Source organism: Pseudomonas sp. Irchel s3b5, assembly GCF_900187435.1.
Taxonomy (GTDB): Bacteria; Pseudomonadota; Gammaproteobacteria; order Pseudomonadales; family Pseudomonadaceae; genus Aquipseudomonas.
On the sequence record NZ_FYDY01000009.1, the window covers coordinates 57672 to 232065 of the forward strand.

At 59.2% G+C, this 174394-nt stretch carries 160 protein-coding genes, 1 tRNA gene and 1 pseudogene; 83 read left to right on the plus strand and 79 right to left on the minus strand.

The genetic code is table 11. The features are described from left to right. Positions 1-58 precede the first annotated feature (58 nt). Entirely contained in the window at positions 59-1294 is a 1236-nt protein-coding gene (locus tag CKW15_RS12555) for a transporter associated domain-containing protein (RefSeq protein WP_095057024.1), read from the minus strand. Positions 1295-1306: 12 nt separating this feature from the next. Then, on the minus strand, positions 1307-2119 hold the full coding sequence (locus tag CKW15_RS12560; protein ID WP_095057025.1) for an inner membrane protein YpjD: 813 nt from the start codon (positions 2117-2119) through the stop codon (positions 1307-1309). A 210-nt stretch (positions 2120-2329) separates the two neighbouring features. On the opposite strand from CKW15_RS12560, the gene ffh reads away from it, so the two are divergent. From ffh to rplS, 5 genes are all read left to right on the plus strand, one after another. Then, positions 2330-3706 carry a signal recognition particle protein gene (ffh, locus tag CKW15_RS12565; RefSeq protein ID WP_095057026.1) on the plus strand — a complete coding sequence of 459 codons (1377 nt, stop codon included), beginning with the start codon at positions 2330-2332 and terminating at the stop codon, positions 3704-3706. 250 nt (positions 3707-3956) lie between these two features. Next, positions 3957-4208 carry a 30S ribosomal protein S16 gene (gene rpsP / locus CKW15_RS12570; protein ID WP_003198088.1) on the plus strand — a complete coding sequence of 84 codons (252 nt, stop codon included), beginning with the start codon at positions 3957-3959 and terminating at the stop codon, positions 4206-4208. Between the two features lie 5 nt (positions 4209-4213). Continuing rightward, positions 4214-4750 carry a ribosome maturation factor RimM gene (gene rimM, locus CKW15_RS12575; protein WP_053155094.1) on the plus strand — a complete coding sequence of 179 codons (537 nt, stop codon included), beginning with the start codon at positions 4214-4216 and terminating at the stop codon, positions 4748-4750. 2 nt (positions 4751-4752) lie between these two features. Next, a complete protein-coding gene (gene trmD / locus CKW15_RS12580) occupies positions 4753-5505 on the plus strand; it encodes a tRNA (guanosine(37)-N1)-methyltransferase TrmD (RefSeq protein WP_095057027.1) in 753 nt (250 codons plus the stop codon). A 45-nt stretch (positions 5506-5550) separates the two neighbouring features. Next, on the plus strand, positions 5551-5901 hold the full coding sequence (rplS, locus tag CKW15_RS12585; protein ID WP_003175895.1) for a 50S ribosomal protein L19: 351 nt from the start codon (positions 5551-5553) through the stop codon (positions 5899-5901). Between the two features lie 142 nt (positions 5902-6043). On the opposite strand, the gene CKW15_RS12590 is transcribed toward rplS, so the two are convergent. Continuing rightward, the gene (locus CKW15_RS12590) at positions 6044-7846 is read right to left on the minus strand and encodes a sodium:proton antiporter (RefSeq protein WP_095057028.1); all 1803 of its coding nucleotides are present in this window, start codon (positions 7844-7846) and stop codon (positions 6044-6046) included. Between the two features lie 106 nt (positions 7847-7952). On the opposite strand from CKW15_RS12590, the gene xerD reads away from it, so the two are divergent. The 6 genes from xerD to CKW15_RS12620 all read left to right on the plus strand — a co-directional run bounded on the left by xerD (position 7953) and on the right by CKW15_RS12620 (position 14633). Further along, positions 7953-8849 (plus strand): site-specific tyrosine recombinase XerD, encoded by an 897-nt coding sequence (gene xerD / locus CKW15_RS12595; RefSeq protein ID WP_095057029.1) that lies wholly within the window; start codon positions 7953-7955, stop codon positions 8847-8849. 185 nt (positions 8850-9034) lie between these two features. Then, positions 9035-9766, plus strand: coding sequence for a bifunctional protein-disulfide isomerase/oxidoreductase DsbC (gene dsbC, locus CKW15_RS12600; protein ID WP_095057030.1), 732 nt, complete (start codon positions 9035-9037; stop codon positions 9764-9766). Between the two features lie 132 nt (positions 9767-9898). Continuing rightward, positions 9899-11203 (plus strand): homoserine dehydrogenase, encoded by a 1305-nt coding sequence (locus CKW15_RS12605; RefSeq protein WP_095057031.1) that lies wholly within the window; start codon positions 9899-9901, stop codon positions 11201-11203. A 111-nt stretch (positions 11204-11314) separates the two neighbouring features. Further along, positions 11315-12724: a threonine synthase gene (gene thrC, locus CKW15_RS12610; RefSeq protein WP_095057032.1), complete on the plus strand. Its 1410-nt coding sequence runs from the start codon at positions 11315-11317 to the stop codon at positions 12722-12724. 118 nt (positions 12725-12842) lie between these two features. Then, positions 12843-14183: a transporter substrate-binding domain-containing protein gene (locus CKW15_RS12615; RefSeq protein WP_095057033.1), complete on the plus strand. Its 1341-nt coding sequence runs from the start codon at positions 12843-12845 to the stop codon at positions 14181-14183. Positions 14184-14345: 162 nt separating this feature from the next. After that, a complete protein-coding gene (locus CKW15_RS12620; RefSeq protein WP_095057034.1) occupies positions 14346-14633 on the plus strand; it encodes a DUF3509 domain-containing protein in 288 nt (95 codons plus the stop codon). A 179-nt stretch (positions 14634-14812) separates the two neighbouring features. Here CKW15_RS12620 and CKW15_RS12625 read toward each other — a convergent pair whose 3' ends face one another. Next, entirely contained in the window at positions 14813-15781 is a 969-nt protein-coding gene (locus CKW15_RS12625; RefSeq protein WP_095057035.1) for a TIGR02285 family protein, read from the minus strand. Next, positions 15735-16934: a CaiB/BaiF CoA-transferase family protein gene (locus tag CKW15_RS12630; RefSeq protein ID WP_095057036.1), complete on the minus strand. Its 1200-nt coding sequence runs from the start codon at positions 16932-16934 to the stop codon at positions 15735-15737. The genes CKW15_RS12625 and CKW15_RS12630 overlap by 47 nt, the downstream gene beginning before the upstream one ends. 147 nt (positions 16935-17081) lie before the next feature. On the opposite strand from CKW15_RS12630, the gene CKW15_RS12635 reads away from it, so the two are divergent. From CKW15_RS12635 to CKW15_RS12645, 3 genes are all read left to right on the plus strand, one after another. Beyond that, positions 17082-17624: a YaeQ family protein gene (locus CKW15_RS12635; RefSeq protein WP_095057037.1), complete on the plus strand. Its 543-nt coding sequence runs from the start codon at positions 17082-17084 to the stop codon at positions 17622-17624. Between the two features lie 57 nt (positions 17625-17681). Further along, positions 17682-19391 (plus strand): single-stranded-DNA-specific exonuclease RecJ, encoded by a 1710-nt coding sequence (recJ, locus tag CKW15_RS12640; protein WP_095152173.1) that lies wholly within the window; start codon positions 17682-17684, stop codon positions 19389-19391. A gap of 321 nt (positions 19392-19712) precedes the next feature. After that, the gene (locus tag CKW15_RS12645; protein ID WP_095057039.1) at positions 19713-20819 is read left to right on the plus strand and encodes an NADH:flavin oxidoreductase/NADH oxidase; all 1107 of its coding nucleotides are present in this window, start codon (positions 19713-19715) and stop codon (positions 20817-20819) included. A 66-nt stretch (positions 20820-20885) separates the two neighbouring features. On the opposite strand, the gene glpD is transcribed toward CKW15_RS12645, so the two are convergent. The 4 genes from glpD to CKW15_RS12665 all read right to left on the minus strand — a co-directional run bounded on the left by glpD (position 20886) and on the right by CKW15_RS12665 (position 25968). Continuing rightward, positions 20886-22424, minus strand: a complete 1539-nt coding sequence (glpD, locus tag CKW15_RS12650) for a glycerol-3-phosphate dehydrogenase (protein ID WP_095057040.1) — start codon at positions 22422-22424, stop codon at positions 20886-20888. A gap of 260 nt (positions 22425-22684) precedes the next feature. Next, positions 22685-23440 carry a DeoR/GlpR family transcriptional regulator gene (locus CKW15_RS12655; protein ID WP_095057041.1) on the minus strand — a complete coding sequence of 252 codons (756 nt, stop codon included), beginning with the start codon at positions 23438-23440 and terminating at the stop codon, positions 22685-22687. 94 nt (positions 23441-23534) lie between these two features. Next, positions 23535-25040: a glycerol kinase GlpK gene (gene glpK / locus CKW15_RS12660; RefSeq protein WP_095057042.1), complete on the minus strand. Its 1506-nt coding sequence runs from the start codon at positions 25038-25040 to the stop codon at positions 23535-23537. A gap of 76 nt (positions 25041-25116) precedes the next feature. Further along, complete coding sequence (locus CKW15_RS12665; protein ID WP_095057133.1) at positions 25117-25968, minus strand: MIP/aquaporin family protein; 852 nt, start codon at positions 25966-25968, stop codon at positions 25117-25119. A 352-nt stretch (positions 25969-26320) separates the two neighbouring features. Between CKW15_RS12665 and ybaK the strand changes: the two genes are divergently transcribed. Further along, the gene (gene ybaK, locus CKW15_RS12670; RefSeq protein ID WP_095057043.1) at positions 26321-26791 is read left to right on the plus strand and encodes a Cys-tRNA(Pro) deacylase; all 471 of its coding nucleotides are present in this window, start codon (positions 26321-26323) and stop codon (positions 26789-26791) included. A gap of 101 nt (positions 26792-26892) precedes the next feature. Next, on the plus strand, positions 26893-27675 hold the full coding sequence (locus CKW15_RS12675) for a PhzF family phenazine biosynthesis protein (RefSeq protein ID WP_095057044.1): 783 nt from the start codon (positions 26893-26895) through the stop codon (positions 27673-27675). 115 nt (positions 27676-27790) lie between these two features. Here the strand turns inward: CKW15_RS12675 and CKW15_RS12680 are convergent, their stop codons facing one another. Both CKW15_RS12680 and argF read right to left on the minus strand, forming a co-directional pair. Then, positions 27791-28900, minus strand: coding sequence for an ABC transporter ATP-binding protein (locus tag CKW15_RS12680; RefSeq protein ID WP_095057045.1), 1110 nt, complete (start codon positions 28898-28900; stop codon positions 27791-27793). After that, the gene (gene argF, locus CKW15_RS12685) at positions 28897-29817 is read right to left on the minus strand and encodes an ornithine carbamoyltransferase (RefSeq protein ID WP_095057046.1); all 921 of its coding nucleotides are present in this window, start codon (positions 29815-29817) and stop codon (positions 28897-28899) included. The genes CKW15_RS12680 and argF overlap by 4 nt, the downstream gene beginning before the upstream one ends. Before the next feature lie 451 nt (positions 29818-30268). Between argF and CKW15_RS12690 the strand changes: the two genes are divergently transcribed. Both CKW15_RS12690 and grxD read left to right on the plus strand, forming a co-directional pair. After that, positions 30269-32377: a molybdopterin oxidoreductase family protein gene (locus tag CKW15_RS12690; protein WP_095057047.1), complete on the plus strand. Its 2109-nt coding sequence runs from the start codon at positions 30269-30271 to the stop codon at positions 32375-32377. A gap of 97 nt (positions 32378-32474) precedes the next feature. Beyond that, positions 32475-32816 carry a Grx4 family monothiol glutaredoxin gene (gene grxD, locus CKW15_RS12695; protein WP_034149018.1) on the plus strand — a complete coding sequence of 114 codons (342 nt, stop codon included), beginning with the start codon at positions 32475-32477 and terminating at the stop codon, positions 32814-32816. A 192-nt stretch (positions 32817-33008) separates the two neighbouring features. Here grxD and bfr read toward each other — a convergent pair whose 3' ends face one another. Then, positions 33009-33485 carry a bacterioferritin gene (bfr, locus tag CKW15_RS12700; protein ID WP_008053519.1) on the minus strand — a complete coding sequence of 159 codons (477 nt, stop codon included), beginning with the start codon at positions 33483-33485 and terminating at the stop codon, positions 33009-33011. Between the two features lie 198 nt (positions 33486-33683). Next, complete coding sequence (locus CKW15_RS12705) at positions 33684-33902, minus strand: bacterioferritin-associated ferredoxin (protein ID WP_008053520.1); 219 nt, start codon at positions 33900-33902, stop codon at positions 33684-33686. A gap of 312 nt (positions 33903-34214) precedes the next feature. On the opposite strand from CKW15_RS12705, the gene CKW15_RS12710 reads away from it, so the two are divergent. Further along, positions 34215-34817, plus strand: a complete 603-nt coding sequence (locus tag CKW15_RS12710; protein WP_095057048.1) for a peroxiredoxin — start codon at positions 34215-34217, stop codon at positions 34815-34817. A gap of 179 nt (positions 34818-34996) precedes the next feature. On the opposite strand, the gene rnt is transcribed toward CKW15_RS12710, so the two are convergent. Both rnt and pyrC read right to left on the minus strand, forming a co-directional pair. Continuing rightward, a complete protein-coding gene (rnt, locus tag CKW15_RS12715; RefSeq protein WP_053155142.1) occupies positions 34997-35674 on the minus strand; it encodes a ribonuclease T in 678 nt (225 codons plus the stop codon). Continuing rightward, positions 35671-36717 (minus strand): dihydroorotase, encoded by a 1047-nt coding sequence (gene pyrC / locus CKW15_RS12720; protein ID WP_095057049.1) that lies wholly within the window; start codon positions 36715-36717, stop codon positions 35671-35673. Before pyrC ends, rnt begins: the two co-directional genes overlap by 4 nt. Positions 36718-36876: 159 nt before the next feature. Here pyrC and CKW15_RS12725 point away from each other — a divergent pair, with 159 nt between their 5' ends. After that, positions 36877-37782 (plus strand): OmpA family protein, encoded by a 906-nt coding sequence (locus CKW15_RS12725; protein ID WP_095057050.1) that lies wholly within the window; start codon positions 36877-36879, stop codon positions 37780-37782. A 129-nt stretch (positions 37783-37911) separates the two neighbouring features. Continuing rightward, on the plus strand, positions 37912-39129 hold the full coding sequence (locus CKW15_RS12730) for an argininosuccinate synthase (protein ID WP_095057051.1): 1218 nt from the start codon (positions 37912-37914) through the stop codon (positions 39127-39129). 145 nt (positions 39130-39274) lie between these two features. On the opposite strand, the gene CKW15_RS12735 is transcribed toward CKW15_RS12730, so the two are convergent. Beyond that, on the minus strand, positions 39275-39979 hold the full coding sequence (locus CKW15_RS12735) for a hypothetical protein (protein ID WP_095057052.1): 705 nt from the start codon (positions 39977-39979) through the stop codon (positions 39275-39277). A 527-nt stretch (positions 39980-40506) separates the two neighbouring features. Between CKW15_RS12735 and CKW15_RS12740 the strand changes: the two genes are divergently transcribed. Then, complete coding sequence (locus CKW15_RS12740; protein WP_095057053.1) at positions 40507-41133, plus strand: response regulator transcription factor; 627 nt, start codon at positions 40507-40509, stop codon at positions 41131-41133. 87 nt (positions 41134-41220) lie between these two features. Here CKW15_RS12740 and CKW15_RS12745 read toward each other — a convergent pair whose 3' ends face one another. From CKW15_RS12745 to metG, 8 genes are all read right to left on the minus strand, one after another. Beyond that, on the minus strand, positions 41221-41400 hold the full coding sequence (locus CKW15_RS12745; RefSeq protein ID WP_095057054.1) for a PA3496 family putative envelope integrity protein: 180 nt from the start codon (positions 41398-41400) through the stop codon (positions 41221-41223). A 106-nt stretch (positions 41401-41506) separates the two neighbouring features. Next, a complete protein-coding gene (gene nth, locus CKW15_RS12750; RefSeq protein WP_095057055.1) occupies positions 41507-42145 on the minus strand; it encodes an endonuclease III in 639 nt (212 codons plus the stop codon). 25 nt (positions 42146-42170) lie between these two features. Next, a complete protein-coding gene (locus CKW15_RS12755) occupies positions 42171-42758 on the minus strand; it encodes an Rnf-Nqr domain containing protein (RefSeq protein ID WP_095057056.1) in 588 nt (195 codons plus the stop codon). After that, positions 42751-43362, minus strand: a complete 612-nt coding sequence (locus tag CKW15_RS12760; RefSeq protein ID WP_095057057.1) for an RnfABCDGE type electron transport complex subunit G — start codon at positions 43360-43362, stop codon at positions 42751-42753. The genes CKW15_RS12755 and CKW15_RS12760 overlap by 8 nt, the downstream gene beginning before the upstream one ends. After that, positions 43359-44345 carry an RnfABCDGE type electron transport complex subunit D gene (locus CKW15_RS12765; RefSeq protein WP_095057058.1) on the minus strand — a complete coding sequence of 329 codons (987 nt, stop codon included), beginning with the start codon at positions 44343-44345 and terminating at the stop codon, positions 43359-43361. Before CKW15_RS12765 ends, CKW15_RS12760 begins: the two co-directional genes overlap by 4 nt. Next, positions 44332-45339, minus strand: coding sequence for an electron transport complex subunit RsxB (rsxB, locus tag CKW15_RS12770; protein WP_095057059.1), 1008 nt, complete (start codon positions 45337-45339; stop codon positions 44332-44334). Before rsxB ends, CKW15_RS12765 begins: the two co-directional genes overlap by 14 nt. Then, a complete protein-coding gene (locus CKW15_RS12775) occupies positions 45336-45905 on the minus strand; it encodes an electron transport complex protein RnfA (RefSeq protein WP_095057060.1) in 570 nt (189 codons plus the stop codon). Before CKW15_RS12775 ends, rsxB begins: the two co-directional genes overlap by 4 nt. 181 nt (positions 45906-46086) lie before the next feature. Continuing rightward, positions 46087-48138: a methionine--tRNA ligase gene (gene metG, locus CKW15_RS12780; protein ID WP_095152174.1), complete on the minus strand. Its 2052-nt coding sequence runs from the start codon at positions 48136-48138 to the stop codon at positions 46087-46089. Positions 48139-48387: 249 nt separating this feature from the next. On the opposite strand from metG, the gene apbC reads away from it, so the two are divergent. Next, positions 48388-49482, plus strand: coding sequence for an iron-sulfur cluster carrier protein ApbC (gene apbC / locus CKW15_RS12785; protein ID WP_095057061.1), 1095 nt, complete (start codon positions 48388-48390; stop codon positions 49480-49482). 117 nt (positions 49483-49599) lie between these two features. Here apbC and CKW15_RS12790 read toward each other — a convergent pair whose 3' ends face one another. Continuing rightward, positions 49600-50358, minus strand: a complete 759-nt coding sequence (locus CKW15_RS12790; protein ID WP_095057134.1) for an SDR family oxidoreductase — start codon at positions 50356-50358, stop codon at positions 49600-49602. 152 nt (positions 50359-50510) lie between these two features. Here CKW15_RS12790 and CKW15_RS12795 point away from each other — a divergent pair, with 152 nt between their 5' ends. The 4 genes from CKW15_RS12795 (at position 50511) to groL (ending at position 54022) form a co-directional block, all read left to right on the plus strand. Beyond that, on the plus strand, positions 50511-51242 hold the full coding sequence (locus tag CKW15_RS12795) for a HugZ family protein (protein ID WP_095057062.1): 732 nt from the start codon (positions 50511-50513) through the stop codon (positions 51240-51242). Positions 51243-51308: 66 nt separating this feature from the next. Continuing rightward, entirely contained in the window at positions 51309-51785 is a 477-nt protein-coding gene (locus CKW15_RS12800) for an FxsA family protein (protein WP_095057063.1), read from the plus strand. Between the two features lie 247 nt (positions 51786-52032). Then, entirely contained in the window at positions 52033-52326 is a 294-nt protein-coding gene (locus tag CKW15_RS12805; RefSeq protein WP_095057064.1) for a co-chaperone GroES, read from the plus strand. A 49-nt stretch (positions 52327-52375) separates the two neighbouring features. Continuing rightward, a complete protein-coding gene (gene groL, locus CKW15_RS12810) occupies positions 52376-54022 on the plus strand; it encodes a chaperonin GroEL (RefSeq protein WP_008053540.1) in 1647 nt (548 codons plus the stop codon). 86 nt (positions 54023-54108) lie between these two features. Here the strand turns inward: groL and CKW15_RS12815 are convergent, their stop codons facing one another. Further along, positions 54109-54843: a phosphatase PAP2 family protein gene (locus CKW15_RS12815; protein ID WP_095057065.1), complete on the minus strand. Its 735-nt coding sequence runs from the start codon at positions 54841-54843 to the stop codon at positions 54109-54111. A 218-nt stretch (positions 54844-55061) separates the two neighbouring features. Between CKW15_RS12815 and colR the strand changes: the two genes are divergently transcribed. From colR to CKW15_RS12840, 5 genes are all read left to right on the plus strand, one after another. Beyond that, the gene (gene colR / locus CKW15_RS12820; protein ID WP_095152175.1) at positions 55062-55745 is read left to right on the plus strand and encodes a two-component system response regulator ColR; all 684 of its coding nucleotides are present in this window, start codon (positions 55062-55064) and stop codon (positions 55743-55745) included. After that, the gene (locus tag CKW15_RS12825; protein WP_095057067.1) at positions 55735-57015 is read left to right on the plus strand and encodes a HAMP domain-containing sensor histidine kinase; all 1281 of its coding nucleotides are present in this window, start codon (positions 55735-55737) and stop codon (positions 57013-57015) included. The genes colR and CKW15_RS12825 overlap by 11 nt, the downstream gene beginning before the upstream one ends. A 152-nt stretch (positions 57016-57167) precedes the next feature. Then, on the plus strand, positions 57168-57836 hold the full coding sequence (locus CKW15_RS12830; protein WP_095057068.1) for a class I SAM-dependent methyltransferase: 669 nt from the start codon (positions 57168-57170) through the stop codon (positions 57834-57836). Between the two features lie 4 nt (positions 57837-57840). Then, positions 57841-58554 carry a lipopolysaccharide kinase InaA family protein gene (locus CKW15_RS12835; RefSeq protein WP_095057069.1) on the plus strand — a complete coding sequence of 238 codons (714 nt, stop codon included), beginning with the start codon at positions 57841-57843 and terminating at the stop codon, positions 58552-58554. 2 nt (positions 58555-58556) lie between these two features. Further along, on the plus strand, positions 58557-58781 hold the full coding sequence (locus CKW15_RS12840; RefSeq protein ID WP_095057070.1) for a hypothetical protein: 225 nt from the start codon (positions 58557-58559) through the stop codon (positions 58779-58781). Between the two features lie 173 nt (positions 58782-58954). Here CKW15_RS12840 and CKW15_RS12845 read toward each other — a convergent pair whose 3' ends face one another. The 10 genes from CKW15_RS12845 to CKW15_RS12890 form a co-directional block, all read right to left on the minus strand. Beyond that, a complete protein-coding gene (locus tag CKW15_RS12845) occupies positions 58955-61993 on the minus strand; it encodes a multidrug efflux RND transporter permease subunit (RefSeq protein ID WP_095057071.1) in 3039 nt (1012 codons plus the stop codon). 13 nt (positions 61994-62006) lie between these two features. Then, positions 62007-63155, minus strand: a complete 1149-nt coding sequence (locus CKW15_RS12850) for an efflux RND transporter periplasmic adaptor subunit (protein ID WP_095057072.1) — start codon at positions 63153-63155, stop codon at positions 62007-62009. Between the two features lie 213 nt (positions 63156-63368). Beyond that, a complete protein-coding gene (locus CKW15_RS12855) occupies positions 63369-64469 on the minus strand; it encodes a DUF1513 domain-containing protein (protein ID WP_095057073.1) in 1101 nt (366 codons plus the stop codon). 14 nt (positions 64470-64483) lie between these two features. Beyond that, entirely contained in the window at positions 64484-65548 is a 1065-nt protein-coding gene (locus CKW15_RS12860; RefSeq protein WP_095057074.1) for an imelysin family protein, read from the minus strand. A 27-nt stretch (positions 65549-65575) separates the two neighbouring features. Continuing rightward, positions 65576-67003, minus strand: a complete 1428-nt coding sequence (locus CKW15_RS12865) for a di-heme oxidoredictase family protein (protein WP_095057075.1) — start codon at positions 67001-67003, stop codon at positions 65576-65578. A 237-nt stretch (positions 67004-67240) separates the two neighbouring features. Beyond that, positions 67241-68581 carry an imelysin family protein gene (locus CKW15_RS12870; RefSeq protein WP_095057135.1) on the minus strand — a complete coding sequence of 447 codons (1341 nt, stop codon included), beginning with the start codon at positions 68579-68581 and terminating at the stop codon, positions 67241-67243. Between the two features lie 242 nt (positions 68582-68823). Beyond that, complete coding sequence (locus CKW15_RS12875; RefSeq protein WP_095057076.1) at positions 68824-70875, minus strand: bifunctional diguanylate cyclase/phosphodiesterase; 2052 nt, start codon at positions 70873-70875, stop codon at positions 68824-68826. A 331-nt stretch (positions 70876-71206) separates the two neighbouring features. After that, positions 71207-71803 (minus strand): superoxide dismutase, encoded by a 597-nt coding sequence (locus CKW15_RS12880; protein ID WP_095057077.1) that lies wholly within the window; start codon positions 71801-71803, stop codon positions 71207-71209. A gap of 176 nt (positions 71804-71979) precedes the next feature. Continuing rightward, entirely contained in the window at positions 71980-72582 is a 603-nt protein-coding gene (locus CKW15_RS12885; RefSeq protein ID WP_095057078.1) for a LysE/ArgO family amino acid transporter, read from the minus strand. A gap of 6 nt (positions 72583-72588) precedes the next feature. Beyond that, a complete protein-coding gene (locus CKW15_RS12890) occupies positions 72589-72990 on the minus strand; it encodes an ACT domain-containing protein (RefSeq protein WP_095057079.1) in 402 nt (133 codons plus the stop codon). Between the two features lie 95 nt (positions 72991-73085). Here CKW15_RS12890 and CKW15_RS12895 point away from each other — a divergent pair, with 95 nt between their 5' ends. From CKW15_RS12895 to CKW15_RS12910, 4 genes are all read left to right on the plus strand, one after another. Beyond that, the gene (locus CKW15_RS12895) at positions 73086-73979 is read left to right on the plus strand and encodes a LysR family transcriptional regulator ArgP (RefSeq protein ID WP_095057080.1); all 894 of its coding nucleotides are present in this window, start codon (positions 73086-73088) and stop codon (positions 73977-73979) included. A gap of 54 nt (positions 73980-74033) precedes the next feature. Beyond that, entirely contained in the window at positions 74034-75026 is a 993-nt protein-coding gene (locus CKW15_RS12900) for an NAD(P)-dependent oxidoreductase (RefSeq protein WP_095057081.1), read from the plus strand. Positions 75027-75143: 117 nt separating this feature from the next. Continuing rightward, positions 75144-76022 (plus strand): ATPase, encoded by an 879-nt coding sequence (locus tag CKW15_RS12905; RefSeq protein ID WP_095057082.1) that lies wholly within the window; start codon positions 75144-75146, stop codon positions 76020-76022. Positions 76023-76159: 137 nt separating this feature from the next. Further along, the gene (locus CKW15_RS12910; RefSeq protein ID WP_095057083.1) at positions 76160-77008 is read left to right on the plus strand and encodes a cache domain-containing protein; all 849 of its coding nucleotides are present in this window, start codon (positions 76160-76162) and stop codon (positions 77006-77008) included. 113 nt (positions 77009-77121) lie between these two features. Here CKW15_RS12910 and CKW15_RS12915 read toward each other — a convergent pair whose 3' ends face one another. Then, on the minus strand, positions 77122-78639 hold the full coding sequence (locus CKW15_RS12915) for an MDR family MFS transporter (RefSeq protein WP_095057084.1): 1518 nt from the start codon (positions 78637-78639) through the stop codon (positions 77122-77124). Between the two features lie 78 nt (positions 78640-78717). Next, positions 78718-79902: a 4-hydroxybenzoate 3-monooxygenase gene (gene pobA, locus CKW15_RS12920; protein WP_177408782.1), complete on the minus strand. Its 1185-nt coding sequence runs from the start codon at positions 79900-79902 to the stop codon at positions 78718-78720. Positions 79903-80092: 190 nt separating this feature from the next. On the opposite strand from pobA, the gene CKW15_RS12925 reads away from it, so the two are divergent. Beyond that, a complete protein-coding gene (locus CKW15_RS12925; protein ID WP_095057086.1) occupies positions 80093-80989 on the plus strand; it encodes a helix-turn-helix domain-containing protein in 897 nt (298 codons plus the stop codon). Between the two features lie 9 nt (positions 80990-80998). Here the strand turns inward: CKW15_RS12925 and CKW15_RS28475 are convergent, their stop codons facing one another. Continuing rightward, a complete protein-coding gene (locus tag CKW15_RS28475) occupies positions 80999-81175 on the minus strand; it encodes a hypothetical protein (RefSeq protein WP_177408776.1) in 177 nt (58 codons plus the stop codon). A gap of 202 nt (positions 81176-81377) precedes the next feature. Continuing rightward, entirely contained in the window at positions 81378-82283 is a 906-nt protein-coding gene (locus CKW15_RS12935) for a LysR family transcriptional regulator (protein ID WP_218232050.1), read from the minus strand. 211 nt (positions 82284-82494) lie between these two features. On the opposite strand from CKW15_RS12935, the gene CKW15_RS12940 reads away from it, so the two are divergent. Next, positions 82495-83379, plus strand: a complete 885-nt coding sequence (locus tag CKW15_RS12940) for an MBL fold metallo-hydrolase (protein ID WP_095057089.1) — start codon at positions 82495-82497, stop codon at positions 83377-83379. Positions 83380-83579: 200 nt separating this feature from the next. Here CKW15_RS12940 and CKW15_RS12945 read toward each other — a convergent pair whose 3' ends face one another. Next, a complete protein-coding gene (locus CKW15_RS12945) occupies positions 83580-84461 on the minus strand; it encodes a LysR substrate-binding domain-containing protein (RefSeq protein WP_095057090.1) in 882 nt (293 codons plus the stop codon). A gap of 161 nt (positions 84462-84622) precedes the next feature. Here CKW15_RS12945 and CKW15_RS12950 point away from each other — a divergent pair, with 161 nt between their 5' ends. From CKW15_RS12950 to CKW15_RS12975, 6 genes are all read left to right on the plus strand, one after another. After that, the gene (locus CKW15_RS12950; protein WP_095057091.1) at positions 84623-86260 is read left to right on the plus strand and encodes a 5-guanidino-2-oxopentanoate decarboxylase; all 1638 of its coding nucleotides are present in this window, start codon (positions 84623-84625) and stop codon (positions 86258-86260) included. Next, entirely contained in the window at positions 86257-87705 is a 1449-nt protein-coding gene (locus tag CKW15_RS12955) for an aldehyde dehydrogenase family protein (RefSeq protein ID WP_095057136.1), read from the plus strand. Before CKW15_RS12950 ends, CKW15_RS12955 begins: the two co-directional genes overlap by 4 nt. A 297-nt stretch (positions 87706-88002) precedes the next feature. After that, positions 88003-89106, plus strand: coding sequence for an extracellular solute-binding protein (locus tag CKW15_RS12960; protein ID WP_095057092.1), 1104 nt, complete (start codon positions 88003-88005; stop codon positions 89104-89106). Positions 89107-89253: 147 nt separating this feature from the next. Then, positions 89254-90162 carry an ABC transporter permease gene (locus tag CKW15_RS12965; RefSeq protein ID WP_095057093.1) on the plus strand — a complete coding sequence of 303 codons (909 nt, stop codon included), beginning with the start codon at positions 89254-89256 and terminating at the stop codon, positions 90160-90162. After that, the gene (locus tag CKW15_RS12970; RefSeq protein ID WP_095057094.1) at positions 90159-91007 is read left to right on the plus strand and encodes an ABC transporter permease; all 849 of its coding nucleotides are present in this window, start codon (positions 90159-90161) and stop codon (positions 91005-91007) included. The genes CKW15_RS12965 and CKW15_RS12970 overlap by 4 nt, the downstream gene beginning before the upstream one ends. Positions 91008-91023: 16 nt before the next feature. Further along, the gene (locus tag CKW15_RS12975; protein WP_095057095.1) at positions 91024-92079 is read left to right on the plus strand and encodes an ABC transporter ATP-binding protein; all 1056 of its coding nucleotides are present in this window, start codon (positions 91024-91026) and stop codon (positions 92077-92079) included. Positions 92080-92412: 333 nt separating this feature from the next. On the opposite strand, the gene CKW15_RS12980 is transcribed toward CKW15_RS12975, so the two are convergent. Further along, entirely contained in the window at positions 92413-93342 is a 930-nt protein-coding gene (locus CKW15_RS12980; protein WP_095057096.1) for an AraC family transcriptional regulator, read from the minus strand. Between the two features lie 418 nt (positions 93343-93760). On the opposite strand from CKW15_RS12980, the gene CKW15_RS12985 reads away from it, so the two are divergent. Both CKW15_RS12985 and CKW15_RS12990 read left to right on the plus strand, forming a co-directional pair. Then, complete coding sequence (locus CKW15_RS12985) at positions 93761-94114, plus strand: antibiotic biosynthesis monooxygenase family protein (protein WP_095057097.1); 354 nt, start codon at positions 93761-93763, stop codon at positions 94112-94114. A gap of 39 nt (positions 94115-94153) precedes the next feature. Further along, positions 94154-94384: a hypothetical protein gene (locus tag CKW15_RS12990; protein WP_095057098.1), complete on the plus strand. Its 231-nt coding sequence runs from the start codon at positions 94154-94156 to the stop codon at positions 94382-94384. Here CKW15_RS12990 and CKW15_RS12995 read toward each other — a convergent pair whose 3' ends face one another. The 5 genes from CKW15_RS12995 to CKW15_RS13015 form a co-directional block, all read right to left on the minus strand. Then, positions 94385-95014 (minus strand): flavin reductase family protein, encoded by a 630-nt coding sequence (locus CKW15_RS12995; RefSeq protein ID WP_095057099.1) that lies wholly within the window; start codon positions 95012-95014, stop codon positions 94385-94387. 230 nt (positions 95015-95244) lie between these two features. Continuing rightward, positions 95245-96564 carry an MFS transporter gene (locus CKW15_RS13000; RefSeq protein ID WP_095057100.1) on the minus strand — a complete coding sequence of 440 codons (1320 nt, stop codon included), beginning with the start codon at positions 96562-96564 and terminating at the stop codon, positions 95245-95247. A 286-nt stretch (positions 96565-96850) separates the two neighbouring features. Then, a complete protein-coding gene (locus CKW15_RS13005) occupies positions 96851-98176 on the minus strand; it encodes a sigma-54 dependent transcriptional regulator (protein WP_095057101.1) in 1326 nt (441 codons plus the stop codon). Further along, positions 98170-99936 carry an ATP-binding protein gene (locus CKW15_RS13010; RefSeq protein ID WP_095057102.1) on the minus strand — a complete coding sequence of 589 codons (1767 nt, stop codon included), beginning with the start codon at positions 99934-99936 and terminating at the stop codon, positions 98170-98172. Before CKW15_RS13010 ends, CKW15_RS13005 begins: the two co-directional genes overlap by 7 nt. Positions 99937-100080: 144 nt before the next feature. After that, positions 100081-101604 carry a fumarate hydratase gene (locus CKW15_RS13015; RefSeq protein ID WP_095057103.1) on the minus strand — a complete coding sequence of 508 codons (1524 nt, stop codon included), beginning with the start codon at positions 101602-101604 and terminating at the stop codon, positions 100081-100083. Between the two features lie 407 nt (positions 101605-102011). Between CKW15_RS13015 and CKW15_RS13020 the strand changes: the two genes are divergently transcribed. The 3 genes from CKW15_RS13020 to CKW15_RS13030 are packed head-to-tail and all read left to right on the plus strand — an operon-like array spanning position 102012 to position 104825. Continuing rightward, entirely contained in the window at positions 102012-103118 is a 1107-nt protein-coding gene (locus CKW15_RS13020) for a GGDEF domain-containing protein (protein WP_095057104.1), read from the plus strand. Continuing rightward, positions 103111-104046, plus strand: a complete 936-nt coding sequence (locus CKW15_RS13025; protein WP_095057105.1) for an iron-sulfur-binding ferredoxin reductase — start codon at positions 103111-103113, stop codon at positions 104044-104046. Before CKW15_RS13020 ends, CKW15_RS13025 begins: the two co-directional genes overlap by 8 nt. A gap of 29 nt (positions 104047-104075) precedes the next feature. Continuing rightward, on the plus strand, positions 104076-104825 hold the full coding sequence (locus CKW15_RS13030) for an enoyl-CoA hydratase-related protein (RefSeq protein ID WP_095057106.1): 750 nt from the start codon (positions 104076-104078) through the stop codon (positions 104823-104825). Positions 104826-105005: 180 nt separating this feature from the next. On the opposite strand, the gene pyk is transcribed toward CKW15_RS13030, so the two are convergent. Further along, positions 105006-106457, minus strand: coding sequence for a pyruvate kinase (gene pyk / locus CKW15_RS13035; protein ID WP_095057107.1), 1452 nt, complete (start codon positions 106455-106457; stop codon positions 105006-105008). Positions 106458-106756: 299 nt separating this feature from the next. Between pyk and CKW15_RS13040 the strand changes: the two genes are divergently transcribed. Both CKW15_RS13040 and CKW15_RS13045 read left to right on the plus strand, forming a co-directional pair. Then, the gene (locus tag CKW15_RS13040) at positions 106757-107143 is read left to right on the plus strand and encodes a tol-pal system YbgF family protein (protein ID WP_095057108.1); all 387 of its coding nucleotides are present in this window, start codon (positions 106757-106759) and stop codon (positions 107141-107143) included. A gap of 232 nt (positions 107144-107375) precedes the next feature. Beyond that, positions 107376-107735: a PilZ domain-containing protein gene (locus tag CKW15_RS13045; protein ID WP_095057109.1), complete on the plus strand. Its 360-nt coding sequence runs from the start codon at positions 107376-107378 to the stop codon at positions 107733-107735. A 29-nt stretch (positions 107736-107764) separates the two neighbouring features. Here CKW15_RS13045 and CKW15_RS13050 read toward each other — a convergent pair whose 3' ends face one another. The 6 genes from CKW15_RS13050 to CKW15_RS13075 are packed head-to-tail and all read right to left on the minus strand — an operon-like array spanning position 107765 to position 114478. Further along, complete coding sequence (locus CKW15_RS13050) at positions 107765-109093, minus strand: DUF58 domain-containing protein (RefSeq protein ID WP_095057110.1); 1329 nt, start codon at positions 109091-109093, stop codon at positions 107765-107767. Then, positions 109090-110091 carry a MoxR family ATPase gene (locus CKW15_RS13055; RefSeq protein WP_095057111.1) on the minus strand — a complete coding sequence of 334 codons (1002 nt, stop codon included), beginning with the start codon at positions 110089-110091 and terminating at the stop codon, positions 109090-109092. Before CKW15_RS13055 ends, CKW15_RS13050 begins: the two co-directional genes overlap by 4 nt. After that, complete coding sequence (locus tag CKW15_RS13060) at positions 110088-111251, minus strand: DUF4350 domain-containing protein (protein WP_095057112.1); 1164 nt, start codon at positions 111249-111251, stop codon at positions 110088-110090. Before CKW15_RS13060 ends, CKW15_RS13055 begins: the two co-directional genes overlap by 4 nt. Continuing rightward, positions 111248-112792 carry a DUF4129 domain-containing protein gene (locus CKW15_RS13065; protein WP_095057113.1) on the minus strand — a complete coding sequence of 515 codons (1545 nt, stop codon included), beginning with the start codon at positions 112790-112792 and terminating at the stop codon, positions 111248-111250. The genes CKW15_RS13060 and CKW15_RS13065 overlap by 4 nt, the downstream gene beginning before the upstream one ends. Beyond that, the gene (locus tag CKW15_RS13070) at positions 112779-113756 is read right to left on the minus strand and encodes a stage II sporulation protein M (protein WP_095057114.1); all 978 of its coding nucleotides are present in this window, start codon (positions 113754-113756) and stop codon (positions 112779-112781) included. The genes CKW15_RS13065 and CKW15_RS13070 overlap by 14 nt, the downstream gene beginning before the upstream one ends. Next, positions 113753-114478, minus strand: a complete 726-nt coding sequence (locus tag CKW15_RS13075) for an RDD family protein (protein ID WP_095057115.1) — start codon at positions 114476-114478, stop codon at positions 113753-113755. The genes CKW15_RS13070 and CKW15_RS13075 overlap by 4 nt, the downstream gene beginning before the upstream one ends. A gap of 186 nt (positions 114479-114664) precedes the next feature. On the opposite strand from CKW15_RS13075, the gene sbcB reads away from it, so the two are divergent. Beyond that, positions 114665-116095 (plus strand): exodeoxyribonuclease I, encoded by a 1431-nt coding sequence (gene sbcB / locus CKW15_RS13080; protein WP_095057116.1) that lies wholly within the window; start codon positions 114665-114667, stop codon positions 116093-116095. Between the two features lie 99 nt (positions 116096-116194). Here the strand turns inward: sbcB and mvaT are convergent, their stop codons facing one another. Beyond that, positions 116195-116572 (minus strand): histone-like nucleoid-structuring protein MvaT, encoded by a 378-nt coding sequence (gene mvaT, locus CKW15_RS13085; RefSeq protein ID WP_007986150.1) that lies wholly within the window; start codon positions 116570-116572, stop codon positions 116195-116197. A 336-nt stretch (positions 116573-116908) separates the two neighbouring features. Between mvaT and purU the strand changes: the two genes are divergently transcribed. Together purU and CKW15_RS28480 are read left to right on the plus strand one after the other, a co-directional pair. Next, positions 116909-117757 carry a formyltetrahydrofolate deformylase gene (gene purU, locus CKW15_RS13090; protein WP_095057117.1) on the plus strand — a complete coding sequence of 283 codons (849 nt, stop codon included), beginning with the start codon at positions 116909-116911 and terminating at the stop codon, positions 117755-117757. 86 nt (positions 117758-117843) lie between these two features. Then, on the plus strand, positions 117844-118020 hold the full coding sequence (locus CKW15_RS28480) for a hypothetical protein (protein WP_177408777.1): 177 nt from the start codon (positions 117844-117846) through the stop codon (positions 118018-118020). A 15-nt stretch (positions 118021-118035) separates the two neighbouring features. Here the strand turns inward: CKW15_RS28480 and CKW15_RS13095 are convergent, their stop codons facing one another. The 3 genes from CKW15_RS13095 to CKW15_RS13105 form a co-directional block, all read right to left on the minus strand. Beyond that, the gene (locus CKW15_RS13095) at positions 118036-118803 is read right to left on the minus strand and encodes a DUF2334 domain-containing protein (protein ID WP_095152176.1); all 768 of its coding nucleotides are present in this window, start codon (positions 118801-118803) and stop codon (positions 118036-118038) included. Next, positions 118796-119917, minus strand: a complete 1122-nt coding sequence (locus tag CKW15_RS13100; RefSeq protein WP_095057119.1) for a glycosyltransferase family 1 protein — start codon at positions 119915-119917, stop codon at positions 118796-118798. The genes CKW15_RS13095 and CKW15_RS13100 overlap by 8 nt, the downstream gene beginning before the upstream one ends. A gap of 151 nt (positions 119918-120068) precedes the next feature. Continuing rightward, positions 120069-121958, minus strand: coding sequence for a methyl-accepting chemotaxis protein (locus CKW15_RS13105; RefSeq protein ID WP_095057120.1), 1890 nt, complete (start codon positions 121956-121958; stop codon positions 120069-120071). Positions 121959-122146: 188 nt separating this feature from the next. Between CKW15_RS13105 and CKW15_RS13110 the strand changes: the two genes are divergently transcribed. Further along, on the plus strand, positions 122147-123625 hold the full coding sequence (locus CKW15_RS13110) for a helicase HerA-like domain-containing protein (protein WP_095057137.1): 1479 nt from the start codon (positions 122147-122149) through the stop codon (positions 123623-123625). A gap of 80 nt (positions 123626-123705) precedes the next feature. Here the strand turns inward: CKW15_RS13110 and CKW15_RS13115 are convergent, their stop codons facing one another. Next, on the minus strand, positions 123706-124161 hold the full coding sequence (locus tag CKW15_RS13115) for a DUF721 domain-containing protein (protein WP_095057121.1): 456 nt from the start codon (positions 124159-124161) through the stop codon (positions 123706-123708). A gap of 307 nt (positions 124162-124468) precedes the next feature. Between CKW15_RS13115 and secA the strand changes: the two genes are divergently transcribed. From secA to CKW15_RS13135, 4 genes are all read left to right on the plus strand, one after another. Continuing rightward, positions 124469-127204, plus strand: coding sequence for a preprotein translocase subunit SecA (gene secA / locus CKW15_RS13120; protein ID WP_095057122.1), 2736 nt, complete (start codon positions 124469-124471; stop codon positions 127202-127204). A 121-nt stretch (positions 127205-127325) separates the two neighbouring features. Then, positions 127326-128543, plus strand: coding sequence for a bifunctional glutamate N-acetyltransferase/amino-acid acetyltransferase ArgJ (argJ, locus tag CKW15_RS13125; protein ID WP_095057123.1), 1218 nt, complete (start codon positions 127326-127328; stop codon positions 128541-128543). 145 nt (positions 128544-128688) lie between these two features. Next, positions 128689-129321, plus strand: a complete 633-nt coding sequence (locus tag CKW15_RS13130) for a glutathione S-transferase family protein (protein ID WP_095057124.1) — start codon at positions 128689-128691, stop codon at positions 129319-129321. After that, positions 129318-130262, plus strand: a complete 945-nt coding sequence (locus CKW15_RS13135) for a Nudix family hydrolase (protein WP_095152177.1) — start codon at positions 129318-129320, stop codon at positions 130260-130262. Before CKW15_RS13130 ends, CKW15_RS13135 begins: the two co-directional genes overlap by 4 nt. A 118-nt stretch (positions 130263-130380) precedes the next feature. Here CKW15_RS13135 and CKW15_RS13140 read toward each other — a convergent pair whose 3' ends face one another. Genes CKW15_RS13140 through CKW15_RS13150 form a run of 3 tightly spaced genes read right to left on the minus strand, consistent with a single transcriptional unit; the run spans position 130381 to position 133964 of the window. Continuing rightward, the gene (locus CKW15_RS13140; RefSeq protein WP_095057126.1) at positions 130381-130962 is read right to left on the minus strand and encodes a cob(I)yrinic acid a,c-diamide adenosyltransferase; all 582 of its coding nucleotides are present in this window, start codon (positions 130960-130962) and stop codon (positions 130381-130383) included. Between the two features lie 2 nt (positions 130963-130964). After that, a complete protein-coding gene (locus CKW15_RS13145) occupies positions 130965-133001 on the minus strand; it encodes an ATP-binding protein (protein WP_095057138.1) in 2037 nt (678 codons plus the stop codon). Between the two features lie 45 nt (positions 133002-133046). Then, the gene (locus CKW15_RS13150) at positions 133047-133964 is read right to left on the minus strand and encodes a putative 2-dehydropantoate 2-reductase (protein ID WP_095057127.1); all 918 of its coding nucleotides are present in this window, start codon (positions 133962-133964) and stop codon (positions 133047-133049) included. A gap of 135 nt (positions 133965-134099) precedes the next feature. On the opposite strand from CKW15_RS13150, the gene CKW15_RS13155 reads away from it, so the two are divergent. Both CKW15_RS13155 and CKW15_RS13160 read left to right on the plus strand, forming a co-directional pair. Next, positions 134100-134585 carry a YajQ family cyclic di-GMP-binding protein gene (locus tag CKW15_RS13155; RefSeq protein WP_095057128.1) on the plus strand — a complete coding sequence of 162 codons (486 nt, stop codon included), beginning with the start codon at positions 134100-134102 and terminating at the stop codon, positions 134583-134585. A 135-nt stretch (positions 134586-134720) separates the two neighbouring features. Then, positions 134721-135563: a mechanosensitive ion channel family protein gene (locus CKW15_RS13160; protein WP_095057129.1), complete on the plus strand. Its 843-nt coding sequence runs from the start codon at positions 134721-134723 to the stop codon at positions 135561-135563. A gap of 127 nt (positions 135564-135690) precedes the next feature. Here CKW15_RS13160 and CKW15_RS13165 read toward each other — a convergent pair whose 3' ends face one another. After that, on the minus strand, positions 135691-137049 hold the full coding sequence (locus CKW15_RS13165) for an OprD family porin (RefSeq protein WP_095061304.1): 1359 nt from the start codon (positions 137047-137049) through the stop codon (positions 135691-135693). 901 nt (positions 137050-137950) lie between these two features. Between CKW15_RS13165 and CKW15_RS13170 the strand changes: the two genes are divergently transcribed. Then, positions 137951-138376 carry an HIT domain-containing protein gene (locus tag CKW15_RS13170; RefSeq protein WP_095061306.1) on the plus strand — a complete coding sequence of 142 codons (426 nt, stop codon included), beginning with the start codon at positions 137951-137953 and terminating at the stop codon, positions 138374-138376. A gap of 3 nt (positions 138377-138379) precedes the next feature. Next, positions 138380-138586 carry a SlyX family protein gene (locus CKW15_RS13175; protein WP_095061308.1) on the plus strand — a complete coding sequence of 69 codons (207 nt, stop codon included), beginning with the start codon at positions 138380-138382 and terminating at the stop codon, positions 138584-138586. A gap of 74 nt (positions 138587-138660) precedes the next feature. Here CKW15_RS13175 and CKW15_RS28940 read toward each other — a convergent pair whose 3' ends face one another. Beyond that, positions 138661-139263: a cold-shock protein gene (locus CKW15_RS28940; protein WP_095061310.1), complete on the minus strand. Its 603-nt coding sequence runs from the start codon at positions 139261-139263 to the stop codon at positions 138661-138663. Positions 139264-139793: 530 nt separating this feature from the next. On the opposite strand from CKW15_RS28940, the gene CKW15_RS13185 reads away from it, so the two are divergent. The 17 genes from CKW15_RS13185 to CKW15_RS13265 all read left to right on the plus strand — a co-directional run bounded on the left by CKW15_RS13185 (position 139794) and on the right by CKW15_RS13265 (position 152881). Then, positions 139794-140120, plus strand: coding sequence for a ribbon-helix-helix domain-containing protein (locus CKW15_RS13185; protein ID WP_095061312.1), 327 nt, complete (start codon positions 139794-139796; stop codon positions 140118-140120). Between the two features lie 136 nt (positions 140121-140256). Further along, positions 140257-140478: an FmdB family zinc ribbon protein gene (locus CKW15_RS13190; RefSeq protein WP_060539757.1), complete on the plus strand. Its 222-nt coding sequence runs from the start codon at positions 140257-140259 to the stop codon at positions 140476-140478. 109 nt (positions 140479-140587) lie between these two features. Continuing rightward, positions 140588-142363, plus strand: a complete 1776-nt coding sequence (gene aspS / locus CKW15_RS13195) for an aspartate--tRNA ligase (RefSeq protein ID WP_095061315.1) — start codon at positions 140588-140590, stop codon at positions 142361-142363. Positions 142364-142491: 128 nt separating this feature from the next. Beyond that, positions 142492-143238 (plus strand): YebC/PmpR family DNA-binding transcriptional regulator, encoded by a 747-nt coding sequence (locus CKW15_RS13200; RefSeq protein ID WP_095061317.1) that lies wholly within the window; start codon positions 142492-142494, stop codon positions 143236-143238. A gap of 158 nt (positions 143239-143396) precedes the next feature. Next, the gene (gene ruvC / locus CKW15_RS13205; RefSeq protein WP_095061320.1) at positions 143397-143921 is read left to right on the plus strand and encodes a crossover junction endodeoxyribonuclease RuvC; all 525 of its coding nucleotides are present in this window, start codon (positions 143397-143399) and stop codon (positions 143919-143921) included. A gap of 113 nt (positions 143922-144034) precedes the next feature. Then, a complete protein-coding gene (gene ruvA, locus CKW15_RS13210) occupies positions 144035-144643 on the plus strand; it encodes a Holliday junction branch migration protein RuvA (protein ID WP_007995640.1) in 609 nt (202 codons plus the stop codon). Continuing rightward, positions 144644-145705: a Holliday junction branch migration DNA helicase RuvB gene (gene ruvB, locus CKW15_RS13215; protein WP_095061322.1), complete on the plus strand. Its 1062-nt coding sequence runs from the start codon at positions 144644-144646 to the stop codon at positions 145703-145705. It begins immediately after the preceding gene. A gap of 127 nt (positions 145706-145832) precedes the next feature. Beyond that, the gene (gene ybgC, locus CKW15_RS13220; RefSeq protein ID WP_095061324.1) at positions 145833-146300 is read left to right on the plus strand and encodes a tol-pal system-associated acyl-CoA thioesterase; all 468 of its coding nucleotides are present in this window, start codon (positions 145833-145835) and stop codon (positions 146298-146300) included. Next, positions 146290-146985: a protein TolQ gene (gene tolQ / locus CKW15_RS13225; protein WP_008027789.1), complete on the plus strand. Its 696-nt coding sequence runs from the start codon at positions 146290-146292 to the stop codon at positions 146983-146985. The genes ybgC and tolQ overlap by 11 nt, the downstream gene beginning before the upstream one ends. A gap of 23 nt (positions 146986-147008) precedes the next feature. Then, positions 147009-147461, plus strand: a complete 453-nt coding sequence (gene tolR, locus CKW15_RS13230; RefSeq protein WP_161806672.1) for a protein TolR — start codon at positions 147009-147011, stop codon at positions 147459-147461. After that, entirely contained in the window at positions 147461-148540 is a 1080-nt protein-coding gene (gene tolA / locus CKW15_RS13235) for a cell envelope integrity protein TolA (protein ID WP_095061326.1), read from the plus strand. Before tolR ends, tolA begins: the two co-directional genes overlap by 1 nt. 17 nt (positions 148541-148557) lie before the next feature. Further along, positions 148558-149838 (plus strand): Tol-Pal system beta propeller repeat protein TolB, encoded by a 1281-nt coding sequence (tolB, locus tag CKW15_RS13240; protein WP_177408856.1) that lies wholly within the window; start codon positions 148558-148560, stop codon positions 149836-149838. Between the two features lie 52 nt (positions 149839-149890). After that, complete coding sequence (gene pal, locus CKW15_RS13245) at positions 149891-150388, plus strand: peptidoglycan-associated lipoprotein Pal (protein ID WP_003178634.1); 498 nt, start codon at positions 149891-149893, stop codon at positions 150386-150388. A 6-nt stretch (positions 150389-150394) separates the two neighbouring features. After that, positions 150395-151234 carry a tol-pal system protein YbgF gene (ybgF, locus tag CKW15_RS13250; RefSeq protein WP_095061330.1) on the plus strand — a complete coding sequence of 280 codons (840 nt, stop codon included), beginning with the start codon at positions 150395-150397 and terminating at the stop codon, positions 151232-151234. A 166-nt stretch (positions 151235-151400) separates the two neighbouring features. Beyond that, entirely contained in the window at positions 151401-152048 is a 648-nt protein-coding gene (gene queE / locus CKW15_RS13255; RefSeq protein ID WP_095061332.1) for a 7-carboxy-7-deazaguanine synthase QueE, read from the plus strand. Between the two features lies 1 nt (position 152049). Beyond that, positions 152050-152742 (plus strand): 7-cyano-7-deazaguanine synthase QueC, encoded by a 693-nt coding sequence (queC, locus tag CKW15_RS13260; RefSeq protein WP_053155344.1) that lies wholly within the window; start codon positions 152050-152052, stop codon positions 152740-152742. Between the two features lie 63 nt (positions 152743-152805). After that, positions 152806-152881, plus strand: a tRNA-Lys gene (locus CKW15_RS13265). 116 nt (positions 152882-152997) lie between these two features. Here CKW15_RS13265 and CKW15_RS13270 read toward each other — a convergent pair. Next, positions 152998-153180, minus strand: coding sequence for a hypothetical protein (locus tag CKW15_RS13270; RefSeq protein ID WP_159953399.1), 183 nt, complete (start codon positions 153178-153180; stop codon positions 152998-153000). Positions 153181-153382: 202 nt separating this feature from the next. After that, positions 153383-154570: a cyanate transporter gene (locus CKW15_RS13275; RefSeq protein WP_095061334.1), complete on the minus strand. Its 1188-nt coding sequence runs from the start codon at positions 154568-154570 to the stop codon at positions 153383-153385. A gap of 411 nt (positions 154571-154981) precedes the next feature. Between CKW15_RS13275 and nadA the strand changes: the two genes are divergently transcribed. Then, positions 154982-156040, plus strand: coding sequence for a quinolinate synthase NadA (nadA, locus tag CKW15_RS13280; protein ID WP_095061336.1), 1059 nt, complete (start codon positions 154982-154984; stop codon positions 156038-156040). A 90-nt stretch (positions 156041-156130) separates the two neighbouring features. Here the strand turns inward: nadA and CKW15_RS13285 are convergent, their stop codons facing one another. From CKW15_RS13285 to arcD (CKW15_RS13340), 12 genes are all read right to left on the minus strand, one after another. After that, a complete protein-coding gene (locus tag CKW15_RS13285; protein ID WP_095061338.1) occupies positions 156131-156619 on the minus strand; it encodes an RDD family protein in 489 nt (162 codons plus the stop codon). 96 nt (positions 156620-156715) lie between these two features. Beyond that, entirely contained in the window at positions 156716-156928 is a 213-nt protein-coding gene (locus CKW15_RS13290) for a cold-shock protein (RefSeq protein WP_007977299.1), read from the minus strand. Positions 156929-157332: 404 nt separating this feature from the next. Continuing rightward, positions 157333-158457 (minus strand): glycine cleavage system aminomethyltransferase GcvT, encoded by a 1125-nt coding sequence (gcvT, locus tag CKW15_RS13295; RefSeq protein ID WP_095061340.1) that lies wholly within the window; start codon positions 158455-158457, stop codon positions 157333-157335. 36 nt (positions 158458-158493) lie between these two features. Next, the gene (locus CKW15_RS13300; RefSeq protein WP_095061341.1) at positions 158494-159870 is read right to left on the minus strand and encodes an L-serine ammonia-lyase; all 1377 of its coding nucleotides are present in this window, start codon (positions 159868-159870) and stop codon (positions 158494-158496) included. Positions 159871-160073: 203 nt separating this feature from the next. Further along, a complete protein-coding gene (gcvP, locus tag CKW15_RS13305) occupies positions 160074-162941 on the minus strand; it encodes an aminomethyl-transferring glycine dehydrogenase (RefSeq protein ID WP_095061343.1) in 2868 nt (955 codons plus the stop codon). An 11-nt stretch (positions 162942-162952) separates the two neighbouring features. Continuing rightward, positions 162953-163336, minus strand: coding sequence for a glycine cleavage system protein GcvH (gcvH, locus tag CKW15_RS13310; protein ID WP_008047373.1), 384 nt, complete (start codon positions 163334-163336; stop codon positions 162953-162955). A gap of 415 nt (positions 163337-163751) precedes the next feature. Next, a complete protein-coding gene (locus CKW15_RS13315; protein WP_095061346.1) occupies positions 163752-165260 on the minus strand; it encodes a sigma-54-dependent transcriptional regulator in 1509 nt (502 codons plus the stop codon). A gap of 186 nt (positions 165261-165446) precedes the next feature. Then, a complete protein-coding gene (locus tag CKW15_RS13320) occupies positions 165447-165809 on the minus strand; it encodes a DUF5064 family protein (protein ID WP_095061348.1) in 363 nt (120 codons plus the stop codon). Positions 165810-165821: 12 nt separating this feature from the next. Continuing rightward, positions 165822-166751 (minus strand): carbamate kinase, encoded by a 930-nt coding sequence (arcC, locus tag CKW15_RS13325; RefSeq protein WP_095061350.1) that lies wholly within the window; start codon positions 166749-166751, stop codon positions 165822-165824. 165 nt (positions 166752-166916) lie between these two features. Then, positions 166917-167927, minus strand: coding sequence for an ornithine carbamoyltransferase (locus CKW15_RS13330; protein ID WP_095061352.1), 1011 nt, complete (start codon positions 167925-167927; stop codon positions 166917-166919). A 68-nt stretch (positions 167928-167995) separates the two neighbouring features. Then, on the minus strand, positions 167996-169246 hold the full coding sequence (arcA, locus tag CKW15_RS13335) for an arginine deiminase (RefSeq protein ID WP_095061354.1): 1251 nt from the start codon (positions 169244-169246) through the stop codon (positions 167996-167998). Between the two features lie 32 nt (positions 169247-169278). Further along, entirely contained in the window at positions 169279-170706 is a 1428-nt protein-coding gene (gene arcD / locus CKW15_RS13340) for an arginine-ornithine antiporter (protein WP_095061356.1), read from the minus strand. Between the two features lie 392 nt (positions 170707-171098). Here arcD (CKW15_RS13340) and arcD (CKW15_RS13345) point away from each other — a divergent pair, with 392 nt between their 5' ends. After that, positions 171099-172526 carry an arginine-ornithine antiporter gene (arcD, locus tag CKW15_RS13345; RefSeq protein WP_095061358.1) on the plus strand — a complete coding sequence of 476 codons (1428 nt, stop codon included), beginning with the start codon at positions 171099-171101 and terminating at the stop codon, positions 172524-172526. 6 nt (positions 172527-172532) lie between these two features. Beyond that, positions 172533-172651, plus strand: a pseudogene (locus tag CKW15_RS29060) (DNA-3-methyladenine glycosylase 2 family protein); the annotation flags it as partial. 123 nt (positions 172652-172774) lie between these two features. On the opposite strand, the gene CKW15_RS13355 reads toward CKW15_RS29060, so the two are convergent. Beyond that, a complete protein-coding gene (locus CKW15_RS13355; protein WP_095061782.1) occupies positions 172775-174121 on the minus strand; it encodes a CoA transferase in 1347 nt (448 codons plus the stop codon). Positions 174122-174394: the final 273 nt, after the last annotated feature.

Here is a 174394-nt window from a genome sequence, read left to right on the forward strand (position 1 = left end):
GTGGCTAACGATCGAACAAGAGGCTTGCGAGGGTATTCCACAGAGTTTGTCTCAGATCTCAGATAACTACTGGCATCGAACTGGTCTGCCAGATCAGTACTTGCGTAACGCGATTGTCCTCGGTCTCCAGGATTTCCAGGCGATAGCGGCCGATCTTCAGGCAGACGGTGCTTTCGGGAATGGTTTCCAGGGCTTCGGTCACCAGGCCGTTCAGGGTTTTCGGACCGTCGCTCGGCAGGTGCCAGCCAAGGCTCTTGTTCAACTCGCGGATTGAAGCGGCGCCATCAACCACCAGGCGTCCATCGGCTTGCGGGTGGATGTGCGGGTTGTCGAGTTGGTGCTGGCTTTCGAACTCGCCGACGATTTCCTCAAGAATGTCTTCCAGCGTGACGATGCCCAGCACTTCCCCATATTCATCGACCACCATGCCCAGGCGTCGCTGCTGTTTATGGAAATTGAGCAGTTGCAGTTGAAGCGGGGTGCTTTCCGGTACGAAATACGGTTCGCGACTGGCGGCCAGCAGGGCTTCACGGGTCAGGCTCGCATCGGGCAGCAAGTGGAGGATGTGCCGGGTGTTGAGCACGGCTTCGACCTGATTGATGTCGCTGTGGAACACCGGCAGGCGAGTGCGTCTGTTGTGTCGCAGTTGCTCGATGATTTCGTCGATGGGGTCGTCCAGGTTGATCCCGTCGACATCGCTGCGTGGGACCAGGATGTCATTGACCGTGATGTTGTCCAGGGCGTGGATGCCTGACAACGGGTGAGGGCGGCAGATGACGTTTTCGGTCGTGTCGCGCCGCTCGGTCAGGGGCTCGTCTTCACTCTGTTGCACAACTTTGGCTTTGCGGGCGAAGGGTCGCACCAGCAACTGGCTGATATTTTTAAGCAGCCAGGCGGCGGGGTAGACGATTTTCAGTGGCACGCGAAGCAGGTTGTTGCCCTGGGCCAGGATCGCCTCGGGATAGCGGGTGGCGAGGGCGCGGGGCAGGTAGTCGGCAAACATCAGCACCACTGCGCCCGCTCCCAGGCAGGCAATCCATGGACCGTTTTCGGCCCAGGTGAAAATCGCCAGGAGGGTGCTGATGACCACCACGAGTGCGCGGCAGAGAGTATTGCAGAGGATCAGGCTGTCGAGGGGGAAGCTCAGTTTCGCCAGCGGTTTATCGCTGGAACGCGTTGCCGTGCGCTGGGCCAGCAGATGCTGGTGCGCCGTCTCGATAGCCGTAAACAGCCCCGACCATAAAATCAGCAGGGCCACTACTGCGAGCATCGGCCCTATGGGCAAGTCGTCCATTAATGCCGCCCGTCAGATATGCAGGATGTATTCACGAACCAGCTTGCTGCCGAAATACGCCAGCATCAGCAGGCAAAACCCGGCCAGGGTCCAGCGAATGGCTTTGTGACCCCGCCAACCGAGACGGTTGCGGCCCCACAGCAGGACGCTGAAGACAATCCAGGCCAGGCACGCCAGCAAAGTTTTATGCACAAGGTGCTGGGCGAACAGGTTCTCGACGAACAGCCAGCCGGAAATCAGTGACAGCGACAACAGTGTCCAGCCGGCCCAGAGGAAACCGAACAGCAGGCTCTCCATGGTTTGCAGTGGCGGGAAATTCTTGATCAGCCCGGACGGGTGCTTGTGCTTGAGTTGGTGGTCTTGAATCAGCAGCAGCAAGGACTGGAACACCGCGATGGTAAACATGCCGTAGGCAAGAATCGACAGCAGGATGTGGGCGAGGATGCCCGGCTCCTCATCGATGATCTGTACCGTGCCGGCGGGTGCGAACTGCGCCAGCAGCACGGTCAGGGCACCGAGCGGGAACAGCAATACCAGCAGGTTCTCCACCGGAATCCGCGAGCAGGCCAGCAGGCTCAAGGCGATGACCGCTGCGGCAATCAGGCTGGCGGCGCTGAAGAAATCCAGGCCGAGACCGATCGGGGTCAGCAGATGGGTGAGCAGGCTGGCGCCATGGGCCAGCACGGCAAGCACGCCGAGCGAGACCAGCAGGCGCTTGTTGGCCTTGGCGCCGGTGGCCAGGCGAGTGCTCTGGTAAATGGTCGCAGCGGCATACAAGCAGGCGGCGGCGAGGGAAGTAAGCAAGCTGGGTGACAAGGGGAGCATAAATCCTGTTAGGCAAGCCCGAAAGTCGCTGAGTTTGGCATAGAACCCCCGCCACACGAAAGACCGCGCAAGCTGACAGCGAGGTGTCCGTTGGCCGCAGTCTTCGCTATAATCCGCGACCTGCCCACGCCGCAGGCTCGCCGAGCACACGTTTAGTCCGGTCCGGGCCGCCATTATCCCGGTCTACACAGGGCCTGAAAGGATCGCGCAATGTTTGAAAACTTAACCGACCGTCTCTCGCAGACGCTGCGCCATGTCACCGGCAAGGCCAAGCTGACCGAAGACAACATCAAAGACACCCTGCGCGAAGTGCGCATGGCGTTGCTCGAAGCCGACGTCGCCCTGCCGGTGGTGAAGGACTTCGTCAATTCGGTCAAGGAGCGCGCTGTCGGCACCGAGGTGTCGCGCAGCCTGACGCCGGGCCAGGCCTTTGTGAAGATCGTCCAGGCCGAACTCGAAAGCCTGATGGGCGTGGCCAACGAAGACCTGAACCTGAGCGCCGTGCCGCCGGCGGTCATCCTGATGGCCGGTTTGCAGGGCGCTGGTAAGACCACCACCGCCGGCAAGCTCGCGCGCTTCCTTAAAGAGCGCAAGAAGAAGACCGTCATGGTCGTGTCCGCCGACGTTTACCGTCCTGCGGCGATCAAGCAGCTGGAAATGCTTGCCGGTGAGGTTGGCGTTACCTTCTTCCCGTCCGACCTGAGCCAGAAGCCGGTCGAGATCGCGCAAGCGGCTATTAAGGAAGCAAAACTCAAATTCATCGACGTGGTCATCGTCGATACCGCCGGTCGTCTGCACATCGATGAAGAGATGATGGGCGAGATCAAGGCGCTGCATGCCGCGATCAACCCGGTTGAAACCCTGTTCGTGGTCGACGCCATGACCGGCCAGGATGCCGCCAACACGGCCAAGGCTTTCGGTGACGCGCTGCCGTTGACCGGTGTGATCCTGACCAAGGTCGACGGCGACGCCCGTGGCGGTGCCGCGCTGTCGGTCCGTGCCATCACCGGCAAGCCGATCAAGTTCATCGGTATGGGCGAGAAGAGCGAAGCGCTCGACCCGTTCCATCCTGAGCGTATCGCCTCCCGTATTCTCGGCATGGGCGACGTGCTCAGCCTGATCGAGCAGGCAGAAGCGACCCTCGACAAGGACAAGGCCGATAAACTGGCCAAGAAACTGAAGAAGGGCAAAGGCTTCGATCTCGAAGACTTCCGCGATCAGTTGCAACAAATGAAGAACATGGGCGGCCTCGGCGGCCTCATGGACAAGCTGCCGAACATGGGCGGCGTGAATCTGGCGCAAATGGGCAACGCTCAAGGTGCGGCAGAGAAGCAATTCAAGCAGATGGAAGCCATCATCAACTCCATGACCCCGGCCGAGCGCCGCGACCCTGATGTGATCAGCGGTTCGCGCAAACGTCGGATCGCCATGGGTTCCGGCACCCAGGTGCAGGACATCGGTCGCTTGATCAAGCAACACAAGCAGATGCAGAAGATGATGAAGAAATTCTCCGCGAAAGGCGGAATGGCCAAGATGATGCGCGGCATGGGCGGTATGTTGCCCGGCGGCGGAATGCCCAAGATGTAAAGAATTCGCGCCGGCCATCGGGTCGGCGCAGCCCCACACGGACGTGGGATACACAGCAAACCCGCACTTGGCGGGAGCTGACCGGCCGTTTTCAACGACGGCTCTATAGCAAATCTGCATGGCGACCGATAGGCCGCCGGAAAAAGACATTTGCAAAAGTCCGGATATTCCTTAGAATATGCGGCCTTTCGGGCACCTATGCCCGCTGTGCCTTTAGATTTGCAGCACCGACTACAGGAACGATGTTCACATGCTAACAATCCGTCTTGCCCTTGGCGGCTCCAAAAAGCGCCCGTTTTACCACTTGACCGTAACCGACAGCCGCAACCCGCGCGACGGTTCGCACAAGGAACAGGTTGGTTTCTTCAACCCTGTTGCTCGTGGTCAAGAAGTCCGTCTGTCCGTGAACCAAGAGCGCGTAGCCTACTGGCTGAGCGTTGGTGCACAACCTTCTGAGCGCGTTGCTCAGTTGTTGAAGGAATCTGCTAAGGCTGCGGCCTGAGCAATATGAACGCGACGCCAGCTGTTGCTGATGATTTGATCGTTATCGGCAAGATTTACTCGGTTCACGGCGTTCGCGGCGAAGTGAAGGTGTACTCCTTTACTGATCCGATTAAGAACCTGCTGGAATACAAAACCTGGACGCTCAAGCGTGACGGCAATGTAAAGCAGGTGGAGCTGGTCAGCGGACGCGGGAACGACAAGTTCCTGGTCGCAAAGCTCAAGGGTCTCGATGATCGCGAAGAAGCTCGTCTTCTGGCCGGTTATGAGATCTGCGTGCCGCGCAACCTGTTTCCTGAACTGACCGACGGCGAGTACTACTGGTACCAGCTGGAAGGTCTCAAGGTCATCGACACCCTCGGGCAACTGTTCGGGAAGATCGATCACCTGCTGGAGACCGGCTCGAATGATGTAATGGTGGTCAAGCCTTGCGCTGGCAGCCTGGATGATCGCGAACGCCTGTTGCCCTATACCGAGCAATGCGTGTTGGCCATCGACCTGGCGGCAGGCGAGATGAAGGTGGATTGGGATGCGGACTTCTAAGCGTGGCTAACTTGCGCGTAGAAGTGATCAGTTTGTTTCCCGAGATGTTCTCCGCCATCAGCGAGTACGGCATCACCAGTCGTGCGGTGAAACAGGGGCTCTTGCAGCTCACCTGTTGGAATCCGCGAGACTACACGACGGATCGACATCACACTGTGGACGATCGCCCGTTTGGCGGTGGTCCGGGCATGGTGATGAAGATCAAGCCCCTGGAAGATGCTCTGGCTCAGGCCAAAGCAGCAGCCGGGGAGGCGGCGAAGGTGATTTACCTGTCCCCCCAAGGCCGTCAACTGAATCAGTCGGCGGTACGCGAGTTGGCGAATCTGGATGCATTGATCCTGATTGCCGGCCGCTACGAAGGCATTGACGAGCGTTTTATTGATGCTCATGTCGATGAAGAGTGGTCGATTGGCGACTATGTACTGTCTGGCGGCGAGCTGCCGGCGATGGTCCTGATCGATGCGGTTACACGACTGCTGCCTGGAGCTTTAGGGCATGCGGACTCCGCCGAGGAAGATTCCTTTACGGATGGTTTGCTGGATTGCCCGCACTACACCCGACCGGAGGTGTATGCGGATCAGCGTGTTCCCGACGTATTGCTAAGTGGCAATCACGCGCACATCCGGCGTTGGCGTTTACAGCAGTCCCTTGGTCGGACCTATGAACGACGCGCCGATCTTCTGGAAAGCCGCTCGCTTTCTGGAGAAGAGAAGAAGCTGCTCGAGGAATACATCCTCGAGCGGGACGATAGTTAACAACGTATCGATGGTAGATCCGACGATTTACCTTAGGAGCACAGCATGACTAACAAAATCATCCTTGCACTCGAAGCAGAGCAGATGACCAAAGAGATCCCTACCTTTGCCCCGGGCGACACCATTGTCGTTCAGGTGAAAGTGAAGGAAGGCGACCGTTCGCGTCTGCAAGCGTTCGAAGGTGTTGTTATCGCCAAGCGTAACCGCGGCGTAAACAGTGCATTCACCGTTCGTAAAATCTCCAACGGTGTTGGCGTAGAACGTACTTTCCAGACCTACAGCCCGCAAATCGACAGCATGGCCGTTAAACGTCGCGGTGACGTACGTAAAGCCAAGCTGTACTACCTGCGTGACCTGTCTGGTAAAGCAGCTCGCATCAAGGAAAAACTGGCTTAAGTCCAGCTTCCGATGCAGAAAAAAGCAGCCTGCGGGCTGCTTTTTTGTTGCCTGCGATTTGGTGCCAGGTTGAAAAGATCGCAGCCTGCGGCAGCTCCTGCAGGTTGAATTCAGAGCTGCCGAAGGCTGCGATCTTTTGGATTTACTCCGACTCGGGCTGAATCAACGCCAGCAATGTCCAACCCGCCGAAGGCTTCAGTGTGCTGTCCGGTGTCACCACATGCACCCAGCCACTGTCGTCGCGTACGAACAGCAAGGTCGCCCGATCGCGATGCAGCGCGCGGTAATCGTCCCAGTTGAATCCCTCCTTCAATGTCGTGCTGTACAGCTCGGAGCCCTGACTCAATTGGCTCGCAAGCTTGGCGTAGGTCAGCGCCTCACTGCCCAGTTGATTGCCTCGGTGCTCCAGGCTGGTCCGGTGCTTGTCGGTGCGACGGCTTTCCTGGCCGCTGGCCAGGCCGAACATCCGCTGATGACCCAGCTCATGACGAAAGCGCATCAATGCCAGCGTGTTCATCTCACCGGACGGCGATAGCGCCAGAAGATGCCCCAGACCTACCAGGTCCAGATGGGCATCGGCGTGTTGTGAAGCCGGGTTGCCAAAGTAGGTCGGCAACCCTTCCATCCGCGCAGCCCGAATGTTTTCCCAGCTGGAGTCGGTCAACAGCACGCGACTGCCCAGTTGTTGCAGTGCTTTGCCCAGCGTGCGCGCAGGTCCGTTGGCGCCGATGATCAGAAATCCGCTCGGCGCCGGCTCCGCGACTTTCAACAAGCGCGCCAGTGGCCTCGCCGTAGCGCTTTGCAATACGACGGTGCCAATGATCACCGCGAACGTCAGCGGCACCAGCAGCAATGCACCTTGATGACCGGCCTCATGCAAGCGAATGGCGAAGATCGCCGACACGGCTGCCGCAACGATCCCCCGCGGGGCAATCCACGCCAACAGCGCACGTTCGCGCCAGTTCAGGCTCGATCCTGCGGTGCTGAGCAATACGTTCAGGGGGCGCGCAATGAACTGGATGATCAGCAGCAGTATGAGCACCAGCGGCCCGAGCCCGATCATCGCGTTCAGATCCAGTCGTGCCGCCAGCAAAATGAACAGGCCGGAGATCAGCAGGACGCTGAGGTTTTCCTTGAAGTGCAGGATGTGCCGAACATCCACGCCTTTCATGTTGGCCAGCCACATGCCCATGAGTGTCACGGCCAGCAATCCGGATTCGTGCGTGACTGCGTTGGACGCAATAAAAATCCCCAGAACAGCGGCGAGTGCTGCCAGGTTATGCAGGTATTCCGGCAGCCACTGGCGGCGTATCAGGGTACCGAGCAACCAGCCACCAAAAATCCCGAAGAGACTGCCACACAGAATCACGCCGCCGAAAGTCAGCAAGCTTTCTTTAATGCCATTACCTTCGGTGTTGGCAATGATGAAGCTATAGACGACTACCGCCAGCAGCGCGCCGATAGGATCGATGACAATCCCTTCCCAACGCAGGATGTTGGCGATCGAGGCTTTGGGTCGTACGACGCGCAACATGGGCACGATCACGGTCGGCCCGGTGACCAGCGTCAGGCTGCCGAAAAGTATCGACAGCATCCAGTCAAAACCCAGTAGCCAGTGCGTGGCGACGGCAATCACAATCCAGGTTGAGAGCGCGCCCAGTGTCACCAGTCGATGAACGACACTGCCGATCTCGCGCCATTCCGACAGATGCAGCGTCAGGCTGCCTTCAAACAGAATCAACGCCACCGCCAATGACACCAGTGGCATCAGCAGTGGGCCGAACATTTCCTGCGGGTCGAGCAAGTGCAACACCGGTCCGGCCAGAATCCCGGTCAGCAACAGAAAAAGAATTGCCGGCAGCTTCAGACGCCAGGCCAACCACTGACAGCCCAGTGCCGCCGCACCGATACCGCCAAACGCCAATAAGATTTGCTGCTCGCTCATGACTGCTCCCTGTTCCTTGAGATGCCAGCCTATGAAAGACTAGCGGCCGATTTCATGTCCATTTTAATTTTGTGCGCAGTCTGAAGGCTACGCGACTTGAGTGCCCATGCCTGCCATCGATCATCCACTGATAGATCAATTCCTTGATGCCCTGTGGCTGGAAAAAGGTCTTTCCGATAACACCCGCGATGCCTATCGCAGCGACTTGGCCCTGTTCAACGGCTGGTTGCAGGAAAAAGGCCTGGAACTGGCCAATGCGGGGCGGGAGTTGATTCTCGACCACCTGGCCTGGCGTCTCGAACAAAACTACAAGCCTCGATCCACCGCACGATTTCTCTCCGGTGTGCGTGGCTTTTATCGCTATCTATTGCGGGAAAAACTGATCTCGGTCGATCCCACCTTGCGCGTGGATATGCCGCAACTCGGTCGTCCGTTGCCCAAATCCTTGTCGGAAGCCGATGTAGAAGCACTGCTCAAAGCGCCGGATCTGAGCGAAGCCATCGGACAGCGTGATCGCGCCATGCTCGAGGTGTTGTATGCCTGCGGGCTGCGTGTGACGGAACTGATCAGCCTGACCCTGGAACAGGTCAATCTGCGCCAAGGGGTCTTGCGGGTGATGGGCAAGGGCAGCAAGGAGCGTCTGGTGCCAATGGGCGAGGAGGCGATTGTCTGGGTCGAGCGCTACATGCGTGATGCCCGTGGTGAACTGCTCGGCGGGCGTCCCAGCGATGTGTTGTTCCCCAGTCTGCGTGGCGAGCAAATGACCCGCCAGACCTTCTGGCACCGGATCAAGCACCAGGCCAAGGTGGCGGGGATCGGCAAGTCGCTGTCGCCGCACACCTTGCGCCATGCGTTTGCCACGCACTTGTTGAACCACGGTGCTGATTTGCGGGTGGTGCAGATGCTGTTGGGGCACAGCGATTTATCGACCACGCAGATTTATACCCACGTTGCCCGCGCCCGTTTGCAAGAGCTGCACGCCAAACACCATCCCCGCGGCTGACGACGTACAGGGAACATCATCCAGCTATGCGTCATGCGTCGAGCTCGTGTTGTCTGGCGACAGGTGCATTCGGCCACACCGGCCTTATGTGATAGGCTTTGCCGGTTTGCACGATGGGCGGTTATGACCCGGTGTTTCGGCACGGGTGTTCTGATCGTCCCATATGTTCGCCTTCAGGAGTTCTCATGCGTCTGACCCAGATTCTCGCTGCCGCCGCCATTGCGTTGGTCAGCACCTTTGCCGTCGCCGATGACGCGGCCGACAAAGCCATTCGTAAAAGCCTGGAAAACCTCCAGCTCGAAGTGCCGGTAGAAACCATTACACCCAGCCCGCTGCCGGGCCTGTACGAAGTCAAACTCAAGGGCAGCCGCGTTCTCTACGCCAGCGCCGACGGTCAGTACGTGGTTCAGGGCTATATGTTCCAGCTCAAGGACGGCACGCCGATCAACCTGACCGAGAAGACCGAGCGCCTGGGCATCTCCAAGCTGATCAACGCTATTCCGGTCGCTGAAACTGTGGTGTACCCGGCCATTGGCGAAACCAAATCGCACATCACCGTTTTCACCGACACCACCTGCCCGTACTGCCACAAGCTGCACGCCGAAGTGCCTGAGCTGAACAAGCGCGGCATTGAAGTGCGTTACATCGCGTTCCCGCGCCAGGGCCTGGGTTCGCCGGGTGACGAGCAGTTGCAAGCGGTGTGGTGCTCGAAAGACAAGAAAGCGGCCATGGACAAAATGGCTGAAGGCAAGGAAATCAAGGCCGCCAAGTGCGATAACCCGGTTTCCAAGCAGTTTGCCCTCGGTCAGTCGATTGGCGTGAACGGCACACCGGCCATCGTTTTGGCTGACGGTCAGGTCATTCCGGGCTACCAGCCTGCGCCACAAGTCGCCAAACTGGCGCTGGGCGCGAAGTAGATTCGCATCGTCACGGCCAGCCTTGACGAGCATGGTCCGGCAGCAACATCGCCGGGCCATTAATAGAGAGCCGCGAGCACGCGGTTGTTTCCACGGCCGGCCTTGAGTCGGTCGTTTTATGGGGAGTTCACAGTGAAACCGGTCAAAGTAGGCATCTGTGGGTTAGGAACCGTCGGTGGCGGTACCTTCAACGTACTTCAGCGCAACGCCGAGGAAATTGCTCGTCGTGCCGGGCGTGGGATCGAAGTGGCACAAATTGCCATGCGCACGCCAAAGCCTCAGTTCCAAACGACCGGTATTGCGATTACCAACGATGTCTTCGAAGTGGCCACGAACCCTGAGATCGACATCGTGATAGAGCTGATGGGCGGCTACACCGTTGCCCGCGAGCTGGTACTCAAGGCCATCGAGAATGGCAAGCATGTGGTCACCGCGAACAAGGCTCTGATTGCCGTTCACGGTAACGAAATTTTCGCCAAGGCTCGCGAGAAGGGCGTGATTGTCGCCTTCGAAGCGGCCGTGGCCGGTGGCATCCCGGTGATCAAGGCGATCCGTGAAGGCCTGTCCGCCAACCGCATCAACTGGGTGGCCGGCATCATCAACGGCACTGGCAACTTCATCCTTACGGAAATGCGCGAGAAGGGTCGCACCTTCGAAGACGTGTTGGCTGAAGCCCAGGCACTGGGTTACGCCGAGGCTGATCCGACCTTCGACGTCGAAGGCATCGACGCGGCCCACAAGCTGACGATCCTGGCTTCGATTGCGTTCGGCATTCCGCTGCAGTTCGAAAAGGCTTACACCGAAGGCATCACCAAACTGACCACCGCCGACGTGAACTACGCCGAAGCGCTGGGCTACCGCATCAAGCACCTGGGCGTGGCGCGCAGCACCGCGGCGGGTATTGAACTGCGCGTACACCCGACGCTGATTCCGGCTGATCGCCTGATCGCCAACGTCAACGGTGTGATGAACGCGGTGATGGTCAACGGCGATGCTGCCGGTTCGACCCTGTTCTACGGCGCTGGCGCCGGAATGGAGCCTACCGCTTCGTCGGTGATCGCCGACCTGGTGGACGTGGTTCGCGCCATGACGTCCGACCCGGAAAACCGCGTACCGCATCTGGCCTTCCAGCCGGATTCGCTGTCGGCTCACCCGATCCTGCCGATCGAAGCCTGCGAAAGCGCTTACTACCTGCGCATTCAGGCCAAGGACCATCCGGGCGTGTTGGCTCAGGTCGCGAGCATCCTCTCGGAGCGCGGCATCAACATTGAGTCGATCATGCAGAAGGAAGCCGAGGAACACGACGGCCTGGTGCCGATGATCCTGCTGACCCACCGCGTGCTGGAACAGCACATCAACGACGCCATCGCTGCTCTGGAAGCCCTGGCGGGTGTGGTCGGTCCGGTTGTACGGATCCGTGTCGAGCACCTGAACTAATTTAGAAGCAGCTGCAAGCCGTCAGCTGCAAGCTGCAAGCTAAAAGCCTCGGTGCTTTGAACTTGCAGCTTGAAGCTTGAAGCTTGAAGCCCAAACCGAAGGTTTGCCCCTATGCGCTACATCAGTACCCGCGGCCAGGCACCGGCCCTTAATTTCGAAGACGTCCTGCTGGCAGGTCTTGCCACCGACGGCGGTCTGTACGTCCCGGAAAACCTGCCACGTTTCACCCAGGAAGAAATCGCTTCCTGGGCCGGCCTGCCGTATCACGAGCTGGCTTTTCGCGTCATGCGCCCGTTCGTCACCGGCAGCATTCCGGACGCCGATTTCAAAAAGATTCTTGAAGAAACCTATGGCGTGTTCGCCCACAGCGCCGTTGCGCCGCTGCGTCAGCTGAACGGCAACGAATGGGTGCTGGAGCTGTTCCACGGCCCGACCCTGGCGTTCAAGGACTTCGCCCTGCAACTGCTGGGTCGTTTGCTCGATTACGTGCTGGAAAAGCGCGGCGAGCGCGTAGTGATCGTCGGTGCCACCTCCGGTGACACCGGCTCGGCCGCCATCGAAGGCTGCAAGCACTGCGAAAACGTCGACATCTTCATCCTGCACCCGCACAACCGTGTGTCTGAAGTGCAGCGTCGGCAGATGACCACCATTTTCGGTGAGAACATCCACAACATCGCCATCGAAGGTAACTTCGATGATTGCCAGGAAATGGTCAAGGCAAGCTTCGCCGACCAGAGTTTCCTCAAGGGCACGCGTCTGGTGGCGGTGAACTCGATCAACTGGGCGCGGATCATGGCCCAGATCGTTTACTACTTCCATGCATCCCTGCAGTTGGGCGGCCCGGCGCGTTCGGTGTCGTTCTCGGTGCCGACCGGCAACTTCGGCGACATCTTCGCCGGTTACCTGGCGCGCAACATGGGCCTGCCGATCAACCAGTTGATCGTCGCCACCAACCGCAACGACATCCTGCACCGCTTCATGAGCGGCAACCAGTACGTCAAGGACACCCTGCACGCCACGCTGTCGCCGTCGATGGACATCATGGTGTCGTCGAACTTCGAGCGCCTGCTGTTCGACCTGCACGGTCGCAATGGCGCGGCCATCGCCGGGCTGATGGATTCGTTCAAGCAGGGCGGTGGTTTCAGCGTTGAGCAAGAGCGCTGGACCGAAGCCCGCAAATTGTTCGACTCGTTGGCTGTGGATGACGCGCAAACGTGCGAAACCATCTCCGAAGTCTATGAGCAGACCGGTGAAGTGCTCGATCCGCACACTGCGATTGGTGTCAAAGCCGCGCGTGAATGCCGTCGCAGCCTGGACATTCCAATGGTGATCCTGGGCACTGCCCATCCGGTCAAATTCCCGGATGCCGTGGAAAAGGCCGGTGTAGGAAAAACGCTTGAACTGCCTGCACATCTTTCTGATTTGTTTGAGCGAGATGAGCGTTGCACCGTGTTGCCGAATGACCTGAAAGCCGTACAGGCCTTTGTCAGTCAGCATGGCAACCGTGGCAAGCCGTTGTAACGGTCAAAGCTGTCACATTTTGAAGCCCGTCTCCTGACGGGCTTTTTCATTTCTGCATGCACACTTGTCGTGTTGTCGCCCAGAAAGGAAGGGCGAGTCGATCACGAAGGATGTGGCAATGCTGTTTTCAAAAGGGGTCAAACCGGCCGCGTACTGGCTGTTTCTGCTCGCAATCATGGGCATCGGCCAATGGGGTATTGCGGCGCCGATGGACATGCACGAGCGCGATGCGACGATCACGCTGGATGCGCAGGAGTTGCAGTGGATCGCCACTCACCCGCGCGTCGTCGTCACGGCGCTGGATTATCCGTTGTACCTGTTCAAGGACAAGCAGGGTCAATGGAGCGGCTTGCACTTTGATGTACTCAAGCGCATCAGCGTGATGACGGGGGTGCAGTTCGTTTTCGAAGAGTCGTTCTCTACCGATCAGATGCTGGTGAAACTGGAAAATGGCGGGGCGGACTTGAGCTCAATGCTGTCGATGAACGACGAGCGCAAGACGTTGCTGGATTTCAGTCATGCGTTTGGTGGTGCCGGTTGGGTATTTGTCGGGCGAGTCGGGGCGCCACGGGTGCAATCGCTGGAAGAACTGGCGAAACGGGTGCTGGTGCTGCCGGCCCGGCATGCATTGGAAGCGGCGATCCGTCGCGACTACCCGGCCATTGAGGTGCGTACGGTGAAAACCAACGCCGAGGCACGTGCCTGGGTGGAAAGCGGTGACGCCTACGCCACCATCGAAAATGAAGTTGGAGCGCAGCTCTATCCATCCGGGCTGTTGCAGGTCGGTGCGGTGGTGCCGGGCATATGGGACGCGGATTACCTGTCGGTACGCAAGGGGCAACCGCAATTGTTGAGCATCCTGAACAAGGCCCTGAATGCGTTTCCTCCAGAAGAGTTACGTGTCATTCGCCTGAAGTGGTTCAGTGGCGTCACGCCATCCAAGGTGCCCGGTCTGTGGCAAACACTGCGCCACTGGGTCTGCGAAGGCATCGTTATCGCCAGCGTATTCGGCCTGTTGTCGCTGCTGTGGAACCGGCGTTTGACAGTGCTGGTCAGACAGCGGTTCGAGGCCGAAAAAAGCCTCAGTGATCAACTCGCCTTCCAGCACGCATTACTGGATGCCATGCCTGATCCAATGTTTGTCCGTGACCTGCAAGGGCGATTGGTGATGTGCAACAAAAGTTATGAGGAGGTGTTGTCGACCCGGTTTGATCAGGTTCAAGGTCGACAGTTGATCGAAGTCGACGTCTTGCCGAAACGCACCGCTGAACTTCTGCATGCCGAATTCATGAGCCAGCTGGAAACACGCCGGACTCGCTTTATTGAGCGTCAATTGAGGTTCAAGGACGGTATCAGGGATGTTTACCAGTGGACGGTGCCGTTTTATGGTGCAGACGGGCAGTTGCGAGGATTGCTGGGCGGTTGGGCTGAAATCGATCGACGAAGCCGACAGGCGTGACGGCAGCGTTTTTTCTCTGTCATGTTCGCCGTGCATGCTCACTTGAGCTGATTCGCGGGTGCGCCTTGCGGTCAGTCTCCAGAACTTTCTTCTCGGGTCCGTGGTCATTTATTGCAGGCACGCCCAAGGCACGTTGTTTCGGACTATTGAGTGGTGATCGGGATGGAAAGTATCAGTCTGTTGCTCGGTGAGGCGCTGAGCCCGTATCAAGTCACAATGACCCCTTCAGGCATTCATGGCGAATGCCTGGTAACCCTGAAGAATTCGATGGGCGCCACGGTCGTCAAGCGAGCGTTCAATCAGGCCCAGTTGAACGACAAGCGCTTGCTGACGGACGTGGTCGATGGATTGCATCGCGACGTGCTGATTGCGGAGGGACGCCTGGAGCCCTGTGTCATCGCAGCGTTGCGCAATGCTGCCCAGGACAAGTTGATGGCCAGCCGCAATTGACGGGATTTCGCTGGGAACCTTCCTGCGCGCAGGTCAGTCAGATCGGGTAATAGCAGGATCAAGCATTGTGCTCCGGTGCTTGTAGCTTGCTACTACGGGTCTTTATGTAGGCCACGTTTAACCCCGAGTAGTCTTCCCACTGCTCGGGGTTTCTTTTTGCCTTTTTGCCCGCGATTTATTCACTGTCCGGCCTGTTGCTCAAAAAACTCTTTGGCAGCCTTCAGGTAATCGCTGCGGCTTTCCGGATCGAGCCAGGCCGCGTACGCCTCGCTCAATGGCTCGCGGGGCAGGGCGCGTAGCAGTCGATTGATCTCGATAATCGCCTGTCGGCCCTGTGGTGTGTCGGTGCAGCCGATGTAGCCTGACAGGTACTTACCCGTGCCGCGAATCGGGTAGAACTGCAATTCATCTTCTGCGATCCCCTCCTGCTGCGCCTGGTAACGAATTTCCGGACGATAACCCAACAGCACTTGCAAGCGCCCCAGGCGTTGCATTTGCAGCAGGCTGCCCAAAGCGTCGTTGCCGTAATGCAGCGCAAGTGACTTGGTCGGTGCTTGTTTCAGGAGTGCGTCGAGGTACTCGCCGTAGTTGCGCTCGGCAACAATCCCCAGCGTGACGCTGCCGGTCGCCAAGAGGGTCGACAGGTCCACCTCGCCGTCCTTGATGAACGGGGTCAACACGTCGCGATCAGCACGCCGCACGGCCAGACCATTGCTCATGGCGCGAAAGACCGGGGTGGAAAACACGATCCAGGTTTCGCGCTCCTTGCTCCAGTTCAGCGCCGCATCACACGTGAACGTTGACTCATGGAGCATCTGCAGGCCGCGTGCGCGATTGACCCTCATCACGCTGTGTTGGTATTGAGGCATGCCGGCAATCAATTGCGTTAACAGCTGATCGATGACGCCCTGATCCTTTTTCGGTCCTTCGAAAATGAACAGCGGCGGCAAATCGCGCTTGAGCCAGATCAGGGTTTCCGTGGGTTGCGCCAGCGTCGAGGGAGGCAGGACGCTGATCAGGAGCACGCCCGCCATAGCGCACATCGCCGGTCCGTTTCGCCACCGGCAGTGCTTGATGACTCGCGCAAACAGACGCTTAAGCTCAGATGGCCCCGTCTTTGCGCAGTTGTGTGATCTGCGACGCGTCATAGCCAAGTTCCTGGAGTACCTGCGCGTTGTGCTCGCCCAGTTGTGGCCCGACCCATTCACAATCACCGGGTGTCTCAGAGAGTTTCGGCACAATTCCCGGCATCTTGAAATCTTTGCCATCCGGCAGCTTGGCTTGCAGGAACATTTCCCGGGCGAGGTACTGCGGATCGCTGAACATGTCTTCGGCACTGAAGATCCGGCTGGCGGGTACTTCGGCTTGATTCAAACGTTCGATGACAGTGTCCAGGGGCAGCGAGTTGACCCAGCGATCGATGACCCCGTAAAGCTCATCGCGGCGGTTATCACGGCCATCGTTGCTGGCAAGTAGAGGATCGTTGGCCAGGTCTTCGCGGCCAATGATCAGCATGAAGCGTTTGAAGATCGCGTCGCCGTTCGCGCCGATCTGCACGTGCTTGCCGTCAGCGCTGGTGTGGATCGAAGACGGGGTGATTCCAGGCATGATGTTGCCGGTGCGTTCGCGGATGAACCCGAACACGTCGAATTCCGGGACCATGCTTTCCATCATGGCGAAGATCGCTTCGTACAGCGCTACATCGACCACCTGGCCCTGGCCACCGTTGACCTCGCGATGACGCAGGGCCATCAGCGCGCCGATCACGCCCCAGAGCGCGGCAATCGAGTCGCCGATGGAAATCCCGGTGCGCACCGGTGGTCGGTCCTCAAAACCGGTGATGTAGCGCAGGCCGCCCATGGATTCACCCACGGCGCCGAAACCAGGCTGGTCTTTCATCGGGCCGGTCTGGCCGAAGCCCGAGAGCCGCACCATCACCAGTTTCGGGTTGAGCGCGTGCAGGACATCCCAGCCGAGACCGAGTTTTTCCAGTACGCCGGGGCGAAAGTTCTCGATCAGGATGTCCGCTTCGCTCAGGAGTTTTTTCAGGATCGCCAGGCCCTCAGGATGTTTCAGGTTCAGCGTCAGGGACTTTTTGTTGCGTGCCTGAACGAACCACCACAACGAGGTGCCTTCATACAGCTTGCGCCACTTGCGCAGCGGATCGCCGCCATCCGGGGATTCGATCTTGATCACGTCCGCACCGAATTCAGCGCAAATGCGCGACGCAAAGGGGCCGGCAATCAAAGTGCCCAATTCGATGACTTTCAGACCTGAGAGCGGTTTTGCGGTGAGCGGCATGCTGGTTCCTGTAGGACAAAGATTGAGCGAGTACAGCGTTTTAACATAGCCGACTATCAGGCGCTCAAGGTTGATCACCATCAATTCGTGGATTGCCTGCCGCATCGGTTAGACTTGCCGCCTTTCCCCGTATCAAGAAGCCCGTACATGGCCCAGCCGTCCACGACCTACAAGTTTGAACTGAACCTCACCGACCTCGACCGCAGCGTCTACGAGAGTGTCAAGCAAACCATCGCCCGCCACCCATCGGAAACCGAAGAGCGCATGACCGTGCGCCTGCTGGCCTACGCCCTCTGGTACAACGAGCATCTGTCGTTTGGTCGTGGTCTGTCGGACGTGGATGAACCGGCCTTGTGGGAAAAAAGCCTGGATGACCGTGTCCTGCACTGGATCGAAGTCGGCCAGCCCGATGCCGACCGCCTGACCTGGTGCTCGCGCCGTACCGAACGCACCAGTCTGCTGGCCTATGGCAGCCTGCGCGTCTGGGAAGGCAAGGTGATCCCGGCGATCAAGAACCTGAAAAACGTCCACATCGCGGCGGTCCCTCAGGAAGTCCTGGAGACCCTGGCCAAAGACATGCCTCGCGTCATCAAGTGGGACGTGATGATCAGCGAAGGGACGATTTTCGTCACCGACGACCGTGGTCAGCATGAAGTCCAGCTGCAATGGTTGTCGGGCGAGCGCGGCTGAGTCCTCGCCGTTCCTGCGGTTTTACCCTACTTCATCAAGAGAAGCCCCTGTCACCCCATGCGCATCGAACCCCGCCAGCTGCCCGACACCCTGCCATTCCTCGGTGATATTCCGCCGCTGCTGACCCGCCTGTATGCAGCGCGGGGCGTGCAGTCTGAAGCCGAGCTGGATAAAAGCCTGGCGCGACTGATTCCGTTCCAGAAGCTCAAAGGCATCGAAGCGGCCGTGGACTTGTTGGTGACCGCGCTCGAACAGCGTCAACGGATTCTGATCGTCGGCGACTTTGACGCTGACGGTGCGACGGCCAGTACCGTGGGGACATTGGGTTTGCGTTTGCTGGGGGCGGCACATGTCGACTACCTGGTGCCGAATCGCTTCGATTACGGCTACGGCCTGACACCGGAAATCGTTGCCGTGGCGCTGGAGCGCCAGCCGCAGTTGCTGATCACCGTGGACAACGGTATCTCCAGCGTCGAAGGCGTGGCGGCGGCGAAACAGGCCGGGCTTAACGTGCTGGTCACCGATCACCACTTGCCCGGCGACGAACTGCCGCTGGCCGATGCCATCGTCAATCCGAACCAGCCCGGTTGCGAGTTCCCGAGCAAGGCGTTGGCGGGTGTCGGGGTGATTTTCTATGTGCTGATGGCCTTGCGTGCGCGATTGCGCGAGCTCGGCTGGTACGCGAACAAGCCGCAGCCGAACATCGGCGAATTGCTTGATCTGGTGGCTTTGGGAAGCGTCGCCGACGTGGTGCCGCTGGATGCCAACAACCGGATTCTGGTGCACCAGGGCCTGGAGCGCATTCGTGCCGGACGCGCCCGACCGGGGATCAAGGCGATCCTCGAAGTGGCCAAGCGTGACCACACGCGCATCACGTCGACCGACCTGGGCTTCATCGTCGGCCCGCGCCTGAACGCGGCGGGGCGTCTGGACGACATGAGCCTGGGCATCGAATGCCTGCTGACCGACGACGCCGGGCTGGCTCGCGAAATGGCGGCTCAACTGGATGGCATGAACCAGGACCGCAAATCCATCGAGCAAGGCATGCAGCGTGAAGCGCTGGCGCAGCTCAAGGATTTGCCCGTGGAGTCGATGCCGTTCGGCTTGTGCCTGTTCGATCCCGAGTGGCATCAGGGCGTCATCGGTATCCTCGCCTCTCGCATGAAAGAGCGTTACTTCCGGCCGACCATTGCTTTCGCCGATGCGGGCGATGGTTTGCTCAAGGGGTCGGGGCGTTCGGTCCAGGGCTTTCATATCCGCGATGCCCTGAGCGTGGTGGCGGCGCAGCATCCGAACCTGATCACCAAGTACGGTGGTCATGCGATGGCCGCCGGCCTGACGCTGCCGGAAGCGAATTTTCCGCTGTTCGCCGAAGCCTTTGACGCTGAAGTGCGTCGGCAATTGCGCGAAGAAGACCTGACCGGGCGCTTGCTGTCGGACGGCACGCTGGCGGTGGAAGAGTTTCATCTGGAACTGGCCCGCGCCCTGCGCCATGCCGGTCCTTGGGGGCAGCATTTCCCGGAGCCGTTGTTTCACGGCGTGTTCCAGTTGGTCGAGCAGCGCGTCGTAGGCGAACGGCATCTTAAAGTCGTCCTCAAGAGCGAGTGCGGCTCGGTCAAGCTCGATGGCATCGCATTCGGGATCGACCGCGACATCTGGCCGAATCCGACCATCAAATGGGTGGAATTGGCCTACAAGCTCGACCTCAACGAGTTTCGCGGAAACGAGACGGTTCAACTGATGATTGCCCACATCGAACCGCGATAGCTTTTTTGTGGCGAGGGAGCTTGCTCCCGCTGGGCGGCGCAGCCGCCCCAAAACCTGCCACTGCGATTGGGTGTGCTTTGCACACCAACGGGAGCAAGCTCCCTCGCCACAGGGGACGCATTGGACGCTGATTGGAGGTGTTTCATTCTTGAACCCTCCCTGATCTTGCGATGTCGACTAGGCTCTAAGCACTGCTTGATTATCCTTGTGACGTTTTGTCCATTTTTTGCCCGCGGGGGCGGGTGCTGTAGCTTTTTCCTGTCACTCGTCGACTTTTCAAACAGAACCCTGGAGCCTGCCCACTGATTCGAGAGGTGCCCCATGAGTCTGCTGCTTGAACCCTATACCCTTCGCCAATTGATCTTGCCCAACCGCGTCGCGGTCTCGCCGATGTGCCAATACTCAAGTGCCGACGGCCTGGCCAATGACTGGCACCTGGTCCACCTCGGCAGCCGCGCGGTCGGCGGGGCCGGGCTGGTGTTTACCGAAGCCACGGCGATCACGGCCGATGGGCGCATCACCGCACAGGACCTTGGCCTGTGGAGCGATGAACAGATCGAGCCTTTGCAACGCATCACTCGCTTCATCGCGGCGCAAGGCGCCGTGGCCGGTATTCAACTGGCCCATGCCGGTCGCAAGGCCAGTACCTACAGACCGTGGCTGGGCAAGCACGGCAGCGTCAAACCCGACGAGGGTGGCTGGGTTCCGGTCGGCCCTTCACCGATTGCTTTCGATCCCCAGCACACCCAGCCCAAGCAGCTGGATGAAGGCGAGATCGCGACGATCATTCAGGCGTTTGTCGATGCGGCCAAACGCTCGCTGACCGCGGGCTTCAAGGTGGTCGAGATCCATGCAGCCCATGGTTATCTGCTGCATCAGTTTCTTTCGCCCTTGAGCAACCAACGCCGTGATCAGTACGGCGGTTCGTTTGAAAACCGCATCCGATTGGTGTTGCAGGTCACCGAGGCGGTGCGTGCGGCGTGGCCCGAAGAGTTGCCGGTGTTTGTCCGCGTCTCGGCGACCGACTGGGTGGAGGACGGTTGGAATCCGGATGAAACCGTGGAGCTGGCCCGTCGCCTGAAAGACCTGGGTGTGGACTTGATCGATGTATCGTCGGGCGGCACGGCGGTGAACGCTGAAATCCCCACGGGGCCCGGCTATCAGACCCGATTCGCCGAGCGCGTGCGCAAAGAGTCAGGCATCGCCACCGGTACCGTCGGCATGATTACCGAGCCGGCCCAGGCCGAGCACATTCTGCGCACCTGCCAGGCGGATATCATTTTCCTGGCGCGTGAATTGTTGCGCGATCCGTACTGGGCGCTGCATGCGGATGACGATCTGGGCGGACGCAAGGCGGTCTGGCCGGCACAGTATCAACGGGCGACCCATCGCGAGCAGCCGATTCACGAGTCGGACCTGCGCGACTGAATCCATCGACATGAAAAAGCCCCTGAATCGTGAGATTCAGGGGCTTTCGTTTGTCCGGATATTTGATCAGGCGGCTTGGATCTTGCTGCGGTTCTGCTCGACCTTGTTCAGGTAGTCCTTGAGTTTTTCCTGCTCCTCCGCCGTTGTGAACAAGCCGAGTTTGCTGCGACGCCACAGAATATCGTGGGCGGTGGTGGCCCATTCTTCGCTGCACAGGTAATCGACTTCGCGGGTGTAGAGACCGCCGCCGATGTGTTCGCCCAGATCCCTCAGACTCTCAACGCCCTCGAGCATGCGCCAGGTGCGGCTGCCGTAGGTCGTGGCCCAGCGGCGTGCGATTTCACTCGGGACCCAGTCGAACTGGTCGCGAATGCGCGAGCTCAAGGCTTGTGGCGTGGTCATGTCTTCACCGCCCGGCAGCGTGGCGCTGGCGGTCCAGCTCGGCTGGATGTGCTTGAAGTACGGTGCAAGTTGCGCCAGCGCCGACTCGGCGAGTTTGCGGTAGGTGGTGAGCTTGCCGCCGAACACCGACAGCAACGGTGCCTCTTCACCGGCGCCGGACAGCGCGAGGGTGTAGTCGCGAGTCACGGCGGACGGGTTATCGGATTCGTCGTTGCACAGCGGCCGCACGCCGGAATAGCTGTGCAGGATATCGTCGCGGCCGATCTGTTTTTTGAAGTGGGCGTTGACCACGTTCAACAGGTAATCGGTCTCGCCGTCGGTGATTGCCACGTTCGCCGGATCGCCGGTGTACTCGCGGTCAGTGGTGCCGATCAGGGTGAAGTGGTTCAGGTATGGAATGGTGAACACGATACGCTGATCTTCGTTTTGCAGGATGTGCGCGTGTTCGCCTTCGTACAGCTTCGGCACGATCAGGTGGCTGCCCTGAATCAGGCGGATGCCATACGGCGATTCCATTTTCAGATCGTCGCGAATGAACTTGGCGACCCATGGGCCGGCGGCGTTCACCAGAGCCTTGGCACGGATCGAAAAAAGGCTGCCGTCGGCGCGCTCCAGGTGCAAGTGCCACAGGCCTTTGACGCGACGCGCACTGACGCAACGGGTTTGAGTGTGAACGTGGGCGCCTTTTTCCCGGGCCGCCATGGCGTTCAACACCACCAGACGTGCATCGTCGACCCAGCAATCGGAGTATTCGAAGCCTTTGGTGATCTCGCTTTTGAGCGCGCTGTCCGGGCCGAATTTCAGGCTTTTCGAACCTTGCAGTTGCTCGCGCTTGCCGAGGTTGTCATACAGGAACAAACCGGCGCGGATCATCCAGGCCGGGCGCAGGTGCGGGCGGTGTGGCAGCACGAAACGCATTTGCTTGACGATGTGCGGCGCCTTGGCCAGCAGCACTTCGCGCTCAGCCAGGGCTTCGCGCACGAGGCGGAATTCGTAATGTTCCAGGTAACGCAGTCCACCGTGGATCAGCTTGCTGCTGGCCGAGGAGGTGTGGCTGGCCAAATCATCCTTTTCGCAAAGGAACACCGACAGCCCGCGGCCGGCAGCATCCGCTGCGATCCCCACGCCATTGATCCCGCCACCGATGACGGCGATATCGTAGACCTCGGAAAGAGGGGGCGTAGGCAAGGTGGAAGTGGGCATCGGCTCGGGCCTCGGAATTCTTGATGTTCTGTATTTGAATTCGAACATTAATGTTCATTTGCGAAAATACTAGCCCATAAAGACGCGCGCAGCCAGCCGGCTTCGATTGAAAATACTCATCGAAGGGCCGTTAAAGGAAAATTTACGAACATTGTATGGCGGGGGGATTGATTGTAGGAGCCGGCTTGCTGGCGATGGCGCCCTTGAGTACGCCATCGCCAGCAAGCCGGCTCCTACAGGTTGTTTAACTGCCTTCGGCGTTAAACAACTTCCAGCCGAACCTTGTGCTGGTTCAACAACTGCGCAAGCGCCGGAGAAGGCTGCTGATCGGTCACCAGGCAATCGACCAGGCTGATCGGCCCCAGGCGAATCATGGCGTTGCGCCCGAATTTGCTGGAGTCGGCCGCCAGGATCACTTGGCGAGCGTTGGCGATGATCGCCTGGGACACCCGCACTTCCTGATAATCGAAGTCCAGCAGACTGCCGTCTTCATCGATGCCGCTGATCCCGACCAAGGCGAAGTCGACTTTGAACTGGTTGATGAAGTCGACGCTGGCCTGGCCCACGACACCTCCGTCGCGGCGCACGTTGCCACCGGTCAACAGCACGTCAAAGTCGTCTTTGGCGCTGAGCATCGAGGCGACATGCAGGTTGTTGGTGATGATCTTCAGGTGATTGTGATCGAGCAGTGCGCGGGCAATGGATTCGGTGGTCGTGCCGATGTTGATGAACAACGAGGCATGGTCGGGAATCTGCGCGGCAATGGCTTCGGCAATACGTTGCTTTTCATCGCGCATTTGATCGGCGCGCATGGCATAGGCAGTGTTTTCGACACTGGAGTCGTACGCCGCGCCGCCGTGGTAGCGACGCAACAAATTGGCTTCCGCGAGCTGATTGATATCGCGGCGGATAGTCTGCGGAGTAACAACGAACAGCGTGGCCATTTCCTCGATGCTGACATAGCCGCGTTCGCGGACCAGTTCGAGGATTTGTTGCTGACGGGGAGGCAGATTCATGGGGCGTCCTTTGGGCTGCCGTGCAAAATTTTCCCATGATGCCGCAGGAATCCGCTCCCTGCCAGTTACTACAGAGACGAGTCAGCGTCTTTGCTTATTCAGCCTCGTCTTCAGCTGCCCAATCGCGGGTTCGGCTGACGGCTTTTTTCCAGCCAGCGTAGAGTTTTTCCTTCGCTTTTTCGTCAAGGGTTGGCTCGAACTGACGTTCGATCACAGCCTTGCCGCGCAACTCTTCCAGGCTGCCCCAGAAGCCACACGCCAGACCCGCCAGGTAAGCGGCGCCCAATGCTGTGGTTTCGCGCATTTGCGGGCGCTCGACTTGGGTGCCAAGGATATCGGCCTGGAACTGCATCAGGAAATTGTTCGCCACTGCACCGCCGTCCACGCGCAGGGCCTTGAGGCGTTCGCCGGAGTCTTGCTGCATGGCATCGAGCACGTCGCGGGTCTGGTAGGCGATCGATTCCAGAGCTGCACGGATGATGTGATCCACACGCACGCCGCGGGTCAGGCCGAACAATGCGCCACGGGCATACGGGTCCCAGTACGGAGCACCCAGACCGGTGAAGGCCGGCACCAGGTACACGCCATTGCTGTCCTTGACCTTGTTGGCAAAGTATTCGGTGTCGTGGGCGTCGTTGATGATCTTCAACTCATCGCGCAGCCACTGCACCGTGGAACCACCGTTGAACACCGCGCCTTCCAGCGCGTAGGCCACTTCGCCGCGTGGGCCGCAGGCGATGGTGGTCAGCATGCCGTGTCGGGATTTCACCGCTTTGTCACCGGTGTTCATCAACAGGAAGCAACCGGTGCCATAGGTGTTTTTCGCCTGGCCGGGCTCGACGCACATCTGGCCGAACAGGGCGGCCTGCTGGTCGCCGGCGATGCCGCCGATGGCGATGCCGCTTTTGGTACGGCCGTAAATTTCCGAGGACGATTTAACTTCCGGCAGCATTTCCCGCGGGATATCCAGCACCTCCAGCATCTTCGCATCCCATTCCAGGGTGTGGATGTTGAAGAGCATGGTGCGCGAAGCGTTGGTGTAGTCGGTGACGTGCACCTTACCGCCAGTAAATTTCCAGATCAGCCAGCTGTCGACGGTGCCGAACAGCAACTCGCCGTTGCGCGCACGCTCACGGCTGCCTTCGACGTTGTCGAGAATCCACTTGAGTTTGGTGCCGGAGAAGTACGGGTCGGTGACCAGGCCGGTCGTGTCGCTGATGTATTGCTCGTGGCCATCGCGCTTGAGTTGCTGGCAGATCTCCGTGCTGCGACGGCACTGCCAGACGATGGCGTTGTAGATCGGGCGGCCGGTGTTCTTGTCCCACACCACCGTGGTTTCGCGCTGGTTGGTGATGCCGATGGCAGCCACCTGGTCATGGTGCAAGCCGGCTTGAGCCAGGGCCTCGACCATCACGGCGCTTTGGGTGGCGAAGATTTCCATCGGGTCATGTTCGACCCAGCCGGCTTGCGGGTAATGCTGTGCGAACTCCCGTTGGGCGGTGCAGACCACGTTCGCATCGCGGTCGAAAATAATCGCGCGGGAGCTGGTCGTACCCTGATCGAGGGCAATGATGTAGTTCTTATTCTGAATGTCGGTCATGTCGATTGCCTTGGACGAAATAAGGGAGTGAAGTCTGGCGCGCAATCAAAAGGGCAGGTGTTGCGCGCCAACGGTATCAAGAAGTTCTTGGTTTGCCGTCAATGGCCGTTGTTACATCCTTTGTAGCAGGTATGGCGTTCGGCAAATGGCGGGCAATCAACCCGCGATAGGCGGCGGCGCCCAGGCAGGCACCGACAATCGGCGCAAATACCGGAATCAGGAAGTACGGAATATCGCGTCCGCCAGTGAAGGAAATTTCACCCCAGCCAGCGAAGAAAGTCATCAGCTTTGGTCCGAAGTCGCGTGCCGGGTTCATCGCGAAACCGGTCAGCGGCCCCATCGAACTGCCGATCACGGCAATCAGCAGGCCGATCAGCAGCGGCGCCATTGGGCCCTTTGGCAGGCCGTTGTTGTCGTCGGTCAGGGACATGATCACGCCCATCAGGATGGCAGTGATGATCACCTCGACCAGAAACGCCTGGGTGGTGGTCAGCGCAGGGTTCGGGAAAGTGGAAAATACCGACGCCAGTTCAAGGCTGGCCTGGCTGCCGCGAATCATGTGATGGGTTTGTTCGAAATCGAAGAACAGATTGCTGTAAAGCGTGTAAACCAACAAGGCGCCACAGAATGCCCCGGCGACTTGGGCAAGAATGTAGAAAGGCAATTTGCGCTTTTCAAAGTCAGCGAAAAGGCTCAGCGCGATGCTGACGGCGGGGTTCAAATGCGCGCCGGAAACCCCGGCGGTCAGGTAGATCGCCATGCTGACACCGATGCCCCAAATGATGCTGATTTCCCACAAGCCAAAGCTGGCGCCCGCGACCTTGAGGGCGGCAACGCAACCCGTACCGAAAAATATCAGCAACGCCGTACCCAGGAATTCGGCCATGCATTGGCTCGAGAGCGACGGTTGTTGTAAAGCAGTAGTCATTGAAACCTCGTTGTTTTTGTTGTCTGGCGCTTTTTTGCCATCGTGGTCGAAGCGCATTTTTCACCGAGGCAGGATCCCCATCCTGGTCGCGGTTCACTGCCGGGTATTGCTGTAGGACGTTTCGCTTAGTTTCAGAAACGAAAAAATATAGACAAGAAACACTGCTGTCAAAGGTCGAAAGTGAACTATTGGTCACAAAAAAACTATTCGTCGCATGAATGAACGAATGACTGGATGGCCGTGAGTGCGAAGTAGACAAGCTGAAACAAGGCCGCCATAGAGCCTTTTGTGGACCAATGTCCTAGAATCCGGCGCAGTGTTTTTCATCTGCCGACCCGTCTGGAGCTGTCTCATGACCCCTGCATTGGATTTGTTGAAAAAGGTTCGGGCCGAACACCGTGTGCACAGTTACGAACATGACCCGAAGGCTGCGTCCTATGGCCTGGAAGCTGCGGAAAAACTGGGTCTCGACCCGGCTCAGGTGTTCAAGACACTGTTGGCAGCCAGTGAAAAAGGGGAGTTGTTGGTGGCGGTTGTCCCGGTGGTAGGAACGCTGGATTTGAAGGGGTTGGCTCAGGCGGCTGGCGTGAAAAAAGTTGAAATGGCCGACCCGGCGGCGGCACAGCGATCCACCGGCTACCTGCTGGGCGGCATCAGTCCGCTGGGGCAAAAGAAGCGCCTGCGCACGTTTATCGACAATTCGGCCCAGCCGTTTGCCAGCATTTATGTCAGTGCAGGCCGGCGCGGTCTGGAAGTTGAATTGGCCCCCGCGGTGCTCGCCGAGCATACCCAGGCGAAGTTCGCGGAAATTGGCCGGGTTTGAAGGGCTTCGTTGCCGCTGTATGGTGGAAATAAGTGTGCTCTGTCACTGGTGCCATCTTTAGAGCGGCTTCATGCTCGGTTGCCTGACAAAGGGAGAAGGTTATGCAGCTTGAGTTCCATCAGATCGACGCGTTCAGCGATCAACCTTTCAGTGGTAACCCGGCAATGGTCTATCGGCTCGACACCTGGCTCGCCGATGACTTGATGCAAAAAATTGCCGCCGAGCACAACCTCGCTGAAACGGCGTTTGTGGTGCGCGAGGGGCAGGTCTGGCACATCCGCTGGTTTACGCCGACTACCGAAGTGCCGCTGTGTGGTCACGCGACCCTGGCGAGCGCCCACGTGCTGTTCGAGATCTATCAAGAGCCGGTCGAGCGTCTGGATTTCATCTGCAAGTCCGGTCCATTGAGTGTGACGCGGGAGGGTGGCCGCCTGTGGCTGGATTTTCCGGCCATCCTGCCGTCGCCAGTGGCCGAGACCCTGGAGGTCGAGCGTGCTTTGGGCGTGGAAGCCATCGAAGTGCTGGCTTCGAATGAATTGTTCGTGGTGCTGGAATCCGAACAAGCCGTGCTCGACTGTAAACCGGACATAGTTGCTCTGGCGAAACTGCCGTGGTTGGGCGCCATCGTGACGGCGCGGGGCAGCCAGCACGATTTCGTCTCACGCTATTTCGCACCGGCGATTGGCATCAATGAAGATCCCGTGACGGGTTCAACCCATTGCCTGCTGATTCCGTATTGGTCGAAGCGTTTGGGCAAGTCGAGTCTGACGGCTTTCCAGTGTTCGGCCCGGGGCGGGGAGCTGTTCTGTCAACTGGGAGGCGATCGGGTGAGTATTGGCGGGAATGCGACGTTGGTGGCCAGCGGAACCCTGATGTTGGGCTGACACAGGTCCATTGTAGGAGCGAGCTTGCTCGCGATAGCGGTGGGTCAGTCAACATCGCTGTTGAATCTGATGCCGCGATCGCGAGCAAGCTCGCTCCTACAGGGATTGGGTGTGTTCAGTTGGTGGTGCTGTACCGCCGGACACCGGATTCGATTGCCGGAATCTGCGCCGCCGTGCTGCCGGACGCCTGGAACAACACCAGATGTTCTGCTACGACACGAATGCCCACTTGCGCCCCAACCTGACGATCGACATGGCTCGGGAAGATAGATTCCAGCTGCGCGCCGGTTGGCAGCTGCAAGCGATACAGGGTCGATGCACCCTGGAACGATTTGCCAACAATCAGCGCCTTCAGTGCGCTGTCTGGCGCATAAACGATGTCGTCCGGACGCAATAACACGTCCACGGCGCCACCAACGGGCCAGGTGTAGGCGCGATTTCCGCGCAGTTCACCCAACTCGGTCTGCACCGACTCCGGGCTGCTCAACTGGCCGCGAATGAAGTAACCCTGGCCGATGAAGCTGGCGACAAATGGCGTCAGCGGTTCGTGATACAGGTTGTAGGGCGTATCCCATTGCTCCAGGCGACCTTCCTTGAACACACCGACATGATCGCTGACGGCAAAGGCTTCTTCCTGGTCGTGAGTCACCAGAATCGCACTGGTGCCACGGGCCTTGAGAATGTCGCGAACCTCGTGACTTAGCTTGCGGCGCAACTCGCCATCGAGGTTGGAAAACGGCTCGTCGAGCAACAGCAATTGTGGCTCCGGCGCCAGAGCGCGGGCCAGGGCGACGCGTTGCTGCTGACCACCGGAAAGCTCATGGGGGAAGCGCTTGCCGAGGCCCTTGAGGTTGACCAGTTCCAGCAACTCTTCGGTCACGCGATCCTTTTGCGGATGTTTGCGGATGCCGAAGGCAATGTTGTCGGCCACGCTCAGGTGTGGAAACAGCGCGTAGTCCTGGAACACCATGCCGATCCGACGTTTCTCCGGCGCGAGGGTGAAACCGGCGCTGGAAATGGTCTCGCCGGCGAGCTGGATGTCACCTTCGTGCACCGGTTCGAAGCCGGCAATCGCCCGCAGGGTGGTGGTCTTGCCGCAGCCCGAAGAGCCGAGCAGGCAACCGATGTCACCGGCGTTCAAATGCAAGTTGAGGTTCTGCACCACGCGCTGGTCTTGATAGCCGCAGGCGAGGTTTCGCAGGTTCAACAGTAATGGCTGGCTCATGCGTGGTGATACGCCGGCTCGACGAGAAATTCGAGCAGGGCCTTTTGTGCGTGAAGACGGTTTTCTGCCTGATCCCAAGCCACCGAGCGTTTGTCATCGAGCAGGTCGACGCTGATCTCTTCGCCTCGGTGTGCGGGCAGGCAATGCATGAACAGAACGTCCGGCGCGGCCAGGTCGAGCAGGGCGCGGTTCACCTGGTACGGTGCAAACAGCTGAAGGCGCTTGGCGGTTTCTTCTTCCTGGCCCATGGAGGTCCAGACGTCAGTACTCACCAGATGGGCGCCGCGCACGGCGTCCTTCGGATCGCGCACGATGGTGACCCGGTCACCGGCCTTGGCCACGAATTCAGGATTGGGCTCGTAGCCTTCCGGGCAGGCAACGCGCAGCTGGAAGTCGAACTGGATCGCCGCTTCTATATAGCTGTTGCACATGTTGTTGCCGTCGCCGATCCAGGCCACGGTCTTGCCCTGGATGGAGCCGCGGTGTTCGAGGAAGGTCTGCATGTCGGCCAGCAGCTGGCACGGATGCAGGTCATCGGACAGGCCGTTGATCACGGGCACACGGGAGTTTGCCGCGAACTCGGTCAGGTTGCTGTGGGCAAAGGTACGGATCATCACCGCGTCGAGCATGCTCGACATGACGATGGCGCAGTCGCCGATAGGCTCGCCACGGCCCAGTTGGGTGTCACGGGGCGACAGGAAAATCGCCTGGCCGCCGAGCTGGATCATGCCGGCTTCGAACGAGATGCGGGTGCGGGTCGAGGACTTCTCGAAAATCATCCCGAGCACGCGGTTTTTCAGGGGCTCGAACAGTACGCCGCGGTTACGCAGGTCCTTGAGCTCAACGCCTCGACGGATCACGCTGACCAGCTCTTCGGGCGTGCAATCCATCAGGGAGAGAAAGTGCCTTGCGCTCATCATTGACTACCTTTTTGCTACAAACCGCAGATGCTCAAAGCCTTGTTTAACGGAACAACGGGCGAGACCTGCGGCGTAAGCCGCACGGGGCGACGAAATAGGGGAAGGCGCGATCTTATAATTAAATGTCGCGTCTTACCAATAGGGCTACAGTTTTAGGGGATTTCAGAGGGGCTAAGGGATCACCGCAGTAGCGCTTTTGAAGCCTGTTTCCTGACAGCAGCGGCTCATTTGTACACTGGCCTCTCGGGGCTTGGCAATCAAACGAGGCGGGGAGGGTGCAATTGGCGGTTGTTTTCTGACCTTTGGTCCGACGCTTACCAACGGTCATCGGCTGTCCTGATAGCCGCCGATTCACAAGACGAACGTCGCTGGCGCGGTGGCAGGTCTGGCGCCATAGTTTTGCTCCCGAGGCAAACATTGCCCGCCCAGAACAAGACAGAGACTGGCCATGACCAAGACTCTCCATCACCGTGCGTGTCACCTGTGTGAAGCCATCTGTGGCCTGACCATCGAAACCACCCAGGCCGAAGACGGCAAAGTGCAGATCACTTCGATCAAGGGTGATCCGCTTGACACCTTCAGTCGCGGGCACATTTGCCCCAAGGCTGTCGCACTGCAAGACATCCAGAACGATCCGGACCGCCTGCATCAGCCCATGCAGCGGGTGGGCAACGAATGGCAGCCCATCGAGTGGGAAGCGGCGTTCAACCTGGTCGCCGAGCGCCTGGCGGTCATTCAGGAACATCACGGGCAGAACGCTGTGGCGGTCTATCAGGGCAATCCGAGCGTGCATAACTACGGGTTGATGACCCACAGCAATTATTTTCTCGGCCTGCTGAAAACCCGTAACCGGTTTTCCGCCACTTCGGTCGACCAATTGCCCCATCATTTGACCAGTCATTTGATGTACGGCCACGGCTTGCTGTTGCCGATCCCCGATATCGATCACACCGACTTCATGCTGATTCTCGGCGGCAACCCGCTGGCCTCGAACGGCAGCATCATGACGGTGCCGGATGTGGAAAAACGCTTGAAAGCGATTCAGGCCCGGGGTGGCAAAGTGGTGGTGGTCGACCCGCGTCGCAGCGAAACCGCTGCCATTGCCGATCAGCATTTGTTCGTACGCCCCGGTGGCGATGCGGCTTTGTTGTTCGGTGTTCTCAACACCCTGTTCGCAGAAGGGCTAACCCGCGACAGCCATTTGCCGGTGGACGGTCTGGATGACGTGCGTGGGGCTATCGCCACCTTCACCGCTGAAGCCATGAGCCCACTGTGCGCCGTGCCGGCCGTGCAAATCCGCCAGTTGGCGCGAGACTTCGCTGCAGCGCCGAGCGCGGTTTGCTACGGCCGCATGGGGGTTTCGACCCAAGCCTTCGGCACGCTGTGCCATTGGCTGGTGCAGTTGATCAACCTGGTCACCGGCAACCTCGACCGCGTTGGCGGTGCGTTGTGCACCGAGCCGGCGGTGGACCTGGTGGCCTCGACATCGGGCGGGCATTTCAATCTGTGGCAGAGTCGGGTGTCAGGTCGCCCGGAATATGCGGGTGAATTGCCGGTGTCGGCGCTGGCCGAGGAAATGCTTACTGAAGGGGAAGGGCAGGTCCGCGCGCTGATCACCGTGGCGGGCAACCCGGTGCTGTCCACACCCAACGGCCGAAAACTCGAACAGGCGCTCGATGGTCTGGAATTCATGGTCAGTATCGATCTGTACATCAATGAAACCACGCGTTATGCCGACCTGATCCTGCCGTCCACCTCGGCGCTGGAAAACGATCATTACGACACGACGTTCAATATGTTTGCGGTGCGTAACGTCAGCCGCTTCAACCGCGCAATCCTCGCCAAACCTGAAGGCGCGCTGCACGACTGGGAAATCTTCGTCGGGCTGGCCAAGGCGTTCGCCGCTCGAACCAACAAGGAGCTGAAACCTACCATTGCTCCGGCGCAAATGATCGATCGTGGACTGCGCATGGGGATGTATGGAGACGCGTCGGCGCACAAGCTGTCGTTGGATACTTTGTTCGATCATCCCCATGGTGTCGATCTGGGTGCGCTCAAGCCCAACCTTGTGTCACGCCTGAAAACCGCCAATCAGCGAGTCCAGGCCGCTCCTGCCGCGATCCTTGCCGACCTGGCACGCTTCGCCGCCTTGCAGGCACCGGCTGCCGATGAGTTGCTGATGATCGGTCGACGCCACGTACGCAGCAACAATTCGTGGATGCACAACTATCATCGCCTCGTGAAGGGCAAGCCGCGTCATCAGTTGCTGATGCATCCGGACGATCTGGCCAGTCGCGGGCTTAATGACGGGCAGCGGGTGCGGATCAGTTCGCGGGTTGGCGTGATCGAGGTCGAAGTGCTCGGTAGTCTGGACATGATGAAAGGTGTGGTCAGCCTGCCGCACGGTTGGGGTCATGCCCGACCTGGCGTGCAAATGGCGATTGCCAGCAGTCAGCCGGGTTCCAGCGCCAATGACCTCACGGACGAATGCCAACTGGACGAGTTGTCCGGGAACGCGGCGCTCAACGGTGTGCCGGTGACAGTGGTCGCGGCGTGATTTAGTCTGACGGAGAGACCGAGCAGGGGGCTCGGCTTTCCGTTACAATGCGCCACCGTGCCGACCCGTGAGTCGGAAAGTTCAGCCGAGGTGCTCCATGGATATCATCGAAACGATTAAAGAGCAGATTGCCAATAACACCATTCTGCTTTACATGAAAGGCTCGCCGAATGCCCCGCAGTGTGGCTTCTCCGCGAAAGCTGCGCAGGCCGTGATGGCGTGTGGCGAGAAGTTTGCGTACGTGGACATCCTGCAGAACCCGGAAATCCGCGCCAACCTGCCAAAATACGCCAACTGGCCAACCTTCCCGCAACTGTGGGTTGGCGGTGAGCTGGTCGGCGGTAGCGACATCATGACCGAGATGGCTGCAGACGGTTCGCTGCAAACCACCATCAAGGCCGCTGTTGAAGCCGCTGCTGCCAACAAGTCCGAAGCCTGATTTGGCTTTATGTAGGAGCGAGCTTGCTCGCGATGGACTCAAGAACACCGCGGGGAATCAGACTCCCCGCGTTATCGTTGACCACCATCGTGAGCAAGCTCGCTCCTACAGTAAAAGCAGCAGGCACAAAAAAGCCCCGTCTCTTCAAAAGAGTGCGGGGCTTTTTATTGCATCGAGATTAGCGGTACGACGTTATTCGTCTTCGCCCATCTGCGATTGCAGATAGTTTTCAAGACCTACTTTATCGATCAGGCCCAGTTGGGTTTCCAGCCAGTCGATATGTTCTTCCTCTGACTCAAGGATATCTTCAAGCAGTTCACGGCTACCGAAGTCGCCGACGGTTTCGCAATGAGCGATGGCGACTTTCAGGTCAGCGTGGCCGGTTTTCTCGATGCGCAGGTCGCACTCAAGCATTTCCTTGGTGTGTTCACCGATGTGCAGCTTGCCCAGGTCCTGGACGTTCGGCAGGCCTTCAAGGAACAGAATGCGCTTGATCAGCTTGTCCGCGTGCTTCATCTCGTCGATGGATTCGTGGTACTCGTGTTTGCCGAGCTTGTTCAGACCCCAATCTTCGTACATGCGCGCATGCAGGAAATATTGATTGATCGCGACCAGTTCATTGGCAAGGATCTTGTTGAGATGCTGGATGACTGTAACGTCGCCTTTCATGATGGGGTCCTGCCCTGTATTAACTGTCTAATTGTCAGAGTTTGGGCCGCGCATTTAATAGTGTCAAACCTAAGTTATTGAAACTTATATGAAAATTAATCGGAATAAGAATGTTTTTGTTCCGCGTCTAGCGCATAACTGATTGATTTTCGGGCATAAAAAAACCGGACATGAGTCCGGTTCTTTGGAATTCGGTATTTAGGCGGCTGTAAATTCTGCAGGAAAGGGAATCGCTGCTTGAGCCGTTTGCAGTTTGGTCAGCGTTTCGCGAACCACTTCCTTGGCGAGGCAGGCACATTTACCGCATTGACTGGCAACGCCGGTGGCCACGCGGACTTCCTTGTAGCTGCAGCATCCTTCATAGATCGCATCGCGGATTTGACCGTCGGTGACACCAGTGCAGAGGCAAACATACATAAGAGAAGACCGTCGCTTGTTTATGTCTCGATTGCGATGGATCTTAATGTTAACGAGAATGATTGTCAAAGTGGTTTCTGAGCACTTATGGTCATAAGGGCAGGTGACTGACGAACGGTTTGTTTCTGAAAAATGGTGACGAGCCGTCTGTGTGGATTTTAGCGTCGAGGACAAAAACAGCTAAGACAGGTCAAACACGCGGTGTATGATGGCCGGTCTTTGCGACTCGGGTTCGTGTCACAGGGCTGTCGCCTGAGGGTGGCAGGCTGGTGCGAACCTTGTTCTTCACGCTATTACACCAGGAGATATCCAATGAGCGTACTCGTAGGCAAACAAGCCCCTGACTTCACCGTACCGGCCGTACTCGGCAATGGCGAGATCGTTGACAGCTTCACCCTGTCCTCGGCCATCAAAGGCAAATACGGCCTGGTGTTCTTCTACCCGCTGGACTTCACCTTCGTTTGCCCGTCCGAGCTGATTGCTCTGGACAACCGCATGGCTGATTTCAAGGCCCGCAACGTTGAAGTGATCGCTGTTTCGATCGATTCGCACTTCACCCACAACGCATGGCGCAACACTCCAGTGAACAATGGCGGTATCGGCCAGGTTCGCTACACCATGGCTGCTGACATCAAGCAGGACATCATGAAGGCCTACGACGTTCAGTCCGCTGACGGCGTTGCTTTCCGTGGCGCGTTCCTGATCGACGACAAAGGCGTTGTCCGTTCGCAGATCATCAACGACCTGCCGCTGGGCCGTAACATGGAAGAGCTGATCCGTCTGGTCGACGCTCTGCAATTCCACGAAGAGCACGGCGAAGTCTGCCCTGCCAACTGGAAGAAAGGCGACAAAGGCATGAACGCTTCGCCAGAAGGCGTTGCGGCTTACCTGACCGAGCACGCTGCCGCTCTGTAAGGCACGCTCCAGGTACAAAAAAACCGGCCTTCGAGGCCGGTTTTTTTATGGGCGTTTTTTGTGTTCTCTGTAGGAGCAAGCTTGCTCGCGATGGGCTTGAGAGCGCCGCTGGGTATCAGGCTCCCAGCGTCATCGTTGACGACCATCGCGAGCGGGCTCGCTCCTACAGACAAGCCAGATCAATCGTCGAAGTCTTCCCAGCCGCCCATCTGTTTCCAGCGATTGACGATGCCGCAGAACAGCTCGGCGGTCTTCTCGGTGTCATAGCGAGCTGAGTGAGCCTCGCGACCGTCGAAGTCAATGTCCGCTGCCTGGCAGGCCTTGGCCAGTACGGTCTGGCCGTAAGCGAGGCCGGCGAGCGTTGCGGTATCGAAGCTGGAGAACGGATGAAACGGGTTGCGTTTCATGTCCAGGCGCGCAACGGCGGCGTTCAGGAAGCCCAGGTCGAAGCTGCTGTTGTGCCCGACCAGGATCGCCCGTTTGCAGCCGTTGGCTTTCAGCGCTTTACGCACGCCACGGAAGATATCGTTCAGCGCCGATTCTTCACTCACCGCCATGCGCAGCGGGTGGTCGAGTTTGATCCCGGTGAACTCAAGCGCTGCCGCTTCGATGTTCGCGCCTTCGAACGGCTCGACACGGAAGAAGTAGGTGTGATCAGGGTAAACGAAGCCCTTTTCATCCATCGCGATGGTGGTCGCGGCGATTTCCAGCAGGGCGTCGGTGGCCGAGTTGAAACCACCGGTTTCTACGTCGACGACAACTGGCAGGTAGCCACGAAACCGTGCGGCCATCGGGTGACGGGAACCGCCGCCACCGCCTTGACCTTCCTGTTCGTCGTCGAAATGGTCTTCACTCACGCGTGTTCCTCCAGCAGGCGCCAGCGCAGTTTTTCACCGGCGCGCAGCGGGATAACGGTCAGCTCGCCAAATGGCAGGCTGGTTGGGGCGGTCCATTCTTCGCGGACCAGTGTAATGCGGTCGGTGTTCGCCGGCAGACCATAGAAGCGCGGGCCGTTGAGGCTGGCGAACGCTTCGAGCTTGTCCAGCGCATTGCGCTGTTCGAAGGCTTCGGCATACATCTCGATTGCTGCGTAGGCGGTGTAGCAACCGGCGCAACCGCAAGCGGCTTCTTTGGCGTGCTGGGCGTGGGGCGCCGAGTCGGTACCGAGGAAGAACTTCTCGCTACCGCTGGTGGCGGCGTTGAGCAGGGCTTCCTGGTGCGTGTTGCGCTTGAGGATCGGCAGGCAATAGAAGTGCGGCCGAATCCCGCCCACCAGCATGTGGTTGCGGTTGTACAGCAAGTGATGCGCGGTGATGGTTGCGCCAACGTTGGCCGAAGCCGAATTGACGAACTGCACGGCGTCAGCGGTGGTGATGTGTTCGAACACGACTTTGAGGGTCGGGAAACGCTCGACCACACGACGCATGTGTTCATCGATGAAGATTTTTTCGCGGTCGAACACGTCGACGTCGCCACGGGTGACTTCACCGTGGATCAACAACGGCATCCCGACTTCGGCCATGGCCTCGATCGCAGGGAAAATCTTGTCGATGCTGGTGACGCCAGAATCCGAGTTGGTGGTTGCGCCGGCCGGGTACAGCTTGGCGGCGTGAACGAAACCGCTGGCCTTGGCCTCGCGAATTTCTTCGGGCTGGGTGCGGTCGGTGAGGTACAGGACCATCAGTGGTTCAAACGGGCTGCCAGCCGGGCGGGCAGCGAGAATCCGCTGGCGATAGCCGTCGGCTTCAGCCGCGTTGCGGACCGGAGGGACCAGGTTGGGCATGATAATGGCGCGACCAAAGGTGCGCGCGACATCCGCGACAGTATTGGTCAACACGGCACCATCGCGAAGATGAATGTGCCAGTCGTCGGGACGCAGCAGGGTCAGGCGGTCGGACATGAGGGGATTCCAGGCGGGTCAAACTGAAGGGAATGCTACCGGAAAAGACTCTTGCAGGCACTCGCTATCAAGTTTTGCTGGAAGCTTCCGATATCCAACAGGTATGCCGTAAACATCTGTGTGTCGGTCTTTTTGTTGTAGAAGCCAGTGGAGCCTCCCGTGCGCCAGCGTTATTTAGCCTTGCTCAGCGTATTTGCCAGCCTTCCCGCGATGGCGCTCACTTTCCAGACGCGTATGGAGAGCATCGAGTGGACGGTCGAAGGCGACAAGTTCGAGTGCCGACTGACTCAGCCGATCACCGATTTCGGCTCGGGACAGTTCGTGCGCCGCGCTGGCGAGCAGGCAACGTTTCGTCTGAATGCCTATAACGCAATGTTGGGCGGTGGCTCGGCCACCCTGCTGGCCGCCGCAGCGCCGTGGCAGCCGGGTCGTGGAGACATCAACCTCGGCTCCGTCAGAATCGGCAGCGGCAATGTGCTGTTCAACAGTTCGCAGGTTCAGGCCGGACGGCTGATCAGCGGCCTGATTGATGGTCGCAGTCCGGTAGTACGGCATTCTGCAGGTGATGGCCGCGTGTCTGAAGTGCGCCTGTTACCAGTCAAGTTCAACAAGGCGTTCGTCGACTACCAAGGGTGTGTGGCGAAGCTATTGCCGCAGAATTTTGATCAAGTGAAACGGTCCGAAATCGGCTTTCCCGGTGGCGGTGTCGATCTGGATGCAGCCGCCAAGGCCAGATTGCTGGTGATGCTGGAGTACATGAAGGCCGATCCGACGGTCAATCACATCGAACTCGATGGCCACTCCGACAACAGCGGCAACCGCCTGACCAATCGGGACCTGTCACGACGCCGGGCACTGGCGGTCATGGATTTCTTCAAGGCCAACGGTATCCAGGAGTCGCAGATCACCCTGCGTTTCCATGGTGAGCGTTATCCGGTGGCACCGAACAGCAACAACGCCAACCGCTCGAAAAACCGTCGGGTAGCGATTCGACTGGAGCGAGGAGCACCACCGGAACAGGTAGCCCCGCAAACTACGAAAGCGAGCACTTCGGCAACTTCCTGACCGATTGGTCATGGTCGCGCTCTCGACATGTTCTGTCGCTTCGTCGTCATAAGCTGTCGCGCCACTGTAAATTATTCTGCATGAGCGGTAGACTTCACGGCTTTCCGTAGAACCCCGTGGAGTGATGGCATGGCGGACATAAACAAGGTCGTTCTGGCGTATTCCGGCGGCCTGGACACTTCGGTGATCCTCAAGTGGCTGCAGGATACTTATAACTGTGAAGTAGTGACCTTCACCGCTGACCTGGGTCAGGGCGAAGAGGTCGAGCCGGCCCGCGCCAAGGCACAGGCCATGGGCGTAAAAGAAATCTACATCGACGATCTGCGCGAAGAATTCGTGCGTGATTTCGTGTTCCCGATGTTCCGCGCCAACACCGTTTACGAAGGCGAGTACCTGCTGGGTACTTCCATCGCTCGTCCGTTGATCGCCAAGCGCCTGATCGAAATCGCGAACGAAACCGGCGCTGACGCCATTTCCCACGGTGCCACCGGTAAAGGCAACGACCAGGTTCGTTTCGAACTGGGCGCATACGCCTTGAAACCAGGTGTGAAAGTGATCGCTCCTTGGCGCGAGTGGGACCTGCTGTCCCGCGAGAAGCTGATGGACTACGCCGAAAAGCATGCGATCCCGATCGAGCGCCACGGCAAGAAAAAATCCCCGTACTCGATGGATGCCAACCTGCTGCACATCTCCTATGAAGGCGGCGTGCTGGAAGACACCTGGACCGAGCACGAAGAAGACATGTGGCGCTGGACCGTCTCCCCGGAGAACGCTCCCGACAAGCCGCAGTACCTGGAACTGACCTACCGCAACGGCGACATCGTCGCGCTGGACGGCGTCGAAATGACTCCGGCCACCGTATTGGCGACCCTGAACCGTATCGGTGGCGAACACGGTATCGGTCGTCTGGACATCGTCGAGAACCGTTACGTGGGCATGAAGTCCCGTGGCTGCTACGAAACCCCAGGCGGCACTATCATGCTGCGCGCCCACCGTGCAATCGAATCGATCACTCTGGACCGCGAAGTCGCTCACCTCAAAGACGAGTTGATGCCTAAGTACGCCAGCCTGATCTACACCGGTTACTGGTGGAGCCCCGAGCGTCTGATGCTGCAACAGATGATCGATGCGTCCCAGGCCCACGTGAACGGCGTTGTGCGCCTGAAACTGTACAAGGGCAACGTGATCGTCACCGGTCGCAAGTCCGAAGAGTCGTTGTTCGACGCCAACATTGCCACCTTCGAAGAAGATGGCGGCGCCTACAACCAGGCCGATGCGGCGGGCTTTATCAAGCTCAACGCCTTGCGCATGCGCATTGCTGCAAACAAAGGCCGGAAGCTTTTCTGAGACCTTTGAGATCGTGATGGGATATGCGGCCTCGTCCACGACGGGGCCGCATCTCCGAAAGAGGGGCGTTTGGTCCTGAATTGCGATACCACGTTTTTCTGTTGAATCCTTCCTGTTGTTCTCCTCGCCGCGGTGAAATATCCCGTCAAGGCTTGCTGCCGTGAGCCTGTGGTCCCTCTTGATCCATGATCGTCAATCCATGAGAGCTCAAGTCGTAAGCAACATAGAATGTTGCGTTGCGTTTTTTTGCCTGTCTTGAATGTTTAAGCGCGACAGCTTTCAGTAGAGCCTCCGGTTCGTTACACGTGATAAACAACACCATGCTTGTCAGGTTTTCCTGTGAATTCTGGACATTTTCCAATAAAGCGCAGAGCTCATTTTTTCTGTTCGCGTAACGTGCATCGATGATGTAAAGGTCTTTTACATGCTCGGGAAGCTGTATGTGGTGCTGAACAGAAAAGAGCGTTTGCAAACCCACCCGAGGTCTTGAAGCGGGTGCAAGGTCGGGCGACCTAACGCATTGGCCGCCACTCGACGTGTTCGGAATACTTTGATGATTCGACCCTTTTGCTGACGTTTTTCCCGAGTGCTCCGTGTCCACCATGGCTTTCATGAAGTGCTTTCCTTTTTCAAAATCGGACGGGGCATAGAGCGATCGATAGTTAAAGTTGAGTGTGGCGAAAAACAATAAAAGTAAATAAAACGGAAAGCTGATTAAAAACCAGACATAGAGCTCTTTTTCCTCCTGCTCGAGGAAAGGCAAGGAGACCGCTGCGGAGCTTTCTGACAGAACTGCGAATATCGCAATAATAGTCATTGGGTTGGTGATTTTTTTTTGAGGTTTTATCATGTTCTTTTCTCATGTTTGAATATCTGTTCTCGTAATTTATTAAGGTTGGTTTTTGCAGAATGACTGAAATATTGAAGTGTGAGGAGTGCTTTGTGTTTGATGGTGTTTTTATAGTGCTTGATGCGGTTGGGTCGTTATATTAATAATCGGTCATTGGCGATTTTTTGCTGTAAGAGTAAACGGACAATTGATGTATGATATTTCTGGTGAGAATGTTGATTGTGCAAATAGCCGTTACTTTTGACCTGGCGATAGAAAGCGTAGCGTTCGAATAACGGCTGTTGGATCTTGTTGCTGGGTGAATCCTGTTATAGGGCGATACAAAAAACTATTGAAAGGTGCGTTGCCACCTCCCGGATACAGTTTTCATTTCATTCTGTTCGAGGTTTATTTGTAAGAAAAATCCGTGATGTTTGTAGGGAATGTCTCTTGGTGCAGGTGCCCGGGAAGGCCGACATGCCATGGGTGAAACGACTAGGCTATTGTGCGGGCTCTAAAAATTCGAACAGCGAAAATTGGACTTGCCCATGAATAAAGTGCTGATCGTGGATGATCACCCCGTCATTCGTCTTGCGGTGCGTATGCTGATGGAACGTCATGGTTACGAAGTTATTGGGGAAACCGATAACGGCGTGGATGCATTGCAACTCGCTCGTGAACTTATGCCGGACATCGTCATTCTGGATATTGGAATTCCAAAGTTGGATGGCCTGGAAGTTATTGCACGTTTATCGTCGACAGCGATGCCGATGAAAGTGCTGATACTGACGTCTCAGGCGCCGGGTCACTTTTCCATGCGCTGCATGCAGTCGGGCGCTGCGGGATATGTATGCAAACAACAGGACCTGACCGAGTTGCTTAGTGCAATCAAAGCTGTACTGTCAGGCTACAGTTATTTTCCCAATCAAGCCTTGCATACCGTACGGTCCAGTTTGGGGAACGCCAGCGAAGCCGATATGGTGGATCGTTTGTCGGGGCGGGAAATGATGGTCTTGCAGCAATTGGCCCGAGGCAAGACCAACAAAGAGATTGCTGACGGGATGTTCCTCAGCAATAAAACCGTCAGCACTTACAAGACTCGCCTGCTGTTGAAGCTCAATGCTCGTTCTTTGGTTGATCTTATTGAGTTGGCGCAGCGCAATGGCCTGGTGTGACGGCAGCATCGCATGACGGGCGAGAAGGTGCGGGCTATCAAGGGGGCGCTCAGTAAAAAGCCTCCGTTTCGGGAGGCTTTTCAGGTGTCATAAGTCAAAATCGTAATCGGCCAATTGCTTTTGCAGTCGGCGCTCCTCCAGCAGATTGTCGATGGTGCGGCGTTTGCTCAGATTGGTTTTCGCTACTTCAACCACCGGTTCAACGTCATCAGTCTCGGCGGCGGTGAAGTCTTCTTCGACGTCCAATTGCTCTTTGCCATTACTCATTTAGCTACTCCAGGCTAAGAAGGCCTTTGGCGCTCCTTATATCGACAATCCTCCGGCGGGTAAAAAAGATTTTTTCAATCGACAATCAGATAATCCCAATAGCGCCTCAATCGTCCGAGGTTTTGTGCTTGTATTCGCACAAGTCCTCGATCCGGCAACTGCCACAGCGGGGCTTGCGAGCAAGGCAAACGTAGCGGCCGTGGAGGATCAGCCAGTGATGGGAGTCCAGCAGATATTCCTTGGGTACGAACTTCATCAGTTTTTTCTCGACCTCCACGACATTCTTGCCCGGTGCAATGCCGGTGCGATTGCTGACCCGGAAGATGTGCGTGTCGACGGCCATGGTCAACTGGCGGAATGCGGTGTTGAGCACCACGTTGGCAGTTTTGCGACCGACACCGGGTAACGCTTCCAGCTCCTCACGGGTTTGTGGCACTTCGCCGGCGTGAAGCTCGACCAACATGCGACAGGTTTCGATCACGTTTTTCGCTTTGCTGTTGTACAACCCGATGGTCTTGATGTAGTCCGACAACCCCTCGACCCCCAAGGCATGGATGGCTGCCGGGGTATTGGCAACCGGGAACAGTTTGGCGGTGGCCTTGTTGACGCCGACATCGGTCGATTGCGCCGAAAGAATCACTGCGATCAGCAATTCAAACGGTGACGAATACGCCAGTTCGGTCTTCGGTTCCGGATTGTCTTCATGCAATCTGCGGAAAATTTCCAGGCGTTTTGCGGCATTCATGGGCAGTGCGTTTCCTCGAAAACGGTCAGAGTGAGGGCTGCGGGCGGTGCCAGGCCTGCCAAGCGGCCAGCAGCAACCCCAACAGAATGAAACCGCCGGGGGCGAGGGTTGCCAGGTGTAAGCCACCGTCGGCGATCAGTAGCCAACCTTGCCAGTCCGGTTGACCCGCGCCAGCCAGCCACGATAGATGGCGGCCGAGTGTCCCGTTGCCGATGAGTTCGCGCAACAGGCCAACACTCACCAGCAAGCCGCCGAACAGGGCACATAACTTCAGACGTTCCACACGGGCGCGGCGGAAAAAGCCAGCGTGCTCCAGCACAACGCATTGCAAGGCGAGCAAGCCTGCATAGATTCCCAAATGCTGATGCCATGGCAGCGACCAGATTTGCGCAACGAGTTCCGCACAACTGGTCCACGTGGCGGCGAGCAGCACGCCCGCCAGCAAATGGGTCGACGGCAGTATTCGTGGTCGCAGTAAGGACATGCTCAGACTAAAAGCGCTGATCACCAGAATGAACAATAGCCACAGACCCAAAGCGCTCACCAGCGTGTCGGTGGTCCCTATGAGCGGTGTGAGCATCAACGTGCTCAGCAGGACGGATGATTTATTCATGGGAAGGTTTCCCGAGCAGCGATTGTCGGTATTCATCGAAATAGCGCAGCGCGTCATGGGTCGCGTTGATCACTGCTCTGGATGTGGTGGTCGCTCCAGCGATCTGGTCGAATTGCCCCTGGTCCTTTTTCAAGGCCCAACCCGCATCGGCGGGATCGGTGCTGGATTTACCGGAAAACCCCTGGAGCCAGGCATTCGGCCAGTCAGCGATTCGTGCCCCGAGTCCTGGTGTTTCCGATTGCTTGAGGGTTTTGACGCCTATCAGCCTGCCACTTGTGTCGATCGCAATCAGCAGTTCAATGGTGCCGGTGTAACCCAGAACCTGATTGCGCAACAACACGGCAGAAGCTTGGCCGGATTTGGAAGCCCGGTAGCCCATCAGCAACGTGCTGTTTTCGAGTTTGGGATTTTCGAGCGTCAACGGTTGTTCAAGTGGCTGATTGTCATAGCTGTCCGCTGGTAGCAAATCCAGCAGATTACGACTGTCGATCAGGCGTTGTTCGGCGGCAATGCGCGGCGCGCTGTTGTGCTGCATGAGCCAGGTCAGGCCGATGCCCAAACCTGCCAGTAATACCAGTATGGCAATGCTCGTCGCTCGGCTCATGGCGATGTCGGCTCCTGTCTTGATGCGACAAATCGCTCCAGTGCAGGCACACAAAGATTCATCAAGAGGACGGCAAACGCCACACCGTCCGGATAACCACCCCAGGTGCGGATCAAGTACGTCAGCAGCCCGACACCCACGCCAAACAGCAGCCGCGCGCCAGGTCTTTTGGCGCCGGACACCGGTTCCGTCACAATGAAAAACGCCCCCAACATGCTGGCGCCGGTGAGGAGATGAAACAGCGGTGAACCATGGGAGTCGGAGCCCGAACCGTTCCAGCACAACAGGCTGATGATGAAAAGGCTGGCAAGCATGCCGACCGGCGCATGCCAGCTGAAAACGCGTCGTTGCAGCAGAAACAGACCGCCTGCCAGAAACGCCAGGCTCACCCATTCCACGCCACGTCCACCGAAGTGACCAAACGCGGGGTTCATCGAGAACAGTTCGTCCAGGGTCAGGCTTTTGTTGATGCGCAGGCTGTCCAGCGCAGTGGCCTGGACCCAGGCGTCCGGCGCCTGGCCGAAGCCGAAGGCCTGTTGCACGCCGCTCAACAGGTCCATGCCGTGAGACGACGGCCAATGGGTCATTTGCTGGGGAAACGTGACCAGCGCAAAAGCAACGCCAAGCATGGCCGGATTGAAAGGATTCGAACCGACTCCGCCATACAGGTGCTTGCCGAATACCATCGCGAACGCGGCAGCACTGATCGTCAACCACCAAGGGCAATAGGGGGGCAGGGCCAGGGCCAGCAATGTCGCACTGACCAGGGCGCTACCATCGCTCAAGTTCGGTGTGAGTGGCCACTTGCGCAATTGCAGCACAGCCGCCTCAACAGCGAGCGCCGCTGCAACCGCCAGAATCAGATTGATCAACACACCCCAGCCATACAACCAGAAGGACGCCAGCAGTCCCGGCAGGACGGCCAGCAGCACCAGTTTCATGGCTTGCTGCAGACGATCGTCAACCGATTCAAGGGGCGGCATAGGCGTCCACCTGGCGTTCGGCTTCGCTGACCGCGCGTAGAAGGGCATCGATCTGTTCGGCAGGCGCTTCGCTACCCTGAGCCTTCTTGAGTTCGGCGCGGCGCATGGCCAGCTGAATTTTTGCCCGTTTCAGTTCGGCATCCTTCGCTGGGGGCGGGGCGGGTGTCGGCGCCGCAGGTGCGGTGCTTTCCAACTGCGCCAAACCTCGCTCGGCGGCCTCGTGCTGCTGTTGCAGGATGATCAGTTGCGATTGCTGCTCGAAGGTCGGTGGATGCCCGAAAGCTTTCAGCGATTTGTGCAGTTGTGCGCGGCTCATCGCCACATCGATCTTGGCTTTTTTCAGCGCCGCATCGGCATTCGCGGCTTTCTGGGCGCGGACGCGTTCGAGGGCCGCCTGCACCGGATCGAGCGTCGCCTCCACGGGTTGGGTAGTACGCTGACGGGCTTGTCGTTCGGCGATTTTCTGTTGCTCTTCCCGCATCAGGCGCGCATTGCGTTGCTCAAAGCGGCGCCGGGCGTGATTGCGTTTGGCGGTGCGCGCCTGTTGTTCTTCAAGCGTGAATGCCAGGCCACCGACAACCGGTACCACCGCGGCGGGCGACAGCGGACGCATCTCGATGCAATCCACCGGGCACGGCGCCACGCAGAGATCGCAACCGGTGCACTCGTCGATGATGATGGTGTGCATCAGTTTGGCCGCGCCGACGATGGCATCGACCGGGCACGCCTGAATGCACTTGGTGCAACCGATGCATTCGGCTTCGCGAATGTAGGCGATTTGCGCAGGTGCCGAGCCGCGGCTGACATCCAGTTCCAGCACCGGCACTTTCAACAGATCGGCCATAGCCGCAATGGTTTCGCTACCGCCGGGTGGGCACTTGTTGATCGGCTCACCGGCGGCGATGCCTTCGGCGTAGGGCTTGCATCCGGGATGGCCGCACTTGCCGCACTGGGTCTGCGGCAGGAGGGCGTCGATGCGTTGAATCAGACTCATGTTTTGATCAGTCCGCTGAATCCTAGAAAGGCCACGGCCATCAATCCGGCGCCGATCAGATCGATCGGCAAGCCGCGAAAGGGCCGGGGAACATCGTTTTCGAGTGTACGTTCGCGCAAATCGCTGAACAGGCTCAGCACCAGCCAGAAACCCAGCCCGGCACCAAGGCTCAGGGCCGTGGCATGAAAGAAACCTTTGTCCGCCTGGGCGTTGAGCTGCGTTACCCCAAGCACACCCGCGTTCCCTAGCAGCAACGGCCAGAGGCCTTCAAATGACCACTTTGGAAGCGCAGTAGAAAGAACCTTCAGCAGTGGGCTGATCAGCAAAACGCTCAGCGGCAGAAACACGAACAGCCGCAGGGCCGTCAGTTCCAGCGGCACCAGCAGCCAGTGGTAGAGCACATAACCGAGCATGCCAACGATCAGCGTCAGGCACGTCGTCGCAATTCCCAGCGCGTGAACCTGGCGCCGTTCGCTGGCCAGCAGCGGATCGACGCCCAGCGGCCAGTGCAACACGAGGTTGTTGATCAGGGCGGTGCTGATAAGCGTTAGCAGGGTTTCGGTCATGATCGTCCGTATCCGCTACTGGATCACTGCGTAGGAGCTGCCGCAGGCTGCGATCTTTTGATCTTTAAAAGCAAAGTCAAAAGATCGCAGCCTGCGGCAGCTCCTACGGACATTATGGGCCAGACATGAAAATCCCACAGTCGCGCCAGGCACGGCTGTGGGATCGGATTGCCGCACAAATTTACTTGATGCGCTGACCCGGCTTGGCGCCGCTGTCAGGGCTGAGCAGGTAGATTTCTTCACCGCCAGGGCCGGCGGCCATCACCATGCCTTCGGAGATGCCGAACTTCATTTTCCGTGGCTTGAGGTTGGCGATCATCATGGTCAGGCGACCATCGAGCTTCGACGGGTCCGGATAAGCACTTTTGATCCCGGAGAATACGTTGCGCGTCTCGTCACCGATGTCCAGGGTCAGGCGCAATAGCTTGTCGGCGCCTTCCACGTGCTCAGCCTTGACGATCAGCGCAACACGCAGGTCGACGGCGGCAAAGGTGTCGAACTCGATTTCCGGCGACAGCGGATCTTTGGCCAGTTCGCCATTGCCCGCTGGTGCCGCTTCGCCGGTGTCGGTCTGGCTGGCGGTCAGGTCTTCTTTCGAAGCGTCGGTCATGGCTTGCACCTTGACCGGGTCGATGCGGGTCATCAACGGCTTGAACTCGTTCAACTGATGGTTGCTGAGCAAGGTCGCGTGGTCGTTCCAGGTCAGCGGCGCGACGTTCAGGAACGCCTCGGCGTCGGCGGCCAGCAGCGGCAGCACAGGCTTGAGGAAGATCACCAGTTGGCGGAACAGATTGACGCCCGTGGCGCAGATGGCCTGGACTTCATCCTGCTTGCCTTCCTGTTTGCTCAGCGACCATGGTGCCTTGTCGGCGATCCAGGCGTTGGCGCGGTCGGCCAGGCCCATGATCTCGCGCATGGCGCGGGCGAAGTCACGGGCTTCATAGGCGTCGGCGATGCTTGGCGCGGCGGCCAGGAAGGCATCAGTCAGTTCAGGCGCGGCGTTGGTGTCGACCATGACGCCGGCATTGCCCTTGTTGATGAAACCGGCACAGCGGCTGGCGATGTTGACGACTTTGCCCACCAGGTCGGAGTTGACCTTCTGCACGAAGTCTTCGAGGTTCAGGTCCAGATCGTCGACGCCACGGCCGAGCTTGGCCGCGTAGTAGTAACGCAGGTATTCCGGCGACAGGTGATCCAGGTAGGTCCGGGCCTTGATGAAGGTGCCGCGGGACTTGGACATTTTCTGACCGTTGACGGTCAGGTAGCCGTGGACGTTGATGCCGGTCGGCTTGCGGTAGCCCGCGCCTTCCAGCATGGCTGGCCAGAACAGGGCGTGGAAGTTGACGATGTCCTTGCCGATGAAGTGGTACAGCTCGGCGGTGGAGTCCTTGCCCCAGAACGCGTCGAAGTCCAGCTCCGGCGTGCGGTCGCACAGGTTCTTGAAGCTCGCCATGTAGCCGATCGGTGCATCCAGCCACACGTAGAAATACTTGCCCGGCTCGTCAGGGATTTCAAAGCCGAAGTACGGCGCATCGCGGGAGATGTCCCACTGTTGCAGGCCAGCATCCAGCCATTCGGCGATCTTGTTGGCGACGGCGTCTTGCAGGGTGCCGCTGCGGGTCCAGGTTTGCAGCATTTGCTGGAAGTCTGGCAGCTTGAAGAAGAAGTGCTGGGAATCCTTGAGCACCGGGGTGGCGCCGGAGATTGCCGATTTCGGATCCTTCAGGTCGGTCGGTGCGTAAGTCGCGCCGCATTTTTCGCAGTTGTCGCCGTACTGGTCTTCGGTGCCGCATTTCGGGCAGGTGCCCTTGATGAAGCGGTCGGCCAGGAACATTTTCTTTTCCGGGTCGAAATACTGCGTGATCGAGCGCGTGGCGATGTGCCCGGCGTCGCGCAGCTTCAGGTAGATCTGGCTCGACAGCTCACGGTTTTCTTCGGCGTGAGTGGAGTGGAAGTTGTCGAAGTCCACCAGGAACTCGGCAAAGTCGGCGCTGTGTTCAGCCTGGACGTTGGCGATCAGTTGTTCCGGGGTGATGCCTTCCTTTTCCGCACGCAGCATGATGGCCGAACCGTGGGCGTCGTCGGCGCAGACGTAGATGCATTGGTTGCCGCGGTGCTTCTGGAAGCGCACCCACATATCGGTCTGGATGTATTCCAGCATATGGCCAAGGTGAATCGAACCATTGGCATAGGGCAGGGCGCTGGTGACGAGGATCTTGCGTGGCTCGGACATGGGGCTCGGCTACTTGATGAAACGGAGGTCGGCCACTATAAAGCGCCGGCGCATATTTTTCACCCTGTGAGCCTGTTTCATTGGATGATCGACCTGTAGGAGCCCGGCTTGCCGGCGATAGCGGTCTTGGGTGTGCCATCGCCGGCAAGCCAGGCTCCTACAAAAGCGCGATCTTTTGAGCATCCCGTCGAACGCCTAGAACAGGTACGATACCCGTCATCTTTTCCAGTCCTGTTTTCGGAGTTGCCCATGAGCGCCGTCAATCGCGCAGCGGTGGAAGCCGTCCTTCGCCAATACACCGACCCTTACCTGAACCAGGACCCTGTCAGCGCCGGGTGCGTGCGCAACATCGATATCCAGGGCGACCGCGTCAGCGTTCAGCTCGAATTGGGTTATGCCGCCGGTCTGTTCAAGAGTGGCTGGGCGCAGATGCTGCAAATGGCCATCGAGGGGCTCGACGGCGTAACGACCGCTCGCGTGGACATCACCAGCGTGATCGCCGCACACAAGGCTCAGGCGCAGATTCCGGGCCTGGCGAACGTTAAAAACGTGGTGGCCGTCGCCTCCGGCAAGGGCGGCGTGGGGAAATCCACCACCGCCGCCAACCTGGCATTGGCCTTGGCCCGTGAAGGCGCCAAGGTCGGCATTCTCGACGCAGATATCTACGGTCCGAGCCAGGGCATCATGTTTGGTATCCCTGAGCGCACACGACCTGAAGTCAAGGATCAGAAGTGGTTCGTACCGCTCAAGGCCCACGGCGTCGAGGTGATGTCCATGGCGTTCCTGACCGACGACAACACGCCGATGGTCTGGCGCGGGCCGATGGTTTCCGGCGCCCTGTTGCAACTGGTCACGCAAACTGCCTGGGGCGACCTCGATTACCTGGTCATCGACATGCCGCCTGGCACAGGTGATATCCAGCTGACCCTGGCACAGAAAGTCCCGGTGGCTGGTGCCGTCATTGTCACCACGCCACAGGACCTGGCGCTGCTGGACGCGCGCAAGGGTGTGGAAATGTTCCGCAAGGTCAACATTCCGGTGCTGGGCGTGGTGGAAAACATGGCCGTGCACATCTGCTCGAATTGTGGACATGCCGAGCATCTGTTCGGTGAGGGTGGTGGTGAGAAGCTGGCGACCCAGTATGGTGTCGAACTGCTTGCTTCGTTGCCGTTGGCGATGGAAATCCGCGAGCAGGCCGATGGTGGCAAGCCAACTGTGATCGCCGAGCCAGATTGCCCGATCGCCATGGTTTACCAGGAACTGGCCCGCCATGTCGGTGCGCGGATCGTGTTGCAGGAAGCGTTGACGCCGGCGATGCCGAATATCAGCATCAGCGACGATTGATTTGCGGCGCCTATAAACAGATCGCAGCCTCGCTTCGCTCGACAGCTCCTACATTGGATTGGCTTACACCTGTAGGAGCTGTCGAGCGAAGCGAGGCTGCGATCTTTTGATCTCGCTTTAGATCCGCAAACCGCCATCCATCTCCAGAATCCGACCGGTGTAGTAGTCGTTCTCGAAGATGTACGCCGCCGAATGGGCGATTTCTTCAGGCTTGCCCATGCGCTTGAGCGGTATCCCGGCAGTCATCTTGTCGAGCGCTTCAGGCTTCATGCCCAAGGTCATTTCGGTTTCGATGAAGCCCGGTGCAATGCCGGCTACACGGATGCCGTAGCGCGCCAGTTCCTTGGCCCAGGTCACGGTCGCGGCAGCGACACCGGCCTTGGCGGCGGAGTAGTTGGTCTGGCCCACATTGCCTGCGCGGGAAATCGACGAGATATTAATGATCGCGCCGCTGTTATCCAGCTCGATCATTTTTGCCGCGACTTCACGGGTGCACAGGAACACGCCGGTCAGGTTGACATCGATCACCGCCTGCCACTGGGCCAGGGTCATCTTGGTCATTTCGCCGTCCTTGACCTTGAGCAGCAGGCCGTCGCGCAGGATCCCGGCGTTGTTGATCAGGCCATGGATCGCGCCAAAGTCTTCGGCGACCTGGGCGACCATGTGGGTCACTTGCTCTTCATTGGCAACGTTGCACAGATAAGCGCGGGCTTCGGCACCCTTGGCCTTGCAGGCCGCGACGGCGTCGTCGAGTTTTTCCTGGTTCAAGTCCACCAGCGCCAGTTTCGCGCCTTTACTTGCGAAATACTCGGCCATGGAACGGCCTAAACCCTGGCAACCGCCAGTGATAATGATTACTTTGTCAGTGAGTTGCATTCGCATGCCCCGGTAAATGGTCTGGGTGTTTTCATAGGCATCTTCTCCATCACGCCTACCTTGGCACATGAGAACTGCCCCTATTGGCGGGCTGGAACTTTCACCAGTCGCCGTCCGTTTTTTTTGACGGATTCTAATTAAGGAGTCATAAATTGAGCGTAGAAGCGGCTAAGCATGCACGAGAATTGCTTCTCAAGGAATACCGTGGAGTGCTCTCCACGCACTCCAAATCAATGCCCGGCTTTCCGTTCGGCTCCGTCGTTCCATACTGCCTGGACGAGCAGGGTCGGCCCCTGATCCTTATCAGCCGCATCGCTCAGCACACTCATAACCTGCAAAAAGATCCCAAATGTTCGCTGTTTGTCGGCGAGCGCGGCGCTGAAGATGTACAAGCCGTTGGTCGCCTGACTTACCTCGCCGAGGCGCAGCAGCTGGAAGGCGAGGACGCTATCGCCGCGGCGGCCGAACGTTACTACCGCTACTTCCCGGAATCCCAGAGCTACCACACGGCACATGATTTTGATTTCTGGGTGCTCAAACCTGTACGCCACCGCTACATCGGCGGTTTCGGCGCGATTCACTGGGTCAACGACCTGACCCTGGCCAACCCGTTCGCCGGCAAAGCCGAAGTGAGCATGGTCGAGCACATGAATGCCGATCACGCCAAGGCCATTGCCCATTACGTCGATCTGGCCGGTTTGCCGAAAACCGCTGCGGCGCAAATGGTCGGTATCGATACCGAAGGCATGCACCTGCGCATCGGTCAAAGCTTGTACTGGTTGCCGTTTCAAGCGCCTTGTAATACGCCGACACAAGTCCGGGAAGCCTTGGTTTCTCTGGCTCATGCTGAACATTGGCCAAAAAATGAAGTGGCCGACGCTTGAATTCACGAAACGGCGACGTCATCTAAGGTGAACTGGCAAGGCATTCTTGCGTTGAGGAAACATTTGATGCGCCCTTTTTTGTTGCTCTTTCTGCTGTTCCCGGTGTTGGAGCTGTTCGTATTCGTCAAAGTGGCAGGGTCTATCGGGTTTTTCCCGGCTCTGCTGCTGGTCATTCTCGGCTCGATGTTCGGTGTGTTCGTGCTGCGCATCGCGGGGCTGGCCACGGCACTGCGTGCCCGTGAAAGCCTGAGCCGCGGCGAACTGCCAGCCCAGACCATGCTCGAAGGCCTGATGCTGGCGTTGGCCGGTGGCCTGTTGATCTTGCCGGGTTTCATCAGCGACGTGATCGGCTTGATCATGTTGCTGCCGGTCAGCCGTCGCCTGCTGGCCAACAAAATGCGCCAGCGTGCCGAGGAGCAGGCCATTCGCCAACGTGCGTTTGCCGATGACCTTCAAGCCCGGGGCGGACCTGCGCCGCGCGAGCCGCTGGGGCGTGAGCCCAACGTGATCGAAGGCGAGTTCGAACACCGCGACACCAAGTAACACATTCGACACACGGCACCTTCGGGTGCCGTGTTCGTTTGCGGGGCAACGAACAGAAAAATTTTCAATCCTCGCCCTTGTAATAAGCTTATGCGCCCTTATGTAACGGTCACCGCAAGGTTTCTGGCGAACACGCCAGACAGACTTCCGCGGTTCGCTTGACGAACCGCAACCGGCACCGCCGGACTTTGTTTAACCCGCCGGGACTACACCGGCCGATGAAAACCACAATTGGGAGAGATCGACAATGAAGCTTCGTCCTCTGCATGACCGCGTCGTTATCCGTCGCAGCGAAGAAGAAAAGAAAACCGCTGGCGGTATCGTCCTGCCAGGTTCGGCTGCTGAAAAAGCCAACAGCGGCGAAATCCTCGCTGTAGGCCCAGGCAAAGCACTGGAAAGCGGTGAAGTGCGTGCACTGTCCGTGAAAGTGGGCGACAAGGTTGTGTTCGGTCCTTACTCCGGCAGCAACACTGTGAAAGTCGACGGCGAAGACCTGCTGGTAATGAGCGAGAACGAAATTCTCGCTGTTATCGAAGGCTGATTACCCGCTCATTTTCCCGCTACTACAAAGTATTTAAGGAATATCGATCATGGCTGCTAAAGAAGTTCTGTTTGGCGATTCCGCCCGCAAGAAAATGCTCAAAGGCGTCAACGTCCTGGCTGACGCGGTAAAAGCGACCCTGGGCCCGAAAGGCCGTAACGTGATCATCGAGAAGAGCTTCGGCGCTCCGACCATCACCAAGGACGGCGTTTCCGTCGCCAAAGAAATCGAACTCGAAGACCGTTTCGAAAACATGGGCGCGCAGCTGGTCAAAGACGTTGCCTCCCGTGCCAACGATGACGCCGGCGACGGTACTACCACCGCTACCGTTCTGGCTCAGTCGATCGTCAACGAAGGCCTGAAAGCCGTCGCTGCCGGCATGAACCCGATGGATCTGAAGCGCGGCATCGACAAGGCGACCATCGCCATCGTCAAAGAGCTGAAAAACCTGTCCAAGCCATGCGCTGACACCAAGGCAATCGCTCAGGTGGGTACCATCTCCGCCAACTCCGACAACTCCATCGGCGACATCATTGCCGAAGCCATGGAAAAAGTCGGTAAAGAAGGCGTGATCACCGTTGAAGAAGGCACTGGCCTGGAAAACGAACTGTCGGTTGTAGAAGGCATGCAGTTCGACCGTGGCTACCTGTCCCCGTACTTCGTCAACAAGCCGGAAACCATGGTTGCCGAGCTGGACAACCCGCTGGTTCTGCTGGTCGACAAAAAGATCTCGAACATCCGCGAAATGCTGCCAGTGCTGGAAGCCGTTGCCAAAGCCGGCCGTCCACTGCTGATCGTTTCCGAAGACGTTGAAGGCGAAGCCCTGGCGACTCTGGTCGTGAACAACATGCGTGGCATCGTTAAAGTCGCAGCCGTCAAGGCTCCAGGCTTCGGCGACCGCCGCAAGGCCATGCTGCAGGACATCGCTGTTCTGACCGGCGGTACCGTTATCTCCGAAGAGATCGGCCTGAGCCTGGAAGCAGCCACCCTGGAAAACCTGGGTAGCGCCAAGCGCGTGACCATCTCCAAGGAAAACACCATCATCGTTGACGGTGCTGGCGTAGCAGGCGACATCGAGTCGCGCATTGCTCAGATCCGTGCCCAGGTTGCCGAAACTTCCTCGGACTACGACCGTGAAAAACTGCAAGAGCGTCTGGCCAAGTTGTCCGGCGGCGTTGCAGTGATCAAGGTTGGCGCTGGTTCCGAAGTAGAAATGAAAGAGAAGAAAGCCCGCGTTGAAGACGCCCTGCACGCTACCCGTGCAGCCGTTGAAGAAGGCGTGGTACCTGGCGGTGGCGTTGCGTTGATCCGCGCTCTGCAAACCTTGAACGATCTGAAAGGCGACAACGCTGATCAGGACGTAGGTATCGCTGTTCTGCGCCGTGCCGTTGAAGCACCGCTGCGTCAGATCGCTGCCAACAGCGGTGACGAGCCAAGCGTTGTGGTCAACGAAGTCAAGAACGGCAAAGGTAACTTCGGTTACAACGCTGCGACTGGCGAATACGGCGACATGATCGAAATGGGTATCCTGGACCCAACCAAGGTCACCCGTTCCGCGCTGCAAGCTGCATCGTCGATTGGCGGTCTGATCCTGACCACCGAAGCTGCAGTTGCTGATGCACCGAAGAAAGACGGCGGTGCTGGCGGCGGTATGCCAGACATGGGCGGTATGGGCGGCATGGGCGGCATGATGTAAGCCAGCCTTACCCCTGTACTGAAAACCCCGCCTGCGAAAGCAGGCGGGGTTTTTTATTGCCCATCGCAAAGTCAAAAGAACTTCTATCAAGCGCTGACAGGTTCTGCGTGCACCAAACTGCTCGAAGGCCGGTACAGAATCCAGTAATACGATCCCAGACAAATCAGCCAGCAGAAAATCGCCGTCCAAACGTTGTGCGAGAAAAAGTGCGCCCCCTGCATCATCCGGCCGATGGAGAACACGCTGCCCAGGGCAAAGGCGAACACAAATGCTGAGCGAGCCAAACGTGGGCGGCGGTCACGCAAGACGAAAAACAGGGCAAACAATGTGAATCCGGTCGCCGCATGGCCGCCCGGCCAGCAGCGTCCGGGTTTTTCGGTAGCAGGGCGCGGGCTCAGCAGTTCGCTATAGGTCTCATGACCACCGAATTGTTCAAGGCTCCACGGACATTGCACCGCCGTCACCGCTTTTATCGGTGTGACAAAAGAGGTCGCCAGCCCCAGAGACAGCACCAGACAACCCAATTCCCGTTTGAACGGCTTGAGCCTTGCGATGAAAAACGAGCCGATGAAACCGAGGATGGCAAACACCGAGAAGGCGATGACCACTTGTTTAGCGCGGTCGTGCAGGATGTCTTCCAGGAAATAACTGTGGCGCCCGATGAATTGCCCGGCGACCGGGTCGTAGAACAGCTTGGCCAGGTCCATGTCCAGGTTGGTCAATTCAAGCAATACCAAAATGATCGCCGCAATGACGGGGACCCCAAGGCACACCCAGAAATTGAGCGGGCGAGAGGCGGGGCGTGCAAGGGTCGAAACCATGCGAGTTCCTTGGTCAGTGAAATGTTCTGAAATGCGCAACCGCGCGGAGTTTGTGCCCGATTCTGTCGCCAGCGTGTGAATCGACAGTGAAAAACTTGTTAAGGCCGTAGCCGGTCAGTTTCCACATTTTTGAGCTTCACTCAGTCCTAGCCGTGAGCCGAACTTGGCCTTAAGCTGCGCGGGCCAAGACGGCCGTTACTGTGTACGGAGAGATGCCCATGCGAATTCTATTGGTTGAAGACAACCGCGATATCCTCGCCAACCTGGCCGATTATCTGGGGCTCAAAGGCTACACCGTGGATTGCGCGCAGGACGGACTGTCGGGCTTGCATCTGGCGGCTACCGAGCACTACGACTTGATCGTGCTCGACATCATGTTGCCCGGCATCGACGGTTACACCTTGTGCAAACGCCTGCGAGAGGATGCCCGTCGTTGCACGCCGGTGATCATGCTCACGGCTCGCGATCAACTGAACGACCGTCTGCAAGGCTTCAAGTCCGGTGCAGACGATTACCTGATCAAACCCTTCGCCCTGTCTGAACTGGCGGCGCGGGTCGAAGCGGTCATGCGCCGAGCCCAAGGGGGCGGGCGTCGCACCTTGCAGGTCGGCGATTTGAGCTACGACCTCGACACATTGGAGGTCACCCGCGAAGGGCGTCTACTGAAACTCAACCCCGTGGGCCTGAAGTTGCTGGCCGTGCTGATGCAGAAAAGCCCCCACGTGCTGCGCCGTGAAATTCTCGAAGAAGCGTTGTGGGGCGATGACTGCCCGGACAGCGACAGCTTGCGCAGCCACGTCCATCAACTGCGCCAGGTGATCGACAAGCCGTTCGCCAAACCGCTGCTGCAAACCGTACACGGTGTGGGTTACCGCTTGGCCGAGGGCCGTGATGGAGTTTAGACAGAGCCTTTCCCAGCGGATCATCATTGCTTTTGCACTGATGAGCGCTCTGGTAGCAGGCGCCTTTGCCATGGGCATCATCGCGACGGTGCACCTGGTTGAAGAAAAACTGATTTCGGCTGGTCTGGGCGGCGATTTGCAGCGGTTGTTGCTGATGGACAGCGTCTCGGACTGGAGCCATCGTCCCGAGCCGGATCAACTGTTCTATTTCAGCGGCGGGCCGGGTGACTTTGACCTGCCAAAGGATTTGCGGCATCTGGTCCCGGGCTTTCATGAAGTTTTTCGCGACCATCTGTCGTACCACGCGATGGTCGAAATTGTCGATGGTCGGCATTACGTGCTGTTGCAGGATCAAAGCGACTTCGAAGAGCGCGAGCGGGTGCTGTTTGCGATTGTGTTGGTAGGTTTCGTGTTGAGCCTGGCGCTGGCCGTGTTTCTCGGCTGGGTTTTGGCGCGCAAAGTGATGGCGCCGGTGGTGCGTCTGGCTCGTCAAGTGCGCCATCGCGATCAGCTGTTAGGTCTGGCGCCTCCACTGGCACCGGATTACGCCGCCGACGAAGTCGGCGAATTGGCCGTGGCATTTGACGCGACCCTCGGGCGTCTGCGCCAGGCATTGTCTCGCGAGCGCCTGTTTACCAGTGATGTCAGCCATGAACTGCGCACCCCGTTGATGGTTCTGGCCAGTTCCTGCGAATTGTTGCTGGAAAATCCCGGTCTCGATCTACGCGGCCGTGCTCAAGTCGAGCGGATCGCTCGGGCGTGCGAAGAGATGCGCGAGCTGGTGCAAACCTTTCTGATGCTGGCTCGCGCTCAGCGTGAAGATGCCAGTATGTCGCCTCAGCAGACACTGAGCGAAGTGGCGGACGGCCTGCTCGGTCTATGGCGTGAGCCGATCGAAGCCAAGGGGTTGAAGCTGCTTTTTGAATCCGCAGACCCGCCGCCGATTTGTTACAACGCGACGCTGTTGCAAGCGGTGATGGGCAACCTGCTACGTAATGCATTGCATTACACAGAGAGCGGATTCATCCAACTGACCCTGACCGCCACCGGGTTTTTGGTGGAAGACAGCGGTGTTGGCATTCCTGAGGAAAAACGTGAAGCGATGTTCGAGCCTTTTGTGCGCGGAAGCGAGAAGCGCGGGGAAGGTTTGGGGCTTGGTCTGTCGCTCGTGCAGCGGATCTGTGAAAACCAGGGCTGGAGCGTCAGCCTGGCAAATATGGAACCCCATGGCTGTCGTTTTGAAGTGGAATTGATTCGAATTGAGGCCTAATCTCAATGGGTTCAGGCCATGAATTGATTTTTCTCTGAAAAACCTTGTAATGAATTGAGGTTTTCCTAACATTTTTTTCACAAACGCATGACCTGACGCTGACACGCCTCTACCTACTGTGGTTGTCATCAGAATTTCAGGAGACTGTGATAATGGATGGCCCGATCAAACTCGATTTTTCGGAGAAGTACGACGATCAGCACGCGCAACGCTATTTGCTCAAGCATAAGGATGGACTCGGTCGTCGCTTGTCTCACTGGCGTGACGTTCAAATGGGTCGCAAAGCTTTGTCTTTGGTCGGCGAGCCGGGCCTTGTCCTCGATTTACCCTGCGGTGCGGGACGGTTCTGGCCCATGCTGGCGGAAAAGCCCAACCGTGTGATCATCGGCGCCGACAATTCAGAGTCCATGTTGAAGATCGCCACCCAGTCTCAACCTGCCGATGTCGTGAAACGGGTACAACCCTTGCACACTTCTGCGTTTGACATCGGCTTGCCGGATAACGCCGTCGACAGCATCTTTTGCATGCGTTTGCTCCACCACATCGGTGAAGCCGAGCATCGACTGACCATTTTGCGCGAGTTCGAGCGTGTTTCCCGGGATAGCGTGATCCTTTCGTTGTGGGTCGATGGCAATTTCAAAGCATGGAAACGCAAGCGCGCCGAGAAATCCCGTGCTCAGGCAGGTTACCAAAACCGTTTTGTGTTACCAGCCGCTACCGTAGAAAAGGAATTTGAGCAGGCGGGCTTCCGGATCCAGGAACAACTGGACTTCATACCGCTCTATGCCATGTGGCGAGTTTACGTATTGCGCAAGAGGTAACACGATGGCAGTGCAGTGTGCAGCAGAAACGGAAGTCCCCTCCCTGGATCGCTTCGATTACTTTTGGAATCAGCGCGGTGAATGGGTGGAAGAACCCAACGTCCGTCGCGGTGGGGAGAGTGGTGTTCAGCGAGTCACAGACCAAGACGGTCAGTTGCTCTACGTCAAGCGTCAGACCGGGCACGTCCATCGTAGCTGGCTGTATCCGTTTGGTCGGCCCACGGTGTTGCGTGAGCGTGATGCACTCACTGGTGTGAGCGCACTGGGTGTTCGCGTTCCACACATCGTCTTTTGCGGCGCACAGCGCGATCCGGTCCATAAATGGCGCGCGCTGTTGGTGACCAAGTCGCTGGACGGCTTCGAGGAAGTCCAGCACTGGTACGCTGGCGGTGGTCGCGAGCGTCACGGTGAAGCGGTGCATGATCGAGTGCTGAAGGACTTGGCCGAGAATCTGGCGCGCATGCACAAGGGCCGTTGGCAACACAGCTGCATTTACATCAAGCACGTATTCGTTCGTGTGACCGGTGAGGGCGATTCGGCCAACGTCGAGGTTGCCCTGATCGATCTGGAGAAGTGCCGACAGCGCTTGACCGCCTATCGCGCTGCTGCCCATGACATGAAGCAACTGCGTCGCCACTCGTCGTTCAGTGCGACGGACTGGGAAAAACTCGTCTATTTTTATGAGACGGCGTTTGGCAGCGCTATCAAAGGTTTATAGCAATGAAACTCGAAATTGCACGAGGTTTGTTTTTGGTAGGAGCCTTGGCAGTTGCGTCGATTGCGCTGGCAGCCTGGGAGCAACCACGCACCCAGATTCTCAGCTCAGCCCATGCAGATGAGCATCGTATGCCACGGATTGCCAAGGCATCTGTGGCCACCCGGCCCGATCATGATTTGTTGCTGTTCATGTTCGGACTTTCTCAAGGAATGAGGCCGGAAAGTTGACCAGATTGAAGCCCAAGTAAAAGGCCTCGCTAATGCGAGGCCTTTTTTGTTGGCGCAGTTTTTCGTCCTGCACATCCCCTGTAGGAGCGAGTTTGCTCGCGATGACGGCATCACATTCAATAAAAACATTGACTTGATACACCACTATCGCGAACAAGCTTGCTCCCACGAGGCTATGTGTTCGTCTCAGGTTTATCGGGCTTGGCCAGTAACGTGTACACGCACGGCAATACAAACAAAGTGAAGAGCGTGCCAATCGACATGCCAGTGGCGATCACCGTGCCAATGTCGAACCGACTGACCGCACCCGCGCCCGTGGCGATGATCAACGGCACCATGCCGAATACCATCGCGGCAGTGGTCATCAACACCGGACGCAGACGAATGGCTGCGGCTTCCTCTACTGCTTCTCGGGCAGTCAGCCCCTTGTCCTTGCGCAACTGGTTGGCGAACTCAACAATCAGAATCCCGTGCTTGCTGATCAGTCCGATCAACGTGACCAGACCGACCTGCGTGTAGATGTTCATGCTCGACCAGCCCAGGAACAGCGGAATCAATGCGCCGCAAATTGACAGCGGCACGGTCACCAGGATGACCAATGGGTCGCGGAAGCTTTCGAACTGGGCCGCCAACACGAGGAAGATGATCGCCAATGCCAGGCCAAACGTGACCCACAAGGCGCTACCCTCCTGAACGTACTGCCTCGATGCACCGGCGTAGTCGAAGGCGAAGCCGGCGGGCGCTTCTTCACTGGCGATCTGGCGCACGGTGTCGATGGCTTCCCCCATGCTCACCAGCGGCACCCCGGACAGGATGGCCGAGTTGAGTTGCTGGAACTGATTCAGCTGTCGTGGACGTGCGCGGTCGGTGACGGTGATCAGGGTGGACAAGGCCAGCAACTCGCCTTTTGTGTTCTTGACGTAATAGTTGTTCAACCATTCAGGGTTATCGCGAAAGGGTCGTTCGACCTGGGCGATGACTTTGTAGCTACGACCTTCAATGGTGAATCGGTTGATTTCGGCTTCACCGAGCAGCGTGGCCAGCGTTCCCCCCAGGTCCTGCATCGATACACCCATCTGCGCAGCCTTGGCGCGGTCGATGTCTACTACTACTTCAGGTTTGTCGAACGCGAGGTCGACGTCGACGAACGCGAACTTGCCGGACTCCATCGCCCGTTTCTTCACCCGGTCGACCACTTGCAGCAATAACTCGTAGTCGTTGGCGGAGTTGATGACGAACTGGAAGGGCAACCCTTCGCCGGTGCCCGGCAGCGAGGGCAGGTTGAAACCGAATACTTGCAGGCCTGGAATGCTTTCGAGTTTGGCCTGGACCTCCGGCAGGATCGCCATCTGCGTGCGGCTGCGGTCGTTCCACGGTTTGAGCAGGAAGCCGCCAATCCCCGACTGCACACCGTTGAAACCATTGATCTGAAACGATGAGTAGTACTCGGGAAACGATTTGAAGATGTTGATGAAGTCGTCGGTGTAGGTGTTCAGGTAGTCGAGGTTGGTGGGTTGTGGCGCATTGGCCAGCATGAAAATGATGCCCTGGTCTTCGTCCGGTGCCAGTTCCGACTTGGTGAACTTGAGCAGTACGGGGATCAGGCACAACACGATGACTGCGAACACCAACACCACTGGTCGGGTGTTCAGGGTGCCATGCAGCATGCTTTGGTAGCGGCGCTTGAGACTTTCGAAAATCACATCGAGGCGATGAGCCAGCCCGCTGGGGTTTTCATCGTGGCGCAGCAGCAGGGCGCACATCATCGGTGACAGTGTCAGTGCGACGATGCCGGAGATCACCACCGCTCCGGCCAGGGTCAGGGCGAACTCCTTGAACAATGCACCGGTGAGACCGGTCAGGAAGCCGATGGGGGCATACACCGCCGCCAGGGTGATGGTCATCGAAACCACCGGCATGGCGATTTCCCGGGCACCCTCGATGGCTGCATCCAGCGGTGTCTTGCCTTCTTCGATGTGGCGGTGGATGTTTTCCACGACCACGATGGCATCGTCCACCACAAGACCAATGGCCAACACCATCGCCAGCAAGGTCAGCAGGTTGATCGAGTAGCCCATCATCTGCATGAAGAACATCACGCCGATCATCGACAAGGGGATGGTGACCACCGGAATCACCACCGAACGCAGGGCTCCGAGGAACAGGAACACCACCACGATCACGATCAGTACCGCTTCGAACAGGGTTTTCACCACTTCGTCGATCGAGGCCTGGATGAACAGAGTGGCGTCGTAGGCGATTTCACCCTTGAGGTTCGGCGGTAACTGCGCCTCAAGGTCCGGCATGATCTTGCGTACTTCCTTGATCACTTCCAGCGGGTTGGCGCCAGGTGTGGCCTTGATGCCGATGTACACCGAGGGAGTGCCACCAAAGGAGCTGATGGTGTCGTAGTTTTCTGCGCCCATCTCCACTCGTGCTACATCGCGCAGCAGCACACGGCTGTCGCCATCGACCTTGAGCGCAATCGCCCCGAAAGCTTCGGCGGACTTGAGCTCGGTATTGGCGTTGATGCTGGTGACCACATACTGGCCTTTCACTTCACCGGCGGCGGAGAGGAAGTTGTATTGGCGTACGGCGTTGGTCACGTCGCTGGCACTCAGGCCGAATCCGGCCAGTTTTACCGGATCCAGCCACAGCCGCATGGCAAACACCTGGTTGCCGAGGATCTCGGCTTCGGCCATGCCGGGCAGGGTTGCCAGCTTCGGCTGGATCACCCGTGACAGGTAATCGGTGATCTGCGGGTTGCTCAGTTCCTTGCTGAAGAAACTGATGTACATCAGCGCCGAGGCGTCTGCCGCTTCTTTACTCAGGACCGGGTCTTCGGCGTCTTGGGGCAGCTGATTCTTCACCTCATTGGCTTTGGCCAACAGTTCGGTGAACAGTCGGTCGCTGTTGGCGCCGATGCGGGCATAGATCGATATCACCGAAAAGTTCTGTCGGCTGACCGAGGTCATGTAGTCGATGCCTTCGGCGCTCGCCAGGCTCTGTTGCATCGGCTGGGTGATGTAGCCCTGAATGGTCTCGGCGTTGGCCCCGGGGTAAGCGGTGGTCACCGTGATCAGGGCGTTTTCCATCTGCGGGTACTGACGCAGCGGCAGCTTGCTCCAGGCTTGAAAGCCCAGCAGCACAATCAACAGGCTGACCACGGTAGCGAGAACCGGGCGGCGGATGAACGGGTCGGTAAAGGCCATGGGGATTCCTTGATCAGTCCGCGCGTGGCGGGCTGTTCTTCTCGCCTAGAGTCTTGTCATCGCTGATGGCAATGTGCGCACCGTTGTCCAGTTTGATCTGGCCAGCCGTCACCACTTTTTCGCCGTTCTGCACGCCTTTGGTGATCATCACCTGGCCATCACGGCGCTCGCCGGTTTCGACAAATCGCCGTTCGGCGATCAGTACCGGCTGGCCTTTGTCGTCTTTTTCAAGGCTGCCGTCTTCGGCCTTCTTCTGGGTGGCGACATACACCGAGTTGCCATAGAGCGTGTAGGTGATGGCGCTTTCCGGGACAACGATGCGAAGCTGCGGGGCGGGCAGCAACACCTGGAGGCTGGCGAACATCCCCGGCAACAACTTGCCATCAGGGTTGGCCAGTTTCGCGCGCACTTGCACGTTACGGGTGCTGTTCTCGACTTTCGGGTTGATTGCGCTGATGGTGCCGGGGAACACCTGCGTCGGATAGGACGCGACAATGATCTGCACCGCTTGCCCCACGGCAATCCTCGGCACTGACTGCTCGGGAATGAAAAAGTCGACATACAGGCTGCTGAGATCTTGCAGCGTGGCAATCATGGTGCCACTGGCCACGTAGTCGCCGACGTCCACCTGACGGATGCCGATGGTGCCGCTGAAGGGCGCGAGGATGCTCTTTTTGCCCAGTGCGGCCTTGAGTTGATTGACCGAAGCCTTGCTCTTTTTATAGACCGCGGAGAGCCGGTCGAACTCGCCCTTGGAAATGGCCTCGCTGCCCACCAGTTGACTGCCGCGATTGTAATCCACCTGGGCCAGTCCAAGATCGGCCAGGGCGGTTTCCAGCAGGGCGCTTTCCACGGCGCTGTCGAGCCGGATGATGGGTTGACCGGCCTTTACTTTCTGTCCTGACTCGAATTGCACATCAATGACGGTGCCATCGGTTTCCAGACTCAGGTCAACACCTTGCAGCGCCTTCAGGGTACCAACCGTGGGCAGCCGGGCTTGCCACGGACGTTCGATAGCCGTGGCCACGGCGACACTGATAGGCGGTTTCGGTGCGGAGAAGCCCTGGATCATCGTGTAGATCGAGAAGGCTTTGTAAGCGGCCAGCACCAGCACAATCAGCAGAACAACACCCAACATGATCAGCATGCGGCGACGCAGCATATTTCCAGTTCCTTGGAGAAAATCAGGTGAGACAGTGGGGCACATTACCGCGACTGGGAGGGGGAATCCAATCGATGTTTTTCCGGTTTTCCTCGATCTGTAGGAGCCGGCTTGCTGGCGAAGAAGCCCTTGAGCGCGGTGCAGTTCTCAAGATAGCCATCGCTGGCAAGCCAGCTCCTACTGAGCGTATTTAGGTAAGGCGTTGCAGCAGGTTCAGGTCATCAGGTGAAGATGGTTGTCCCAGAGCCCTGCCGGCAGTTCCAGGGGTTTGGCGACGAGGTTTTCCTGACGGCAATCGTAGTAGCGGCAACGTCCCTGACCCGAGGTCACGACAAAGCCATCGGCCACTGCGCCGACCCCGGCGCAATCGGGAAGCGGCGCATCCAGGCGCACTTCGCCGCTGTCCAGGTCCCAGATAAAAAAGCGATTGCCCCGTGGCGCGGTCAACGCCACCAGGCGCAAGTCACTGTGCACCGCGACGCTGGCGGTGTAATGCCCCATGGCCTGCAACTGGTGCTCAGGCACCGGGAACGCCACGAACGGCTGGCCGGGGCGCTTGATCGCCAGCAGCTCCGACGATTCGTGGGCCGCGCCCATGAATTGCTGCCCGGCGACGATGGTGCCGTCACTGGCAATCCCCAGGTGACGCACGCTGTTCATCTGCTGGGCGAGGGTTTCCTTGCTCAGCAGGGTGCCGTCGCGTTGCATCAGGACCAGGCTCGGTTCCATGGCGTTGAGATTCATCTCGACCCGGCTTTCGGCCTCGGTACGAATCCCGCCGTTGGCCACCACCAGGGTTTCGCCGTCGGGCATCCACGACACCTGATGCGGGCCGATGCCATGGGTAGAAATCTCGCCGCTGTGCACCAGCCGTTCGCCTTCGAATTTGTACACCCCGAGCAGACCGCGACCCGGATCGGTGGTGTCGTTTTCGGTGGCGTACAGCCAGTCGCCGCTCTGGTGAATCACCGCGTGACCGTAGAAGTGCCGGTTCGGTTGCGACGTTACGGTTTGCAGCAGCGCACCGTCGCGCAGGTCGACCAGGTAGCTCTCGGTGCCAGGGCGACGGGCGACAAACAGCGCAATCGGCAGCGTCGGGTGGTTGATGATGTCGTGGCAACGCTGGCCGACCCGGGTGGCAAACACCTGGGTGCCGTCCAGCCGATAACCCACGGCGTAATGCTTGCCGTCGGTATCGTCCCGCGCTGAAAGCAGCAGCGGGCTTTGGTCCTTTTGCCGGAACAGCTTCCAGCCGCCCAGCGTCATCGCACCCAGCAGCAAACTACCTAATGTCAGAGCCTGGCGTCGCAGCATGGCAGTCGCCCTCATCAGTCACCGTCGTTGGCGTTGAAGCCCAGTTGGATGCCCAGCGCCTTGGCCAGTTCGCCTTCGTGCAGACGATGGACAACGTTGAGGCTGTCGTAGAGCTCGTTGAGCTGCTGGCGACCGGCCTCGTCATTGAGCAAGTCGGTCAGCGAGCGCTTGTTGCTGGCGAACAGTTTCAGTGCGGCGGCGTAGGCAGCGTCGATTTTGTCGGCCAATGGCTTCTGCTCGCTCGGCAACAGACCACGCAGGCCTTTGTTGTCCACACCTTCCCAGACGGTTTTGGCGGCCGCAAGGCTGGCTTCGAGGCCCGCGAGGGACGATTGACTGCGCCAGGCATCGGCCTGGAACGGCTGCGGGACGCCCTTGGTCTGACGACCCATTGGGGTGCCGAGCTTTTTCTTCAGGGTGTCGAGGGCGGTCACTTGTACGCGCAGCAGATCAGCGATGGCTTCGTGGGAGTCGGCGTAGCGCTGGTTCGGGAACTTGCTCATCTGCGCGAGCATGCCGTCGGTGTTGTTCCAGCCTTTCAGGATTTCTTCAGCCAATTGCTTTTGACGTTCGCCAATCGCGATCAGCAGCGGGCAGTATTTGGCTTTCTGCTCAGCGTTGGCCACATCAGGCTTGCTGTCGAACAGGATGTATTCGTAGGCCGACAGACCCTGCACCACGACACTGGATTTGGCCAGTGCAGCCGCATCGATCTGCGGTTGCGCGGTGACCAGTTGTTCGACCTGACGGCCGACGAGGTTTTTCTTGTCCGGCCAGAACTGTACTTGCCATGCACGGTTGCCTTCAGCCAGTGGCCCGATCAACAGCGGTTGCAATTCGGCCCAGGCCTTTTGTGCGTGCAGGAAGTCGGCGCGGGCGGTGTCCAGGGTTTCCTTGCCTTCGCAATAGGCGAGGGCGCTGACGGCCAGTTGGCGGTCGGCTTCAACCCAGCGGGTGTAGGTCGGCAGGATCACCGATTTGGCGATGGCTGCCGACGTGACCGCTTGCGGGTCCTGGGGCGAACAGGCGCCCAGCGCAAGGGCGGCAAGGCTGGTGAATAGCAGTTTGGGACGGAACATGTCGGGCTCCCGCTGAAGGAATGCGTGTTAAAGGGAATTCAAAAACGCCAGCAACGCAGCGCGCTGCTCGGCATTGAAAGACAAAACCTGTTGCTGCGCCGCTGCCGCCTCACCGCCATGCCAGAGCACGGCCTCGAGCAGATTACGGGCGCGGCCGTCGTGCAGGAACTGCGTGTGACCGCTGACCGCCTGAGTCAGGCCAATGCCCCACAACGGCGGGGTGCGCCAGTCGCGGCCACTGGCCTGGAATTCGGTACGGTTGTCGGCCAGGCCGTCGCCCATGTCATGCAGCAGCAGATCGCTGTACGGACGAATCACTTGATTGGCCAGTTCAGGTTCGGCAGCGTTGGTTGCGGTGGTGTATTTCGGTGTGTGGCAGGACTGGCAACCGGCCTGATAGAACAGGCTCTTGCCGGCCAACACTTGCGGTGCACTGACATCACGGCGGGCGGGTACGGCGAGGTTACGGCTGTAGAACAGCACCAGGCGCAGGATGTTGTCACTGACTTCCGGCTCGCCATCCGGGCCGTTGCCATTGGGTGCCTGTTTGCAGGCGATTTGCGTGTCGGTGCAGTCATCAACGGGTTTCAGGCTGGTCGTGAGGCCCATATCACCCGAAAACGCGTGAACATTTTGTTGATTGAGATTGGGTTGCCCGGCTTTCCAGCCGAATCGTCCGAGAACGGTTTTTTGCTGTGCATCGTCCCAGACCCGGTTCGGGCGCCCGGCGATGCCGTTGTTCGCCTTGGCCTGAGCCTGCGCGTTGGCCAGGATCGCCTCGTCGGGGATTGCTTCAAGGAGGCCGAGGCCAATCATCGGTGGGGCTACGCGGGCGGAGAATCGGGTGTCCGGGTGCATCGGTCCGTAGTTTAACCGGGTGATGTTCAGGCTCGGTTTGCGCAATTCGACCTCGGTGCCGTCCTTGAAGCGAATCGGTACGGGCGTGTAGTCAACCCGCACTTTGCCTTCCGGTTCCACGCCGGGTACGGCCATGTCCTGGAACTGACCGCCGTAGACGGGCTCGGGCACGACGCCGATTTGTTCGATGACCTTGGCGTAGGCCGGTGCATCGGGGATCGACAGGCGCACCAGCATCGATACCGCGTTCTGTGCGCCGGGCTCGGGTGGATGACCCCGGCCATCCTTGATGTGGCAACCCTGGCAGGCGTTGGTGTTGAACAGCGGGCCGAGGCCATCGCGTGCAGTGGTGGTCGACGGAGCGATCACCCACGGGTTACGGAAAAAGCTGTTGCCGACGCTGAAATCCACGCGCCGTGACGGCGGGAGGTTGGCGGAGGGCAGGGAAAACGAATTTTGATCGGTCTTGCGCACGGTCGCGCTGCCACCGGAGCGGGCTTCGCCGGGTTCGGCCTGGGTGAATTTCGGGGCGTCATCGCAGGCACTCAGGCCCAAGGCCAGAAACAGTGCGGACAAGCGAAGCAGCAGCGAGGGCATCAGACATCCTGCAGACGAGCAAAACAAGGGCGCAAAGTCTAACAGGGCAGGGGAATTTGAATAAGAGGAATTATCGTTTGCTTGGATTTGTAGGCGGTGGCGCAGGTTGAGATCTGTTGGTCTTGCCGTTGAGAAGATCGCAGCCTCGTTTCACTCGACAGCTCCTACAGGATTAGTGGTGTTCCGGCGAACAAAAAAGGCGACCCGAAGGTCGCCTTTTTATTCAGTCAGCGTTGATCAGAATTCGTGATCAGCGTTGTCCGGGTTCAGGTCGCTGATGCCCAGTTTGCCTGCGGCAGCTTCGATCGAGCCGGTCTGCTTGACCAGGGAAGCGATGGCGTCGCGAACGATCTGGTTGCCGGCGGTGTTACCGGCGGCGATCAGTTGGTCGTAGTGCTCACCCTTGTTGGCGTGGTCGACGATCACTTGCATCTTCGCTTCGGTCGCTGCGAGGTCGGCTTTCAGCGCCGTGTCGGCAGCCGGGTCGGCTTTGGCCACCAGGGACGACAGGCTGGCGCCGGTCATTTTGGTGCCATCGACGCGAGTGTATTCACCCAGGTAGACGTTCCGGATGCCTTTGGCATCGTAGAACTGCGAGTTGTGGGTGTTGTCGCTGAAGCAATCGTGTTCGTCTTCAGGGGAGTTGGCTTCCAGGGAAACCTTCATGCGCTCGCCTGCCAGTTCGCCCAGGGACAGGCTGCCCATGCCGAACAGCATTTTGCGCAGACCGGTTTCCACCGGTTCGGCTTGCAGAGTGGCGCGGTAGTTGTCAGCCACGTTTGGCTTCCAGTTACCGACCATTTCTTCCAGGTCGCTGACCAGCAGCTGAGTGACAGACTTCAGGTAAGCGCGACGACGATCGTTGTGACCACCGGTGGCGCCTTTGCCTTCCAGGTAGTCGGAAGCTGGACGGTTGCCGGCGCCTGGGCCGGTACCGTTCAGGTCCTGGCCCCAGAGCAGGAATTCAATGGCGTGGTAGCCGGTGGCAACGTTGGCCTCGGAACCACCCAGCTCGTTCAGGCTGGCGAGTTTTTCCGGGGTGATGTCTTTTACGTCAACCTTGTCTTCGCCGACCTGGATTTGCGTGTTGGCGATGATGTTGGCGGTAGCGCCAGGGTTGCCCAGCGCGTGTTCATAGGACTTGTCGACGTAGTCGATCAGGCCTTCGTCCAATGGCCAGGCGTTCAGCTGACCTTCCCAGTCGTCGATGATGGTGTTGCCGAAGCGGAACACTTCACTCTGCAGGTACGGAACGCGTGCTGCGATCCAGGCAGCCTTGGCGGCTTTCAGCGTGTCGGCGTTCGGCTTGGCGAGGAATGCGTCGACGGCTGTTTGCAGGGTCTTCGCAGTGGATTCGGCATCGCTGTAAACGGCGAAGACGATGTCGGCGTAATGGGCGACAACGGCTTTGCCGGCGGCTTCGTCGACTTTGCCGGCAGCGGCAGGTGCAGCGGCTGGAGCAGCAGCAGTGCTGGCAGCTGGTGCAGGAGCGGCAGCTTTGTCTTTGCCTTCACCGCAACCGGCGAGGGAAATAGCGATGGCCAACAGACTGGCGGTAGCCAGAGGCATACGAATCATGGCGAACATCCTGCTTCGATAAGGGGTGGTATGGCGCTGTCTAAGCGCAAAACTGCGACATAATGCAAATCTTTCGCATTATGTGTAAAGGGTTGCAGGTGGAAATATTTCTTATTCATGGGGCTGCAAGCTCACTCTGTAGGAGCGAGCTTGCTCGCGATGAACGTGGGGACAGCGCGTTTTTTCAGGCTAAACGCATCATCATTCACGACCATCGCGAGCAAGCTCGCTCCTACAGGGGGTTACAAGATAGCGGCGTTGGTGCGCTGGGCCTGCTTCAAGTAAGCGCTCAGTTCCCTTGATGGCAGGGGCTTGCTGTAAAAGTAACCCTGACCTTCATGGCAACCTTCCGAGATGATGTAGGCCTCTTGCTCAGCGGTTTCCACGCCTTCGGCAATCACCTGCATGCCCAGGCTCTTGCCCAACTGGATGATGGCCCGAACGATGGTTGCATCGTCGTCGTCATCGAGCAGATCCTGAACGAAGCCCTTGTCGATCTTGATCTTGTCCAGCGGCAGGCTTTTCAGATAGCTCAAGGACGAGTAGCCCGTACCGAAGTCGTCGATGGCAATCAGCGCGCCGGAGCGACGCAGGCTGAGCAAATGCTGGGCTGCGGTGCTGATGTCTTCCATCAGGCCGGTTTCGGTGACTTCGAGCTCGAGGCTGCGTGGCGGCAGGCGGTACATCTGCATCAGGTTGTTGACCACCCGTGGCAGCTCGGCGTGGTGCAACTGTACGGTAGACAAATTGACCGCCATGCGCAGGTCGCTGAAGCCCAGGTCGTGCCACTCGCGCAATTGCTTGCAGGCCTGATCCAGCACCCATTCCCCAATGGCAATGATGGTGCCGTTCTGTTCGGCCAGCGGGATGAATTGGTCGGGTGGCACCAGCCCGTGGTCGGGGTGCTGCCAGCGAATCAACGCTTCGACACCGACCACCCGGTGATCGCGATAACTGATTTGTGGTTGATAGACGAGGTAGAACTGGTTGCGGGTCAGCGCATCACGCAGGTCTTTTTCCAGTTCGCGGCGTCGCCGCATTTCGGTGTCGACGCTGGCGATATAGAACTGATAACGGTTGCGCGAGCGGGTCTTGGCCAGGGTCATGGTCTGCTCGGCTTTCTGCAACAGCTTCTCGGTGCTGTCGCCGTCCTCCGGGAACAGGGTGATGCCGATGGTGGCGCGCAGGCGGATCTCCTGATGATCGAGGGCAAACGCCGCTTCCAGGTCATCGAGAATGCTTTGCGCCAGTTCGGCAGCCTCGTAGGGCTGCTCGATATCGGCCTGCACCAGGGCGAACTGGTCGCCACCGAGGCGGGCGAGGGCGCCTAGACGCCCGCTATGACCACGCAGCCGATCGGCCAGGGCCAGCAGCAACTGGTCACCGGTCTGGTAGCTGAATTGTTCGTTGATGCCTTTGAAGTCATCGAGCCCGACACACAACACAGCGACCCGCCGTTGCAGTTTGCCAGCGTCAATGAGGATCCTGTCCAGTTGCGTTTGCAATTGCTGACGGTTCGGCAGGCCGGTGAGGAAGTCATACTGGGCCATGCGCAACAGGCTGTTTTCTGCTTCATGGCGCAGGTGGGTGTTGCGCTCGATGGATTCGAGCAACTGGTTGGCGGTGTTGATCCAGATCCCCAGTTCGTTTTTCTCATGTCCCTTGAGTTGCGGGATTTTGTGTTCGCTGGGGCGGTCCGGGTTGATTTCCGTCAGGTGCTCGATGATCCGCGACAGTGGTTTGGTCAGCAGCCAGTGGTAGACCAGATACAGCACTAACCCCATCGCCAGGGCGCGCAATACGCCGGAAATGAAGATGATCACCGAGCTGACAATGAACCCCTGGCCATAGGTGGCGGTATCGAGGGTAATGCTCAGGTCACCGTAGTACTCGCTGTACGGACCGCGTCCTACCAGTTGGGTGGTGAACGTGCGCTCCTTGCCCAGGATCAGGTCGGTCAGCCAACGAGTATTGGACTGCTGCAACTCGCGGGACTTTTGCGCGAGCATGGCTTCATTGGGATGGCCGATGGAGGCCTGGCGCACGGCATCGTCCTGAAACAGACCTTCGATAACCTGCATGCCCATTTCCCTGTCCAGGCTGTAAACGGCCTGGGTCGAGGGATCGCGAAACATGTCGAGGATGCGGTCGGCGTCGCCGGCGACGGCCTGGCGTGTGTTATAGGCATCGAAAACAATCTGCGCGCAGCTCAAGACCACGCCGACGATCAATGCCGACAGGAGCACGACCCGGAGCAACTTCACCGACAAGCTGTTCTTGAGTTCCAGCTTCAAAGGGTTATTCCTTGTTCCGTGCGGGTAGCATCAAGTTGCCATGAGTATTGGCAATCCCGTGATGCCAGTCAAAGGGACAATCATCCATGGGAAATTTTGCCTGCAGCTTGGCCGATATGCAGCATCTGAAACCATTAGCCTATCGCACTGTGTCGGTTGTCGAGTCCTTCAACTTGAGGGGGAGGTGCAGATATTTTCCATGTGTTTGATGTTAGCCCCCTGTGGCGTGGGGGCAAGGGCGATAACGCCTGTTTCAATGTCGGAAAATGTCCGTGGCATCAGGCGAAAAAAAACCCGGCATGAAAGCCGGGTTTTTTGACTGGCGTCGAGCTTAAGCGGTGAAGGTTTTGCCTTCGAACTGCTCAGCCACGAACTTCCAGTTGACCAGGTTCCAGAACGCCTCGACATACTTCGGACGAACGTTGCGGTAGTCGATGTAGTAAGCGTGTTCCCAGACGTCGCAGGTCAGCAGCGGGGTGTCGCCGTTGGTCAGCGGGTTGCCGGCGCCGATGGTGCTGGCCAGGGCCAGGGAACCGTCAGCCTTTTTCACCAGCCAGCCCCAGCCGGAACCGAAGGTGCCGATGGAGGTTTTGCTGAACTCTTCCTTGAACTTGTCGAACGAACCGAAAGCCGCGTTGATGGCTTCAGCCAGCGCGCCGGTTGGTTGACCGCCAGCGTTTGGCGCCAGGCAGTTCCAGTAGAAAGTGTGGTTCCAGACCTGAGCGGCGTTGTTGAAGATGCCACCCGAGGAAGTCTTGACGATTTCTTCCAGGGTCTTGCCTTCGAACTCGGTGCCTGGCACCAGGTTGTTCAGGTTCACGACGTAGGTGTTGTGGTGCTTGTCGTGGTGAAATTCCAGAGTTTCCTCGGAAATGTGCGGCTGCAGAGCATCGTGTGCGTAAGGCAGTGGCGGCAATTCGAAAGCCATGGTGAATCTCCTAATCAGGTCAGGTGCGGTGAGCGCAAGGCCGATCACGGGCGGCCAGACAAGCGCCGGGGAGTTTGTACTCTTTGCGGCGCAGGTGTCGGATCATAGCACCGGGGTTGCGGCATAACCACGCAACAACTGTGTGGAATAGAGGTTCCAGAGCCTTTTGGAATAACTTATCCGGCGCTGATCAGCTGGAACGCTACCGCGAACATCATCACCGCGACCAACAGGTCGAGAATTCGCCAGGTGCTCGGGCGGGCGAGCCAAGGGGCCAGCCATGCCGCGCCGAGTGCCAGGGTGAAAAACCACAGCAGCGATGCACTGGCGGCGCCCACCACGTAGGCACCGGGTTCTGTTTGCTGGGCACCGAGGGAGCCGATCAGCAGAACGGTGTCCAGATAGACATGTGGATTGAGCAACGTCACCGCCAGGGCGCTGAGCATGACGGCGCGCAATGAACGCACGGTCTGATTTTCACCCTGTTGCAGGCTCTGACTGGAAAAGGCCCGACGCAGCGCCTGGCTGCCGTACCAGATCAGGAATGCCGCACCGCCCCAGCGGGCAATCGCCAGCAACGTCGGATTCTGCGCCAGCACCGTCGCCAGCCCGAACACGCCGGCGGCCACGAGCAGGGCGTCACAGGCTACGCACAGTGCTGCGACCGGCAGGTGATGCTCACGCCGCAAACTTTGCGCCAGCACAAACGCATTTTGGGTCCCGATCGCCATGATCAGGCCGAAGGCCACCAACAGGCCGTTCACATAACTTTGCCACATTGCGTTTTACTCCCCGTTGGCCGCCAGGTCCCGCAGCACTTGCACGGCGCGCTCGGCGTCGGCCTGGCCGACAAACAAATGGTCGTGGAAGTAGCCGGCAATCACGTTGCAGCTGATACCGGCCTTGCCCAATGCCGTGGCGAACGCGGCAGTCAGTCCAACGGCTTCGAGGGCCGAGTGCACGTTGAGGGTGATCCAGGCCGCGATGTAGTCGAAGCTGAATCCGGCCTTTTCGGCGTGGGAGCGTTCCAGAATGACGGTCAGGCCTTCCTGTTCGCGAAAACTGCCGATGATGTCCAGACCCGCAGGCAATGTCCCGTCACGCAGGGTGCAGAACACATACTCGCCGGCGTTGAGTTGCGGGCTCATGCTGCGCAGCAGCGTTGCCAATGAAGTTTCGCCAGCCATGGGGGGATCCTTGTTCAAGAGTTCTTGTCGGGCATTCTCCGTGCGAAAGCTGTATAAGAAAAACCAATCATGCTGATCGCTCATTAGGAAAACTGATGTTCGACTATAAATTGCTTTCCGCGCTGGCAGCGGTGGTAGAACAGGCCGGTTTTGAACGGGCAGCCCAAGTGCTGGGGTTGTCGCAGTCGGCGATTTCCCAGCGCATCAAATTGCTGGAGGCACGGGTCGGCCAGCCGGTGCTGATACGCGCCACGCCGCCCACCCCGACTGAAATCGGGCGCCGACTGCTCAATCATGTGCAGCAGGTGCGGTTGCTTGAACGGGATTTGCAAAGCTTGGTGCCGGCGCTCGATGAAGAGGGCTTGCCGGAACGCCTGCGGATCGCCTTGAACGCCGACAGCCTGGCGACTTGGTGGGCGCAGGCCGTGGGGGATTTCTGCGCGCAGGAGAAGGTATTGATGGATCTGGTGGTCGAGGACCAGACCGTCGGCCTCAAGCGCATGCGTGCCGGTGAAGTGGCAGCCTGCCTTTGTGCCAGTGAACGCCCGGTTGCCGGGGCGCGCAGCGTGCTGTTGGGGGCCATGCGCTATCGCGCATTGGCCAGTCCGGCGTTCATTGCCCGGCACTTTCCTGACGGCGTACGCGCCGATCAGTTGGCCCGAACCCCGGCGCTGGTGTTTGGCCCGGACGATTTCCTGCAGCATCGATATCTCGCTTCGCTTGGCGTCGATGGCGGCTTCGAACACCACTTGTGCCCGTCGTCTGAAGGATTCATTCGCCTGACTGAAGCCGGGCTCGGCTGGGGACTGGTTCCGGAATTACAGGTGCGCGAACAACTGGAACGCGGTGTTTTGCTGGAGCTTTTGCCAGATAAGCCGATCGATGTGCCGCTGTACTGGCATCATTGGCGCAACGGCGGTCAACTGCTGGGTTTACTCACGGATCAATTGGTGCGCGCGTCGAAGCAATGGCTGGTGCCGTTGGACTGACGGGCAGCGTCAAGACCTCACGCAATACGCAAAACGAAATATTCGGAGCACTACATGAAAATTCTGGTTACCGGCGCAAGCGGCTTCATCGGCGGGCGCTTTGCGCGTTTCGCCCTGGAGCAGGGCCTGGACGTGCGGGTCAACGGTCGCCGGGCCGAGAGTGTGGAGCATCTGGTGCGCCGCGGCGCCGAGTTCATCCCGGGTGACTTGAGCGACCCGGAACTGGCGCGCGAACTGTGTTCTGACGTCGAGGCCGTGGTGCACTGCGCTGGCGCCGTCGGTTTGTGGGGGCGTTATCAGGACTTTCATCAAGGTAACGTCCAGGTCACCGAAAACGTGGTCGAAGCGTGTCTGAAGCAGCGGGTTCGGCGGTTGGTGCACTTGTCGTCACCGTCGATCTACTTTGATGGCCGCGACCACGTGGGCCTGACCGAAGAACAGGTGCCCAAGCGCTTCAAACACCACTATGCCGCGACCAAGTATCTGGCTGAGCAAAAGGTCTTCGGTGCCCAGGAGTTCGGCCTCGAAACCCTGGCCTTGCGTCCGCGTTTCGTCACCGGCGCCGGCGATATGAGCATATTCCCGCGCCTGCTGAAGATGCAGCGCAAGGGCCGCCTGGCGATCATCGGCAACGGCCTGAACAAGGTCGATTTCACCAGCGTGCACAACCTAAACGAAGCGTTGCTCAGCAGTTTGCTGGCCACCGGCTCTGCCCTGGGCAAGGCCTACAACATCAGCAACGGCACGCCGATCCCCTTGTGGGACGTGGTCAACTACGTCATGCGCCAGATGGACGTCCCACAGGTCACGCGTCACCGTTCCTTCGGCCTGGCTTACTCGGTTGCCGCACTCAACGAGGGCGCGTGCAAGCTGTGGCCGGGGCGTCCCGAGCCGACGCTGTCGCGCTTGGGCATGCAGGTCATGAACAAAAACTTCACCCTGGACATCAGCCGCGCCCGGCATTATCTGGATTACGATCCGAAGGTCAGTCTGTGGACGGCATTGGATGAATTCTGCGGCTGGTGGAAGGCCCAGGACATTCGCTGACGAACAGCTGCCGGTCGCCTGTTGAACCGAGGACCGGGGATCAGGGTCAATGGTTGCGGTCGTGAGGGTTATACTGCACGGCACAAAGCCATCATCTGTTTCACAAAGGTTGATTCAATGTCCATGCGTAACGATGCCAACGACGACTTCGACGACGTACCGAGCCTGCGTGCAGACGTCCTCGATGACGATGATTTTCCACCGACCACTCGCAAGGTCGTGCACTCGCGTACGGCGCCGGTGGTCAAGGTCAAGGCCGCGAGCACCGGGCCGCTGTGGGCATTGGTCGGCGCGTTGTTCTTTGCGTTCGCGGGCCTTGCCTGGTGGAGTTTTCAGCAGATTTCGCTGATGGAGCAGCAATTGGTGGCGACCCAGGAAAGCTTCGCGCGAATCAGTGAGGAAGCGGCGGGTCGTTTGCAGGACATTTCCGGCAAGGTGGTCGCCAGCCAGACAAACGTCACCACCGACAGTGAAGCCCTGAAGCTGCAAATCAAGCAACTGGAAAGCAGGCTGCTGGAGCAGACCACGCAACAGCAGGGCGTTGCAGGCCAGGCATCGGACCTCGACAAGCGTCTGGCGCAGATGACGGCACAAACCGCCGAACTGGATAAGCGCCTGGCACAAATGGCAGCCCAGAACACCGAGCAACAGACCGCCAACACGCAATTGCAGGCGCAGGTCAAAGCACTCGGCAGTGAATTGACCACGCTGAAAAATGCTCCGGCGGATGCCGAAAAATTCGATGCGCAATTGAAAAGCCTGGGCGCCGATATCGTCGCACTGAAAAAACAAGGCAACCCAAGCGCCGCCATCGAGCGACTGGAGCAGGACATCCTGATACTCAAAAGCCAGCAGGACAATCGCCCGGCAGCGCCACAAGGCGGGTCCAGCACCGCCGAGTTCGATGCGTTCCGCGGCCAGGTCACCCGCAACATCAATACCCTTCAGGCGCAGATCCAGAACCTGCAACAGCAATTGCGCGCCCGGCAACAGTAATCGTCTGTTCAGTGAGTTTTTGTGCCGAGCGAGCTTGCTCCCTCGGCACAAAAACCATCCTCATGTTTCCTGAATATCCATACATCCCCCATTGCCGTCTACGCTCTTGAAACACCAACAGGAACGAGGGACACGCAATGGGGTTTCTGCAAAAGTTGACCTGGCTCTGCGGCATGCTTGTGCTGTGCCTGGGCCAGGCGCAGGCCGCCGGTACCGAGAAGGAAGACAGCAAGGCTGCCATCGCCTTGCTGGAAAAGGCCTTGGCGTACTATCACGAGAATGGCGACAAGGCCTTTGCGGCCTTCAGCCGTCAAGGCGAGTTCGTCGACAAGGACCGGTATGTCTTCGTGCTCGACACCAAGGGCGTCATGCTCGCCAGCGGCGGGCCGTCCGCCGCGTTGATTGGCCGGGATGTGTCGGAAACCCTTGGGCCGGATTTGCAGAAAACCTTCAAGGATGCCTTGAAAGTACCGGAGGGCAATGGCATTCAGCAGGCGGAGTATCGCTGGCAGAACTGGGGCGACGGCAAGGTCGAGCGCAAACACGTGTACTACCAGCGCGTCGGTCAACGGATTCTCGCGGTCGGTTACTACCTGCCACGGGCGTCAGCCGAGCAAGCCATGGCTTTGTTGAACAAAGCGGCAACCGATCTGGCCAAGGACGAAAAGGGCACGCTGACGGCGATCAATTCCCTCAAGGGCGGGTATTTGCAGGACGACCTCTATGTGTTTGTTGTCGACCTGGACACCCAGCGGTATGTGGCCCATGGCACCAACTTGCGGCTGATCAACACCGATTTCAACAAGGTTGAAGATCCGGAAGGCAAACCGGTCGGCGAGCCGATTCTGGCGCTGATGGCTAAACAGGATTACGGCGATTACGAGTACCGCTGGAAAAACCCGGTGACCGGCAAGGTCGAGAACAAGCATGCGTACCTGAAGAAGGTCGGGCACTTCCTGGTGGCGGTCGGGTATTACAGCCCTTGAATCGTGGTGCCTGTCAGACCGCCTTCGCTGGCAAGCCAGCTCCTACAGGGAATCAGGCGTCCCTCGCACTTCGTAGGAGCTGGCTTGCCAGCGAACGCCGCAACGCGGTCTGTCTAGCGCGCCTTGTCCTCACGCCCACGTAACAACAGGTTCGGCATCGCAATTGCCGCCGCCAACCCCAACAGCGACACGACCGCGCTGACGATCAGCAAGTGCCGGAACGTCAGCAGCAGTTCCGCGCGCAGGGCGTCTTGCGCATCCCCCGGTGCAGCGTTCAAACCATCCAGCAACACATTCCCTGAATGCCCTTCGGCAATCAGTGTCGAGCCGGCCAGATGGGCGAAGCTCGAATCCTGCAACAACGCCAGCAGCAGCGCCGACATCAACGCCACACCCACCGCGCCGCCCAGTGAACGGAACAGGTTGGTGGTGCTGGTGGCCACACCGATATCACGCTGTTCCACCGAATTCTGTGTGCCCACCAATGAAGTCGGGAACTGCATGCCCGAGGCAATCCCGCAGAGCAACATGAACAGGCTGCTCAGCACAAACGCCTGGGGCGGACTGAAAGCCATGCCCAGAATCGAGATCGGCATCAGCACAGCGCCGGTGAGGATCATGGGTTTGTAGCGCCCGGTCACAGACGTGCGGCGCCCGGCGAAATAGGCACCGATCGGCAAGCCCATGGCCAGCGGCAGCAAGTGCAGGGCCGCGCTGTCGGCACCAGCACCGGTCACGCTCTGAAAGCGCAGCGGCATCAACACGATCAACGAAATCGCCTGGAAACTGGTGAAGAAAATCGTGCACCAGCACAGGATCGCATTGCGGTTGGCGAACAGATGCATGGGCAACAATGGCTCTCGCGCCCGACGTTCGTGGACCACGAACAGCCCCAGTACCAGCACTGCACTCGTCAGCAGCGCCAGCACTTCGGCGCTGCGCCACGAATGGCCCTGGCCGACTTGAGTGATGCCGAGTAGCAACGCGGTCAGGCCGATGATCATCAGCAGGGTGCCGAGGTAATCGATGATCGGTTTGCGTTGCGGGACCGGCAGGCCGACCAGCGTGCGATGGGCCACCCACCATGCGCCCAGGCCCAGCGGCAGGTTGATCAGGAACACCCAGCGCCACGACAGGTACTCGGTCATGTAGCCGCCGAGCACCGGGCCGGCCACACTCGCCACCGCATACATGCTACTGAAGTAGCCCTGATAGCGGCCACGTTCCCGGGGCGGCACGATGTCGCCGATGATTGCCTGACTCACGGAAATCATCCCGCCAGCGCCGATACCCTGAAGAATCCGCGCCAGCACCAATTGCTCCATGCTCTGGGCCATGCCGCAGAACACCGACGCCAGGGTGAACAGGCCCATGCCGAACAGCATCAACTTGCGCCGGCCGTACAGGTCACCCAATTTGCCGTAGATCGGCACGGCCACCGTCATCGCTACCATGTAGCCGGAAATCACCCAGGCCAACAGGCTGACGTCTTTGAATTGCGCAGAAATGGCCGGCATCGACACGGCGACGATGGTCTGGTCCAGGGCGCCCAGAAAGATCGCCAGCATCAGCGCGATCAGCACGCTGCGGATGGCCGGTTTGGGCGTTTCAGGCTGGTGGAGATTGGTCACGGGAAAACCTGCGGGCAGAGATTGACCCGCAAGCCGCAAGGCGAGCGGGGATGCTCGCCAGTGTAAGTCGATAGCAGGCTATTCGATAGCCTCGTACGGAAGGCCGACGTAATTTTCTGCAATGGTTTTGCGACCCGCTTCAGAACCGACAAAGTATTCCAGCTCCGATTCGGCAATGCGTTGGCTGAACGCATCGTGGTCGTCGAAACGGTGCAGCATCGACGTCATCCACCAGGAAAACCGTTCGGCCTTCCACACGCGACGCAGGCAGATTTCCGAGTACTTCTCCAGCAAATCGAGGCGATCTTCGCGGTAAACCTTGACCAGGATGTTGAACAGCGTGCTGACGTCGCTGGCCGCCAGGTTCAGACCCTTGGCCCCGGTGGGCGGGACAATGTGCGCGGCGTCACCGACCAGGAACATCCGCCCGTACTGCATGGGTTCGACGACGAAACTGCGCAGCGGCGCGATGCTTTTTTCGATGGACGGGCCGGTCACCAGTTTTTGCGCAAGCTCGACCGGCAGGCGGCTTTTGAGTTCGTCCCAGAAGCGTTGATCGGACCAATCCTCGACATTTTCGTCTGCGGGCACTTGCACGTAGTAACGGGTGCGCGTCGACGAGCGCATGCTGCACAGGGCAAAACCGCGCTCGTGGCGGGCGTAGACCAATTCTTCGTGGACCGGCGGCGTGTCGGCCAGAATCCCCAGCCAGCCAAACGGGTAGACGCGTTCGAACACCTTCAGGCATTCGGCGGGAATCGATTGCCGAGCCACGCCGTGGAAGCCGTCGCAACCGGCGATGTAGTCGCAATCGACCCGATAGGTTTCGCCATCCTTCTCAAAAGTGACAAACGCCTCATCGGTTTTCATGCCGTGGGGAACGACGTTGCTGGCCTGGTAAATCGTCTGCGCGCCCACCTCCCGACGAGCATCCATCAGGTCGCGGGTGACCTCGGTCTGGCCGTAGATCATCACGGTCTTGCCGCCGGTCAACGCTTGCAGATCAATGTGCACCTGGCGCCCGTCGAGGGCCAGTTCAAAACCGCCGTGGACCAGGCCTTCGGCGTCCATGCGCTGACTTACACCCGCCTGGCGCAGCAGCTCTACCATGCCTTGTTCGAGCACACCGGCGCGGATTCGGCCGAGCACGTAATCGGGGGTTTGACGTTCGAGAACGATGGTGTCGATGCCGGCGTTGTGGAGCAATTGGCCGAGAAGCAAGCCGGAGGGGCCAGCACCGATAATGGCAACTTGGGTTTTCAGTGTTTTCATTGTTCTTATGACTCGCAAGCTCCACGCGACCAAGGCCGGTGAATTATTTTTATGGATCGAGTGTTTGCATTTTTCACTTGCGAGTCTGTCAATTGAAGGTGAAAACTGAGCCGATAGCTGTACATTCTGCCAATCGGTGCGATTATCGCCCCAGATCAACCCCGAGGCCTGGATTGAAGTGATGAACAAGCCTGACCTGCCTTCGATTCCGGTGTTCAAGCTCTACGGTGAAAGCCTGGATTGGCCCACCCCGGACTTGCTGCACTGTGAAACCATTTCCAAACGCAGCCGCGAACATCATTGGGAAATCAAACCCCATCGCCATGCCGATCTGTGTCAGCTGCTTTTCGTCTTCAAAGGCCAGGCAGAACTTGAAATCGAAGGCCAACGCACGCAACTGAGCGAACCGGCGATCCAGATCCTGCCGCCGCTTTCGGTGCACGGCTTTCGTTTTTCCGAGGATGTGGAAGGTTTCGTGGTCACGTTGGCGGCGCCACTGATCGCCCATTTGCAGGTGCAACTGGGGCATTCGGTGAATGCCCTGGCCCAGTCTGAAAGTTACCCGGCCGGCAAAGATGCCGAGTACCTTAATAGCCTGTTCAGTGCGTTGCAGAACGAATACACCAGCCACCAACCGGCGCGGGAAATGCTCATGCATTCGCTGGTCAGCGTGATCATGGTGTGGGTCAGCCGTCAGGTGATCCAGCGACGCACTGCCATGGCGCGACCGCAGCGGGCACGGGAATACCTCAACGGGTTTATTCAGCTGGTGGAAGAGACTTATCGCCAGCACGTCAAGGTCGAGGACCTGGCGCATCGGCTGGGGATTTCCGTCTCCCACCTCAATGGCACGTGCCGTGAACTGGCGGGGCAACCGGCATTGCAGATCATGCACGAGCGGCAATTGCTGGAGGCCAAGCGTTTGCTGACCTACACCAGCATGACCATTTACGAAATGTCCGATGTGTTGGGGTTTTCTGATCCGACCAACTTCACACGCCTGTTCCGACGTCGAGTGGGGATCTCGCCAAAGGCGTTCCGCGACCGCTTGAAGGCCGATCAGGGCAACGAGACCTGATCCCCTTCGTTATCGGAGGGCGTTGAGGGTCGCGTTGTGAGGAATGCAGTGCTCGTAATTGCAGCTCGCGGCCTCACGGGGCAGATTACGCAACTGCTCGACACGCCAGGCAGCAGCGCCATACAGCCCGAGGGTGACGGCGCAGGTGACGAAAATCGCGAGGTATCTTCTTGTTCTGATGTTCACGGCATTAACCTCTGAACGAATACCTTTCGGTATTACTTTGAGCATAGGTCAACGCGGGTGAGTTACCAGCCATGGCGCGGCATTCAGAGCGCTGATGCCCCTTGTGGGAGCTGGCTTGCCAGCGAAGAGGGCGTGTCAGTCACCGTTGATGTTGTTTGATACGCCGCTATCGCTGGCAAGCCAGCTCCTACAAGGTCGGTGTTTACAAATACGCGTCCCATTGCGGTTCTTCCGGAAATCTGATCACCAGAAAATCCAGCAGACTGCGCAGCGCCGTCGGCATGTGTTTGCGTGAGGCATACACGGCGTACACGCTCATCTCTCGAGGTTCGGCTGTGGATAACAGTCGCACCAGTTCACCGCTGTGGATGTGCACCCCCGCCTGATACGTCGGCAACATCGCCACCCCGGCACCGGCCATCGCAGCGCGCAGCAACGTGCTGGCTTCATTGGCGCTGATGTTGCCGTGCACCGGTACCGAAACCTGCTCGCCGTCCTGCTCGAAATGCCACAGGCTTTTGCCGAAATAGGAATGGGTGAGGCAGTTGTGCTGGCTCAGGTCTTCTACCCGCTGCGGTGCCGGGTGCTCGCGCAGATAAGCCGGAGAAGCGCAGATCACTGAGCGACAGACTGTCAGGCGGCGGGCGATCAGGTTCGGGTCCAGGTCATTGCTGGTGCGGATCGCCAGGTCGATGCGCTCATCCACCAGGTTCACCGTGCGGTCGAGCATCTGCATGTCGATGCTGACGCCGGGGTAACGCTTGACGTAAGCGGCCATGGCATCGGCCAGTTGTGCCTGGCCGAACGAAGTGCTGACGCTGATCCGCAACAATCCACGTGGGGCATCGTCCGGGACGCTGACGGCGGCCTGCATGTCGGTGGACAAGTCGAGCATCTGCCGACAACGCGGCAGCATTTCGCTACCGGCGGCGGTCAGGCTCAGCTTGCGCGTGGTGCGGTGCATCAGGCGTGCGCCGACCCAGTCTTCCAGTTCTGCCAGATACCGCGAAACCACTGGCCTCGACAGCTCCAGATGATCGGCGGCAGCCGACTGACTGCCGAGGTCGACCACCGTGACGAACACACGCATTGCTTGTAGACGATCCATGATTTGCCCGATTTCAGAAACAAACTATGTCCAAGGATCGCATTTTTTGTACTGAGTCAGGCAACTAAGCTCCCTCCATCTTCTGTAGGAGCCGGCTTGCTGGCGATGCTGTCCCAGGCGCCGCGCTTTCCAGGTCAGCATGGGTTTTCGTTAAAGACCATCGCCAGCAAGCCGGCTCCTACAAAGGCGTATTTCAACCAAGGAGCAACAGATGATCGTTTTCACCACGTTTAAGCGTATTTTACTGGCCAGCGCCGCTCTCGGCTTTGCCGCCCACGCCAGTGCATCGACGCTGACGCTGGATGTCTACAACCCTGGAGAAAAAGCGATTTTCCCGGTGACGTCCGTACTCGTCAGCGGCGAAAAAGACGCGATCCTGGTAGACGCGCAGTTCGGCAAATCCCAGGCCGAACACGTGGTCGAAAAGATCCGCGCCAGCGGCAAGCAACTGACCACCATCTACATCAGCCACGGCGACCCGGATTACTACTTCGGCCTCGACACCCTGACCGCTGCATTCCCCAAGGCCAAGGTGCTTGCATCGCAGCCCACCGTGGACCACATCAAGAAAACCGTCGACGGCAAACTGGCCTTCTGGGGGCCGAAGATGGGCGCGGACGTACCGGCCAAAACCATCGTGCCGGACGTACTCAAGGGCGACAGCCTGATCCTCGAAGGGCAGAAGTTGCAGGTGGTGGGCCTGAAAGGCAAACAGCCAGATCGCAGCTTTGTGTGGATTCCATCGATCAAGGCAGTGGTCGGTGGCGTGGTCGTGGCAGAAAACATCCACGTGTGGATGGCCGATACCCAAACTGCGCAGTCCCATACTGATTGGTTGGCTACGCTGCATGCCATTGAAACCCTGAAACCGAAAACCATTGTGCCGGGCCACTACCTCGGCGAGAGCGCCCGTTCGCTGGCCGCCGTGCAGTTCACCGCTGATTACATCAAGGCTTTCGACGAAGAAACCGCCAAGGCCAAGGACGCTGCCGCACTGATCGCCGCCATGAAAAAGCGCTTCCCGACCCTGGGCGAAGACAGCTCCCTGGAACTGAGCGCCAAAGTCGCCAAGGGCGAGATGAAGTGGGGTGAGTGAGCTGATGCGGTGAGGCGTTGATGGTGCTTTTTGTGGCGAGGGAGCTTGCTCCCGCTGGAGTGCGAAGCGCTCCCCTGCAATGTGTCAAGTACACCGCGTTTTCAGGTCTTACGACTGCTGCTCAGCCGCGCGGGACGGTGCGGCGATCCGACAAGCCCCCTCGCCATATTCGCCAGCAAGCCGGCTCCTACAAGGGCGGCTCAGCGTGACTGAGCCTGCTCCACCAACCACCCCATCAACTCACGCAACTTCGGCGAAGGCGTGGGTTTTTCGGGGAATACCAGGTAATACGCCAGCCCGGTTTTTACCTTCAATTCAAAGGGCATGACCAGCCGCCCGGCGTTCAGGTCATCGCCGATCAGCGACCAGTCGCCAATCGCCACCCCCGTTCCCTGGGACGCCATCGACATCGCCAGGTCCAGTGTTTCGAAATGCTGGCCCTTGCCGACATTGGTCAAGTGCACATCCGCCGCTTTCAACCACGCCTTCCAGTCCCGCTCATCCCGGGTCGGGTGCAGCAGCAAATGTTGTTGCAGATCGGCCGGTGTTTGCAGCGTCATCGGCCCTTCGAGCATGGGTCTGGAACACACCGGTGTCAGTTGCTCATCGAACAGTTTTTGCGCCATCAACGCACTGTCCGGCGGCGGTCCGTACATCACTGCCGCATCGAATTGTTCGCGATGAAAATCCACGCCGTGCTTGACCGTGGTGGTCAGTTCCACCGGCACGTCCGGGCGTTCCTTTTGCCATTGCAGCAGGCGTGGCAGCAACCAGCGCATGACGCAGGTCGGCGCCTTGAGTTGCAAGGTTTCGCGCTTCTCACCGATCTGTTCAACGGCCTCGTCGATCAAGCCGAAAATCTGTTGCACCCGTGGCAGCCATTCCCGTCCCTCGGCCGTGAGACCCAGACCCCGGGCCTGGCGGATGAACAGCTCATAACCCAGATGATCTTCCAGCCCGGCGATCTGTCGGCTCACTGCGCCTTGGGTGATGTGCAGTTGCTCGGCGGCCCGGGTGAAGTTGCAGCACTGCGCGGTAATCAGAAAAGTGTGCAGCGCCGGCAGGGGAGGCAGTCGTTTCATTGGGATCCAAGGTATGACGTGAGGACATGGCTAGTATGACTTTTTATCCATTGTTGCGGCTATGTGTCGCCCGTTCCAATGAGGCCATCCCTGGACCTGCGAATCCATCATAAACACTGCGCAGGCCCGGCGTCTCAAATCGAACAAGAAGGGCAATTCACATGGCGACGTGCGGCGAAGTATTGGTCAAGTTACTCGAAGGCTACGGGGTCGAGCAGGTGTTCGGCATTCCCGGGGTGCACACCGTGGAGCTGTATCGCGGGCTGGCCCGTTCGAGCATCAACCACGTCACGCCGCGCCATGAACAGGGCGCCGGCTTCATGGCCGACGGCTATGCCCGCACCAGCGGCAAACCGGGTGTGTGCTTCATCATCACCGGCCCTGGCATGACCAACATCACCACCGCGATGGGTCAGGCTTATGCCGACTCGATTCCGATGCTGGTGATCTCCAGCGTGCAATCGCGCAGCCAGTTGGGTGGCGGTCGCGGCAAACTGCACGAGCTGCCGAACCAGGGCGCGCTGTGTGCCGGTGTCGCGGCGTTCTCCCACACCCTGATGTCGGCGTCGGAATTGCCGGGCGTATTGGCCCGTGCCTTTGCGCTGTTCCAGGCCGGTCGTCCGCGTCCGGTGCACATCGAAATTCCGTTGGACGTCTTGGTTGAAGACGCCGACGAACTGCTCAACAGCCTGCCGGTCAACATCGACCGCGCCGGTGCTTCGCCATCCGCCGTTTCGCGCATGACGGAATTGCTGGCCGGCGCCAAGCGTCCGCTGATCCTCGCCGGTGGCGGTGCCATTGATGCCGCTGCCGAGCTGACCGAACTGGCCGAGTTGCTCGACGCGCCGGTCGCGTTGACCATCAATGCCAAGGGCATGCTTGAGTCCGCTCACCCGTTGCTGATCGGTTCGACCCAGAGCCTGGTCGCCACTCGCGCATTGGTCGCCGAGGCCGACGTCGTTCTGGCCATCGGTACTGAACTGGCCGAGACCGACTACGACGTGACCTTTGCCGGTGGTTTCGAGATTCCTGGCAAGCTGCTGCGTGTCGACATCGACCCGGACCAGACCGTGCGCAACTACCCGCCGCACGTGGCGCTGGTGTCCGACTCGCGCAACGCTGCCCAAGCCTTGCTCAGTGCGCTGTCGCACAAATCCTTGGCCGAGCGTCGCAATGATTGGGGTCAGGTTCGCGCCGCACGCCTGCGTGAAGACCTGGCCGCGACCTGGGATGGGCCGACCCTGGCCCAGACCCGTTTCCTCGAAACCGTGTTGCACGAACTGCCGGACGCCGTGTTCGTCGGCGATTCGACCCAACCGGTGTACACCGGCAACCTGACCTTCAACCCTGAGCGTCCGCGTCGCTGGTTCAACTCGTCCACCGGTTACGGCACCCTCGGTTACGCCTTGCCGGCAGCGATTGGCGCCTGGCTCGGTGGCAGCGTTGAAAGCGGCACTCGTCCGCCAGTGGTGTGCCTGATCGGCGACGGCGGCCTGCAATTCACCCTGCCGGAACTGGCCAGCGCCGTTGAAGCGCGCACCCCGGTGATCGTGCTGTTGTGGAACAACCAGGGTTACGAAGAGATCAAGAAATACATGGTCAACCGCGCCATCGAACCGGTGGGCGTCGACATCTACACCCCGGATTTCATCGGTGTGGCCAAGGCCCTGGGTTGCGCCGCCGAAGCGGTCAGTGGCGTCGAACAACTGCGCGGTGCGCTGCGTACGGCGAGTGATCGTCAGGGCCCGACCCTGATTGAAGTCGATCAGACCGAATGGATGCAGGCGGTGTCGAAATGACTTTTCCAACCAACCTGGATGGCCTGTACATCAACGGTCAATGGTCGGCGGGCAACGAACACTTGCGCGTGATCAACCCGGCGACCGAAGCGCTGTTGACCACCGCCAATGGCGGCGATGAACGCGCTGTTGATCAAGCCGTGAGCGCGGCCACCCTGGCTTTTACCGACTGGTCGAAAACCACCGGCGCCGAGCGCGGCGCGATCCTGCGCAAGATCGCCAATGGCGTGCAGGCCCATCGCGAAAAGCTGATGCACTTGCAGTCGAGCAACAACGGCAAGCCACAGTTCGAAGCCGCGATTGATGTCGATGACGTGATCGCCACGTTCGAGTATTACGCCGGTCTGGCCGAGGGACTGGACGCCAAACAAGACAGCAATGTCGAATTGCCGACCGACGACTTCAGCGCGCGTTTGCGTCGCGAACCCTGCGGTGTGGTGGGCCTGATCGTGCCGTGGAATTTCCCGATGGTCACCACGGCGTGGAAACTCGCGCCAGCCTTGGCCGCCGGTTGCTGCGTGGTACTCAAGCCTTCGGAAGTCACGCCGCTGCCGGAGCTGGAACTGGCCGCGATCATTGCGGATGCCGGGTTGCCAGCGGGCGTGTTCAACCTGGTGTGCGGCACCGGCCTGGCCGTTGGCGCTCCGTTGTCGGCTGACTCGCGCATCGCGAAAATCTCCTTCACCGGCAGCAACGCGGTCGGCGTGCAGGTCATGCAACGGGCGGCAGAAACCGTCAAAGGCGTGAGCCTGGAACTGGGCGGCAAATCTTCGCTGCTGGTGCTCGCCGATGCCGATCTCGACCTGGCGGTGGAAGTGGCCTGCGGTGGTGGTTTCTTCAACGCCGGGCAGATGTGTTCCGCCACCAGCCGCGTGCTGGTCGCTGAAGAACTGGCCGATGAATTCCTGAACCGAGTGAAGACCCGTGCCGAAGCGATCCGCGTGGCCGACCCGTTCGACCCGGACGTGGAAATGGGCGCACTGGTCAATCAGGCGCAGTACCAGCGTGTGCTCGGCCACATCGATCGTGGTTTGAGCGCTGGCGCCAAGTTGATTTGCGGCGGTAATCGTCCGGCAGATCTGCCGCGCGGATATTTTTTGCAGCCGACGGTGTTCACCGAAGTGCCCCTCGATAGTGCGCTGTGGTGTGAAGAGATTTTTGGTCCGGTGATTTGCGTACGCCGTTTCGCCTCCGAAGCCGAGGCGATTGCCCTGGCCAACGACAGCCAGTTCGGTCTGGTCGCCAGTGTCGTATCGCGCAATGCACAGACTGCTGACCGCGTCGCCAACGCCTTGCAGGCGGGGCTGGTGTGGATCAATGCGCCGCAGGTGATCTTTCCGCAGACCGCTTGGGGCGGCTACAAGCAGAGCAGTATCGGCCGCGAATTGGGGCCGTGGGGCTTGCAGGCTTTCCAGGAAATCAAACATGTGATTCGGGCCATCTGAAGGCTCTTTCCTGTAGGAGCGAGCCTGATCGCGATGGACGTCAACGATGACGTGGGGTGCCTGAATGTACGTGGCGCCTTTGCACCCATCGCGAGCAAGCTCGCTCCTACATGAGGCATGCGCCGACGTCATGGCTTCAATGAGTTTTTATCGATAGTCAGGTGTTTTACACGACCTCAGGATGAACTCACTGGTTCAACCAAACCCCCGAAAACAGAGGGGCCAAGGCTGATCCAGTCGCGCGGATGCAACAGTTTCGACCTGCCTTATACCTACAAAAACAAAGGGAGTCCGTAAATGGGCGAGCATGATCTGAACAGACGTCAATTCATCAAGACCGTGGGCGTAGCCTCGGTTGCAGCGGCCGCCATGAGCATGCCGTTCATCAAGGCCAATGCCAGCGATACACGCTTTGCCGGCAAGACCTTGCGATTGCTGACCTGGTCCGATGACACCGGCCTGGCCGCACTGCGCAACATCGCCGCGACCTTCGAAGACAAGTACGGCTGCAAGGTCATCGCCGATCGCACCGGCAGTACCTCGGAAATGGTCGCCAAACTCAAGGCCGGCGGTGATCGTCCGCAGTACGACATCATCACCCTGGCGGGCGTCGGCGCCGAAGGTCTGGCCGCCGCCAACCTGCTGGAAAAACCCGACCTCAACCGCATTCCCAACCTCGTCGATGTGCCGGAGAAATACCGCACCGGCGCCAACGGTCACGGCATCGGTTACCTGTTGTGGTGCAACAGCCTGGTCTACAGCACCCGCACCCAGAAAGAAGCCCCGACCAGTTACGCCTCCCTGTGGGACGCCGACGCGGCGCCGAACATCTTCCTGCCTCCGCCGAACTGGACCGAGGCCATGGACCTGATCATCATCGCCGCCAAACTGGCCGGTGGTGACGAGCACAACATCGAGCCGGGCTTCAAGAAACTCGCCGAGCTGAAAGACCGCGTGGTGACCCTGGGCGAAAACCCGAACCAGATCGCCGAACTGTTCCGCACCGGTTCCCTGGACATGGGCGGCCTGTACGCGCCGGCGTTCTTCCCGAAACAGATCCGCGACCCGGCCTACGGCCTGGGTGCCACCTTTGGCATGAAGGAAGGTTTCTACACCGACCTGATGCTGTCGGTGATGCCGAAGAATCGTCCGGGCGATACCGATATGGCCTACGCCTTCATCAACCACTCTCTGGACCCGCTGGTGCAGGGCAAGATGGCGGAAGACATCTACAACGGCCCGGTCAACGCCAAGGCGATCATCTCCGCCGAAGCACGCAAGAGCCCGTACATCCTTACGCCGGAGCAGATTGCCGAGAAGGCGATCATGCACGACAACGCCTTCCTGGCCAGCGTGCATGACCAATGGATTCGTCGTTACACGGAAATCTTTTCTTCCTGATCTGAATGACAGGGAGGCTCTTCGAGCCTCATCGCCAGCAAGCCCGCTCCTACAAGAACAGCGCATGACCTGTAGGAGCTGGCTTGCCAGCGATCGAGTGCGCAGCACTCGCCATGCGCCTGATCTTCCATTGACGAGACCTTTGCTATGGAACACCAACCTTTGACTCATTCGGTCAGCGTCGCTGAGTCGCGCCCGCGTCGGGGTGTTTCACCGACCGCGCGCGCCTGGCTTTTCCTCACGCCGTCGATGCTGTTTCTCGGCGTGCTGATCGCCGCCAGCCTGCTGGTCCTGCGCATGAGCGTTGGCACCAAGGGCGCGGAATGGTCCGGGTTCAGCCTGGCCAGTTACGCCCAGTTGCTGGAACCCTATTACCTCAAATCGCTGATGCTGACCCTGCGCCTGGCGCTGATCAGCGCGGTGATCGCTGTGATCCTGGCGATCCCGGTGGCCTACACCATGTCGCGTCTGACTTCGCCGTTCGTACGGCGGATTTTCCTCGCCGCGGTGTTGCTGCCGTTGCTGGTCAACCTGCTGCTGCAAAGCTACGGCTGGCTGGTGATTCTCGGGCCGGGCGGCATGCTCAACCAGGCGCTGATGGGCCTGGGCCTGATCAAGCGTCCGATCATGTTGCTGTACAACCAGAACGGCGTGTTGATGGGCCTGGTGCAGACCGCTTTCCCGTTGGCCGTGTTGCCGATTGCCAGCGCCATGCGCGGCGTCGCTCGCAGTTACGAAGAAGCTGCCGCCACCCTCGGTGCCAGTCGCTTGCAGGTGTTTCGCCAGGTGGTGCTGCCGATGAGCATGCCGGGGATCATCACTGGCGCGACGCTGGTGTTCGCCTACAACGCCAGCAGTTTCGTGGTGCCCTTGCTGCTCGGTGGCCGGCGTGTGCCGATGCTGGCGGTGATGGTGCATGACCAGATCGCCCCGCTGATGAACTGGCCCGCCGCATCCGCCGCCGGTGTGGTGCTGATCGTCACCACGCTCGCGATCATGACCCTGTCCGAATACATCACCGGCCGTCGTCGGCGCATGCTGGAGGCTTCGCAATGAGTACCCTGACCAAGAAGCGCCACTCGCTGTTGCCGGGTGATACCGGCAAGTTTGCCGGCATCCTTTCCGGCTTCATCCTGCTGCTGGCGGTGCTGCCGATTTTGACCATGATCGTCATGTCGTTCAGCGGCGCGTCGAACCTCGACTTCCCGCCGAGCAGCTACAGCCTGCAATGGTACAAAGCCGCCTGGAATACCTTCGTCTCACCGGATTCCAGCGACGTGTTGAGCCTCGGCCAGGCCATGACCACCAGCCTGATGGTGTCGTGCCTGACCATGATCTTCGCCACGATCATCGCGGTGCCGGCCGCCTACGCGCTGACCCGTTGCGAGTTCCGTGGCAAGGCCGTGGCGCTGCAACTGATGTCGTTGCCGCTGGTGTTCCCGATGGTGGTGTTGGGCCTGGCGTTGCTGCTGGTGTTCGACAGCCTGCCGTTCCACATGACCACCTCGCGCCTGGTGATTGCCCACGTGATCCTCGCCTTGCCGTTCGTGGTGAAGAACTGCACGGCGGCGATGCTCTCCATCGGCAGCGAAGTCGAAGAGGCCGCGCAAATGCTCGGTGCTTCACCGCTGCGGGCGATTGTCGATGTGGTGGTGCCGTTGATGAAGTCGGGGATTCTGGCGGGCATGCTGCTGGCGTTCATCGTCTCGTTCAACGAATTCACCGTGACCTATTTCCTCTACACCATCGACGTGATGACCGTGCCGATCTGGATGTACAGCCGCACCGTGTCTTCGCTCGACCCAACCGTATTTTCGTTTGCCGTGCTGATCGTGTTGATCGACTTCGTCCTGATCTGGGCGCTCGAAAAACTGGTGGGTGAAGGTGGCGTTTCGTTCTGATTTCTTGAGGTGATTTATGTCTGGTCTGATTCTGGAAAACGTCGAGAAACATTACGGCTCGGCCTGCGCGGTAAAAGATGTAAACCTGCATTTGCCCGAAGGCAAACTGGTGTGTTTCCTCGGCCCGTCGGGCTGCGGTAAAACCACTTTGCTACGGATGATCGCGGGGCTCGAAACCCTGACCGGCGGCGAGATCCGCCTGGACGGTGAAGATATCGGCAACACCCCGGCGCATCTGCGCAACTTCGGCATGGTGTTCCAGTCCCTGGCGCTGTTCCCGCACATGACCGTGGGCGAGAACATCGCCTACCCGCTGAAACTGCGCGGGGTCAGCAAGGCTGACCAGCAGGCGCGGGTGGTGGAGTTGCTGGAGCTGATCCAGCTGCAACCGATGATCAATCGTCCGGTGGCCAAGCTGTCTGGCGGCCAGCGCCAGCGCGTGGCGATTGCCCGGGCGATTGCCTCGCGCCCGAAAATCCTCCTGCTCGACGAACCGCTGTCGGCGCTGGACGCCAAGCTGCGCGAGTCGATGCAGGTGGAAATCCGTCAGCTGCAACAACGCCTCAACATCACCACCATCATGGTGACCCACGACCAGCGCGAAGCCATGACCATGGCCGATATCGTTGTGGTGTTGGGGGAGCACAAAGTGCAGCAGGTGGGCACGCCGATCGAAATCTATCGCCATCCGGCGAACGAATTCGTTGCGGACTTCATCGGCTCAGGCAACATTTTTCCGGCCACGGTGCTGGGCAATGGGAAGGTCAGCTTGCCGGGCGGCGATGCACTGCAAGTGCCGATCTGCAGCAGCATTGTGGTGGGTGAAAAAGTGAAGATGCTGATTCGCCCGGAAGACCTGCAACTGTCGGCGCCACAGGCGACGGCGGGGAATCGGTTGTTGGGCAAGGTGACGTTCGTGCGGGATATCGGGGCGACCATCGAGACGACGGTGGAGTGTTCCGGGGTGTCGTTTACCGCGCTGAGCACGCCGTGTCAGGGCTTTGGTTTAAGTATCGGGCATCCGGTGTCGGTGACCTTGCCGGTGGAGGCTTGCCGAGTATTGGGAGCTTGATCCGGATTTGATGTTGGCCTTTCTGGCCCCATCGCTGGCAAGCCAGCTCCTACAGGTTCTGTGAACGCCGCAGATCACTGTTGGCCTTTCTGGCCCCATCGCTGGCAAGCCAGCTCCTACAGGTTCTGTGAACGCCACAGATCACTGTTGGCCTTTCTGGCCCCATCGCTGGCAAGCCAGCTCCTACAGGTTCTGTGAACGCCGCAGATCACTGTGGGCCTTTCTGGCCCCATCGCTGGCAGGCCAGCTCCTACAGGATCTGTGAACGCCGCAGATCACTGTAGGAGCTGGCTTGCCAGCGATAGCGTCATCCGCAACACCACAATCTCTTGATCAAACCGACAACCGCAACCGCGCCAAATCCCTTAACGGCGGAGCCCCGAACAATCGGCTGTACTCCCGGCTGAACTGCGAAGGGCTTTCATAGCCGACTCGATACCCCGCCGCCGAAGCCTCAAGCCCCTCGGCCAGCATCAACCGCCGCGCCTCCTGCAAGCGCAGCTGCTTCTGATACTGCAACGGACTCATCGCCGTCATCGCCTTGAAACGGTGATGCAGTGTCGACACGCTCAGGTTCACTTCCTTCGCCAGATCATCAATGCGCAGCGGCTGTTCAAAATTGCCGTTGAGCCATTTGATCGCCTGGCTGATGCGATGGCTCTGGCTGTTGGCGATGGCGATTTCGTACAGCCGATGGCCCTGTTGACTGCGCAACAGCCGATAGAGAATCTCCCGGCGAATCAGCGGCGCGAGCATGGCGATATCTTTCGGGGTCTCAAGCAAACGTGCCAGGCGCAGCACAGCGTCGAGCATCGCGCTGTCGAGTTTTTCGACATACAACCCGCGCCCGGTCGGACGGGTGGGTACGCCCATGGGCCCGGCGTCGGCGATCAGCGCGGTGATTTCCGCCGGATCGATGTCCAGACGCAGGGCGAGGATCGGTTCTTCGGCCGAGACATTCACCACCCGACCACTCAGCGGCATCGAAACCGAGACCACCAGATAATTCAGCGGGTCGTAGTTGAAGTATTCATTGGCCAGCTGAACTTCCTTGCGGCCCTGGGCCATGATGCACAGCGCCGGTTGCGCCAGCACCGGGGCGAACTCGTGGGACTGGCTGTGGCGCGACATGAACAACGAACCGATGGCCGTGGCGTAGCTGCCATCTTCGGCGGTGTTGCGGCGAATGATCGCCGCCAGCTCCGCGCGCTGGTGCTCCATGTCGGTGTCCAGCGGGGTTTCAGAGTGATCGAGTGACGACATGCAAGGCATCCTCGGCAAGGCATGGGGAATGGGCAAAGCATAAGTTTGTGCAAGCCGCAGCGGTAGACACATCCTGCCCGATGCTTGCCTGATTCTGCACGGGGAGGGTTTCGTCCCCAAACACGGCCAACCCGCCGACAACTCCGATAACCCCGTAGGAGCTGCCGAAGGCTGCGATCTGTTGATGTTTACTTTCAACATCAAAAGATCGCAGCCTTCGGCAGCTCCTACACAAAACGCGTATGACAGAACCGTGACAGGGTTTTGCTCGTTGTTACAGGCGACTCATGCAGTCTCGCAGGATTGTGCAACGCACCGGCAGGAATCGACTAACGACTCACCCATCGCGGCCCTTAACCTTTGATCCTGTCGCAGCCCGTCCCCCGGCTGCCACGCGACTCCCCGGGAGGGTTGAACCATGTCCACGCAAATCCCAGTCAGTCATATGGCCTTCGTTCGAGCGTGCGCCGGGCGTTCGGCGGAACTCGGCGTGCGCCTCAGTGCCCTGATTGAGCCGTCCCGCGCGGCGCCAGGTTGCCTGAATTTTGCCTTGCAGCATTCGCAGTGCGACCCGCAGTTGTGGTTGGTGTCCGGTTTCTGGAGCAATCAACAAGCCATGACTGCGTACTTCAGTACCCCGGCGATGGAGGTTTTTGCCGAGCTGGTGCAGGAACTGGTGGTCAACAGCCTGGATTTTCATACGTTCAAGGACGTGTCGGCGGCGCAGGCCCTGCGTCAGTCGGGGGCAGCGGTACACAAACTGGCCGGTTGAGGGTTTAATGCAGCATCTCAATCAGCCAGGATTCGCGACATGGCACGTAAAGCCTTTGAACACTTCGAAGCCGTTTCCGCCGTAGTACCGGGCGAGGGTGGTTATCATGCCGCCATCGCCGTCAAAGCGCTGGGTGGTTCCGGTGCCCCGCGCTTTCACAAGGTTCTGGAAGAGCAGACCTTCAAGACCGCCCATGACGCCGATCTCGCGGCCGCGAAAGAGTTGACCCGCCTCAAGGACGTCAAAGAAGACGCTGACCTGCTCTGGTGATTACTTCACCGCCCCCGGGCGGTGCATCTTGAACAAGGCTTCAGGTCCCAGCTGGAAATAATCCGCGGGCCCACCGCCGCGCAGAATCGGCTCTGCCGCGGCGGTGTCGTACACCCCATCCTTCAACAGCCACTTGGCGATATGCACGGCGACCACTTCGCCGAGAATCAGCCAGCTCGGCACCACATTCCCGTCCGCGCGCTGCAACTGAATGATCTGCGTGACCTTGCACTCGAACGACACCGGGCTTTCGGCGACGCGCGGCACCTGGATGATGTTCGACGCCACTTTGGTCAGCCCGGACAGTTCGAACTCATCCACTTCCGGCCCGACCATCGCGCAGCTTTGGTTCATCTGCTCGGCCAACGGCCGGGTCGCCAGGTTCCAGGCAAACTCGCCGGTCTGCTCGATGTTGTTCAGGCTGTCTTTACGCCCGACGCTGGAGAACCCGATGATCGGCGGAATGTAGTTGAAGGCGTTGAAGAAACTGTAAGGCGCCAGGTTCAAGCGACCTTCGGCATCCTGTGAAGAAATCCAGCCGATAGGCCGCGGGCCGACGATGGCGTTGAACGGATCGTGGGGCAGGCCGTGGCCGTTGGCGGGTTCGTAATAGTGGATGTCGTCGGGCATGAAGGGATTCCGGGGCATTGTTCGGGAGGCGTTCATAGTGCAAGGATGAACAGCTGATTTCCAGTCGACTCTACCTCTGTAGGAGCGAGCTTGCTCGCGATGGAGTGTCAGTCGACAACCACTGATCTGATACACCATCGCCGGCAAGCCGGCTCCTACAGGGGGGATGTTGATTCAATGAAAAAGGGGCAGATCCCGGTGAGGTCTGCCCCTTTTCTTTGCCGCTTGATTTAGTCCGTAACGATCCGCGAATGCTTGCGGGTGTCTTTCATGGTGATGTACACCAGCAACGACACGGCGATGCACGCGGTGACATACCAGTAGTAACCGGATTCCATGCCGATGCTCTTGAACCACAGCGCGATGTATTCAGCGGTGCCGCCGAAGATCGAGACGGTCAGCGCGTACGGCAGGCCGACGCCCAGGGCGCGGATTTCAGTCGGGAACAGTTCGGCTTTCACCACGGCGTTGATCGAGGTGTAGCCACTGACGATGATCAGCGCCGCCATGATCAGGAAGAACGCGCCCCACCAGGTCGTGATGGTGTGCAGGGTGGTGAGGATCGGCACGGTGAACAGCGTACCCAGAATGCCGAAGGCAATCAGGATCGGCCGGCGACCGATTTTGTCCGACAGCCCGCCGATGATCGGTTGCAGGCACATAAACAGGAACAGCGTGGCGGCGGAAATGGTGGTGGAGTCGGAGATGCTCATGCCGACGGTGTTCACCAGGTATTTCTGCATGTACGTGGTGTAGGTGTAGAACGCCAGCGTACCGCCCATGGTCAGGCCGACCACGGTCATCAGTTCCTTCGGGTGGCGCATCAAGGTGCGCATCGCGCTTTCCTTGGCCTTTTCTTTCTTGGTGAAAGACTCGGTTTCTTCCATGCCACGACGCAGGTACAGCGCGACCACGGCACACAGCGCGCCAATGGCGAACGGGATGCGCCAGCCCCAGGCGTACAGCTCCTCGGTGGTCAGGAAGTTCTGCAGGACAATCAGTACCGCCAAAGCGATGAGCTGACCGGAAATCAGGGTCACGTACTGGAAGCTGGAGTAGAACCCGCGACGTTCCTTGGTTGCCATCTCACTGAGGTAAGTGGCCGAGGTGCCGTATTCGCCACCGACCGACAGGCCTTGCAGCAAGCGCGCGAACACCAGCAGGATCGGTGCGCCGATGCCGATGACTTCGTAGCTCGGGCTCAGGGCGATCAGCAGCGAGCCGAAGCACATCAGGTACACCGAGGCCATCAACGCTTTCTTGCGTCCGACTTTGTCGGCATACAGGCCCATCAACCAGCCACCGATCGGGCGCATCAGGAAGCCCACGGCGAAGATGGCGGCGGTGTTCAGCAGTTGTGCGGTGGTGTCGCCTTTAGGGAAAAAGGTCTTGGCGAAGTACAAAGAGAAGGCGGCATAGACGTACCAGTCGTACCACTCGACCATGTTGCCGACAGAACCGCTGAAAATCGATTTGATGCGACTGGCGGTGGTTCTTTCTTTAGCCGGCGTGGCAGCCGACCCAAGGGGCAGGGCGTTGGAGTTATCCATTGAAGGATCCTTCATTTAATTGTTTTTGTGGAGCGCGATTAAACGCAGCCTGTCAGGGCTATAGCAGGAGCTGTGCCAACGGGGAGAGGGCCGGTTTAGAGGGGGTAGGTCGTTTCGGTGAGCGGAAATCCGCTTATGTTTGGCTGGGGGTGAGCGGAAAACTGCTGATTGGGTTCGTGAATTTGCAGTGCCTGCTCTGGCCTCTTCGCTGGCAAGCCAGCTCCTACAGTGGATCTGTGCGCACATTGTAGGAGCTGGCTTGCCAGCGATGAGGCCCGTCCAAACGCTACAAAAACATCTCTCGGCTCAACCCATGCCGCTGCATCTTTTCATTGAAGGTCCGACGCGGCAGTTGCAGTTCTTCAAGCACCGCTTTGATGTCGCCCTTGTGTCGGGTCAGCGCCGCGCGCAGGCATTGCGCTTCGAACGCTTCCTGCTGCGCTGCCAATGATTGACCCGATTCAATGCCGGCCGGTTCCGGCTCGCCCAGCCCCAATACCTGACGCTCGGCCACGTTCGCCAGTTCGCGCACGTTGCCGGGCCAGTCGTGACTCAACAAATGGCTCAGCTGCGGCCCGCTCAACGGTGCAAAGGTTCGACCCAGGCGCTCGGCAGCGCTTTGGGCAAACGACTCGAACAACAACGGAATGTCTTCGCGGCGCTCGCGCAATGGCGGCAAACGCAGTTCGGCAACGTTCAGTCGATAGGCCAGGTCTTCGCGAAAACGCCCGGCCCGCGCTTCGTCGAGCAGGTCCGGTTTGGTCGCGGCAATGATGCGCAAATCCACGCGGATGCTTTGATTGGAACCCAGTCGCTCCAGTTTCTGCTCCTGCAATACCCGCAGTAATTTCACCTGTTGGGCCAACGGCATGCTTTCGATTTCATCGAGGAACAGCGTGCCGCCGTCCGCGTATTCGAGTTTGCCGATGCGCTTGCCCTGCGCGCCGGTGAACGCGCCGCTTTCGTGGCCGAACAGTTCGGCTTCGAACAGTTGTTCCGGAATCGCCGCACAGTTGAGCGCAACAAAGGGTTTATCGGCCCGCGGCCCGAAGTCGTGCAGGCAACGGGCGACCAGTTCCTTGCCGCTGCCGGTCTCGCCGCGGATCAGCACATTGACCGGCAACGTCGCCAGGTCGAGCACCTGGCGCCGCAAAGTCTGCAAGCCCCGGGAGACGCCCAGCAGCGTGGCGTCGAGCTTGGCTCGGTTGTCGGCTTGTTCGTGCAGTGCGCGGTTTTCCAGAATCAGACGGCGCTTGTCGAGGGCGCGCCGCAGGCTGGCGAGCAGGGTCTCGGGGCTGAAGGGTTTTTCGAGAAAGTCGTAGGCGCCATCGCGCATGGCCTCGACGGCCATCGGCACATCGCCGTGGCCGGTCAGCAGGATCACCGGCAAGTCGGCGTCACGACGTTGCACTTCGGCCAGCAGTTCCAGGCCGGTCATGCCGGGCATGCGCACGTCGCTGAGAATCACCCCGGCAAAATGCTTCGGCAGCTGCGCCAGGCATTCATCGGCACGGCTGAACAGTTGCACCTCGAAACCCGACAGGCTCAACCACTGTTCGACGGCGCTGCGGATGCTGCTTTCGTCGTCGACGACCATCACTGAGTTCAGCATGGTTCTTGAACCTCCTGATCGATGGGCAGCGTCATGGTAAATACCGCGCCGTTATCGTGGTTGTCCGCGCTCAGGCGGCCGCCCGATTCGTGAACGATAGCGAAGGACACCGCCAGCCCGATACCCAGGCCATCGCCCACCGGTTTGGTGGTGAAGAACGGATCGAACACCTTTGGCAGGTTCTCTTCGGTAATGCCGCCGCCGTTGTCGATGACGCTCAGACGCCACAGTTGTTCGTCAGCTTCGAGGCGGATTTCCAGGCGTTTGCAGGGTTTGTCCTGCATCGCATCCAGCGCATTACGCAGCAGGTTGATCAGCACTTGTTCCAGACGAATCGCATCGCCGCGCACCCACGCCGGGCGGGTCAGGTGCAACACGGTACTGACCTGTTCGTCGCGCAACCGTGTATCGAGCAATTGCAGAGACTGATCCACCACGCTGGCCAGGTCCAGGCGTTCACGCAATCCGCTGGGGCTTTTGCGGGCGAAAGTTTTCAGGTGGCCGGTGAGGGCCGCCATGCGCGTGAGCATTTCATCCACAGGCTTGAGCGCCTTGTAGGCGTCATCAACCCGGCCATGGTCGAGCAGCAGGCGCAAGGTCGCCAGCTGCATGCGCTGGGCGGTCAGCGGTTGATTGATTTCGTGGGCCAGCGCCGCCGACATCTGCCCGAGGGCCGCGAGTTTGGCCGATTGCACCAGGCCTTCCTGAGCTGTGCGCAGGTCGCGGGTGCGTTCTTCCACCAGCTGTTCGAGTTCTTCGCGACTGCGCTGGCGCAGTTTGGCCAGGCGCCAGCGCTGGTTGAGAAACAGCAACAGGAACACCACCGTCAGCCACAGACCGGCGGCGGCGAGGGCGGCGTTGCGACGGTCTTCGAAGGCGACCTGCGGGCGACGCAGCAGGTGCAGCGTCCAGCCGTCGGTACTTAGCGGCAGGGATTCCCACAGGTAGTCCGCCTTGCCGTCGGGGCCATCGACCCGCGCCAGATCACTGTTGTCGTCGAAGCGTCGCAGCGACTCAAACGCCAACGGGGTCAGGGTTTGTTTGTCGTATTGGCGGGTGGTCTTGAGTTCGGCGTGATCGTTGTCGCTCAACGGTTTCAGGAAGCGATAGCGCCAGCCTGGCTGATTGGCGATGAAGATGATCCCGCGTGCGTCGCTGACCAACAGCGTGTCGTTGCCCTGGCTCCACTCCCGCTCCAGCTCCGGAAACTCGAGTTTCACCACCATGGCGCCGAGGAACCGCTCTTCGTCATCCGTGACGGCGCTGGACAGGAAATAGCCGGGAATCCCGCTGGTCACGCCCACGGCGTAAAAGCGCCCGGTGCCCTGGGTGCGGGTCTGATTGAAATAAGGACGGAAGCCGTAATTGTGGCCGACGTAACTGCTGGGCAGTCGCCAGTTGCTCGCCGCCACGGCCAGACCGGTGCGGTCGAGCAGCTCCAGGGTCGAGGACTCGGCGGCGCCGTTGATCTTCTCCAATTTGCGGTTCAGCGCATCTTGCTGCTCGGCACTCACCGCTCCCTTGAGGGCCGAACGCAGTTCCGGGTCCAGGGCCAACACGGCGGGCAGGGCGCGATAACGTTCGATCAGGGTGTGCAGGGAGTTGGCATACAGCGCCAATTGCTGATTGGCGCGGGATGCGTCTTCGACCATTGACTGGCGCACGGTCTGACGCATGGCCAGGGTCGCGGCAAGGGCAGCGCCGGCGATGATCAGCAGGGTGTAGAGCGCCAGGCGCAAGGGGCGGGAAGTCAGAAGCATGCGGTCGGCAACAGGCGAAAATAAGGGCGAGCACCATAGCATGCGAATCGCGTTCTTCTCTCCTGAGGGAGCCATTGTCGAGGCGAAAAAAAACCGGTCTGTCGTTGCCGACAAACCGGTTTTTTCAACGGACCTGAGTGCCGTTTACTGCACTTCTACCGCCAGGCTTTCACTGATCTTTTTCTGCCAGATGGCAGGACCGGTGATGTGGACCGACTCGCCATTGCTGTCGACCGCAACGGTCACAGGCATGTCCTTGACGTCGAACTCGTAGATCGCTTCCATGCCCAGTTCGGCGAAAGCGACAACGCGGGATTTCTTGATCGCTTGCGCCACCAGGTAAGCCGCACCGCCGACAGCCATCAGGTAGACGGCTTTGTGGTCCTTGATCGCTTCGATCGCGGTAGGGCCGCGCTCGGATTTGCCGATCATGCCCAGCAAGCCAGTCTGCTCGAGGATCTGACGGGTGAACTTGTCCATCCGCGTTGCGGTGGTCGGGCCAGCCGGGCCAACCACTTCTTCGCGCACCGGATCAACCGGGCCGACGTAGTAGATGAAGCGACCCTTGAGGTCGACCGGCAGGGTTTCGCCCTTGTTCAGCATCTCGACCATGCGCTTGTGCGCGGCGTCGCGACCGGTGAGCATCTTGCCGTTGAGCAGGACGGTTTCGCCCGGCTTCCAGCTCTGCACGTCTTCCGGGGTCAGGGTGTCGAGGTTGACACGGCGGGCCGACGGGCCTGCTTCCCAGACGATTTCCGGGTAGGCGTCCAACGGTGGCGCTTCCTGGGCAACCGGGCCGGAGCCGTCGAGCACGAAGTGCGTGTGACGGGTGGCGGCGCAGTTCGGGATCATGCACACCGGCAGCGAAGCCGCGTGAGTCGGGTAGTCCATGATCTTCACGTCGAGCACGGTGGTCAGGCCACCGAGGCCCTGGGCGCCGATGCCCAACTGGTTGACCTTCTCGAACAGCTCCAGACGCATTTCTTCAATGCGGTTCTGTGGGCCGCGGGCCTTCAGCTCGTGAATGTCGATGGATTCCATCAACACTTCTTTAGCCATGACAGCGGCTTTCTCGGCGGTGCCGCCGATGCCGATGCCGAGCATGCCCGGTGGGCACCAGCCGGCGCCCATTTCCGGAACGGTCTTCAGAACCCAGTCGACGATCGAGTCGGACGGGTTGAGCATGGCCATTTTCGACTTGTTCTCGGAACCGCCGCCCTTGGCTGCCACGTCCACTTCCACGGTGTTACCCGGAACGATGGAGTAGTGGATAACGGCCGGAGTGTTGTCCTTGGTGTTCTTGCGAGCGCCCGCCGGGTCGGCGAGGATCGAAGCGCGCAGGACGTTTTCCGGCAGGTTGTAGGCGCGACGTACGCCCTCGTTGATCATGTCGTCCAGGCTCATGGTGGCGCCATCCCAACGCACGTCCATGCCCACGCGGACAAACACGGTCACGATGCCGGTGTCCTGGCAGATAGGACGGTGGCCGGTGGCGCACATGCGCGAGTTGATCAGGATCTGTGCCATCGAGTCGCGGGCCGCTGGCGATTCTTCGCGCAGGTAGGCCTCGTGCATCGCCTGGATGAAATCCACGGGGTGGTAATAGGAAATGAACTGCAGGGCGTCGGCAACGCTCTGAATCAGGTCGTCTTGCTTGATCACGGTCATGAGTCGCGCTCCTCTAAAAGACGGGAACATTCAATAAGGTGCTTGCAGCTTGGGTGCATCGGTCGGTTGCAAGCACCTTTCAAGGCACGCCGGGGCTGCTGGCGCGACGCTAAAAAGGCGCGGCAGTATACCGCGCATCAAAGGCCGGCACACGCGCCGCCAGTCAATCGTTGGTCGCATATCGCACAGACTCGCAGGCGTTGGCGCAGGCTGCGATCTTGCGCGCCTAAGTAAAGTCAAAGGATCGCAGCCTTCGGCAGCTCCAACGGTGGGATGTCAGTCATGCTTTTGACGCCATTTTTTCGCCCCTGAAATGAATGGTCATTTAACGGCTACGACACTAAAGTGACACCTGGTCTGTAGAGTAGGACGCTCCGTCAGCCTCCATTTATTTGGTGAGTCAACGATTGACCCATAACGCCATCCAGCGACTGTTACTCAAACGTTTTGCCCTCGCGGCCGGCACTTATGCCTTGGCATTGCTGTTGCTGTGGCTGGCGTATTTCACCGGTCATTATGAGGAGTCACTGCTCGCTGTGGCCGTCGGCAGCTCGCTGGTGGTCATCAGCCAGGCCACGCTGTTCGCGATGTTTTATTGCGGATGGAACCAGCGTTTCAGCGATCCGAGCCTCACCGAAGCACAAGTGTTGCTGGGGCTGGGCTGGCAAACCTGGCTGATCGCCCATCTGGATGAAGCCCGGGGCGCGTTCCTGGTGTTTTATGTCCTGATCCTGCTCTTCGGTCTGTTCCATCTGTCGCGGCGCGCGTTTGTGCGTTGTGCGTTGCTGGTGTTCTTCAGCTTTTGCGCGATTACGCTCTGGGAGGGGTATCACTTCCAGTTGCAGGATCCGGCCATGGCGGTGTTGCAGGTGTGCGTGTTGTTGATCGTGCTGTTGTGGCTGGTGCTGTACGCCCGCTATGTTCAGGCCTCGCGACAACTGATGCGCCAACGGCGATTTGCCTTGCAGGCGCACCAGGACACCCTGCGCGGCATGATGCGTCAGCTCGAGGATCTGGTGGCCACCGACGAACTGACCGGTCTGTTCAATCGTCGACATTTCCTGCGCCTGGCGTCCCGCGAGTTGAACGCCATGGACGCCGGTGTCGTGCATGGCCTGGCGCTGATCGATCTCGATCACTTCAAACGCATCAATGATGTACACGGCCATGCGGCCGGCGATCAGGTGTTGCAGGCTTTTGCCAGCGTGGCCACGGCCTGCCTGCGCGACGGCGACGTGCTGGCCCGCTACGGCGGTGAAGAGTTCGTGGTGCTGCTGCCCGATTGTGATGCCGAGCGGTTGACGGCTTGTTGCGAACGGCTGCGTATCGCCTTCACCGATGTCGAGATGGTGGGCCTGAATGTGCGCAATCTCAGCCTGTCGGCCGGCATGACCCTGCTGGAACTCGGCGATGACCTCGACGATGCCTTGCAACGGGCCGATCAGGCGCTCTATCGCGCCAAGCGTGACGGTCGCAATCGTTGCGCGGCGGCGTGGGAGAATGCCGATGCCTGAGCTACGGGTCGGTGATCGCCAATGGTCGGTGGCGGCGGGCAGCAATCTGCTCGATGCGCTGAATCAGAACGGTGTGGCGGTACCTTATAGCTGTCGCGCCGGCAGTTGCCATGCGTGCCTGGTGCAGTGCGTGCAAGGGTTGCCGAGCGACAGTCGCCCTGATGCCTTGAGTGCGCAGCAGCGTGAGCAAGGCTGGCGCCTGGCGTGCCAGTGCCAGGTGAGCGAAGACTTGCAGGTGCATGCCTTTGATCCGGTGGTTGATGGTCGCCCGGCCGAGATTTCAGCCGTCGACTGGTTGAGCGCCACGGTGCTGCGCTTGCGTGTGATCCCGCAACGGCCGTTGCGCTACAGCGCTGGACAGCATCTGGTGTTGTGGGCCGGTCATGTTGCGCGCCCGTACTCGCTGGCGAGCTTGCCGCAAGACGAACGTTTTCTGGAGTTTCATCTCGATTGCCGTCTTCCGGGGCAATTCAGTGATGCGGCCCGCCAATTCAAAATCGGCGATCCGATCCGCCTCGGCGAGCTGCGCGGTGGCGCCTTGCATTATGACCCTGACTGGCACACTCGGCCGCTGTGGCTGATGGCGGCAGGCACGGGGTTGGGGCCGTTGTTCGGTGTTTTGCGCGAAGCCCTGCGCCACAATCACGAAGGGCCAATCCGCGTTATTCACCTGGCCCATGATGCTGCTGAGCATTACCTGGCCAAACCCCTGCAAGCCATGGCGGCCAGCCGCCCGAACCTGAGTGTCGAGCTGTGGACGCCGGCCGAGTTGCCAGCGGCTTTGGCGCAACTGCGGCTTGTTTCACGGCAAACCCTGGCCTTACTCTGCGGAGGCCCCGACAGCGTCGACGCCTTTGCCCGGCGCCTTTACCTGGCGGGATTGCCGCGCAATCAACTGCTGGCCGATGTCTTCCTGCCCCGTGGTTGAGCGCTGACTTCTCAGACGCGAGACCTGCCATGACCGATGCCATCCAAGTTGAACGCGAACGCGGCCTGCTGACCCTGCGCCTGAATCGCCCCGACAAGAAAAACGCCCTGACCCGCGCCATGTACAGCCAATTGGCCGAAGCGCTGAAACAGGCCGACAGCGATCCTGCCATCAACGCGGTGCTGATCACCGGTTCCGCCGAGTGCTTCACTGCCGGCAACGACATCGCTGACTTTATTCAGCAACCGCCGAGCAACCTCGACAGCCCGGTGTTCCACTTCATGCTCAACCTGCTCGAATGCCGCAAACCGGTGATCGCCGCCGTGGCCGGTGCGGCAGTGGGCATTGGTACGACGATGTTGCTGCACTGCGATCTGGTTTACGTCAGCCGCGATGCACGCTTGCGCATGCCGTTCGTCAATCTCGGTTTATGCCCGGAGTTCGGTTCCAGCCTGATCCTGCCGCGGCTGCTTGGGCAGGCCAAAGCGGCGGAACTGTTGTTGCTGGGAGAAGGCTTTAATGGTGAACAAGCTGCGGCGTGGGGCATTGCGTCCGAAGCGCTGGGCAGTGGCGAAGAAGCCTTGGCCAGGGCGCGGGAGATGGCCTTGCGATTCGAATCGCTGCCACCGGAAGCGGTACGCATCAGCAAGCAATTGATGAAAGCGCCGGATCGGGAACTGCTGCGCAGAGTGATCGAGGAGGAGGGCGCGTTGTTTACCCAGCGGCTGCGATCGCCGGAAGCATTGGCGGCGCTGACCGGGTTTATCAAGCGGCATTGAGTTGGTAGCCTTCATCGCTGGCAAGCCAGCTCCTACAGTTGATTTGCGGTGTTCATACGATCCCTGTAGGAGCTGGCTTGCCAGCGATGAGGCCAGATCAGAAGACTCACCTTCAGGATCAGAATGCAAAAAGCCCCGCCATTCACATGGCGGGGCTTTTGTTTTTCAGCGACCGGTCAATCAGACCATCGGGTCGCCAACGTGCAGGATCTTCATGCCGTTGGTGCCGCCGGTGGCGTGGTAGCTGTCGCCCTTGGTCAGGATGACCCAGTCGCCTTTCTCCACGACGCCGCGCTTGACCAGCTCGTCGATCGCCTTCTGGCTGACTTCGTTCGGTGCCAGCGAAGCCGGGTCGAACGGGATGGTGTACACGCCACGGAACATCGCCGCGCGGGCCTGGGCTTCGCGGTGCGGGGTGAACGCGTAGATCGGCACCGAGGAACGGATACGCGACATGATCAGCGGGGTGTAACCGCTTTCAGTCAGTGCGATGATCGCTTTCACGCCCGGGAAGTGGTTGGCGGTGTACATGGTCGCCAGCGCAATGCTTTCATCGCAACGCTCGAACTCTTTGCCGATGCGGTGGCTGGAGGTCTTGCTGGTCGGGTGCTTTTCGGCACCGACGCAGATACGCGCCATGGCCTGAACGGCTTCCAGCGGGTACAGACCGGCAGCACTTTCGGCCGAGAGCATCACGGCGTCGGTGTAGTCGAGCACGGCGTTGGCCACGTCGGACACTTCGGCGCGGGTCGGCATCGGGTTCTGGATCATCGACTCCATCATCTGGGTCGCAACGATCACAGCCTTGTTGTGGCGGCGTGCGTGCAGAATGATTTTCTTCTGAATGCCCACCAGCTCGGCGTCACCGATTTCCACGCCCAGGTCACCACGGGCAACCATCACCGCGTCGGACGCCTTGATCAGACCGTCGAGGGTTTCGTCATCGGCCACGGCTTCGGCACGTTCGATCTTCGCCACCAGCCAAGCGGTGCCGCCGGCCTCGTCGCGCAGTTGGCGGGCGTATTCCATGTCGGCAGCGTCACGCGGGAAAGAGACCGCGAGGTAGTCGACTTCCATTTCCGCCGCGAGCTTGATGTCGGCCTTGTCTTTTTCAGTCAGGGCTGGTGCGGTCAGGCCGCCACCGCGACGGTTGATGCCTTTATGGTCCGACAGCGGGCCGCCGATGGTCACGGTGCAATGCAGTTCGGTGGCGGTAGCGGTGTCGACGCGCATGACCACGCGACCGTCGTCGAGCAGCAGCTCGTCGCCGACGCCGCAGTCCTTTACCAGGTCCGGGTAGTCGATACCGACCACTTGCTGGTTGCCTTCGGTCAGAGGATGGCTGGTGGAGAAGGTGAATTGATCACCGATCTTCAGCTCGATCTTCTTGTTGGCAAATTTGGCGATACGGATTTTCGGGCCTTGCAGGTCACCCAGCAGGGCGACGAAGCGACCGTGCTTGGCCGCGAGGTCACGCACCAGCTTGGCGCGAGCCTTGTGCTCGTCCGGGGTGCCGTGGGAAAAGTTCAGGCGGGCGACGTCCAGGCCAGCCAGAATCAGCTGTTCGAGAACTTCCGGCGAGTTACTGGCCGGGCCAAGGGTAGCGACGATTTTGGTACGACGGACGGACATGCAAAGACTCCTGAGTTCAAGCGCTGAGTGAGGCTACTATGCTCCGAATGTGTAGTCATTGTTCGTGTGCACTACTTTTCAGGAAGAGTTTGGTTTTAATGAAAAACCAGATGTTGCCCCGATCTCTGTAGGCGCGAGCCTGCTCGCGATGAACTCAAGTGCGATGCGTTTCTTCAGTAAATACGCATTATCGTTAACCTCCATCGCGAGCAAGCTTGCTCCTACAGTGGTCTGTGGTGTCTGAGGGTTGAAGATTTTCGTCCGCGGGTCGATACAGCGTTCAAGACAGGAGATCCCCCATGCGATTCGTGCTCATTGCCGCCCTTGCCATCAGCGTCCTCAGCGTCACGGGCTGCACCCGTTGGTCGATGAACCATCACTTGAACAATGCCTACAAAGCCTATGACCGGGGCAATTGCGAGCAAGTCATGCTTGAACTGTCCAAGGTCGAGCGCGAAAGCCGGGCGCGACCTTATGTGTGGCCCGAAGCATCGATGATGCGCGGCCTGTGCCTGGAACGGCAGAAGATGTTCGTCGATGCGGCGCAGACGTATCAGTTCATCATCGCCTCGTATCCCCAGAGCGAATACGCCTACCGCGCCCGCGCCCGTCTGGAAACCCTGCAAAGCCTGGGGCACTACCCGTTGCGCAGTGCGGCAGCGGCGGTACGCCCGACGCAGTTCTGATGGCGGCTGTCATTCAATGACTGGCTCACCGGCGGTGGTGAGCTATAGTCGAATAAACCGGTTTGGAGCCTGGTCTCCAATCCGGGGCAACACCTGCAACCGGCATTGGCAAGACACAGCACTCCGAGAACTGGCGCACCGGGAGCGGGGAGAGCGGGCACTTATTTAAGGCAGTCCCGTTCCGAAGCAGTAGTGCGGCTCTGCTTAAGAGCCTGGCATAGTGAATGTCCACATGTTTACCGACCGCCGAATCGAGCGGCACCAACTGCCGTACTTTTTGAGAGTCTTCAACAGCCACACGGACAAGCCCATTGGCTATCTGGGCAATGTGTCCGAAGACGGGTTGATGTTGATCAGTCAGCTGCCGATGATGATCGGCGCCGAATTCATTTTGCGCCTCAAGATCCCCGTCAGTGAGGGCAGCCCGCAAGTTATCGACCTGCGGGCGTGTTGCCTGTGGTGCCATGAAGACGCAACACCTCACCACTATGACGCCGGATTTTGCCTGCAACGGGCGCCGCCGGAATATGGGCAACTGGTCGAGGCGTTGAAGCAGTATTTCAGTTTTCAGTCGTTGCCAGCTTCGGCCTGATATCAACCGAGCCTGCGCCGGGGGCATCGTCAGCTTCCGGCCTTCTTCCAGGCCAGGTACTGAGTCACCAAATCCGCACCCAGCTCAGCAGGTCGCGCTTCCAGTACCCATACGCCATGGGCACGCAACCGCTCATGGAGTTCTGCACGCGCATTCAGGTAATCCACCGTGCCGCAGTAATCCAGTGCCTCGGACAAGGTCTGCACCGGCCGATGTCTCAGACTGTCGAGCAAATCTTCCCGCAGGCTGGCCACCACTACCTGATGCTGTTGGCTCAGGCGTTTGACGGCGACCAGCAGTTGCTCGTCGTCTTCGTCTCGCAGATTGGTGACCAGCATCACCAGTGCCCGGCGTTTTTGTCGGGTCAGCAATTGATTGGCGGCAGCCTGGTAATCCGCGGGGCGCTGGGTGCTGTCGAGGTCGTAGACGCTGTTGAGCAGGACGTTGAGCTGCGCAACGCCTTTGACCGGTGCGAGGTAATGCGGTCGCTCGCTGGCAAAGGTGCTCAAGCCCACCGCATCGCCTTGGCGCAGCGCCACGTAACTCAGTAGTAAACAGGCATTGAGTGCATGGTCAAAATGCGCCAGTTCTCCGTCCTGACTGCGCATGTGCCGGCCGCAGTCGAGCATGAAGACAATCTGCTGATCACGCTCGTCCTGATACTCCCGGGCAATCGGCGTGCGTTGGCGGGCGGTGGCTTTCCAGTCGATCTGGCGCAGGCTGTCGCCTTCACGGAATTCCCTGAGTTGATGGAACTCCAGGCCCAGGCCGCGACGTTGTTTTTGGCGCACGCCGAGCTGGCTGAGCCAGTTATCCACAGCCAGCAGTTGACCGCCATAAAGGCGGGCAAAGTCGGGGTAGACGCGGGTGTGGTCCGGCGCGTCGAGCAAGCGTTTGTCGGTCCACAACCCCAAGGGGCTTGGCAGGTTGATTTCGCACCGCTCAAAACCAAAGTGACCGCGCTTGAGCGGTCGTAGCCGATAAGCCATGTTGCTGTGCTGGCCGGGTTGCAGTTCGACTTTCAAGGGCAGGTTTTCGAAGTTCAGGCCCTGGGGCACATGATCAAAAATCTGTACGTTCAGTGGTCGTGAATAATCATGCTCGAGCGTCAGGTGGACATCGCTCCAGCGACCCAGCGCGAGGCTGCCGGGCAGTTGGCGTTTCAGTCGGGGTGAGGGCAGGCGCTTCAAACGCACCGCGTCGAGAATGGCCAGGGCCAGCAACGCCAGCAACAACCCCCAGTTGATCGCACTGAGGTTCGGCGACACCGCGAATTCCAGTGCCCGCAAGGTGCCCAGCACAATGCCACAGGCGAGCAGGATCACCAGCCAGCTCAGCATCAGCCGTGAGGGTTTCACTGGCGCGGCGCCGGCACTTGATCAAGCAATTGCTGGAGCACCTGGTCGACGTCCAGCCCTTCGATATCCAGCTCCGGTGCAACGCGAACGCGATGGCGTAACACGGCGAGGGCGCAGCCCTTGATGTCATCCGGAATCACGAAATCGCCACCGCGCAGCAACGCCCGCGCCCGGGCGCAACGCACCAAAGCGATGGAGGCGCGCGGTCCGGCGCCGAGGATCAAGCCTGGCCAACTGCGGGTGGAACGGGCCAGGCGCACGGCGTAATCCAATACCTGATCGTCCAGCGGCAAATCGCTGGCGATGCGTTGCAGGGCCAGCACATCCTTGGCTTGCAGCAGCGTGCGCAACGGTTGCACATCGAGCATGTCGGCCCGGGTCGAACGGCTGACCTGCCGCACCATGTTCAGCTCTTGTTCGGCGTCGGGGTAGTCCATGCGCACCTTGAGCATGAAGCGGTCCAGTTCGGCTTCCGGGAGTGGATAAGTGCCTTCCTGTTCGATCGGGTTTTGCGTGGCGAGCACCATGAACGGTTGCGCGATGGGCAGGGCGCGACCTTCGAGGGTGACCTGGCGTTCCTGCATGGCTTCGAGCAGCGCGGCCTGGGTTTTCGCCGGGGCGCGGTTGATTTCGTCGGCCAGCAGCAGGTTGGTGAAAATCGGGCCTTTGCGCAGCTTGAACTGCTCGGTCTGCAAGTCGTACACCGCATGACCGGTGACGTCGCTGGGCATCAGGTCCGGGGTGAACTGGATGCGCGCGAATTCACCGCCGAAGCAGCGGGCGAGGGCGCGTACCAACAAGGTCTTGCCCAGCCCGGGCACACCTTCAAGCAACACGTGGCCGCCAGCAATCAGCGCGGTGAGGACGTCGTCGATCACCGTGTCCTGACCGATCAGGGCTTTTTGCAATTCCTGGCGCAACGCCTGGGCCAACTGGCTGGCGCGCTGGCGTTGTTGAGCGGCATGGCTCGGTAGATTGGGCTCGATCGCTTCACTCATAAGGCGTTCCTCAAGGTTTGCAGGTGGGCGACCTGGCGGCTGAATTCAACGCTGGAAAGTCGTTGTTTCGGGCTCGGGGTCATGGCCTGGCTGATAGCGTGTGTGGGTTGGCCGGTCAGGCGTGCAAGCACCCGCCATTGCTCGGCAACGCCGAGTTGTTCAAAACCTGGGTGGCGACGGCGCACGCGGCGCAGGATGTCTTTTTGCAAAGCCTGCATCAGGCTGGCCTGTCCGTTGCGGCGCAGGATGAAATCGGCACTGGCGCGCAGGTGTTCCTGAAGTTGCCGACGTGCCTTCGGTGCCGGTTCCAGCAGTGGCCCCTGACGCACACCGAAGTGCCAGAAACCCAGACCGACCAGCGCGAGCAATGCCACCAGCGCCTGCGGGAAGTAGCGCATCAGCAAGAGGGGCAGGCTGTCGTGATCGGTGTTGAACACCAGCGTCACGTGTGTGTCTGCGGTCAGGTACCAAAGCAGCCAGGCGTTGTCGTATCGGTCGATGGCCGGAGTTTTCCACAGGTCGGCGTCGGTGACCACGATGACTGAACCGAGCCCGTGATCGAGCTGCATCATGTGCGTGGCTTTGCCACTGTTGGCCCAGGACTGGGCGAGGTTGTTCGGGTCTTCAAGATGGAACGCGGTGTCGAAACCGGCGTAGGCCGGTGCGTCTTCGTCTTCCAGGTAAAGTTTGGTCAGAAAGGGGTAAGGCTCTTTGTCGAGATCGGGCGGCGGGTCTTTGAGGTCTTTGCTCAGCGACTGGTGCACTTGAACCCGGTCGAGCAGCAGGTCATCGCTCTGTTGCAGCTTCTCATCCCATAGCGATTGGGCGACGAACAACAGTCGGCCACCGGCCTGGGCCCAGTTCATCAGTTGATCAATCTGACGTGGTGTCATGTTGTCGCGCTCCCCGAGCACCAGCAGGCTGTGCTGATGCGGCTCCAGGGTCGGCAGGAAGTCGAGGCCATTGGCGTGATTGACGGTCAGGCCCTGCTTGCGCAGGAAGTGTTCTGCTGCCAGGTAAGGATTGGCTTGAGCTTCGGGGGACGGGCCGTGATCGATTTCTATCTGATAGGGCATGGCCTTGAAGTACAGATAAGCAGCCAACGCTCCGACCAGAGCGAGGCTGATCGCACCGATCGCCAGCCACCCGCGCCGGTTCAATGGGCGGCTCTCGGTCCGAACAAGCCGCGCCAGGCTTCACACAGTTCCTGTTGCGCTTGGGCCGGTGGCAGGCGATGACCGTAGGCCATGTTTTGCCAGTGCCCGGTCAGGGTTTGGCTGAAGGTCAGCAGGGCCGGTTGTTGCAGCTGTTCAACGCGTTTGAGCACCTGACCTTCGGTGTCGGCGGCTTTCAGCGTCATGTTGAAATCATGCAGCAAGCGACTGAGCAAGGCGCGGTAAAGCAACCCGAGGGCCTCGCGTGGATTGGATTGCCAGAGGTGTTCGGCACTGGCGGCAACATCGTCGGGCAAGGATTCGGGTTTGAGGTCCAGACCGAACGCCTGCTGCGGCAAAGGTCGGGGGAGCTTTTGTTTCCGCGTCGGACGGCGGCTGACGAACGCTTGCAGCCAGTCGCGATAGTGCCAGATCAACACAACGAGGCCGCTGATGACCACTCCCCACAGGACGACTTCAATGACCGCCGCCACCGAACCGAAACGCTGGCCGTCAAACAGTCTGAACAGGGCCTTCAGCCATGCCGGTGTTTTGTCGTCGTCCGGGGTTTTGACGTCCGGTTTGCCCTCGCCAAATCGGTAGCGTGTCACCGCTTCCTTGTTCTTGAAGGGCGGTTGATCGAGCAGGGCCTTGATACTGTCCCTGGACGCCTGGCTGGTGAGGGGCTGATCCAGCAAGCGCGGGCTGTTGGGGGAAGCGTCCGGTTCGGCGGCCCACACCGTCTGCGCTGTCGGCAGCAGCAGGAACACCGCCAGTAACAACACGCCACTTGCACTGACGACACGTTGGCGCAGGCGACGGAACACCAGTTCGATATCCCAGGCTTCGAGCACGGTGCGTCGGTTCAGGTACAGGCTGAAGCCGCAGGCGACATAAACCGGTTCCCAGACGATCAGCACCCCCACGTAGAAAACGTTGGTCAGGTGTTCCAGCCAACGCCAGTCCCGGGTCATCGCGCCGATCAGCGACTGCCAGCTCCAGTCAATCGCGACCTGTTGTGGCAGGAGCAGATAAAACAGCACCATCAAGCCGATCCATAAGGCGCCTTCCAGATGGGCACCGATGATCGTCAGCCATCGCGCGGCACCGGCGTCGCTCTGCAACAGCACTTGTAATCGTTGTTGGCGCAGCTTCCCGTCCAGACCTTCAAGTTGCAACACCGGCATCACAAAGCTGCGGGTCAGGCTCAAACGGCGCCAGGTCAAACTGGCGATCAATTGTGGCCTGAGCAACCGCGGCCATTGGAGCAACGCTTGTTTCAGCGTGGGTGTTTCGCCGAACATGGCGCTGGACAGGATGTACAGCGGCAGGCGTTCGAATGCCGGTTTCAGCCACCAGAACATGAAGACGGCAAGGGTCGGGGAATCCCACAGCCCCCAGCTCAGCAGCGCGAAAACCGGCAAGGTCACGATTGCCCAACTGGTCATCAACAAGCGCCGGTGACGCTGGCTCAGGAGGACGCCGAGGTCCATGGCTTCCCAGGTGGTTCGGGGGCGGATGACCACGGTGGCGTCACTCAGGCGCATGACGTTGGCGTCCGGCAAACAGCAGGTAGGTCAGCACCAGCAACCACAGCGCGGCACCGACCAGATACTTGGTCATGGCCGTAGGGCTGGTCATTGATGACCAATAGGCCTCGATGAATGCGGCAATCAGCAAAAACAGCATGACCCCGCAAATCAGCAGGACGCTTTTGCGCGCCGCCAGCTGCAAGGCCTGCGCACGAGGAAGGCGCCCCGGTGCGATCAGTGCCCAACCCAGTTGCAGGCCTGCGGCACCGGCCAGGGCGATGGCGGTGAGTTCAAAAGCGCCGTGACCGATCACGAATGGCCAAAAGGTTTGCCCGTAACCAATATAAGTCAGGTGTCCGGCGACTGCGCCGATCATCAAGCCGTTGAAGATCAGGTAAAACACACTGCCCAGCCCCAGCAGCAGTCCGCTGGCGAAGGTCTGAAAAGCGATGCCGATGTTGTGCATGATGTAGTAGCCGAACATCATCCAGTTTTCACTGGAGGCACGGTCCGCCGTGCGCCCGAGGTGACCAGCGCCGGGGTCGTACATGCTTTGCATTTCGCTGACTTGCGGGGCGGGGATCAGGTTATAGATCAGCTCTGGAAACCCGTATACCAGCAGCGCGAACCCGAACAGGCTGCCGAAAAACATCAGGCTGGCAGCCAGTACGAAGCGCCACTGTTCACGCACCAGTCGCGGGAAGTCTGCGAGGATGAATGCCACAACATTGGCGCCCAACTGGCTGCGATGGCGATACAGTTGTTGATGGCCGCGCAGCACCTGTTGCTGTAACGAATCCACCAGAAAACTGCTATAGCCACGTTCCCTGGCGATCGCCAAGTGATTGCAAAGGCGTCGGTAGTCACTCGGGAAACTGTCGAGGTCCTGGGTTTTGCGGTCCTGTTCCAGGCGTTCCAGATGAAGGGAAAACTGCGCCCATTCGGCTTTGTGCCGGTTCTCGAATAGACGTTGCTTCATGCTGGCCCCAACAAGCCGCGGGCGATGCCGTTGAGCGCTTCCACCGCTCGTGGGGCGGGAATCTGCAAAGGTTGGGCGAGGATGGATGCCAGTTCATGGGCTCGCGCTCGAGAGAGTTCCCCCTGGCGTTCGGCAAACCCGAGAATGGCGCGCTGTTCGGCGAGTGTCAGGGCGAATGGCGGTCGACTGGGCAGGGCCTCGGGCAGCTCGGGGCGGGTGAGTGGCCGGTCGCGGTAAATCACCAGTGTGCCGGCGGCAATGTCGCCGAGGCGCTTGAAGTTGGGGTGTTGCAGGCAACTGATGGCGCCGAGGAAGTAACCGAATGGCAGCAGGTCGATAAACCGCAACAGGTTGCGCAGCAGCGAAGCGGACCAGCCTATGGGCGTGCCATCGTCCTGTACAACGCGCAATCCCATCCATTGCTTGCCTGGCGAGCGGCCCTGATTGAGCACTTCGAACAGCACCATGTACCACCAGCTGACGACGAACAGCAGGATCGAACTCAGGCCTGCCCCCAGTTTGCCGAGCATCGCCAGGACGATGAACAGCAGGCCCATAATCAAACCGCGCAAGCCAAGATCGATGGCGAATGCGAGGGCACGCACCATCAGCCCGGCCGGGCGCAGTGGCAAGTCGATGCCCTCGGGCGTTTCGACCTGGTGCCGCGTATCCAGTGGCGGTGACAGCGTCGCATTCCTTGGCAGTGCTGTGGTCTCGAGCATGGGCATCCTGATGATGTGGCCTGGATCGGGATTCGATGTCTATCCGATGCTAGCAGTCTCGCCGGGAAAAAAGACATAACTATGTATTGCACATCAAGCGGCCCCCTCTGCTTGAATGACAAGACTACTGGCCGGGGCGGGACATGAACGCCTAGACTTCGCCGATCTTCAGTTCAGGAATCGCCTGTGACCTCCATCTTCTGGTACGACTACGAAACCACTGGCATCAATCCCCGCTGCGACCGCCCGTTGCAGATGGCCGGGCTGCGTACCGATTTCGATCTCAATGAAATAGACGAACCGGTCAACCTCTATTGCCAACCCAGTGAAGACATCCTGCCGCACCCGGCCGCTTGTGCAATCACCGGAATTACTCCGACACAACTGGCCGAGCACGGTTTGAGCGAAGCCGATTTCATGACGCGTGTTCATGCCCAGCTCGCGGCGCCGGGCACCTGCGGGGCGGGTTACAACACCTTGCGTTTCGACGACGAGATGACCCGCTACAGCCTGTACCGAAACTTCTTCGACCCCTACGCCCGTGAGTGGCAGGGCGGCAACAGCCGCTGGGACCTGATCGACGTCGTTCGTGCCGCTTACGCCCTGCGTCCGGATGGCATCGTCTGGCCGACGGATGACGAGGGGCGGATAACGCTCAAGCTTGAACGCCTGACCGCTGCCAACGGCATTGATCATGGCCATGCCCACGAAGCGCTGTCGGACGTTCGCGCGACGATTGCCCTGGCGCGCCTGATCCGGGAAAAACAGCCCAAGTTGTATGACTGGTTGTTTCAGTTGCGCAGCAAACAGAAAGTCATGGACCAGATTCGCCTGCTGCAACCGATGGTGCATGTCTCCGGGCGATTTTCGGCGGCGCGCAATTACGTGGGCGTCGTATTGCCTTTGGCCTGGCATCCTCGTAACAAGAACGCCCTGATCGTCTGCGACCTGCACCTTGATCCTCAAGGCTTGCTCGATCTGGATGCCGAGGCCTTGCGTCAACGTTTGTATACACGGCGTGATGACCTGGCCGAGGGTGAATTGCCGGTACCGCTCAAACTTATCCACATCAACAAATGCCCGGTGGTTGCACCGTTGGCGGTACTTCGTCCTGAAGATCAGCAACGTCTGGGGCTGGACATGCCGCTTTATCAGCAGCGCGCACTGCGGCTAAGTGACGCGCAGGAAGTTTGGCGGGATAAAGTGCTGGCGACTTATGCCAAGGAAGATTTCGCCCAGAGTCAGGATCCGGAGCAACAGTTATACGATGGCTTTATTGGTGATCGGGATCGGCGTCTGTGCGAGCAAGTCAGAAGCGTCGACCCAGCACAATTAGCGCAAGAACCGTGGCCTTTCGATGATGAACGTTTGCCGGAATTATTGTTTCGATATCGCGCCCGTAACTTTCCCGACACGCTGAGTATCGAAGAGCAAGAGCGTTGGCGAATGTTCTGTCAGAAACGTTTGTCAGACCCGGAGTGGGGGGCGCCAAATACCCTGGAAAGTTTTGTAGAGGCAGCGGCCCAGTTGAGTGTTACTGCTCTGCCGCTTCAGCAGAAGGTATTGAATGAGTGGCAGGATTATGTTCAGGCATTACGCAAACGTTTGAATCTTTGAAATCGAACATGTCAGGTGTTGAGTTTTGCCCATAAAAAAACGCCAGCATTAGCTGGCGTTCTTTTTTGTCACGGATCCATCTGCGACAAGCTCTGTGGCTTAGCCCAGCAGGGTAGCCCAGCCTTCAACCACGTCACCGCCCCACTTGGCTTTCCACTCTTTCAGAGTTTTGTGGTTGCCACCTTTGGTTTCGATGACTTCGCCGTTGTGCGGGTTTTTGTATTGTTTAACTTTGCGAGCACGCTTGGTGCCAGTCGTTTTGACGGCAGCGCCACGTGGTGCTTTGGTTTTGGACTCTGGATCCAACAGCGCGATGATGTCACGCAGGGACTTGGAGTATTCGCCCATCAGGGTGCGCAGTTTGCCTTCGAATTCCAGCTCGGTTTGCAGTTTGTCGTCTTGGGACAGATTCTTCAAACGGGCTTGCAGCTCTTTGATAGCTTCTTCGGTGGCGCGATATTCGTTGATCAAGGACATGGTGACTACCTTATGTGTACGCTGGATGGCAGGGTGACAGTGCGGCAATAATAGTCAGGGTGTTTCATCAAGTAAACATTTAAACCAAGTTTATTTACTTTAGTTGTAGGGATTTTTTGCACACGGCTAATGCAATTAATAGTGTCATCCAGCCCTCACACAAAAATACAAAAAATAACAATTGAGAGATGTCACAAGAGCGCCTGCGTGTTTGAGCCAGGGTGATGCTCACCCCATTGCACCTGCCTTCTGGCAGGGCAGGCGTCATCGATACTGCAGTTTTGCTGCGCAATCGTTAGAATGGCGGCCTTTGCGAAGTTCTGGAGTTTCCCCCTCATGCGCACTTTTCGCCTGGTGATTTCTTGCCCGGACCGTGTCGGCATCGTTGCCAAAGTCAGTAACTTTCTGGCATCACACAACGGCTGGATCACTGAAGCGAGCCATCACTCGGACAATCTCAGTGGCTGGTTCTTCATGCGTCACGAAATTCGTGCCGACTCGCTGCCCTTTGGTATCGACGCGTTGCGCGAAGCCTTTGCCCCGATCGCCGAAGAGTTCTCGATGGACTGGCGCATCACGGATACCGAGCAGAAAAAGCGCGTAGTCCTGATGGCCAGCCGCGAGTCGCACTGCCTGGCGGACTTGCTGCACCGCTGGCACAGCGATGAACTGGACTGCGAAATTTCCTGTGTGATTTCCAACCATGATGACTTGCGCAGCATGGTGGAGTGGCACGGTATTCCGTACTACCACGTCCCGGTCAATCCGCAGGACAAACAACCGGCATTCGCCGAAGTATCGCGCCTGGTCAAACAGCACGATGCCGAAGTCGTGGTACTTGCCCGTTACATGCAGATTCTGCCGCCGGAGTTGTGCCGCGAGTACGCACACAAAGTCATCAACATTCACCACAGCTTCCTGCCGTCGTTCGTTGGCGCCAAGCCGTACCACCAGGCATCGATGCGTGGTGTGAAGCTGATCGGCGCGACCTGCCATTATGTGACCGAAGAGCTGGATGCCGGCCCGATCATTGAGCAGGACGTGGTACGCGTCAGCCACAGCGACAGCATTGAAGACATGGTGCGTTTCGGTCGTGACGTCGAGAAGATGGTGCTGGCCCGCGGCCTGCGTTATCACCTGGAAGACCGGGTGCTGGTGCATGGCAATAAAACCGTGGTGTTCTGATAGCCGCACGACACGGTTGATATTCGAAGGGCCTGGGCGTTCAATCGCTTCAGGCCCTTCGCCGTTTCTGCACTGAGGACTTGACCATGGCCGATCCACTGGATAAAGCCACTTCACAGGCACCTGCCACCTTGGGTGAGGGCTGTTTGAGTCGCTATGACCCGGATGACATGGGCCCTGAAACCGGAACGGACTTTCCTGACGCCGCGCAGTTGTGGGAAGAGCTGTACAAGCCTAACGCCGATAAATCCAAGCCTGCCTGAGACTCATCAACGTTTTCAACCGATGCGGTCGAGTTGCAGCGTCAACCAATGGCTCTTGGTCATCGGCAAGCGCCCCTGCCCAAGCAGGCGTTCAAGGGTGTTCAGCCAGTAACGCCGCGAGAAGTCATGGCGCATGTCCACCGGGTGCACGCCAAGGCGAATCACCGGGGCCTGTCGCCAGCGTTGTTCGCACAGGTCGCTGACGAGTTTGGAAACGCCGCGCCGCCAGGCACTTCGGGCGCTCCAGACCAGTCCTGGGGCATCGATGGCGGTGAAGTCCGGCAGGCGGTAAAGATGCTGCGGACCACTGGTGTAGCTCAAGGGCAATTGGCGCAAGGCCTGCCGGGTGCCATCGCTCATCAGCCAGGCCGGGGCGACGAAACCCTGCAACGGCCAGTCATTGCGGCGGAACAAGTCGATGCCCGAGTGCAGGCGGGCGAGGGCGGCTTCGCGGGACAGCTGATAAAACTCGCCTTCGTGGGTATAGATCCGGCGCATGAACCAGTCCCGGGGAGTGCTTGCCCTCGGCCCGTCATCGCAATGGAAGTAACCGTGCAGTACCAATTCATCCCCGCAGGCGACCCTGGCACTGAGAAAACGGCGAAAGTCCGGGTGGGCGTCGAGATCGTTGTGCTTGTGAAAGTTCGGCACCACCAGCCAGGTCATTGGCACACCACCCAACGCATCGACGGCTTCGACGAAGGGTTGATAGTCCGCCCAGGTTGGCGGGGCGACGTCATGCACCACCAATAGCAAACCTGAGCCGCTCATGGACTCAACCATTGGCCGTCTGCGGCCATTGAGCACCGAGCACGGCGTGGTAGTGCCCCAACAGGCTGTTGACCACCGAATCCCAGGCGTAAAACCGTTCGACGTGTTTTCGCGCCAGTCTGCCCAGCGCGACGCTGTCCGAATTGAACAGCTCCCGAACGGCGTTGGCCATCGCCAGGGGATTGTTCGGCGCGCACAGCAAGCCACCTTCCTCGGTAACAAGCTCCTCAAAGGCACCGGCCGCTACCGCCACTACCGGAATACCGCACGCCATCGCTTCGAGGATCACCAGACCGAAGGTTTCCTGGTCACCGGCGTGCAGCAACGCATCGGCACTGGCCATCAGGCGGGCGACTTGCGCGGCGCAGCAGAACTGATCGATCACGGTGACGTTGGGCGGCACTGCGCCGGGCATCGACGAGCCGACCAACAGCAGGTGAAAGCGCCGGCCCAGGCGTTTCATGCAGTCGAGCAGCACCGGCAGATTCTTTTCCTTGGAGCCACGACCGGCAAAAATCAGCAGATGGGTGTTTTCATCGATCCCCAATGCAGCCCGCAACCCAGGATCTCTGGCACCCGGATTGAACGTCTGCAGATCGACGCCCAGAGGCTGTACAAAAACATTCCTGACCCCCAGACCGGTCAGTTTGTTGGCCATGACCCGGCTCGGCGCCAGGACCCGGTCGAAGTTGCCGTAGAGTTTGCTGACATAAGCCTCGACATTGTTGGTCACCCAGTTGCCCATGCGGTTGCTGACCAGCAGCGGCAGGTCGGAATGATAGAAACCGATGACAGGTACATCGAGTTGACGCCGGGCATCCAGCGCCGCCCAGGCCGTGAGGTAGGGGTCGCCGACTTCGATCAGATCGGGCTGTAAATCCTGTAGGACATTGCGCCAAGGTGCGAGACGAAGAGGGAATCGATAACCCTTGCCGAAGGGCAGGGCGGGAGCAGGAACCTTGAAGATGCCGTCGTGTTCGCTGAAGGAGGATCCGGGGATCAGCAAACTGTGGCGAATGCCCGGCTTGATGCCCAGGCGACGATGCTTGGCATCCAGATAAGTGCGAACGCCACCGCTGGCAGGGGCGTAGAACATGGTTATGTCAGCGATATGCACGATGAACATCCCTCCGGTCCTGTACTCCCTTGGTTGACCTTTATGAAGGATAGTTGTTCGGTTGGGAGTTGGCGGGAGGGGGGCGCTCCTACAGTAGATCTCCTGTGCGATGGAGATCCCTGTAGGAGCGAGCTTGCTCGCGATGGGGCCAGATCAGACGCTAGATACGGAAACTACCTACCAATTGCTTCAGGCGCGCTGCCTGCTGTTCAAGATCCGAACACGCACGCAACGTCGATTGCAGGTTTTCCACGCCTTCCTGGTTCAGGGTATTGATCTCGGTGATGTCGACGTTGATCGACTCCACCACGGCGGTCTGTTCCTCGGTCGCGGTGGCCACCGACTGGTTCATGCCGTCGATTTCACCGATACGCAGTGTCACGCTGTTGAGGCGCTCACCCGCCAGATTGGCGATTTCCACACTGTCCTGGCTGTGGCGCTGACTGTCGCTCATGGTGCTGACCGATTCCCGGGCCCCGACTTGCAGCTCCTCGATCATGGCTTGCACCTGTTGCGCCGATTCCTGGGTGCGGTGCGCCAGATTGCGAACTTCGTCAGCCACGACGGCAAAACCACGCCCGGCTTCACCGGCGCGCGCGGCTTCAATCGCGGCGTTGAGCGCCAACAGGTTGGTTTGCTGGGAAATGCTGGTGATGACCTCGAGAATCTGCCCGATATTCACGGTTTTGCTGTTCAGCGATTCGATGTTGCTGCTCGACGCGCTGAGCATGCTCGACAGTTGATTCATCGCGGCAATGCTGCGATCGACCACTTGCTGGCCGTCTTCGGCGAGGCTGCGGGCGTCGCTGGCCTGGGTCGAGGCCTGCGCGGCGTTGCGGGCGATTTCCTGGGCGGCGGCGCCGAGCTGGTTGATGGCGGCGGCCACGCTGCTGGTGCGCGAAGCTTGCTGGTCAGAATTGAACATCGAGGAATTGGAAGCGGCGACCACACGCAACGCCACTTCGTTGACCTGGCCGGTAGCGGAAGACACTTCGCGGATCGAGCCGTGAATACGTTCCACGAAACGGTTGAACGCAGTGCCGAGGGTGCCGAATTCGTCGTTGTTCTGAATGGTCAGGCGCTTGGTCAGGTCGCCTTCGCCGTCGGCGATGTCGGCCATGGCGCGGGTCATGACGTGCAGCGGCTGGATCAGGATGCGGATCAACATGCTCAGCAGAGCGATGATGATCGCCACGGCAATCACCGTCGCAACCACCGCTGAGGTGCGGAATTCGCTGAGCATCGAGAAGGCTTTTTCCTTGTCGACCGACAGACCGATGTACCAGTTGACCGAAGGCAGGCCCTTGATCGGGGTGAAGGAGACGATGCGGGTCTTGCCGTCGACATCGACTTCACTGAAGCCGCTGCCGATACGCGGAGTGTCTTTTGGAAACGCCTCGCTCAGGGACTTCATCACCAGGGTTTTGTCCGGGTGAACCAGGATCTTGCCATCGGCGCTGATCAGAAATGCGTAACCCATGCCATCGAAGTCGCGGGCGCTGAGGGTGTCGATCAGCGTTTGCAGGCTCAGGTCGCCACCCACCACACCAACGCTTTGTCCGGACTTCTTCGAGGCAGCGGCCATGGAGATGATCAACTGGCCGGTCGCTGCATCGATGTACGGTTCGGTCAGGGTTGGCGTGCTGCTGTTTTCGGCACCTTTGTACCAGGGACGAACGCGCGGGTCGAAACCGTCAGGCATCTTTGCATCAGGACGAATAGTGAAGTGCCCGGTGGCGTCGCCCAGGTAGGACGCCATGAAAGTCGACGTCAGGGCTTTCTGCTCAAGCAGGTTGGCGACGTTGGATTGTTCCGGATTGATGGCAATATTTTGCGAAAGGTTTTCGATCAGCAAAATACGACCGGCCAGCCAGGTCTGAATATTGTTGGCGGTGACGTCGCCCATTTCGTTGAGGTAGTTGTCCAGGTCTTCGCGAATCGCGTTGCGCTGCAAATAGTCGTTGTACAGCGTGAACGAGGCGAAAGCGGCAATAACAACGAGCGCGGCGGCAAGCAGGATTTTATGGCTGAAACGCAGATTTTTATTCATGGCTTGGGTTTCCGCTAAGGTCTTAATGTCCAACGCGTGCTTTTATAAAGGGACGCACTGTGGGCAAAGTTGAAAGCAACTGATATTTCCGCCTCTCCTTTGGGAAATTTCCGATCAGATCGTGTCTGATTGCTTTGTCGTAATCTCTATCGGCCGTGTAGGACTAAAGATTAACCATGGGTGACCAAATGCCTGACTCATTGCAACTCGTAATCGGCGCCGATCTCACGGGGCAACCGATCGCCCAGGCCTTTCGACTGGCAAACCGCCACGGATTGATCGCGGGCGCAACCGGTACCGGTAAAACCGTGACCTTGCAGCGCATGGCCGAAGCCTTCAGCGATGCCGGTGTGGCCGTGTTCGCCGCCGACATCAAGGGTGACCTGTGCGGTTTGGGCGCCGCCGGCAACCCCCAGGGCAAGATCGCCGAGCGGATTGCCGGGATGCCCTGGCTGAACCACAAGCCTCAGGCGTATCCGGTGACCTTGTGGGACATTCATGGTCAGTCCGGTCATCCATTGCGCACTACCTTGAGTGAAATGGGGCCGTTGCTCTTGGGAAGTCTGCTGGAGCTGACCGACAGTCAGCAGTCTGCGCTGTATGCCGCGTTCAAGGTGGCGGACCGCGAAGGCCTGTTGCTGCTGGATCTGAAAGATCTGAAGGCGTTGCTTAACCACCTCAAGGACAACCCGGCACTGCTGGGGGATGACGCGGCACTGATGACCACGGGCTCCAGTCAGGCGCTGTTACGCCGGCTGGCCACCCTTGAGCAACAGGGCGCCGAAGCGTTGTTCGGTGAACCGGCGCTGCAACTGGAGGACATTCTGCAACCGGGCGCTGATGGGCGCGGGCGCATTCACTTGCTCGATGCCAGCCGCCTGGTGCATGAAGCGCCGAAGGTCTACGCGACATTCCTGTTGTGGCTGTTGGCCGAACTGTTCGAACAACTGCCCGAGCGCGGCGATGCCGACAAACCGCTGCTGGCGCTGTTTTTCGACGAAGCGCACTTGTTGTTCAACGGCACTCCGCAGGCATTGCGCGATCGCCTGGAGCAGGTTGTACGACTGATTCGTTCGAAAGGCGTGGGCGTGTACTTCGTCACTCAGTCTCCGGGGGATTTGCCGGACGACGTGCTGGCGCAGCTGGGCTTGCGTGTGCAACACGGTTTGCGCGCCTTCACCGCCAAGGAGCAGAAATCCCTGCGGGCGGTCGCCGAGGGTTTCCGGCCGAACCCGGCGTTCGATACCTTGTCGGTGCTGACCGAGCTGGGCATCGGCGAGGCGCTGGTCGGCACGCTTCAAGAGAAAGGTACGCCGGAAATGGTCCAGCGGGTGCTGGTGGCGCCACCGCAATCGCGGATCGGGCCATTGACCGAAACCGAGCGCACGATGTTGATCGCCGGCTCACCGTTCAAAGGGCGTTATGACAAACCGATCGATCGCGAATCAGCCTACGAAGTGCTGGTGGGACGCAAGGGACTGGCACCTGAGCCCGAAGCGGAGCAGGGCAAGCAGGAACCGAGTTTCACCGAACAGGCCGGAGAGTTTCTCGGCACGGCGGCAGGGAAGGCGTTGAAATCGGCGATGCAACAGGCCGCGAACCAGATTGGCCGACAGTTGGTGCGGGGTTTGATGGGCTCGTTGCTGGGCAGCAAAAAACGCCGCTGAACGCAAAAGATCGCAGCCTTCGGGGTACTCGCAATCCCAATGCAGGAGCTGCCGAAGGCTGCGATTTTTTGATCTTGTCTTTAATCTTTGGATTTGGCGTGCGCCGCCAATCGCTCCAGCGCCGCCCGCAAATTCGGATCGCTGATGCCATCGGCCGTGGCCTGAATGGTCGCTGCCGCGTCGTTGGACAAATCCATGGTATGCCCGGTCGCACCTTGTTGAACGGTCGGCGGCTGAACTTTGAACAGAATCCGGGTCAGATTGGCGAACTCATCGAACATCTGCAATTGCCGTTGCAGGCGTTTTTGCTGGTAGCGCAAGCGAGTCGCCCAATGCCCATCGGTGACAATCAGCAACAAACTGCCTTCGCGCCACGAAGCCACATGGCAATGCTCGCGAGCGGCGGGTTGCAATTGGCTTTCGAGCAGACGCTGGAGATGGCCCAGGCGCTGAGCGTGGCCAAGAATGGCTTTCAGCGGTTTGGCTTCGCGTAGTAGAACGGCAGGTACTTTGGCCGTAAGTGGGCGAAATGCCATGATCAGACACCTGAGGTAACAGAGACGTCATGGTAGCAGAAAGCGCCGGATGAACTCGCCCATTGCTTTTGTGTACGCTTTACCCATTAAATCAACGACTAACTTGTTCCTTGAACGGGTTGAAATTAAGCAAAACGCCCTTATTTTAAGTGAGCCCCGTCAAAGCGCAGTGCCAGCATCGTGGAATAACGCCACTTTCCTCACCACCGTTTCCGGGTAGAATGCTCGTTCGCATGCGGCCATGAGGGCTGCACGGGCGACTCACGGGGCCGCCCTCCATCCCTTTAGTGTGGAAGATCCTGCCGATATGTTTGCGCCTTTGTTAAAGAAACTTTTTGGAAGCAAGAACGAGCGTGAAGTCAAACGCATGCTCAAGACGGTGCAACTCGTCAATGCCTTCGAAGAGCAAATGGTGGCCCTTTCGGACGATCAATTGCGTGCCAAGACAGACGAGTTCAAGGCCCGCATCGCCAAAGGGGAAACCCTCGACAAACTGCTGCCAGAAGCCTTTGCGGTTGCCCGTGAAGCCGGTAAGCGTGTCATGGGCATGCGTCACTTCGACGTCCAGCTGATCGGCGGCATGACCTTGCATGAAGGCATGATCGCGGAAATGCGTACCGGTGAAGGCAAGACCCTGGTGGCAACACTGGGCGTTTACCTCAACGCGCTGTCCGGCAAGGGCGTGCACGTAGTGACGGTGAACGACTACCTGGCCCGTCGTGACGCCAACTGGATGCGTCCGTTGTACGAATTCCTCGGCCTGACGGTCGGCGTGGTCACGCCGTTCCAGCCGCCGGAAGAGAAACGCGCCGCCTACGCCTCCGACATCACCTACGGCACCAACAACGAATTCGGTTTCGATTACCTGCGCGACAACATGGCGTTCAGCATGGAAGAAAAATTCCAGCGCGAACTCAATTTTGCCGTGATCGACGAAGTCGACTCCATCCTCATCGACGAAGCCCGTACTCCGCTGATCATCTCCGGTCAGGCCGAGGACAGCTCCAAGCTGTACATCGAGATCAACAAACTGATCCCGCAGCTGGAACTGCACGTCGAGGAAGTCGAAGGCGAAGTCACCAAAGCCGGCCACTACACCGTTGACGAGAAGACCCGTCAGGTCGAGCTCAACGAAGCCGGTCACCAGTTCGTCGAAGAAACATTGACCCGCATCGGCCTGCTGGCTGAAGGCGAGAGCCTGTACTCGGCGCACAACCTGAGCCTGCTGACTCACGTCTACGCCGGTCTGCGTGCGCACAAGCTGTTCCATCGCAACGTCGAATACATCGTGCAGGACGGTCAGGTTGTCCTGGTCGACGAACACACCGGTCGTACCATGCCGGGCCGTCGTTTGTCCGAGGGCCTGCACCAGGCCATCGAAGCCAAGGAAAACCTGAACATCCAGGCCGAGAGCCAGACCCTGGCTTCAACCACGTTCCAGAACTACTTCCGTCTGTACAACAAACTGTCCGGCATGACCGGTACGGCCGACACCGAAGCGTTCGAGTTCCACCAGATCTATGGCCTGCAGGTCATGGTCATCCCGCCGAACAAGCCGTTGGCCCGTAAGGACTACAACGACCTGGTATTCCTGACCGCCGACGAGAAATACGCGGCAATCGTGGCGGACATCAAGGAAAGCATGGCCGCTGGCCGTCCGGTGCTGGTGGGTACTGCGACCATCGAAACCTCCGAGCACATGTCCAGCCTGCTCGTGAAGGAAGGCATCGAACACAAGGTTCTGAACGCCAAGTTCCACGAAAAAGAAGCCGAAATCATCGCCCAGGCCGGTCGCCCAGGCGCACTGACCATCGCCACCAACATGGCCGGTCGTGGTACCGACATCCTGTTGGGCGGTAACTGGGAAGTGGAAGTCGCTTCGCTGGAAGATCCGACCCCTGAGCAGATTGCCCAGATCAAGGCCGACTGGCAGAAGCGTCACCAGCAAGTGCTCGAATCGGGTGGTTTGCAGGTGATTGCCTCCGAGCGTCACGAATCACGCCGTATCGACAACCAGCTGCGTGGTCGTGCCGGTCGTCAGGGCGACGCCGGTTCCAGCCGCTTCTACCTGTCCCTGGAAGACAGCCTGATGCGCATCTTTGCCTCTGACCGGGTGAAGAACTTCATGAAAGCCCTGGGCATGCAGCCTGGCGAAGCGATCGAGCACCGCATGGTGACCAACGCCATCGAAAAGGCTCAGCGCAAGGTTGAAGGTCGCAACTTCGACATTCGTAAGCAACTGCTCGAGTTTGACGACGTCAACAACGAACAGCGTAAAGTGATCTATCACATGCGTAACACGTTGCTGGCCGCCGACAACATCGGTGAAACCATCGCCGACTTCCGTCAGGACGTGCTCAACGCCACCGTCAGCGCGCACATTCCTCCGCAATCGCTGCCTGAGCAGTGGGATGTGGTCGGTCTGGAAGCCGCGTTGCAGAGCGACTTCGGCGTTTCGCTGCCGATCCAGCAATGGCTCGACGAAGACGATCACCTGTACGAAGAAACCCTGCGCGAAAAACTGATGCAGGAACTGATTGCAGCGTACAACGAGAAAGAAGACCAGGCGGGTGCCGAAGCGCTGCGCTCCTTCGAGAAGCAAATCGTTCTGCGTGTGCTGGACGACCTGTGGAAAGACCACCTGTCGACCATGGATCACCTGCGCCACGGTATCCACTTGCGTGGCTACGCCCAGAAGAACCCGAAGCAGGAATACAAGCGCGAGTCGTTCACGCTGTTCTCCGAGCTGCTGGATTCGATCAAGCGCGACTCGATCCGTGTGCTGTCCCACGTTCAGGTTCGCCGCGAAGATCCGATCGAAGAAGAACAGCGCCTGCGCGAGGAAGCCGAAGCTTTGGCGGCCCGCATGCAGTTCCTGCATGAAGAAGCCCCAGGTCTGGAGCAACCGGAAGTGTTGGGCGAAGAGATCGATGTGGCCCTGGCCGCCGCTCCGGTTCGCGCTGAACACAAGCTGGGTCGCAACGAGCTGTGCTACTGCGGTTCGGGCAAGAAGTTCAAGCATTGCCACGGGCAGATCCAGTAAAACCCGTTTCAACCGCTGAAATACCCGCGCCGCGACCGGCTTCTGCCGTCGCGGCGTTTTGCCATTCAAATCACCGTTCATCCTGAAACGGTGCTGACATCATTTAGTTAGGAGCGCATTCATGGCTGTTGGTCTTGGTCCTTTGCCAACGTTGCACCCGGTTGCCGGATTTGAACTCGGTATCGCTTCGGCCGGCATCAAGCGCCCGGGGCGCAAGGATGTCGTGGTCATGCGCTGCGCCGAAGGCTCCACGGTGGCTGGCGTCTTCACCCTGAACGCCTTTTGCGCCGCGCCGGTGATCCTGGCCAAGCAGCGTGTGCAAGGCCCGGTGCGCTACCTGCTGACCAACACCGGCAATGCCAACGCCGGCACCGGCGAGCCAGGCCTGGCCGCGGCCGAGCGCACTTGCGCGAAACTGGCCGAGTTGACCGGCGTCGATGCCAGCCTGGTGCTGCCGTACTCCACCGGTGTGATCGGCGAGCCACTGCCGGTCGAAAAAATCGAAGGCGCACTGCAAGCGGCCCTCGATGACCTGTCGGTCAATAACTGGGAAGCGGCGGCCACCGGCATCATGACCACCGACACTTTGCCGAAGGGCGCCAGCCGCCAGTTCCAGCATGACGGCGTGACCATCACCGTCACCGGCATCAGCAAAGGCGCGGGCATGATCCGTCCGAACATGGCGACCATGCTCGGCTACATCGCCACCGACGCCAAAGTCGCTCGCGACGTGCTGCAAAACCTGATGCTGGACGGCGCCAACAAGTCGTTCAACCGCATCACCATCGATGGCGACACCTCGACCAACGACTGCTGCATGCTGATCGCCACCGGTCAGGCTGCACTGCCGGAAATCACCCGTGCCGAAGGCGAGCTGTTCGCCAAACTCAAGCAAGCAGTGTTTGAAGTGTGCATGGACGTGGCTCAGGCCATCGTGCGTGACGGCGAAGGCGCGACCAAGTTCGTGACTGTCGAAGTCAACGGCGGCGGCAATCACCAGGAATGCCTGGACGTCGGTTACACCGTGGCCCACTCGCCGCTGATCAAGACTGCGTTGTTCGCGTCCGACCCAAACTGGGGCCGTATCCTGGCGGCTGTCGGCCGTGCCGGTGTACCGAACCTGGACGTGAGCAAGATCGACGTATTCCTCGGTGAAGTGTGCATCGCCAGCCGTGGTGCGCGTGCTGCGACCTATACCGAAGCCCAGGGCTCGGCGGTCATGCAGCGGGAAGAGATCACCATCCGTATCGAGCTGGGCCGCGGCGATTGCAGCGAAACCATCTGGACTACGGACCTGTCCCACGAATACGTGAAGATCAACGCCGAGTACCGTACTTAAGATCGCGTCGATCCCATCGCTAGCAGGCTAGCTCCCACATTGGATTTGTGTACACCCGAACCACTGTAGGAGCGAGCCTGCTCGCGATGACGGTTTACCGGTCAGCCACTAAACTGGCTTGTCCCTAAATCTAAAGGTCCCGAACATGAGCCTGCACCTGATCATCGGCGACAAACTGCTTTCTTCCTGGTCCCTGCGCGGCGCCCTGGCTCTGGATTTGACCGGTGCTGCCTACACCGAAGAACTGATCAAGCTGAACCAGCCGGACACCCGCGAGCGTCTGCTCAAGCATTCGCCGACCGGTAAAGTCCCGCTGCTGAAAACCGAACACGGCACCGTCGCCGATTCCCTGGCCATTGCTGAGTACCTGGCAGAACAATTTCCGGATTCCGGCCTGTGGCCAAAAGACACCGGCGCCCGTGCCCAGGCGCGTTCGGCGTGCGCGCAAATGCATGCCGGTTTCTTTGCCATGCGCGGCAACATGCCGTTCAACCTGAGCCACGATGCGCCGCTCTCGCCGCTTCCGGCTGATGTGCAGGCGGACATCGAGCGCATCTCTGCGTTGTGGGCTGAATGCCGTGCCGCCTCAACCGAGACCGGGCCCTACCTGTTTGGCCGTATCAGTCTGGCTGACGCGTTTTTCGCCCCGATTGCCGTGCGCCTGCGCACCTACCAGGTGAAACTGTCCCCGATTGACGAAGCCTACGTCGAAACCCTCTACCAATGGCCCGCCTTCAAGGCCTGGCAGAAGGCTGGACTGGAGGAGTTGCAAAGGTGAAACGAGTCCATGTCGCCGCCGCCGTCATCCGTGATGGCAGCGGCAATATCCTGATTGCCCGACGTGCCGATTCCCAGCACCAGGGCGGCCTGTGGGAGTTTCCCGGTGGCAAGGTCGAGGCCGACGAGTCGGTTGAAGCCGCGCTCTCCCGTGAGCTCCATGAAGAGTTGGGGATTGTGGTCGGCGCGGCTCGCCCGTTGATCAAGGTCCGTCATGACTATCCGGACAAACAGGTGTTGCTGGATGTCTGGGAAGTGTCGACGTTCACCGGTGAGCCCCACGGCGCCGAAGGTCAACCGCTGGCCTGGGTGTCTGCGCGTGATCTGTCGAGTTATGAGTTCCCGGCGGCCAATCAGCCGATTGTGGCGGCTGCCCGGTTGTCTTCGCAGTACCTGATTACCCCGGAAGACCTGGAAACCCCGGCCCTGCTGCGCGGTATTCAGAAAGCCGTTGCCGGCGGCATCAAGCTGATCCAGTTGCGGGCGCCGAACGGTTACGATCCGCAGTATCGCGATCTGGCGGTGGATGCCGTGGGCCTGTGCGCCGGCAAGGCACAGTTGATGATCAAGGGACCGTTCGAGTGGCTGGGCGATTTCCCGTCAGCTGGCTGGCACATTACCTCGGCTCAATTGCGCAAATACGCAGCGGCCGGTCGACCCTTGCCAGCTTCGCGCTGGTTGGCGGCATCCTGCCATAACGCTGAAGAGCTGGCGCTGGCTGAACAGATGGGCGTGGATTTCGTCACCTTGTCGCCCGTGCAGCCAACCCTGACTCACCCTGATGCGCAGCCGTTGGGCTGGGAGCAGGCGTCGAGCCTGATCGATGGATTCAGCAAACCGGTGTTCCTGCTCGGTGGCGTGGGTCCGGCAGAGTTGCAAAAAGCCTGGGCGGCGGGAGCCCAAGGTGTGGCGGGGATTCGGGCGTTTTGGCCTGATTCTTGATTTTCCAGTGATGCAGATGGCCTCATCGCTAGCAGGCTAGCTCCCACAGGTTTTGTTTGCACCAACAAATCCACGGTGGGAGCTAGCCTGCTAGCGATGAGGGCCTTACAAACGCCGACTAGACCCCAGGCTTCTGCGCAGGCTGCCAAAGAATCTCGGCAATCCCTTGGCGCTTGGCAATCAGCCGCGCCACGACAAACAACAAATCCGACAGCCGATTGATGTACGCCAGGCCAACCCCGGCCAACGGCTCGATCGCATTCAATTGCTGGCATCTTCGCTCGGCACTGCGGGCAAGGCTGCGGCAGACATGGGCTTGGGCAATCAGCGCCGAGCCTCCCGGCAAGATGAAATTCTCAAGCGGCCCCAGCTCTTCGTTCCATACATCGATCGCCGCTTCCAGACGCTCGATTTCCGCTGCGTTCAGCGCTTGATAAACCGGCATCGCCAGCTCGCCACCCAGATCGAACAATCGGTGCTGACAAGGTGCCAACACCTCTATCACTTCGTGCAAACCTGGACATGTGCCTGTTTCTGCCGCCAATCCGGCCAGCAGCACGCCGACCTGACTGTTGAGTGTGTCGACCTCGCCAATCGCCTCGATCCGTGGGTGATCCTTGGGCACACGGCGGCCGTCGCCCAAACCGGTTTCACCTTTGTCGCCGGTGCGGGTGTAAATCTTCGACAGGCGAAAGCCCATGGTTACCTCGATAGCTGATTGAGTTCTTGAGAAACAAGCGGGGTGCTTGCCAGCGGCAGGCGCAAGGTGAAACAAGTGCCTTGGCCAGGGGTCGATTGCACTTCCATCTGACCCTTGTGGTTGTTGGTGATGATGAAATACGACACCGACAGGCCAAGGCCGGTGCCCTGACCGATTTCCTTGGTGGTGAAGAATGGCTCGAAAGTGCGTTTGCGCACGCTTTCGCTCATGCCGATGCCGTTGTCCTCGACCTGGATTTCCGCCCACGGCGGATTGAGCTTGGTGCGCAGAATAATGCGCCCCGGCTCGTGGTCGTCTTCGCGCTGGTGAATGGCTTGCGCGGCGTTTTTCAGCAGGTTGAGCAGAACTTGCTCGAGTTCGTTGGCCGTGCCGGGAACCGGACCCAGCGCCGGGTCGAACTGACGGATGATCGCCTGACCCTTGAAGTCGAAGCCGATGGCCAGGTCAAAATCGTTGCCGGCAATTTCCACCGCCTGATCAATCAGCGCCGGCAAATCGCACGGGGCCATTTGCCGGGTGCTGCGCCGGCTGAAACTGAGCATGTGGGTAACGATTTTCGCCGCCCTGGCACCGGCCTGCTGAATACCGTCGAGCAACTGCGGCACTTCGCGGATTTGCAGGTACTGGTTGACCGTCGACAGTTCGATGCCGGCTTGCTCGGCCACTTCGATGTTCTTCGGCAGTTCGGCTGACAGGCGTCGACGAATGTTTTGCACGTTGTGCAGGATCGCGCCCAGCGGGTTGTTGATCTCATGGGCCATGCCCGCGGCGAGGCCACCGACCGAGAGCATTTTCTCCGACTGCACCATCATTTCTTCCAGGGACAGGCGCTGGGTGATGTCATCGATCCGGATCACCACGCCACGCCCCGCGCCGCCCATGAGCGGATAGAACGTCAAGGCATAGTGCCGGGGCTCCTCGTCTTTGAGCCAGGTGACCCGTTCGATCTTGGCCACGGTGTGTTGCTCAACGGTTTGCTTGAGCTGCGGCAAAAACGGCTTGAGCGGTTCGAAGGCCAGGAAGATCGGCTGGTTCAAGGCTTCGTCCAGCCGCGTGCCGGACAGGGCGCTGGCTTCCTGATTCCACTGCGTCACATAAAGCTGTTCGTCGAGTGCAATCAATGCCGACGGCATGGAGTCGATGATGCTGTTGAGGTAATTCTGGAAACCGGTGAGCTTCTTTTCGATCTTGCTGCGCACCTGGACTTCGAGTTCCAGCTTGCGGTTGGTATGCCGGGTTTCTTCGGCCAAGCCCTGGGCCTGGTCGTAGGCCGCCTGTGAGTCGTCCCGCGCCCGTTTAAGTTGCTGCTCCCGGGCTTCGATACGCGAAAGCATGGTGTTGAAAGCTTCGGCGAGGCTGCCGATTTCGTCGTGGTTACCGCGGGAGGCGCGCAGGGCGTAGTTCTCTTCACGGGTCACTTGCCGGGACAGTTCTTCGAGCTGATGGATCGGCCGGGTGATCAGGCGCTTGATCTGGCGGGCGATCACCAGCCACAGCAGCACGCTGAAGATCAGGATGCCGAGGCTGGCGGTCAGGGTCCCGGTGTAGAAGGCGACGGGCAGTTCGCTGCTGGCGACCAGCAACAAATGCCCGGGCGCGGTGCCGGGGCGGGACAGGGTGATGATTTGATTGCTGCGAAATTCGGTGGCCTGCCAGGCTTCGATGTGCCGGTAGCGTTTCGGCAGCTCCAGTACTTCGCCATGCTGCAATTGCGCGAGCTGTTCGCCCTTGCCGTCATAGAGGGCGGCCGCGCGCAGCGGGGCATAGGCATTGAGTTCATTGAGCAGGCGCTCGGCACTCTGCTTCGACTCCAGCGCCTCGGACACCAGGCTCGGGTTGGAAATCAGGCGGCCGATCGTCTGCAAGGCCTGAGGCGCCATGCTTTCCTGAGAGATGTAATACGCGGCGCTGATAAAAGTCAGGTTGGCCACCAGCAGGACGGTGGTCAACAGCACCAGCAGAGCGGCCAGGAGTTTCTGGCCGACAGGCAGGTTTTCAAGACGCTGGCGCAATGGCATCAGGTTCATCGCTGAAAAGGAACAAGTGGCCAGCGTAGCCGCTGCTCAGTCGCTGGGCAATCCAAGGCTGTGCAGATGGGTGATCAGCCGTTGTTGCAGCTGAGTCAAGTGAGGCAGATTCAGCTGATGACGCTCCGCGACTTTGCAGGCGTAACCCAACAGGTAACTGATTTCAGTGCGTCGCAGGCTCGCAACGTCCTGGTGCATCGAGGAGAAATTGGCAGCGGTTGCGTGAATCACTCGTTCGACTTCCTGCTGCAGGTTCTCGGCGGCTGCCGGCTGGCCGCAACGCTCAAGCAGCTCCGTCAGTTCGCCGCACAGTGTGGCGACTTCGCAGTGATGGTTCTGCAAGCCGCCATTGCGGCAATCGTGCAGCACCGTCAGCGGATTGATCGCGCAGTTGAGCGCGAGTTTTCTCCACAGCCTCGTCAGAATCTCCGTGCTCCACTCATGGGGGATGCCGGCGGCGTCCAGGTCTTCCAGCCAGATGGGCGCGACCGGGTGGCTGGCATCCCCGAGCCAGGTGAAGCCATGGCCCGCAAACACCACCCGCCAGTCGCCGTCGCGAAAGGCACCCTCGGTACTGGATGCATAAATGCAGCGCGCCTGTGGAACCTGCGTGGCGACGGCGTCCTGGCTGCCCAAACCGTTTTGCAGCAGGATCAACTCGGCTCCGGGCGCCAGGCGCGGCGCCAGGCGCGCTACCGCCGCTTGGGCGTCGTAAGCTTTGCAGGCCACCAACAGACGGTGGATCGGCTCGCTGCTGTCGGGTGTTTCGGCGGCGACTGCATAGCATTGTGCAACGCCATGCTCCACCAGCGTCAGTCCGCCAGCGGCCTCGTAGGCCTGCAATCGCGCAGCGTCACGCAGAATCAGCCTGACCGGCGCACCGGCCCGTGCCAGACGTGTCGCCCATAAGGTGCCGAGGCTGCCGGCGCCCAGAACATGCCAAGTGGTGGACATCAACTTTTTGCTCTGTTTGAAGCGCGCATCGGAGGCTCGCAGTGAATGATGGGAAAGACCCGTTATAATCAGCGCGGATTTTAACCGCAAGCCACGCGTGCTTCCTCGGCGCGCCTTTTATTTTGGAGAGATTACATGCCGTCGTTCGACGTGGTATCCGAACTGGACAAACACGAACTCACCAACGCGGTCGAGAACGCCGTCAAGGAACTCGATCGTCGCTATGACCTGAAAGGCAAAGGCAGCTTCGAGTTCAAGGAAAAGGACCTGACCGTCAACCTGACCGCTGAAGCGGATTTCCAGCTTGAAGCGATGATCGAGATCCTCAAGCTGGCGCTGGTCAAGCGCAAGATCGATGTGCAGTGCCTTGAGGTCAAGGATGCGTATGCGTCGGGTAAATTGATGAAGCAGGACGCCGTGCTCAAGGAAGGTATCGACAAAGAGCTGGCGAAGAAGATTGTTGCTCACGTCAAGGACGCCAAGCTCAAGGTCCAGGCCGCCATTCAGGGCGAGCAGGTGCGCATTACCGGCAAGAAGCGTGACGACTTGCAGGACGCTATTGCAGCGCTGCGGGCCAAGGAATTCGGCATGCCGCTGCAGTTCAACAACTTCCGCGACTGATCTTTAAAACGGGAACCTCTTGACGTTTTCGGCGTCCGAGGCCCAGCAGCGGCAGAAATGATCGAGCCCGTGGCGGCTCGGTCTTTCTGCCGCAATTTTTCGCGTGCCGGATAGCCGCAAAACAGGAGAAAGCAGATGGACTTAAATGCTGAGGTAGACAATCTGGTCAAGGCTTCCCAAGCCTGGATCCCGATGATCATGGAGTACGGCAGTCGCGTACTGTTGGCGGTGCTTACCCTGGCCGTCGGCTGGTGGTTGATCAACAAGGTCACGCAAAAACTCGGCGGCCTGTTGGCGCTGCGTAATGCCGATCTGGCGCTGCAAGGGTTCATCAGCAGCCTGGCGAACATCATTCTCAAGGTTTTGCTGATTGTCAGCGTGGCCTCGATGATCGGTGTGGAAACCACCTCGTTCGTTGCGGCGATCGGTGCAGCGGGTCTGGCCATTGGTCTGGCTTTGCAGGGCAGCCTGGCGAACTTCGCCGGTGGCGTGCTGATTCTGTTGTTCCGTCCGTTCCGTATCGGTGACTGGATCGAAGCCCAGGGTGTTGCCGGCACCGTCGACAGCATTCAGATTTTCCACACCGTGCTGCGCACTGGTGACAACAAAACCATCATTGTGCCTAACGGCAACTTGTCGAACGGCATCATCACCAACACCAACCGTCAGCCAACCCGCAAGGTTGTCTTCGATGTGGGCGTTGATTACGAAGCGGATCTGCAAAAGGCCCGTCAAGTATTGCTCGAACTGGCCAAGGATCCACGCGTACTGGCCGATCCGGAGCCTCAGGCAGTCATTTCTACCCTGGGCGACAGTTCGATCACTGTTTCCCTGCGTGTTTGGGTCAAGACGGCTGATTACTGGGATGTACTGTTCATGTTCAATGAATTGTCCCGTGACCGTCTCAGAGAGGCGGGCATTGATATTCCATTTCCACAGCGGGTAATTCGTGTGGTTCAGGAATCTGCGGTGCAGTGAGTAGCCGTTTAATGCAGGTCTGACTCTTTGGTCACGTCTGTATTGGTCAACCAGCTTCTAGCACAACAAAAAAGGCCCATCCGAAGATGGGCCTTTTTATTTGTTACCGCAAACTAACTGGATGCGATTACAAAACCGACAGCGGGTAGTCAACGATCAGGCGGAACTCTTTGATGTCGCCTTCACCTTGGTCGGAGTTAGCGAAGTGCCATGCCTGACGAATACGGAAGGACAGGTCTTTAGCCGGGCCGTTCTGTACAACGTACTTGGCTTCAAAGTTGGTTTCGTTGTGCTTGCCGTCTTCACCGTACATACCAGCGTAGGCGCTGCCTGCTGGAGTGTTGGTGCCGTCGATGTCCCAACCTTTTACGTAACGGGTCATGAAGCTCAGACCAGGAACGCCGTATTCAGCCATTTTCAGGTCATAACGAACTTGAGCCGATTTTTCGTTAGGAGCGTTGAAGTCGGAGTACTGAATGGAGTTAGCGAGGAAAATCGAGTCGCCACCACGGTTGTTCTTGCCGACGCCGATGTAGTCGAACGGCGTATCACCGTTGACCTTCTGGAAGGCCAGGGTAACGGTGTGAGCTTTCAGGAACGAGTAAGCTGCGGCCAGCGAGAAGGTGGTGTTGCTGATTTCGCCGACTTTAGCGTCGCCGGTATCCTGAGTGTTGTAGATGTTACCGTCGAAGTTGATCGACTGACTGTCAGTCAGTGGAAGGGTGTAGTTCAGGTTGGCGTAGTACTGGTTCCAGATGTCTTCCAGCTTGGCACCGTAAAGCGAGGCGCTCAGGTTGTCAGTGAAACCGTATTTGCCACCGAAGTAGTCGATCTTGTTGGCTTCTTCACCATCGCTAAAGTTCGCGTAGGTTGCATACAGGCCGCCGTCTTGGGCGTTTTTGTCCTGGCTGGAACCCGAGTAGAAGTGGCCGGCTTCGAGGTCAAGATCTTTGATCTCGCTGCTCTGCAATTGGATACCAGTGGCAGTTTGCGGCAGGATACGGGAACCGCCAACAGCGAACACTGGCGAAGTGCTTGGCTGCATGTCGCCGACTTTCAGCTCGGTTTTGGAAACGCGGAATTTAACGGCGCCGCCGGCTTTACCCTGGCTGTCGTTAACTTCGCGATGGCCGCTGGCATTAGGGGTATCGCTACGGCTCATGTTGCCGGTGCCGCCGGTGCCGTCGCCACCGTCCAGCTTGATTGCCAGGTAACCGTATGCATCAACGCCGACGCCGATCAGACCCTGGGTGTAGCCAGAGCTGAAGTTGCCCCAAATACCTTGAGTCCAGTCTTTCTGGTCGTTGCCGCCATCTTTGTTGTCACGGTTGAAGTAGTAGTTGCGAACCAGCAAGTTCAGCGTGCTGTCTTCAACAATACCTTTGGCTTCAGCCTGGTCACTAACGAAAGGTGCGGCCGTAGCCAACTGGGTACTGGCGGCTGCTGCAACGGCCAGTGCGATCATGCTCCACTTCATCACGCGCATCGTGATTTGCTCCTTTGGTTTTTAGAAGAGTACTGCCGTCCCACCTGATTTATTATCTGGGCGGCTCTTTCTTTTTGTGTCGGCGCAAACTTATATCACGCCGACAATGTTGGCGATACTTGCGTATCTAACCTTTCGTGTTCTTTACGACCCTGTCGCAAACAGCTTGGTAGATGTCGCAAATTTACAACTCCAACGCAACAGGATTGACCACGTCTGTGCGGTTTCTTTATGCCTGAGCGTCGGTAAAAAGAGTCCCTGGTGAAACGTTTGAATCTCCTTTGGGCTACCTTGCCACTATTTTTTTCTGCCTTCGGGCCTCTACTTCCAGCGGAGGCCTATCAGGCAATGTGGGTGTGAATGCAACAAGCGTGCACAAACTGCTCATGTGCTGCGTTTTTTTTCTGAAACGCTGTCCGAACGTGTGAAAACCTCATAAAACAGGAGGGTTCAAGCACGTTTTGTTTGGGCTTGACTGCGTGGCTCACATCATGTTTCTCAGTTGCAACCGCCGACGTGGCCACCAAAAATGTTACCGGTTCACCCCGCCTGTGAGTAAAAGGCGGATGTCGAAGCGTTCAGCGTAGACTCAGTGTGCGTTTTTGGTGCAAAAAATTTTACTGGGCGTATTCAACACTGGCAGGGGAATCATGGACTGACGCGAATATCTCTTTGCTAATCAGTCATTTCGGTATTTTTGCTCCCGATGGCGGTGCTGCGATGGTGCGCTCAGCCGAAAAACGATTCATGGCGGGGCGTGACAGGTCCTTTTGCTCATCACCGGACCGGTTCGTCGTGAAGCGCACGACATTCACAGGTATGCTGCCTTCCGGTCGTTTGGTGCACGATCCTTCGGGATGGGCGCTAAGCTGAAAATGATGCCCCGGCGAGAGTGCTCACAGTGTTCGTATTAGATCCACGCCTTCAACAAGACACGTTGCCGATCGGGGATTTCCCGCTCTGCCGGTTACTGTTGTCCAACGATTCGAATTATCCCTGGTTTATCCTGGTACCTCGTCGTGAGGCTATCAGTGAGATATTTCAGTTGGATGTCGCCGATCAACTGCAGTTGTTTCAGGAAACCACTGCGCTGGCGGAAACCCTCAAGGATTCCTTTGATGCAGACAAGTTGAATGTCGCGGCATTGGGGAATGTTGTCAGTCAGTTGCATATGCACGTGATCGTGCGTAAGCGGGACGACGCCGCATGGCCGGCCCCCGTCTGGGGCAAGCACCCGGCCAAGCCTTACAGCCCGGAACAAATCGCTGCCGTTCGCGAACGTCTGCGTCTGGTACTGACCGATGGTTTTACGTTTTTGGAGGACTGAGCCATGAGCCTTGAAGATCGCGTGACTGATCTGGAAAGTCGTTTGGCGTTTCAGGATGACACCATTCAGGCACTGAATGATGTGCTGGTGGTGCAGCAACGGGTGGTTGAACGCCTGCAACTGCAAATGGCTGCGCTGCTCAAGCGGCAGGAGGAAATGGTCGGTCAGTTCGAATCTTTCGAAGAAGAAGCCCCGCCGCCGCATTACTGATCAGTCAATCGTACGGAGCAGGCAAAAAAAACCGCGAACAGCCAGGCTGCTCGCGGTTTTTTTACGGCCTTGAATCAGCGTCGCGGCAATGCGGCGATCACGTCTTCGGCTTGCAGGCCTTTGTCACGGTTCATGACGGAGAACTCTACGCGCTGGCCTTCGACCAGGACGCGGTGTCCTTCGCCACGAATGGCCCGGAAGTGCACGAAGATATCGTCACCGGAATCTCGGGAGATAAAGCCGAAACCTTTGGACGTATTGAACCACTTGACGGTGCCGGTATCGCGGTTGGTCATGTCGTAGCTTGGCGAAGCCGTGGCGGGTGACGATTTGTAAAAGCTGATGGCCAGGTGCAGCGCTACGGCAACCAGCGCCGCTACCAGGCTGAACAGGACGGCAGGTTGACCGGCGATGACAGGCATCGGTGCGATCAGCGTCAGTATCTGCAGGACTACGGCAAGAACCAGCAGGGCGCTGACCAGGTTTTGCAGTTGATGACGCGGGCCTTTGTTCCAGTAAGGAATGACAGGAGCAAGTGTGAGGTTGAGCAGGCCGAAAAAGGCCAGATAAAGCGCGTCAGGTTGTTGCAGGTAAGGTAAGGCTTCGGATTGCAGGCTAGGGATGAAGGACAGCAGCAACGCCGCTGCACCTATCAACAGGTGGACGATTTTCAACATTTTGATTAACTCACGTTAAGACAGCACACAAGGAAGAGCTGATGGCGCACGGTTCGCTTCGGGACAAATAAGAGGCGTTGGACACGTACTCGGTATCAGCCTATGCGCCGTACCCGGAAAAATAGGCACTGACGACACGCTGCCTATTTAACAGTAAAGCCGCAGGCTACTCAAATCAGGGCGTCCGGCGGTTCGTCGGGGGTATCAACATCCCGGCTCCCGATGCTTGTTCTGCACATGCGTGCCTCTTTACTGGAGTGCTAGCCGTTATGTGCGCGAATAGCGCCGTCGCGGGTTTTTCGTGCCGAGAGTTCCTACACCTTCAGGCGCTTTTCATGAGGGAATCGGTATCAAGTTATGTGGGACAACTGCTGTCGTAGGACGCTGTCCATGATCTGCCCGCAGTTGTTGGCTTATCCTACGATCAGGGTCATAAAGTCATCTGGATATACCTTTGTACCTGCGTTTTTATAAGCCGACAGAACAGTGGTTCTGGTAGACGCCAGGGATGACAAAGGAGTGTCAGCGATATGGTTTATGACAGGCTGGAACAGGGAAGGGACGGTGCGCGCAGGGAAATAATGATTGATCCGTTCGTCCGTGAGTTCGATATGGGGCTGGCCCGGCCCTTGTCCCGTTCCGTGCGCTTGAATGGTTTCGCGACCTGTTTGCGGCTGGAGCAGGTCTATTGGGATATTTTGGCGGAAATGGCCAGGATCAATTGCTGCACGGTCAGCACCTTGTTGTCCCACGTGGATCGCGAAGTTCATTTGCGTCATGGCGGGGTGAAGAATTTCAGTGGATTGGTCCGGGTCGTCTGTGTTGTGCACAGCCTCAAGGAAGTGGTGATGTCCTAGCTATCGCCGTTAAACAGGCAGAGTGTCGGTCTGTGCAGTCTTACGGCTGCACAGGCCGCATTTAATGGATATAATCCCGCTCTTTGCCGCAAAACCCAGCGTGTGCGGTAGCAATCTGATCGCCGAGACAACCCCCATGCCGATGTACGATTATCAATGTGCTTCCTGTGGTCATCAGTTGGAAGCCATTCAAAAGATCAGCGATGCACCGCTGGTCGACTGCCCTGCCTGCCAGGCGCCAGAGCTTAAAAAGATGCTGTCCATGCCGGGCTTCCGCCTCAGCGGCAGCGGTTGGTACGAAACCGATTTCAAGACCGGTTCCAAGAAGAACCTGGCCGGCGGCGACAAAGCTGACTAAGGTCTGGAACCCGAGTTGAACGACACGCGCGAGCCCTTGCAACATTCCGCAGTGGATGTGCCCAAGGTCTCCAACCGAATTTCGAATTACGAGAAGTGAAACCACGACCATGATGCGCAGCCATTATTGCGGCCAACTGAACGAAAGCCTGGAAGGCCAGGAAATTACCCTTTGCGGATGGGTCCATCGTCGCCGAGACCACGGTGGGGTGATTTTCCTCGATATCCGTGATCGTGACGGTCTGGCCCAGGTCGTGTTCGATCCGGACCGCGCCGAATCCTTCGCTGCCGCCGACCGCGTGCGCAGCGAGTTCGTCGTGAAGATCACCGGCAAGGTTCGCCTGCGTCCGGCGGGTGCCACCAACGCCAACATGGCGTCGGGCATGATCGAAGTCCTGGGCTATGAACTGGAAGTGCTGAACGAGTCGGAAACTCCGCCGTTCCCGCTGAACGAGTTCTCCGACGTCGGCGAAGAAACCCGCCTGCGCTATCGCTTCCTCGACCTGCGTCGCCCGGAAATGGCCGAGAAGCTGCGTCTGCGTTCGCGCATGACCACCAGCATCCGTCGCTTCCTGGACGAGAACGGCTTCCTCGACGTCGAGACGCCGATCCTGACCCGTGCCACGCCAGAAGGTGCGCGTGACTACCTGGTGCCTAGCCGCACCCACGCCGGCAGCTTCTTCGCCTTGCCGCAATCGCCGCAGCTGTTCAAGCAACTGCTGATGGTGGCCGGCTTCGACCGTTACTACCAGATCGCCAAGTGCTTCCGTGACGAAGACCTGCGTGCCGACCGTCAGCCGGAATTCACCCAGATCGACATCGAGACCAGCTTCCTTGATGAAAAAGAGATCATGGGCCTGACCGAGCAAATGATCCGCAACCTGTTCAAGGAAGTGCTGGGTCTGGAATTCGGTGAGTTCCCGCACATGACCTTCGAAGAAGCCATGCGCCGTTACGGTTCGGACAAGCCTGACCTGCGTAACCCGATGGAACTGGTTGACGTTGCCGACCAGCTCAAGGAAGTCGATTTCAAGGTGTTCAGCGGCCCGGCCAACGACCCGAAATGCCGTATCGCCGCCTTGCGCGTTCCGGGCGGGGCAAGCATGCCGCGCAAGCAGATCGACGATTACACCAAGTTCGTCGGCATCTACGGTGCCAAGGGCCTGGCGTACATCAAGGTCAACGAGCGCGCTGCCGGTGTTGACGGCCTGCAGTCGCCGATCGTGAAAAACATCCCTGAGGCCAACCTGAACGTGATCCTCGATCGCGTTGGCGCGGTCGATGGCGACATCGTGTTCTTCGGCGCCGACAAGGCCAAGATCGTCAGCGAAGCCCTGGGCGCCCTGCGCATCAAGCTCGGTCACGACCTGAAACTGCTGACCTGCGAGTGGGCACCGATGTGGGTCGTCGACTTCCCGATGTTCGAAGAAAACGACGACGGCAGCTTCTCTGCGCTGCACCACCCGTTCACCGCGCCGAAGTGCACGCCGCAAGAGCTTGAGGCCAACCCGGCCGGCGCTCTGTCCCGTGCCTACGACATGGTTCTGAACGGTACCGAGCTGGGTGGCGGTTCGATCCGTATCCACCGCAAAGAGATGCAACAGTCGGTGTTCCGTCTGTTGGGCATCAACGAAGCGGAACAGGAAGAGAAATTCGGCTTCCTGCTCGACGCCCTGAAGTACGGCGCACCTCCGCACGGTGGCCTGGCCTTCGGTCTGGACCGTCTGGTGATGCTGATGACCGGCGCCCAGTCGATCCGTGAAGTGATCGCCTTCCCGAAAACCCAGAGCGCGGCAGATGTCATGACTCAGGCGCCGGGTCAGGTGGATGCCAAGGCATTGCGCGAATTGCACATTCGTCTGCGCGAAACGCCTAAAGCCGAGTAAGGCTGGCTTGAAGGGCGCATCTCTGGATGCGCCCTTTCTTTATCGATTGAGCGCTACAAGATTTTTGTTTGCCGGCCGACGCAATGCAGCGTGGCGGGCAATGTTTCAAAGAGAATTCGGAGCGAGATATGGCAGGTCATTCCAAGTGGGCGAACATCAAGCACCGCAAAGAACGTCAGGATGCCAAAAAAGGCAAGATTTTCACCAAGTGGATTCGTGAACTGACCGTCGCGGCCCGTCAGGGCGGCGGTGATCCAGGTTCCAACCCGCGTCTGCGCCTGGCGTTGGACAAGGCCCTCGGCGCGAACATGAGTCGCGACATCATCGATCGGGCAGTCGCTCGTGGTGCCGGCGCCGCCGATACCGACGACATGGTCGAACTGACCTACGAAGGCTACGGCCCTGGTGGCGTCGCGGTGATGGTCGAGTGCATGACCGATAACCGCAACCGCACTGCTGCCGCTGTTCGACATGCGTTCAGCAAATGCGGCGGCAACCTCGGCACTGACGGCTCGGTGGCCTACCTGTTCGAACGCAAGGGGCAGATTTCCTTCGCCGCCGGCGTGGACGAAGACGCGTTGATGGAAGCGGCCATGGAAGCCGACGCTGACGATGTGGTGACCAACGAAGACGGTTCCATCGACGTGTTCACGTCGTTTGCCGGGTTCTACGCTGTGCGCAACGCGCTGGAAGCGGCCGGCTTCAAAGGTGACGACGCAGAAATCGTCATGCTGCCGACCACCAGTGCCGAGCTCGATCTGGAAGGCGCCGAGAAAGTCCTCAAGCTGATCGACATGCTCGAAGACCTGGACGACGTGCAAAACGTCTACTCCAACGCGGAAATTCCGGAGTCTGTGGCCGCACAGCTCGGTTGAGGGCGACTAGTCTCCAATGTGGGAGCTGGCTTGCCAGCGATGGCGTCGGCACATCGAATAATGATGGCGCCTGACACTCCGTCATCGCTGGCAAGCCAGCTCCCACATTTTTTATTCACTGTGTTGAATATCGTGCTTTTACTTAACCCGCAGGCGTTATGACTTTAATTCTTGGTATCGACCCCGGTTCACGCATCACCGGTTATGGCGTGGTTCGCGATACCGGCCGTGGCTGCGAGTATGTGGCTTCCGGCTGCATTCGTACCGGTGCCGGCGAGCTGCATGAGCGTCTGCAGATTGTCTTTCGCGGGGTGCGCGAGATTATTCAGACGTACCATCCGGTAACCATGGGCATCGAAAAGGTCTTTATGGCGCGTAACGCCGACTCCGCCCTGAAACTGGGCCAGGCCCGCGGTGCCGCCATCGTAGCGGGCGCGGAAGAAAACCTGGAAATTGCCGAGTATTCCGCAACCCAGGTCAAGCAAGCGGTGGTTGGCACCGGTGCGGCTAATAAAGAGCAAGTGCAGATGATGGTCATGCACATGCTGAAATTGACCAGCAAACCCCAGATCGATGCGTCGGACGCCCTGGCGATTGCGATCTGCCACGCGCATACCCGTTCCAGCCTGCTGCCCCACGGTCTGGGTGCAGCACGCAGTCGTGGCGGGCGCCTGCGTCTCTGATAGCATCAGCAGTCATTTTTATGGAATGAGGGATTCTCGCCTGGGTTGTCGGCGATATTCCTCACTCTGTCAGTCGCTGGCCCAGAGCTGGCCAACGCTCAAGGATTTGTAACGTGATTGGACGTTTGCGCGGCACCCTGGCTGAGAAGCAACCCCCGCATCTGATTCTGGATGTAAACGGTCTGGGTTATGAACTCGAAGTACCCATGACAACGCTTTATCGCTTGCCGTCGGTCGGTGAGCCGCTGACCTTGCACACCCATCTGGTCGTGCGCGAAGACGCGCAGTTACTCTATGGCTTTGTCGGCAAGCGTGAGCGAGACTTTTTTCGCGAGCTGATCCGCCTTAATGGTGTCGGGCCAAAACTGGCCTTGGCCTTGATGTCGAGCCTGGAAGTCGACGAGCTGGTCCGTTGCGTGCAATCTCAGGACACCTCGGCACTGACCAAGGTGCCGGGCGTGGGCAAGAAGACCGCCGAGCGTTTGCTGGTGGAACTCAAGGATCGCTTCAAGGCCTGGGAAACCGTGCCTGCCATGTTTGCTCTGGTACCGAATCAGCCGGACGGACCGGCCCCGGTGAACACCGCCGAAAACGACGCGGTCAGCGCCTTGATCTCCCTGGGTTACAAACCACAGGAAGCGAGCAAGGCGGTGTCTGCGATCAAGGAGAAAGGTTTGAGCAGCGAAGACATGATCCGCCGCGCCTTGAAGGGGATGATCTAAGTGATTGAAGCTGATCGTCTGATTGCCGCCACGACGGCCCCTCGAGATCGCGAGGAAGTCCAGGATCGCGCCATTCGCCCGGTCAGCCTGGCCGAATACATTGGCCAGCCGACCGTTCGCGAGCAAATGGAGTTGTTCATCCAGGCGGCCCGTGGGCGCAATGAGTCGCTGGATCACACGTTGATCTTCGGCCCGCCGGGCCTGGGTAAAACCACCCTGGCGAACATCATCGCCCAGGAAATGGGCGTGTCGATCAAGAGCACGTCCGGCCCGGTGCTGGAGCGTCCCGGTGATCTGGCGGCGCTGCTGACCAACCTTGAACCGCATGATGTGTTGTTCATCGACGAAATCCATCGGCTTTCACCGATTGTCGAAGAAGTGCTGTACCCGGCCATGGAAGATTTCCAGCTCGACATCATGATCGGCGAAGGCCCGGCTGCGCGTTCGATCAAACTCGATCTGCCACCGTTCACCCTGGTCGGCGCAACGACCCGGGCAGGCATGCTGACCAACCCGTTGCGCGACCGTTTCGGCATCGTTCAACGCCTCGAGTTCTACAACAACGCCGACCTGTCGACGATTGTCAGCCGTTCGGCGAGCATCCTCGGTTTGCCGCTGGACCCGGAAGGCGCCTTCGAAATCGCCCGTCGTGCCCGCGGCACGCCGCGGATCGCCAATCGTTTGTTGCGTCGGGTGCGCGACTTCGCCGAAGTTCGTGCCAAAGGCCACATCACCAAACCGATTGCCGACCTGGCGCTGAACCTGCTGGACGTCGACGAGCGCGGTTTCGATCATCAGGACCGGCGTCTGTTACTGACCATGATCGAGAAGTTCGATGGCGGGCCGGTCGGGGTAGACAGCCTGGCGGCCGCGATCAGCGAAGAGCGCCACACCATTGAAGACGTGCTGGAGCCTTATCTGATCCAGCAGGGTTACATCATGCGCACACCGCGGGGGCGAGTGGTGACGCGGCATGCTTATCTGCATTTCGGTTTGAATATTCCGTCACGATTGGGCGAAATGCCTGTGGTAGACGAGTTCCTTGGTGCCGTGGACGATTAATAACCTTTGCGTGCTGATTTTTTCGGGCAATGTGTGGTCCCAGGACCGTACTTTTGCGCGAAAGCCGCAGAACAACGAAAAACAGTTGCCTGGCCGGATTGGCAACCTGAGGAGTAAGCACTAGAGTATGCGCGCGCAAAACGGGCTGGAGCCTTTCGCACATCGTTGTCGCGTTTATTACGAGGACACCGATGCGGGCGGCATCGTGTATTACGTTAATTACCTCAAGTTTATGGAACGGGCTCGAACCGAGCGGCTACGAAATCTGGGCTTTGCCCAATCGCAGCTGGCAGGTGAGGACCTGTTGTTTGTCGTGCATTCCAGCGAAGCGCGTTACCACGCGCCGGCGCGACTGGACGACGAGCTGCTGGTAAGCGCTGAAGTAATCGAATTGAACCGTGTCAGCCTGCGCTTCAAGCAGCAGGTCAGGCGGGCTACGGATGATGTGCTGCTCTGTGAAGGGCAGTTTCTGGTGGCCTGTGTGCGCACTGAAAGTTTAAAACCCCGGGCCATTCCCGAAGCTCTACGAGCGGCCTTTGCCGACGTGAGCGGCGCGGGTACACACTCAAAGCAGGAGATAAAGCGTGGAAGCTAACGTCGTCGACCATTCCTCCATGTGGAGCCTGGTCAGCAATGCCAGTATCGTGGTGCAACTGGTAATGCTGATCCTGGTAGCCGCATCGGTGACCTCATGGATCATGATCTTTCAGCGCAGCAACCTGCTGCGCGCCGGTCGACGTGCCCTGGAGAGCTTTGAAGAGCGCTTCTGGTCGGGTATCGACCTGTCCAAACTCTACCGTCAGGCCGGCAGCAACCCGGACCCTGATTCGGGTGTCGAGCAAATCTTCCGCGCCGGCTTCAAGGAATTCTCCCGTCTGCGCCAGCAGCCAGGTGTAGACCCGGAAGCGGTCATGGAAGGCGTGGCACGTGCCATGCGCGTTGCCATTTCCCGCGAAGAAGAAAAGCTTGAGCAAAGCCTGCCGTTCCTGGCCACCGTCGGTTCCGTAAGCCCGTATATCGGTCTGTTCGGTACCGTGTGGGGCATCATGAACTCCTTCCGTGGTCTGGCTACTGCGCAGCAAGCGACCCTGGCCACTGTGGCCCCTGGTATCGCCGAGGCACTGATTGCGACCGCGATCGGTCTGTTCGCCGCCATCCCTGCCGTTATCGCCTACAACCGTTTTGCCGCGCGCAGCGAAACGCTGATCGGCCGTTACTACACCTTCGCCGATGAATTCCAGGCGATCCTGCACCGCAAAGTGCACACCAGCGAAGAATAAGCAGGTAATTTCCAATGGCTTTAATCGCTCGAGCTCGCAAAAAGCGCAAGCCGGTCGCCGAGATGAACGTGGTGCCTTACATCGACGTGATGCTGGTACTGCTGGTCATTTTCATGGTGACCGCGCCGATGCTCAATCAGGGCGTGAAAGTTGATCTGCCCAAGGTTTCCAGCGAAGCCTTGCCGCAGGATAACAACACGCAGGTCCTGACCATTTCGATCAAGGCTGACAAGACCTATTACTGGAACCTTGGCAGCGAAGTCGACACAGAAAAGCAGCAGGACAGGGCGATGACCCTGCCGCAGATGACCGACGCCGTGACCAAGATCATTCGCGCCGGTACTGAAGGTGGCAAGCGTACCCAGGTGTTCATTCGTGGCGACAAGACTGTCGACTACGGCTCCGTCATGGGCGCGATGGGCGGGTTGCAGAAAGCCGGGGTCGGTAATGTTGGCTTGATTACCGAGGCACCCTGATGCAGCAAATGCGAGAGCCGTCCGCCTCGGAAAGCTACTTCTGGCCTAGTGTCTGGGCGATTGGCTTGCACGTGCTGGTGTTCGGCATGCTGTTTGTCAGTTTCGCCTTCACACCGGAATTGCCGCCGGCCAAGCCGATTGTCCAGGCGACCCTGTACCAGCTGAAATCGAAAAGTCGGGCAACCACCCAGACCAATCAGAAGATTGCGGGTGAGGCGCAGAAATCCGCTGCGCGCCAGACCGAAGTCGAACAGATGGAGCAGAAAAAGATCGAGCAGGAAGCGATCAAGGCCGCGGAACAAAAGAAGGAAGATGCGGCTCAAAAAGCCGAAGAATCCAAGAAGGCCGACGAGACGAAGAAAGCGGAAGAGGCAAAAAAGGCTGATGAAGCCAAGAAAGCCGATGAAGCGAAGAAGACCGCCGAAGCCAAAAAGGTCGAAGAGAAACAATTGGCTGATATAGCCAAGAAGAAGGCCGAAGAAGAAGCCAAGAAAGCGGCTGAAGAAGAGGCCAAGAAAGCGGCCGCTGAAGAAGCGAAGAAAAAGATCGTCGAAGACGCGAAGAAGAAAGCCGCGGAAGACGCCAAGAAGAAATCTGAAGCTGAAGAGGCGAAGAAGAAAGTCGCCGAAGACGCGAAGAAGAAAGCGGCTGCCGACGCTGCGAAGAAAAAATCGCAGGAAGCGGCACGTAAATCCGCCGAAGACAAAAAGGCCCAGGCCTTGGCAGATTTGCTTTCCGACACGCCACAGCGTCAGCAGGCCTTGGCCGATGAGCAAGGTGACGAAGTCGCCGGCAGCTTCGATGACCTGATTCGTGCGCGTGCTGCGGAAGGTTGGGCTCGTCCGCCTTCGGCTCGCAAAGGCATGACAGTCGTGTTGCAAATCGGCATGTTGCCGGACGGTACGGTGACTTCGGTCAACGTGTCCAAATCCAGCGGCGATGGTCCGTTTGACGCTTCGGCAGTGGCAGCGGTGAAGAATATTGGACGTTTGACAGAAATGCAGGGAATGAAGCCGAGTGATTTCGCTCCGTATCGTTCATTCAAGATGACATTCACACCTGAGGATTTAGCCTTGTGAGAAACCTTCTTCGAGGAATGCTCGTCGTTATCTGCTGCATGGCAGGGATAGCGATGGCTGATGAGAAAAACATTCTGGTTACCAGCGGCAGTGATCGGGCGACCCCGATTGCCGTCGTGCCGTTCGGTTTCCAGGGCGGTAGCGTGCTGCCGGACGACATGGCGGAAATTATCGGTAACGACCTGCGCAACTCGGGTTACTACTCGCCGATTCCAAAGCAGAACATGATCAGCCAGCCAAGCCAGGCCAGCGAAATCATCTACCGTGACTTCAAGGCGCTGGGCGCCCAGTACGTCATGGTCGGCAGCATTGTTCCGGCGGGCGGTCGCCTGCAGGTGCAATACGCACTGTTCAACGTCGCCACCGAACAGCAAGTGCTGACCGGCAGCGTGTCGGGCGGCGTTGATCAACTGCGCGACATGGCGCACTACATCTCCGACCAGTCGTTCGAAAAACTCACCGGTATCAAAGGTGCGTTCTCGACGCGTCTGTTGTACGTGACGGCCGAGCGTTTTTCCGAGAAGAACACTCGCTACACCCTGCAACGCTCGGACTATGACGGTGCTCGCGCCGTGACCCTGCTGCAATCGCGCGAGCCGATCCTGTCGCCGCGTTTCGCACCGGACGGCAAGCGTATCGCCTACGTCTCGTTCGAGCAGAAGCGTCCGCGCATTTTCATGCAGAACATCGACACCGGTCGCCGTGACCAGATCACCAACTTCGAAGGCCTTAACGGTGCGCCAGCCTGGTCTCCGGATGGCAGTCGCCTGGCGTTCGTGCTGTCGAAAGACGGCAACCCGGACATCTACGTGATGAACCTCGGTTCGCGTCAGATCACCCGCGTTACCAACGGTCCTGGCATCAACACCGAACCGTTCTGGGGCAAGGATGGTTCGACCATCTACTTCACGTCTGACCGTGGCGGCAAGCCACAGATCTACAAAACCAGCGTGGGTGGTGGCGGTGCCGAGCGTGTGACGTTCGTCGGTAACTACAACGCCAACCCGAAACTGTCGGCTGATGAAAAGACGCTTGTCATGATTCACCGTCAGGATGGCTTCACCAATTTCAAGGTCGCGGCCCAGGATTTGCAGCGCGGTAGTGTAAAAATCCTCACTGATAGCACTCTGGACGAGTCGCCTACTGTTGCGCCCAACGGCACCATGGTAATCTACGCCACCCGCCAGCAGGGCCGGGGAGTCTTGATGCTCGTGTCCATTAATGGACGCGTAAGGCTCCCGCTTCCTACCGCTCAAGGCGAAGTCAGAGAACCTTCCTGGTCCCCTTACCTGAACTGACGCGGCGCTACATGTTGTACTTAACACACTGGGGTTCATTAGGAGTTTCACGATGGAAATGCTGAAGTTTGGTAAATTTGCTGCGCTGGCTCTCGCCATGGCTGTAGCTGTAGGTTGCTCGTCCAAAGGCGGCGACAATGCCGGTGAAGGCGCGGTAGATCCAAACGCTGGTTACGGCGCAAACACTGGTGCAGTTGACGGCTCCCTGAGCGAAGAAGCTGCACTGCGCGCTATCACCACTTTCTACTTCGAATACGACAGTTCTGACCTGAAGCCAGAAGCCATGCGCGCTCTGGACGTTCACGCCAAGGACCTGAAAGCAAACGGCGCTCGCGTTGTTCTGGAAGGCAACACCGACGAACGTGGTACTCGTGAGTACAACATGGCACTGGGCGAGCGTCGTGCGAAAGCCGTTCAGCGTTACCTGGTACTGCAAGGTGTTTCCCCAGCTCAGCTGGAACTGGTTTCCTACGGCGAAGAGCGTCCAGTTGCTACCGGCAACGACGAGCAGTCCTGGGCTCAAAACCGTCGCGTCGAACTGCGTAAGTAATTCGTCATGCGAACGTGCCGTCGTGCTGTAACTGTTTTGGCTCTCAGCCTCGCCCCGCTTGCGGTGTGGGCTGCGGTTCCTGTGGTCGAGGACAACTCCGGCTATAACAATAGCGGGAGCAGTTATCCGCCTGCGGGTTACGGTACGAACGGCGCCTATGCCGGGGGAGGGGTTTCGGCCCCTGTCTCGGCACAGGGTCAGTTGTTCAACCAACTGCAACAAATGCAGGATCAGATCTCGCGCCAGCAGGGTGTGATCGAAGAACTGCAAAATGATGTATCGCGCATGAAGCAAGAAAGCCTGGAGCGATATCAGGATCTTGATCGGCGCATAGGAACCGGCGTTGCACCAGCCGCGACTCCTGATAATTCTTCTACCGGTGGCAGTTTGAACGCCCCCGGCGCAGCCGCAGGTGCAGGAGCTGGCGCAGCCGCCGCTCAAGCGCCCGCTGCGGGTAGCGAACCGGCGGATCCGGCGAAGGAAAAGCTCTATTACGATGCTGCTTTTGACCTGATCAAAGCCAAGGATTTCGACAAGGCCAGCCAGGCTTTTGCCGCTTTCCTGCGCAAGTACCCGAACAGCCAGTATGCGGGTAATGCCCAGTACTGGTTGGGCGAAGTGAATCTGGCCAAAGGCGATCTGCAAGGTGCAGGTCAGGCTTTTGCCAAGGTCTCACAGCTGTATCCCAAGCACGCCAAAGTGCCTGACTCGCTGTACAAGCTCGCTGATGTAGAGCGCCGCCTTGGTCATACCGACAAGGTCAAAGGCATTCTGCAGCAGGTCGTGTCCCAATATCCGGGTACTTCCGCCGCTCAGTTGGCTCAACGCGATCTGCAAAAAATGTAAGGCTGCTTGACCTGTTTCGAAGAAACCCGCGCTTGTCGCGGGTTTTTTCGTTAGAATTCACGCCCTTTTTATGAAACACGCTTTTTGGGGCCTGCGCATTGCCGGGGTTCCTTGAAGTGCCTGACGGAGGCGGACAGCCTGTTTAGCTGTTACGCCCGTGGCGACTATGCAAGACACATTGAGAATTACCGAAGTTTTCTACTCGTTGCAGGGTGAAACGCGGACTGCCGGGCTGCCCACTGTTTTTGTGCGCCTGACCGGTTGCCCTCTGCGTTGCCAATACTGCGACAGCGCCTACGCCTTCACGGGCGGGACCCTCCGCACCCTCGATGACATCCTCGAGCAGGTGGCAGGTTTCCGCCCGCGTTATGTCTGTGTCACGGGCGGCGAGCCCCTGGCGCAACCCAACGCCATTCCATTGCTCAAGCGCCTGTGCGACGCCGGTTACGAAGTGTCACTGGAAACCAGTGGCTCTATCGATATCTCGGCGGTAGATTCCCGAGTCAGTCGCGTCATCGACCTGAAGACACCGGGTTCGAAGGAAGCGCATCGCAACCGCTACGAAAACATTGAACTGCTCACGCCCAACGATCAGGTGAAGTTTGTCATCTGCTCGCGGGAAGACTACGACTGGTCCGTGTCCAAGCTGATCCAGTACGGTCTGGACCAGCGTGCCGGTGAAGTGCTGTTTTCGCCAAGTCACCATGATCTCAATGCTCGGGATCTGGCGGACTGGGTGGTGGCGGACAATCTGCCAGTGCGTTTGCAATTGCAGCTGCATAAATATCTTTGGAATGACGAGCCGGGGCGCTGAGATGACTGATCAATTGAACACCACCGAAAAACGCGCGGTCATCTTGCTGTCTGGCGGTCTGGATTCCGCCACCGTGGTAGCCATGGCTCGCGCCGAAGGCTACAGCTGCTACACCATGAGCTTCGACTATGGTCAGCGCTCCCATGCCGAACTGCACGCCGCGGCGCGTGTTGCTCGCGATCTGGGTGTAGTCGAGCACAAAGTGATCGGCCTTAACCTGAACGGCATGGGCGGTTCGGCACTGACGGACAGCAGCATCGATATTCCAGAAGAGTTGGGTGAGGGCATTCCGGTGACTTACGTGCCAGCGCGTAACACGGTGTTCCTGTCTCTGGCGTTGGGCTGGGCTGAAGTGCTTGGCGCACGTGACATCTTCATCGGTGTGAATGCGGTGGACTACTCCGGTTACCCGGATTGCCGTCCTGAGTTCATCGAGTCTTTCGAGCGCATGGCCAATCTGGCCACCAAGGCCGGTGTCGAGGGCAATGGTTTCCGCATCCAGGCACCGCTGCAAAACCTCAGCAAGGCGCAGATCGTCCAGGCGGGTGTGAAACTGGGCGTGGATTACGGTCTGACCGTTTCCTGCTATCAGGCCGATGATAACGGCCGCGCATGCGGCAAGTGCGACAGCTGCCGACTGCGTGCAGAAGGCTTCGCGGCAGCCGGAATCAGCGATCCAACCCCTTATTTTTGATTTATTTCAAAATAGGTGTTGAATAGTCCTTAAAAATCAGTATTATACGCGCCACCACACAGCGGGTCGTTAGCTCAGTTGGTAGAGCAGTTGGCTTTTAACCAATTGGTCGTAGGTTCGAATCCCACACGACCCACCATATTTGGCGGTTTAGAAAATCCGGAAGGCCCACGAAAGTGAGGATTTCCGGGTTTTTTTTTGCCTGATGAAGAGCCAGGCCTGAACCGCTCGACGACTCGAGCGATTCTTGGCTGATTAAAGCAGGCCGTCCTCGGCACATACCTTGATGATCTGTGCGCGAAACCAGCTGTTGGCACTGTCCTGGCTCGGCTTTTCGCTCCACATCATGTCCAGCGTGAAGTTCGGTAGACCTGCCGGTGGTCGACGATGGCTGAACGTGTTCTCGTCGCAGGTCAGCGCCTGAATGCGTCGAGGCAAAGAACGACGAGGCGATCAGCATCGCCCAAATGAGCATGCCCCAGTGAGCGGCTGCAAAACCGACGTTTTTCATCAAGGTCTTATTCCTGTGTTGCGGGTCGGAACGTCATGATGGACAAAACGGTCTGCCGTCATCGGTGGACTGTCAAAACCGGGGCTGCGTCGAATGCAGCCCCGGGCGCCAGTGGCCTGTCTTCGTCGACTAGCTGATATGCCGCGCGTATTGCTTGGGATTGAAGCGCAGGACCATCAGGAGCATCAACGCCATGACGGCGGCGAGCGACCACCAGGCCCATTCGAAGCTGCCCAGCTGATCGCGGATCATCCCGGCAATCAATGGCGAAAGCCCGGCGATCAGGTAGCCGATGCCTTGCACGAACGCGGCCAGGCCACCGGCCCGTCGCGGGTTGTCCAAGTGGTCGAGGGATACGATCAAGCTCATCGGGAACAGGCCGCCGATACCCAGGCCCAACAGGCAAGGCCACAACAGGCTGAAGCGTTCCGGGCTGAGGATCAGGCCGCAGAAGCCGGCCATGATCAGGACCAGTAACACGGCGAGGACCACGCGTTTATCCTGGCTGCGGTTGGCAATTGCCGGGGTGACGAGGCCGGAGAGCACTTCCATGGCCGTAAGGAACCCCAGCAGCAGGCCCGCGTGTTGTTCACTCCAACCTTTTTCCACGTAGTACGGGGCCAGCCAGGCCAGTACACAGGTGTAGGAGGCGGTGCCCAGGCCGAAGAAAATCGCCAGCAGCCAAGCCCGAGAATTGCTGAAGAATGACGCTTGCTGCCGAACAGGGGCTTCGGGCAATGGTGTCACGGCTGCGCGCTGGGCGTACCAGCAACCCAAGGCGACCAACGCCAACAGTGCCCAGATCGCCAGGCCGATGCGCCAGCTGCCGGTCTGGGTCAGGACAAGCGGCGAAAACGACGCGGCAAGCGCCGCCCCGCCCATGATCGACGTGACATACAGGCCCATGAACAGCGAGACGTTGTCGGCGTAGCGCGACTTGATCAGCGCCGGCATCACCGCCTGGATCAGCGCGATGCCGAGCCCGGCCAACACCGCGCTGATAATCAGTTCGGCGGCGCTGTCCAGGTACAAGCGCGAGGCGGTGGCGATACCGATGATCAACAGCGACAACACAATGGTGCGGTGCTCACCGATGCGCAGGGCGATGCGCATGCCCAGGAACATGGCCAAGCCCATGGCCATGACCGGCAACATGGTCAGCAGCGAGGCGGTGCTGAAGCTCAGGGGGACCTCGCTGCGAATGGCTGACAGCAACGGCCCGACGGCAGCCATCGAGGGCCGCAGGTTTAGCGCCACCAACACGATGCTGACCATCAGCCAGACGGCGTGGGTGCTTGAGGTTCGAACGTTTTCCATAACAGAGCCTTGGCTAAAACAAAGCATCATTTATGCGGCGGTACGCTGCTTTGGACAAACTGAAAACTGGCGGGGCTTATTGAAAAATCAAATGCGGTGTCAAATCGTTGAAGGCTCGCCGCTCTGTCGGGCTTTCTCCAGGAGCCTGCTTTGTTTGCCAATAGAGTATTGGCAGCCCATGCATCCGCGGGGCGTGGCCACGGTTTTTTGTGTTCGGTCTGTATGTCGTGGTACGCCTGCAGGGGCACAGGTCAGAATCATCTTTTGCATCCGTCGGATATTCTGTAGCCTTGCGCAGCTTCAACGCTGTCCGTGCCTGATGAATACTCACTTTCCCGGCGGTACCCTGAAGGGTCCGGAGCCGGGTGTATACTCGACTTTCGCGCGAATGCGCCTGCAGGTCTTGCGAACATGACGCAGATTTCCGAACGCCTTCTGGTTCAAGCCCACCTCGATGCCAAGCAGCCCAAGCCGCTGACCGCTGACGAAGAGGCTTACTATCGCGCTGCCATCGCTGCCGAGCTCAAGGCTCAGGATGCGGTGCTGGTCGCACACTTCTATTGCGATCCGGTGATTCAGGCTCTGGCCGAAGAAACCGGTGGTTGCGTTTCCGACTCGCTGGAAATGGCTCGCTTCGGTAATGCTCACCCGGCCAAGACCGTGGTCGTCGCCGGCGTGAAATTCATGGGCGAGACGGCCAAGATCCTCAATCCTGAAAAACGCATCCTGATGCCAACCCTGGAGGCGACCTGCTCGCTGGACCTGGGTTGCCCGGTCGATGAGTTTTCGGCGTTCTGCGATCAGCATCCAGAGCGCACGGTGGTGGTGTATGCCAACACCTCCGCGGCGGTCAAAGCCCGGGCGGACTGGGTCGTGACTTCAAGCTGCGCGCTGGAGATCGTCGAAAGCCTGATGGACAACGGCGAAACCATTATCTGGGGCCCGGACAAACACCTGGGCACCTACATTCAGCGCCAGACCGGTGCCGACATGCTGCTGTGGGACGGTGCCTGCATCGTTCACGAAGAGTTCAAGTCCAAGCAGCTCGAAGACATGAAGGCGCTGTATCCCGATGCAGCGATCCTGGTGCACCCGGAGTCGCCGACCTCGGTCATCGAACTGGCGGACGCCGTGGGTTCGACCAGTCAGTTGATCGCGGCGGCACAGCGCCTGCCGAACAAGACGCTGATTGTTGCGACCGACCGCGGCATCTTCTACAAGATGCAGCAGCTGTGCCCGGACAAGGTCTTTATCGAAGCGCCTACGGCTGGTAACGGCGCCGCGTGCCGCAGTTGCGCGCATTGCCCATGGATGGCGATGAATACCCTTGAGCGCACGCTGAAGAGCTTGAAGGAAGGGACGAACGAGATCTTTGTGGATCCGGCCCTGATTCCGCAGGCGATCCGACCGTTGAAGCGGATGCTGGATTTCACTCAGGCTGCACGGATGAAGCTGGCCGGTAACGCTTAAAAGCAAAAGATCGCAGCCTTCGGCAGCTCCTACAGGTGCAAACGAGACCCTGTAGGAGCTGCCGAAGGCTGCGATCTTTTTTTGTGGGCGTTACTTGGTCTTCTTCGGAATCCGCACCAGCTGGGTATTGGAGTACATGTCATGCCAGCTGCGCTTCTGCTTGTCGAACAGCGACCAGAAGAATCCAAGGCCCACGCACAGCAGCGAGGCGATCGACACCACAAAGCGCAGTAACGCCTGCCACAGGCTGATGGAGGAGCCGTCGGCATTCTGAACACGGATGCACCAGACCTGCATGCCCAGCGTCTGTCCGGTGTACGTCCAGAATTTGGCGAAGAACCCAAACAACACAAACAGCAGGACCGTCGAGAGCAAAGGATCACCGTCCAGCGCCCCGGCTTCGGTCAGGGTGCGCATTTTTTCTTCGCCGAGGATCGCCATCTGAATCATCTTGTAGATGCCGCTGGTGACGATCAGCAGGGCAGTGCACAGCAGGAAGTCGTAGAACATCGCTGCCAGGCGACGACCCAGGCCCGCAGCGGGAAAATCGCCCTGGGGGGTAAGCAGGTGTTTCGACATGGCAGGCTCTCGGCGGAAAAAGAAAGCCATTTTACGGATTTACACGCACAAAAAAGCCCCTGATGTCAGCATCAGGGGCTTTTTCGTTACAGAAGATTAGGCTTCTGCTTGTACTTCGTCAGCCTGCATGCCTTTCTGGCCCTGCACGGCGATGAAAGTCACTTTCTGGCCTTCTTTCAGGCTCTTGAAACCGTTGCCCTGGATGGCACGGAAATGTACGAACAGATCCGGACCGCTTTCAGGAGTGATAAAACCAAAACCTTTCTCGTCGTTAAACCACTTGACGGTACCGCTCTGACGTTGGGACATTTCTTATTTCCTTTGACGCAAGAATTAGTGACAGTCTCCTTCACATGAAAGAGTACTGGGGCTGGTTGCAGGAGAGTAAGAAGACGTCGAACGGGATGTAGCTAACTTGTAGGCTACTGCCCAGGTCACGATTCCAAGCGACCCATGCAAACACAGTGAACAAACTCTACGCCAACTACGGGAGAAAAAACAAGCCCCCGCAGAAGGCCCGTATTTGCTCAGCTTGATGGCATTTAGTCAGTCCGCCGGGTGCCTTATACACTTGTGTTGTTCAAATGTGTTCGATCGTTATAAGCAAAGTTCATAATCGAAGCTTAGAGCTAATACAGTGCACTGTTTTATGGCGGCTGCGTTACACATTAGTGCACTGTTAACGCAACCGCGTTACTTATAGGAACAGTTAATCAGCCACGATAGTAGCGTTGCGGAACAAATGGCATTTTGCTTACAAGCAAAGGCACCTTTTTCCCACGAACAATCGCCCAAACAGGCGTGTCCAGCGCGACATAGGCGCTGTCGACGTAACCCATCGCAAGTGGACCACCCAGCGTCGGCCCGAAACCGCCGCTGCAGACGCTGCCAATGATCTCGCCGGCTTCGTTGACGATTTCGGCGCCTTCGCGCACAGGGGTGCGTTCCTGTGGTAGCAGGCCAACACGCTTGCGGCTGACACCGCCTTGTTGCTGGGCGAATACGCTTTCAGCGCCAGGGAAGCCGCCGGCACGCGCGCCATCGGCACGACGTGGCTTGGAGATCGCCCACAGCAGGCTCGCTTCGATGGGGGTGGTGTCGGTGTTCATGTCGTGGCCGTACAGGCACAAACCCGCCTCAAGGCGCAGGGAGTCGCGGGCACCCAGGCCGATGGCCTCGACTTCCGGTTCGGCCAGCAGCGCACGGGCCAGGGCTTCGGCGCTGTCGGCCGGTACGGAGATTTCAAAACCGTCTTCACCGGTGTAACCGGAGCGGCTGACAAAGCACTCCACGCCCAGCAGGTTGACGCGGGCGAACTGCATGAAGGTCATCTTCGCAACGTCAGGCGCCAGACGTGCCAGCACGGTGACGGCGGCCGGGCCTTGCAGGGCCAGCAGGGCACGTTCTTCGAACAGCGGTTCAATGGTGCACTGTTCGCCAATGTGCTTGCGCAGGTGCGCCAGGTCTTGATCCTTGCAGGCGGCGTTGACCACCAGGAACAGTTCGTCGTTACCCAGGTTGGCAACCATCAGGTCGTCGAGGATGCCGCCCGTCTCGTTGGTAAACATGGCGTAGCGCTGCATACCCACCGGCAGGTCGATGATGTCCACCGGCACCAGGGTTTCCAGGGCCTTGGCGGCGTCGGCGCCGGTCAGGCGGATCTGGCCCATGTGCGAGACGTCGAACAGGCCGGCCTGATCGCGGGTGTGCTGGTGTTCTTTCATCACGCCCAACGGGTACTGCACAGGCATGTCGTAGCCGGCGAACGGCACCATGCGTGCGCCGAGTTCGATATGCAGGGCGTGCAACGGGGTTTTCAACAGTTGTTCGGTGGACATATTCAGCTCCTGAAGAGTTGTGCAGATGAGCGCACATCAGCACTCGATAATGTTGACCGCCAAACCGCCACGGGCGGTTTCCTTGTATTTGCTTTTCATGTCGGCGCCGGTCTGGCGCATGGTGCGGATGACCTTGTCGAGGGAGACGAAGTGTTGCCCGTCACCGCGCAGGGCCATGCGCACGGCATTGATGGCCTTGACCGAGCCCATGGCGTTGCGCTCGATACACGGCACTTGCACCAGCCCGCCAATCGGGTCACAGGTCAGGCCGAGGTTGTGTTCCATGCCGATTTCCGCGGCGTTTTCCACTTGCTGTACGGTGCCGCCGAGGACTTCGCACAAAGCGCCCGCAGCCATCGAACACGCCACGCCAACTTCGCCCTGACAGCCGACTTCGGCGCCAGAGATCGAGGCGTTTTCCTTGTACAGAATGCCGATGGCCGCAGCCGTCAGCAGAAAGCGCACGACGCCGTCGTCGTTCGAGCCGGGGATAAATCGCATGTAGTAATGCAGCACGGCGGGAATGATCCCGGCGGCGCCATTGGTCGGCGCGGTCACGACGCGCCCGCCATTGGCGTTTTCTTCGTTGACCGCCAGCGCGTAGAGGTTGACCCAGTCGAGTACTGACAGTGGGTCGCGCAATGCTGATTCGGGGTTCTTGCACAGTTGCCGGTGCAGCGCGGCGGCCCGTCGTTTGACCTTCAGGCCGCCGGGCAGGATGCCTTCGTTGCGGCAACCGGCAGCGACGCAGTCCTGCATTACTTGCCAGATTTTCAACAGGCCGGCGCGGGTTTCCGCTTCCGGCCGCCAGGCGCTTTCATTGGTCAGCATCACCTGGCTGATCGACAGCCCGTACTTGGTGCAATGACCGAGCAAATCCTTGGCGCTTTTGAACGGGAAGGTCAGGGGTGTGGCGTCTTCGACGATACGGTCGGCGCCGGCAGCGTCTTCATCGACGACAAAACCGCCGCCAACCGAATAGTACTCGCGGCTGCGGATTTGCAGGCCAGCGGCGTCGAAGGCACGAAAGATCATGCCGTTGGGGTGATAGGCCAACGGTTTGCGAATCATCGCCAGGTGTTCTTTCTCGTTGAACGCAATGCTGTGTTCGCCGAGCAGGTTCAAGCGCCCGTTGGCGCGAATTTCGTGCAGGCGCGCAGCGACGGTTTCGGTGTCGACGGTGTCCGGGTGTTCGCCTTCAAGGCCCAGCAGCACGGCCTTGTCGCTGCCGTGGCCTTTGCCGGTAGCGCCGAGCGAGCCGTACAGCTCGACTTTGACGCAGGCGGTGGCTTCAAGCAGCTTTTCGCGACGCAAGCCTTCGACGAAGCGCACAGCGGCGCGCATCGGGCCGACGGTGTGGGAGCTGGAGGGGCCGATGCCAATCTTGAACAGGTCGAACACGCTTAACGACATGAGTTGTTCTCCGGTTTCTTGTTATAGGAATTCGCGGAATGTCAGGCTTGATGCAATCCTTGGGGAGCTGGCTTGCCAGCGATGACGGTGTGTCAGGCAACAAAAATGTAGGCTGATCCATCCTCATCGCTGGCAAGCCAGCTCCTACAGGGGAATGCGGTGTTGTTGAAAGTGGGGGGCGAGCGTACCCGCCCCTCATTCGTTTAAGCGTAGCTTTCGATCGACGGGCAGGCGCAGACCAGGTTGCGATCGCCGAAGACGTTGTCGACACGACCGACCGGCGGCCAGTACTTGCCTTCGATCAGCGAGGCAACCGGGTAAACGGCCTGCTCGCGGCTGTACGGGTGGGACCACTCACCGACCAGCTCTGCCGCTGTGTGCGGAGCGTTTTTCAGTGGGTTGTCTTCTTTGTCCAGGGTACCGTTTTCCACGGCGCGGATTTCTTCGCGGATGCGGATCATGGCGTCGCAGAAGCGGTCCAGTTCTTCCTTGGATTCGCTTTCGGTCGGCTCGATCATCAGCGTGCCGGCCACCGGGAACGACATGGTCGGGGCGTGGAAACCGAAATCGATCAGACGCTTGGCGACGTCATCGACGCTGATGCCGCTGCTGTCTTTCAGTGGGCGCAGATCCAGAATGCACTCGTGCGCCACCAGGCCATTGCTGCCGGTGTACAGCACTGGATAGTGCTCTTCGAGGCGACGGGAAATGTAGTTGGCATTGAGGATCGCCAGCTGCGAAGCACGCTTGAGACCCGCGCCGCCCATCATACGAATGTACATCCAGGTGATCGGCAGAATGCTCGCGCTGCCGAACGGTGCTGCGCAGACCGCGCCTTCCTTGCGCTCCATCTGGGCGTGGCCCGGCAGGAACGGAGTCAGGTGCGATTTCACGCCGATCGGGCCGACGCCCGGGCCGCCACCGCCGTGTGGGATGCAGAAGGTCTTGTGCAGGTTCAGGTGCGAGACGTCGCCGCCGAACTTGCCCGGTGCGCAGAGGCCGACCATCGCGTTCATGTTGGCGCCGTCGATGTACACCTGGCCGCCGTTGTCATGAATGATGCCGCAGATTTCGCGGATGCCTTCTTCGAACACGCCGTGGGTCGACGGGTAAGTGATCATCAAAGCAGCGAGGTGTTCGCGGTGCTCGATGGCCTTGGCGCGCAGGTCTTCGATATCAACGTTGCCACGGGCATCGCACGCGGTAACGACGACGCGCATGCCAGCCATTTGTGCGGTGGCCGGGTTGGTGCCGTGGGCCGACGACGGGATCAGGCAGATGTCGCGACGGTCTTCGCCACGGCTCTGGTGGTAAGCACGAATAGCCAGCAGACCGGCGTACTCACCCTGGGAACCGGCGTTCGGTTGCAGCGAGATCGAGTCGTAACCGGTGGCGGCGCAGAGCATCGCTTCCAGTTCATCGGTCAGTTGCTGGTAGCCGGCGCTTTGCTCGGCCGGGGCGAACGGGTGCAGGGCGCCGAATTCGGCCCAGGTCACCGGGATCATTTCGCTGGCGGCGTTGAGTTTCATGGTGCACGAACCCAGCGGGATCATGGTGCGGTCCAGGGCCAGGTCTTTGTCGGCGAGCTTGCGCAGGTAGCGCATCAGCTCGGTTTCCGAGTGGTAACGGTTGAACACCGGGTGGCTGAGGATCGGCGATTGACGCACCAGCGCGGCCGGGATCGTGCTGACCACCGAAGCGGCAAGGGCGGCGAAATCTGGCAGTGCTTTACCGTCGGCGAAGATGCCCCACAGGGTTTCAACGTCGGCCTGGGTGGTGGTTTCGTCGAGGGACAGACCCAGGCGTTCGGCGTCGACCACGCGCAGGTTGATCTGCTGGGTGCGGGCCTTTTCGTGCAGCTTGGCGGTGTTGGCGCCAGTGGCCAGGGTCAGGGTGTCGAAGAAGTTTTCTTGTTCAACGTTCAAGCCCAGCGCGTTCAAACCCTTGGCCAGGATCGCGGTCAGGTGATGCACGCGGTTGGCGATCTGAGTCAGGCCTTTCGGGCCGTGGTACACGGCGTACATGCTGGCGATGTTGGCCAGCAGCACTTGCGCGGTGCAGATGTTGGACGTGGCTTTCTCGCGGCGGATGTGTTGTTCACGAGTCTGCATGGCCAGGCGCAGGGCCGGCTTGCCGAAACGGTCCACGGACACGCCGACCAGACGGCCCGGCATGTCGCGCTTGAACGCATCTTTGGTGGAGAAGTAAGCAGCGTGCGGGCCACCAAAGCCCAGCGGCACGCCGAAGCGTTGCGCGCTGCCGATGGCCACGTCGGCGCCGAATTCACCTGGCGGGGTCAGCACGGTCAGGGCCAGCAGATCAGCGGCTACGGCGACCAGAGCGTTGGCAGCGTGGAAGCGTTCGGTCAGTTCGCGGTAGTCGAACACGTCACCGTTGCTCGCCGGGTATTGCAGCAGGGCGCCGAAGAACGCGCTGACGTCGGTCAGCTCACGCTCGTCGCCAACCACCACGTCGATGCCCAGTGGCTCGGCACGGGTGCGCAGTACGTCGAGGGTTTGCGGGTGGCAATGCGCGGAAGCGAAGAATTGGTGGCTGCCCTTGTTCTTGCTCAGGCGTTTGCAGAAGGTCATGGCTTCGGCAGCAGCGGTGGCTTCGTCGAGCAAGGAAGCGTTGGCGATCGGCAGGCCGGTGAGGTCGCTGATCAGGGTCTGGAAGTTCAGCAGCGCTTCGAGACGGCCCTGGGAAATTTCTGGCTGGTACGGGGTGTAAGCGGTGTACCAGGCCGGGTTTTCCAGCAGGTTGCGCAGGATCGGCGAAGGCGTGTGGGTGCCGTAGTAACCCTGGCCGATGTGGGTCTTGAACAGCTGGTTCTTGCTGGCGATGGACTTGATCAGAGCCAGGGCATCGGCTTCGCTCAGGCCGTCTTCCAGGCCGAGGACGCTGGTGCCTTTGATGCTGTCGGGAATGACGCTGGCGCTCAGGGCTTCCAGGGAGTCGAAGCCGAGGCTGTTGAGCATGGCTTGCTCGTCGCCGGCACGCGGGCCGATGTGACGGGCGATGAATTCGTTGGCGGTACTTACATTTACAACAGCAGGATTCACTTCAGTCATGTCTGTGCTCCTCAGGCTTCGGCTTGGGCTTTGATCAGGCGGTCGTAGGCGTCCTGATCCAGCAGTTGGGCGACTGCCGAGGCGTCGCTTGGCTGGAAGCGGAAGAACCAGCCTTCGCCCAGCGGATCTTCGTTGACCAGTTCAGGGCTGCTGTCCAGCGCCGGGTTCACTTCCAGCACTTCGCCGTCGAGCGGCATGTACACGCCGCTGGCAGCCTTTACGGATTCCACGGTGGCGGCTTCGGCGCCTTTGTCGTAGGACTGCAGCTCAGGCAGTTGTACGAAAACCACGTCGCCTAAGGCGTTTTGTGCGAAAGCGGTGATGCCGACTGTGACGCTGCCGTCAGCTTCGGTGCGCAGCCATTCGTGATCTTCAGTAAAACGCAACTCGCTCATGGAAACTCCTAAGGGGCCAGACTCGTCTGGTGGACGCGATTGAATGCTGGGGCAATGCCCTGGTTATGAGGGACTACATAGCAAGATCGCGGCCAATGTTTGTTTTTCTATTTAAATCAATGATTTATATGAATTTAGCGGTCGCGGGATTTCGATGGTTGTAGCGAAATCGATACGCCACATGTCACGGATAAAAGGCGAGGTGGATCAAAGCCTTGCAGGGCCGTGATCGGGGAGTGGTGTAGCGATATCGTTCCGCTGTAGCGCTTTCAGTACAGGTGGGGGTCGTTTTTAGACGTGATTTTCCGATGCATGGACATTCACGACCTGTAGGAGCCGGCTTGCTGGCGATCGCGATTTTGCAGACGCCATCGCCAGCAAGCCGGCTCCTACAGGTCGGTGTTCATCAGACTTTTCAGGCCTTGCCGGGAATTCCGTACTTGCGCAACCGATGGGCAATCGCGGTGTGGGAAGTTTGTAGTCGGGTCGCGAGTTGTCGGGTCGAGGGGTAGCTGGTGTACAGTTTTTCCAGCAGGGTTTTCTCAAACTCGTCCATGGCCTGTTCTAGGCTGTCGACTTCGTGGTCGCCCTGGCGAGCGACCGAGGTGCCGGCGATGTCGAGATCGCCAATGTCCACCAGGCTGCTTTCGCAAATCGCGGCGGCGCGAAAAATCACGTTCTGCAGTTGTCGCACGTTGCCTGGCCAGCGGTTGCCCAGCAGTGCCGGATACGTGCCCGGTGCCAGGCGACAGATCGGTCGCTGGATCTGCGCGCAGGCCTGCTGCATGAAGTAACGGGCCAGCAGCAAAATGTCCTGGCCGCGCTCGCGCAGGGGAGGGACTTCGACATTGAGCACGTTGAGGCGATAAAACAGGTCTTCGCGGAACAGGCCTTCACTGACCATTTTTTCCAGGTCGCGATGGGTCGCGCTGAGGATTCGCACGTTGACCTTCACCTCACGATCACCGCCCACCCGGCGAAAACTGCCGTCGTTGAGAAACCGCAGCAACTTGGCCTGCAAGTACGGCGACATTTCGCCGATCTCGTCGAGAAACACCGTGCCCTGGTTGGCCAGTTCCATCAGCCCCGGCTTGCCGCCCCGTTGCGCACCGGTGAAAGCACCGGGCGCATAGCCGAACAGTTCGCTTTCGGCGAGGTTCTCCGGCAATGCCGCACAGTTCAATGCCAGAAACGGTGAGCTGTGCCGGGCGCTGATGGCATGGCAGGCGCGGGCGACCAGTTCTTTACCGGTGCCGGTTTCACCCTGAATCAGCAGCGGCGCATCCAGTGCCGCCACCCGCTGGGCGCGCGCCTTGAGGGTGCGGATGACCGGGGATTCGCCAAGCAACGCGTCAAACCCTTCAGCATGATCGTGGTGCAACGCGGACAGGCGTTCGCCGATGCGGTTGGGTTGATACAGGGTCAGCAGGGCGCCGGCGTCGGTGATCGGCGTGGCGTCCAGCAGCAAGGTCTGGCCGTTGACGGTGATTTCCCGCAGCGGCAGGCGAAAGCCCTGTTCGAGCAGGGCGTCGAGCAAGGCCGGGTCGGCAAACAGTTCGGCGATGCTTTCACCGGCCGGTTCGCGGCCGTACAGGGCGATCAACGCGGGGTTGGCCAGCAGCACGTTGCCGTCGCTGTCCAGCGCTAGCACCGGGTCGGTCATGGCGGCGAGCAGTGCATCGAGCTGCAAGTGCCGACGCTGACCGGGCAGGATGTCGACGACCGTCACAGCTTGTACGCCACGCACGCTGAACAGCGCATCGCGCAGTTCTTCGAGGACTTGCGGGCTCAGGGTCGGGGCGTCGATGTAGACGTTGGGCGGAACCATTTCCACCGCATCCAGGTTGAGATTGCGCCCGCCGAGCAGGGCCAGGACTTCCTGGGTAATGCCGACGCGGTCGATGAAGCTGACGTGGATACGCATGGACGGTTTCGGGTTCTGCTGTGCGGAGGGTGGCAAGTATGCCTTGGTGAAGGGGTAGAGGTGAAATCCGCAGTCAGGTACAGCACCTGTAGGAGCCGGCTTGCTGGCGATTCGGACGGTGCGGTATGTCAGTAATACCGCGTTATCGTTCATCGCTGGCAAGCCAGCTCCTACAAGGGATAGGGCTTACTCGAATTTCTCGAGGTCTATCGGGTCACCGGATTTCATATTCAGTTGCTTGCGGATGTCTTCGAACATCAGGTCGTAATGTTCGTGTGTCGAACCAATAGCGATTTTTTCCTTGGGAATGCCATGTTTCTCGGCAATTTTCGTCACATTGCTGGCGAAGTTGTAGGCTTCTTCCTTGGGCAGAAAGAAGGGCTCCTTCAATTCCTTGCCCAGAATGCTGCCATGCATCGTGAACTGAATGCCTTTTTCCCCTTTGGGGTTCTTGCTGACTTCATAGTCGAGGTGGATGTTGTAGCTCACATCATCCTTGTTCAGCGCATGGCGCTCGATGTGCAAGTGACCTGGATCAAACGTTGCCATAAACACCTCTCCCTACAAGTAAGTAATGCCCCGTGTCGCGGTGCTGATGCGTGTACCCGCGACGCCCAGAATGATCGATTCGATGTCCGACAGCGAGCCGATCACTGCGATTTTTCCAGTATGGCGTGCAAATTCGCAAGCTGCCTGCACCTTCGGTCCCATGGAGCCGGCAGCGAAGCCGAGCTTTTCCAGTTCATCGGGGTGCGCCTGGGCGATGGCTTTCTGGGTGGGTTTGCCGAAGTCGATGAACGCCGCGTTGACGTCGGTGGCGATCACCAGCAGATCGGCTTCCAGCTGTTCGGCCAGCAGCGCAGAGCACAAGTCCTTGTCGATGACAGCCTCGACGCCTTCCAGTTTGCCGGGGGACGTGTACATGGTGGGAATGCCGCCGCCACCGGCGCAGATCACGATGCTGTTTTTTTCCAGCAGCCACTTGATCGGACGTATTTCGAAGATGCGTTTTGGTCTCGGGCTGGCAACCACGCGGCGATATTTGTCGCCGTCCGGGGCGATGGCCCAGCCTTTTTCAGCGGCGAGCGCTTCGGCCTCGGCTTTGGTGTAGACCGGGCCGATGGGTTTGGTGGGGTTCTTGAAGGCCGGGTCGTTGGCGTCGACTTCGACCTGGGTCAACAAGGTGGCGAACGGCACTTCGAAGTCCAGCAGGTTGCCCAGTTCCTGTTCGATGATGTAGCCGATCATGCCTTCGGTCTCGGCACCGAGCACGTCCAGCGGATAGGGCGAAACCGAGGTGTAGGCCGCCGCCTGCAATGACAGCAGACCAACCTGCGGGCCATTGCCGTGGGCGATGACCAGTTGGTTGCCGGGGTGGATCTTGGCGATCTGTTCGGTGGCGATCCGGATGTTGGCGCGCTGGTTGTCAGCGGTCATGGGTTCACCACGGCGGAGCAGGGCGTTGCCGCCCAGGGCTACGACGATACGCATGGTGCAGTCCTTCTAAACAGAGGAAAGGCAAACAACTCGATCCCCTGTAGGAGCAAGCTTGCTCGCGATAGGATCGCTGCGGTCGGTCAGAGACACCTAGGCGTAGCTATCGCAGGCAAGCCAGCTCCCACAGTGACCATGTCGTGTCAGTGGGAGCTGTATGGCTTACAGATCAGCCAGGGTCGACACCAGAATCGCCTTGATCGTGTGCATGCGGTTTTCCGCTTGCTCGAAGGCGATGCAGGCTGGCGACTCGAACACGTCATCGGTCACTTCGATGCCGTTGTTCAGGAACGGGTACTGCTCGGCAATCTGTTTGCCGATCTTGGTGTCGCAGTTGTGGAAGGCCGGCAGGCAGTGCATGAACTTGGTGCGCGGGTTGCCGGTGGCTTTCATCAGGTCGGCGTTGACCTGGTACGGCAGCAATTGCTGGATGCGCTCGGCCCAGGCTTCGACCGGTTCGCCCATCGACACCCAGACGTCGGTGTGGATGAAGTCCACGCCCTTGACCGCTTCTTTCGGGTCTTCGGTGAGGGTGATGCGAGCGCCGCTTTCTTCGCCGTACTGTTTGCAGCGGGCCACCAGATCGTCCGCCGGCCACAGGGCTTTCGGCGCGCAGATGCGCACGTCCATGCCGAGTTTGGCGCCGATCAGCAGCAGCGAGTTGCCCATGTTGTTGCGCGCATCGCCCAGGTACGCGTAGCTGATCTCGTGGATCGGCTTGTCGGCGTGTTCGCGCATGGTCAGCACGTCGGCGATCATTTGGGTCGGGTGGTATTCATCGGTCAGGCCGTTGAACACCGGGACGCCGGCGAACTTGGCCAGCTCTTCGACGATTTCCTGCTTGAAGCCACGGTACTCGATGGCGTCATACATGCGCCCGAGCACGCGGGCGGTGTCCTTCATGCTTTCCTTGTGACCGATCTGCGAAGAGTTCGGGTCGATGTAGGTGACGTTCGCGCCTTGGTCATAGGCCGCGACTTCGAAGGCGCAACGGGTGCGGGTCGAGGTCTTTTCGAAGATCAGGGCGATGTTGTTGCCCTTCAGGTGTTGCTGTTCGGTACCGGTGTACTTGGCGCGCTTGAGGTCGCGGGACAGGTCGAGCAGGTAGCGCAATTCGCGAGGGGTGTGGTGTTCCAGGCTCAGCAGATTGCGGTTGTGAATATTGAACGCCATTTTGGATCTCCTTGGGTTTGGGTAATCCCCTTGGCCGCGCGGGATACACGTCGGCCAAGGTCAACAGGTTAGTAGTCGATCGGGTCGCGGATGATCGGGCAGGTCATGCAGTGGCCACCGCCCCGTCCGCGGCCGAGTTCGCCGGCGCTGATGGTGATGACTTCCACACCGGCCTTGCGCAGCAGGGTGTTGGTGTAGGTGTTGCGGTCGTAACCGATAACCACGCCCGGCTCCAGAGCCACCACGTTGTTGCCGTCGTCCCATTGCTCGCGTTCGGCGGCGTAGCTGTTGCCACCGGTTTCCACCACGCGCAGCGCCTTGAGGTTAAGGGCCTGGGCGACGGTATCGAGGAAGCTGGTTTCTTCGCGGCGAATATCGATGCCATCCGCTTTGCTTTCATCGGGACGCAGGGTGAAGGCGACAATCTGGTTCACCACTTCCGGGAAGATCGTGACCAGGTCGCGATCGCAGAAGCTGAATACGGTGTCCAGGTGCATCGCTGCGCGGGACTTCGGCAGGCCGGCGACGATGACTTTTTCCACGGCCTTGTTTTTGAACAGGTTCACCGCCAGTTGGGCAATGGCCTGGCGCGACGAGCGCTCGCCCATGCCGATCAACACCACGCCGTTGCCGATCGGCATCACATCACCGCCTTCGAGCGTGGAGTGGCCGTGCTCCAGGTCTGGATCGCCGTACCAGATCTGGAAGTCGGCGTTGGTGAACTCGGGGTGGAACTTGTAGATGGCGGTGGCCAGCAGGGTTTCCTGACGGCGCGCCGGCCAGTACATCGGGTTGAGCGTGACACCGCCGTAGATCCAGGAGGTGGTGTCGCGGGTGAACTGGGTGTTGGGCAGCGGCGGCAGAATGAAGCTGGAGTGGCCAACAAAGTCGCGGTACATCTCGATGGCCTTGCCACCGAAACTGCTCGGCAAATCGTCGCCCGAAACGCCACCGATCAGGTAGTCGGCGACCTTGCGCGGCTCCAGGCTGCGCAGCCACGAAGCGGTTTCATTGATCAGACCCAGGCCCACCGAATTGGCGGTGATCTTGCGCTCCAGGATCCAGTCCAAAGCTTCGGGAATGGCGACGATGTCGGTCAACAGGTTGTGCATTTCCAGCACATCGATGTTGCGTTCACGCATCTTGGTGACGAAGTCGAAATGGTCACGCTTGGCCTGGGCCACCCACAGCACGTCATCGAACAGCAGTTCGTCGCAGTTGTTCGGGGTCAGCCGCTGATGGGCTAGCCCTGGCGAGCAAACCATGACTTTGCGCAGTTTGCCTGCCTCGGAATGTACGCCGTACTTTTCCATGGTCATTGCAGTGTTCCTCCAGATGACAAAGACGTGTGTTACAGGGTCAGGAAGCCGTCGTAGAGTCCGTAGGCCGCCACCAGGGCGCCCGCGACCACTGCGGCGAAAATCAGCTTCTCGATGTTGGTGAAAACCGGTTTGTTCATTTCAAACTTGGCCTTGGCGAACAGGATCACGCCGGGGGCATAGAGCAGGGCCGAGAGCAGCAGGTACTTGATGCCGCCGGCGTAGATCAGCCAGACCGCGTAGATCAGGGCCGCGGCGCCGATGAACAGGTCTTTCTTGCGTGCGGCCAGCGCGCCTTCGTAGGTTTCACCGCGCACCGCCAACAGCAGGGCGTAGGCCGCCGACCACAGGTAAGGCACCAGAATCATCGACGTGGCGAGGTAGATCAGCGACAGGTAGGTGCTGGCCGAAAACAGCGTGATCACCAGGAAGATCTGCACCATGGCGTTGGTCAGCCACAAGGCATTGACCGGTACGTGGTTGGCGTTTTCCTTGCGCAGGAAGGCCGGCATGGTGTGGTCCTTGGCGGCGGCGAACATGATCTCCGCACACAGCAGCACCCACGACAGCAACGCCCCGAGCAGCGAGATGATCAAGCCGACGCTGATCAGCACCGCGCCCCAGTGACCGACCACATGTTCCAGCACCGCAGCCATCGACGGGTTCTGCAACTTGGCCAGTTCCGGCTGAGTCATGATCCCCAGCGACAGCACGTTCACCAGCACCAGGAACAGCAGCACGGTGACGAAGCCGATGACCGTGGCTTTACCCACGTCGCTGCGTTTCTCCGCCCGGGCCGAGAAGATGCTCGCACCTTCGATGCCGATGAACACCCACACGGTGACCAGCATCATTTTGCGCACCTGGTCCATCACGCTGCCCAGGTCCGGGTTCTTGAAGCCCCAGATGTCGGCGGTGAAGATGTCCAGTTTGAAGGCGAACACCGCGATCAGCACGAACAGCACCAGCGGCACGATCTTGGCGACCGTGGTCACCAGGTTGATGAACGCCGCTTCCTTGATGCCGCGCAGCACCAGGAAGTGCACCGCCCAGAGCAGCACCGACGCACCGATCACCGCCGCTGGCGTATTACCCTCCCCGAAAATCGGGAAGAAGTAGCCCAGGGTGCTGAACAACAGGACGAAATAGCCGACGTTGCCCAGCCAGGCACTGATCCAGTAGCCCCACGCCGACGAGAAACCCATGTAGTCGCCAAACCCGGCCTTGGCGTAGGCGTAGACCCCGCCGTCGAGATTGGGTTTGCGATTGGCCAGTGTCTGGAACACAAAGGCGAGGGTGAGCATACCGACGGCCGTAATGGCCCAACCGATCAGAATGGCGCCGACATCGGCACTGGCGGCCATGTTTTGCGGCAGGGAAAAGATCCCGCCACCAATCATTGAACCAACAACCAGCGCAACCAATGCGCCGAGTTTCAGTTTTCCGGGGGATGCAGACATTGCATGGCACCAATGCAGGGGAAGAGTGGAAAGGCTAAGTCTGATGGTTATTAAATTAACTGACGTGGATCAGTGCATTGGTGTATTCAGTAATTATCGGCAGAGTGCCATTACGATTTGTCTGTAATCCGCATTCCAGAGCCTTTTTCGCATTTATCGGATAGTGTTTTTATTGGGTTTGAGTTATCGCGATAGTTCTGTTGCGCAATTTTTTGTAAATGTCTTTTGTGAAATATTCTTTTAATAAGAAAGTTGTAAGTAAAACGATTGTCGTCGATGGTTATATAGCCGTTTTGTGCGTGTAAATAGGCGGCTGGTTGGCGTTATTCAATAATCGTTATTACGCTTCACTCATTTGGATACGCACCCTGTTGCCTCCCGGAGACGCAGCCATGTCGCAAGCGCCGCAAAAACTTCGCCTGAACGCACTGATCGCGCTGGTGGTGGGATCGATGATCGGCGGCGGGATCTTTTCCCTGCCGCAGAACATGGCGGTTCAGGCCGATGCCGGTGCCATCATGATCGGTTGGGCGATCACGGCCGTGGGCATGCTGACGCTGGCGTTCGTGTTCCAGACCCTGGCCAATCGCAAGCCCGAACTGGATTCCGGTGTGTACGCCTACGCCAAGGCCGGGTTCGGCGACTACATGGGGTTTTCGTCGGCGTGGGGTTACTGGATCAGCGCCTGGCTGGGTAACGTTGGCTACTTTGTCCTGCTGTTCAGCACCCTCGGCTACTTCGTTCCGGTGTTTGGGCAGGGTAACACCCCCATCGCCATCGGCTGCGCTTCGGTGTTGTTGTGGACCGTGCATTTTGTGGTGCTGCGCGGGATCAAGGAGGCGGCGCTCATCAACCTGGTGACCACGGTGGCCAAGATCGTGCCGCTGATCATGTTCATCGTGATCGCCGCCGTGGCGTTCAAGGCTGACATCTTTACCCGGGACATCTGGGGGCATGGCAATCCGCAGTTCGGCAGCGTAATGGACCAGGTGCGGCACATGATGCTGGTCACCGTGTTCGTGTTTATCGGCATCGAAGGCGCCAGTGTGTATTCGGCGCGCGCGGAGAAACGCTCGGACGTAGGCCGGGCAACGGTCATCGGGTTTCTCGGGGTGCTGGCGCTGTTGGTGCTGGTGAACGTGTTGTCGCTGGGGATCATGACTCAGCCGGAACTGGCCAAGTTGCAGAACCCGTCACTGGCCTCGGTGCTGGAACATATCGTCGGTCGATGGGGGGCGTTGCTGATCAGCGTCGGCCTCGCGATCTCGTTGCTCGGCGCCTTGTTGTCCTGGGCGCTGCTGTGCGCCGAGATCCTCTTTGTCACGGCCAAAGACAAGACCATGCCGGCGTTTCTGACCAAGGAAAACGCCAACCATGTGCCGGTCAATGCGCTGTGGATGACCAACCTGATGATCCAGCTGTTTTTGCTGATCACGCTGTTTTCCGCCGGCACCTACACCAGCCTGATCTACCTCGCCTCGTCGATGATCCTGGTGCCGTATCTGTGGTCGGCGGCGTATGCGGTGTTGTTGAGCGGGCGCGGCGAAACCTACGAAAACTCACCGGCTGAGCGATCCAAGGATCTGTTGATCGCCGGTATCGCCCTGGGTTACGCGGTGTGGTTGTTGTACGCCGGTGGCTTGAAATATCTGCTGCTCTCGGCATTGCTGTATGCGCCCGGCGTGATCCTGTTTGCCAAAGCCCGGCATGAGCAAGGCAAGCCACTGTTCACGCTCGCAGAGAAGGGCATTTTTGCCTGCGTCATCAGCGGGGCCGGGTTGGCAGCGTATGGGTTGTACAGCGGGTTACTGAGTCTATGAAATTGTGCGGCGCTGGAAGGTGGGTCGGTGACGGCTCGACAGCTGTTGTCGCGTGCCGAGGCGTGGCGGCCTTATCGGGGTATGCGACGCAGTTGTTGTGGACCGCGTTGAGTCGGGAGGATTGAGCTGATTCCGGATCTGTGGTGAACGGTCAGGCGCTTTCGCTGGCAAGCCAGCTCCTACAATTAAACGCGGGACGTGTGCGGACAACTGTGGGAGCCGGCTTGCCGGCGAAGACTATTCGGGCATCACCACTGAGCGCGATGAGAACCCAATTGCGTCGCCGGCAATGACCACTGCAACGGCGTCCCATTGATCTTCAGCGGAACCCGCAAGCGATGCGCCGGCCCCCACGGCGTCTGCTCGATCTCCATTGCCTGATCCTTTTGATCCTCATTCCGCAACGGCTCATCGGACCCGGCCCCGGCCTCGATCAACAACTTCGCCGTTCGCGCCAAAGACAATCGCGCCGCCCCGCCAACGCCGCCGCTCAAACATTCGGCCAGCAAGCGGATCGCACTGGCCGCCATCAGATACCCGGTGGCGTGATCGAGGGCCTGCACCGGTAATGGCGTCGGCTTGTCCGCCTGCTTCCAGGTCATGCCCGCCTGCGCAATGCCTGTGCTCATCTGCACCAGGCTGTCGAAACCGCGCCGGTGCAGCCACGGACCGCTCCAGCCGTAGGCATTGAGGCAGACGTCGATCAGACTTGGGCTTAACTGCTGCCGGTAAACCGCGCCATACCCAAGGCGCTCCAGCGCATCGGCGCGGTAGCCGTGGAGCACAATGTCGGCGTCTTTGAGCAAGGCTTCGAACACGGCGCGATCCGCCTTGTCGTGAAGGTCGAGACGCGCACAGCGCTTGCCCAGGGTGACTTCGGGCACGACGCCTGGCTCATCCCATGTCGGCGGGTCGATGCGCAACACGTCGGCGCCGAGACCGGCCAGAAACCGACTGGCAATGGGCCCCGCCAACACTCGGGTCAAATCCAGCACCTTGATGCCGGCCAACGGTCGGGCAACCGAGCCTTGCCATGGCTTGACGCATTGGCTGTGGTTGCGTGTGAACTGAATCAACGGTTCAGCGTTGACTGCCATGCCTTGTGGGTGTGCGTGCCATTGATCTCGGTTGTACATTTCTGCGGCACAGCCACCGGCCTCGACGACAGCCTGCTCCAGATCGTTTTTGGTCCATTGCGCGACTTTGCCTGCCATCGCTGCTCGGTCGGCGCAGACGCCGAGCACGCGTTCCGCCGCCGCACGGTGATGGGGGGCGTTGGTGTGCAGGCGAATCCAGCCATCGCGCGCGGCGTAGTCACCGGCGACCGGGTCCCACATCGGTGGGAGGCTCCAACCTGTCGGGCGGATCGATGTCGAGAACCAGAACGACGCCAGGCGTCGGTCGACTTCAAGGTTGGGCAGGCGTCCGGTTTGCTGGTGCAGCAGTTCGCTGACAGCCTGGCCGGCAACGGCGATGCTGGCACAGGCCAGGTCGGTGACGGCGAACGCCGAGGGCAAGGCGCCGCGGGAGGTGAATGGGATCGGGGTGTGGGGCAAGCCGAGTGCGACTTGAATGGGCGTGAGCAGATCAGTCATCGAAGGCCCTCCGGGAGAGAGCCAGATATTAAATCAAAAACTTTAAAGGCCAGATGAAATCCCCCTGTAGGAGCGAGCTTGCTCGCGATAGCGGTGGATCAGGTGACATCTGCATTGCAGGTCAGTCAGCTATCGCGAGCAGGCTCGCTCCTATGTATGGACTCGCCCCCACTGTCTACCTGCTTTTTAAACACTGCTACCCGGTTGCATCTATGTATAAGGCCTATTCGAGGAAGCCATCTTTGGCTTCTGGCCAACATTGGTTGAGCTCAC

Excerpts from the sequence above, each read along its gene's own strand:
- CKW15_RS12940 (WP_095057089.1), top strand. The coding sequence starts at position 82,495 with ATGATCGTTTTCACCACGTTTAAGCGTATTTTACTGGCCAGCGCCGCT.
- CKW15_RS12815 (WP_095057065.1), bottom strand. The coding sequence starts at position 54,843 with ATGGTTTCGACCCTTGCACGCCCCGCCTCTCGCCCGCTCAATTTCTGG.
- CKW15_RS12980 (WP_095057096.1), bottom strand. The coding sequence starts at position 93,342 with ATGTCGTCACTCGATCACTCTGAAACCCCGCTGGACACCGACATGGAG.
- CKW15_RS13045 (WP_095057109.1), top strand. The coding sequence starts at position 107,376 with ATGTTTACCGACCGCCGAATCGAGCGGCACCAACTGCCGTACTTTTTG.
- CKW15_RS13320 (WP_095061348.1), bottom strand. The coding sequence starts at position 165,809 with ATGGCAACGTTTGATCCAGGTCACTTGCACATCGAGCGCCATGCGCTG.
- CKW15_RS13185 (WP_095061312.1), top strand. The coding sequence starts at position 139,794 with ATGGTTTATGACAGGCTGGAACAGGGAAGGGACGGTGCGCGCAGGGAA.
- CKW15_RS12975 (WP_095057095.1), top strand. The coding sequence starts at position 91,024 with ATGTCTGGTCTGATTCTGGAAAACGTCGAGAAACATTACGGCTCGGCC.
- CKW15_RS28480 (WP_177408777.1), top strand. The coding sequence starts at position 117,844 with ATGGCCGATCCACTGGATAAAGCCACTTCACAGGCACCTGCCACCTTG.
- rpsP (WP_003198088.1), top strand. The coding sequence starts at position 3,957 with ATGCTAACAATCCGTCTTGCCCTTGGCGGCTCCAAAAAGCGCCCGTTT.
- queE (WP_095061332.1), top strand. The coding sequence starts at position 151,401 with ATGCAAGACACATTGAGAATTACCGAAGTTTTCTACTCGTTGCAGGGT.
- recJ (WP_095152173.1), top strand. The coding sequence starts at position 17,682 with ATGCGCATCGAACCCCGCCAGCTGCCCGACACCCTGCCATTCCTCGGT.
- arcD (WP_095061358.1), top strand. The coding sequence starts at position 171,099 with ATGTCGCAAGCGCCGCAAAAACTTCGCCTGAACGCACTGATCGCGCTG.
- CKW15_RS12765 (WP_095057058.1), bottom strand. The coding sequence starts at position 44,345 with ATGCCGCCCCTTGAATCGGTTGACGATCGTCTGCAGCAAGCCATGAAA.
- CKW15_RS13175 (WP_095061308.1), top strand. The coding sequence starts at position 138,380 with ATGAGCCTTGAAGATCGCGTGACTGATCTGGAAAGTCGTTTGGCGTTT.
- ybgC (WP_095061324.1), top strand. The coding sequence starts at position 145,833 with ATGCGCGCGCAAAACGGGCTGGAGCCTTTCGCACATCGTTGTCGCGTT.
- groL (WP_008053540.1), top strand. The coding sequence starts at position 52,376 with ATGGCTGCTAAAGAAGTTCTGTTTGGCGATTCCGCCCGCAAGAAAATG.
- CKW15_RS12690 (WP_095057047.1), top strand. The coding sequence starts at position 30,269 with ATGACCAAGACTCTCCATCACCGTGCGTGTCACCTGTGTGAAGCCATC.
- bfr (WP_008053519.1), bottom strand. The coding sequence starts at position 33,485 with ATGAAAGGCGACGTTACAGTCATCCAGCATCTCAACAAGATCCTTGCC.
- CKW15_RS12655 (WP_095057041.1), bottom strand. The coding sequence starts at position 23,440 with ATGAATCTGCCTCCCCGTCAGCAACAAATCCTCGAACTGGTCCGCGAA.
- ybaK (WP_095057043.1), top strand. The coding sequence starts at position 26,321 with ATGACCCCTGCATTGGATTTGTTGAAAAAGGTTCGGGCCGAACACCGT.
- CKW15_RS28940 (WP_095061310.1), bottom strand. The coding sequence starts at position 139,263 with ATGTTGAAAATCGTCCACCTGTTGATAGGTGCAGCGGCGTTGCTGCTG.
- tolA (WP_095061326.1), top strand. The coding sequence starts at position 147,461 with ATGCAGCAAATGCGAGAGCCGTCCGCCTCGGAAAGCTACTTCTGGCCT.
- CKW15_RS12625 (WP_095057035.1), bottom strand. The coding sequence starts at position 15,781 with ATGACGCGTCGCAGATCACACAACTGCGCAAAGACGGGGCCATCTGAG.
- CKW15_RS13300 (WP_095061341.1), bottom strand. The coding sequence starts at position 159,870 with ATGTCGTTAAGCGTGTTCGACCTGTTCAAGATTGGCATCGGCCCCTCC.
- CKW15_RS13000 (WP_095057100.1), bottom strand. The coding sequence starts at position 96,564 with ATGGATAACTCCAACGCCCTGCCCCTTGGGTCGGCTGCCACGCCGGCT.
- CKW15_RS12925 (WP_095057086.1), top strand. The coding sequence starts at position 80,093 with ATGAACAAGCCTGACCTGCCTTCGATTCCGGTGTTCAAGCTCTACGGT.
- CKW15_RS13200 (WP_095061317.1), top strand. The coding sequence starts at position 142,492 with ATGGCAGGTCATTCCAAGTGGGCGAACATCAAGCACCGCAAAGAACGT.
- ybgF (WP_095061330.1), top strand. The coding sequence starts at position 150,395 with ATGCGAACGTGCCGTCGTGCTGTAACTGTTTTGGCTCTCAGCCTCGCC.
- nth (WP_095057055.1), bottom strand. The coding sequence starts at position 42,145 with ATGAATGCCGCAAAACGCCTGGAAATTTTCCGCAGATTGCATGAAGAC.
- CKW15_RS13285 (WP_095061338.1), bottom strand. The coding sequence starts at position 156,619 with ATGTCGAAACACCTGCTTACCCCCCAGGGCGATTTTCCCGCTGCGGGC.
- CKW15_RS12800 (WP_095057063.1), top strand. The coding sequence starts at position 51,309 with ATGCGCCCTTTTTTGTTGCTCTTTCTGCTGTTCCCGGTGTTGGAGCTG.
- CKW15_RS13100 (WP_095057119.1), bottom strand. The coding sequence starts at position 119,917 with ATGTTCATCGTGCATATCGCTGACATAACCATGTTCTACGCCCCTGCC.
- CKW15_RS12775 (WP_095057060.1), bottom strand. The coding sequence starts at position 45,905 with ATGACCGAAACCCTGCTAACGCTTATCAGCACCGCCCTGATCAACAAC.
- CKW15_RS12960 (WP_095057092.1), top strand. The coding sequence starts at position 88,003 with ATGGGCGAGCATGATCTGAACAGACGTCAATTCATCAAGACCGTGGGC.
- CKW15_RS12730 (WP_095057051.1), top strand. The coding sequence starts at position 37,912 with ATGGCGGACATAAACAAGGTCGTTCTGGCGTATTCCGGCGGCCTGGAC.
- CKW15_RS13010 (WP_095057102.1), bottom strand. The coding sequence starts at position 99,936 with ATGCTTCTGACTTCCCGCCCCTTGCGCCTGGCGCTCTACACCCTGCTG.
- CKW15_RS12895 (WP_095057080.1), top strand. The coding sequence starts at position 73,086 with ATGTTCGACTATAAATTGCTTTCCGCGCTGGCAGCGGTGGTAGAACAG.
- CKW15_RS13145 (WP_095057138.1), bottom strand. The coding sequence starts at position 133,001 with ATGCCATTGCGCCAGCGTCTTGAAAACCTGCCTGTCGGCCAGAAACTC.
- queC (WP_053155344.1), top strand. The coding sequence starts at position 152,050 with ATGACTGATCAATTGAACACCACCGAAAAACGCGCGGTCATCTTGCTG.
- metG (WP_095152174.1), bottom strand. The coding sequence starts at position 48,138 with ATGTCCGAGCCACGCAAGATCCTCGTCACCAGCGCCCTGCCCTATGCC.
- arcA (WP_095061354.1), bottom strand. The coding sequence starts at position 169,246 with ATGACCATGGAAAAGTACGGCGTACATTCCGAGGCAGGCAAACTGCGC.
- CKW15_RS12620 (WP_095057034.1), top strand. The coding sequence starts at position 14,346 with ATGGAAAGTATCAGTCTGTTGCTCGGTGAGGCGCTGAGCCCGTATCAA.
- CKW15_RS13330 (WP_095061352.1), bottom strand. The coding sequence starts at position 167,927 with ATGGCGTTCAATATTCACAACCGCAATCTGCTGAGCCTGGAACACCAC.
- tolB (WP_177408856.1), top strand. The coding sequence starts at position 148,558 with ATGCTCGTCGTTATCTGCTGCATGGCAGGGATAGCGATGGCTGATGAG.
- CKW15_RS12835 (WP_095057069.1), top strand. The coding sequence starts at position 57,841 with ATGGCAGTGCAGTGTGCAGCAGAAACGGAAGTCCCCTCCCTGGATCGC.
- CKW15_RS13115 (WP_095057121.1), bottom strand. The coding sequence starts at position 124,161 with ATGGCATTTCGCCCACTTACGGCCAAAGTACCTGCCGTTCTACTACGC.
- CKW15_RS12805 (WP_095057064.1), top strand. The coding sequence starts at position 52,033 with ATGAAGCTTCGTCCTCTGCATGACCGCGTCGTTATCCGTCGCAGCGAA.
- CKW15_RS12985 (WP_095057097.1), top strand. The coding sequence starts at position 93,761 with ATGTCCACGCAAATCCCAGTCAGTCATATGGCCTTCGTTCGAGCGTGC.
- CKW15_RS12710 (WP_095057048.1), top strand. The coding sequence starts at position 34,215 with ATGAGCGTACTCGTAGGCAAACAAGCCCCTGACTTCACCGTACCGGCC.
- argJ (WP_095057123.1), top strand. The coding sequence starts at position 127,326 with ATGGCTGTTGGTCTTGGTCCTTTGCCAACGTTGCACCCGGTTGCCGGA.
- CKW15_RS12955 (WP_095057136.1), top strand. The coding sequence starts at position 86,257 with ATGACTTTTCCAACCAACCTGGATGGCCTGTACATCAACGGTCAATGG.
- xerD (WP_095057029.1), top strand. The coding sequence starts at position 7,953 with ATGCCTGCCATCGATCATCCACTGATAGATCAATTCCTTGATGCCCTG.
- glpK (WP_095057042.1), bottom strand. The coding sequence starts at position 25,040 with ATGACCGACATTCAGAATAAGAACTACATCATTGCCCTCGATCAGGGT.
- CKW15_RS12735 (WP_095057052.1), bottom strand. The coding sequence starts at position 39,979 with ATGATAAAACCTCAAAAAAAAATCACCAACCCAATGACTATTATTGCG.
- argF (WP_095057046.1), bottom strand. The coding sequence starts at position 29,817 with ATGAGCGCAAGGCACTTTCTCTCCCTGATGGATTGCACGCCCGAAGAG.
- CKW15_RS12825 (WP_095057067.1), top strand. The coding sequence starts at position 55,735 with ATGGAGTTTAGACAGAGCCTTTCCCAGCGGATCATCATTGCTTTTGCA.
- CKW15_RS13075 (WP_095057115.1), bottom strand. The coding sequence starts at position 114,478 with ATGCTCGAGACCACAGCACTGCCAAGGAATGCGACGCTGTCACCGCCA.
- CKW15_RS12635 (WP_095057037.1), top strand. The coding sequence starts at position 17,082 with ATGGCCCAGCCGTCCACGACCTACAAGTTTGAACTGAACCTCACCGAC.
- CKW15_RS12900 (WP_095057081.1), top strand. The coding sequence starts at position 74,034 with ATGAAAATTCTGGTTACCGGCGCAAGCGGCTTCATCGGCGGGCGCTTT.
- nadA (WP_095061336.1), top strand. The coding sequence starts at position 154,982 with ATGACGCAGATTTCCGAACGCCTTCTGGTTCAAGCCCACCTCGATGCC.
- CKW15_RS12555 (WP_095057024.1), bottom strand. The coding sequence starts at position 1,294 with ATGGACGACTTGCCCATAGGGCCGATGCTCGCAGTAGTGGCCCTGCTG.
- CKW15_RS13015 (WP_095057103.1), bottom strand. The coding sequence starts at position 101,604 with ATGACCGTGATCAAGCAAGACGACCTGATTCAGAGCGTTGCCGACGCC.
- rplS (WP_003175895.1), top strand. The coding sequence starts at position 5,551 with ATGACTAACAAAATCATCCTTGCACTCGAAGCAGAGCAGATGACCAAA.
- CKW15_RS13040 (WP_095057108.1), top strand. The coding sequence starts at position 106,757 with ATGCGATTCGTGCTCATTGCCGCCCTTGCCATCAGCGTCCTCAGCGTC.
- CKW15_RS13315 (WP_095061346.1), bottom strand. The coding sequence starts at position 165,260 with ATGCGTATCCACGTCAGCTTCATCGACCGCGTCGGCATTACCCAGGAA.
- CKW15_RS12855 (WP_095057073.1), bottom strand. The coding sequence starts at position 64,469 with ATGCTGCGACGCCAGGCTCTGACATTAGGTAGTTTGCTGCTGGGTGCG.
- CKW15_RS12760 (WP_095057057.1), bottom strand. The coding sequence starts at position 43,362 with ATGAGCCGAGCGACGAGCATTGCCATACTGGTATTACTGGCAGGTTTG.
- CKW15_RS12870 (WP_095057135.1), bottom strand. The coding sequence starts at position 68,581 with ATGATTCGTATGCCTCTGGCTACCGCCAGTCTGTTGGCCATCGCTATT.
- gcvP (WP_095061343.1), bottom strand. The coding sequence starts at position 162,941 with ATGACTGAAGTGAATCCTGCTGTTGTAAATGTAAGTACCGCCAACGAA.
- CKW15_RS12615 (WP_095057033.1), top strand. The coding sequence starts at position 12,843 with ATGCTGTTTTCAAAAGGGGTCAAACCGGCCGCGTACTGGCTGTTTCTG.
- CKW15_RS12990 (WP_095057098.1), top strand. The coding sequence starts at position 94,154 with ATGGCACGTAAAGCCTTTGAACACTTCGAAGCCGTTTCCGCCGTAGTA.
- CKW15_RS12845 (WP_095057071.1), bottom strand. The coding sequence starts at position 61,993 with ATGGCCTTTACCGACCCGTTCATCCGCCGCCCGGTTCTCGCTACCGTG.
- dsbC (WP_095057030.1), top strand. The coding sequence starts at position 9,035 with ATGCGTCTGACCCAGATTCTCGCTGCCGCCGCCATTGCGTTGGTCAGC.
- CKW15_RS13105 (WP_095057120.1), bottom strand. The coding sequence starts at position 121,958 with ATGAATAAAAATCTGCGTTTCAGCCATAAAATCCTGCTTGCCGCCGCG.
- ffh (WP_095057026.1), top strand. The coding sequence starts at position 2,330 with ATGTTTGAAAACTTAACCGACCGTCTCTCGCAGACGCTGCGCCATGTC.
- pyrC (WP_095057049.1), bottom strand. The coding sequence starts at position 36,717 with ATGTCCGACCGCCTGACCCTGCTGCGTCCCGACGACTGGCACATTCAT.
- CKW15_RS13275 (WP_095061334.1), bottom strand. The coding sequence starts at position 154,570 with ATGGAAAACGTTCGAACCTCAAGCACCCACGCCGTCTGGCTGATGGTC.
- rsxB (WP_095057059.1), bottom strand. The coding sequence starts at position 45,339 with ATGAGTCTGATTCAACGCATCGACGCCCTCCTGCCGCAGACCCAGTGC.
- CKW15_RS12910 (WP_095057083.1), top strand. The coding sequence starts at position 76,160 with ATGGGGTTTCTGCAAAAGTTGACCTGGCTCTGCGGCATGCTTGTGCTG.
- rimM (WP_053155094.1), top strand. The coding sequence starts at position 4,214 with ATGAACGCGACGCCAGCTGTTGCTGATGATTTGATCGTTATCGGCAAG.
- mvaT (WP_007986150.1), bottom strand. The coding sequence starts at position 116,572 with ATGTCCTTGATCAACGAATATCGCGCCACCGAAGAAGCTATCAAAGAG.
- arcD (WP_095061356.1), bottom strand. The coding sequence starts at position 170,706 with ATGTCTGCATCCCCCGGAAAACTGAAACTCGGCGCATTGGTTGCGCTG.
- CKW15_RS12945 (WP_095057090.1), bottom strand. The coding sequence starts at position 84,461 with ATGAAACGACTGCCTCCCCTGCCGGCGCTGCACACTTTTCTGATTACC.
- CKW15_RS13065 (WP_095057113.1), bottom strand. The coding sequence starts at position 112,792 with ATGCGCCTGAGTGACGCCACCGTGGTCATCCGCCCCCGAACCACCTGG.
- CKW15_RS12830 (WP_095057068.1), top strand. The coding sequence starts at position 57,168 with ATGGATGGCCCGATCAAACTCGATTTTTCGGAGAAGTACGACGATCAG.
- CKW15_RS13140 (WP_095057126.1), bottom strand. The coding sequence starts at position 130,962 with ATGGGCTTTCGCCTGTCGAAGATTTACACCCGCACCGGCGACAAAGGT.
- colR (WP_095152175.1), top strand. The coding sequence starts at position 55,062 with ATGCGAATTCTATTGGTTGAAGACAACCGCGATATCCTCGCCAACCTG.
- CKW15_RS13150 (WP_095057127.1), bottom strand. The coding sequence starts at position 133,964 with ATGTCCACCACTTGGCATGTTCTGGGCGCCGGCAGCCTCGGCACCTTA.
- CKW15_RS12645 (WP_095057039.1), top strand. The coding sequence starts at position 19,713 with ATGAGTCTGCTGCTTGAACCCTATACCCTTCGCCAATTGATCTTGCCC.
- arcC (WP_095061350.1), bottom strand. The coding sequence starts at position 166,751 with ATGCGTATCGTCGTAGCCCTGGGCGGCAACGCCCTGCTCCGCCGTGGT.
- CKW15_RS12850 (WP_095057072.1), bottom strand. The coding sequence starts at position 63,155 with ATGCTGCGTCGCCGCATGCTGATCATGTTGGGTGTTGTTCTGCTGATT.
- CKW15_RS13030 (WP_095057106.1), top strand. The coding sequence starts at position 104,076 with ATGACCGATGCCATCCAAGTTGAACGCGAACGCGGCCTGCTGACCCTG.
- CKW15_RS12755 (WP_095057056.1), bottom strand. The coding sequence starts at position 42,758 with ATGAATAAATCATCCGTCCTGCTGAGCACGTTGATGCTCACACCGCTC.
- glpD (WP_095057040.1), bottom strand. The coding sequence starts at position 22,424 with ATGCCCACTTCCACCTTGCCTACGCCCCCTCTTTCCGAGGTCTACGAT.
- CKW15_RS12890 (WP_095057079.1), bottom strand. The coding sequence starts at position 72,990 with ATGGCTGGCGAAACTTCATTGGCAACGCTGCTGCGCAGCATGAGCCCG.
- apbC (WP_095057061.1), top strand. The coding sequence starts at position 48,388 with ATGAGCGCCGTCAATCGCGCAGCGGTGGAAGCCGTCCTTCGCCAATAC.
- CKW15_RS13025 (WP_095057105.1), top strand. The coding sequence starts at position 103,111 with ATGCCTGAGCTACGGGTCGGTGATCGCCAATGGTCGGTGGCGGCGGGC.
- CKW15_RS12665 (WP_095057133.1), bottom strand. The coding sequence starts at position 25,968 with ATGACTACTGCTTTACAACAACCGTCGCTCTCGAGCCAATGCATGGCC.
- ruvC (WP_095061320.1), top strand. The coding sequence starts at position 143,397 with ATGACTTTAATTCTTGGTATCGACCCCGGTTCACGCATCACCGGTTAT.
- CKW15_RS12995 (WP_095057099.1), bottom strand. The coding sequence starts at position 95,014 with ATGCCCGACGACATCCACTATTACGAACCCGCCAACGGCCACGGCCTG.
- CKW15_RS13095 (WP_095152176.1), bottom strand. The coding sequence starts at position 118,803 with ATGGTTGAGTCCATGAGCGGCTCAGGTTTGCTATTGGTGGTGCATGAC.
- purU (WP_095057117.1), top strand. The coding sequence starts at position 116,909 with ATGCGCACTTTTCGCCTGGTGATTTCTTGCCCGGACCGTGTCGGCATC.
- aspS (WP_095061315.1), top strand. The coding sequence starts at position 140,588 with ATGATGCGCAGCCATTATTGCGGCCAACTGAACGAAAGCCTGGAAGGC.
- CKW15_RS12965 (WP_095057093.1), top strand. The coding sequence starts at position 89,254 with ATGGAACACCAACCTTTGACTCATTCGGTCAGCGTCGCTGAGTCGCGC.
- CKW15_RS12705 (WP_008053520.1), bottom strand. The coding sequence starts at position 33,902 with ATGTATGTTTGCCTCTGCACTGGTGTCACCGACGGTCAAATCCGCGAT.
- thrC (WP_095057032.1), top strand. The coding sequence starts at position 11,315 with ATGCGCTACATCAGTACCCGCGGCCAGGCACCGGCCCTTAATTTCGAA.
- CKW15_RS12885 (WP_095057078.1), bottom strand. The coding sequence starts at position 72,582 with ATGTGGCAAAGTTATGTGAACGGCCTGTTGGTGGCCTTCGGCCTGATC.
- CKW15_RS12680 (WP_095057045.1), bottom strand. The coding sequence starts at position 28,900 with ATGAGCCAGCCATTACTGTTGAACCTGCGAAACCTCGCCTGCGGCTAT.
- secA (WP_095057122.1), top strand. The coding sequence starts at position 124,469 with ATGTTTGCGCCTTTGTTAAAGAAACTTTTTGGAAGCAAGAACGAGCGT.
- CKW15_RS12790 (WP_095057134.1), bottom strand. The coding sequence starts at position 50,358 with ATGCAACTCACTGACAAAGTAATCATTATCACTGGCGGTTGCCAGGGT.
- CKW15_RS13160 (WP_095057129.1), top strand. The coding sequence starts at position 134,721 with ATGGACTTAAATGCTGAGGTAGACAATCTGGTCAAGGCTTCCCAAGCC.
- CKW15_RS13070 (WP_095057114.1), bottom strand. The coding sequence starts at position 113,756 with ATGAAGCAACGTCTATTCGAGAACCGGCACAAAGCCGAATGGGCGCAG.
- CKW15_RS12950 (WP_095057091.1), top strand. The coding sequence starts at position 84,623 with ATGGCGACGTGCGGCGAAGTATTGGTCAAGTTACTCGAAGGCTACGGG.
- CKW15_RS12865 (WP_095057075.1), bottom strand. The coding sequence starts at position 67,003 with ATGCCCTCGCTGCTGCTTCGCTTGTCCGCACTGTTTCTGGCCTTGGGC.
- CKW15_RS12630 (WP_095057036.1), bottom strand. The coding sequence starts at position 16,934 with ATGCCGCTCACCGCAAAACCGCTCTCAGGTCTGAAAGTCATCGAATTG.
- CKW15_RS12880 (WP_095057077.1), bottom strand. The coding sequence starts at position 71,803 with ATGGCTTTCGAATTGCCGCCACTGCCTTACGCACACGATGCTCTGCAG.
- CKW15_RS13110 (WP_095057137.1), top strand. The coding sequence starts at position 122,147 with ATGCCTGACTCATTGCAACTCGTAATCGGCGCCGATCTCACGGGGCAA.
- CKW15_RS12590 (WP_095057028.1), bottom strand. The coding sequence starts at position 7,846 with ATGAGCGAGCAGCAAATCTTATTGGCGTTTGGCGGTATCGGTGCGGCG.
- CKW15_RS13190 (WP_060539757.1), top strand. The coding sequence starts at position 140,257 with ATGCCGATGTACGATTATCAATGTGCTTCCTGTGGTCATCAGTTGGAA.
- gcvH (WP_008047373.1), bottom strand. The coding sequence starts at position 163,336 with ATGAGCGAGTTGCGTTTTACTGAAGATCACGAATGGCTGCGCACCGAA.
- CKW15_RS12935 (WP_218232050.1), bottom strand. The coding sequence starts at position 82,283 with ATGGATCGTCTACAAGCAATGCGTGTGTTCGTCACGGTGGTCGACCTC.
- CKW15_RS13155 (WP_095057128.1), top strand. The coding sequence starts at position 134,100 with ATGCCGTCGTTCGACGTGGTATCCGAACTGGACAAACACGAACTCACC.
- CKW15_RS12740 (WP_095057053.1), top strand. The coding sequence starts at position 40,507 with ATGAATAAAGTGCTGATCGTGGATGATCACCCCGTCATTCGTCTTGCG.
- CKW15_RS13130 (WP_095057124.1), top strand. The coding sequence starts at position 128,689 with ATGAGCCTGCACCTGATCATCGGCGACAAACTGCTTTCTTCCTGGTCC.
- CKW15_RS12905 (WP_095057082.1), top strand. The coding sequence starts at position 75,144 with ATGTCCATGCGTAACGATGCCAACGACGACTTCGACGACGTACCGAGC.
- CKW15_RS13005 (WP_095057101.1), bottom strand. The coding sequence starts at position 98,176 with ATGCTGAACTCAGTGATGGTCGTCGACGACGAAAGCAGCATCCGCAGC.
- CKW15_RS13290 (WP_007977299.1), bottom strand. The coding sequence starts at position 156,928 with ATGTCCCAACGTCAGAGCGGTACCGTCAAGTGGTTTAACGACGAGAAA.
- CKW15_RS12860 (WP_095057074.1), bottom strand. The coding sequence starts at position 65,548 with ATGTTCCGTCCCAAACTGCTATTCACCAGCCTTGCCGCCCTTGCGCTG.
- CKW15_RS12840 (WP_095057070.1), top strand. The coding sequence starts at position 58,557 with ATGAAACTCGAAATTGCACGAGGTTTGTTTTTGGTAGGAGCCTTGGCA.
- CKW15_RS12675 (WP_095057044.1), top strand. The coding sequence starts at position 26,893 with ATGCAGCTTGAGTTCCATCAGATCGACGCGTTCAGCGATCAACCTTTC.
- gcvT (WP_095061340.1), bottom strand. The coding sequence starts at position 158,457 with ATGTCCACCGAACAACTGTTGAAAACCCCGTTGCACGCCCTGCATATC.
- pyk (WP_095057107.1), bottom strand. The coding sequence starts at position 106,457 with ATGTCCGTCCGTCGTACCAAAATCGTCGCTACCCTTGGCCCGGCCAGT.
- CKW15_RS13355 (WP_095061782.1), bottom strand. The coding sequence starts at position 174,121 with ATGACTGATCTGCTCACGCCCATTCAAGTCGCACTCGGCTTGCCCCAC.
- pal (WP_003178634.1), top strand. The coding sequence starts at position 149,891 with ATGGAAATGCTGAAGTTTGGTAAATTTGCTGCGCTGGCTCTCGCCATG.
- CKW15_RS12970 (WP_095057094.1), top strand. The coding sequence starts at position 90,159 with ATGAGTACCCTGACCAAGAAGCGCCACTCGCTGTTGCCGGGTGATACC.
- CKW15_RS13165 (WP_095061304.1), bottom strand. The coding sequence starts at position 137,049 with ATGCGCGTGATGAAGTGGAGCATGATCGCACTGGCCGTTGCAGCAGCC.
- CKW15_RS12560 (WP_095057025.1), bottom strand. The coding sequence starts at position 2,119 with ATGCTCCCCTTGTCACCCAGCTTGCTTACTTCCCTCGCCGCCGCCTGC.
- CKW15_RS13055 (WP_095057111.1), bottom strand. The coding sequence starts at position 110,091 with ATGAGTGAAGCGATCGAGCCCAATCTACCGAGCCATGCCGCTCAACAA.
- grxD (WP_034149018.1), top strand. The coding sequence starts at position 32,475 with ATGGATATCATCGAAACGATTAAAGAGCAGATTGCCAATAACACCATT.
- CKW15_RS12745 (WP_095057054.1), bottom strand. The coding sequence starts at position 41,400 with ATGAGTAATGGCAAAGAGCAATTGGACGTCGAAGAAGACTTCACCGCC.